Origin of the sequence: Aquibaculum arenosum (genome assembly GCF_029222965.1) — a bacterium.
In the GTDB taxonomy this organism is placed as follows: Bacteria; Pseudomonadota; Alphaproteobacteria; order Kiloniellales; family DSM-21159; genus Aquibaculum; species Aquibaculum arenosum.
In genome coordinates, this window is record NZ_JARHUD010000001.1 from 1 (window position 1) to 229,171 (window position 229,171).

The following is a 229,171-nucleotide window of genomic DNA, read 5'->3' on the forward strand; positions in this document are numbered from 1 at the left end:
TCGATACCGCGCTGGCCCGCGCAGACTGAGTGCATCCGGCCCAGCCTACAAAGAAGAGCCCACAAAGATCAGGATGTCACCAATGACCAAAGGTTTTCCGCGCGGTGCGCTGCGCGCTCTTCTCCTGCGCGCTCTTCTCCTGCGCGGTCTTCTCCTGTGCGGCGCGCTCGCGCCGCTGCCCCTGGCGGCTGAGGCGCCGTCGGGAAGCTGGATGCGGCTCGACGATGCCTTGATCGAGCTTGCCGACGCGCGCTGCGGCGAGATCTTCGACGGGCAGGAATACATCATGCAAAGCAATGGGGACGAGTTCCTCAAGCTGCGCTTCGAGCACATCCCGGAAAGTGCCGGAGACTTCGATTTCAGCCAGCCGCGGCATGTGAGTGTTTCCCGCAGACAGGAGGGTGAGGCCTTCTATCTGCTCGATCGAAGCATGCCCCTGGAATCACAGGGCGACACAAGCGGCGCGAGCGGTTCAGCTTTCCTCTATCCGGAGAACGACGCGGCCCGCGAACGGCACCCCGACGGCGCGGAACTCGCGTTCGCGCTACGCTGCGCAGCCGACTAGGGGTAGGGCGATGGGCATCTTCTGGTTGGTCCTGCCATGGCTGCGGCGCGTCGTTCTGGTCGCTGCGCTTGCCTTGCCCGCGCTCGGCCTGCTTTCCCAGGCCGGGGCGCAGCCGAGCGATCCGAACGCGCCCTACAAGGACGCTTATGATGTTCAGACGCGCGGCCTGCTTGTGGGAAGCTGGCAGGGCACGATCGGCGGCAGCAAGCTATCGCAGGCCGACGGCCAGCTAGGCGGACAGGCAGTCTTCGTGCGCCGCGGTTACCAGGGGCGCGATAGCTTCGGCATCGTGCTGCACGACCATCGCCATCGCAACGGCCTGGAATACTCGGATATCAGTATCGGCGACATCCCCTGCGGCCCGGATGGCGGCACGCTGCAGGCCATCACGAAGCTGGAGCCGACTCCCCTTGGCGCAAACGTCATTTTCCACAATCGCGTTGCAGATACCCGCAGCAGCGATTTCCGTGTGGATGGACGATACGGGGTCGAGCCGGAAAACCCCGCCACGCTGCGAAGCGTCTGGAACGATGACGGACTGAGCCTGCGCCTGTCCGGCCCCTTCATTGCGGCAGTGGTGCCGATCCGCAATGGCGCCTTCGACTATGAGCGTCAGAACGAGGGATGGCTGGATCGAATTCACCTCGACGTGGAGTTCACGCTGGAGCGCGACTCGGAGTTCTTCGAGCTGACCCTGTGCGAAGAGCCAGAAGTCTTCCACGTGGTGGAAAGCAGGCCAGAGAGCGGACGCGAGAATGTGCTTCTCGATGGCGCGGATTTCTTCATCGAGTTCAGCGACGAACTGGCCGCTGGCAGCGTGGACAGCACCACTGTCTTCATGACGACCCGCGACGCGGACAACGGCCTCGTGTTTGTTGATCTTGATCTCAGCCTCGAGGACGAAAGCGGGGCCGAGGACAAGGCCCGAATCCGGATCGAACCGCGCGAACCCCTGCTTCCGGGCACCGTCTATGAGATATCTGTTACCGGCGGCGAGGAGGGGGTTCGTGGCTACGAGAGACAGGTCCTGGAGCAGGATTTCACCTTCTCAGTTTCGACGGTGATCGATCCGGAGGACCTGCGCCTCGAGATTCATCAAGTTTCCAAGAACGCGCCGCTCATAAAGGGTAAGCCTGCCGCCGCACGGGTCTTTGTCGAGTGGTACGAGCGTGAGGATGTGAATCCCGCCTGGCAGGTCCTGCGCTACTCCCTGGAGGCCGAGATACGTGATTATCGGGATCGGACGATTTTCCCGGAGATGTCGGAGACCATCAAACGCACCGATGTCCTCACGGAGGAGGATTACCGGCTGGGCCGCCACGCGGTGAATCTCTTCGGCTGGACGCCATCATCGGGCAGCCTGCCAACCACCTTCATCGCCCATATCAAGCCGCAGGACCCGTGGCCCGAGGATGTCGAGCCCGAGCCGCTGCAGGTCAGCCTCGGGATGCAGTACCCGCTGAATCAGAGCGATCTGCTGCTTTTCGACTACTACGTGGCAGAGCATGCGGAATGGAGCGAGGAGGGCGCGGACGCCGACACCATCATGGCAGTCCAGGCCGCCGCCCGGCGCGAGCAGGCCTTTCTCAATCAGATCCTGCCCGTGCCGCGCGTCGTGGGGCGCTATCAGGGGAGCTACAACATCGCGCGCCTCGCCTGTGAGATCCCGGGCCTCTCCCATCTCGTCTGCGACGAGAACAAGGGGGACCTCATGGCGCTCTTCAGCCTGTTCTATGAGCACATCTCCGCGCGCTCGATCGCAGACGTCATCGTCTCCTACCACCCGCCCAGCCTCGGCGGCACCGGGCGCGCCTACGTGCCCTTCGACCAGGCGCCGTCGCTGATTGCCAGACCGGGGGAGACGCGCGGCAGCAGCGCGGCCGATCCGGCGCTGCAGGCCCTGCACCGCTCCGACCGGGTGAACCGGAATATGATCGTCATGAGCACCTCTCCCCTGCGCGGCCACACGGCCCCGGCCATCGTCGATGTGCCGCTGGTCGCGCACGAGTTCGGCCATGTCTTCGCCTTGCCCCACACGCCCTATGCGGACGACGGCGCCCACCGGGCGGAAATCTGCGAGGCTTATGGCCGCTCGGCGGCGGAGGATATCGACGGGATGCGCATCGCCCTCGACGGGGCGACCGGCTGGCAGAAATCCAGCGAATTCGGAAACGCACAGTCGCGCTCGCCGATTCGCAATCTCATGTTCCCCTGCGCCACGCTCCCCCGTGACCTCTACTGGATCGACCCCGATCAGTACGCCTGGCTGGTCGATCGCATGCCGGCGCTGCTGCGCAATGCGCGCCGCCAGCGGGCGGGTCTTTCCGTTGAGCCCGCAGTCCGGCAGGCGCAGTCGGACGAACGATGGGGCGGCCTGCTTCGCCGCGCCTCGTTTCAGGGGCAGGACGGTAGCGCGCCCGGGCATCGCTGGCTGATGCTCTCGGGCCTGGTCCAGGGAGGGGAGGCGGCACTCCTGCCCGCCATTCCCGTCCCGGGTCCGCGCGAGGCCCTCTCGGGCGAAGGTGGTGCCTATGAGCTGCGTGTCGAGGATACCTCGGGCCGGGTGCTGGCGCGTGCGCCGGTTGGGCCCACGGGTCCGGAAGGAGACGCCTGGCCCTTCTCGGTGACGGTGCCGCTTTCCGGTAAGCCAAGCCGGATCGTGCTGCTCCACGATGGGGCGGTGCTGGCCGAGACGCGCGCGAACCCTGCCCTGACCGCGCCCGAGGTCCGCTCCCATCGCCCCGGTGGCGTCTATCGCGCCGGCGAGGCTCTGCTGTGGGAGAGCGAACCGGCGGAAGGGCTGACCTATAGCGTGCGCTTTACCGGCAACGGGAAGGACTGGAGCACCCTGGCCGTGCTCCTCGGGCAGCCGCGCTTCACACCCGACCCGGCGACCCTGGCGCCTGGGCCGGGCTCCGCATTCGAGATCGTCGCCCAAGACGGGGTGAGCGAGCGCAAAACACGACTGCCGGTGCAGGTCGAGGTGCCGCTGCAGCCGCTGGCAAGCTGGCCGGAAGCGGGTGCGGTGCTCGAAGCCGGTGCCGCTGCCGGGCTCGCCTTCAACGTGCCGATCGATGCCGAGACGCTGGACGCCATCGAGCTTCGGGCCGACGGCGTCCTCGTCCCGGCCAGGGTATCCCTCGACCCCTCCGGCATGCTGGTCTCCATCGCCCCGCAAGCGCCGGAGGCCGGTGTCACCTACACCGCGCTTGCCGATAGCGGTCTCCGCGCCCGTGACGGTCGGCCGCTGGATGCCGGCATCGAAATCCGTTTCACCGTCGCGCCGCTCCCATCCGACAACTTGGAGCCGGCACCCGAGGCTGCCGAACCGCCCGAAACCGCATCAGGGCCGGAGACGGTGGGCCCGGGGGAAATCACCCTGAACCTGGGAGAGCCGACCACCCTTCGGGCGGACATCCTGGGCTGCACCAGCGATGAAAAGGGCGACCTGGCGCGGCTTGAAACCCGGTTTCAGACCAACCCGGGGGACCATGTGCAGATCGCCATGCAACGGGTGAGCGAGGAAGCGCTGAGCGTCGAAATGTTCTTCGGGCAGGATAGGGTGTTCAGTGGCCAGGGCGGCGCCGAGGATGGCTGGCACCTCGGCCTTTCGGGAGGGCAGGTTGCTGCCAAGGGAAAGGTGGGCGCCGGCGAGGAAACCGGCTTCACGCTGACCGGCCGGTGCCCATCGTGAGTCTCATCATACTCGCCCGTTACCTCGATGTCCCGGCGTGCAGCACGTCACTAACCTTCTGGGCGAGGTCCTGGCGGCGATAGGGTTTCGGCAAAAAGTGGATGTCGAGGCCCAGCCGCCCGCCGCTCAGCATGGCGTCTTCCACATAGCCCGAAGTGAAGAGAATGGGCAGGTCGGGATAGCGCTTGCGCGCCTCCTCGGCCAGTTCGCGCCCGCTCATGCCGCCGGGCATGATCACGTCGGTGAGCAGCAGGTCGATGTCGGGGCTCACCTCCAGCACGTCCAGCGCGGCCTGGGCGTTCTCGGCCACGCTCACCCGGTAGCCGAGGCTGCGCAGCTGGCCGATCAGGTTCTGCCGCACCATGGCATCGTCTTCCACGGCCAGGATGTGTTGCTGGGTGCCCTCACGGGGGGCGAGCGGGGCTTCACGCTCGGCCAGGGCGTCTTCGCCGGCGCGCGGCAGGTAGAGGGTGACGCGGGTGCCCTTGCCGACTTCAGAATCGATGCGCGCATGGCCGCCGCTCTGATTGACGAAGCCGTAGACCATGGAGAGGCCGAGGCCGCTGCCCTCGCCGGCGTCCTTGGTGGTGAAGAAGGGTTCGAAGGCCCGCGCCGCCACCTCCGGCGGCATGCCGCTGCCCTCGTCGATCACGCTCAAAACCACGTAGCGGCCGGGGGAGAGGTCCGCGTCCTCATCGATGCCCGCTCCTCGCGAATCGAGATTGCGGGTCTCGATGGTGAGTCGGCCGCCCTTGGGCATGGCGTCGCGGGAGTTGATCGCCAGGTTGAGCACCGAGACTTCCAGTTGGCTCGGGTCGACCTCGGCCTCCCACAAATCGGGGTCGGCAATCACCTGGATCTCGATGGTCTCGCCCAGGGAGCGGCGCAGCAGGCCCTGCATGCGCTCGATCAGGGCGTTGATGTCCACCGCGCGCGGCGCCAGTGCCTGGCGGCGGGCAAACGCCAGGAGCCGCCCGGTCAACTCGGCCCCGCGCTCCGCAGCGCCGGCCACCATGGTTGCCAGTTCCTGCAGCTCCGGCTGATCGGCGAGCTGCTCGGCCAGCAGTTCCGAGTTGCCCATGATCACGGTCAGGAGGTTGTTGAAGTCATGCGCGACGCCGCCGGTGAGCTGCCCCACCGCCTCCAGCTTCTGCGCCTGTCTCAATTGCTCCTCGGTTTCGGTCTGAGCCGTGATGTCGGCCAACATGGAACAGACCGCGACTTCCCCCTGCCATTGGATGGTGAAAGCGCGATTGTCGAGCACCAGCTTTTCGCCGTCACGCCGGCGGCCCTCGACGCGATAGAGGGCCGGTGCTTCCTGGCCGAGGACCCGTGCCCGGTTGTAAGCCGTGAGCCTTCCGAGCTCATGCTCGGCAAAGAGATGCTTGCAGTCGCCCATAGCCAGGATTTCCGCGGAGCTCTCATAGCCGAACATTCGGGCCAGTGCCGGATTGACGAGAATCGGCACGAAGTCGCGGTGAACCAGGATCCCCACCGTCGCCTGATCGATCAGGCGTTCCAGTTGTTGTTGTAGTTCGCGGGTGCGTGCCTCCGCTGCGATGCGTTCCGACACATCGCGGAAACTGACCACCGCGCCGATCATCTCGCCATCCGCGCCGTACAGCGCCGAACTTTCGAACTCTACGGGAATGGGGCGGCCGTCCTTGTGAAAGAAGACCTCGCCCTCGCTGCGGCGCGTCTTGCCGTCGGCCAGGGTGTGATAGACGGGGCAATCCTCAATCGGGTAGGGGCGCCCGTCGGGGTGGTGATGGTGAAAAAGATTGTGGCTGAAGTTGTCCAGCACCTCCTCGGGACCCCAGCCCAGGATGGCCCGCGCGGCGGGGTTTTGCCGGATGGTCTTGCCCTGCCTGTCCACAACATGAAGGCCATCGGCCACCGAGTTCAGGATCTGGCCGGTCTCAAGCTGCGCGGCGCCGCGTTCGGCAATGAGACGATGCCGCTCCAGGGCAAGTGCCAACGACTGACCCAGAAACTCCGCGATGGCGGTGACGGGTGCGGGGAAGGCTGCTTCCGCAGCCGAGGCGGCAATCGCCAGGACGCCCAGCAGTTGACCATCTTCGCCATGCAAGGGGATGCCCAGGACTCGGGTATCCCGTCCTCTTTCGCCCAGAGGGCCTGCGCCGCTTTCATGCGCGGAAAACGCGAAGGTGGCCAATGACGCAGCCTCGGCGATGCGCCGTGCGATGTCCGGCGTTTCCTTGGCCGCCTCAGGTGAGGTCAGGCCGCGTTGAGCGACCAACTCAAACGCATCGTCTTTGCCTTCTTCAACAAGCCAGACTGCGCCGCGCGACGCCATATCGGCGGCGATCAGCGCGTCGAGCACCTCGCCCAACATGGCCTGGGTATCCTGCTGCTCGGCAATGGCGTGATAAACGGATGCGAAACTGCCCAGGGAGGTGCGCATGGAGTGCACCGCGCCCTCCAGGCGCCAGATCTCCTCGATCCGTGATTCGGGTCGAGGTGGTGGCGAGAAATCCAGTGCGGCGATGCGGTCCAGATCCCCGGTGAGACGCTCGAAGGGCTGGGCGAGCCTGCGGCCGGCAAGCCAAACGGCTGCGACACCGATGATCAGCACAGCTCCGAAAACCTGGAGCAGGCGCGCGCGCAGTGCCGTGGGGCGCGCGCTGATCTCGCTGATCGGTGCGGCCATGACAAACAGCGCCCGCTGTTCCTCCAGGGGCTTGATCTCGGCCAGCCAGGTCTCGCCCTGGGCGGATACCGATCCGAAGAAGGGGGCGGGGGCTTCCTCCCAGCGCTCGGCCAATGCGGCGATCACCGGCGAGCCGGCATCGGCTGCGGTGGGCAAACGGTTGCTGTCGGTTTCAAAGGCGCCCTGGGCCTGCAGTGCAGCCCGGAGCCGACCTGTGTCGCTGTAGGCAAGCAGATTGCCGTCTTCTCCCAGGACCGCCGCCTCGCTGGAGGGCGTGGGCTGGCCGCTCGGCAGACGCCGGGAGAGGTCCCAGAGCGAGAGGTCGACGCCGGCGACGGCGCCGGAGTCTGCGCGGTGGCCGGCGGAGATGCCGGGCTCACGCGTGGTGAAAAAGACATAAGGGGCGGTGAGGATGGTGGTCTCGCTGTCCTGCGCCTCAGTGAACCAGGGCCGGGTCCGGGGATCGAACTCGATATCCAGCTGCTGCGAGTCGCCCAGCGGCGTCAGACTCGCGTCGCGAAACTCGTAGCGATAACCTTCCTCTCCCGACCACTGCGTGAGCCAGGTTGCCCCCGGCGGCGGATCGAGAAGCGGGTCCTCCGTCTCCGCGTTGCGCAGCAACACGAAGTCGCCGTTCGGCCAGCCGATGTAGGCAGCCGATACCCCCGGCACGGCTTGCAGGACTGCAGCCAGGTCGCTCAGACGCGCCTCACGCTCCGATTGCTCCATCGCGCGGGCCAGCGGTGTCGCAGCGAGCGAGCTTGCCGCCGCGCTCGCGGTTTCCTTGAGGCGACCCAAGTCTTGCACCGCCAGATCGGCCCCGCCGGCGAAGGAGGCGGAAACCGTCTGATCCACCATGTCCTGGGTGATGCGGCTGGTGAGCAGGCCCAGCGCGACCGCCAGGATCCCGAACAGGAGAACAAAGGACAGGATGATATGACTGCGCAGGGACAAACGCGGCAGCTTTGCCCCTTTGCGTCCGCCTTGCTTATCGCCCCCGTCCTGGCTCATTACCTCCCGTCCCCTCTCCCTTGAAATGCAAGCCTGTACCTTCCGCCTGCTGATTCGCCTTGAAATTGAATTTCAATGAACGGCATTCTATTATTATTATATGAAAAATGGCGCCAACTCTATCGAGACTCTTTCTCAGCCAGCACCTCATGCACTTTGCGCGCCAATTCCTGGCGCCGGTACGGCTTCTGCAACAGATGGATCCCCGGGTCGAGGCGCCCGCCATGCACGATGGCATTCTCGGTATAACCGGATGTGAAGAGAACGGGAAGCTGTGGATACAACTCGAGTGCTGCCGCGGCGAGCTGTCGGCCGTTCATGCCGCCGGGCATGATGACATCGGTCAACAGCAGGTCAAAGCTATCCGTCTCGCGCAATAGGGCGAGCGCCGTCTCGCCGTTGGGCGCGCTGGTAACCCGGTATCCCAGGCTTTGGAGCTGTCGGCTGAGATGCTCGCGCACGAGCGTGTCGTCTTCCACCACGAGGATGTGGGCATCGCCCTCCTGGAGCGCCTCGGGTCGAGGCTCGATCTGCGGTAGAGCTTCCCGGTCCGCCCGGGGCAGATAGAGCTTGATCGTGGTCCCGACGCCGACTTCCGAATAGATGCGTGCATGGCCGCCGCTCTGGCGCACGAAGCCATAGACCATGGACAGCCCGAGGCCGCTGCCCTTGCCCGGCTCCTTGGTCGTGAAGAAGGGTTCAAAGACCTGGGTGCAGGCGTCCGCCGTCATGCCGAAGCCATTGTCCGAGACCGCGAGCAGCACGTAGTTACCGGGTGTGAGGCCCTGCTCCTCACGGCAATAGTCGGCGTCCAGTTCAACATTGCGGGTTTCGATGGTCAGGCGCCCGCCGTCGGGCATCGCGTCTCGGGAGTTTAGCGCCAGATTGAGAAGGGCGACCTCGAGCTGCCCGGGATCCACTTCGGCCTGCCAGAGCGCTGCATCGAGATGGATCAGAATGTCGATGTCTTCCTTGAGGGAGCGGCGCAGCAACTCCTCCAGGCGACTGATGAGGTCGTTGACGTCCACCGCCCTTGGTTCCAGCGCCTGCTGCCGCGCGAAGGCGAGGAGGTGGTTGGTCAGGTCGGCGCCGCGCTGGGCTGCCTTGGCCACCATGCTGGCCAATCGCTGCAGTTCCGGGTCCGCATCGAGCGCTTCGGCCAGCAGTTCGCCGTTGCCCAGGATCACGGTCAGCAGGTTGTTGAAGTCGTGCGCAACCCCGCCGGTGAGTTGCCCGATGGCTTCGAGCTTCTGCGACTGGCGCAGTTTGTGCTCCACGTCGCGCTGCGCGGTCACGTCGGCCATGCTGCCAACCACCCTGATGGCCCGGCCCTGGGCATCGCGCATGACGAAGCCGCGGTCGATGACCGTGGCGTAGGCCTCGTCCCATTTGCGGAAGCGGTACTCTTCCTTCCAGTAGGGCTGGTCGCTGTTGATGACGCCGTAGATCGAAGTCAGGACCCGCTCGCGATCCTCGGGGTGCAGGCGTTCACGCCAGCTTTCGGTGTCGGGGGGCGCTGCGTCCGGGTCGCAGCCGAAGCTGCGCAGGTTGTCGTTCCACCAAAGTTCATTGGTCTCCGGCTTCCAGTCCCAGATGACGTCGTTGGTGGCGCGCGCGACCAACTGGAAGCGCTCCTCGCTGAGCCGAAGTGCCGCCTCGGCCTCCTTGCGCTGCGTGATGTCGCGCTCGACCGCCACGAAGTGGGTCAGCGTGCCGGTATCGTCGAACAGCGGGATGATGTCGCATTCCAGCCAGATCTCCTCGCCGCCCTTGGTGTAGTTGAGCAACTCGACCCGCACGGGCTCTGCCGTCCCCACGGCCTGTCGGATGCGATCCAGCGCATCGCGCTGGGTCCTTGGGCCCTGCAGCATGCGCGGTGTTTGGCCGACAGCTTCTTCCCGGCTGTAGCCCGTGATGCGTTCGAAGGCATCGTTGACGTAGACGATCCGTGGCCCCTGCGGTTGATCGAGCGGATCGGCGGCGGTGATGAGCAAGATGTCGTTCGCCCGGGAGACGGCGGCTTCTAGCAGCCGGAGGCGTTCGGTATGCGCACGCTCGCGGGTGACGTCGCGAAAATAGACCGCCAGCCCGTCCGGCGAAGGATAGGCGTTGACCTGAAACCAGCTCTTCAAGCCGGGATAATAGTCGACGAAGCGGGCTGTCCTTCCCGTCTCAATCGAGCGTTCATACGCGATCTGGAAACTGCGGCCGACCGCCTCGGGAAACTCCTCCCAGACATTGCGCCCCAGCAGGCTGGCGGCGGAGCGGTTCAAGAGGCGCTCCGCCTGCGTGTTGATGAAGGTGAAGCGCCAGTCCCGGTCCAGGGTGAAGAAGGCGTCGCTGATGTTCTCCAGCGTGCTGAGCAGCCGGCCGGAAAGGTCCCGCTCTCGTTCGCGTGCCTGGACCATCTCCGTGATGTCTTGGAGCGCGCCCTGCACCCCGATGATCCGTCCGGTGGCGTCGCGGTCGGCCTCGCCCAGGGCGCGCACCCAGATTCGCTCGCCCTGACGCGTGACGATCTGCAGCGTCTCGTCGAAGGGCCGACCCTGCTCCACGCAGTCCAGATAAACCTTGCGGATGCGCTCGCGATAAGGTGGGGCATAGAAATCAATGGCTTCTTGAAGCGTCGGTGCAGCGGGGAAGGGAACGCCGTGAATGGCGGCGGTCTCTTCGGTCCAGATCACTCGGTCGGAGTCCGGCGCGGCCCGCCAGCCGCCCAGCCGCGCGGTCCGACCCGCAAGGCGCAGCAGGCTGGAGAGCTGCTCCACCTCCGCCTGTTTGTCTTGTTGCTGGGTGATGTCTTGGATCGCCCCGTAGTAGTGCGGAGCCTCGGGCGTGCCGGCGCACTCGCTGACATCACGCAAATAGCGCAGCGTACCGTCGGGGCGTACGATGCGGTAGGTAATGTCGAGGCCTTCGCGCAGCGCGTGGGCTTGAGCCTGTCGAGCACGCAGTCCCGCGCGGTCCTCGGGATGAACCAGGTCGAAGAATGCCTCGCTGGTTTGGGCTAAGCGGTCTGGCGCGATGCCGAAGATGCTGTAGCAGTGGTCGGACCAGCGTAGCAGCCCTCGTTTCGGGTCAAGTTCCCAGCTGCCGATGCCGGCGAGCCGCTGGGCCGATTGCAGCATCGCTGCCTGCCGCATCAGGCGCTTGCTCGCGAAGCCGGTGTCGTGGGCGCCCGCTATCAGCGAGGCGTCAGGCTCCAGCAGGCGGGAAATGTCGCGCACCGCAACGAGGCGGGCATGGCGCCCCTCGTAGTCCAGGCTGTGCGAGACGATGTCCACATGCACCACCCGGCCGTTTTTCAGACGATGGCGCCAGATGCCGGAGCGTTGGTGGGCGGCGCGCGAATGCTTGATGTTCTCCTCGAGCAGGTCCTGGTCCGCGGAGAGGTGGATGTCGCGCAGGGTCATGTCCAGGAACTCGGCGCGCGAATAGCCATAGACCCGGACCGCGGTATCGTTCACCGCCAGAAAGGCGAGCGACTCCAGGTCGTAGACCCACATGGGGTCCGGATGATTGTCGAAAAAAGCGGCTTGGGCTGTCCGGTTCATTGCAGGCGCTGTGCGTCGCTTGTCTCTTCACGTTGCCTCACCCACGCCTCGACCTCGGGGCCGGGCATCGGACGGGCAATGAAATAGCCCTGGGCATGGTCGCAGCCCAACTCCTTCAGGAAATCAAGCGTCCAGGCATCCTCGACGCCCTCGGCAGTCGTGCGCAGGCCGAGATTGCGGGCCAGCCCCACCAGGGCGGCCACGATCTTCTGGGATTCTTCCGAACTGTGCGCGGTCATCACGAAGGACTTGTCGATCTTCAGTTCGGAAAAGGGCAGGCGGGAGAGCTGGGCCAGCGAGGAATAGCCGATCCCGAAGTCGTCGATGGAGAGCTGGAAGCCACGGATGCGAAAGCGGGTCAGCAGCTCAAGGGCGGCCGTGGGATTGCCCATGGCGCTTGTTTCGGTCACTTCCAGCACAACGCGCGTGGTTGCGATGCCGTGGCGGGCGCAGAGCGCGGATATCTCCTCGGCCACCCGCTGATCGTCGATGCTCTTGGCCGAAAGGTTGATGGATATCTCGAAATCGCGCTGACGGTAGACCTTTCCGAGCCAGGCCACGACCTCCTCGGAGATCTGCCGGGTGATGCCGTCAATGAGGCCGTGATACTCAGCCTGAGCGATGAATCGGTCGGGCATGACGAGGCCCACCTGGGGATGCTCCCAGCGCGCCAATGCCTCGAAGCCGACGATCGCACCGGTTACGCAGTCGATCTTAGGTTGGTAGTGCGCGGTGAACTGTTGCGCCTCGATGCCCGCAGCGATCTCGTCCTCGTTGATGAGGACGGGGGTGCTTTTGGACTTGGGCTTCGGTTTGCGCGCCGGCGGCGCGCTGCCGTTGGTCTGCAAGAGCGCGCGCAGGCCGGCCGGCGTGAAGGGCTTGGGAAGAACGCCGGGGGCGGACAAGCCGATCTCCGTCGCCACCTTGCGCGCGGCTTCCACCACCCGCGGGCCGTGGCCGCTGGTCAGGATGACCTGCGCCGTGGAGCGCATGTCCGCCAGACGGTGCAATACGTCCATGCCGTCGAACTCCGGCATGACCAGGTCGAGGACCACGTGGGTCGGATTCCAGTCGCAAATCAGCCGGAAGAACTCATCGCCGTCAGTGGTGGAGCGCGTTTCGAAGCCCGCAGTGCGTGCAATCGCGTCGACCGTGCGACAGATCGTCGGATCGTCGTCGATCGTCAGAAGGCGCTGCCCGTCAGAAACCACCTCTCCCCCAGCCTTTCGGCGCGGTGTGATTTTTTTTGCAGCTTAGCCTTTAGAAGAACGCTGAGAAAGCTAAAGTATCATTGATCCTGGTCATTTATGCTGCGCGCAAAGCGTGTACAGCGATGATTTCAACGCGTGCATGAATGTCGAGATTTGACAAAGGATAAATATGACGGCGCTTTTGCTTTTGGGATCGAAACCGGAGCCCCTTCTGCCACCTGCTGAAAGCTGGCGGGGCCTGGCCTGTGCCAATGCTTCCGGGCGCTCTGCGCGGGACCTGGCACTGCCCGATCCCGACTTCACCGTGATCTCCGCCATCGTCACCTCCGGGCGCAAACCGGCCAACGATCTCGCGGTGGCGAACCTTGCTGGATTGCACACGGGTGCGCTGTATTACTTGCCGCGGCCCGTTGCCGGCGGGACGGCATTGAAGCGCGCCTTTTTCCCGTTGAAGGTGTGGCGCTGCCAGCCCTGGTTCTTCCGCCGCAGGCTGCGGGCCGCCGGCTATCGCTGGGAGCGTTTTCACAATCCCGGTTATGCCTGGTATCTGGAGGAACTGCGGCGCCTGACCCGTAACGACGAGGCGGTCATGGCCGCAGCGGCGCGCAAGCAGCCCTCGACGGGTGCCTTCGCGCTGGTCGTGGCCCTGAGCCTGGGGCGGTGGGACCGGGTGATCCTCTCAGGCTTCAGCTTCGAATTGACCCATGCCTATGCACACAATCCCAGCATCGAGGAGTTGGGAACCACCGCCAGCAAGCATGGCGATACCGACATTAAGGTGATGCGCAGCCTGGCAGAGGCGAGCGGACGGGTCGTCACCACGGAAACCGCGGTGGCGGAAAGCACCGGCATTGCCTATCTGTAGGCAGGACGGGCGGTACTCGGCTGCACGACGCGGCCGGGGCGGCACCTATTTGCCGCAGTCGCGGCCCCTTGTTCGTGTCCCGGGCGCTGCCTATTGTCTTCATGCAGGCAGCCCATGAGACTTCAAAGTGAGCCTGCCGCACCTGCCGGGGCCTTTTCTCTCTGCGAGCTGTGATGTTCTTCACCTTCGACACCCTTCACCTGCGCTACGATCCCTTTCCCATCGGGGTCGCGCGTCCGCTCATGGCAGCCGACACCTACGCCAAGCTGGTCGAGAGCTATCCGCCGCTTGAGCTGTTCCAGTACTTTTCCAAGGTGGGGCACAAGTATGTGCTCTCGGAGAAATTCAACGCCGAGAACTACGACCGCTTCATCCGCGAGAATCCGCTGTGGCGCGATTTCCACGCCTGGATCAAGAGTGATGACTTCTCCTATGGCGTGATGCGCATGCTGCGCGAACACGGCATCGATCTGGGCTACGAGGCGCCGACACCGCCGGCCAAGCGGCTGATGAAGCGGGCGAAGGCACTTGCCAAGCGGCGCACGACCCAGATGGAACCCAACCTCAAGGCGCGCTTCGAGTTCTCCATGCTGCCGGCCGACGGCGGCTCGGTGACGCCGCACAGCGACGAACCAGGCAAGGTGGTCACCCTGGTGATCTCCATGCTGCAGGACGGCGAGTGGGATCCCGCCTATGGCGGCGGCACGGATGTGAACAAGCCGAAGGACGAGCGCCGCCTTTTCAACCGCATGAACGCCAAGGCGCCCTTCGAGGAAATGGAAATCCTCGACAGCTTTCCCTATGAGCCGAACCAGGCGGTGATCTTCGTCAAGACCTTCAACTCCTGGCACTCGGTGCGCCCCATGACGGGTCCAGAAGGCATGCTCAGGCGCACGCTGACCATCAACATTGAAGCGCGGGGGTAGGGTGTGACGTATTTCTCCCTCGACAATCTCGAGTTCGACTACAGGCCCTATCCCATTGGCATTGCCCGCCCGGTCATGGCGCCGGAGGTCTATCGGCAGTTCGTCGACGCCTTTCCGCCGATGGAACTCTTCGTGGGCTATGGCGACATGGGAACGCCTGGGGTGAAGTTCACCCTGTCGGAAAAGGAAAACCCGGAGAACTATCAGAAGTTCGTCAAGGAACATCCGCTGTGGCGGGAGTTCTATCGCTGGGTCAAGTCAGACGATTTCATCTTCATGGTGCTGGCCGCCCTGCGCGACCGGCATATCGATGTCGGTTACGATAAGTATAAGGAGCGGCAGCCCTATCTGCGCCGGACGCTTCGCGAACTGCGACAGGGGCGACTCAACCTGTCTACCCCGGGGCTGACCACGCGTTTCGAATTCTCGGCCCTGCCAGCCGACGGCGGTTTCCTGCCGCCCCACACTGACGCGCCCTCCAAGATCATCACGCTGGTTTTCTCCATGGCGGACGAGGCGGAAGCCTGGGATCCGGCTTGGGGGGGGCAACTGGATGTGAATGTGCCCAAGGACGAGCGCTGGGCCTACAACTACCACAACACACTCTCCGACTTCTCGGACATGGAGGTGGTCAAGAGTTTCGACTACCAGCCAAACCAGTGCGTGGTGTTCGTAAAGACCCACGATTCCTGGCACTCCATCCGCCCCATGCAGGGCCAGGGCGAGCCGGCGCTGCGCAAGACGCTCACCATTGTGATCGAGGACACCGCCCGCCAGGGCACCATGGGCGGCTCGCGGCGAAAGCGGAAGAAGGCGTAAAACGATGGCTGCGCGCCCCCCGATACACGCCGCGTCCGTTGAAGGCCCTGCCGCATGGCGCGTATAGCGCTGCTGTTCCACAGCTTTCAGGTTGGCGGAATCGCGCGCAGCAATATTCGGCTGGCCCGGGAGTTTCTGCGGTGCGGCCATCAGGTCGATCTGCTGGTGGGGACCCGCAAGGGTGAACTCTATGCCGAGAAGCCGGGTGAGGCTCGCGAGTTCGTCCTGAAACGGGGCGGCAAATGGGGCACGGCGCTTTCGGTCGCGAAGATGTCCGAGGGCAGCCTCTCTGGTCGTTTGCGCCTGGCCCATGAGGTCGCCGCGTCATCCGGGAAGACGCGATACGGGGCCAGCATCGCCCGCTATCTCGAAACTTGTGAGCCTGACGTGCTCTTCGCCAGGACGGCACCGCTTATCGTGTCCGCCCTGGTAGGCCGCTACCGTGCCGACACGACAACGACCGTGATCGGGTCAGAGCACAACAGGCTGGCGGTGAACCAGGATGCCACGGATCGAACTGAGTGGCGCTACGGCCTGCAGCCGCGCGTGCTGCGCCCCTTTTATGAAAAGTGCGACACCCTGATTGCCGTTTCGGAAGGCATCAGGCAGGAGATTCTGGATGCCACGGGCATGAACGGTGCCAAGGTGCACACCGTTCATAATCCGGTGGTCGACGAAACGATCCTGGAACAGGCTGCGGGGGCCGTGCCGCATCCCTGGCTGAGCGACCCTGCTGTCCCGGTGATCGTGACGGTCGGGAAGGTCAACCCGCAGAAGGATCACAAGACGCTGTTGCGCGCTTTCGGCCTGGTTCTCAAACACCGGGATGCGCGATTGATCGTGGTCGGTGGCACGCGGGATAACGAGGCGTCTATCACATACCGAAAGGAAGTCGAGGCAGAAGCGCGCTCGCTCGGCGTGATCGACCAGATTCACTTTGCCGGTCATCAAAATAATCCCTTCGCCTACCTGCGCCATGCCTCTCTGTTCGTGCTTTCTTCGTTGTGGGAGGGCTTTGGCAACGTCCTGGTGGAGGCCTTGGCGTGCGGGTGCCCGGTGGTCAGCACTGATTGCGTCAGCGGCCCGCGGGAGATCCTGGAGGGGGGGCGCTATGGCGCGCTCGTGCCGGTCGGCGATCCGACCCAGATGGCGGAGGCCATTCTCGTCGCGCTGGAGGAAAAGCGGTCCCCGCAAGACCTCATGGACCGCGCCAATGCTTTCAGTGTGCGCGGGGTCGCAGAGCGCAATCTGGCGCTGGCGGGTCTTTAATTGTTCTTGATATGCTTTACTGATAGGTACGAGAGATTATGACGATCGTATCGTTCAAGCACAGATTCATCTTCATCAAGACCAGAAAGACTGCGGGAACAAGTGTCGAGGCCTTTCTGCGGAATATCTGCGGCGAAAAGGATATCGTGACGCCGGTGTCGCCCGATGATGACTACCCGCTTGTGATGAAGGGGCTCTACCCGAGAAACTATTCCAACGACAAAGAAGGGGAGCGGGTTTACGTCTCTCTTATCCGAGAAGGAAGGTTCGAGGAGGCCCAGGCGCAGCTCAAGAGGATGAAGCGGCCTTTCCGCAATCACATGCCGCTGCCTGTGGTGCGGAAGAAACTGCGGAAACCGCTCTTTTTCATGCGTGCCCACAAGGTGACCGTGGAACGGCACCCTTTTGGCTTTGTTCTGTCCCGTGCCGCCTTTGATAAACGCAAAGAGAATCCCGCAGATAATGCGCCCTTTTCCCAGGAGGAGCTTGCGCAAGCTGTCCGCAACCTCTGCGCCCGGGCTCGCCTCTCTCCGGAATTGCTTCCCCGGAACTGGGATATGTACGCCCGGGGAGACAAGGTTCTGGTTCACAGGATCATGCGTTACGAATCCCTTGCTGAGGACCTGAAGAAGCTCACCGATGATCTCGGCGTGGAAATCGATGTCGATCTGCCGCACATGAAGAGCGTGGGCGCGGGCGCGGAAAAGAACTTTTCTTTGATAGATGATGACTGCAAGCAAATTATCCGGGAGCACTTCAAGGAAACCTTTCGGGTACTCAATTACGATGCGAATGCTTGACTCGCACTTGATCCCAATGGGTGATGGAGCATGAGGGTTTGCGCACATATTGGGCTGCATAAGACTGGTTCGACCTGGCTGCAGGACAGTGTCTTTCCCGCCATACTGCAGGGTTCAGACTGGCGGTTTCTTGAAAACAGGGCCAAGGTGCCCAAAGATAAGGCTTGGCGCTTTCTGGAGGAATTCGAGCCGCAGCGCGATCCCCGTCGCTACATGATTTCCTGCGAGAATCTGAGCGGTTCGATCGACGTAAACAGGAAGGCGGGAGAGAATTGGTCACAGTATCGCAACTGCATCAAGTTCTTGGAACGCAGATCTTATGGCCCGGGGCTTATTATCGGTTTTCGCAATCATAAGGACTGGCTGGTTTCCGCCTATCTTCAGACGGAGGCAAACTACATCAACGTAAAGTCGTTGGATGAGTATGCCGAGGCGTTTACGGAGGATGACCTGTCCTGGTCCAAGAGAGTTCGTGAGGCGCGCGATTCTAACCTTCCCGTGTTCCTCTATTTTCTGGAAGAGATAGCCGAAGATGGGGGCGAGGTCGTGGACGAACTTTGCCGGTTCTTGGGCATCGACCCTGGGGGCGACGGCTTGAACCTCTCCAGGGACGTGCGAAACTCTCGCAAGGCTTCGTGGGCCTCCACCTCGGTTTATAAAGGCGTTCGAGTTTTTGGCCGCAGTGCGCCCGGCCGCGTTCTGAAAAAATCAATGCGACGCGTTTCTGGCGGAAGAGTTCGCATCGAGTACGACCGTGCCGCTGAATGGGCCAGTGCACGCGCGGCGGTGATTGGCAGTCGACGCAGGACAACGCCCGAACTGCACCTTTCCGAGGAGCGTCGCGAGTTCCTTGACTGGGACATGGCAGAGACGCTGCGACTGATGGAGGAATCCAGGGGGCGGAAAATAAAAATTGAGCGAGTATAGACTTCAAAGATTGGCGCATTCCGGCAATGAAATTAAAGTATGAAAAAAAGATAATCGATTCTTTCCACGACCAGGTGACTGTTTCTTATTGCGGTTTTCAGGTTTCAAGAATTGTAGAGAAGGGCATCCGGAAGCGGCTTCGAGGCGCTAATCTAAAGAGCTCTGCACTGGATTTTGATGGTGTTTTGAGGAAGGCTGCCGATCGCTTGTCTCGGGCTCGGCGGCTGGTGCGCCCCCGCGAGGAGGCCTTGCCGTGGTCGCCGGGTGACACCCTCTTCGTGTGCCATAACGAAACGGCATTCGGTGGCGTTCTGCCCCTAATCGATGAGATGACGACGCAAAAGGTGGCATGCACGGTGATTTTGCCCGAGGAAGCGCGCAACTGGGCATCATCGCGAGCCAGTGTCGAAGACGTGAAGTGGGTGTTTGGTGCATCCTTGCGCGAAACTCCCGAGTCCGGCGAGATCAAGGCGGTTGTCAGGGCATTCAAGAAGCAGGCCTCCGCCTTTCTTGTTCAACACCAACTGCGCGGTGCGGGCCCGCTACGATCGGATATGGTTGCGCATGCCAAGCACGCGCTGACCCGCATCGAACTGATCAGAGGTTGGATCAAACGTGCTGAACCAGACCGGATTGTCGTGAGCCAACCGAAGGAAGAACCGCTCTACCATTCCCTCGCCGGAAGGTTGGAGGGTGTGCCGACGGTCATTGTGCCGCATGGAGTGCTGCGAGGAGGCGATGTTTTCCGCCCCGCCTTCTATGACCTGGGCCTCTTCGACATCGGCCTCGTTCGCTCCCACCGCTGCGCAGAAATCGCCCAATCCCTGAACCCAAACATACGGACCATCGTGACCGGTTTCTCGGGTCTGGGCTCCCGTTCAGACCATCGTCGTGCTCCAGTGTCGCCAGTTGTCCCGGATGAGCCGGGCCAGGAACAGCGCCGGGAGAGGTTGCAGGTCGGCATGGCCGCCGACAAGGATCTGCAGGATGTTAAGGATGTGGCCGCAGCGGCCGCGCGCGCCGACGTCCCACTGCTCGTGAAGGGACGACCACCCGGCGGAGACAGCGACCTCCTAAAGGAAGCGCTTGGCGCGCATGGAGCCGCAAAGGCGCTGCCCCACGAAGCAATTAGCCTGCATGCCTTCCTGGCCTCCGTCACGGGCGTCATTTGCACTCGCTCGAATGTGGCGTTCCACGCGGCTGCGCGAGGTGTTCCCGTTATCTACTGGCGAGGGGTGAAGGCGCAGCAAACGGCCGCCGGCCCGCGTAGTGTGGATAGGTCCCACATACCGAAAGGCTTGGGTGTTGAAGACATTGCGCTGGAAAGCCCGCGAGACTTGGAAGAACTTGTGGATATCCTAGCGAAGTGGCACGCCGCTGGTCCCGAAGCGCTCGATCAGCGAAGGCAGATGCAGATAGAGCGTTATGCGCGATGGTTTCCGCTGTACAACCCGCCGGTCATCGTCCGCAGTCTGCTGTCATAGTAGGCCACGGATGCGTGCGGCGACGTCATTGGCGTTGTCCCGGAAGGAGTGCGCGTGGCTCGGGAAGCCTTCCTGCAGGAAGGAGACAGCGTAATGGGCTCTCAGCGTTTCGTGCAGGCTGGTGAAATCGCGCGTCAGGCCGAGTGACGGCGCTACCTGTGCCAGGATGCGTTCCACCGGCTGGAACTGCATGAAGGCCCGCAAGCGTGCAGCCACCACCTCCGAAAGTCCGCTGAAGGGGTGCTGGTCTTTCGGCAGTGGCGCAATCGCAAGGGGTTTTCCCATGCGCACGACCTCGACCATCATCGAAATGCTGTCGCCCGTTACCACAAAGCGGTCGGCTGTGCCCAGGAGCGCCAGGTAGGGGTTCTCGTCCGCAGAGGCTTCCGGCGTCCAGCGGAAGAACCGGGCGTTCGCCGGAAGCGCCTCCGCGAGAGCATCCGCGGCCTGTAACGAAGTGCGGCGGCTGGTGGAAACGTAAAGGCTTCCTGCGTCGCCCGTCGCTTGCCGGACCTGTTGCAGGAGACGGCGTGCCTCCACTGGGCCGAAGCGGAATGGCTTGGTCGCGCCGCCCACCAGGACGGCAGTCAGGGGACGCGGCAGCGTGGCGAGCCGCTCGCCCCATTCCGAGGTGGCTTTCGCAACGGCCTGTGCATCAGCGCGCATGAGCGGCAGATCAAGTTTCAGAACATTCGCGCGCTCGGGCACCCGGTACTGGCCCGTGGCAATGACAAGGTCGAACTCGTCAAAGAAGCGTTTCGGCCTGCCAATGAGGACAATCTTGGTCTTGCCGCCGGATTGCCGCTTCACCCAGAGCGCGGCCATCGCCGGCCGCCGCCCGATGGTTATGATCAGGTCCGGCCAGGGAGGTTCGAGGCGGTCGCAGCGCGGCAGGTCCAGGTGGTGAAGCGAGGCCTTGAAGGGTGGTTTGCCGTGCACCCACTGCGCCTTGAAACGCAGTTCCTTGCGCTCGCTTGGCAGGCCCAGTTCTTCGGCCAGGACATTGACTTGGGCATTGTCGCCCAGCTTGTCTCCGACGATGAGCCAGATTCTCGGGCCGGCTTGGCGCATGGTGCTAGGCTTGCCGCTCTCGCTTCAAGGGGAGAGGCGCAGGAATTTGCCGAAGCACGCCATCGGACAGTTCCAGGATCTGATCCGCAATCTCCAGCAGTTGCGGGCGGTGCGTGATGGTGATGATCGTGTGGTCTTCGGACAGAGCGGCCAGGGTTTGGCAGATTTCCTGCTCGGTTTCGGGATCCAACGCGGAGGTGACCTCGTCCAGGATCAGGAGCTTGGGCTTGCCGATCAGGGCCCGGGCCAGGGCGATTCGCTGGCGCTGGCCACCGGAAAGGCGCGAACCGCGCTCGCCCACCGTCGCGTGAATGCCCTCGGGAAGCTGCTCGATGAAATCCCAGGCACCGGCAGTCTTGAGCGCTGCGACGATCTCTTCCTCCGCGATAGCGGGGTCGCCCAGCGCCACGTTGGCGGCAATGCTGTCGTGGAACAGCACCAGTTCCTGCGCGACGTAGCCGATGCGGCTGCGCCACTGGTCGAGATCGATCTCGTCCAGCGGCACGTCGTCGATCAGGATGCGGCCGTCGTCGGGCCAGTACAGTCCCAGCAGGAGATCGGTGATCGTGGTTTTCCCGCCTCCCGAAGCCCCCATCAGCACGGTCAAGCTGCCGCGGGCCAGATCGAAAGAGACGTCCTTTAGCACGGCCCGTTCGCCGAAGCTGAAGCAGACCTTGTCGAAACGGCAGTTTCGCTCGAAAGCCGGCGTGCGGGTTCCCTGCCAGGATTCCGCACTTTCGCGCACCTTCGTGCTCAGCTCGCTGAGAGCCTCGTGCGAGGCGCCCTGGTTGACCGCGGTCTGATAGTCCCGCTGGATGCGGCCGATCTTGTTCACCGTCTGCACGAGCACCAGCGCGATGATGAGCAGTTCGCCCAAGCCTGCCGCATCGAAGGTCAGGGCGCTCCAGAGCGCGACGCCGAGCAGGAGGATGAAGAGGATCTGCTGCGAGGCTTTCAGCCACTCCTGGCTGTTGACCTGTCGGCGCAGCGCCCGGCGCAGGCGGACGATTTTCTTGTCGACCATGCTCTCGAAGGCGGCCTGCTTGGCCATCGCCTTCAGGGGCTTCACATTGGAAAGGCCGTCCGTGAGATAGGCGATCATCTCGCTGGTGCGCTTGGTCTGCTCACGCCCGGCCCGCTTCGACTGCCGCACGAAGCGATGCAGGGCAATGCCGATGAGCGTGCAGACGATGACCGCGCCGAGCGCGATCTTCCAGGCGATCAGGAAGGCCAGGATGATGTAGATGAGGGTCTGGACCGTGTTGGCGATGAAGGTCGCCGTGCTGACGTAGGCGCGTCCGGCCCGTGTCGCCTCGTTGCTCATGGCGGAGGCGATGCGGCCCACCGGCTGGCTGGCGAAGAAGGACCAGCGAACCTTGAGCAGCCCATCCACCAGATCCCGGCGCAGTTCCGTCGAGACGGTGGCGGCTGCATGGCCGACGAGGCGCATGGCCACCAGGGTCATCAAGGCCTTGCCCACGATGCCGCCGACGATGATCAGCAGCAGCACCTCCAGGGTCGGGTCGATGCCCAGCCAGGCGAAGGCGTCCGCCATGATCAGGCTGAGTTCCGATTGCTCCTCATTGCCGTCGTCGGTGGCCAGGGCGATCAGCGGCAAGGCACCGGCAATGCTCAGCCCCTCCGCCGAAGAGGCGAGAAACAGGCAGAAGAGCACAAGCCACGGGTTGGCGCCCTTGAAGGTGAAGAAGAGTCCGAGAAGCTTGATCATCGTCCAATCCGGGCGAGGCCACTGGCGGCGCGCGGCGCTCGCAGTGGCCTCTGTGCAGTGGGAAGAACACTTAAGGCGGGCGCGACTTCGGCGCAAGGAAAGCCGGGGCGCCGTAAGGACGCAGGCTTCCCGGTTTGACCTCCCTGGGCTATCACTGGATAACCCGTGGCCAAGCTGCAGAGACCGACCGGGCGGACATACCTGCCCGTAGGACTGTGGCTTCCCGGAACAAGGCTGACAGAGGTTCAAGCGTGCTCTATCCCCCCCTCCGCATCGCCTCCAAGCGCGCCGGCCGGGCGCTTCGGCTGCTGACCGCTGTGACCCGGACGCCCGAGGCGCGCCTGGCGCTGGAGCGGCGGTTGCGCGGGGAGGAGGAGTTCCGCAAGCTCAGCCAGGCCGACGCGGTCTTCGTCTCCTACGGCAAGGCGGGGCGCACCTGGCTGCGGGTGCTGATCAGCCGGGTCTATCAGGTGCGCCACGGTCTGGCGGAGCGGCATCTGATCGGCTTCGACAATCTGCACTGGCGCGTGCCGGCAATCCCGAAGCTGATGTTCACCCACGACAACTACCTGAAGGACTACACCGGCCACGCCGAGGACAAGCGCGACTACCACGGCCACAAGGTGGTGCTGCTCGTGCGCCATCCGGCGGACACGGCGGTCTCCCAGTTCTTCCAGTGGAAGTTCCGCATGCGTGACCGGAAGAAGGCGATGAATCGCTATCCGGGGCAGGGCGCCGCAGTGGAGGTGGGCGACTTCATCATGGACCCCGATGCCGGCCTGCCGAAGATCGTCGCTTTCATGAATCTCTGGGCCCAAGAGTTCCCCAGGCTCCAGGGCAGTCTGCTGCTGCGCTACGAGGATCTGCGCAGCGATACGGCCGGACAGTTGGGCCGGGTTTTCGAGTTTCTCGGAACACCGGCAAGTGACGAGGAACTGCAGGAGGCGGTGCGCTTCGCCTCGGTGGAGAACATGCGCCAGATGGAGACCAAGGGCACCTTCTGGCTGGCCGGCAGCCGCATGCGCACGCGCGACAAGTCCAACCCCGATGCCTACAAGGTGCGCCGGGCCAAGGTGGGCGGCTGGCGCGATTATCTCGATGAGGCCAAGGCCGCGGAGGTGGAAGCCTACCTGCGTGAGCGCCTGAACCCGATGTTCGGATACACAGAAAGCCGATAGCAGGCCCGCGGCGCGCTCAGGCCGCCATCTTCGGCGTGCGGTCCAGCAGTTCGAAAGCGTCGTGGCGCAGGTGGTTGAGCGCCATCTGCTGGCGCAGCTGCTCTTCACTCAGGATACCCTGGTCCAGGCATTCGCGCACCAGGGAGAAGAAGAAGCGCTCCTGGTTGCGGTCGGGGTGGCGGATGTACTTGCCGAGCAAGCCGTGGGCGCCGAAGAGCTTGTGGCGCAAGCGCATGACCGGGCCCAACAGGGGAATGCCGTAGGACTTTTCCGCCGGCGTCCAGTCGATCGGCAGGCCGGTCTTCCAGGGCTGGGTCAGGCGCCGGGTGTTGTGCAGCAGTCGGGTGTCGTCGGCCAGGCGGTCGAAGTCGTTCCAGACCGTCTCGAAGAAGCCGATGCTCTCCGGATCCTCGAGCTTCAGGCAGATCCAGTCCATATAGTCCCGCTCGAAGCGGAAGAGCTCGTCGAACTGCTCGGCGGTGCGCCAGTGGGTGAGCTTCGCACAGTCCAGCAGCATCACCGAGGAGGCGAGGCAGCCGCTCTTGCCTTTGAAGCCCGAGCGCGGGCGGCACATGATGGCCTTGCCCTGCATGTCGCGCGCCAGCAGCTCGCCCACGTCCCCGACGCCGAAGATGTCGGGGTCGATCACCAGGGCGCGCCCTTCGTAGCCCATCAGCTCCGGCGGCATGAAGCGCAGCGGCGTGAAGGACTGCAGATCGTCCATAGTCCATTTGCGCTCGAAGCCGTCGCGCAGAAAGACCTCGCCTTCCTTGGCCGCCAGGAAGGGATGGTCGTCGGTGTGGATCGCCTTGACGTCGAAGCTGTCCGGATGCCGGGCGTTGCGCTTCAGCGAATACTCGGACACCACGGCGCCCAGCCACTGCTTGTCGTTGGTGTGGATGAAGACTGTGGGTTTCACCGGCGGCCATCCAGTCAGAGCTGTCGTTGGGGAAGCTTTCGCGTATCAGATAGTCATGATGGCGGCAAGGTCGAGCCCCTGCGGCCATATTGGCCAATTGCCGGCGCTGTATTCCTTGGAGGCGGCAGGTTAAAAGACAATCCCATGACTGGAACAACCACTCCACCGCGGCCGTCAGACACGGTCGCTGCCCCCAAAGCAGCCGCCGTGACAAGCCGGGCCCGGCAGTTCCTGCATTTCCTACGCCATGTGGTGGCGCGCTTTATGGAGGATCGCTGCCCACAGCTTGCAGCCGGGCTCAGTTACGCCTCGCTTCTGGCCCTGGTGCCCTTGATGGCCATTGGTCTGGCGTCCTTGACCGCCTTTCCGGCCTTCGACAGTGCCCAGGAGCAGCTCAAGAACCTGATCTTCGAGGCCCTGCCGCCGGAACAGGCCCTGGCGGCCGCGGAGCAGATGGATGCGCTGCTGGCCAACGTCGCCAACCTCACCGGCCCCGGGGTGCTCGCCCTGGCGGTGACGGCCATCCTGCTGCTCTCCAACGTGAATGCTTCGCTGAACGCCATCTGGCACGTGCGGGAGCCACGGCCTCTGGCCCTGCAGTTGCTGGTCTACTGGGCCTTGCTGACCCTGGGGCCGCTGCTTCTCGGTGCCTCGATTTCGGTCTCCGGCGTCGCCTTCGGCCTGTCCGAGAGCTATTTAGGTTTTCTGGGTGAAGGCATGCAGTTGGTCTCCCGGCTTTTGGCCGTGACTCTGGCGATGCTGGCCTTCTCCGTGCTGTTTCTCGTGGTGCCAAACCGGCCCGTGGGCATCGCGGCGGCGGCGCTGGGTGGAGCCGTTGCGGCTGTGGGCTTCGAGTTGTTGAAGTTCGGCTTCGGCCTCTACATCACCAACTTCCCCAGCTACCAGGTGGTCTATGGCGCCATAGCGGCGCTGCCGATCTTGCTGATCTGGATCTACCTGGTCTGGATCGTGGTCCTGACCGGGGCCGAGGTGGCTGCGACCTGGCCAGAGTGGCAGGCCGCACAGCTCCGTGGCTTCGAGGGCTGCGGGCCGCTTGATCGCCTGCCGCTGGCGCTTGCCGTGTTGCAGCGCTTGAAGGCTGCGCAGATCGACGGTGGACCATTGCGCCGGCAGGACCTGGTGCGCGATCTGCCCATGCCGCCGGCGGAAGTCGATCTGGTGCTCTCCAACCTGCGCCGCGATGGCTATATTGCCACGACCCCGGGCGGGCGCTGGCTGCTGGCGCGCACGCTTGAGGGCCATCGCCTGCGCGATCTGCTGGAAAGCCTGGACCTGATCCTAGAGCCTTCGCGGCACTGGCCGCCACCCTTGCCGGCCATCCTTTCTCGAGTGCGCGAGGGAGTCACCGGGCCGCTGGATGTCGGCCTGGACAGTCTTGTCCAAGCGGGGCAGGTTGCGCCCGAACCAACCGAGGCCGAGGGGCCTCTGCGCAGCCATGAGGCTGGCGCGTGATTTCGACAGCTTGATTGCTTGGGAGAGAGAGAGTCTTGAAACGCCTGCTGCTCGGCGCTGTCTGCGCCTTTTCACTGACCGTTGGCACCGCTGTTCAGGGGGGCGTCCAGGCTGCTGATGAGATCACCGTGGCTGCGCTCACCTTCGTGTCGAGTTCGCCGCTCTTCATCGCGCAGGAGCGCGGCTATTACGAGGAAGAGGGGCTGGACGTCTCCTTCGAGTTCTTCCGCGCCGCTCAGCCGGTGGCCGTGGCCATTGCCTCGGGCGATGCTGACTTCGGAGTGACAGCCTTCACCGCCGGGTTCTACAACCTGGCTGCCAATGGCTCGCTCAAAGTGATCGGCGCCCAGAGCCGCGAAGAGCCGGGCTTCGAGTTCTCCGCCTACTTGGCCTCCAATGCAGCCTGGGAAGACGGCCTCAAGGCGCCGGAGGACCTGCCCGGGCATGAGCTGGGCATCACCCAGCGCGGCTCCAGCTTCCACCTCATGCTGGGGCTGCTTGCCGAGGAACTGGAGTTCGATGTCGACGCGGTGAAGCTCACCACCCTGGAGGCCGTGCCCAACATGATGAGCGCGGTGTCCACCGACCAGGTGGATGCGGTCATTCTGCCGGGCTGGCTCGCCCGCCGGATCGAGGGCGAGGACGGCGGCCGCATCATCGGCTGGGTGCACGACTACACGCCCTATCAGCTCGGCGGTCTCTTCACCTCGAGCGACAACGTCGAGGAACGGCGCGACGTGGTGGAGCGCTTCGTGCGCGCCTATCAGCGCGGCGCAGCCGACTACGCCGAAGCCTTCCATCAGTTCGATGAGGAGGGCAACCGCGTGTTCGGCGAGGAGGCCGAGGCGCTGATCCCGATCATCCAGCAGTACACCGACGCGACGCCGGACGCCATCAAGGCCAGCGCCAGCTACATCGACCCGGAGGGGGCGCTGGACGTGGGCTCGGTCTATCAGCAGGTGGAATGGCTGCAGGAGCAGGGCTTGGTTGCGGCTCAGGCTGATCCGGCCAGTTTCATCGACCTCAGCTTCATCGACAGCCACTTCAATCTGCCGGAATGAATGGCCGGCGCCCCGTGCCATTGGCGCGGGGTGCCCGCACGCAGGTTCTGATCCCATGCAAGTGATCGCCGAGGCCATCGGCCACGACTACGGCCCCTTGCCGGTGCTGGAGAACGTCGATCTCGCGGTGCGCGAGGGCGAGGTTTTGGCGATCATCGGCCCATCGGGCTGCGGCAAGTCCACGCTCCTGTCCATTCTGGGTGGCCTGCTCCAGCCCAGTCGGGGACGGGTGCTGCTCAAGGGGCAGCCGCAGGCCGACTGCCTCAATCCGCTGACCTTCGTTTTCCAGGACTTTGCCCTGCTGCCCTGGCGCTCGGTGGCGGGCAATGTGGAACTGGTGCTGGAGCATCACCGCCTCGGCAGCGCGGAGCGACGCCGTCGCGTAGCCGACGCCTTGGCCCGTACGGGTCTTTCGGATTTTGCCGCTGCGCTGCCCAAGCAGCTCTCGGGCGGCATGCGTCAACGCGTCGGCATCGCGCGCGCTCTGGCGGTGCGGCCGGCGGTGCTGCTGTTGGACGAGCCGCTTTCCGCCCTGGATGCCCAGACCCGCGAGCTGCTACTGGAGGACTTCGAAAGTCTCTGGGTGCGAGAGCGCACGACGGCGATTTACGTCACCCACAATCTCTCGGAGGCCTTGCGGCTGGCGGACCGGGTCGCGGTCTTCTCCCGCCGGCCGGGGCGCCTCAAGGAACTGGTGGAGATCCCCCTGCCGCGCGGTCAGCGCAGCGGCGCCCAGGCCCAGGTCGAGCTGGCGGCGTTGCACGATCGCCTCTGGGGCCTGATCCGCGCCGAGGCGCAATCCGCCGTAACGGAGCTGGAACATGGCTGAGGCGGTGCGCGAACTGAAGTTTCGCGGCGGCGGCTTCGCGCCGGGGCGCAAGCGCTGGACGGCGCTGGTCTTCTTCGCCCTGGTGCTGGGAATCTGGCAACTGGCCGGCAGCCGCGGCTGGGTTAGCCCGCTGTTCCTGCCCAGCCCGTTGGCCATCTTCGAGGCGCTGCGGGCCGAGGCGATCAGTGGCAATCTCTGGATCCATCTGACGGCGTCCCTGCAGCGCATCGGGCTGGGCTGGGTGCTGGGCACGCTGGCCGGGCTGGCGCTGGGCCTGGCGATGGGGCTTTTCACGCTGGCCCGCTCGGTTGGGCTGCCGCTGGTCTCGGCTTTCTTCCCGATCCCGAAGATTGCGCTGCTGCCGCTGTTCATCCTTTGGTTCGGCATCGGCGAGGCCTCCAAGCTGGTGACCATCGGCATGGGCGTCTTCTTCCCCACCGTGGTCGCGGCCTATTCCGGCGTGGACACGGTGCCGCGCAATCTGGTGCGCATGGCCCAGTCCTTTAGTCTGCCCTATTCGGCCATCGTTTGGAAGGTGGTCCTGCCGGGCGCCATGGCCACCATCGTGGCCGGGTTCCGCATCACGGTCTCCCTGGCGCTTATCCTGGTGGTGGCGGCGGAAATGATTGGGGCGGAGTACGGGCTTGGCGCCTTCATCATCTCGGCCGGACACCTGATGATGACCGACCGGCTGCTGGGCGGCGTGGTCTGCCTCTCGATCCTCGGCCTGCTCGCCGGCACCGGCATCACTCTTCTGGAGCGTCGCCTGCTTCACTGGCGTTGAGCGCTGCATTCCGCTCCAGGCGGTGGCCCTCCAGGCGAGCCTCCTCTTTCTGCCGACGGCTGGCCTCCGTGGCGCGTTCCTGCTTGCTGCGGCCAAAGTGGCTGCGCCTTTGGGCGGCCTCCGACGCCGCCTCGGCGCGCTGCTTGCCCTTGCGCGCCTGGCGCAGGTTGATGATTTCCGCCATCGGCGTCCTCCTGCCTTCCACTTCTGCACCGCAGCAGACCCACCGCGTAACGCTGCGGCCTGAATGTCACGCTGGTCGCTAAACCGCGGGAGTTCTTGCGATAGCCATGCCACGCTTCGTTGCGCAACTGCAACAGAGACCTTAGGCTGCGGCCGTTCAGACCCGGTTTTTGTTGAAGAGGGTGCCTTGCAAAACCGGCATCCGGGGTGCCGCCCTTGAGAGCGCTGCTGCTCGCCCTGCTGTCGCTGATGCTGCTGGCCGTCGTCGCCGTGGCGGTGGTACCGGGCTTTATCGACTGGCAGGCCGCCAAGCCCCGCCTCGAAGCGGAGCTGTCGCGCGTGCTCGGCCGGGATGTGGCGGTGGACGGCGCCCTCTCCCTGCGCCTGCTGCCGCGGCCCTGGCTCACCGCCGAGGGTCTGCGGGTCGCCAATCGCGCCGAGGGTTCGGAACCGGAACTGCTGCGGGTCGCCCGCCTGGAGATGCGGGTTGCGGCCCTGCCGCTCATCTCCGGGCAGGTCGAGGTGCAGTCGCTACGCCTGGTGCGTCCCGTGCTCCTGCTCGAGCGTCTGCCCGACGGCGGTGGCAACTGGCTCAACGAGGATGGAACGCTGCTGCTTGGCCGTTCGGCGCGGTTCATCGAGGCCTTGAGTCTGGAAGCGGTGGAGCTTCGCGATGCGGAAATGGTCTGGCGCGACCATCGTGCCGGTCAGGAGGAACGCCTTTCGAGCATCGATGCCCGGCTGACGGCCGAAAGTCTGCCGGGGCCGCTCTCGGCCGAGGGTCGACTGCGCTATCAGGACGAGGAGGTTCGCTTCGAGGTCGATCTCGGCCGACCGGACAGACAGGAACGTCAGGCAATGCGGTTGGAGCTGGGTTTGCCGGACGCCGGGGAGGCCGCCGTGCGGCTGGTCGGCCGACTCCTGCCCGGCACGGCCCTTGGCTTCGATGGCCAGGCGGAGGTGCAAGCCGCCGATGCTGGCGCCCTTCTCGATGTGCTGCCTTTCGGCCTTCTGCCCGGCTTTGAACTGTCGCGCCCGTTGCAGGCGCAGGCGTCGGTCCTGTGGGACGGGCAGGCGGCCGAGTTGGGAGAGCTGGCACTCAGCTTCGCGGAGGCCCGGCTGGAAGGGCGGGCGCGGATCCGCCCAGGGCTGGAGCCGCGGCTTGATCTCGATTTGGCGGCCCGGGTGGTAGAGCTTGACGGTTTGCTGCGGCCGGAGGTTTTGCACTGGCCGCGCCTGCAGCTTCCCGATGCGCTGACCGGCGACTTCACACTTGCCGTTGAGCGGCTGCGCTGGCGCGGAGAGACCTTGCGCCGGCTGGAGCTTGCCGGCCGCTTTGCTGGTGACACCCTGGTGCTGGATGAAGCCGGGGTGCAGTTGCCTGGTTCGAGTCACGCCTCCTTCGCTGGTCTCTGGCGTCTGGGCAGCGATGCGCCGGGCCTGACGGGGAGGGTGCAGGCGCGCTCCACCAATCTCCGTGCGCAGTTGGACTGGCTTGGTGTCCCGGTGGACTCCATCGAAGCGGAGCGCCTTCGCCGCTTTGCGCTTTCCGCCCAACTGGAGGCGGGTCCGGACCTCGTAACACTGAGCGCTCTGGCGCTGGACCTCGATTTGACCCAGATCACCGGCGGCCTCGCCTTTGCGCCTCGGGCGCGTCCGGGCCTGGGCCTGCGCCTGCAGGCCGATGAGGTCAATCTGGACGCCTACATCGCACCGCGCTGGCTGCAGCAGCGAGATTGGTTGGATGCCTTCGATGCCAACTTCGACCTCTCAGCCGAGCGGCTGACGCTGAAGGGGCGCCGGGCGCAGTCGGTGGCTGTGGACGGCGCTTTGCGCGGGGGAAGCCTTGATCTCGCGGGTCTGCGCATTGGCGACCTGGCGGGCGCCACGATCCAGGCGAGCGGGCGCCTTGATGGCCTCTCAGATCCGCGCCCGCGCCTGCAGGACAGCGGGTTCCAGGCCGAAATCCCCGACAGTGCCCGCTTCCTGGAGGATCTGGCACTCGGCGCGCCGCCACTGCTGCATCGTCTGGGGGCCGTGGTGATGGCCGGGTCTCTGGCCAGTGAAGAGGCGGCGGCTGAACTGGCGCTGGATCTAACGGCGCTGGGAGCCGCGGCGCGCCTGTCACTGCGCAGCAGCTTGGACGGGGAGGAAAGGAAGATCGAGTCCGGGGAGTTGGCGGTCGATGATCTTTCACCCAATGCTGCGGCACGCTTACTCGGCCATGCCGGCCGTCTGCCTGAGTCCGACGCACGCCTGGAGCTGACAAGCGTCTTTGCTGGTAGCGCGGACCGTCTGGAGCACCGCACCCGCCTGGCTCTCGATGGCGGCGTGCTGCAGCTGGATGGACACCTCAGTCAGGCCTGGTCCCCCGCTGCGCGACTGGAGGCCGATCTGCGGCTGCAGCATGAGGATTGGCTGCGCTTGGCCGGACTGCTGATACCCGAAGTTCCGACCCTGCCACCGGGGCCGCTCGACCTGGAGGGGCATCTGCGCGCCGACGCGGCAGAACTGGCCTTGGAGGCGGCTCAGGGCAGCCTGGCTGAGCTTGCCGTAAAGGGGGATCTGACCTGGAGCCGGAGCGCGGCGCGTCCAAGGCTCGATCTTGTGCTGGAAACGGGCGCCATGACAGGCACATGGTTGTCACCCCTGTTGCCTATCGCCTTGACGGCGCCGGAGCGCTGGCGTGACGCCGACGGCAGCTGGTCACGCCAGCCCATCGATCCAGCAGCGCTCCAGGCCTTCGATCTGGCTGCCGATCTCAAAATTGCGCGCCTGGCGCTGGGACGCCTGGCTCTGGAAAACGTGACAGTGGTGCTGGAGCGCGCCGGCGGTCGCCTGAGCCTGAGCGACCTGCAAGGCTCGCTGGGTGCTGGTCGCGTCTCCGTGAATGGTCAGCTGGCACAGACCGGTCTGGATCGTTTGGCTCTTGCGCTCGAGTTGGAAGGTGCGGCCCTTCCCCTTGCGGCGATTGCGCAAGGGAGCGCATGGGGGGACGGCGATCCGGCAGGCAGTGTCGGTCTCGCGCTGAACCTGGCGACGCAGGGCAGTTCCGTGGCGCAGCTTGTCGCCGGTCTGGAGGGCGCGGCGGAATTGGATGGCGCGTTCCACTGGCGCAATGTGCCGGAGGGCGGTGAGCCGCCGCTACTGGAGGAGTTGCTGCAGGCCTTGCAAGCACGCGAGGGCCGGGCGCGCGGGCATCTTTCGGCCGAGGCCGGTGTGATTCGCACCGGCGATTTGGCGCTGATTGGTGAAGAGCGCTTCTTGAACTTCGATGGTGTGCTGGCGGATCTGCAGCGGCAGCGAAGCACGCTGACCATCGAGGTGCGCGCACCCGGCGCCACACAACCCGTCGGCCGGCTGCGCATCGGCGGGCCGTTGGATGCGCTGGATCTGCGCTGGGAGGCTCGGGAAACCGCAGCCGAACCGCTGCAGCTCACTCCTCTGCCGGCTGTGTCGCCTGCGCCAGCTTCTCGCGTAGACGCCGCACCACATAGACCCTGATGGCGCCAGAGAGGCCGATGGTGGTCTCGCCCTCGGCCACGCGCTCGCGATCCAGGCGGGCGATCAGCGCTTGCAGGGAGAGGCCTTCCTCGGCGGCAAGGCGCTTGAGCTCATCCCAGAAAACCTGCTCAACCGAAAGAGAGGTGCGGTGCCCGGCCAGCGTCACCGAACGCTTGCGCAGCCGGCCGGGCGCGGTCACGGGTTTCAGCTCCGCTTGCGCGGGCCGATCATCTCTTCAGGGCGCACCCATGCATCGAACTGCTCAGCGGTGAGCAAACCCAGTTCCACGGCTGCCTGCTTCAAGGTGGTGTTCTCGGTGTAGGCCTTCTTGGCCACCTTGGCAGCGTTGTCATAGCCGATGTGGGGGTTGAGCGCGGTCACCAGCATCAGCGACTCGCGCATTAGGGTGCCGATGCGCTCCTCGTTGGCTTCGGTGCCGGCGATGCAGTTGTCCAGGAAGGACTCGGCCGCGTCGCCGATCAGACGTGCCGACTGCACCAGATTATAGACCATCACCGGCTTGAAGACGTTGAGCTCGAAGTGGCCGTTGGATCCGGCCACGGTGATGGTCGTGTGATTGCCCATCACCTGGGCGCAGACCATGGTCATGGCCTCGGCCTGGGTCGGATTGACCTTGCCCGGCATGATCGAGGAGCCGGGCTCGTTGGCGGGCAGCAGCAGTTCGCCGAGACCACAACGCGGGCCGGAACCCAACAGACGCACGTCGTTGGCGATCTTCATCAGGGAGACGGAAACGGTGTTGAGCGCCCCCGAGGCCTCCACCACCGCATCGTGGGCAGCGAGGGCCTCGAACTTGTTGGCGGCCGTGCGGAAGGGCAGGCCGGTGATCTTCGCCACTTCTTCCGCGAAGGCTTCGGCGAAGCCTTCCATGGCGTTGAGGCCCGTGCCCACTGCGGTGCCGCCCTGTGCCAGTTCCATCAGCCGGTCCAGCGAGCCCTCAATGCGGGCGATGCCGTATTCCACCTGCTTTGCGTAGCCGGAGAACTCCTGCCCCAGGGTCAGCGGCGTCGCGTCCATCAGGTGGGTGCGGCCGATCTTGATGATCTTGTCAAACGCCGCAGCCTTCTCGCTCAGCCCCGCGTGCAGGCGGCGCAGCTTCGGCAGAGTGGTTCCGGTCAAGGTCTCGACCGAGGCGATGTGCATAACCGAGGGGAAGGTGTCGTTCGACGACTGCCCCATGTTGCAGTGATCGTTCGGATGGACCGGGCTCTTGCCGCCGCGCTGACCGCTCAGGATCTCGTTGGCCCGTCCGGCGATCACCTCGTTGGCGTTCATGTTGGACTGAGTGCCGGAGCCGGTTTGCCAAACCACCAGCGGGAAATGATCGGTCAGCTTGCCGTCCACCACCTCCTGGGCCGCCTGGCACATGGCCTCACCCAGTTTGGCGTCGAGCACGCCCAGCGCCATGTTGCTGCGAGCTGCGGCCAGCTTCTGGATGCCAAGCGCCCGCACCACGGGCTCCGGCATGCGCTCTCCGCCGATGCGGAAGTTCTGCAACGAGCGTTGGGTCTGGGCGCCCCAATAGCGGTCCGCGGGGACCGCTATGTCACCCATGGAATCGCTTTCGATGCGCGTGTCGGTGCTGTCGGCCATGGTGCTCCTCCGGCTGCTCAGGCGGGTCTGGCGCCCTTGTACCATGCCGGCGCGCGGCGGCAACGCCCCCTGCACGCCCCAAGCACCACAGTAGAGCCGATCAGGCTGCGCGTGGCCGCCGCTTCAGCACCACCACTTCTGGCGCGCTGCGTGGCACGCCCTTGCGCGTGGTTGTGAGGGTGAAGCGCGAGCGGGCGCGCTGCGGCTTGCGCTGAGCATGCCAACTGCGCACCTCTTCGAGGTCGAGGCCCATCAGCGAGGCAACGATTTCCAGCTGTTCCTCAGGTTCCTGAGACAGCCCCTCAGCAGCGGCGAGGGCTTCTTCCATCTCCGGCGGTTCGTATTTGGTGCGGTACTGGGCCATTCCTGTCATCTCCTCAAGCACGTGCGGCCTTCCATTCGTTGCAGATAGGTTTGCGGATGCTGCGGTGCAACACAACCGACTTTCGAGTGCATCGGCCTTGAGCCCACTGCATGGCGTCCGCGAGTCGCTGCCGGGAAAAGCGGCCCCTGTCGGCGATATAGACTGGACTCACCCCGGGCGTTCGTCGTACACGCCCTGCGACACATGCGTGCCACCCGCGTGGTTGCGCAGGGCTACATATAGGACGATCGCTTCCCGGTGGCTCCTGGTTCCCTTCGCTGTCTGCGCCCGACTTGCGTTCGCCCACGGGCGGCCGAGACGGGGGCGGCGCGAACCGGGGGCTGGAGCGGGCGTGGCGGAACTGGTAGACGCGCTGGTTTTAGGTACCAGTGGGCAACCGTGGGGGTTCGAGTCCCTCCGCCCGCACCAGAGCCGACCGGACTGCGCTTCGCCCCGTGGTATCCCTGAGCGCTGCGCGTTTCGGCGTGTGAAATTCAAAGCTAGTCAGACGAAAGAGGCCCCACCCTCATGCAGGTTACCGAGACCCTGGCCGAAGGCCTGAAGCGCGAATACAAGGTCGTGATCAGCGCCGCCGACATCGACGAGAAGGTGGGCGCGCGCCTTGAGAAGCTCAAAGACGAGGTCCGCATCCCCGGTTTCCGGCCGGGCAAGGTGCCAACCTCCCTGGTGAAGAAGCGCTTCGGCCAGGCCGTCCTGGGTGAGGTGCTGCAGAATGCCCTCCAGGATTCCTCCAAGCAGGCGCTGGACGAGCGCGGTCTGCGCCCGGCTGCCCAGCCGGACGTCGAAGTTGTCTCCTTCGAGGAGGGCAAGGATCTCGAGTACGATCTCAAGCTGGAGATCCTGCCCGAGATCGAGCCGATCGCCTTTGAAGAGATCGAGCTGGAGCGCGTGGTGGTGGAGCCCACCGATGAGCAGGTGCAGGAAGGTCTTGACCGTCTGGCCCAGCAGCAGCGCAGCACCAAGCCGCTCGAGGAAGAGCGGCCGGCGGCAAGCGGTGATGTGCTGGTCGTCGACTTCAAGGGCACGGTGGACGGCGAAGCCTTCCCGGGCATGGAAGCCGAGGATCATCACCTGGAGCTGGGCTCCAACTCTTTCGTTGCCGGTTTCGAAGAGCAGCTCGTCGGCAAGAACAAGGGCGATGATGTGGAGGTGCGTGTCACCTTCCCGGAGGCCTATGGCAACGAGAAGCTGGCCGGCAAGGAAGCCGTTTTCCAGGTTCAGGTGAAGGACGTGCTGCAGGCCGTGCCTGCCGCCATCGATGACGAACTGGCGAAAAGCCTGGGCCAGGAGTCGCTGGACGAGTTGAAGGAGCGGCTGCGCGAGTCGCTCTCAAACGAGTACCAGCAGGCCTCACGCAGCCTGATCAAGCGCAAGCTGCTCGATGCGCTGGCCGAGCGGGCGAGCTTCCCGGCGCCGGAAAAGCTGGTGGACATGGAGTTCGGCGGCATCTGGCAGCGCATCGAAGAGGATCGCAAGGCCGATCGCCTCGACGAGGAAGACAAGGGCAAGGACGAGGAGACGCTCAAGCGTGAGTATCGCGCCATCGCCGAGCGTCGGGTTCGTCTCGGCCTGCTACTGGCCGAGGTCGGTCGACAGGAAGCCATCGAGGTCTCCCAGGAGGAGCTGCAGCAGGCGCTGATCGGCGAGATGCGCCGCTATCCGGGCCAGGAGCAGGCGCTCTTTGAGTTCTATCAGAAGAACCCGGCCGCTCTTGCCAACCTGCGCGGCCCGCTGCTCGAGGAAAAGGTCGTCGACCACATCCTCGAGAAGGCGAAGGTGAGCGAGCGCACGACCGATCGCGACGGCCTGATGGCCGAGTTGGAGGCGATCGACAGTGCGCCGGAAGTCCCGAGCCAAGCCAGCTCAGAAGCTGCCGCTCCGGCCCCGGAATCAGCCCCTGAATCAGCGCCAGAATCAGATGCGGTCGCGCCGGCCGATGAGGCGGCTGCGGCCAAGACTGATGCGGGCGCTGACGAGGACTCCGGGAAGGGCGCTTGAGCTCTCGGGGCTGGCGCCTCACACTCTGCTTCGAATCGAATGGCGTCGCCGCCGGCCACCCGGAGAGTCAGTCCGGGCAGCGCGGCGGCGACGTCGTTCCTGGCCGTTTTCGGGGAGCCTCGCTCCGGCCGGCGCGAGTTAGCGCAGCTGAGGCAAGGCGCCTCCCGGATGCGGCTGGCCTGACGCATGCCAAAGGGACCACTGGCCGATGACCGATCCGCACGACATCTTCATGAACACGCTGGTTCCCATGGTGGTCGAGCAGACCAACCGGGGCGAACGCGCCTATGACATCTATTCGCGCCTGCTGAAGGAGCGGATCATCTTCGTCACCGGGCCGATCCACGACGGCGTGGCGACGCTGGTCTGCGCGCAGCTGCTCTTCCTGGAATCGGAGAATCCCTCCAAGGATATTTCCATCTACATCAATTCGCCCGGCGGCGTGGTGTCGGCCGGATTGGCGATGTACGACACCATGCAGTATGTTCGCCCGGACGTCTCGACCGTCTGCGTCGGTCAGGCCGCTTCGGCAGGCTCGCTGCTGCTCTGCGCTGGCACCAAGGGCAAGCGTTTCACCTTGCCTAACTCCAAGATCATGGTGCACCAGCCGTCGGGTGGTTTTCAGGGTCAGGCCAGCGACATCGAGATTCACGCCCGCGAGATCATTGCCGTGCGCGCCCGGCTCAACCAAATCTATGCGGAGCACTGCGGCCAGGACATCAAGGTCATCGAGGATGCCATGGAGCGTGACCGCTTCATGTCTGCCGAAGACGCAAAGGAGTTCGGACTGGTTGACGAGGTGGTCACGCGCCGGAGCGATTCCCCCGAAGGCGGCGAGGGTGCCAAGGACGGTGGCGGGTCCGATAAGGCGGGTTCGTGATCGTTGCCCAGGCCGCCCCTTGCGTCCGGCGCCGTTGAATGAAATTGTCGCGCTCGGGAGCCCACCCCGGCCACCCAGAGGTGGGCTGCCCTTTTTGCCGTTGTGTGACAGCTCGGCGTCTGTCTAACATGCTTGCGCTAAGGGACGCGAAGCGAGGATCATGAGTAAGTCTGGCGGAAGCGATTCCAAGAATACCCTCTATTGCTCCTTCTGCGGAAAGAGCCAGCACGAGGTCCGCAAGCTCATTGCCGGCCCGACGGTCTTTATTTGCGACGAATGCGTCGAACTCTGCATGGACATCATCCGTGAGGAGCATAAGACCAGTCTGGTGAAGTCGCGCGATGGGGTGCCCTCACCGGGGGATATCTGCGAGGTTCTTGACGATTACGTCATCGGTCAGTCCCACGCGAAGCGCGTGCTCTCCGTTGCCGTCCACAACCACTACAAGCGCCTGGCCCACGGCCAGAAGAACAACGACGTCGAATTGGCCAAGTCGAACATCCTGCTGGTCGGCCCCACGGGCTGCGGCAAGACGCTTCTGGCCCAGACGCTGGCGCGCATTCTCGATGTGCCCTTCACCATGGCCGATGCCACGACTCTGACCGAGGCAGGCTATGTGGGCGAGGATGTGGAGAACATCATCCTCAAGCTGCTGCAGTCGGCGGACTACAACGTGGAGCGCGCCCAGCGCGGCATCGTCTACATCGATGAGGTCGACAAGATCTCCCGCAAGTCGGACAACCCCTCGATTACCCGGGACGTTTCGGGCGAGGGCGTGCAGCAGGCGCTGCTGAAGATCATGGAAGGCACTGTTGCCTCCGTGCCGCCGCAGGGCGGGCGCAAGCATCCGCAGCAGGAGTTCCTGCAGGTCGACACCACCAATATCCTCTTCATCTGTGGCGGCGCCTTTGCCGGCCTGGAGAAGTTGATTGCCAGCCGGGGCAAGACCAAGGCCATCGGATTCGGTGCCGAGGTGGCGGGTCCGGACGAACGTCAGGCGGGTGAGATTCTGCGCGGCGTGGAGCCGGAAGATCTGCTCAAGTTCGGTCTGATCCCGGAGTTCGTCGGCCGCCTGCCGGTGGTTGCGACCCTGGAAGACCTGGATGATGAAGCGCTGATCGAGATTCTCACTCAGCCGAAGAACGCCCTGGTTAAGCAGTATCAGCGCCTCTTCGAGATGGAAGACATCACGCTGCAGTTCACCGACGACGCGCTGAAGGCCATCGCCGAGAAGGCGATCAAGCGCAAGACCGGTGCCCGTGGCCTGCGGTCCATCATGGAGAGCATCCTGCTCGACCCCATGTTCGATCTGCCCGGACTCGACAGCGTCGAGGAGATAGTCATCAACCGGGAAGTCGTCGAGGGTCGCGGTCAGCCGCTCTACATCTACGCCGACCGACGAGGCGACGTCGGCACCAGTGCGTAGCGCCAATTGCGCCGTCGCCGGGCTTTTTCCGATTCACGACGTGTCCTGGTCGCGCGGAGGAGGGGAGTACCCCATCTCCGCGTGCGGCCGGGGCAGTTTGCGCATGGGGGCCATGCGTCACCCATTATCCCCTTTGTACCCAGACCTTGAAGAGTGTCCCGGTGCAGCCAATTTGACGGTGAGCGCGCGATGCCTCTATGAGGGTCGCGGGCTCACGCAAACCGCGGCGGGCCACCTGGCCGCCGCCGAGCGGCAAGAGGAATTATCGTGACAGTAAGCACAGGCAACGTCTTTCCGGTTCTGCCACTGCGGGACATTGTGGTGTTCCCGCACATGATCGTGCCGCTCTTTGTCGGCCGCGAGAAGTCCGTCAAGGCTCTCGAGGACGTGATGAAGCACGACAAGCAGATTCTGCTGGTCACCCAGAAGGATGCGGCACAGGACGATCCTTCTTCCAACGACATCTACACCATCGGCACGGTCGGCACCGTGCTGCAGCTGCTCAAGCTGCCCGACGGCACTGTTAAGGTGCTCGTTGAAGGCGGTCAGCGCGCCGTCATCACCGGTTTCAGTGACCGGGACGATTTCTTCGAAGCCGAGGCCGAGCTTCTGGACGAGCAGGGGGGCGAGGAGCGCGAACTCGACGCTCTGGCACGCACCGCCGTGTCCCAGTTCGAGCAGTACATCAAGCTCAACAAGAAGATTCCGCCGGAAGTGCTGGTCTCTATCAACCAGATCGAGATCCCAGGTAAGTTGGCGGACACCATCGCCTCGCACCTCTCCCTGAAGATCCCAGAGAAGCAGGAACTGCTCGAGACCGTTTCGGTCAGCGAGCGGCTGGAGAAGGTCTATGGCTTCATGGAAGCCGAGATCGGCGTGCTTCAGGTGGAAAAGCGCATCCGCAACCGCGTGAAGCGGCAGATGGAGAAGACGCAGCGCGAGTACTATCTCAACGAACAGCTCAAGGCGATCCAGAAGGAGCTGGGCGAGGGCGAGGACGGCAAGGACGAGCTGGCCGAACTCGAGGAGAAGATCCGCAAGACCCGTCTCAGCAAGGAAGCGCGCGAGAAGGCCCAGGCCGAGTTCAAGAAGCTGCGCAACATGAGCCCCATGTCCGCGGAAGCCACCGTGGTGCGCAACTATCTCGACTGGCTGCTCTCGATCCCCTGGAAGAAGCCGACGCGGGCCAAGATCGACCTGCGGAAGGCGGAGGACATCCTCAACCGGGATCACTACGGCCTGGAAAAGGTCAAAGAGCGCATCCTGGAGTATCTTGCCGTCCAACAGCGCATGAAGAAGGTGAAGGGGCCGATCCTCTGCCTCGTCGGCCCGCCGGGCGTGGGCAAGACCTCCCTGGGCAAGTCCATGGCGGCCTCCACCGGGCGCAATTTCGTGCGCATGAGCCTGGGCGGTGTTCGGGATGAAGCCGAGATGCGCGGCCATCGCCGCACCTACATCGGCTCTATGCCGGGCAAGATCATCCAGGGCATGAAGCGCGCCAAGTCGTCGAATCCGCTCTTCCTGCTGGACGAGATCGACAAGCTGGGCGCCGACTGGCGGGGTGATCCCTCATCAGCTCTGCTGGAGATTCTCGACCCCGAGCAGAACGACACCTTCTCCGACCACTACCTGGAGGTCGACTACGATCTCTCCAACGTGATGTTCATCACCACGGCCAACACGCTGCGCATGCCGCAGCCGCTGCTGGACCGCATGGAAGTGATCCGCATCCCCGGTTACACCGAGGAGGAGAAGATCGAGATTGCCAAGCGCCACCTGCTGCCCAAGCAGTTCGAGGCGCACGGCATCAATGCCAAGGAGTGGTCGATCACCGACGAGGCTCTGCGTGACCTCATCCGCTATTACACCCGCGAAGCCGGTGTGCGGAACCTGGAGCGCGAGCTGGCCGGCCTGATCCGCAAGGCGGTGAAGGAGATCGCTTTGGGCGACTCCAACGCGGTCGAGGTCACGCCGGAGAACCTGGACACCTATGCCGGCGTCCGGCGCTACCGCTACGGCCAGGCGGATCAGGAAGATCAGGTCGGTGTCGCCACCGGTCTGGCTTGGACCGAGGTCGGCGGCGAACTGCTGCAGATCGAGGCCGTCACTTTGCGCGGTAAGGGCAAGGCGGTGACCACCGGCAAGCTCGGCGACGTGATGAAGGAGTCGATCCAGGCGGCCGAGTCCTACGTCAAGAGCCGTGCGGTCGACTTCGGCATCAAGCCGACGGTCTTCGAGAAGCGGGACATCCACGTCCACGTGCCCGAGGGCGCGACTCCCAAGGACGGGCCTTCGGCCGGTATTGCCATGGTCACGGCCATCGTCTCTGTGCTCTCTGGCGTGCCTATCCGCCATGATGTGGCCATGACGGGGGAGGTGACCCTGCGCGGGCGCGTCCTGCCCATTGGCGGCCTCAAGGAGAAGCTCCTGGCGGCGGTGCGGGCCGGCATCAAGACGGTTCTGATCCCCGAGGAGAACGAGAAGGACCTCGCGGATGTGCCCGACAGCGTGAAGACCAGCCTGGAGATCGTGCCTTGCGGCACCGTCGACCAGGTGCTGGAGCGCGCGCTCGCCGGGAAGCTCACCCCCATCGATTGGAGCGAGCCAGAGGAGGTTGATCCTCTGCCCAAGCCGGTGGTGGAGGAGAACCGGGGCGACCGTCTCACCCATTAATGCGGCAAGGCCGCGGCGGAAGAATGCGCTCCGCCGCGGCTTTCCGCGTTGACGGCGCATAAAAGCGTTGTTTAGAGTGCGCCACAGTCCGCGCCTCCGCATTATGAACAGCGTGAGCGTAACCCAGAGAGAGGGGGGTTCAGAGTGAACAAGAACGATCTCGTGGCCGCCGTGATGGAAGCGACCGGCCTATCCAAGAACGACAGCGGCAAGGCCGTCGATGCCGTGTTCGGCACGATCACCGACAGCCTGAAGAAGGGCGACGAGGTTCGCCTTGTCGGCTTCGGCACCTTCCTCGTGAGCGAGCGTGCGGCTTCCGAGGGGCGCAACCCGCGCACCGGCGAGAAGATGCAGATCCCGGCGTCGAAGCAGCCGAAGTTCAAGGCTGGCAAGAGCCTGAAGGACGCCGTCAACTGACGACCTCCTGATCAATGCGTGTCGCAACGGCCGGCCTATTTTCCAGGGTCGGCCGTTTGCGCGCGGATGGGGGCGGTTAGCTCAGCTGGGAGAGCGACTGGTTTACACCCAGTAGGTCGGCGGTTCGATCCCGTCACCGCCCACCAGAGATATCCCAGAGATTTAAAGGGCTTGGCGCGTCTCGCCGGGCCCTTTTTTTTGGGTGAAGAGCTTGGGGTAACAGCCCGGGGTAACGGCGAACGTCAGGGAAAAGCCCCGCCGGTGAGGGCGAAGCTGTAGTGGCAGGGTGACTTGCCGCCCAGCATCGTCCCCATCCGTTCGATGTCCGAACAAGGTCGTTGGCAACTAAGGCCGCCACCGCGCTCGATTATTCAACAAAAGAATTATGTGTAACCGGTGCAGAAGAAGGGACTGCGTGACGGCAGGCCATAGAGTGTTGAGCGCGGCAGCATCGTCCTTCGTGCTATGGGTGAGAGAGTGGTGGGGCTGCGACGAAGCATTGCGTTCGGTATCGCATTATGGTAGTGGCGTTGGGTATGGGATACCTTGAACATGGCATCGGTGGATTTCTCGGCAGCGCTCTTCTTGTTGCGCTGATCATCCTGGGATTGGCGTGGATTCTGGTGCCCATCTGGGTGTGGAGTATCCGCGACAACATGAAGAAGCACATCGCCCAGCAGGAAGAGATTCTGACGGTCCTGTATCGGCAAGAGCAGGCCTTGCGCGATCACCGCAAGACATAATCCAGGCGCTTCCCTTCCTCCCTTTCCGCGGTCGCCACCTCAGCATCATAGCTCATCTTAGGGCAATCTAAACGTGTGGATCAGGAAGTCCGATCGACCCAAAGGAGATTTAGTGCAAGATTGTTCTCGGGCGCCAATCAAGGCGGGAAGGCAATTCTTAAATGTTTTGGCGTGCGCATTACGGTCTATTTAGTCGATGGCAGCTTATCTAAGTGGCATGAGGGGCCAGATATTCTTCGCCAGTTGGAAAGCCTGCAATCGCGTGGCTTCTCGGGGAAAGAATTGGTCCATGCGCTTTTTACGGATGATTGGGGCACTCCGCCAGTTTCCGTTTGTATCTCGGGAACAAAGCCGAGTGGCGCCGCTGGTCAGGTTACTATTCCGTATTATTGATTAACCGATGTAGCATTCTCTGCGGAGAAGGAGAGGGGAAGGCATGCCTCGAAAAGCGCACTGGAAGGATGATCTGCAGAATCCGCAGTCGCCTGGGAAGTATTCCGTGCCTGGCCTTGGGAGCGTAGTGATAAAGGCGGCCGATATCCGCACGGCAGAGATTTACAATGGGGAGTGCTACGTTAATCTTACACACCACTCCTCCCACTCGAACCTTGCGGGGGATTGGTTGTGCGGCAGTTTCGAGGAAGATGCTTAACGCCTCTCCCGTGATCTAGTTTTCGCGACGTCAGGCCGAGCCTGCGGTGCAAGGGGGCGTTCTATCGGTCGAGGAGCTTAGGAGGGTAGTGTGGCGGGAGGGGCAGGACGCTTACGATGATCCGAAGGCGTGGCGCGTTCTGCTGGGCCCTTTCTTGTTGGGTGCAGATCTTAGGGTAACATGCTGTAGTACAATTCTCAGCCTGCCAGTTCCTTACACTCGCGTGTGCTCCCCAACCTCAATGAATCTCCGGCTCCGGTGTCGGGGCGCCGGCTTGCAGGAAGTCGAAGTCGCAGCCCTGGTCGGCCTGGCCGATGTGTTGCTGGAAGAGGGCGCCCCAGCCGCGTTGATAGCGCGGGGCGGGCGGAGTCCAGGCTTCGCGGCGGCGCTCCATCTCGCGCGCGTCGATGCGCAAGTTCAGGCTGCGCTGGCTGACGTCCACCTCGATCTCGTCGCCGTTGCGCACCAGGGCCAGGGGGCCGCCGACCCAGGCTTCCGGCGCCACGTGGAGGATGCAGGCGCCGTAGGAGGTGCCGCTCATGCGCGCATCGGAAATGCGCAGCATGTCGCGCACCCCCTGGCGCACCAGCTTGCGCGGGATCGGGAGCATGCCCCACTCCGGCATGCCGGGGCCGCCCTGGGGGCCGGCGTTCTGCAGGATGAGGACGTGGTCGGGCGTGACCTCCAGCCCCTCGTCCTCCACGGCCTTGGCCATGGCGTCATAGTCCGGGAAGACCAGCGCGGGGCCGCGGTGCGACAGGAGGTCGGCCCGGGCGGCGGCCGGCTTCATCACGGCGCCGTTGGGCGCCAGATTGCCCGTGAGCACCGCGGTGGCGCCCTCGGCAAAGACGGGGTTGTCGTTGTCGCGGATGACGTCGTTGTTGTGAACCTCCGCGCCCTGAAGAATTTCCTCCCAACGCTTGTCCGCCACGGTCCGCAGCGAGAGATCAAGATGCGGGCGCAGGCGGCTCATCAGCGCGCGCAGGCCGCCGGCGTACCAGAAATCCTCCATGAGGTACTGGCCGCTGGGCCGGACGTTGGCCAGCACCGGAACCTTGCGCGAGAGCGCGTCGAAATCCGCGAGGTCGAGCGCGATGCCGGCGCGCCGGGCGATGGCGATCAGGTGGATGATCACGTTCGTGGAGCCGCCCATGGCGTTGTGCACCACCATGGCGTTCTGCACCGCTTCCCGCGAGATGATCTGGTCGGGTGTCACGTCCTGCCACACCATCTCGACGATGCGCCGGCCTGAGGCGGTGGCCATGCGCGGGTGGTTGGCGTCGGCCGCGGGGATCGAGGAGGCGTTCGGCAAGGTGAAGCCCAGGGCCTCGGCCACGGCCATCATCGACGCCGCCGTTCCCATGGTCATGCAGGTGCCGAAGGAGCGCGCGATGCCGCCTTCGATTTCTTCCCAGTCGGCTTCCGTGATGTTGCCGGCGCGCAGCTCGTCCCAGTACTTCCAGGCATCGGAGCCCGAGCCCAGCACCTGACCGCGCCAGTTGCCACGCAGCATCGGCCCGGCGGGAACGAAGAGGCAGGGGAGGCCCATGGAGATGGCGCCCATCAGCAGGCCCGGCGTGGTCTTGTCGCAGCCGCCCAGCAGGATTGCCCCGTCTATGGGGTGGCTGCGCAGCAACTCCTCCACCTCCATCGCCAGGAAGTTGCGATAGAGCATGGTTGTGGGCTTCACAAAGGGCTCAGACAGGCTCATCGCCGGCAGTTCCAGCGGGAAGCCGCCGGCCTGCCAGATGCCGCGCTTCACCTCCTCGGCACGGGTGCGCAGATGGGCATGGCACTGGTTGATGTCGGACCAGGTGTTGATGATCGCGATCACCGGCTTGCCGGCGAAGTCCGCCCGGTCATAGCCCATCTGCTGCAGCCGGGAGCGGTGGCCGAAGGCACGCAGGTCCTGCACGCCCAGCCAGCGATGGCTGCGCAGGCTTTCCGGTGAGCGCAAGGGTCGACGGTCCTTCATTCATTCCCCTCCGGTTTTCACGGATGCGCTGTCGGTCGCCGATTGCGGCGGCGCATTTCGGCTCGCGCGTCTAAAGAGATAGTCGATGAGCAAGCCACTGACGGTCAGCGCCGCGCCGATGCTGTCGGTGAGCAGGCCCGGTTTGATCAGCACGAAGGCTGCCGTGCCGAACAGCAGCCGCGGCAGCCAGTGCAGCGGCCCCAGCATGTAACCCTGCAAGCCGATGGACAGCAGGGCCACGCCGGAGAAGGCGGTGATCGCCGTCATCACCACGGTGGTCCAGTGGCCGATCATCAGCAGAGAGGGGCCGAAGACGAACATGAAGGGGATGATGTAGCCGGTGAAGGCCAGCTTCACCGCGGTGAAGCTGGTTTCCCAGATGGGCGATCGGGCGATGCCGCAGGCAGCGTAGACCGCGATGGCAACTGGCGGGGTGATGGCCGACAGGATGGCGAAATAGAGCACGAAGAGGTGCGCGGCCTCCACCGGCACGCCCAGGCGGACCATGGCGGGCACCAGGAGGGCGACCTGCACGATGTAGGCCGGCGTGGTGGGCATCCCCATGCCCAGGATGATGCCGGCGATCATGGTGAGGATGAGCGCCAGGACCAGGGAGTCCGCAGCCAGCGCGCGCACCACGCCGGTAAAGCTGAGTCCCAGACCGGTCTGGGCGATGACGCCGATGACGATGCCCGCCGAGGCGCAGGCCATGGCCACGATGATGGCATTGATGGCGCCGGCGGAGAGCGCATCGATGACCTTGCGGAAGGTGACCTCTGCGCGCGTCGACTTACGCAGCATGGCGATTGGCACCACGGACAGCACGCCGCAAAGCGCCGCGAAGGGGGCAGAGTAGCCGTACAGCAGCGTGCCAATGATGATCACCAGCGGGCCGAAGAGGTGGCCGCGTTCACGCAGAACTTCGCCCAACCGCGGTAGATCGGCCTTGGGCAGGCCCTGCATGCCCTGCTTGCGGGCTTCAAGATGCACGGCCAGGAAGACGGCGAAGTAGTAGAGCATCGCCGGCAGAATGGCGAAGGTCGCGACGGCCAGGTAACTGGTGCCCAGGAACTCGGCCATGACGAAGGCGGCAGCGCCCATGATCGGGGGCATGATCTGCCCGCCTGTAGAAGCCACCGCTTCCACCGACCCGGCGAACGCCGGCTTGTAGCCGATCCGCTTCATCAGCGGGATGGTGAAGGTGCCGGTGGTCATGACGTTGGCGGTGGCCGAACCGGAGATGGAGCCGAAGATGCCCGAGGACACCACTGCCACCTTGGCTGGTCCGCCGGCGGTGTGGCCGGTCAGTGCCAGGGCGAAATCCATGAACAGTTTGCCGACCCCCATGCGCTCGCACAGCGCGCCGAACAGCACGAAGAGCACGATGTAGGTGGCGGAGACCTGGATCGGAATGCCGAAAATGGCATCAGTGGTCATGTACTGGTATTCGACCAGCCGAATCGGGTCCACCGAGGTGAAGATCAGCTGGTAAGCCAGGAACAGCAGTGCCGTGACCGGCAGAATTGCGCCGATCGCGCGCCGGGTTGCCTCCAGAATCACCACCATCATCAGCACGCCGAAGAAGATGTCGACCTGGCTGACAGGACCCACATAGGCCATGCGGGTGGAGAAATATTGCAGTTCGATGACCGGATAGGAGGCCGCGGCAATGGCGGCGATTACCAGGATCCAGTCCCACCAGCCCGGGCCGCTTGGCCGGCGCTTGAGGGTTCCCGGCATGGAAAGGTAGGTCAGGACCAGCGCCAGACCCAGGTGGGTCGAGCGCAGGGTGAAGGCGTTTGGCGGGCCGAAAAAGGCGATATAGAGATGGAACAGGCTCATGCCCACGGCGACTGCCGTAACGAGCCGTCTGCTCCAAACGACGTAGCTGGATTCCGTCTGTGCGAGATCCTCAGCCATGGCCTGCCCCTGTTTTCTGATCGTCGCGTTGTGATGCCGCGCTGTTGGTACCGAAAGGGGGAGGTAGGCCGGGCAGCGTGGCTCGGCCTACCTCCTTGAAGAGGGCGGTGCCTTAGTAGGTCACGCCATTTTCTTCATAGAAGCGCTGGGCGCCGGCGTGCATCGGCACACCATTGTCGGCACCCATCTGCTCGATGGTCAGGCCGCGCATGGCACCGGCGATGGCCTCGAGATCCTCTCGGTTTTCCCAGATCTCATTCATCAGGCCATAGACCAACTCTTCATCGACATCGCAACGCACGATGAGGTGAGTGGCGTAGCCGGCCACGGTCGCATCCTCATCCTGGCCCGGGTAGGACTCGGCGGGGATGGTGAGCTTCGAGAAGCCCGGATTGCGCTCGATCATCTCGGCCACGAAGTCGTCTTCCAGCGTCACCAGGGAGATGTCGCGGGAATTGGCGAGATCCATGATCGAGGAGGCCGGCACCGTGGTGCCCAGGGTGAAGATGTCGGCATTGCCGTCCTGCAGCAGGGCCACGCCATCGGAGTAGGAAACGTAATCCACGCCGCGCATGTCGTCATAGGACAGGCCGGCCACGTCCAGCACCATGCGGACCACCTGCTCGGCGGTGTTACCCACCGGCTGGGTCACCAAGCGACGGCCCTCGAAATCCGCCGGCGACGTGATGCCGCTGTCCTCGGTCACCACCATCTGGAAGTACTGCGGATAGAGGGTGGCGAGGTTGCAGACATTGTCCGTCGGGCCTTCGAAGGGCTCGCGGCCGTTGACGGCGTCGACGGTGGAAATGGAGTTGCCGAAGCCGAAGTCGGCATCGCCGTTCTGCACACCCTGCACGTTGGCGACACCGCCGCCGGGCATCACGATCATGTTCGCGCCCAGCGCCTCGGACGCCATGTTCTGAATGGCGCCGCCCAGGGGATACCAGGAACCGCCCTGCGGGCCTGTCATGAAACGCAGCTGCTGGGCATCGGCCGTGCCGGCCAGCCCCATGCCGAGACCGGCAACGACCGTCGCGGCGAGAAGTTTGGATTTCTTCATATCGTCCTCCCGTTGGTGATTCTCAGTTCATCGCTTCCGAACGAGGCGATGATCCGATTGCCTCCTGTCCCGCATCGGACAGCAGGAAGGGTGCGCCCGCCTGGGACGCGATCTCCCGCAACCGCTCGACCAGGGTCGAGGGCAGGGGTATGCCTTTGGCGCGGCGCTCCGCCTCGCGCCGATATTCGGGGTCGCCGGCTACCTGGACCGGCCGGGCCTCGTCCAGTGGGGCGCTGCCGCGCAGCGCATCCAGCAGGGCGTCCAGGTCCGATTCGAAACCGCCATCCGGACGGAAGAGGTCGGGGGCCAAAGCCAAGAAGAAGTGGCCGACGCCGTGCGTCTTCTGCTCGGCCGGGCGCAGCGGCGCGAAGGTCGCGCCGGCCAGGGTCGTCGAGAGGATTTCCACCATGGCTGCCAAGCCATAGCCCTTGTGACCGCCGTGCTCCTCGTCCCCGCCCAGGGGGGAGAGTTTCGGGGCGGCCAAGGCCGGTGTGGGATCGCGCTCCCAGTTGCCCTGTTCGTCGAAGGCCCAGCCCTCCGGTACCGGTTGGCCCGCGAAAAGCTTGACCCGCATCTTGCCGATGGCCGCGGTGGAGGTGGCCATGTCGAGCAGGAAGGGACGATTGCGCGCCGCTGGTGCGGCAAAAGCTATGGGGTTGGTGCCCAGCATCGGCTCGCGTCCGTCGGTGGGTACGATGGCCGGCCGCCAGACCGCTGTGGTGCAGAAGCCGAGCAGGCCGCGTTCGGCGATGTGGCGGGCGTAGAGGCCGGCGGCGCCGAAGTGGTGTGAGTTCCGCACGGCCACCGCACCGACACCCAGCGCTGCCGCCTTTTCGGCTGCCAGGTCTGCTGCTTTCAGCGAAACCAGATGACCGAAGCCGCCGCCGCCGTCGAGCACGGCGATGGCGCCGCGCTCCACCGCCGTGGTGATCGGGGCATTGGGGATCACAGCACCCCGGGCGATCTGCTCACTGTACATGGTCAACAGGCCGACGCCGTGGCTTTCGATCCCGGCCAGGTCGGCGCCGACCAGAATGCGCGCCGAGGCCTCGGCCTGCTCGGCCGGCAGGCCCCAGGCCTTGAAGATGGCCCGGACCTGCGCTTCGAGCTGCTCGGCGTCGACGGCCAGATGCGCCATTTGCGAGGAGCCCTTCAGGCCGCGTCCGCCATGCTGGCATCCAGCGATGCCAGGTCGCGAGCAACCGGTTGCACCTTCGCCCGCTCGGCCTCGGAGAGATTGGAAAGCATGGGGAGCATCGGCCCCATGTCGGCGATGCCGCCCAGGGTGACGGCATCGTGGAGGATGCGGATCGGGCTGATGCCGTCGCGCAGGTCCTCGATCGGCAGGAACCGCTGCCGGATGCTTTCGGCCTGTTCGTAGTCGCCGCGTTGCAGCGCCTTGCGCAGGGCGGTGGAGCTGCGCGGCGCCACGCAGACCGAGCCGGAGGTAAACGCGCGCAGCCCGAAGTGACGGAAGTGATCGATGGCCGGACGCTCGCCAATGCCGCTGATCACAATGGAGGCGTCCACGCGCTCAAGGATGGCGCGCAGCAACGCGTCCTCGCGCGGGTCTTCACGCACGACGGCGTATTTGATGGCGCAGACCAGCCCATCGTCCACCAGACTGCCCACGAGTTCCGGTGTCAGGTAGCCCTCGTTCTTGACGTAGAGAATGATCTTCTTGCCATAGGCCTCGGCGAAGTGTCGCACGCCCGTGGCCACGCCATCCGGCGTCGCCGGAAAGGTCAGCGGCAGGACCATGACTGTCGGAAAATCGCTGTGCTCGCGGAGCACCGCCACCTGGTCCTGCAGGCGGCCAAACTCCGGACCGGCCGAAGGAATGACCCAGCTCTGCGCCCCAGCGCTTTCCGCCAGCATCCCCAGAGCTTCAGCGTACTGCTGCAGGCCAATGTGGTAGAAATTGGCGTTGCCGCCGTACATCAGGGTGGTCACGTCGCCCGCTTCCAGATAGCGGATCAGCGCCTGATTGGCCGCTGCGTCGAGTGAGAGGTCGGAGCGCCGGGCGAGCGGCGGGACCGAGATCACGGACCTCTGCAGGTCGGCCACTTCTACGGGACTGGTTTTCATCGCTGCCGTCTCCCTCCCATGCTCGCGTGGCACCCTTGAGGGTGCGCTAAACCTGTAAAGTCGACTTACAAGTATATTGCTTGTCCTGCAAGAGCGATCTACGCTTTCCCGCATGGTACAGGAGACCGAGGCAGAGGTGGGAGAGAATAGGACGGCGTCGTCCACGGAAAGCGCCAACGGGCTGTTGGCGCACCTCCTGCCCTTGCGCCAGCCTCGTCTGGCTGACCAGGTGTATGAGCTTCTGCTACTGCAGGTCGCGCGCGGTCTCTATCCTGTGGGCACCCGCTTGCCGTCCGAGCCGAAGCTCTGCACCGATTTCGGCGTGTCGCGCCCAGTGGTGCGCGAAGCCTTGGCCCGCTTGCGCCTGGACAATATCGTGCGCAGCCGGCGCGGGTCAGGCACCTGGGTCGAGCGGGAGCCGAGCGATGCCTTCGCCTCCATCGCGCCGACTGGCAGCATCGCCGAAATCATACGCAGCTATGAGTTCCGGGCCGGTATCGAGGCGGAGGCTGCCGCGCTGGCAGCGCAGCGCCGCGAGCCGCGTCACATGCAGGCCATGGAGCGGGCAGCGCTGAAGCTTGCCACCGCCCTGGAACAGAACGAGGTCGGGGCCGAGGCTGATATCGCCTTTCACCACGCCGTGGCCGAGGCGGCGGGCAACCCGCTGTTTGTCCAGGCCATCGAGATGCTCGGCAACGCCATGCACAATGGAATCACGGTTGCCCGGCGCCTGAAGCTGATGACCAACAGCCTGCGCCTGCACCAGGTCCTGCATGAGCACGAGGCGGTGCTAAACGCCATATCCCGGCAAGATCCCGAGGCGGCACGCGACGCCATGCACCGCCACATCACCAAGTCGCGCGACCGCATGCTGGGTTTCGTCGGCGACTGATCCGGGCACCCGTGCCGTTCAGCCGTGCCGTTCAGCCGCGCAGTTGCGTGAGTGTGGTGAAGGCGTTGATGTGTTCCAGCGCGCTGCGCACGTGCACCACCACGGGCCCGGCTTCCTGGAGCGCGGTCTCCACCACGGCCGCGGCGTCCTCGATCCGCTCGATGGTCAGCCCGCGCGCGCCATAGGCTTCCGCCAGTTTGGCAAAATCGGGGTTTTGCAGGTCGGTCGCGGCCGGCCGCTCTGGGAACTGGCGTTCCTGATGCATGCGGATCGTGCCGAAGCTGCCATTGTCCGAGATGAAGATCTTCACCGGCACGCCGTACTGCAGCGCCGTCGCCAGTTCGCCTCCGGTCATGAGGAAGCCGCCGTCGCCGATCAAGGTAATGACCTGCCGGCCGGGGTGGCGCAGTCCGGCCGCCACCGCCGCCGGCATCCCGATGCCCATGGCGCCGCCGACGGCGCCCAGCAGGCGCTGGCGACCGTTGAACGGAAAATGGCGGTGCAGCCAGCTCGAAAAGTTGCCGGCGTCGGTGATGAAGATGGCATCGTCCCCGGCCTGTTCGCAGAGCGCAGCCACGACCGGACCCATGTCGAGCAGTCCGTCGGCGGGCGCTTCCCAGGGGCGCGCCGCGGCCACCCGGGCGTGCAGCGAGTCGCTCCAGATCTTGCGCGCTGGCGACCTCGTCGCTGGCTGTGAAGCCAGAGCCTCGAGGAAACTGACTGGATCGCAGGCGAGAGCGGTGTCTGCTGCAAAGACGTGGTTGAGATGCTTTGGGTCGGGATGAACATGGATCAGCGGCTGAACCGGTTGCGGTGCGTGCGGGAAGCGGTAGCCCTGGCTGGTGACCTCCCCCAGCCGGCTGCCGACCGCAAGCAACATATCGGCTGCCTCGTACACCTTGCGCTGTGCGTCGGGCATCTTGAAGCCCAGGTGGCCGGCATAGAGCGGGTCGTCGTTGGGGAAGATATCCTGGCGCTTGAAGCTGGTGAGCACGGGCAGCCCGTGCGCCTGGGCAGCGGCATGCAGGGCTGCGCGCCCTGCCGGACTGTCCAGAGCACCACCGGCAATGAGCAGCGGCTTCTCGCTTTGCGCCAGACGACGAGCGATGTCGGCCGCAGCCTGCGGGTCAAAGGGCGCGGACTGCTGCGGCATCGCCGCCGAGACCGCGGCGTCCGTCATCTCCTCCAGCATGTCTTCGGGGAGCACCACCACCGTCGGCCCGGGAGTGGGGGCGCTGGCCACGGCGAAGGCGCGCGCGACCACCTCCGGCAGGCGATCGGGATCGTGCACCGTCCAGACGCCCTTGGCCATGTCCGCGAAGGTCTTGCCGTAGTCCACCTCCTGGAAGGCGCCGCGTCCCAGCTCGTGCCGCGGCACCTGGCCGATGAAGAGCACCAGCGGAACCGCATCCTGCTCCGCCGTGTGCACGGCGATGGCGGCATTACTCGCCCCCGGTCCACGGCTGACGAAGCAGACACCAGCCCGCCCGGTCAGCTTGGCATCGGCCACGGCCATGAAGCCGGCACCGCTTTCGTGCCGACAGGTCAGGGTCTCGATCTGAGGATGCTGGTGCAGTGCATCCAGAACGGAGAGATAGCTCTCGCCCGGCACGCAAAAGGCGCGATCGGCGCCCTGAGCGCATAAGCAGTCCACAAGCAGGTCGGCAGCGCGACGTGACATCCTGGTCCTCCCGGTTCCCTTAAGAGCAGTTCACCCCTTGTGGCATCCCTTCCACAAGCGTGCTTGCTTGGCAATGCCGGCCCTGGCGGGTCTGGACGCCGCGGCCGGGCGGTGCAATAGTCCGGCTCCAAAGGGCGCTGCTCTGCGGCGCGCGGGCAATGGCTTCGGATAGGCATGAGCAACAGCATCGTAACGCGACTCTTCACCTGGCTGCACGGCGAGAAAGTTGGTCGTGATGGCGAGGGCAACATCTACTATCGCGCCAAGGGCGGCGGGCACACGCACAAGGATTCCTTGCGCCGTGAGCGGCGCTGGGTTGTCTATGCCGGCGAGGTTGAGGCAAGTCGTGTGCCGCCGGAGTGGCATGCCTGGTTGCATCACACCACCGACGAGTTTCCGCCCGAGGGAGGCGTGCCGCAGCGCCCCTGGATGCGCGCGCACAGCCCCAACCGCACCGGTTCGGATCTGGCCTATCGGCCGCCGGGGCACACCCTGCGCGGCGGCCATCGGCCGCGCACCGGCGGCGACTACGAGGCCTGGACCCCGGAGTGACGCCTGTGCACTGGCTTTGCCCGCAGGCTCCCTGGATGCCATGCAGCTGCGAGGTTTGAGCGGCCATGCGTAAGCACGTCTTTGAAACCGTCCTGGGCGCTGTCGTTCTCCTGGTGGCGGTGGGTTTCATCATCTTCGCCTATTCGGCGACGGACATCGGCGGTTCCAACAACAACGGCTACGAGGTCAGCGCCGCCTTCGACGATGCCAGCGGCGTGCGCAACGGCACCGAGGTGCGCATGAGCGGGGTGCGGATCGGTTCGGTGCTGCGCTACGAACTGGACCCCGATACCTTCGATGCCGTGGTCACCTTCTCCATCAATGATCGGGTCAAGCTGCCCAGTGACACCTCGGCACGAATCCTGCCTGACGGCCTGCTGGGCGGCACCTACGTCTCGCTGACTCCTGGTGGCGAACTCGAGGAGATCGAGCCCGGCGGGCGCATCGCTTACACCCAGGGCTCCATCAACCTCATGGATCTGCTGGGCCGTTTCGTCTTCAGTGGCGATGGCGGCGGCGGCTCGGGAGACACGGAAGAGGATTCCGATGGTCCCTGGTAGTCGGCTGATCGCCACTGGCCTGTTTGTCCTGTCGGTGGCCGTGGCAGCAGGAGCGACATCTTCGGCCCTGGCGCAGGAGCGTAGCCCCGGTGCCCCCCATGGCACGGCCGTGATGCAGGGGCTCGACAAGGTGACAGCGCGCATCTCCTCCTTTGAACTCAAGCTCAACGAGCCCAACGACTTCGGCTCGTTGCGTTTGGTGCTGCACGCCTGCTGGAAGACTCCGCCGGAGGAACCCCCGGAATCCGCAGCCTTCCTGGAGATACGTGAAGTCGACCCCGACGGTCCCGACCGGCGGGTTTTCAATGGCTGGATGTACGCCTCCTCGCCCGCCATTAACCCCCTGGAACACGGCGTCTATGACGTCTGGGTCTTGGACTGCGAGGAGCCGCTCAGTTAGCGGCGTCCTGCTCGGCGGCCACCGTGGTCGCCAGGGCGACAATCCGGCGGCAGGCCTCGGCAAGCACCTCTTCCGACGCGGTGAGACTGAGGCGCAGATGGCCCGCGGCCGCGGCGCCGAAGCCCTCTCCCGGCAGCACGGAAACGGCGTAGCGATCCAGCAGCGCCTGGGCGAAGGCCTGGGCGCCCAGGCCGGTGCCGCGCACATCGATCATCACGAACATGCCGCCTTCCGGCTTGCGGGCCAGCAGCCCCGGCGCAGCGGCCAGCGCGTCGCAGATCAGGTCGCGCCGCGCGCGATAGCGTGCGCGCATGGCGGCCAGATCTTCGCCCGCAGCCTCCAGGGCATGGCGTGCCGCGTCCTGTACGAAGCCGGGCAGGCCGTAAAGCGAGCAGAGCAGCAAATTGTGCGCATGGGCGGCCAGCCCCGAGGGGGCAATCATCCAGCCGGCACGCCATCCCGGCATGGAGTGAGACTTGGAGAGACTGGAGACCACCACCGTTCGCTCCGCCATGCCCGGCAGGGCGCAGGGACTGATATGCTCGCCCTCGAAGGTGAGCGCGGCATAGACCTCATCGCAGACCAGCCAAAGGTTGTGCTCGCGACAGATCTCGGCGATGGCTTCCAATTCCGCCCGGGTAAAAACAGCCCCCGTGGGGTTGTGCGGCGTGTTGATGTAGATCGCCCGGGTGCGTTCGGTGACCGCAGCCGCGATGGCGGCCGGGTCGGGATGAAAGCCCTTCTCCGCTGCGCTGGGGATCGTCACCGCGCGGGCGCCGGTGGTGGCGAAGACCGCTTCATAGGTGACGTACATCGGCACCGGCACGATCACTTCATCGCCCGGGGCCAGCAAGCAGAGCGCGGAGAGGAACAGGCCGTTCTGCGCGCCGGCCGTGACCACGACCTCGGCGGGATCGATCGCCAGACCGGTAAGTCTTTCATGCCAGCGGGCAATGGCCGCGCGCAGCTCCGGCTCGCCGTTGATCGGGGTGTAGCGGGTGCGTCCGGCCTGCAGCGACTCGATTGCGCGCTCGACGATGGGCTGCGGTGTGCGAAAGTCCGGGTCGCCGACGCTGAGCAGGATCACCTCCTCGCCCCGGCGTTGGCGCTCCACCGCCTGGAAATGGATGTCCCAGGCGCGTGAACCTTCACCGGCAATGCGGTCGACCAGGGGGGAAAAGCGCATAGAGTCACACTCCGAGAACGGGCCTTTTGGCAAGACGGCGGGCACGCTGCCCGAAGGCAGAGCCTTTGCCAAGAGGTGTCGCTTTTCCGGCAGCAACTTGTCTGATAGAGACAGGGTGACCGGTGAATGGGTCAAGGTGTCACAGGAGGAGCGTGCCAAGATTCTGCCCCAGTCAAGCTGAAGACCCCAAGCTGAAGACCCCAAGCTGAAGTCCCAAGACACAGTGAGCGGGGAGCGGTGGGTCCGTGCGGCCTGCGAGAGGCGCCCGCGGGGGTGCTTTGTGCAATGGGCAGCGACAGCGCGACGCGCCGACCCCTCCGGCTCCATCCTGAAACCGTTGCCATCCCGACAGGGGGCTCGCGGGGTGCACGGGGCGAAGGGGCAACAGCGGAACCGAAAGGGAGCGACAAGCAACACGCATGAGCAAGAACGAGAACGCCGATCGCGAGCGCCAGGAATGGCTAGCCAAGGTCTATGAAGCCGGCGGCGATACGCGCCTGCTTGCCGAGCATTACGATGCCTGGGCGGCGCGCTATGACGACGACATGGTCCATCTCGGCTACACCAATCCGGCCCTGACCGTCGGTCTCGCCGGGCGCTTCATTCAGGAGCCGGCCGCCCGCCTGCTCGATGCCGGGGCCGGCACAGGCATCATCGGCCGCCTGCTGTCCCTGCTCGGCTACGAAAACATCGTGGCCATGGACCTGTCTCAGGGCATGCTCGATCGGGCGCGGGAACTGGGAGTGTACCGGGAGCTCCACAGCATGGACATGGGTAAGCGGCTCGGATTCGAGGATGATTGCTTTGATGGCTGCACGGCCATCGGCGTGCTCACCGTTGGCCATGCACCGCCTGCCGCTCTTGACGAGCTTGTGCGGGTGGTCCGTCCGGGCGGCGTGCTGATCTTCTCCGTCACCGACAAAGCCTTCGAGAGTGGTTTCGGCGCCAAGATGCAGGCACTGGCCGATGCCGGTCGGTGGCAGCATGTGGCCGAGAGCAAGCCATACATTCCCTTGCCCGGCGCCATGGGCGAAAGGGGTCACGGATCTCGCATGTTCGTGTATCGTGTAGCGTAACAGCGCCGTCTGCGGCACAGTGAAGCCGGAGCCGAAGCTGGACAGCGCGAGATCCGGCGGCCGCGGGCGATAACAGGGAGAGCCAGACACAATGAACGAATTCGACTATCAGAAGCACCTGCTCGAACTCGGGCGCGTTTCCCGCCGCCAGTTCATCCACCGCACCGCGGCCCTGGGCGCCTCGGCCGCGCTGATCGGCACGGCTCTGTCTCGGCCGGCCTGGGCCAATGAACCGGTGAAGGGCGGGACGCTGAAGTTCGGCATGGGCGGCGGTTCGACCACCGACTCCATGAACCCCTCGACCGCAACCGATTCGGTGGCGATCTCCCAGGTGCACACCACCTACAACCATCTGGTTGAGCTCAACTCAAACCGCGAGGCGATCCCGGAACTGGCCTTATCCTGGGAGCCCAGCTCGGACGCCGTGACCTGGGCCTTCAAGCTGCGCAAGGACGTGGAGTTCCACAACGGCAAGACCATGGACGCTCACGACGTGGTCTACTCGATCCAGCGCCACATGGGCCCCGATGCCCAGACTGCCGCCAGTGGTGTGGTCGCCGGCATCGAAGAGGTGCGCGCCGATGGGTCGGACACCGTCATCATCACGCTCAAGGGCGGCAACGCCGATCTGCCCTACCTGATGGCGGATTATCACCTGGCAATCGTGCCGGACGGCTTCGATGACTGGGCCAATGCAGTGGGCACCGGCCCCTACATGGTGGAGCACTACGAGGCCGGCGTTGAATCCAAGCACGTGCGCAATCCCAACTACTGGAAGGAGGGGCGCGCGCATGCCGATGCGGTGGAGTACACCGTCATCAACGACGCCACCGCTCGCTCCGCAGCGCTGACGTCCGGGCAGGTCTCAGTGATCAACCGCATTTCCAAGCGCACGGTCGATCTCATGAAGCGCAACCAGGCGCTGGAGATCCTCAACTCGCCGGCGGGTCAGCACTACACCCTGCCGATGCACACGCAGGAAGGGCCGCTGACCGATCCCAATCTTCGGCTCGCCCTCAAGCACGCCATCGACCGCGAGGCGCTGGTCAACACCCTGCTGTCCGGTTACGGCCGGGCTGGCAACGACCATCCCATTCCCGATTTCGACCAGTACTTCGACAGCTCCATGGCGCAGCGCGCTTACGATCCGGATCGGGCGAAGCACTATCTGCGCGAGGCGGGCGTGGAGGATTTCACCATTCAGCTCCACACCTCCGAGGCCGCCTTCCCCGAGGCGGTGGACACCGCCCAGATGTATCAGGAGGCGGCGCGCGCCGCCGGCATCAACCTGGAGTTGGTGCGTGCGCCGGCCGACGGCTACTGGTCGGACATCTGGCTCAACGTGCCCTTCTGCATGTCCTACTGGGGCGGCCGCGCCACCCCAGACATGATGTACTCCATCGCCTACACCTGTGGTGCTGCCTGGAATGAGACGCACTACTGCAGTGATGAGTTCGACCAGCTGGTCCGCGAGGCGCGTGCCGAACTGGATCAGGCGCGCCGCAAGGAACTCTATGCCCGGGCGCAGGAACTGGTGCACATGGAGGGGGGCAACATCATCCCCATGTTCGCCGACTACGTCGACGGCTACCGCCGGGACGAGGTGGGGGGCTATGAGGAAGACTTTGTCTTCGAGATGGTCGGCCACCGCGGCGCCGAACGTCTCTGGGCGCTGTAAACCGTCACGTAACGGACGGGGCTCCCACCCGTGATCCTGTCACTCGTTGCCAAGCGCCTGGCGCTGGGCGTCCTGACTCTGTGGCTCGTCTCCCTGCTGATCTTCGCCATTACGGAGATCCTGCCGGGAGACGTGGCCACGGCCATTCTCGGACAGGCCGCCACCCCGGAAACGGTGGCGGCCATCCGCAATCAACTCGGCCTGAACGAGCCGGCCTGGTGGCGCTATCTGCAATGGCTCACCGGGGCGATCCAGGGCGATTTCGGAATCTCGCTGGCCAATCAACGGCCTGTGGCGCCGCAAATTCTGGGCCGACTTGAGAACACGCTTTTCCTGGCCTCGGTTGCGGCGGTGATCGCAGTGCCGCTGGCGATCAGCCTCGGTTTGATCGCGGCCATCAAGCAGCACTCGCTGCTGGACCGGACCATATCCCTCACCACGCTTGCCTCGATCTCGGTGCCGGAATTTTTCATCGCCTACCTGCTAATTTTCTTTTTGGCGGTTCAGGCGGGCTGGTTTCCCTCCATGGCGCGCTTCGATGCCGACATGGGCTTCCTGGAGCAGTTGGGCGTGATCGTCCTGCCGGCTTTGACCCTGGTGCTGGTGGTGCTGGCGCATATGATGCGCATGACCCGCGCCACGGTGCTGAACGTCATGGCGCAGCCCTTCGTGGAGATGGCGGAGCTCAAGGGCGTGCCCAAGTGGCGCATCGTGGTGCAGCACGCGCTGCCCAATGCGCTGGCGCCGATCATCAACGTCGTCGCCCTCAACCTTGCCTACCTGGTGGTGGGGGTGATCGTGGTCGAGGTCGTCTTTGTCTATCCGGGACTGGGACAGTTCATGGTCGATGCCGTCGCACGGCGCGACATTCCGACCGTACAGGCCTGCGGCCTGATCTTCGCGGCGGTCTACGTCACCCTCAACATGCTGGCAGACATCGGGGCCATCCTGGCCAATCCGCGTCTGCGGCATCCGCGATAGGGGGCGGGGCATGCGCGTATCGGGACACCGACTTTCCATCGCCGCCCTGGTTGGGCTGGCCATCATTTTCGTCAATGTGGCAGCCGCCGTGCTGGCACCCTGGATTGCCCCCTACAGCCCGACCTCGACGGTGGGCAGTGTCTGGCTGCCGCCCGGCGAGGAAGGCTTCCTGCTGGGCACTGACCAGAACGGTCGCGATATGCTGACGCGCATGCTTTACGGCGCGCGCACCTCCATCGGCATCGCGCTCACCGCGACGATCCTCTCCTTCCTGTTAGGCTCAGTGCTGGGCTTCCTGGCGGCGACGGTGGGCGGATGGCTCGACCAGCTCTTGAGCCGCATCGTCGATACGCTGATGGCGATCCCGGTGCTGATCCTGGCCCTGCTGGTGCTGACCGCGCTCGGCAGTTCCATTCCGGTGCTGATCGGGGTCATCGCCGTGCTGGACTCGACCCGGGTCTTTCGCTTGTCGCGCGCCGTGGGAATGGACATCGCGGTGATGGAGTACGTGGAGGCTGCGCGGCTGCGCGGGGAGGGGCTCTGGTGGATCATTCGCCGGGAGATCCTGCCCAACGCGCTGCCGCCGCTGATCGCTGAGTTCGGTCTGCGCTTTTGCTTTGCCTTCCTATTAATTTCCTCGCTCTCCTTTCTCGGTCTTGGCGTGCAGCCGCCCTTTGCCGACTGGGGCGGCATGGTGCGCGACAACGCCCAGGCGCTGGAGTTCGGTCTTTCCGCACCGCTGATTCCGGCCGCCGGCATCGCGGTGCTCACCATCGGAGTGAATCTGGTGGTGGACTGGATGCTGGGCCTGCAGGGCCGCACCATGGAGGATAGCCGATGAGCGCCGCGACGCCGTCCAAGAGCGGACCGCTCCTGACCATGCGCGGCCTGCACATCGAAGCCACCGGCTTCGACGGACACCCCATCATCATTGTCGATGGCATCGACCTCGATCTGGAGCGTGGTCAGGTGTTGGGCCTGATCGGCGAATCCGGAGCGGGCAAGTCGACGATTGCCCTTGCGGCCATGGGCTACACCCGCGGCGGGGCACGCATCACCGGCGGCGACATCGTCTTCGATGGCCGCAATGTGCTGGAAATGCCGTATCACCAGCGGCGCAAGCTGCGCGGCGACCGCATCTCTTATGTGGCGCAGTCGGCGGCTGCCTCCTTCAATCCGGCCAAGACCTTGATGCACCAGATCATCGAGGCGCCGGTGCTGCACGGGGTGATGAGCGCGGAAGAGGCGAGCCAGCGGGCAGTCGATCTCTTCCATCGCCTGAAGGTGCCGGATCCGGACACCTTCGGCCGGCGCTATCCCCATCAGGTTTCCGGCGGGCAGTTGCAGCGCGCCATGACTGCCATGGCGATGGTCTGCGAACCCGACGTCTTGATACTGGACGAGCCCACCACCGCCCTGGATGTCACCACCCAGATCGAGGTGCTGGCGGCGGTGCGTGACGTGATGCGCGAGTTCGGCACGGCGGGGCTCTACATCACCCACGATCTGGCCGTCGTGGCGCAGATCTCTGACCGCATCATGGTCCTGCGCGATGGCCGAACGGTCGAGGTTGGAGAAACCCAACAGATCCTGGAAGCGCCGCGGGAAACCTACACCCGGGACCTGGTCGCGGCCCGGCGGTTTCATGTGAAGGCCGGCGAGGGGGGAAGCGAAACGCCGCAAGCGCTGCTGGAAGCGCGCGGCATCGACGCCGGCTATGGCAGCGTCAAGGTGCTCAAAGGCGTGGACGTGGCGGTCCACCCGCGCGAGACCGTGGCCGTGGTGGGCGAGTCCGGCAGCGGCAAGTCGACGCTGGCCCGGGTGGTCACCGGCCTGCTGCCGCCGACGCGTGGTCAGGTACTTTTTCAGGGCGAGGCGCTGCCCCCGGCGCTGGGGCAGCGCAGCCGCGAGCAGCTTCGGCGTATCCAGATGATCTATCAGATGCCTGACGTCGCCTTGAACCCGCGCCACCGCGTCTACGACACCCTGGCCCGGCCGCTGCAGTTCTATCACGGCCTGCGCGGCAAGGAGCTGCGCGAGGAGGTGAACCGGCTGCTCGATGACATCGAGCTGGGCGGGGACTATGCCCAGCGCTTTCCCGGCGAGCTCTCCGGCGGGCAGAAGCAGCGGGTCTGCATTGCCCGGGCGCTGGCCGCCCGGCCCGACGTGGTGATCTGTGACGAGCCCACCTCGGCCCTGGATCAGCTGGTCGCGGAATCCATCCTGGAACTGCTGCAGCGCCTCCAGGACGAACGCGGACTGGCCTATCTCTTCATCACCCACGACCTGGGCCTGGTAAAGGCCATCGCGGATCGCGTGGTGGTGATGAAGAGCGGCGAGGTGGTGCAGCAGGGGCCCAAGGCGGAGGTCTTCAGCCCGCCAGCGCACCCCTACACCGAACTGCTGCTGGCCTCCGTGCCGGAAATGCGGGTTGACTGGCTGGACGATGTGCTGGAGACCCGGGCCGGACAGGAGCTGGCGGAGCGCTAGCGTTCCTCTCGGCAGGAGAACTCCATGCAGCTTACCCTTCTCGGCACCGGCTGTCCGGTGGTCAGCCTTGAGCGCTACGGCCCGGCGCAGCTCATCCGGCATGACAGCCGCGCGGTGCTGGTGGATTGCGGCTCGGGCGTCACGCAGCGGCTGCTGGCGGCGGGCTGCCCCGGGCGCGACCTTGATGCCGTGCTGCTCACCCACCTGCACAGTGATCACCTGGTCGATCTCTATCAGCTCATCGTCTCCGCCTGGCACCAGGGCCGCGCGCGGCCGCAGCAGGTCTACGGCCCGCCCGGCACCCGGACCTATGTCGAGGGGCTGATGGCGCTCTGGCGCCAGGAATTGACCCAGCGCATCGCCCATGAGAAGCGCCCCTCGACCGAAGCGCTCGAGGTCGAGGTGACCGAGATCACGCCCGACTGGCGCCTGGCGCTGGGCGGGCTGGAGATCGAAGCGGTGGAGGTGGACCACCGGCCGGTGCGCCATGCCTTCGGCTTTGCCTTTGCCGCCGAAGGGCGGCGGCTGGTGCTTTCGGGCGATACCCGGCCCTGTCCGGGCCTGGAGGCGGCGGCCAGGGGCGCGGACCTGCTGCTCAACGAAGTCTTCGTACACCGGGAGATGCCGGTGATCGAGGGCGTGCGTTCGGCCGAGACGGTGGAGAATGTCGGCGCCTATCACACGCTGTCCTGCGAGGTCGGCAAGCTGGCCGCGCGCGCCGGTGTGGGCTGCCTGGCACTCACCCACTTCGTGCCGCCGGCCTGCGACCGCGCCGCCCTGCTGGCAGAGGTGCGTCAGGACTTCACCGGGCCGGTGATCGTGGGCGAGGATTTGATGACCTTCGACCTCACGGCTGGAACGCTCACCTACGGCCAGGCCCACCTCAGCCTGCCGCTGGAGCGCGCAAGCGCCTGACCACAACTCTGCGACGCCGCTCCACGCCTTGACGCAGCGCCTTGACGCAGCCCTGCCGCTGCGCAGAATGCGCCGCACCCGCCATGCGGAGGGGCCCGTAGTTCAGTGGTCAGAACGCGCCGCTCATAACGGTGTTGTCGCAGGTTCGAATCCTGCCGGGCCCACCAATGATTGCATATGACGGAATATATACTTGTTAAAGTAGAATGGCGGGTTAGGGCCTGAGCGCATCCAGTCGGCTGTCGCCGGCGAAATCATCGAGGCGGTACTCGCGCTGGACCTTGGGCCATTCGCACCAGGCCTGGATCAAGCCGCTCCGAATGAACAGATGCCAAGTCTGAAAGTTGAGCGGCTCGCGACTGGACAAGGCGCGCGGCGTGAGGAGGGCCATGTTGCGTCCAGCCTGTTCCGGATCGCGCACGGACTCATAACGAATGGCTTCAAGACCTGAGGTTCGCGCACTGTCAGCGAAGGCTTGGCAGGGGCTGTAGTCTTCCTTCTCGCGCCAGATATGGGCGTAGGACGCGAGGCGCCCAGTGGTGAGATCGACGCAGAATGCGGTGCTGCCCCGCACGCTGAAGGCGCTGTACTCCGCAGGCCCCTGCGGCAAGCGAGTGCCCGGAGCCTCGGCCAGGAAGAGAAAGCGGTAGAAAGCCATCTCGGCCACCGCTGTGGTCACGGCTTCGGCGGCATAGAAGGCGCCATCGCGTTGATGAGCGCGGCGAAAGCGGGAGCCCCAGGGATAGGGAGCGTAGCGGAAGGGTGCGGCCAGCAGCGGATGAAGGCCCGCGCATTCAGGAGGCAGGGGAGGCTTGACAACCTCGATCTCCTCTTCAAGCAGAGCTTGATCGTCCAGGCTTTCCGTGAGGCTGAGGGTCACAACCCGGTGCTGTCCCTCGACTAGGCGCCAGACCTCTGCCGACCATGGTACCGCGTCAGAGGGGAGCGCGTCGGGAATCGACATAGTTGATCACACTCACCAGACCCGTAACGCTGCCGATCATCTCGATCGGTTTGTTGCCCAAAGCCAGATTGGGCGACCGCATCCATGACCGCATCGCCTCGTCGTCGTTCAGAATGGCGTTCAGGCTTCTGAACAAGCGCAGCAACAGGACCGCCAACTCATAGGGCTTGGTCCCCTTCGAGAGCCTATAGCTATCGGCCCGCAGGCGCGAAGCCGTGGCATCGGAAACCCCAATGACCCGGGCTAAGAGGGCATTAGAGAGTCCAAGCCGCTCAGCGGCCCGCACAACGGCCTGGGAGACCACGCGCGAGCGATCTTCGTCACTGACCTTTTTTTCATCAAAGGCACGCTCAGGTGTCACGTCCCTTCTCCTGGAAAATAGAGCAATTGATCATTCTACAGAAATGTAAGTGCAGCCTCGAATCAATGCAAGCTGGCAGTTCAGCCATTTCTGCGAGCGACCGGAAGCGATTTCCGCTTCGAGCAGTTGCGCAGTCGCAAAGCCAGGTTTCGGACTTCGGTGTAGCGGTCCCGTCCCGATTCTTTTGCTCGCCAGGGGTGGCGTCGGCGGGGTGTGGTCCTTAGGTTGGGAGGACGCCCGAGCGAGCGATACTTGAAGCAAAGGAACAGAGATTATGAGCGCAGCGAAGCAGGGCGATACCGTCCGCGTGCACTACAACGGCACCCTGAAGAACGGGACCCAGTTCGATTCCTCCCGCGAGGCCGAGCCCCTGGAGTTCAAGATCGGTGAGGGACGGATCATTCCCGGATTCGAGTCTGCGGTCGTGGGCATGGCGCCCGGCGACAGCAAGAAGGTGGAGATTCCTTCCAACGAGGCCTATGGCCCGCGCCGCGAGGAACTGACCCAGGAGGTGGATCGCAGCCGGCTGCCGTCCGATCTCGAGGTGCAGCAGGGCATGCAGCTTCAGGCCACCGGCCCGAACGAGCAGCCGCTCGTGGTGACCGTGGCCGAGGTGAAGCCCGAAAGCGTGGTGCTGGACGCCAATCATCCCCTGGCCGGGGAAGACCTCACCTTCGATATCGAACTGGTCGAGGTGGTGTGATTCTTGGGTGCCGCCGCCCACTTTGGGCGGCGTCTGCCTGACTCTTTCTCCCCCTTGGCGTAAGGGGGGAGAAGCGGCTAGGTTGCGCTGACTTCAAGACAGCGCAAAAGGCTAGCCCACATGACCGAACTCTGCGATCTCCCGGCCGTCGACCTCGTGAACAAAATCGCTGGCCGGGAGGTATCTCCCGTGGAGCTTCTGGACTCCTGCCTCTCGCGCATCGACGCGGTCAATCCGAGCCTCAATGCCATCGTGGCGCAGGACGTCGAGGCGGCGCGCCGCGGTGCGCTGGCGGCGGAGAAGGCGGTGAAGGAAGGTGAAAGCCTTGGCCTGCTGCACGGCCTGCCCGTGGGCATCAAGGATCTGAACGAGACCGCGGGCCTGCGCACCACCTATGGCTCAGAGCTCTTTGCCGAGAACGTGCCGGCGCAGGATGCACTGAATGTTGCACGGGTACGCGAGGCCGGCGGCCTGCCCTGGTTCAAGACCAACACGCCGGAGTTCGGCGCCGGCGCCAACACCCGCAACGCGGTCTATGGCGCCACCGGCAACCCCTTTGACCCGGCATTGACCTGCGCCGGCTCCTCCGGCGGATCGGCAGTGGCGCTGGCCACCTCCATGCTGCCGCTCTGCAATGGCTCCGACCTCGGCGGCAGCCTGCGCAGCCCGGCAGCCTACTGTGGCATCGTGGGTCTGCGGCCCACGGCGGGGCTGGTGCCCAAGGAAGGCTCCTTGACCGCCTACTCGCCGCTGTCGGTCGAGGGGCCCATGGGCCGCAGCGTCTCAGACCTCGCCCTGCTGCTGGCCGCCATGGCCGGCGAAGACCCCCGTGATCCCCTGTCCCGTCCGATCGACCGTGACGCGCTGGCCCGGCCGCAGGCCGCCGACCTCTCAGGTCTTAGCGTCGCCTTCTCTGAGGATCTGGGCTTCGCCCCCATCGACGAGCAGGTGCGCAAGCTCTTCCGCGAGCGCAGTGGCGCCTTCCGGCATCTCTTCCGTGACGCCATGGACCGCGATCCGGAAATGGGCGAGAACCCGGATCGCGTTTTCGAGGTGCTGCGCGGCGTCGGCTTCCTGGCGGCGCATCTGGAGAAGGTGCGCAAGACGCCGGAGAAGGTCGGCCCCAATGTGACCGCCAACGTCGAACTCGGCCTGACCTACAGTGCAGAGGACGTGGCCTGGGCACAGACCCGGCACAGCGACATCTTCCGCCGTTTCCTGGCGATGATGGACGAGGTGGATGTGCTCATTACCCCGGCGGCCTCGGTTCAGCCTTTCGACAAGAATGAGTGGTACCCCCGCGAGATCAATGGCAAGCCGCTGCAGAGCTATATTAACTGGGTGGCCATCGCCTATGGCCTGACGCTGACCGGCCATCCCGTGCTCTGCCTGCCGTGCGGCACCGACGAGAACGGACTGCCCTTCGGCATCCAGGTGGTGGGGCGGCGTTTCGAGGAGGCGAAGCTGCTGTCGGTCGGCCTCGCCCTGGAGCAGGCGCTGGGCGGCATTGCCGGCTGTGCCCGGCCGCTGCCGAATCTCGCGCGCCTCTCCGCGGCCTGAAGGAGTCTGCCCCGTGAGCACTGCGCTGGTCGTCGTCGTTCTGGCGGCAGGCAAGGGGACGCGCATGCGCTCCAGCCTGCCCAAAGTCCTCCATGCGGTTGCCGGCCGGCCCATGGTGCAGCACGTGCTGGAAGCCGCCGCTGCCCTGGAGCCGGCCGGCAGCGTGGTGGTGATCGGCCCAGAGGGCGAGGCCATCGCGGAGGCGGTGCGGCCCTATCCCGTGGCGGTGCAGCGCGAGCAGCTCGGCACCGCCGACGCCCTCAAGGCAGCGCGTGACCAGGCCCTGCCACTGCTGGGCGATGGCGGGGACGTGCTGGTGCTCTATGGCGACGGTCCGCTGATCACCCCGGAGACGCTGCAGCGCATGCGCGCTGCGCGGCAGCAGGCACCGGCGCCCGACTTTGTCTGGCTGGGTTTCCGGCCGCCCGATCCCACCGGCTACGGAAGGATGCTGCTCGATGAAGAACAGCGTCTGACCGCCATCGTCGAGGAGAAGGACGCCAGCGAGGAGGAGCGCCGGGTTGACCTCTGCTGGGGTGGGCTATTGCTGGGCGACGGGCCGGCGCTCTTCCGCCTACTGGAGCAAATCGACAACAACAACGCCAAGGGCGAGTACTATCTCACCTCCCTGGTCGCACTCGCCGCCGACGAGGGCCTGCGAGCCGGCGTGGTGGAGTGCGATGCCGAAGAGGTGCGTGGCGTGAATTCCCGCGCGGAGTTGGCCGAGGCGGAAGCGATCCTGCAGCGTCGCCTGCGCCGCCGGGCCATGGACGCCGGCGTCACGCTGATCGCACCGGAAACGGTGCAGTTTTGCTGGGACACGGAGCTCGCGCCCGACGTCGTGGTGGAGCCGCATGTGGTCTTCGGGCCAGGCGTGCGAGTGGGGGTCGGGGCGCAGATTCTCGGCTTTTCCCATCTGGAAGGCGCGCTGGTCGAGGCCGGCGCGCGCATCGGGCCCTTTGCCCGCCTGCGGCCCGGCACCCGGATCGGTCCGGAGGCCCGGGTGGGCAACTTCGTGGAGATCAAGGCCACCAGTCTCGGCGCCAAGGCCAAGGCCAACCACCTGAGCTACGTCGGCGACGCCGAGGTCGGGGCCGGGGCCAACATCGGGGCCGGCACCATCACCTGCAACTACGACGGCGTCTCCAAGCACCGCACCGTGATCGGGGAGGGCGCCTTTATCGGCTCCAACACGGCCCTGGTGGCTCCCGTGACCATCGGTCCCGGCGCCGTCATCGGTGCCGGCAGCACCCTGGTCGAGGCGGTGCCGGAACAGGCGCTGGCGCTGGCGCGCGCGCCGCAGACCACCAAGCCGGAGGGCGCGACGCGCCTGCGTGAACGGCAGAAGAAGCAACGGACAGAGGAGTAGCGGCGGCATGTGCGGCATCATCGGCATTCTCGGCACCAATCCCGTGGCACCGCTGCTGCTCGAAGCGCTCAAGCGGCTCGAGTATCGCGGCTATGATTCCGCCGGCGTGGCCAGCCTGGTCAATGGCACCATCGAGCGTCGCCGGGCCGAGGGCAAGATCGTGCGCTTGGTGGAGCGGGTGGAGCGCGAGCCCCTGGGCGGCGTGGTCGGAATCGGCCACACCCGCTGGGCGACCCACGGCCGGCCCAATGAGGTCAATGCCCATCCGCATGCCAACGAGCGGCTGGCGCTGGTGCACAACGGCATCATCGAGAACCACCGCGAACTGCGCAGTGAGCTGGAGGCCGCGGGCTACGGCTTCGAGACCGAGACCGACACGGAAACCGTGGTCCATCTGGTCGACCGCAATCTCAAACAGGGCCTGGCGCCGGCTCAAGCGGTGAGTCGCGCGCTGCAGCGGCTGGAGGGCGCCTTTGCCTTCGCCATGATCTTTGCCGGCCATCACAACCTGATGATCGGGGCACGGCGCGGCAGCCCCTTGGCGGTGGGATACGGCGACGAAGGCGCGCTCTATCTCGGCTCTGACGCCCTGGCCCTGGCGCCGCTGACCGATCGCATCTGCTACCTGGAGGAAGGGGATTGGGTCGTCTTGCAGGACGGCAAGGCCGAGATTTTCGATGCCGAAGACCGACCGGTGGACCGCCCGATCGTGCGCACGGCTCTGTCGGGTGCGGCCATTGGCAAGGGCAACTTCCGCCACTTCATGCAGAAGGAAATCCACGAGCAGCCGGCTGTGATCGGCGACACGCTGCACAGCTACGTGAATCTGCAAACCCGCGCCGTCACCCTCCCGGAGATGCCGCTGGACTTCGCCGCCCTGCCACGATTGACCATCTCCGCCTGCGGCACGGCTTTCTATGCCGGCTTCGTGGCTAAGTATTGGTTCGAGCAGATCGCCCGCCTGCCGGTGGAGGTCGACATCGCCAGCGAGTTCCGCTATCGCGAGGCCCCCATGCCCGAGGGCGGGGCTGCGCTCTTCATCTCCCAGTCCGGCGAGACCATCGATACCCTGGCCGCGCTTCGCTATGCCCGCAGTCAGAAACAGACCATCCTCTCCATCGTCAATCAGCCGGAAAGCGTGATCGGGCGGGAATCCGACCTGGTGCTGCCGACCCTGGCGGGGCCGGAGATCGGGGTGGCCTCCACCAAGGCCTTCACCACCCAGCTCACCGTCCTGGCCTGCCTGGCGCTGGCGGCGGCGCGGGCGCGCGGGGCCATCGACGCGGCCGCCGAGGCCTGCCTGAGCTCGGCCATCACCGAGGTGCCGGCGGCGATCACTCAGGTGCTGGAGCATGCCGAGCCACTGGAAGCCATCGCCCATGACATTTCGGCCGTGCGCGACGTGCTGTTCCTGGGCCGCGGATCGCTCTTCCCCATCGCCCTGGAAGGGGCGCTGAAGCTGAAGGAGATCAGCTACATCCACGCGGAAGGCTACGCCGCCGGCGAGCTGAAGCACGGGCCGATTGCCCTGATCGATGAGGATGTGCCGGTGGTGATCGCCGCACCCTCCGGCCCGCTGTTCGACAAGCTGGCCAGCAATATCCAGGAGACGATTGCCCGCGGTGGCCGGGCGATCATCTTCAGCGATCGCGCCGGGTTGGAGCGGATCGGCGATGGCGCGGCCTACACCGTGGAGATGCCCACGATAGACCCCTTCGTGGCCCCGATCCTCTACTCCCTGCCCATGCAGCTCCTGGCCTACTACACCGCTGTGGCCAAGGGCACCGACGTGGATCAGCCGCGCAACCTGGCGAAGTCGGTCACGGTGGAGTAGCGCCGAAGCGCTTTTCAGTCCGGTCCTTCGCCCCCACCGGGGCGGGCCTGGGCGATGGCGCGGGAGAGCAGCAGCACCGGGATCAGGCCGACGGCCACGATCATCAGCGCCGGGGTGGCGGCCGCGCCCAGCCGTTCGTCGGCAGCGTAGTTGTGCGCCTGGACAGCCAGGGTGTCGAAGTCGAAGGGCCGCATGATGAGCGTGGCGGGCAGTTCTTTCATCACGTCGACGAAGACCAGCAGCCCGGCGGTCAGCAGCGAACTCCAGAGCAGCGGCGCGTGTACTGCCACCAGCGTCCCCGAGGGGCCGCGCCCCAGGGTGCGTGCTGCGTCGTCCATGGAGCCGCGCACCTTGGCCAACCCGGCCTCCACCGCTTGCAGGGAGACGGCCAAAAAGCGCACCAGATAAGCGAAGACCAGGGCGGCGATCCCGCCGGTGAGCAGGAGGCCGGAGGAGATGCCGAGGCTGTCCCGCAGCCAGGCGTCCAGGCTGTTGTCAAACCAGGCGAAGGGAATGAGGATGCCGACACCGATGACCGAACCGGGCACGGCATAGCCCAGGCTCGCCACGCGGCTGGCGAAGGTAGTGAGCGGTCCCGGCTGCAGGCGCGCGCCATAGGCGACCAGGATAGCGAAGCCGACTGCCAGAACCGCGGTCACGGCGCCCAGGATGAAGGTATTGAAAGCCTGGGGCAGGAAGCGGCCAACGTCGATGCCATTGTCGAGGCCCATGGAGACAAGCACGGCGGCGGGCAGCAGGAAGCCGAGGACGACCGGCAGGGCACAGATCAGGGTGCTCAGCCAGCGAGCGGTACCGCCCAGGCGCGGCTGTGGCAGGTGGCGGTAGCGAACTGAGGTGTGGTGGTAGCGTTGCGCCCCCCGGTTCCAGCGCTCCAACAGCAGGAAGAGCAGCACGATGCCGAGCAGCATGGCCGAGAGTTGGGCTGCCGTTGTGTGGTCATAGAGCGAGAACCAGGCCCGATAGATGCCGGTGGTGAAAGTCTGGACCCCGAAGTACTGCACGGTGCCGTAGTCGGCGAGCGTCTCCATCAGCGCCAGCACTGTCCCGGCGACGATGGCCGGCCGGGCCAGAGGCACGCCCACGCGCAGAAAGGTGCTCCATCCGTTGCAGCCCAGCGTGCGACTGACTTCGAGAGCGCAGACCGATTGCTGCAGGAAGGCGGCGCGGGAGAGCAGGTAGACATAGGGGTAGAGCACCAGCATCAGCATGATGCCGGCGCCCTCAACCGAGCGGATATTCGGAAACCAGTAGTCCCGCGGCGTCTGCCAGCCGAAGAGATCGCGCAGTCCGCTTTGCACCGGTCCGCTGAACTGCAGGAAATCGGTGTAGGCATAGGCCATAACGTAGGCCGGCACCGCCAGCGGCAGGATCAGCGCCCATTGCAGGATGCAGCGGCCGGGGAAACTGTACATGGTCACGAGCCAGGCCGTGCCGACGCCGATGAGCATCACGCCGCTACCAACCACCGCAACGAGGATCAGCGTGTTGACCAGATAGCGTGGCAGCACCGTGGAGGCGAGGTGCGCCATGACGTCACTGCTGGGCTGAACGACATTCCAGGCAATGGTCAGCACCGGGATCGAGAGCAGTAGGGCTACCAGGAGTGCAAGGAGCGTCAGGAGGCCCAGTCTCCGGGAACGCCGTATGGCCGCGGGGCGCGGAGGCGTGGCATCGATCCCGAGCGTGTCGGTGAGTTGGCTCATGCAGCAGAAATAGCAGTCCAGCAGCGGCTATGAAAGTGCGATGCGTTAGCACTCGCAAAGTTTTACCCTGTTAGCCTTAGACGCCTGCCACCGACACCTGCACCTCGGCCTCAAGCAGCGCGGCTGCCAGATCGCCGTCCGGGCTACGGTCGGTGACCAGTTCGTCGACCTCTGCAAAGGCGCCGACCTGCACCAGCCCTTGCTGGCCAAACTTGGAGGCATCGGTCACGACCAGGCGTCGCCGACCCTGTGCCAGCACCGCGCGCCCGAACTCGGCTTCTGCCAGATCGTGGTCCATCACGCCGGTCTCGGCGCTCAGTGCACCGGCAGAGATCACAGCGTGATCCACGGTGAAGCGGCTGATGAATTCGATGGCCGACATGCCGAAGGCAGCGCCGCTGTCGCTGCGCAGCTCGCCGCCGGCCATATAGACCCTGTTGCCGTTCACTGTTGCCAGGGTGCGGGCGATGTCCGAGGAGTTGGTGACCACGATCAGGCGGCGATGGCCGAGCAGCGCACGGGCCAGGAAACTGGTGGTGGTGCCGGTGTCAAGCATGACCGACTGGCCGTCGGCGATGCTGGCCGCGGCCCGACGCGCGATGGCTTCCTTGGCGGCACGATTGCGGCGCATGCGGCGCTCGAAGGGGGCCTCGCCCACCACGGCCGGCAGGCCGATGGCACCGTGCATGCGAATGACCTGGCCCTGATCCGCGAGGGGCTTCACGTCGCGGCGTATGGTTTCCAGGGAGACGCCCAGATGGTCGGCCAAGGTGCTAACGCTAACCGTGCCTTGCTCCTCCAGGAGGGCAAGTATGCGTGTATGGCGTGGGGAGGGCGGCATGGCTGAGGACGTATCTGCTGAGACTTGTGGTAATATGACCGTTAAGTTGGTTTTCTGCCTCACAATGGTAAAGAATAGGTCATAAAGCCACAAGAATCGTTGACTCCGATAAACGCCGCGTCAATGCTTCCTGCATAAGAAGGTGACAAGCTTACGGGAGGCAGCAGCGGCGTGACGGAGCAAACGACCGACAGTCAAACCCGCATCCGGGCCCTGCCGATCTGGGAGGGGGAGATCGGCGTCGAGCCACTGCTCGGCGGTATCAGCAATGAGTGTTGGCTGGTGAGCGATGGCCGGGGGCGTCATGTGGTGCGCTTCGGCAAGGACTACCCCTTTCACCATGTTTTCCGCGAGCGCGAAACCATGACGGCCCGCGCTGCCGAGGCTGCCGGCTTCGCGCCGGCTCTGGAGTATGCCGAGCCCGGGGTGATGGTCTCGCGCTACATTGATGGCGCCAAGACCTACGGTGAGGCGGACGTGCGCGCAGCCCTGGACCGGGTTGGGCCGCTGCTGCGTGCCTTTCACCAGGAAATGCCCAAGCACGTCTATGGCCCGGGCTTCATGTTCTGGCCCTTTCACGTCATACGTGACTATGCACGCACCCTGCGCGAAGGCGGCAGTCGGATGACCGCGCACCTGGACGAGTATCTGGAGCTGGCCGACCAGCTCGAGCGGGCGCAGGTGCCGCTGCCCATCGTCTTCGGCCACAACGACCTGCTGCCGGCAAATCTGCTCGATGACGGCGAGCGGCTCTGGCTGATCGACTTCGAGTATGCCGGTTTCTCCACCGCCATGTTCGACCTGGCAGGGCTGACCTCGAACGCCGGCTGCTCGGCAGAGGAGTCGGAGGACCTGCTCGGCCTCTACTTCGATCGCCGGCCGGACCAGGATCTCCTCCGCTCGCTCGTGGCCATGCAGTGCGCCTCACTGTTGCGCGAGGCGATGTGGAGCATGGTCTCCGAACTTTATCTCAACGCGCCGGGAACGGACTACGAAGCCTACACCCAGGAGAACCTGGATCGGCTTGCCGCCGCGCTCGATGCCTACCACAGCCGCTACGGACGCCCTGCATCATGACTGAGAGCCTTCCCGCCCACGCCCAGGTTGTCGTCATCGGCGGCGGCATCATTGGCTGCTCCACCGCCTACCATCTGGCCCGCGACCATAAAGCGGACGTGGTGTTGCTGGAGCAAGGGCAGTTGACCTCAGGCTCGACCTGGCACGCGGCGGGGCTGGTTGGACAATTGCGTTCTTCGGCTTCGATCACCCGCGTGCTCAAGTACTCGGTCGATCTCTACAAGCGTCTCCACGAGGAAACGGGGCTGGAAACCGGCTGGAAGATGACCGGTTGCCTGCGGCTGGCCACGAATGAAGATCGCTGGGCCGAGTACCGGCGGCTGGCCACCACGGCGCGCAGCTTCGGCATGGAGATGCACCTGATCTCGCCGGAGGAGGTGAAGCGCCTCTGGCCGCTGATGGACACCTCCGACCTCGTCGGCGCCTCCTGGCTGCCAACAGACGGTCAGGCCAGCCCCTCGGACATCACCGCCTCTCTCGCCAAGGGCGCCCGGATGAACGGCGCGCGCTTGTTTGAAGGTGTGCGCGTGACCGGCTTTGTCATGGAGGGCACGCGGATCACGGCGGTGGAAACCGACCAGGGGCCGATTGCCTGTGAGACGGTGGTGAACTGCGCCGGGCAGTGGGCGCGCCAGCTCGGCGCCCTGGCCGGAGTGTCCGTGCCGCTGCAACCGGTCAAGCATCAGTACATCGTCACCGAAGCCATCGAGGGCCTCCAGTCCGATACGCCCACCGTGCGCGACCCCGACCGGCGCATCTACTTCAAGGAGGAGGTGGGCGGTCTGGTGATGGGCGGCTACGAGCCCAATCCCCAGGCCTGGGACACGGGGCTGCCGGGCGGCGACGTGCCCGAGCGCTGGGAATTCCAGCTCTTCGACGACGACTTCGACCACTTCGAACAGCACATGACCCAGGCGGTGGAGCGGGTGCCGGCCCTGAACACCGCGGGCATGAAGCAGATGATCAACGGTCCGGAAAGCTTCACCCCGGATGGCAACTTCATCCTCGGCCGGGCGCACGAGTGCGACAACATGTATGTCGGCGCCGGATTCAACGCCTTTGGCATCGCTGCCGGCGGCGGGGCCGGCTGGGCGCTGGCGGAATGGATCATGCGCGGCGAAGCGCCGCTCGATCTCTGGGTGGTGGACATCCGGCGCTTCGCCGGACTGCATCGCGACCGCGCCTGGGTGCGCGCACGCACGCTGGAAGCCTACGGCAAGCACTACGCCATTGGTTTTCCCTTCGAGGAATATGAAAGCGGTCGGCCCTACATCGTCTCGCCACTCTACGACCGGCTGAAGGCGCACAACGCCGTCTTCGGCTCCAAGTTGGGGTGGGAGCGGCCGAACTGGTTCGCACCGCCGGGTGTGGAGCCGGTCGACCGCCCCTCCATGGGGCGCCAGAACTGGTTCGAAGCGGTGGGTGAGGAGCACGCCCATGTCCGCGAGAAGGTCGGGCTCTTCGACCAGTCCTCCTTCGCCAAGTTCGAGCTCAAGGGGAGCGATGCGCTGGCGGCGCTGGATTTCATCTGCGCCAACGACGTCACCCGCCCGGTGGGGCGCCTGACCTACACCCAGATGCTCACCAGCCGCGGCGGCATCGAGTGTGATCTGACCGTGGGGCGTCTGGCCGAGGATCACTTCTACATCGTGACGGGCACCGGCTTTCGCACCCACGACTTCGCCTGGATCCGCGACCACATTCCCAACGGGGCTGACGCGTCACTGAGCGACGTCACCGAGGCCTGGGGCACCCTGTCTCTCATGGGGCCGCGCGCGCGAGACGTCCTGGCGGCCGTGACCGATGCAGATGTGAGCAACGCCGCCTTCCCCTTCGGCCACCTGCGCGAACTCACCATCGCCGGCGTTTCGGTGCGGGCGCTGCGCGTGACCTACGTCGGAGAACTTGGCTGGGAATTGCATGTGCCGCTGGAGGGCACGGCGGCGGTCTTCGATGCGTTGATGGCCGCCGGTGCGGCCAGCGACCTGCGTCCCGTGGGCTATCGTGCGCTGGAGTCCCTGCGGCTTGAGAAGGGCTATCGCGCCTGGGGCTCCGACATCACGCCCAATGACAATCCCTTCGAGGCGGGGCTCGGCTGGGCGGTGAAGCTGCGCAGCGGCCGCCCCTTCCTTGGGCGCGACGCCTGCGAACAGGCGGTTCAGAAACCGCTACGCCGCAAGCTGATGGGCTTCACCACCGAGGATCCCGAGGTGGTGCTGCTGGGGCGTGAAACGATCCTGCGCGACGGCGAGCCGGTGGGCTACCTGACCAGCGGTGGCTTCGGCCACACCATCGGTTGCCCCGTGGGCTACGGTTACGTCAACAACCCTTCCGGCGTCGACGAGACCTTCGTGAAGGAGGGTCGCTACGAACTGGTGGTCGCCAACGAGGCTGTTGCCGCCCGGGTGCACGATGGACCGCTCTACGATCCCAAGCTGGAGCGGGTGAAAACCTGATCAACAGGTCGAGAAACGACAGAACAAAAGGGAGGCCAGAGGGGAAGCATCATGGAACAGATCGGTACCTTCGTCATCTACATCATCATGGCCTGCGCCGTCGCCGGGGCGATCGCCTCAATCCGGGATTCGGAAAGCGGGCTGGGCAAGGAGTTCATTGAGGGCCTGCATTCCATCGGGCCGATCTTCATCCCGGTGGCCGGCATCATGGCCTCCATTCCCTATCTCTCGGAGTTCATCCGCATCGTCGCCGGGCCCATCTTCGCGGCCATCGGCGCCGATCCGGCGATCGCTGCCACCACCCTGATCGCCGTGGACATGGGTGGCTATCAGTTGGCCGATGCGCTGGCCGGCAGCCGGGATGCCTGGATCATGGCGGCCGTGGTCGGCTACATGGCCGGCGCGACCATCATCTTCTCCATTCCCGTCGGCCTGGCGATGCTGGCCAAGTCGGATCACAAGTACATGGCGCTGGGCATCATGTCCGGCATTCTCAGCGTGCCGGTGGGTGTCTTCATCACCTGCGTGCTGATCGCGCTGGTCGGCTTGAACGTGCGCCCGGACATCTCGGCCAGCGGCGCGGCGAGCTATGAGATGATGCTGACCATCGGCGACATCCTGCGCAATCTGCTGCCGCTCATCGTCTTCTGTGTCGCCATCGCCCTGGGCCTGCGCTTTGCGCCGGATGCCATGATCGCCGGCTTTCTCTGGTTCGGGCGCATCATGTATGCGGGCATCACGTTGGTGCTGGCCTTCTCCATCGTGGAGTACTTCACCGGCCTCTTCTCCACCCTGTTCGGCGGCTGGGGCTTCGACCCGATCATCGCCGACGAGGAGGACCAGTTCCGGGCCCTGGAGATCGCGGGCTACATCGGCATCATGCTGGCCGGCGCCTTTCCGATGGTCTACCTGCTGACCAAGTATTTGGCCCGCCCGATGGAGGCCATCGGCTCACGCATCGGTGTTTCGCCGGAGGGCGCGGCGGGGCTGCTGGCGGCGATTGCCAACATCATTGCCATGTACCGCCTGATCGAGCGCATGCAGCCGCGCGACAAGGTGCTGGCCATTGCCTTTGCCGTCTGCGCGGCCTTTGCCTTCGGCGACCACCTCGCCTTTGCGGCCAATTTCCAGCCGACGATCATCCTGCCGCTGCTGGTGGGCAAGCTCCTGGGCGGCGCCTGTGGCTTCTTGCTCGCGGTCTGGCTCTCGGTGCCCAAGGCCGAGGCCTTGGCGGCGGAAGATGCCGCCCTTGCCGGGAAGGTTCAGCCACAGCCGGCGGAGTAGGGGGAACGGTCAGGGGTCAGGTCACGGGCTCGGCTGTGAAGCTGCGCCTGGGCCTGACCAGACCTTCCTGGGCCGCGATGAACTGCAGCTCCCGCGTGCCCGCCGCGTTGGTGGTGGCGATCACCTCGTAGATCGCCGCAGCCATGCCGGAGAGTGCTTCGGGTACGGAGCGATTGCTTTTCAGATAGTGGGCCAGGAAGAGGGCCGTCACGGCATCGCCGGCTCCGTTGGGTGGCGGCTCCAGCGGCAGGAAGGGCGTGGAGACCAGCCAGGCGCCCTCCGGTGAGACGGCAAGCATCTGGATCGTATCGTCTGGCGTGCGTTCATGGCGCAGCGAGGTGATGACAACGATCTTCGGCCCCCGCGCCTGCACGGCTCGTGCGGCTGAAAGTGCCGTCTCCAGGGTGGAAACCTTGTGGCCGGTGAGCAGCTCGAGTTCGAACTGATTGGGAATGACGATGTCCGCCGCGGGCAGGGCGCGCTCACGCATGAACTCGGGAATGCCGGGACGCACGAAGATGCCGCGGCCAACGTCCCCCATCACGGGGTCGCAGGCATAGATCGCATCGCCACGTGCCGCGCGGACCTTTGACACGGTCTCGAGAATGCCTTCGCCCAGGTCCGCGTCGCCGAGATAGCCGGAGAGCACGGCATCGCAGGCTGCAGGTTCCACGCGCTGGAAAATGCCATCGATCACCTTGCGCACATGCTCGGCCGAGAAGACCTCGCCTGTCCAGGAGCCGTAGCCCGTGTGGTTGGAGAACTGGACGGTGTTCACCGCCCAGACCTCGAAACCCAGCCGCTGCAGCGGAAAGACGGCGGCGCGGTTGCCGACATAGCCGTAGGCCACATGGGATTGCACGGACAGCACGTTCATGGCATTCGCTTCGGATCAGTTACGGGGTAGCCCAAGCTGCCGGGCGCAGCGGTCCCAGACAATAGCCATTTTTGCCTGGGGAGTAGGTGCCAATTCCGGCCGTCAGCCTGCCGCCTTCGAACAAGGGAGGAATTCAATGCTCAAGAATGCCCGTCCGCGCCGCTCCATGCTCTATATGCCCGGCAGCAACACGCGCGCGCTGGACAAGGGACGCAGCCTGCCGGCCGATGCGCTGATCCTCGATCTGGAGGACGCGGTGGCGCCGGATACGAAGGCCCAGGCACGCGCGAACATCGTCGAGGCACTGCGCGCCGGCGGCTACGGGCGGCGCGAGATCGTGGTGCGGACCAATGGCCTGGACAGTGAGTGGGGGCGCGACGACATCGCGGCGCTGGCCGCGGCCGGGGCCAACGCGCTGCTGCTGCCCAAGGTGGAGTCCGCCGCCATGGTGCAGGAGGCCGAGGCCCTGATGGTGCGGGCCGGCGCGCCCGAGACCCTGGGCATCATGTGCATGATGGAAACGCCGCTCGGTATCCTGCGCGCCGACGAGATTGCGGGGGCATCGAAGCGGCTGACCTGTCTCGTCATGGGCACCTCCGACCTGGTAAAGGACCTGAACGCCGCCCACACGCCGGAGCGCCTGCCGGTGCTCACTTCGCTCTCGCTCTGCGTTCTGGCGGCGCGCGCCCATGGCCTTGCGATCGTCGACGGGGTGCACCTCGATCTCGACGATGCGGAAGGCTTCGCCGCGCACTGCCTGCAGGGCAAGCAGCTCGGCTTCGACGGCAAGACCCTGATCCACCCCAAGACGCTGGCCAAGACCAACGAGGTCTTCGCGCCCTCCGCCGAAGAGGTGGCCCAGGCGCACCGCATCATCGAGGCCCATGCCGCCGCCGTCGCCGAGGGCAAGGGCGTGGTGGTGCTCGACGGCAAACTGGTCGAGAACCTGCATGTGGAGTCCGCAAAGCGCAGCGTCGCCCTGGCGGAAGCCATCGCCGAACTGGAGGCCGACGCGGACTGAGGCCATGGCCAAGACTGACAGCGGCAACTTCTTCGAGGACTTCCTCCTGGGCCAACTGCTGCGCCACCCGACGCCGCGCAGCGTGACCGAGGGCGATGCAGCGCTCTACCTGGCGCTGACCGGCGGGCGCTTCCTATTGGAGTCCTCGGCCGAGGCCGCGCGTGCCCATGGCCTGAAAGCCGCGCCGCTGGACGATCTGCTGGTCTTCCATCTGGTTTTCGGCAAGTCGGTGCCGCAGATCTCGCTGAACGCGGTTGCCAACCTCGGCTATGCCGATTGCCGTTTCCTGGCGCCGGTCTACCCCGGCGATACGCTCTCGGCCGAAAGCCGGGTGATCGGCCTCAAGCAGACCTCGCGCGGCGACAGCGGTATCGTCTATGTCGAGACGCTGGGCCGCCGCCAGGACGGGGAGCCGGTGCTGAACTTCAAGCGTTGGGTGCTGGTGCGCAAGCGGGATCCCGAGAACCCGGCGCCGGAGACGATGGTGCCCGAGCTCGCCCCGTTGGTGGCGGCGGAGGATCTGGTGGTGCCCAGGGGCCTGCACGGGCGTAACTGGGACGTGGAACTGTCGGGCAGCCCCCACCTCTGGGAGGACTATGCGCTGGGGGAGCGCATCGACCACAGCGACGGCATGACCCTGGAAGAGGCCGAGCACCAGATGGCAACCCGGCTCTACCAGAACACTGCCAAGGTCCACTTCGACCAGCTCCTGGCCTCCGAGGGGCGCTTCGGCAAGCGCCTGGTCTACGGCGGTCACATCATTTCGATGGCGCGTGCGCTCTCCTTCAACGGCCTGGCCAACGCGATCCGCATTGCTGCGATCAATGGCGGGCGCCACGTCGCCCCGACCTTTGCCGGCGACACGCTCTTTGCCTGGTCGGAAGTACTGGAGAAATGGACTCTGCCGGGCCGCAGCGATCTCGGCGCCCTGCGGTTGCGCACGCTCGCCGTGAAGAACCGCCGGGCCGAGGGCTTCCCCGACAAGGACGAGGCAGGCCGCCCGGATCCCGCGCTGGTCCTCGACCTGGATTACACGGTGCTCATGCCCCGCCGCTAGGGGTGAGTCCCGAGCCAAGTCGCTCGTCGAGCCGCTGCGCTTCCTCCGGCTCTATCGGTCCCTTGGTGGCGGTGATGAGGCTGTAATGCTGCGGTTCGCGGTGGCGGGCGAAGTCGAAGACGCTGCTGCGGTAGGAGCGGCCGAGGTCCAGATCGCAGCGGTAGGTGATCAGTTCGTCGCCTTCGGTCGCCGCCTGGGCCAACGTTTCCCCTGAGGGGGCGATGATCTGGGTCCCGGCGATCATCGGCACGCCCTCCTCGTTGCCGCACTTGGCCACACCCACCACCCAGGTGGCGTTCTGATAGGCGCCGGCCTGCATGACCAGGCGGTTGTGATGCAGGCCCAGGGCGTCATGCTCCGGCGCCGGCGGGTTGTGAACCGGCGTGTTGTAGCCCAGCAGCACCATCTCCACGCCCTGCAGCCCCATGACGCGATAGGTCTCCGGCCAGCGGCGGTCGTTGCAGATGCACATGCCCAGCCGCCCGCCGAAAACATCGAAGGTTCGGAATCCCAGGTTGCCAGTCTCGAGGTAGCGCTTTTCCAGATGCTGGAACTGGCGCCAGGGCTCGTGCTGATCGTGGCCGGGCAGGTGAATCTTGCGGTACTTGCCGACGATATTCCCTTGGGGATCGACCAGGATCGCCGTGTTAAAGCGCCGCGTGCGTCCCTTTTCTTCCACCAGTTCCGCGTAACCAATGGAAAAGCCCAGGCCGAGCTTCGCGGCAGTGTCGAAGAGGCGCCGGGTCTGCGGCCCCGGCATCTCGCGTTCGAACCAGGCATCCACGTCGCCCTGATCCTCGACGTACCAGCGCGGAAAGAAGGTGGTCAGCGCCAGCTCGGGGAAGACCACCAGTTCGCAGCCCTGGGCCTTGGCCTGATGCAGCAGGGCGATGAGGCGTTCCACCACCTGAGGACGGCTTTCATCGCGCGCGATGGGTCCGAGTTGCGCCGCGCCGATGGTCAAGCAGCGTGCCATGGATGCCTCCCCTGTTTGCGCTGTTCAGCTTCCTCGCCTCCGGCATCCGGTGCGAGTGGATGCTTTTCCGACCCGGGTGATGTGGTTAGACAGGAAGGAAGCGATTCGCACAGAAGGAGAAGCGAGCATGAGTGAGCGGCTGGCCGGCAAGGTGTGCCTGGTGACAGCGGCGGCGCAGGGCATCGGGCGGGCGACCGCGCTGGCCTTCGCTGCCGAAGGGGCGCGGGTGATCGCGACCGATATCAACGCGGACAAGCTGGCGAGCCTGCCGGGCGAGGCGCCGGGCATCGAAACGGCGCTGCTGGATGTGCGCGACTCGCAGGCGATCAAGGCCATGGCGGAACGACTGGGCGCGCTGGACGTGTTGATGAACTGCGCCGGCTTCGTGCATCACGGCACCATCCTCGACTGCGAGGAGGAGGACTGGGCCTTTTCCTTCGACCTCAATGTGGCGGCCATGTACCGCATGATCCGCGCCTTCCTGCCCGCCATGCTGGACCAGGGCCACGGCAGCATCGTCAATGTGGCCTCCGTGGCCTCCAGCCTGCGCGGCGTGCCCAACCGCTTCGCCTATGGCGCCAGCAAGGCGGCGGTGATCGGCCTGACCAAGGCGGTGGCGGCGGATTTCGTCGGCCAGGGCATCCGCTGCAACGCCATCTGCCCGGGGACGGTGCAGTCACCCTCCTTGGATGAGCGCATTGCCAGCCAGGGCGGCGATCCGGATGAGGTGCGGGCGGCCTTCGTGGCGCGCCAGCCCATGGGTCGGCTGGGCAAGGCGGAGGAGATCGCAGCGCTGGCGGTCTACCTCGCCAGCGAGGAAGCCTCCTTCACCACCGGCCAGGCCATGGTGATCGACGGCGGCTGGCTCGGGTAAGCCACTAGTACCGGCTTAAAGTTCGGGCCCCGCAGCGGGGAGCTGCGGGGCCCGGTCGTCCTCTATTCCAGGCAGCGCCGGCGCTAAACGGTTGCGCCGATCTGCCAGGGGACGAACTCGTTGTCCCCGAAATCGAACTCCTCGCTCTTGCTCCGCTTACCCGAGGCGGTGTCGAGGAAGAGGCGGAAGAGGCGCTCGCCCATCTCCTGCACGGAACAGTCGCCGTCGGCGATCTCGCCGCAGTTCAGGTCCATATCCTCATCCATGGAGCGGTACATGGGTGTGTTGGTGGCGAGCTTGAGTGTGGGCGCCGGCTTGAAGCCGGAGACCGAGCCACGGCCGGTGGTGAAGCAGACGAGCTGGCAGCCGCCGGCGATCTGGCCGGTCACCGAGGCCGGGTCGTAGCCCGGCGTGTCCATGAAGACGAAGCCCCGCTTGCGCAGCCGCTCGGCATAGCGCAGCACGTCGACCAGGTTTGTGGTGCCGCCCTTGGCCGCGGCGCCCAGCGACTTCTCCAGAATGGTGGTGAGGCCGCCGGCCTTGTTGCCGGGGGAGGGGTTGTTGTTGAGCTGTGCGCCGTTGCGCTCAGTGTACTCCTCCCACCAGCGGATGCGCTCGATCAGGCTCTCGCCCACCTCCCGGTTCTCGGCCCGGCGGGTGAGAAGATGTTCGGCGCCGTAGATCTCCGGCGTTTCTCCCAGCACACCGGTGCCGCCGTGGCGCACCAGCAGGTCCACCGCAGCACCAAGAGCAGGGTTGGCCGTGATGCCGGAGTAGGCGTCGGAGCCGCCGCACTGTAGCGCCACCGCCAGTTCGGAGGCAGGGATGGTGGTCCGTTTCGCCTCGTTGGCCTGGGGCAGCATGCCCTTCAGGCGCTCGACCCCGGCTTCGATGGTCCGCCGGGTACCGCCGATCTCCTGGATCGTCATGGTCTGGAACAGCGGGCCGGGCTGCAGGTTGTAGGCATCCAGCAGGAAGGGGATCTGGTTGACCTCACAGCCCAGACCCACCAGCAGGATGCCGGCGAAGTTGGGGTGGCCGGCGTAGCCCCAGAGCACACGCTGCAGGTTGGCGAAGCCCTCACCGCTGTCGGCCATGCCGCAGCCCGTCCCGTGAGTCAGGGCGACCACGCCGTCGACATTGGGATAGGCGGCCAGTAGCTCGGGCGTGAAGCGCGCGGCGATGGCCTTGGCCACGGTGGCGGAGCAGTTCACCGAGGTGAGCACACCCAGGTAGTTGCGCGTGCCGGCCCCGCCATTGGCGCGGCGATAGCCCTCAAAGGTGGCCCGCTCGGCCTCCGGAACGAAAGCGGTCGGGGTGGCGTCGGCACAGTAGGCATAGTCGCGCTCGAAGTCGGCCATGGCCATGTTGTGCACATGCACATGCTCGCCGGGCTCGATGGCCTGACGGGCCACGCCGATGATCTGGCCGTACTTGCGCACGGGCTCGTTGGCCGCAATCCCGCGTAGCGCAACCTTGTGTCCCCGGGGGATGCGCTCGCGGGTGGTCACTCGCTCGCTGGGCAGCGGCGTGTCCGGCAGGATATCCGCCCGAGCGACGGCAACATCGTCGCTTTCCTTGAGGCGCAGGGTCAGGTGGGGCTCGCTCATGGGACTCTCCGTTGAGGGCTGTGGCCGGCTGTCGTTGACGGCCTTCAGGCTTTTGTCAGACAATAGCGCGTTCCCGGGCCGCTTTCGAGGGGCCTTTACGCATGCCTGATCGCACAAACACAGTCCCGAAGGAGAAGAGGGTGGCGCGTTTTCGCATTCTGGTGCCCGACGCCAAGTTCGACGACGACGGCGTCATCGAACGCCGCCTCTCCGGGGACGACTACGACTGGACGATCTGCCGCGCCAAGACCATGGATCAGCTGCCCGCCGAGGTGCTCGACAGCTGCGACGGCATCGTCACCTGGCATGTGCTGCGCTTCGATCCAGCGCTGGTGGCCCGCCTGCAGCGCTGCCGCATCATCGTGCGCGCAGGGGTGGGCTATGACCACATCGATCTGGACAGCACCGCTGCCGCCGGCATCGCGGTGAGCAATACGCCGGATTATGGCACCATGGAGGTGGCCGACCATGCTCTCGCCATGGCGCTGGTGCTCAGCCGCGGCCTGCTGCGCTATCACACGGAACTGTTGGCCGATCCCAAGGGCGCCTTCAACAGCGCCGCCTCCATGGGGCAGCGGCGCCTGACCGGACAGACCTTTGCGGTGCTCGGCATCGGGCGGATCGGCACCGCGGCGGCGCTGCGCGCCAAGGCCTTCGGCTTCCGCGTCGTCTGCTATGACCCTTACGTTTCCCGCGGCGTGGAGCGGGCGTTGGGCATCGAACGGGTGGAGAGCCTGGACGAACTTCTGGCCCAGGCGGATGTGCTCAGCCTGCACGCGCCCTTGACCGCGAACACCCGCAATATCCTGGGCGCTGACGCCCTCAAGAAGATCAAGCCCGGTGCCGTGCTGGTCAACACCGCACGCGGTGGCCTGACCGATCCGGAAGCGGTTCTGGAGGCCTTGCACGATGGTCGCCTCGCGGCCGCCGGCCTCGACGTTTTCCCGCAGGAGCCCATCGATCCCGAAACACCCTGGTACAAGACCTGGGTCGAACAGCCGGCTTGGTTGCGCGGGCGACTGCTGCTAAGTCCGCATACGGCTTGGCTGTCCGATGAGAGCCGTCAGGATGCCCGCTCCAAGGCGGTGGAAACCCTGATGGCTTTTCTGGAGCGGGGCGAACTGCGCAACTGCGTGAACGGAATGACCGCCGCGGCGGTTCGAAGCAATCTGTCTTGAGGAGAAGAAGGAATGGCTAATCGCTACGATCTGGCGGGCAAGCGCGCGGTCGTCACCGGAGGTGCCCAGGGTATCGGCCTGGCAATCGTCAAGCGCCTGCTCGAGTCCGGCGCCAAGGTCGCGATCTGGGACCAGGACGGGCCACTGCTGGAGCGCACACTGGGTGAATTGGGCGCCGGCGATCAGGCCATCGGCAAGGCAGTCGACGTCACCGACGCCGCCGCGGTGGAAAAGGCCGCTGCCGAGACGGCCGAGAGCCTGGGCGGCATCGACATCCTGGTAAACAACGCCGGGATCAGCGGGCCGAACACCAGCGTAATAGACTACCCCATCGAGGAGTGGCGTCGGGTGGTCTCGATTGACCTGGACGGCGTGTTCCACGGCTGCAAGTACGTGGCCCCCTTCATGGTGCAGCAGGGCTACGGCCGCATCGTCAACGTGGCGTCGATTGCCGGCAAGGAGGGCAACCCCAACGCCGCCGCTTACAGCGCGGCCAAGGCCGGCGTGATCGCGCTCACCAAGTCGCTTGGCAAGGAACTGGCGGGCCAGGATATTGCGGTCAACTGCATCACACCGGCCGTGGCGAAAACCGCGATCTTTGACCAGATGACCGAAGAGCATATCAACTACATGCTCTCCAAGATTCCGCGCGGACGCTTCCTGAAGGTGGACGAGGTCGCCGCCATGGTGACCTGGCTGGTCTCGGCCGAGAACTCCTTCACCACCGGCGCCGTCTTCGACGTCAGCGGCGGCCGCGCCACCTACTGATCGCTAACCCAAATTGACCGTTGCACCTTCTGTAAGGAGAAAATCATGAAGCTTTTGCGCTGGGGTGAGAAGGGGCGTGAGAAGCCGGGCCTGCTCGATGCGTCTGGCAAGATCCGCGACCTCTCGGGCGTCGTGGACGATATCGACGGCTCTGCGGTGACCGCGGAAGGTCTGGCGAAGCTCGCCGGCGTCAATGCGAGTTCCCTGCCGGAGGTTCCGGCCGGCACGCGCCTGGGCCCCTGTGTCGGCAATGTCGGTAAGTTCATCTGCATCGGCCTGAACTATGCCGACCATGCCGCGGAATCCAACCTGCCGGTGCCGACCGAACCTGTGGTGTTCAGCAAGGCCACCAGCTGCATCGTCGGCCCCAACGACGACATCGAGATCCCGCGCAACTCGGAGAAGACCGACTGGGAGGTCGAGCTGGGTTTCGTGATCGGCAAGGAAGCCAAGTACGTCAGCGAAGACGAAGCGCTGGACTATGTGGCCGGCTATTGCGTCGTGAACGACGTCTCGGAGCGCGCCTTCCAGGCCGAGCGTGGCGGCCAGTGGGTCAAGGGTAAGAGCCATGACACCTTCGGTCCGGTTGGGCCCTGGCTGGTGACCAAGGACGAGGTGGCGGACCCGCAGAACCTCGGACTCTGGCTCGAGGTGGACGGCCACCGCTATCAGGACGGCACGACCAAGACCATGATCTTCCCGGTGAAGGAAATCGTGGCCTACCTGTCGCAGTTCATGAGCCTGCAGCCGGGTGACCTGATCACCACCGGCACCCCGCCGGGCGTGGGCATGGGCATCAAGCCCGAGGCTGTCTACCTGCGCGCCGGTCAGCGCGTGCGCCTGGGCGTCGAAGGCCTGGGCGAGCAGGACTGCAAAACGATCCAGGCCTGAGGCCTGTTTCAGCCAGCCTGAAAAAAAGGGGCGCGTGGCACACACTGCTGCGCGCCCCTTTTCCGTCATAGGAAGACCCATTTCGAACACGGCGCGAAGAGGGATGCGTAGCTCCCGGTCTGCGTAAACTCACTGAGAGCCACGGCTCGATCGAGTGAGACAGCAGTCAAGGGAGCCCTAGCATGTCCGACAAGAACGACGCGCCGAAATCCACGCAACAAACACGCCGCCAACTCCTGCAACGCCTGGGCCTGGGCGCCGCAGCCGCCGGCCTGGCCTATGCCAGCCCGGTACTGCTGGACCTCAACGAGGCGAGTGCGTCTCGCGGAAGCTGGGGAAGCCGGGGCAGTTGGGGCAGCCGCCACCGTCGTGGCAGCCATGGCTCACGCGGGCGCGGTCGCCGGCACCCGGTCTTCGGCCATCATCCCGGCAAGGGACCGCCGCGCCGGCCACGCCGTGCCGAACGCCGTCGTCGTTCCCGCGATCTCACCGATTGGCAGCTCTGGATCGGCCTCGACGGTAAGCTGTGAGTGACAAGCTGATCGCCTTCGAGGGCCTGGCGGGGCCGGTTGCCTTCGAAGGGGCCGGCCCCGTGCTATACGAACTGGAGGGCGTGCTTCGCGGCTGGCCACGCTGGCCTGTAGCTGCGGCGGGAGCAGCATCGGAGCCAATGATCTCCGTCGACCGCTGTCGTGGGGGCTACGCGATCTCGGTTTCCTGGCGCAATGACGGTTACGTTGAGCCGACGCCGGTGAGCGCGCTCTGCAGCCTGGTGGTGGATCTGGTGGAGGCCTATGTGCGCTCCGAGCCGGGGCGTTTGTGCCTGCACTGCGCCGCGGTCAAGGTCGACGGCCGGCTTCTGGTCTTTCCCGCTGCCAGTCGTGCCGGCAAATCCACGCTGACGGCGCGCCTGGCAGCGGCCGGCCGGCAGGCTTTCACTGACGATCTGCTCGCCCTCGACCTATACAATGGCAAAGGCATGGCTTTCGGCGTGCCGCCTCGACTTCGTCGGCCCTTGCCGCCGGGCCTGGACCCCGCCTTCACGGCCTTCATCGAAGAGCATGCGGGACCGAAGGACGCCTACTATGCCTACCTCGATCTGCCGCCCGACCGACAGGCGCACTTTGGCACCGTGGCACCTCTGGGAGCTGTGGTTCTGCTCGAGCGCGATCCGGGGGTCCTGCAAGCGCGCCTGGAGCCAGCGGAACCGGCACATGCGCTCCGCCTGCTGCTGGGCCAGAGTCTGACCATACAAGGCTGCGGCTCGCGCCTGCTGGAAGACTTGCATGATCTTCTCGCAGCCCGCCCCTGCCTGACCTTGCATTACAGCGATCTCGAGCAGGCTGTTGCGCTCTTGCAAGACGGCCAGGCGTTCTCTGAACAAGCGGCCCGCCTGGCCGCTTCGCCGATCGAACTCAGAGCAGTGGAGCAGCCGATCGAACCGCTTGCCCCCAGCTCTGAGCGCAGCCGACGCTTCCAACAGAAACCCGGCGTGCGGGGCAGGGCGGTGGGAGAGCACCTCTTCCTCACGGAGCCGGACAGCGGCGACCTTTGCGAGTTGAACCTGTTGGGCGCCGGCGTCTGGAACCTGCTTGCCGAACCGCACAGTCTGGAAGAGGTGACGGCCGTGTTGGTGGAGGTCTTTGAGGACGCTGCGCCGCCCACCATCGTCGCCGACACCCGGCGCCTGTTGTCAGATTTGGAACAACGCGGCCTGATCCAACCGTGCTGAGGAAAGGCATCAGAGCCGCTAGACTGCTTTTGCCCTCGTGGTATCTCCCTTGCGTGCCGGCTGTGGGCGCGAGTGACCCGTTATTATGGAACAAGACTTTGGCGCTGTGCTAGGCTCCCGGAGCAAGTTCTCGGGCAATGGGACCAAGCCCCCCCTCCGGAACTTGAGTTCAGTCGTTCGCGATCCGCTCTACATCAAAAGGGGCAGAACCGTTGATTCGGCCTCACACAGGGAGGAAACTCATGACGCTGAAATCACTTTTCGCGGCCACGGCACTTGCTACGGCAGCCATTGCTTTCCTGCCGGCCGCCCAGGCGCAGGAAAGCTTCGATCTGACCTTCCAGTCTGCCTATCCCTCCGGCGATCCACAGTATGAACACTTCGCCTGGTGGGCCGAGCGTGTCACCACCTTCACCAACGGGCGCCTGACCATCGAGGCCTTGCCGGCCGGCGCCATCGTGCCGGCCTTCGAGGTGCTGGATGCCACCCACGACGGGGTGATCGACGGCGCCCATGCCTGGTCCGGCTTCTGGGTCGGCAAGAATCGCGCGGCCGTGATGGTGGCGAGTGGCCCGGCGGGTCCTTTCGGCATGGACTGGATGGACTACTGGGGCTGGCTCTATCAGGGCGGCGGCATGGAGGTGAACAACACCTTCTTCCAGGAGGATCTGGGCATGGACGTGGTTTGGCGCCCGCTGCTCTCCTCCGGCTCTCAGCCGCTGGGCTGGTTCAACCAAGAGATCAACTCTGCCGATGACCTGCGGGGGGTGCGCCTGCGCATCCCGGGAATCCCCGGCGAGATGTACGAGGGAATGGGCGTGAGCGTTGTCACCCTGCCCGGCGGCGAGATTGCGCCGGCCGGCGAGCGCGGCGTGATCGACGCGGCGGAGTTTGTCGGCCCCTCCATCGACTACGCCCTGGGCTTCCAGGACATCTGGAAGCACTACTACGCACCCGCCTACCACGAGGTGGTGACGACGGCAGAGATCCTGATCAGCAAGGACGTCTGGGAGTCGCTCCCGGACGACCTCAAGAACATCTACGAGCTCGTCACCGAGAGCTCCATGATGTGGTGGGAGCAGAAGCAGCAGCGGGCCGACAAGGAGGCCATGGACGCCATGCAGGACGAGGGAGTGCAGTTCCACCGCACCCCCGACGACATCCTCGAGGAAAGTCTTGAGGTCTGGCACCGCCTTTTCCAGGAAGAGTACGAGACCAACGACGCCTTCCGGCGCATCGCCAATTCGCAGATCGCCTACGCCGCGCAGGTGGTGCCGGCGCGGCGTATCCTGGAGCCCAGCTACTACGACATTGCGGACATCTACTGGGGGCCGGAAGGCTACCTGCAGAGCGTCGATTTCCTCGACGAGTTCGATTATGAGGTGCCGGACTACTACCAGACCTTCGCCCGCTGACGGCTACTCCCCTCTCGTCGCACGAGGGAGGGGAGCCATCCACTGAGCTGATTTGGGTCTAATCAGAGCCTACGGTGGGATTGGCTCTGACCTCGCCGATGTGCCGGACAATGATGTCCAGCATGGCAGCCCGCGCTGCTCCCTCGTCACCGGCGGCGATGGCTTCGGCCAGCCGGCGGTGGCGCGGCAAGGTGGCGCGCCATTGTCGTTCGTCGCGGGTGCCGACGGCAAAGCTGACGGCCAGCGCGCCCCAGACCGCACCGCCAAGCGAGAGCAGCAGGGGATTGCCAGCGGCTTCGAGAACGCAGCGGTGGAACGCGAGATCGGCGCTCACCTGTGCACCGAGTGTCTGTGCCGCTTCCATGACCTCCATGGCGGCGAGAATCTTCGCCTTCTCATCTGGAGAGGCGCGCCGTGCCGCAAGCACCGCCGCCTCGCTCTCAAGCAGGCGGCGGACTTCCGCCAGATGGCGGGCGAAACGCTCATCCACCCCCAGTTCCGCGCGCCAGACCAGCAGATCGGGGTCCAGGTGGCTCCAGTCAGATTCCGGGCGCACCAATGTCCCGAGCTTGGGCCGCGTGGTGAGCAGGCCCTTGGCCGAGAGCAGCTTGACCGCTTCGCGCAGGACTGAGCGGCTGACTGCGAACTCTTCGGCCAGGGCGCTTTCAATGGGGATCGTGGTGCCGGGCGGGTAATGCCCGGTCAGGATGCGCTGAGCGACCTTCTGGGCCACCTGAAGCGGCAGGCCGCGTCCGGGCGCCCGGCTGGTGGTGAGCACAGTGGGTAACGCAGTATCCGGCATCCGAGGCACCGCAAATTTGTCTGATGAATTGTTAGCATGTTTCACTGCGCAAAACCAATGACCCCCTCCCGGCTGCGGAAGGGGGTCATGAAGGAGTGCGAGATAATCGCTCTGGATCAGGTGTAGCGGTAGGGCCGCCCGGCCTTCTCCATGGTCTCGTTGTACTCTTTCAAGATCTCCACCACCTTGGCGCAGCGCGGGCTTTCCTCGGCGATCTCGTCCCAGAAGTTGCGCGCCTCGGCTTCCACCGTGGCCCACTGATCGTCGGGAATGGTGGTCAGTTCCAGTTTCTCGCCATTCACACGCAGGTTGGCTTCTCCGCCCCAGTACCAGTACTGGCGATAGTAGTGCGAGTTGTCGATGCACAGCCTGTAGAGCTGCTGGAGGTGCTCCGGCAGTTCTTCCCAGCGTTCCGAGTTGACGAAGTAGGAGCCGATCCAGGCGCCGGAGATGTTGTTGGTCAGGAAATAGCTGTTCACATCGGCCCAGCCGACCGTGTAGTCCTCGGTGATGCCACACCAGGCGATGCCGTCGAGTTCACCGGTTTGCACCGCCATTTCCGCATCTTCGAAGGGCACGTTCACCGGCACCACCCCAAAGCGCGAGAGGAAGCGTCCGGCGGTCGGGAAGGTGAAGACACGTTTGCCGCGCAGGTCGTCCAGGCTGGTGATGGGGTCCTTGCTGACGAAGTGGCAGGGGTCCCAGGAGCCCGATGACAACCAGGTCACGCCTTCGACCTCGCTGTAAGCCTCCTGCCAGATCTCCCTCAGGCCCCACTGGTCGAAGAGCACCGGCACGTCGAGGCTGTAGCGGCAGCCGAAGGGGAAGTAGCCGGCGAAGACCGAGACGTCCACCGGAGCGGCGATCGAATCGTCGTCCGACTGCACCGCGTCGATGGTGCCCCGCTGCATGGCGCGGAAGAGCTCACCGTGCGGCACGAGCTGATCGGCATAGAAGAGCTCGATCTCCATCTCTCCATTGGCAGCCTTATTGAAGGCGTCGATGGAGGGCTTGATGACGTGCTCGCCCAGGGACGAGCCGGCATAGGTTTGCAGGCGCCAGCGGATCGGGCTCTGCGCCTTGACGGCAGGCGCCGGGAAGCTCGTCGCAGCCGCGGCGACACCGGCGGTGCCGGCTGCCCCGGCCAGTTTCAGGAAGTTTCTTCTCTGATTCATTGCTTTGCCTCACCTGTTGTGGGGCCGACCCATTCGACCCGCCATTTGCGCTGCCGCTGCGGATGGTACGCGTGAGGGCGCACCCACACAGGCAGCTCGCTCTGCCCGACCGGGCAGGAGCGTTCGGGAAACTCAACTGCCGACATAGACATTCTGTGGCAGCCACAGGGCGATCTGCGGGAAGACCATGACCAATGTCAGGGCCAGCAGCATCACCAGCACGAAGGGCCAGATCGAGCGGTAGATGTCCGCCAGGCTCACCTCCGGCGGGGCCATGGCCCGCATGAGGAAGAGATTGTAGCCGAAGGGCGGCGTCATGTAGGCGATCTGGCAGGTGATGGTGTAGAGCACGCCGTACCAAATCAGATTGAAGCCCAAGGCGTCGACCAGCGGCACGTATAGCGGGGCCACAATCACCAGCATGGCGGTGTCGTCCAGGAAGGTGCCCATCAGCAGGAAGGAGAGCTGCATCAGGATCAGCACCTCCCAGGGGCCCAGGCCCAGGTTCTGCAGAAAGAAGTCCTCGATCGCCCGCACCGCCCCGAGGCCGTCGAAGACCGAGCCGAAGGACAGGGCCGCCAGGATGATCCACATGAACATGCAGCTCACGCCCAGCGTCTTGCGCAGCGTCTCCCAGAGCACCGGGAAGGTCAGCCGCCCCTTGGCCAGAGCAATGACCGTGGCCGCCGTGGCGCCAAAGGCCGCGCTTTCGACCAGGCTTGTCACGCCCATCAGAAAGAGCCCGGTCATGAAGAAGAAGATCAGCAGCGGCGGGATGCCGGCGCGCAGCAGCTTCAGCTTCTCGCCGAGCGGAATCTGGCGCTCCTCCCGTGACAGGGCAGGACCCAGGTTCGGCTGCAGCCAGCAACGAATGACGATGTAGAGAATGAAGAGCGAGGCCATGAGCAGGCCAGGGAAGACACCGGCCAACCAGAGCTGGCCCACCGGCTGGCGCGCGATCATGCCGTAGAGCACCAGCACCACGCTGGGAGGCACCAGAATGCCCAGTGTCGAGCCGGCCTGGATCACGCCGGTGACCATGATCTTGTCATAGCCCCGGCGCAGCAGTTCGGGCAGCGCAATGGTGGCGCCGATGGCCAGGCCTGCGACGCTCAGGCCGTTCATCGCGGAAATGGCGACCATCAGCAGGATCGTGCCCACCGCCAGACCGCCGCGCAGCGGTCCGAACCAGACGTGGAACATCTGGTAGAGCTCGTCGGCGATTCCCGATTCCGACAAGATGTAGCCCATGTAGACGAAGAGCGGCAGGGTGATCAGCGGATACCAGCGCATCAGCTTGATGCCAGACGAGAAGCCGATCTCCGAGCCGCCCTCGCCCCAAAGGAAGAAGGCGGCGACGACGGCGACAAAACCGATGGCGGCGAAAACCCGCTGCCCCGTCATCAGCATCAGCATCATCGAGGCGAACATCAGAAGGGCGATGAGTTCGTAACTCATGAAAGGCTCTCGCCGCGCAGCTTGGCCACGTCCTTGATGAGCTCCGAGAGTGTTTGCAGGAGCATGAGGAAGACCCCGAAGGTCATGATGATCTTGATCGGAGCCATGTAGGGCCGCCAGGCGGAGAAGCTGCGTTCGTCATACTCCAGCGCGTACATCGTGCTGGAGAGGCCCCCGTAGAGCAGGAACCCGAGGTAGATCAGCAGGAAAACGATGGTGAAACAGTCGACCTGCGCTTTGCGGCGATCCGACCAGGTGCTGTAAAGCAAATCCATACGCACGTGCGCGCCCATCTGCATGGCGTAGGGCCCGCCCAGCAGGAAATAGGCCATCAGTGCGAACTGCGCCATTTCCAGGGTCCAGAGCGGCGGGATGTCCACCGTCTTCATGATGGAGGAATAGATCAGGATGCCGACCATGACGAAGATCAACAGCATGGCGGCATAGCCGATGGCGCGATTCGCCGAATCGACCCAGCGGACGTAGGCTTTCAAAAATCCTGGCAAGGTTCCCCCTCGCTTCCGTTTTCCAACCGATCTGGCATCCCGCGCTCATACGGGCGCTTCTGCCCCCAGAGTGAAGGCCGTGCGATCCCTGCCGCGCCCCGAACACTATCGGGTGCTCCAGACTCGGCTGCTCCATCTCTATACCAGATCGCGTTTCACTTGAATCATGAAGCTTGGGGTCGGCCGCAAAAACAAACGCTGCCGCCCCGGGGGGCGGCAGCGTCAATGAGGAGCCGGAAGTGGGATCGAAGGGCGCGGCGCGAGGCCGAGGAAAGCCTTACGCCGCCTGGCGGGCGCTGCGCTCCATGACCTCGAAGGCATCGTGGCGGACGTGATTGGCAGCCATTTCGGCTCGCAGGAAGTCCTCCGTGACCGTGCCGTTGTCCAAGCACTCACGCAGCAGGCCGAAGAAGAAAGCCTCCTGCCGCGGGTCGGGATGGGGCTTGTAGCGTTGCGGGCTTGCCGGCAGGCCCAGAAGGTCGCTGCGGATGAAGCGCAGCCAGGATTTCGGCTGGACCAGCTTCAGGCGCTTGCTGGCCGGCACAAAGTCGACGGGCAGACCGGTCTTCCAGGGTTGGGTCTGGCGCTTGGTGTTGTGCAGCAGCCGCGTCTGGTCACTCAGGCGGTCGAAGTCGTTCCAATGGTCCTCGAACAGCCCGAGGGTTTCGCGCGGCTCGAGCTTGAGGCAGATCCAGTCCATGTAGTCGCGCTCGAAGCGGAACAGCTCCTCGAAGGCCTCTTCCACCCGCCAATGGGTGAGCTTGGCACAGTCGAGCAGCATGACTGAGGAGGCCAAACAGCCGCCCAATCCCTTGGCGCCCGCGCGGGGACGGCAGAAGATGGCCTTGCCCTCCATGTCACGGTCCAGGAGCTCCCAGATGTCGCCGACGGCAAAAATATCCGGGTCGATCACCACGGCGCGCCCTTCGTAGCCCATCAGCTGCGGTGGCAGGAAGCGAAGGGGTGTGAAGGACTGCAGATCCTCCATGTGCCAGACCCGCTTGCCCCCGTCGCGCAGAAACTCCTGCCCTTCCTTGGCGGCCAGAAAGGGATGGTCCGCCGTGTCGATGATGCGCACGTCGAAGGCATCGGGATTGCGCGAGTTGCGCTTGAGCGATTGCTGCGAGACGAGCGCGCCCAGCATCTGCTTGTGATTGGTGTGGATGAAGACGGTGGGTCTTGCAGTCACGATCCGTGGCTCCTATCGAGCGGGCTGAGGTCGAAACGGCTGAGGCGGGTATGGCGTGCTTCGCCTGAGCCAAAGGTCATTCTTCTTTTGCCAAAGGCCAAGCATGTTTTACCAAAGGTGGGCCTTGGGAGTAAGGTGTCATGCTGTCGCTATTCGCAGTAAGGCGACGCGGGGTATTGGCGAGGGGGGACGCCGACGGTGGAGTTCATGCATAAGGGGCGCATCAACAGCTATCGCTCCGAGTGTTGGGAGAGAGGCAGTTTGACGACAGAGGGGGCGCAACAGATTACGCGGCGCCTGCTGGTGGTGGAAGACCAGGACCTTTTGGCCGAAACCATCACCACCTTCTTGCATCGAGAGGGCTTTGCGGTCGATCACGCAAACAGTCTGTCCCGGGCGCGCGAGTGTCTCGGAGGCAGGAGTTACGATCTGGTCATCCTCGATATCACGCTGCCTGATGGGGATGGCCTCGAACTGCTCCCCTTATGCCAGCTGACCGGGGGGCCGGCGGTCATCATCGTCTCCGGCAAGGGAGACGAACACGATCGCGTGCTGGGGCTGGAACTGGGCGCCGACGATTATCTGGTCAAGCCCTTCTCCCTGCGTGAACTGGCGGCGCGGGTGCGTTGCGTGTTGCGCCGCAGCTTGCGAGAAGGCGGCGCGATTGGTCGCGCGCTGGAATTCGGACCCTATCGCCTCAACCCCGCTGATCGCAGCCTGTCGCACGCCACGAGAGGCGAGGTGCTGCTGACCACGGCGGAGTTCGACGTGCTCCTCTGTCTCGCCAGGCATCAGGCCACGGTGGTGACGCGTGAGGTTCTGACCGAAAAAGCGCTGAATCGTCAGTGGCAGCCCTTGGATCGGTCGGTGGATCAGATCATTGTGTCTTTGCGCCGAAAGCTCGAAGAAGACGGTGAGCTGGGCGTGCGGATCGTGACCGTACGCGGACGGGGATATCTGTTGCGCGCCGGACGCTTATAGGCGCTGCCCTTATGTGGTCTATGTTTGACGGCGACGCTGCGCTTGCGCTTTTGCGCTCTATTGCCTGGACGGAAACGAAGAAGGAAGCGGCATGATGCACGGCAGGTGGTTCAAAGGTTTCCTGGGGGCGGCGACGCTGGCGCTTGGCGTGGGGGCGGGTCTGCTGACCGGCTCGGCCGGAACCGTGGCGGCCCAGGACCCGATCCGCATCGGCGAGTTCAACAGCTACACCGGCTTTGCCGCCTTCACGCTGCCCTATCGCGATGGCTGGACGCTGGCGCTGGAAGAGATCAATGACGCCGGAGGTGTGCTCGGTCGGCCATTGGAGGTCATCAGCCGCGATGATGGTGCGTCGCCTGCTGATGCGGTGACCGTGGCCAATGAGCTGGTTGCGCGCGAGGGCGTGGACATTCTCTTCGGCACCTTCCTCAGCAACGTCGGCGTCGCCGTGTCGGATTTCGCCAAGCAGCGCAAGGTGCTGTTCCTCGCCGCCGAGCCCCTGACCGACACGCTCGCCTGGTCGCTGGGCAATCGCTACACCTTCCGCCTGCGCCCCGGCACCTACGTTCAGGCCGCGATGCTGGCGGAGGAAGCGGCCAAGATCGAAGACGCGGTGCGCTGGGTCACCATCGCCCCAAACTATGAGTATGGTCAGGCGGCAGTCGCCGCCTTCAAGGAGTTGCTGAAGGAGCGCCGGCCGGACGTTGAATTCGTCGCCGAGCAGTGGCCGGGCCTGGGGCAAATCGATGCTGGAGCTGCGGTTCAGGCGCTCGAAGCCGCTGATCCTGATGCGATTTTCAATGTGACTTTCAGCGGCGATCTCGCCCGCTTCGTGCGGGAAGGCGAGGTGCGCGGCCTCTTCGAGGACCGCACCGTGGCCTCGGTGCTCTCGGGCGAGCCGGAGTGGATCGACCCCTTGGGCGCCGAAGCCCCGGAAGGCTGGATCGTCACCGGCTACCCCTGGTACGCCATTGACACGCCCGAGCATGACCGCTTTCTGGAAGCCTATCAGGAACGCTTTGACGACTATCCACGCCTCGGCTCCGTTGTCGGCTACGCGGCGCTGCACTCGATTGCCGATGCCATGGAAGCTGCGGGCACCACCGAGGTGGAAGCGGTGATCGACGCCCTGCGCGGCTTGACCATCGAGTCGCCTGTGGGGCCGATCACCTATCGCGCAATCGATCAGCAAAGCGACATGGGCGCCTACGTCGGCCAACTGACGGTTCAGGACGGCAAGCCGCGCATGGTCGACTGGCGCTTTGGCGCAGGCAGCGACTATCTTCCCGACGACGAAACCGTGCGGCAGCTCCGCGGCGAGTGAGCGCGCCGCGGCAGTTCGTGCCGCTTGGCATCGTCTATTGGCTGTTTCCAGGCCGCGTGAGAGGGCCGGCACCTAATCCATGGAATTCCTGCTGCAGCAACTGCTGACCGGGCTTGCAAGCGCCTCCGGCCTCTTTCTCGTGGCCAGCGGCTTGACGATCATTTTCGGGGTGACCCGTATCGTCAATTTCGCCCACGGCAGCCTCTACATGCTGGGTGCCTATCTTGGTGTCAGCCTGATCGGGTTGTTCGGCGGGGGGACGCTGGGCTTCTGGGGCGGGCTGCTGCTGGCGGCACTGGTGGTGGGGGCGGTGGGCGCCCTTTTCGAGATGGCGGTGTTGCGGCGCATCTATCAGGCGCCCGAGCTCTTCCAGCTGCTGGCAACCTTTGGGCTGGTTCTGGTGGTTCAGGATGCAACGCTGTGGATCTGGGGCGCGCAGGATCTGCTTGGGCCGCGTGCCCCGGGACTGGGCGGAGCGACGCAAGTCTTTGGCCTTCGGGTTCCCACCTACGACATCTTTCTCATTCTCTTCGCGCCAGTGGTCCTCGGCGCCCTCTGGCTGCTGTTCAATCGCACCCGCTGGGGCATCCTGATCCGCGCGGCGACCCAGGATCGCGAGATGGTCTCGGCCCTGGGCGTGAACCGAAAGTGGCTCTTTACCGGGGTCTTCTTCCTTGGCGCGGCACTGGCCGGGCTCGGTGGGGCAGTGCAGCTTCCCAAGGGTAGCGCGCACCTGCACATGGACCTGCAGATCATCGCCTCGGTCTTTGTGGTCGTGGTGGTGGGCGGCATGGGTTCGATCCTGGGCGCCTATCTGGCGGCCCTGCTGATCTCGCTCATCCGGGTCCTGCTCATCACCAATGCCCAGGTTACTCTGGGTGGGGTGGCGGCCTGGCAGATGGAACTGGTCTCCATGTTCCTGGTGATGGCGCTGGTGCTGATCCTGCGCCCCTGGGGGCTGCTCGGCCGCCGGGAGGTGCTGGGCTATCAGCACAGCGGCACACCTGAGCCGATGCTGCGTCCCGCCGACCGCAGCTTGCAGCTGGCGGGCCTGGCGGTTCTCGTGCTGCTGCTTGTGCTTCCCTGGATCGCCGGCCCCTATCTGGTGTCGGTGGCGACCGAGGTGCTGATCTTCGTGCTCTTTGCCGCCTCACTGCAGTTTCTGATGGGTCTGGGCGGCGTGATCTCCTTCGGCCATGCCGCTTACTTCGGCCTGGGCGCCTATGGCGTCGGCCTGGCCGTTCGCCATTGGGGCGCACCAATGGAGCTGGCGCTGTTGGCCGCGCCGCTGCTGGCGGCGGGCGGCGCGCTGCTCTTCGGCTGGTTCTGCGTGCGCCTCAGTGGCGTCTATCTTGCGATGCTCACGCTGGCTTTCGCGCAGATCGCCTGGTCCATCGCCTTCCAATGGATCGAGCTCACCGGCGGCGATAATGGGATCATCGGAATCTGGCCGCCGGCCTGGGTGGGCAGCGTAACAGCCTACTACTACTTCGCAGGGACGATCTGCGTGATAGGCTTGCTGCTGCTGCGGCACTTCGCCTTCGCGCCCTTCGGCTACACCCTGCGCGCCGGACGGGATTCGCCCCTGCGTGCCGATGCCATCGGCATCGACGTGCGCCGGCACCGCTGGCTGGCATTCACGCTGGCTGGCTGCTTTGCCGGAGTCGCGGGCGGGCTTTTTGCCTACCTCAAAGGTTCGGTGTCCCCGGAGGCCATGGCGTTGCCCTTATCGGTGGACGCTTTGGTCATGGTGCTGCTCGGCGGCGTCCAGGCGCTGACAGGCCCCATTGCCGGGGCGGCGGCCTTCACCCTGCTGAAGACCGAACTGCTCAGCTTGACCAATTACTGGCGCGCCATACTTGGTTGCATCATCATCCTGTTGGTCGTGCTCTTTCCCCAGGGTCTGGCCGGTGCCACTGCGGGTTTGCGTCGCCGCGGGGAGGGGCAGGCATGACCGCCTTGCTGCAGGTTCGCGGCCTGTCCAAAGCTTTCGGCGGTGTGCAGGCGGTGCGCGCCGTGGACTTCGACCTGAAGCCCGGCGAACTGCTGGCCATGATCGGCCCCAATGGTGCGGGCAAGTCCACCTGTTTCAATCTCATCAACGGCCAGCTGCAGCCCGACGCCGGCAGCGTGCGGCTGGCGGGCGAGGAGATGATCGGTCTGACGCCGCGGCGAATCTGGCGCCTTGGGGTCGGCCGCACCTTCCAGATCGCAGCCGCCTTTGCCTCCATGTCGGTTCGCGAAAATGTGCAGATGGTGCTGATCGCCCATCACCGGCGCCTGCGCGCCCTGCTGCCCTCGGCCGCGGCGCTCTACCGGGATGAGGCGATGGCGCTGCTGGAGCAGGTGGGCATGGCCGGCCAGGCGGAGCGTGCCTGCGGCATCCTGGCCTATGGCGACATCAAGCGGGTGGAACTGGCACTGGCATTGGCGGCCGCGCCGCGGATGCTCCTGATGGATGAACCCACGGCCGGTATGGCCCCGGCCGAGCGCAAGGCGCTGATGGCGTTGACGGCGAGCATCGTGCGCGAGCGCGGCATTGCCGTGCTCTTCACCGAGCATGACATGGATGTGGTCTTCGGCCATGCCGATCGCATCATGGTGCTGGATCGCGGCCAGAAGATCGCCGAGGGCGAGCCTGAGGCCGTGCGTGCCGATCCCCAGGTGCAGGCCAGTTATCTTGGCAGCGGCGCCCCGGCGGGTGCGGGCTGGGAGGCGGACGCATGAGCCCGGTGCTGCAGGTCGAGAACCTCGAGGCCTTCTACGGCCGCGCCCAGGTGCTCTTCGGCCTCTCCTTTGCCGTGGCCCGCGGAGAGGTCGTTGCCCTCATCGGGCGCAATGGTGCCGGAAAGTCGACCACGTTGAAGGCGATCATGGGCATGCTCGCGGGCACCAGGGGGCGGGTCCATTTCGCCGGGCAGGAGGTGACCGGCTGGCCGTCGCATCGCATCGCCCGCCTGGGGCTGGGCTACGTACCCGAGGAGCGGCGGATCTTTCCCGAGCTCACTGTGCTGGAGAACCTCGAGGTGGGGCGCCAGCCGCCGCGTGACGGGGCCCCGCAGTGGACACCGCAACGCCTCTTCGAGCTCTTTCCCAACCTTGGAGAGATGCGAGACCGGGCCGGCGGCCGCATGTCCGGCGGTGAGCAGCAGATGCTCACCATCGCCCGCACGCTGATGGGCAATCCCCAGGCGATCCTGCTGGATGAGCCGTCGGAAGGCCTCGCCCCCGTGATCGTCGAGCAGATGGGGCGCACCATCGCTGCACTGAAGGATGAAGGGCTGAGTGTCCTGCTGAGCGAACAGAACCTCCAGTTCGCCGGCGCCTTGGCGGACCGCGCCTGCGTCATCGAAAGCGGCCAGCTCCGCTTCGAGGGCAGCATGGCGGCACTGCGCGCCGACCGGGCGGTGCGAGCGGCTTACCTCGGCCTTTAAGGTTCAGCCTTCCGCCGCAGGCCGATCAGATCGCCAGGTACTGGTTGCGCAGGTCCTCGTTGGCCAGCAGCTCGTCCGGGGAGCCGCTGTAGACGATCTGACCCATGTCGAGGATGAGCGCGCGGTTCGCCAGCTGCAGCGCGGCCACGGCGTTCTGCTCCACGATAATTGTGGTGATGCCCAGTGCCTTAATCTCGCGCACGATGCCCTCGATCTCGCGCACGATCACCGGCGCCAGGCCCTCGTAGGGTTCGTCCAGCAGCAGCAGCTTGATGTCACGGGCCAGGGCACGTGCCACTGCCAGCATCTGCTGCTCGCCGCCGGAGAGCGTGATGCCTTCCTGCTTGCGGCGCTCCGCCAGGCGCGGGAAGTGCTGGTAAATCTGCTCCAGGGGCCAGCCCTTGGGCTCGGCGATCTGGGCGAGCTGCAGGTTCTCCTCCACGGTCAGGCCGGGGATGATGCGGCGGTCCTCCTGGACCAGCTGGATGCCTTTCTGGGCTGCCTGGAAGTCTTTCAGCTTGTGGATGGCTTCGCCGCGCAGCCAGATCTCGCCTGATTTCAGTTCAGGCTCCGCCGCCCTGGCAAGAGTGCGCAGGGTCGAGCTTTTGCCGGCGCCGTTGCGTCCGAGAAGGGCAACGACGTCGCCTTCGTTCACATCAAAGCTCACGCCCTGAACGATATAGCTCTCGCCGTAGTAGGAGTGGATGTCGCGCACGCTGAAGAAAGGGGTGGCTTGCGACTCACCGCTTAGATGCGGCCGGGTCAGAGTGGTTGTCATACCTGTGTGCCTCCCAGGTAGGCTTCCTGAACCTTGGGATTGCCGCGGATTTCTTCCGGGGTGCCTTCGGCGATGATCTGGCCTTGCGCCAGTACGCTGATGCGGTCGGCCAACGAGAAGACGACGTGCATGTCGTGCTCGATGATAACCTCGGTCATGCCACGCAGTTTAATCTTCTTCAGCAGTTCGATCGTCGTGTTGGTGTCATGGCGCGACATGCCTGCTGTGGGCTCGTCGAGTAATAGCAGGCGCGGTTTCTGAATGAGACCCATGGCCAGTTCGAGCCGGCGTTTGTCGCCTCGGGAGAGACTGCCTACCAGCTGATGCTGGTGAGAGAGCAATCCCACGTCCTCGAGCCAATGCTCCGCTTCGCTTTCAAGCTGCCGTTGATCGGCAACAGCCTGCATCATATTGAGGCGGAAGGCACCGTCACGTTTGGCGAAAGCCGGAAGCATGACATTCTGCTTCACGCTCAGGTCCGGGAAGATTGCCGGAGTCTGGAAGACCCGCACGACCCCCATCTGATTGATTTCGTGGGGTTGCCTGCCAGTGATCACGTCACTGTTGAAGATGACGGCACCGCGATCCGGGGGGAGGCGTCCGATGCAGACATTGAGCAGGGTCGACTTGCCGGCTCCGTTGGGACCGATGATCGCGTGGGTGGTTCCTTGCTTGATCTGCAGGTTGATGTTGGAGAGAGCCCGAAGACCGCCGAAATTCTTGTCGACGTCTGAGACGTCCAGGACCGGTTGACTCATCTTTGCATTACTCCGCCGGCTTGAGCTGACTGCGTCGCGTAGGATGCTCTGAAGAACGGCGGCGCAGGTTCTTCATCACGCGCCTGCAACCCTCCATGATGCCGCCCGGCAAGAAGATCACAATCAGCATGAACATGATTCCGAGAGTGAGATGCCAGCCCTCACCGACGAAGGGCGAGACGATCATCACGATGAAGTCCTGCAAGCCGTCAGGCAGGAAGGCAAAGATCTCGTTGAGCTTGGCGTCACTGAAGGCCGAGAAGATGTTCTCGAAATACTTGATGATTACCGCGCCAATGAAGGGTCCGAGCAGCGTGCCGGCTCCACCAAGGATGGTCATCAGCACGACTTCTCCCGAAGCGGTCCATTGCATGCGTTCGGCGCCCGCAAGTGGGTCAGTCACCGCCAGCATTCCCCCCGCAAGGCCGGCGTACATGCCTGAGATGATGAAGGCTGTGCGGGCATAGGGCTTGGTATTGAAGCCGGTATAGGACATGCGCGTCTGATTGGACTTGATGGCGCGCAGCGCCATGCCGAAGGGGGAGTTATCGAGGCGCATGGAGAAGTAGAAGCAGGCGAGCAGGATTAAGGCGCAAAAGTAGAAGCCGTACATCCCGTGCATGGACAGCCCAAAGAGATTCGGAAGCGTGCCGTCTGCGCCAAAGAGGCGATCAAGAACGCGCGGATCGGTGTTTGCCAGCTGAAGCCCGCTGTCGCCGTGGGTGATTGGCATGAGCACCGAATAGGCCAGGCTGTAGGACATCTGGGCAAAGGCAAGTGTCAGGATCGAGAAATAGATGCCCGAGCGGCGCAGGCTGACCACTCCGACCAGCGCGGCAAAGACACCGCCGACCACCATCGCGAAGAGCAGGGCCGGGATCGGGTTCAGGGACAGCAGTTTGAAGGACCAGACGGCGGCATAGGAGCCAGCGCCGAGGAAGGCGGCATGACCGAAGGAAAGGTAACCCGTCATGCCGAAGAGAATGTTGAAGCCGATCGCGAAGACGCCAAAGATCATAAACCTTTGCATGAGGTCTGGATAACCGGCGCCGAAGGGCTTCAACCAGAGCGGCATCGCAACAATCACCAGTGCGAAAATCGCGAGGTAAAGCAGGTCCTTGCGGGTCTTGTAGAATGTCATTTTAGCCCTCCATCACGCCCTTGCGTCCCATCAGCCCACGCGGAAGGGTGAGCAGGACGATGATTGCAACAACGTAGAGGATGACTTGGTCGATTGCGGGGAGGACCCTCGTCACCGCAGCCATGGAGGCGAAGGACTCTACGATACCGAGAAGGAAGCCGGCGAGGACTGCGCCTGGGATCGAGCCCATTCCGCCCACCACGACAACCACGAAGGAAAGCACCAGGAAATCCATGCCCAGATGATAGTTGGGCGACACGATCGGTGAGTAGAGGACACCGGCCACGCCTGCGACCACGGCAGCGATGCCGAAGACCACCGTGAAGCGCTTTTGAATATTGATGCCGAGGAAGCCCACCGTCTGGCGATCCTCCATGCCGGCGCGGATCACCATCCCGTAGGTGGTGAACTGTAGGAAAGCTATAACCAGGCCGATAATTAGCAGGGCAGAGCCAAGATAGATAAGTCGCCACCAAGGGTAGAATATGTCCGTGCCAATCCCCAGTGATGCGCTGAGATTGAGGCTGCTCGAGACAGCCGGCGGCGCGTAGACAGGGATGGCATTGGCCCCGAAGCTCGCCTTGACGATCTCCTGCAGAACGATAGCGAGACCAAAGGTGACCAGAATTTGCTCGGCGTGGGTCCGCTTGTAGAAATGGCGGATCAGGCCGCGTTCCATCGCCCATCCGATCAGCAGCATCACCGGGATGGCCAAGAGAATGGCCAGGGGGACCGAGTACTGAACGAGGAAGGTGCCGAAGTCGCCGAGCCAGAGTTCGACAACAGGGGTACGCACCTCAAGCGGCGTTCCCCAGGGTGACAGTCGCTCCGGGTCCACTGTCACTGTTTCAAGCCGCACCAGCCGCGAGAAGACGACGGCGCAGAAGGCGCCGATCATGAACAACGCCCCATGAGCGAAGTTGACCACCCCCAGGGTACCGAAAACGAGAGTCAGACCGAGCGCGATGAGCGCATAGGCTCCGCCCTTGTCCAGCCCGTTGAGAAACTGAAGAATCAGCCAATCCATGATCTGTGCCTTGTTCAGGAAACGCCCGATATCGAACGGGTGTAACCGCGATGGAAAGTCTCCATCGCGGTTACTTTCAGGTTACTAGCACTGGCTGCGGATGGGGCCCAATTCGCCGCCCCATTTGTCGTCCTCGTAGAGGATTTGTTCGGAGTCGACGACCTGGAACACGTCCTGAATGTCGAACCGGTCCTCAGGATCCTCATTACCCTTAACCACGAGCACCTGCTTGAAGCACTGGTGGTCACCTCCGCGATAGAGAGTTGGGCCGTCACCGAGACCGTCGAACTCGAAGTCTTCCAGAGCCTCGACGACGCCTTCGGGATTGAACGTGCCAGCCCTTTCGCAGGCGTTCGCGTAGAGTAGAGCCTGCACGTAGCCGGTGTGGGCCGACTGGGAGGGGGGGTGCCCGTAGGCCTGGCCGAAAGAGCGCACAAAGGCCTGGGTGCCCTCGTCTTCCAGCTTCCACATCCAGTTCGCGGTGCCGAGAATGTCTTTCACCGCGTCGCCGGCGGCCTGGGCGTTTAGGTCGGAGAACATCGGAACGACGATCTCGAAATTCTTGCCGTTAGCCTGGCGCTCACGCAGGCCGAACTGAACCGCCTGAGTCAGGGCATTGGCCATGTCGTTGCCATAGTGGTTGAGCACCAGGACATCGGCTCCTGAGTTGGCCACCGGAGTGAGCCACTGAGAGTAGTCTGACGTGCCGAGTGGTGTGAGCACCCGTTCAGCGGTTTCCCATCCGAGACTTTCGGTGGCCTCGACGATCGACTCTTCCTGGGACCAGCCCCAGTTGTAGTCGGCGGTGATGTGATAGGCCCGCCGATCAGCGCCATAGGCATCGACGATCACCGGAGCCAGTGCCTGGCCCGACATGTAGGCGTTGAAGAAGTGCCGGAAGCCGTTGCGTCGCTTGTCCTTGCCCGTCGTGTCGTTCGAGTGGGTCAGGCCGGCCATGTAGATGATGCCCTTGTCCGAACAGAGGGACTGCACGGCAATTGCCTCTGCGGAGGAGACCGAGCCTGTCACCATGATGGCACCGTCACGCTCGATCATGCGGTTCGAGGTGGCGCGGCCAGCATCTGCCAGGGCCTGGCTGTCGCCCGAGACGAACTCTACCTTTTTCCCGAGGACGCCGTTCCCCTTCAGGACCGAGCCCTTGAAGGTGTTCAGCATGCCGCCATCACCTTCGCCGTTGAGATGCTGAACGGCGAGCTCATAGCCTCGGAGCTGATCGGCGCCTTCATCCCCATAAGGACCACTCAAGGGAACGCTGAAGCCGAAGGTCACCGAGCCACCGGTGGGCATGTTGCAGAATTCCTGCGCCCGGGACGCGCTGGTGAAGATGGTCGGCATGGCAAGCCCGGCGCCCGCAATCGCCGTTGTCTTCAGAAAGCGACGTCGGTCCACATTGCGAAAGTTCATCATTTCCTCCCCAGTTTGGGATGGGCCGCATTAGCTTGAGCCCGGTTGGTGATGGCAGTGATTTGCCAAGGAGCATTTTCCCAGAATCTGTCAACTACGCAACAAGTGTTTGTTTAAACAGGATTTTTTTGTTAAGAATTATGTTGGTGCACTGCGGTATAAGTGAATAATTAACAAGCGTGGAATCGGAGAGGTCGCTATGAGCAGGGATTTGGTTGGTTTGAAGATCCGGGCGTTGCGCAAGGAGCGAGGCCTGCTGCAAGGAGAGTTGGCTCGCAGAGCGGGCATATCCCCCTCTTATCTCAATCTTATTGAGCGCAACAAACGCGCGGTTGCCGGCGGCCTGCTTGACCGCATCGCTGAGGGGCTAGGGGTCCAACGCCATCTGTTGGATGAAGAGTCCGATCGGTACATCGTTGATACCTTGAGCGAGATCACTGCTGATCCTCTGCTGGCGGAGGGGGTGGGGCATCCGGGCGCGGCTGTGGAACTGGTGGGGCGCTATCCCGGCTGGGCAAAGTTGATGCTGCGGCTTTACCAGGCCTATCAGGATCGGAACCAGGCCGTGATGGCCCTGGCGGATCGACTGAATCGGGATCCTTTCCTGGGTGAAAGCATTCACCGCGTCCTCACCCATGTGACGGCGATTCGCGCCGCCGCCGAGATCATCGAAACCGACGATGCCCTCTCCCCGTTGGATCGGGGGAAGTTTCTCTCGATCATTGCCTCGGACGCAGGCCGGTTGTCGGAGACGGCGCAGGGACTCTCGAACTTCTTCGACAGCGCCCAGGTGCGCATTGGCTCAGCCACAGCAATGGAGCATGTGGACAGCTTCATCCTTGGTCATCAGAATCACTTTCCAGCGTTAGAGGAGGTGGCTGCCGAGCTGCGTCGCAAGGTGCGAGCGCATGACGAGCCGGAACGGGCACTCGAGCGGCTTGCTCCAGGAGATGCGGGGCCGCGGAAGATTGAGAATGTGCTTCCGCTGGAGTCACGGCGTTTTGCGCGGGTGAAGAATCTCATGAAGCTGCCGGCGAAAGACGCCGTGGACGCGCTTACGGTAAAGAACCCGATACTGAGCGATGAGGCGGCGAAAGCCTTGGCGGCTTCCGCCCTCTACTCTTACGCCGCTGCGGCATATCTCATGCCGTATGAGGAGTTTCTGGAAGCCGCAGAATCCTGCCGCTATGACCTGGATGTCTTGAGTCAGCGGTTTGAAGTTTCTTATGAGCAGGCGGCCCATCGCTTGGCCACGCTTCAGCGGCCGGGTGCCAGCGGTTTGCGCTTTGCCTTTATGCGCTCCGATCCTTCCGGCTATGTCACCAAGCGTCTTCCGCTGCCGCGTCTGCCGCTACCGCGCTATGGTACCGCCTGTCCCCTCTGGGTGGTTTATAGCGCCTTTCAAACGGCCGGAGTGACGGTCCGATCCTTCGGCGAGCTTCCCACCGGAGAGCAGTTCTTCTTTTTCGCGCGGGCGGTGGAGAAGCTGCCATCTCCTCCCGGGGCTCCGCGGCGGCTGCTCTCGATTATGCTTGCCTGTCCCGCGGAGGAAGCGCAGCGGGTTTCAGCAGCAGATGGGCTCAATCGTCCTTCGGCCATGGTTTCCCTTGGCACTGTGTGTCGCCTCTGCCCGCGCGACTGCGCGCATCGTCAGGAAGCGCCCTTGATCACTTGAAGGCTGGATTACCAGAATCACGAGGCCAGAATTCTGGTGAACGGCGTGGCCGGAGCAGTTAGGCTCGCCGGAGAGACAAGAAGAACGCCGGATATGAGGGGGAGCGCGAGGGAGTGTCGGACCGCCGCCTGTTGGTTGTTGAGGACGAGAGCAATATCGCCGAAGCCTTGAGTTATGTGCTTCGGCGCGCCGGATTCGTCGTGGAAACCGTGAGTGACGGCGATCTAGCCCTTCAGCGCCTGCAGCGGGAGCATTTCGCTGCGGTTGTCTTGGACATCATGATTCCCGGGACCAACGGTTTCGAGATACTGCGCGCCGTGCGTGCTGATCCAGCATTAGCTGACCTTCCTGTTCTGGTGCTCACTGCCCGGGGCCAAGCCAAGGACCGCCAATTGGCGGAGGAGCTTGGCGCCAGCGCCTTTGTCACGAAACCCTTTTCGAATGCTGAGGTCGTCGAGCGCCTCTGCGCCTTTACCGGCTGCTCACAGCAGGAGTCCTAGACATGAGCGATCTGGAAAGCCACAGCCATGGCATCAGGGATGCCGCTGTCGTTCTGCCCTTCGCCATGGCGGCTCTGCTTCTGCCCCCTCTTGTTTTGGTCTTCGCTCGACCGACGCTGGTGGCCGGCATTCCCCTGATCATCCTCTATATATACAGTGTCTGGGCACTGGCGGTGCTTAGCGCCTTCCTGATCGCGCGGCATCTGGACCTTCGCGAGCGGGCACGTCGTAAGGAGGACGCTGGCGTCTTGGGCTGATGCTGCACGCCGATTTCGTAATCATCATCTGCCTGATCTACGTAGCGATCCTTTTCAGCGTCGCATTTGCTGGTGATCGCAAGGCGCGGCGCAACCCAGGCGGTTGGCTGTCCTCTCCCCTGGTCTATACCCTTTCCATATCAATCTATTGTACCTCCTGGACCTTCTTTGGCGCGGTCGGAACAGCGGCCCGGGACGGTTTCGATTTCGCGCCCATTTACCTGGGGCCGGTCATCGTCTTTATCGGGTGGTGGGTTTTCCTGCGCAAGTTGGTGACGGTGGGGCGGGTGCACCAAACCACCTCGATCGCTGACTTCATTTCGGCACGTTTTGGAAAGCACCCGGGTCTCGGGGCGCTTATCACCATTGTGGCTCTTGTCGCCACCGCGCCCTACATCGCGCTTCAATTGAAGGCTCTAACCGACAGCTATCAGGTTCTGACCCATCCCGCGGGCGCGATCGTGGCCTCCAGCACCATATTGAAACCCGACTATTCGGTCGCCTTCTGGCTCGCGGCGGGTCTCTGCTCTTTCGCGATCATCTTTGGCGTTCGAAACCTCAACGTGAACGAGCACCATCATGGGGTGATTGCGGCGATCGCCGTGGAAGCAGTGGTCAAGCTGGCTGCCTTGCTGATTGTCGGTCTCTGGGTGGTCCTCAGTATCCGCGGCGTGCCGGCCGAGATGTTCGCCAATGCCCCTGTCAGCCTCATGCAGCCCGCAGATACCTTCAATGTGCGCTGGATCACGCTCATCTTCCTCTCGGGAATCGCCGTCGTCTGTCTGCCCCGGCAGTTTCAGGTGATGGTGGTGGAGAACTCGAGCGAGCGACAGATTCGCACTGCCTCGTGGCTTTTCCCGCTCTATCTCTTCCTGCTTTGCCTCTTTGTGTTTCCGATCGCGATTGCCGGTCTGAATCGCCTGCCGGCCGGTGCGAACCCCGATCTCTATGTCCTCACGTTGCCACTCCAGGAGGGGCGGCCCCACCTGGCGTTGCTGGCTTTCATCGGTGGTTTCTCCTCGGCAACATCCATGGTGATCATCTCGTCCATCGCCTTGTCGACTATGATCTCCAACCACCTGATCGTGCCGCTGGCCCTGCGCTTTTCGGTCATTCCTTCGGCCAGCACTCAGAGCGTGCGCCGATTCATCCTGAATACGCGACGCGCCTCGGTCATATTCATCGTCTTCCTGGGCTTCCTTTATTATTGGCTCAGCGGCACCTCCAGTGCGCTGGCTTCGATTGGCCTGATCTCCTTCTGCGGCGTGGCACAGTTCATGCCGGGGATCATCAGCGGACTTTTCTGGCGCCGCGCCAGCGCCAGCGGCGTGATCGTCGGGATGATCGCAGGCTTTATACTCTGGGCCTACACGCTATTTTTGCCCAGTTTCGGAGGCATGTTCTTCATGCCGCTGTCGGTGATCGAGGGAGGTCTCTTAGGCATCACCTGGCTCAAGCCCTATGCGCTTTTTGGGCTTTCGGGCCTCGATCCGCTGGTGCACGCGGTCTTCTGGAGTCTTTTCGTCAATGCGACACTGCTGATCGGGATTTCCTTGATCACGGAGCCGACGCCCCTGGCGCGACTGCAGTCCGCGCTTTTCGTCGATGTCTTCCGCCGACAGACTGAGAGTGAGCAGAGGATCATGCGGCGCACCGCGCGGGTGGCGGATCTGCGCCAGGTGGCCGAGCGTATTCTGGGACCCCGCGAAGCAGTGCAGCTTTTCGCCAGTGGCCAAGGGGCTAAGCGCACGGTGATCGCCAGCGATGACCTCCTGAGCCAGGTGGAGCAGCGGTTGGCGTCGCATATTGGCGCCGCCTCGGCGCGGTCAATGGTTTCGCGGGTGGTGACTAACGAGACGATCAGCGTGCAGGAACTCAAGCGCCTGGCCGGCGAGGCGGAGCAGATCCGCGCCTATTCCGAGGAACTGGAGCGCAAGTCGCGGCAGGTGGAGGAGGCGGCAGCGGAGCTGGCCTCTGCCAACCGGCGCCTGCGAGAGATCGACAAGCAGAAGGACGAATTCCTGAGCCAGGTGAGCCACGAGGTGCGCACACCCATGGCCTCGATCCGTTCCTTCAGCGACATCCTGCTGCACGACCGGGACATGGAGGAGGCGCGCCGGGAACGCTTTTTGGCCATCATCCAGAACGAAAGCATCCGGCTGACTCGCCTGCTGGACAGCATTCTGCACATGAACCAGATGGAGCGCGGCGAGACCGCTTGGCCGCTCGAACTGCTGGATCCTGAAGAGGCGTTGGACCAGGCGCTGGAGAGCTGCGAGGCGCTGGCGCACTCGGCGGGCGTGCGCCTGGAGCGCGGCCAGCGGGCCGGTCCTGTCCAGGTATTGGGTGATTCGGACAAGCTGGCACAGGTCTTCATCAACCTGATTTCCAACGCCATCAAGCACAATGCCGATACCGCGCCTTTGGTCCGGGTCACCAGCGCGGTTCGTGATGGTGTCTACGAGGTGCGCATTGCAGACAACGGCCCCGGCATTCCGCCACAGGAGCGGGAACTGATCTTCATCAAGTTCGAGCGCGGGCGCTATGCCGGGCGCAGTGGCGCTGGCTTGGGTCTGCCGATCAGCCGCCAGATCGTGGAGCGCTTTGGCGGCAGCCTGGAACTCGCGGAAGACTGCAAGGTGGGAGCAGAGTTCGTGGTCCGGCTCCGGCCGGTCGAGGCGAGCAGAGCCCGTGACGTGGGAGAGGACGCGCCGCCGGCGGCCGCCAAGTGAACGGCACCGGTCTCCCGATAATGCCGATTGCTGTGGCAAAGAGCCTCATACGGAATTCTACGCATTGTAGTGCCCCGGCTCTTGGGCAAGTCTTACCCCGTATGGAGAAATGGAGAGGTGAGTCATGAACCAGTCTTGTGCCAAAGTGCCAAGCGGTCGTGGCAAGGCCTGGGTCAGCAAGCGGGGGTAAAATGGTTGGCCAGCTCACGAAGACCGAGCGGCAGTTCGGCCTTGCCATCGCCGTGCTCGTCACGCTGCTCGGCTTGGCGATGGCTGCGGCCGGTCGACAGGACCTGCTCGGCGTTCACGGTCTCATCGTCGTTGCCTTTGGTGTCGGCGCCGCCTTTCTGGTGATTTCCGGCGCCCACCTGCCGGAGCCTGCCAAGGAGCGGCTGGCGCACTACTACGACGACCCCATCAAGGTCGGCATCATCCTATCGATGATCTGGGCCATCTTCGGCCTGTTCATCGGTGTCTGGGTGGCCGCCCTGCTGGCTTGGCCCGAGCTGACTTTCGATGCTGCCTGGTCGAGCTTCGGGCGCCTGCGGCCGGTGCACACCACCTCGGTGATCTTCGGCTTCGGCGGCAACGCGCTGATCGCAACCTCCTTCCATGTGATGCAGCGCACCTCGCGCGCACGCATGCCCGACCAGCTCAGCCCCTGGTTCGTGCTGATCGGTTACAACCTCTTCTGCGTGCTGGCCGCCAGCGGCTATTTCATCGGCATCACCCAGTCCAAGGAGTACGCCGAGGCCGAGTGGTACGCCGACCTCTGGCTGGTGGTCGTTTGGGTGACCTACCTGGTGCTCTACCTGCGCACCCTGGCCCGCCGGCAGGAGCCGCACATCTACGTGGCCAACTGGTACTATCTGGCCTTCATCCTGGTCGTGGCGATGCTGCACATCGTCAACGGCCTGGCGATGCCAATCTCCCTGGCGAGTGCCAAGAGCTATCCGATCTTCTCGGGCGTGCAGGACGCCATGGTGCAGTGGTGGTACGGCCATAACGCCGTGGCCTTCTTCCTGACCGCCGGCTTCCTGGGGATGATGTACTACTATCTGCCCACCCGGGCGGGGCGGCCGATCTTCTCCTATCGCCTGTCCATCATCTCCTTCTGGGGCATCACCTTCTTTTATATGTGGGCGGGCTCGCACCACCTGCACTACACCGCCCTGCCGCATTGGGTGCAGACACTGGGCATGACCTTCTCCGTCATGCTGCTGGTGCCCTCCTGGGCCTCTGCGGCGAACGCGCTCCTGACTTTGAACGGCGCCTGGCACAAGGTGCGCGACGACGCGACCCTGCGCTTCATGATGGTCGCGGCGGTCTTCTACGGACTCAGCACCTTCGAAGGCTCATTCCTGGCCATTCGCTCGGTCAACTCGCTCTCGCACTACACCGACTGGACGGTGGGGCACGTTCACGCCGGTGCCCTGGGCTGGGTGGCGCTGATCACCTTCGGGGCGATCTACGCCGTCGTGCCCAAGCTCTGGAACCGCAAGAGTATGTATTCCTGGAAGCTGGTAGAGGTCCACTTCTGGCTCGCCCTGGCCGGAACGCTGGTCTACGTCTTCGCGATGTGGAACTCGGGCATCATCCAGGGCCTGATGTGGCGCACCTACAACGAAAGCGGGACCCTGGCCTACTCCTTCCTCGAGTCCATGATCGCTATGCATCCCTACTACGTGGCTCGCACCTTCGGCGGACTGCTGTTCCTCACCGGTGCTGCGGTCGGGTTCTACAACATCTGGAAGACCATCAAGGAGGCGCCGGCGGTGCAGGAAGAGACTGCTCCCGATCGTCCCGCCACCATGCCGGCGCGTGTCGGCACGGTCGAGGCCGGGGAGTAAGCGGCCATGTTCGGAGCGCACTACAAACTCGAACGCCATTCCATCGGCTTCGCGCTGGCCATCATCGTGGTGGCCAGCATCGGCGGGCTGGTGGAGATCGCGCCGCTCTTCACCATCGACGAAACGGTGGAGGAGGCCCCTGACATGCGGGTTTACACCCCGCTCGAGCAGGCCGGTCGCGACATCTACATCCGGGAGGGCTGCTATGCCTGCCATTCCCAGATGATCCGCACTCTGCGCGATGAGGTGGAACGCTACGGACCCTACTCGCTTGCAGTGGAATCCCAGTACGACCATCCCATGCAGTGGGGGTCGAAGCGGACCGGACCCGACCTGGCCCGTGTCGGCGGCAAATACTCCGACGAATGGCACGTCGCGCACCTGAACAACCCGCGCGACGTCGTGCCAGTCTCGGTCATGCCAGCCTATTCCTGGCTCAGCCGTAACACCCTGGACATGAGCGATTTTGACCTTCGTCTCAACGCCCTCAGCAAGATCGGCGTGCCCTACAGCGAGGAGATGATCGCTAATGCTCAGGCCGACGCCTACGGCCAGGCCATGCCGAACAGCGATCGCGCGGCCGGGGTCGTGGAGCGCTATGGCGAGGCGACCAATGTGCGGTCCTTCGACGGCAATCCCGACCGAGTGACCGAAATGGACGCGCTGGTGGCCTATCTGCAGGTGCTCGGTCGCCTGACCGATGCCGCTTACCGGAACGACTCAGAAGAAGCGCTGGAGGAGTGAAGGCCCATGCCTTTCGAGCACGAATCCCTGGTGGCTTTCGCCAAATCATTCGGCCTTTTCTATCTCTTTGCATTCTTTATCGGCGTGCTGATCTACGCGCTTTGGCCGTCCAACAAGAACCGCTTCGATCGTGCCGCCCACAGCATTCTCAACGATGAGGACCGGCCATGTCGGTAGGCGAGCGCGATCCCCATACCGGTCACATGACGACCGGGCACGACTGGAACGGCATCAAGGAACTGAACACGCCGGTGCCCAAGCCCGTGCTGCTCTTCCTGGCGGCCACGGTGATCTTCTCGCTGGTCTATTGGGTGCTCATGCCGGCTTGGCCGCTCGGTGTGTCCTACACCAAAGGCCTGCTAGGCATTGATCAACGCACCACGGTCGAGACCCGTCTGAGCGAGGCGGCGCAAGCGCGGGCGAACTGGTCCGAGGCCCTGGCCGAACAGGATTTCGGTCAGATTGCCGAGGACGACACCCTCATGGCGATCGTCCGGCACAGCGGCAGTACACTGTTTGGTGACAACTGTGCCGTTTGCCATGGCGATCGCGGCGAAGGTGGGCCTGGATACCCTGCGCTGACCGATGGCTCCTGGCTGTGGGGCGGCGAGGCGGATGACATCTGGGAGACCCTGCGCGTCGGCGTCAATGCCGAGCACTCCGAGACTCGCATCGCCGAGATGCTGGCCTTCGGGCGTGACGGCATCCTCGACCGTCAGACGGTTCTGGACACGGTGAGCTACGTACAGTCGCTCTCCGGCGCCATGGATGGCCTCGATCCCGATGCCGTGACGCGCGGCGAAGAGGCTTTCGCCATGAACTGCTCCGCCTGTCACGGTGAAAGCGGGCAGGGGGACGCCACCATGGGCGCGCCGGACCTGACCGACGACTTCTGGATCTACGGCGGCGATCGCAACGCCATCTATCAGTCGATCTTCCACGGGCGGCGGGGGCATATGCCGCAGTGGGAGACGCGGCTGAGTCCGGTGGAGCGCAAGATCCTGACACTTTACGTGCGTGACCTCGGGGAGCAGGCGCGATGACAGCGCCGAAGGAGGCCTCCGCCCGCCGGCGCTGGCGTCCCAGGCTCCTCATCGGCCTGGCGGTGGCGGCTGGTGTGCTGATCGTGGTGGGCGCCAACGCGCATCTCCTGCACGTTGCCCTTACGTCCCAGCCGGAGTGCGTGCCGCACGAGAAGGTGAGCGACGGGCAGCCGGACAGCTTCCGTGCCGCCCGCTCCTCCTGTTGATTGAGAATGATGACCTGCCCAAAGACACAGGTAAAGCGAGCGCAGTGACATGACGAGGCTTCCCGATCCCGTACCGCCGCTTCCGCGCGACCGTGGCCTGAAGCGCGACTTTCCCGTTTCCGCCGCTTTCGACTGGCTGGGGCAGGGCTGGTCCGACTTTAAGGCTCAACCGGCGCCCAGCCTTGCCTACGGCATTGCGGTCTTTATCGTCTCGCTGCTGGTGGTGGCAGCGTTGGTCACTCTGTCCAGGGACTACATCCTGCTGCCGGCTCTCGCCGGTTTCATGGTGGTCGGACCGGCGCTGGCGATTGGCCTCTACGAGAAGAGCCGCCGTCTGGCGGACGGGGAGTCTGTTGGCCTCATGGACATGCTGCGGGTGCACTCGCGCTCCGGCGGGCAGGTCATCTTCACCGGCGTGCTGCTGATGCTCCTGATGCTGCTGTGGATGCGCGCGGCCGTGCTGCTCTACGCCCTTTTCTTCGGTCTGACGCCCTTCCCGGGACTGGGCGAGGTGATCGGTCTGCTGTTCACCACCGCGTCGGGATGGGGCTTGCTGCTCGTCGGCAGCCTGGTGGGCGGGCTTTTTGCTGCCTTCGCTTTTGCCATCAGCGTCTTCTCGGTCCCCATGCTGCTCAATGAGCGAAGCGACGCGCTGACGGCTATGGGCACCAGCATGGCCATGGTCTGGAACAATCTTCCGGTGATGGTCACCTGGGGCGCCATTGTCGTGGTGCTTTCCGCGGGCGGTGTGGCCACAGGCCTGCTCGGCCTGATCGTGGTTTTCCCGGTGCTCGGTCATGCCACTTGGCATGCCTACAAGGCCATGCGCCGCGAATCCCACATCGCCGAACAGGCTGAAGTCGCGGCGGCCCAGGATCGAGCCCGGGAAGCCGTCACGTGACCTGCTGCCCGTCCAAGTCGGTGGAGTCCGGGACGTCCAAGCCCAGTTCCATTGAGCGCGACGGTTCATCGGCTGCTGCTGGGCGAGAGGAGTTGCGCCTGGAAAGCCGCAAGACCGACGAGGGGCAGCATGTGGTGGAGCTCGCCGTTCCCGCAATGCATTGCGGCGGCTGTATCCGGCGCATCGAAGGCGCGCTCAATGCCTTGCACGGCGTGGTGGGCGCGCGGGTCAATCTGACGGCCAAGCGCGTGGCTGTGCGTTGGGAGGGCGAGGATCCCCCGCCTCTGTTGGAGACGCTGCAGGATCTGGGCTATGACGCCCACTTCTATAGTCCGACGGAAGACCGCAAGGATCGGGTGCTTTCCGAACTGCTGCGCGCGCTCGCCGTGGCCGGCTTTGCGGCCGGGAACATCATGTTCCTGTCCGTGTCGGTCTGGTCGGGTGCTGATGCCGAGGCCAGGGATCTCTTCCATTGGATATCCGCGGCCATCGCGCTGCCGGTGCTGGCCTATTCCGGGCGGATCTTCTTCCGCTCCGCCTGGGCGGCGCTGCGGCGCGGGCAGACTAACATGGATGTGCCGATTTCAATCGGCGTGCTGCTCGCCTTCGGCATGAGCCTTTACGACACCATCAATCACGGCCCACACGCGTACTTCGATGCCACGGTCATGCTGCTGTTCTTCCTGCTGATCGGCCGCACGCTGGATCATGTCATGCGCGAGCGGGCGCGCTCGGCGGTGGCGGGACTGGCACGGCTCGGGGCGCGCGGTGCGGTGGTCGAGGACGAGGAGGGCGGTCGCCGCTACCGACCTGTCGAGGAGATCGAGGTGGGCGCGCGGGTGCTGGTGGCGGCGGGCGAGCGTGTGCCGCTGGACGGTGAGATCCTTGCCGGCACATCCGATCTCGACGCTTCCCTGGTGAGCGGGGAGAGCGAGCCCTTGACCGTCGCTCCCGGCGCCCGGCTCCAGGCTGGTACGCTGAATCTCACCGGGCCGCTGACGCTGCGGGCGACGGCCACTGCGCGCGACTCCTTCCTGGCGGAGATGATCCGCCTGATGGAGAGCGCAGAGGCCGGCCGTGGCACCTATCGCCGGATCGCCGACCGCGCCTCGCGGCTCTATGCCCCGGTGGTGCACTCCCTGGCGCTGCTCAGCTTCTTCGGCTGGATGATGGTGGCGGGGGACTGGCATCTGGCCGTGACCATCGCCGTTGCCGTCCTGATCATCACCTGTCCCTGCGCTCTTGGCCTCTCGGTGCCGATGGTGCAGGTGGTCGCCGCGCGTCGCCTCTTCGACCAGGGCATCATGGTCAAGGATGGCGGTGGGTTGGAGCGGCTCGCCGAGGTGGACACGGTGGTGTTCGATAAGACCGGCACCCTGACCCTTGGCCGGCCCCGACTGCTCGAACGCAACAGTCTGGATCAGGAAGCGCTCGGAATCGCCGCGGCCCTGGCCGCCTATTCCCGCCATCCGCACTCGCGCGCACTGCTTGACGCGGCGGGCACGCAAGTGCCCGGAACGGCCTTCGAACAAGTGGAGGAGCAGCCTGGCTACGGCGTCGAGGGCCGCTCGGGCGATGCGGTCTATCGACTGGGTCTGCCGTCCTGGGCGCTGACGAACGAGGAGGATGCGGGCGAGGGCGGCACGGTGCTCAGTCGCGACGGCCGGCTGCTCGCGGTCTATCGCTTCGAGGACCCCTTGCGTCCCGGTGCGGTGGAGGCGGTGTCGGCGCTGCGGCGGCGGGGGCTGGCCCTGGAGATCCTGTCCGGCGACCATCCTGCCGCGGTCGAGAACCTGGCCCGGCGCCTGGGCATCACCGAGCATCGCGCAGCGACCCGGCCGGCGGACAAGGCGGCCCATCTGGCGGCCCTGGCTGGCAGCGGACGCAAGGTGCTGATGGTGGGGGACGGGCTGAACGACGCGCCGGCTCTGGCGGCCGCACATGTTTCCATGGCGCCGGCCAATGCCGCCGACGTGGGGCGCAACGCGGCGGATCTCGTCTTTCTGCGCGACAGCCTTGAGGCCGTTCCTGGCGCACTGGAGATCGCCGAGCGGGCGGGGCGGCTGGTGCAGCAGAACTTCGCGCTGTCGGCGCTCTATAATGTCTTGGCCTTGCCCTTTGCGGTGCTCGGCTTCGTAACCCCCTTGATCGCCGCGCTGGCCATGTCCCTTTCGTCCATCCTCGTGGTGGCCAATGCTTTGCGCCTCAACGGCAGTCGGCGCCGTTCGTGGCGCTCTGCCACCTCCAAAGCGCATCAGGCCAGCCCCGCCACAGCACCGGAGGCAGCATTATGACCGCCCTGCTCTGGCTCATACCCATCTCGCTCGGGCTCGGGCTTATCGGCCTGGGCGCCTTTCTCTGGTCGCTGCGCAGCGGGCAGTACGAGGACCTCGATGGGGCCGCCCAGCGCATCCTGTTCGACGAAGAGGATGGTCCCGGAGGCTCAAAGGGGGAGGCGGGTAAAGCTTTGCACTGACCCTTCCCGGGCAGACGTGTTAATGCCTCGCTCATCCCAGATGTCGAGCGGAGGCGCAGCAGCCGACCATGAGCAGTGAACAGCAAGCCGAACAGACTCCCAGCGGCGTGCCGTTGAACCCGCCAGCGGGAGAGCGTCCCACCGTGGTGTTGACAGGCGCCAGCCGCGGGATCGGTCACGCCACCGTGCAGCGCTTCAGCCGCGAGGGCTGGCGGGTCATCACCTGCTCGCGTGAAGGCATTCCCGACGAATGCCGTCGCGATCCCAACTGGACTCATCACATCACCGTCGATCTCGGCGATCCAGCCGGCGTCGAGGACTTTGTGGAACAGGGCAATGCGGTCCTGGGCGAAGGCGGGCTGCACGCGCTGGTCAACAACGCCGCGGTGTCGCCGAAGACTCCCTTCAAAGAACGGCTTGGTTGCCTCAACGGTGAGATCGAAGGGTGGCGGCGGGTCTTCGAGCTCAACTTCTTTGCGCCGCTGGTGCTGGCCCGCGGTTTTGCCGTGCCTTTGCGCAAGGCTCAGGGCTGCATCGTCAACATCACCTCGATCGCCGGGCATGCCATTCACCCCTTCGCCGGCTCGGCCTACTCCACCTCAAAGGCTGCGCTTTCCGCCCTGACCCGGGAGATGGCGGTCGAGTTCGCCGAACTGGGCGTGCGCGTCAACGCCGTGGCGCCGGGAGAGATCGAGACCGCGATGATCGGCCCGGAGTATGAATCGCTGATCCCGCGCATTCCGCTGCGGCGCATGGGCACACCGGACGAGGTGGCCGGTGCGGTTTTTCGTCTCTGCACGCCGGATTTCGGCTACGTCACCGGTTCGGAGGTCTTTGTCACCGGGGGTCAGCATCTCTTCTGAGTTCTGACTGCTGGTCCTTATGGCGAAATTTTGCTGCAGCGCACAAAAACTACCTTGACTCCCGATAGGGGCTGATTATGTTCCTTGTCATGCTGCGCTGCAGCAAAGCGGTCACCCGGAACAAGGTACCGTTCAAGGGGACGCGGCATCAGGGATGCGCGTTCTCCACAGAATGCAGCCCCCTAGAACTCAGGAGATATTGCCATGTCCACCGCTTCCAGCAAGAAGAGCACTTCCACCCAGGACGCCATGAAGCCCGTCGAGGCTGCCGTCAATGCCGGCAAAGAAAGCGTCGAGGCCTTCGTGAAGGTCAGCACCGACGCTGCCTCCAAGCAGTACGAGCAGGCCATTTCCATGACTCAGGAGCAGGTCGAGAAGACCTCCGCTTCCCTGTTTCAGAACTACAACGAGCTGACGTCTGTGAACCAGGCGAACTTCGAGGCCTTCGTTGCCTCCAGCAACAGCTTCGCCAAGGGCTTCGAGGCGCTCAGCAAGCAGATGCTCGCCATGACCCAGGCGAACATGGAGCAGAGCCTCACCGCTTCCAAGAAGCTGATGGGTGCGAAGACTGCTCAGGAGTTCGTTGATCTGCAGAGCGAGTTCACGCGCGGCCAGATCGACAAGATGCTCTCTGAGTCGGCCAAGCTGACCGAGCTCAGCGTGCAGGTCGCCAACGAGGCTTTCCAGCCGCTGCAGGCGCGCATGCACCAGAACGTCGAGAAGATGATGAAGCCGGCGGCCTGACCGTCTGCAACATCCCGGTTTTACCGGTCTTGAAGGGCCCGGCGGAGCGATCCGCCGGGTCTTTTTGATTCTGCCCGCTGTTGCAGCCGATGGGAATGCCTATATCCCTGTCAGGGACGACGACTGGATCTGGTCGGTCCGGCGGGTCACAGGAAGCCGTCATCATCCGCCGGGATTCGTGATAGACTGTGAGCACGCGACAGGTAACGGGCCCGCCGGGCCCGCGGATAGGTTTGAGGGCGATATGAGTGATGATCAGGGCGGCAGCGGCGGCCGCGGCCCCTCTACACAGGTGGTGGTTAAACCCCGTGTGCGGCCAAAGAAGCCGGCGCTCTACAAAGTGTTGATGTTGAACGACGACTACACACCCATGGAGTTTGTTGTTCACGTTCTGGAACGCTTCTTCGGAAAAAATCGTGAAGAAGCAACGCAGATTATGTTGCACGTGCATCGACGTGGTGTTGGGATTTGTGGAGTCTTTACCTACGAGGTGGCCGAGACCAAGGTGACCCAGGTGATGGACTACGCACGCAAGCATCAGCATCCGCTGCAATGCACGTTGGAAAAGGAGTAGGCGAGACCCATGCTCTCCCCCAGCCTGGAAAAGACCCTTCACCGAGCGCTCGCGCTGGCCAACGAGCGGCGTCACGAGTACGCGACGCTTGAACACCTGCTGCTTGCCCTCGGTGAGGACAACGATGCCGTAGCTGTGATGCGCGCCTGTGGCGTCGATGTCGACAGGCTGACCTCGGAACTCACCGAGTACATCGATAACGAACTCAGCAACCTGATCAACGTCCATGCCGGGGAGAGTAAGCCCACGGCCGGATTTCAGCGCGTGCTGCAGCGTGCCGCCATTCATGTGCAGTCCTCGGGCCGGGCCGAGGTGACCGGCGCCAACGTGCTGGTGGCCATGTTCTCCGAACGCGAAAGTCACGCGGTCTATTACCTGCAGGAGCAGGATATGACCCGACTGGATGCGGTGAACTATATCAGTCACGGCATCGCCAAGGTCTCCGGCAAGGAGCAGGCTCGCACCGTGCACGGCTCGGAGAACGACGCACAGTCCGAGAAGGTCGTGCGCAAGGGACGCGAGGCGCTGGATGCCTATTGCGTCGACCTCAACCGCAAGGCGGGCGAGGGGCGGATCGATCCGCTGATCGGCCGAGCTGCCGAGATCGAGCGCACCATCCAGGTGCTCTGCCGCCGCACCAAGAACAATCCCCTTCTGGTCGGTGACCCCGGTGTCGGCAAGACTGCCATTGCCGAAGGGCTGGCCAAGCGAATCGTCGACAAGGACGTGCCCGAAGTGCTGGCCGAGGCCACGATTTTCGCCCTGGACATGGGGGCGCTTTTGGCCGGCACGCGCTATCGCGGCGACTTCGAGGAGCGCCTGAAGGCGGTGATGACCGAGATGGAGCAGCAGGATCACGCGATCCTCTTCATCGACGAGATTCACACCGTCATTGGCGCCGGCGCGACGTCGGGCGGGGCCATGGATGCCTCCAACCTGCTCAAGCCGGCGCTGCAGACCGGCACGCTGCGCTGCATCGGCTCCACCACCTACAAGGAATACCGCAACTACTTCGAGAAGGACCGCGCCCTGGTGCGGCGCTTCCAGAAGATCGACGTCAATGAACCCAGCGTCGAAGATGCGGTGAAGATCCTGCGCGGTCTCAAGCCCTATTACGAGAAGCACCATTCGGTGCGCTACACCAATGAGGCGCTGCGTACGGCCGTGGAACTGGCGCACCGCTACGTCCACGACCGCAAGCTGCCGGATAAGGCCATCGACGTGATCGATGAGGTCGGCGCCGCCCAGGCCTTGTTGCCAGAATCACGCCGTCGCAAGCTGATCGGGGTGAAGGAGGTCGAGGCCATCGTCGCCAAGATCGCCCGCATTCCGCCGAAAGTGGTCAATCGCGACGACAAGGAAGCTCTGCGCAACCTAGAGCGCGATCTCAAGACCATGGTCTTCGGGCAGGACTCGGCCATCGACACGCTGACGGCTGCAATCAAGCTGTCTCGCGCCGGCCTGCGCGACCCGGAGAAGCCCATCGGCAGCTACCTCTTCGCCGGCCCCACCGGTGTCGGCAAGACCGAGGTGGCCCGCCAGCTCGCGCGCACGATGGGCATCGAGCTCACGCGCTTCGATATGTCCGAGTACATGGAGCGCCATTCGGTCAGCCGCCTTATCGGCGCGCCGCCGGGCTACGTCGGCTTCGACCAGGGCGGTCTGCTGACCGATGCGGTGGACCAGCACCCCCACTCAGTGCTGCTCCTGGACGAGATCGAGAAGGCGCACCCCGACCTGTTCAACGTGCTGCTGCAGGTCATGGACTACGGCAAGCTGACCGACCACAACGGCAAGACAGTCGATTTCCGCAACGTCATCCTGATCATGACCACGAACGCAGGAGCGGCGGAGATGGCCAAGCCGGTGATCGGCTTCGGGCGCGAAGTCCGCACGGAAGAGGATCTGGAAGCGATCAACCGCCTCTTCACGCCGGAGTTCCGCAACCGACTGGACGCCGTGGTGTCCTTCGCAGGCCTCTCGCCGGAAACCATTGGCCGCGTGGTCGACAAGTTCGTCATCCAGCTCGAGGCGCAGCTTGCCGACCGCAACGTGACCATCGAGTTGAGCGATGCGGCCCGCGCCTGGCTGGGACGGAAGGGTTACGAACCGGCCTATGGTGCGCGTCCGCTCGCCCGCGTGATCCAGGAGCACATCAAGAAGCCCCTGGCCGAGGAACTGCTCTTCGGGCGCCTCATGGAAGGCGGAACGGTGCGCATTGATGTCGACGGTGAGGGCCTGAGCTTCCACTTCGAGGAGCCCGACAAGGCCACGAAACGCAAGAACTCTGGCCCGGACGACTCCTCATCGCAGCCGAAAGTCCCGCTTCTCGTAGAGTGACGCTCCTCCGGTGGGGCCTGGAAGGTGACACAAAGCTCCTCGCTTTCTCGCGCGTGTGACCAAAAGTGGTAGGCGCGGATGACAAGCGGGGGGCAAGCTTTCGCGGGTGCTTGAGCCACGAACTGCAGCCATCAGATGATAGTCACGCTCGAGGAATGAACCGAGAGGTGACGGACGATGGTAGGCAGGGACGGTACAAGGGGCTCACTGACCACGCTGGTTTTCGCCGGATTGATCGGCGGAGTCCTGACGACACCGGCTGCGGCCGAGGACAACCTTCCGCACCTGGATCCTCACGTTGTTCCCCCAGAGAATGAGCAGATCCGCGGCGCGGAGAATGCTGACCTGGCGGTGATGCTTGCTCCCTTCTCAGCAGAGGGAGAGAACCGGTCTACAGCTCCCAATGACGGCAGCGTCGCACTCATGCCGCTGGACCGCCATCAAGCGGCAGGCTTGTATCATCGCGGCCTGTCGCTGCAGGCGGCAATCGGGGGCGCGCTGCGCGACGCAGATGGAAGCGCCGCGGGCAAGGTGACGGCGGTGCTCGTCGGTGACGGCGAACCTATCGCCCTGCTGGCGCGCAAGGGCGGCTTTCTCGGTTTCGGCGGCCGGGAGTTCGTCGTTCCATTGAGCGCTATTGTGATCGAGGACAGTACGGCAGACAGCCTCAGGCTGGCCGTCAGCGGCGCTCAACTTGCACTGCTGCCCGAATACGATTGACTTCAGATCCTGCTGGCAGGCGCAAAAAACCCCTTGGTCCGCCTTCGTTTCCGGGCCGAAAGTGGTATGGTTCCCGATGGCAGCAGCCTCCTTCCCGACACATCTGACACGGAAGATTATGTTCCCTTTCCCTTTCGGTTTCTCGCGGATCCATTGGCTCTTGCCCCTGAGTGCAGTTCTTCTGCTGACCGCCTGCAGCGAGGCGGAAACCGATGAAACCGATGCGGGGCCGCCGGCTCCTCGGGTGACGGTCATGGAGAGCGAGCTGCAGCCGGTCGAGGATTTGGAGCGCTCTTTGGGGCGGCTGCGCGCGCGTGCCGATACGACCATTTCCGCGGAAGTGGAAGGGCGTCTGATCGAGATCCGGGTCTCCGAGGGCGATGAAGTGGAGCTCGGCGAAGAACTGGCGGTCATCGATCCCCTCGATTTTGAGCTGCAGCTGAGCCAGGCCCGGGCCGAGATCGGGCAATTGACCGCCGAGATCGAGACCAAGGAAGCCGAGGTGGATCGCCAGCGCCAGCTGCGTGAGGGTGGGCACGTGCCGGAAGCTGTGATGCAGCAGACAGAGTCCGACCTCGTCGCCCTGGAGCAGTCTCTGATCATGGCCCGCGCACGGCTGGCAAGCAGTCAGCTCAATCGCGATCGCAGCACCATCCTGGCCCCCTTTGCCGGCCGGATCGACGCCCGCTACGTGAGCGAAGGCGAATACATGTCGGCCGGACAGGAGATGTTCCGCATCGTGCGCGGCGACCGGCTTGAAGTGGAGATGCGATTCCCGGAACGGCTGAGCGACCGGCTGGAGGTTGGTCAGGCGGTTCGGCTTTATGGCAATGGTGCCGACGAGGCCACGGTTGAATCGGAAATATCGGCGCTGCTGCCCACGGTCGGCCAGGATAGCCGTGCGATCGTGGCTCTGGCCGAGCTGAGCAATCCCGGTGATTGGCGACCGGGGGGCAGCGTGCATGCCGAAGTTGTTCTGGAGCTGCGCGAAAGCGTGGTGGTTCCTGGTCAGGCGGTGGTGCTGCGCCCCGACGGTGACGTGGTCTACGTGGAAGAGGAGGGCGTGGCCGTTGAAACACCGGTCGTGCTCGGCCGAAGAACCGCCTCCTGGGTGGAGTTGCGCGAGGGGGTGGAGCCAGGCCAGCGCGTTATCATCGATGGCGCCGGGTTCCTGGCTGACGGCGTTGCGGTAGAGGCGCAGCCGGCGTCTGACGACCAGCTGCCTGATCCGAACGGCAGCGGCGGCGAGCCTCCTGACGCAGCCGAGAGCGAAAGCTGATCCGGTGAATCTGCCCGAAGTCTCCGTCCGCCGTCACGTCCTGGCGGTGATGCTCAGCGCCCTGATCGTGCTTTTCGGAGCGATTTCCATGCGGAGCATCGGCGTGGACCGCATGCCCGACGTGGACTTGCCGGTGATCAGCGTCAGCACGACCTATTCCGGTGCTGATGCGCAGATCGTCGACTCCTCGATCTCGGAGCCTATGGAGCGCGGCGTGAATGCTGTGCCGGGCATTCGCAATATCCGATCGATCTCGGTGCCGGGCGCCTCCATCGTCACGATCACCTTCGAGTTGGGCAAGGACATCGACGTTGCCTTCAACGAGGTGCAGGCGCGCGTAAGCCGCCTGAGCACGCTGCCGGAGGATGCAAACAATCCGGTCATCGAGAAGGTGAACTCGGCTTCGCAGCCGGTGGTCTGGCTGTCTCTGACCGGCGATTGGACGCTGCAGGATCTCGATACCTATGCGCGCCAAGTCATCCGATCGCAGATCCGCAGCGTTTCCGGCGTGGGTGAGATCCAGTATGGCGGCGGTGAGATCCGCAACATCCGCGTCGAGGTCGATCCGGAGAAGCTGGCCGCGCACGACGTCACGGTGACGGAGCTGATCTCCGCGCTGCGCGAAGAGCACGTCATGATGGCGGGTGGGTTTCTCATCGCCGGCCAGCGCGAGGAGCAGATCCAACTCGATCTGGAGTTCCACAACCCCGTCGCCCTGCTCGATCTGCTGATCGCCGAGCAGGAAGGGGCCTTGATCACCCTTGGGGATGTCGCACGCGTCGTCGACGGGACGGCAGACCGACGTCGCCTGTCGCGCTTCAACGGCGAGCCGACCGTTGGCTTGGGCGTGGTCAAGATTCCCGGGGCCAACACTGCTGCCATCGCAGCGGAGATCCGCGAGCGGGTCGAGACTCGTATCGCCCCGGCGCTGCCCCCCGGTCTCGAGCTTTCGATCGCCTATGATGAGTCCGTGTTCATCCAGGAGCAGGTGGAAGGTCTGTTCTTGACGATCTTCCTCGGGGTCGTGCTGACCGCGCTGATGATCTGGTTCTTCCTCAAGAACCTGCGCTCCACCCTCATCGTCTCGCTCTCCATCCCCATATCGCTGATGGCCTCGGTCGCGGTCATCTACTTCTTCGGCTACACGCTCAACTCCGTCACCATGCTGGCGATGCTGCTGCTCATCGGCATCGTGGTGGACGATGCGATCGTGGTGCTGGAAAACATCTACCGGCACCGCGAAAGCGAGGGACGGGGCGCCTGGGATGGCGCTATCGCCGGCAGTGACGAGGTCTTCATGGCCGTCATCGCCACCTCTCTGGCGCTGGTGTCGATCTTTGTCTCTGTGCTGTTTCTCGACGCCATCATCGGGCGCTTCTTCGAATCCTTCGCCGTGGTGGTCACCTTCGGCATTTTGGCCTCCTCCCTGGTCGCGCTAACCCTGGTGCCCATGCTCTGCTCCCGCTTCCTGCAGGTGCGCAAGGACCATGGCCGGGTCTACCGCGCTCTGGAGCGCATTCAGGCGGGGATGGAGAACAGCTACCGGCGTCTGCTCGCACTCACCTTGAAGGCGCGTCTGCCCGTCCTGTTTTTGGTGGCGCTCGCTCTGGCGCTGGCTTTCTGGCCACTGCGCAACATCGATGCGGAGTTTACCCCGCGGGAAGACACCGGACAGTTTACGGTGAGCGTGCAGGCCCCCCTGGGCTCCAGCCTGGACTACACGGCCACGCGCTTGGAACGAGTGGAGGAATTGCTGCAGGCCGACGAGACGGTCGCCACCACCTTTTCGGCCCTGGGGCTGGGCCGGGACGGACAGGTCAGTTCAGGCGTTGTCTTCGTGACACTGGCGGATCGCGATGAGCGGGATGCATCGCAGCAGGAGATCATGGAGCGTCTGCAGCCAAAGCTGGATCAGTTGGCCGGCGTGCGTGCCTTCGCGTCCGACATTCCCTTCCTGGGAGGCGAACGCGGCGAGCCGCTGCAGTTTGTGCTCACCGGCGATGATTTGGGCCGGGTCAACGAACTCTCGTCCGAGCTGCTTGCGCGGCTTGAGAACGATGATGCCTTGAGTTCGGTCGATCTCGAGCTGGAACTCGACCTGCCTCAAGTCCGTCTGGTGATCGATCGCCACCGGGCGCGTAGTCTGGGTCTTTCGGCAGAGCAGATTGCCGAGACAACCAATGCGCTGATGGGCGGTGTCAACGTGGCACGCTACAACGACTGGCCGGGCGACGGCCAGCGCTACAATCTGCGCGTCAAGGCGATCGACGGCACCTTCGAGAGCCCGGAGGACATCAACAAGATTTATCTGCGCACCGGCAGTGGTGAACTGGTGCGTCTGGATACCGTTGCGCACTTCGAGCGGCGAACCGGTCCGGCCGTGATCGCGCGCTATGGCATGACCTATGCCGCGGAGTTCTTCGCAACACCGGCCATCGGACTTGGCGAAGCCATCGAGAGGGTCGAGGCCCACGCCGCCGACCTGCTGCCGCTGGGATACAATCTGGAACTGGTGGGCGAGGCGGAGGAACTGCGCCAGACCGCCGATGCCATGCTCTTCGTGCTGCTGCTGGCGGTGGCGCTGGTCTACATGGTCCTGGCCAGCCAGTTCAATTCCCTGATCCAGCCCTTCTTCATCATGGCGGCCCAGCCCGTGGCGCTGGTCGGCGGGATAGTGGGCATCTGGATCGGCGGTTACAGCCTCAACATTTACTCCATGATCGGCCTGCTGCTTCTGATGGGGCTGGTGACGAAGAACGGCATTCTGTTGGTCGACCTGACCAATCAGTATCGCGAAAAGCGCGATATGGGAGTCGACGAGGCGTTGCTGGCCGCCTGTCCGCTGCGCTTCCGGCCGGTGATCATGACCTCCATGACGCTGGTGCTGGCCATGGTGCCGGCCGTGTTGGGGCTGGGTGCCGGTGCCGATACCACGGCGCCCATGGCAGCGGCGATCATCGGCGGCATGATCACCTCCATGATCCTGACCCTGGTGGTGATACCGGCGCTCTATTCGCTGGTTGAGCGGCCCCGGGCCCGCCGCAGGGCGCGTGCCCGTGAGGCCGAGGCCTGATGCCAGCCTAAAGTGCTCTCTTCCAATCGAAGGCCGTGGGCAGCCAGCGGCGCAGGTCTACGCTTTCGAGGGTGACACTGCAGTCGTAGCAAAGCACCTCGACACCGGCGCGCGCGGCAAGTTCAAGCGCTTCCGCGTAGGCCGGGTCGAGGTCGCCCGCCACGGTGAAGGCCTCGCAGTCCTCGCGCTGCACGATAAAGAGCAGCACCGCGCGGGCGCCTGCGCCAACCATGTCGACGAGTTCTTTCAGATGCCGGGTGCCGCGGGCGGTCACGCTGTCCGGAAAGGCGGCCATGCCGTCGCGCCGCAGGTGGACGTTCTTGATTTCCACATAGCAGGCGGGCCGCTCGGGCCCCTGCAGCAAGAGGTCGATACGGCTGCCCTGGCCGTAACGCACCTCGCGGCGAATCAGGTCATAGCCGGACAGTTCCGGCAGGGCGCCGGCGGCAAGAGCTTCCGGCACGATGCGGTTGGGATTGCTGGTGTTGACCGGGACGAGCACTCCGTCGGCGCGCACCATCTCCCAGGACCAGGCGAGCTTGCGCTTGGGGTCACTGTTCCCGGCCAGCCAGACCTCGGCCCCCTCGGCTAGCAGGCCCAGCATGGAGCCGGGGTTGGCGCAGTGGGCGGTGACCTCCCGGCCGTCATCCAGGCGCACATCGGCCAGAAAGCGCTTGTAGCGGCGCAGCAGTCGGCCGCGGTGGAGGGGGCTGGGCAAATCCATTGTCTCGCCTGATCTGGAAGGAGGGGCGCAAGGGGCAGGGTGATTGCGATGAGTGACACGCACACCCCTTTCACGTAAACCTGGAAGAGAAGCATTCGCAACTTTGGACAGCCATGGACGCGTCCGTCGCCGTCTCCGACACACAGCCCTTCATTGCGGGACACGAGGTTCTGCAGCCGGCCCGGCAGACCCTGCCGCTGGTGCTGTCTTCGCCGCACAGCGGGTCCCGCTACCCGTCGGAGTTCCTCGCAGCCTCCAGGCTCGACCCGCTTATGCTGCGCCGGTCGGAAGACAGCTTCGTGGATGAGATCTTCGCTTGCGCGCCGCAGCTGGGCGCGCCGCTCCTACGTGCGCACTTCCCGCGGGCCTTCGTCGATCCCAACCGCGAACCCTATGAACTCGATCCGGCGATGTTCGATGCGCCCTTGCCGGACTTCGCCAACACCCGCTCGCCCAGGGTGGCGGCGGGGCTGGGCACCATCGCGCGCGTTGTCGCCAATGGGGCGGAGATCTATCGCGGTAAGCTGGCGCTCTCCGAAGCGCTGGAGCGTATCCGGCTCTACTACTACCCCTATCATCGAAACCTGACCGAGCTGATCGACGCAACGCGCCGTCGCTTCGGCTACTGCATTTTGCTGGATTGCCACTCCATGCCCTCGACCACAGGCAGCCGTGACTCGGGTGGTATGCAGCAAGCGGCGGATTTTGTGCTGGGCGACTGCTATGGCACGGCCTGTGCGCCGACGCTGACCGAGGCGGCGCTGGAGAACCTGCGCGGCGCTGGCTATCGGGTACGCCGCAATAAGCCCTATTCCGGCGGTTTCGTGACCCGCCACTACGGCCGGCCCAACGAAGGCGTGCATGCGCTGCAGATTGAGATTAATCGCGCCCTCTACATGGACGAGGCTGCCATTCGCCGCCGCCCAGGGCTCCGCCGTCTCGCCGGTCTGATGCCGGGACTGCTGGAGGCCCTGGCGACCGTGGATTCCAAGGATCTGATTGCACAATGACCAGTGAATCTCCGGCACTGCCCGGTGTAGAGATTGGCAGTCCGCTGGAGGCCGACCTCGAACCCATGCGCCTTATCTACGCGCGTGAGGTCGAGCAGGGGACGGCCTCCTTCGAACTGGCGCCGCCGGATGGAGCGGATTTTGCCCGGCGCTGTCGCACGGTGCTCGACGCGGGCTTGCCCTGGCTTGTCGCCAAGCGGGACGAACAGGTGCTGGGCTATGCCTATGCCGGCGTCTATCGGCCGCGCCCGGCCTATCGTTTCACGGTCGAGGATTCGGTCTATGTGCATCCGGCGGCCCGCGGCCAGGGTCTTGGCCGGGCGCTGCTGGCCGCCGTGGTCGACGAAGCCACCCGGGCCGGGCGGCGCCAGATGGTGGCGGTGGTGGGCGACAGTGCCAACACCGGCTCCATTGCCCTGCACGAGGCCCTGGGGTTTCGCCGGGTCGGTACCTTCGAGAACGTCGGTTTCAAGTTCGGACGTTGGCTCGATACAGTGCTGTTGCAACGGCCGCTGGGCGAGGGGGCCAGCCGACCGCCCCAAGATTGAATCCGGGCTGCCTCCGGCCCGACATCGGGAGAGTTGGCATGGAATCCTCGCTGCTCGACGTGACCTCTTGGCCCTATCTGCCGCTGGACACCATCGCAATCCGCCTGTTGCTTGCCGCGATGATGGGCGCCGTGATTGGCTTCGAGCGGGAGTGGCGCCGTCGTCCGGCCGGTTTGCGCACGCATATCCTCGTGTCCTTGGCCAGCGCGCTCTTCTCGATCCTCACGCTGGAGATCACCCACGCGGACATCATTCAGGGCGACAACATTCGCGTCGACCCCATCCGCATGATCGAGGCCGTGACCGCCGGGGTGGCCTTCCTCGCGGCCGGCGCGATCATCCAGTCTCGCGGCAGCGTGAAGGGTCTGACCACGGGGGCGGGGCTCTGGCTGGCTGGCGCCGTCGGGGTTGCCTGTGGCCTCGGCCTTTGGTCCGTCGGGGCGATTGCCATGGCGACCGGCCTGATCGTCATGGTGCTGTTGGGGCGCCTCGAACAGCGCTTTACCAAGGGGCGGGAAGACCCGGAGGACCAGTAGCGGGGACCTGGGGCTGCATTAACCTGAACCCGTCTGATGCTGATGCTGCCTCGCTCCCCTGGCGCGATGGAGGGACATACATGGCTGAGTTGAGCGATGCCGCAATCGATGCTGCGCTGGAGCGAGGCCGAATTGCGCGAGCCAATGAGCCGCGCGCTGCCGCTGCACGCTATGGCAGTGCAGCGGATCGAGTGATCGTCGATTTGGAGAATGGCTGCACCTTTGCCTTCCCGCCGCATCTGGCGCAGGGCCTTGAAGCGGCTTCCCAGGACCAGCTCGCTGCTGTGGAAATTTTTGGGCAGGGCTACGGTTTGCACTGGGAAGCGCTGGACGTCGACCTTTCCTTGCCGGACCTGATGGCGGGTCTCTTCGGAACGAAAGCATGGATGGCGCGTCGTGCCGGGTAAGCCACGTCTGCTGCCAAAGCAGCCGCATCGCGTGCCAATGGATCCAAAGGGGGGCGGCCTCGCAAGGCGGCACATCAGTAGGGCGCCAGTCGCCGGTGTGGCCTCTGGGATGGCCAAAAAAAAGGCCGTGCGCGAGGCACGGCCCAAGTCTAGGGAGGAAACGCCCTTAGAGACGTGCGGCAGAAGCAACCTGAGTCGTTCATGCCGCAATGCAGTATATGTCTCATGAGACGCTGCAATGCAACAAAAAAATTTACCGTTTGTATGCGATCCTATGAAAATCGTGGCAAACGCAGGCGGTTAGCCATAACTGCCGCCCATGTTGCAAAGCAGCATAAGCTGTGCTGCGTCGCTGAACCTCTTCTTGCGCAAGAACGTGGCAAGAGTTAGGCCGATCAAACTTGCGCCCGGTCGGTCGCCGAAAGCCGCCGGCCGGGGTCACCCCTGGGCGGCCTGAATGACGGCCTTGATGTCGGCAGCGCTGGCGGACCAGTCGGCCCAGGCCGCGGCGCGGTAGCCCCAACGATTCTCCCGTTCCGGATCCACACCTTCGGCCAGAAGCAGTTCCACCACCGGCAGATGGCCATTGGCGGCAGCCAGCATGAGGGGGGTGTTGCCAACGTCGCTGGTGCAATCCGCCGTGGCGCCGCGCGCAAGCAGCAGGCGCAGCAACTCGGCGTGCCCGCCCGCAGCGGCGCGGTGGGTGAGGCTCACGCCGAAGCGGTCCTCCGCCTGCGCACTGGCTCCCGCTTCCAGGGCCTTTGTCACGCCAGCCAGATCGCCCCGGTCCACCAGGGCGAAAAGAGTCTTGTTGTCGACGGTCATATCGATCCCCTCCCACATTTCGCCGATCTTCTTCAAGCATCTGTCGGCGTCAAGAACGCATCCCTTACGCAAATGCATAGCGCCCTTGCGTCATGCGACGCAATGAAGTTTCCGAGAATTGCGATGCCGGGGGGCAGGCGCTATTCTCCGGTTCCGTAGAACAGGCGCTGCGACGAGGGCGAATGCGTGCGCCGGCGCAGCTTTGCTGTGCTCAGTCCAATTCCTTGAGCCCCTTCGGGAGAGAGAGAGTCATGGCCGCACCGCGGACACTGTTCGATAAGATCTGGGATGCCCACGTGGTTGATCGACAGGAGGACGGCACCTGCCTTCTCTACATCGATCGTCACCTCGTGCATGAGGTGACCTCGCCCCAGGCATTCGAAGGTCTCCGCTTGGCTGGCCGCAAGGTCCGCCGCCCGGACGCCACGCTGGCGGTGCCCGACCACAACGTGCCCACCAGCAATCGGGCCCAGGGCATCGCGGACGAGGAAAGCCGGATTCAGGTCGACACCTTGACCAAGAACTGCGCCGATTTCGACGTGCCCTTCATCCCCATGAATGACGTGCGCCAGGGCATCGTGCATATCATTGGGCCGGAGCAGGGCCTGACCCAGCCGGGGATGACCATCGTCTGTGGCGACAGCCATACCTCGACCCACGGTGCATTCGGGGCCTTGGCCTTCGGTATCGGCACCAGCGAGGTGGAGCACGTTCTGGCCACCCAGACGCTGTACCAGCGCCCGGCCAAGAACATGCGCGTCAGCGTGGACGGGCCACTGCCGGTCGGCATCACTTCCAAGGACCTGATCCTGGCGATCATCGGCCGTCTGGGAACCGCAGGGGGCACGGGGCACGTCATCGAGTACGCCGGTGAGGCGATTCGCAGCCTTTCCATGGAAGGGCGCATGACGGTGTGCAACATGTCCATCGAGGCGGGCGCGCGTGCCGGCCTGATTGCGCCGGATGACACCACCTTCGAGTATCTCAAGGGGCGGGTGTTTTCACCCAAGGGCGCGGCCTGGGAACAGGCCGTGGAGCTGTGGCGCAGCCTGCCGTCCGACGAGGGCGCGCACTACGACAAGGAAGTGCACCTTTCCGCCTCGGAGATCGAGCCCCTGGTCACCTGGGGCACCTCCCCGGAAGACGTGCTGCCGATCACCGGCAGCATTCCCGGGCCCGAAGCGGGTCGCGACGCCAACAAGGCCAAGGCGATCGAACGTTCCCTGGAGTACATGGGGCTGAAGGCCGGGCAGAAGCTGACCGACGTGGCCATCGACAAGGTCTTCATCGGCTCCTGCACCAACGGCCGCATCGAGGACCTGCGTGAAGTGGCGCAGGTGGTCGAGGGCCGTAGGGTCGCCGAAAGCGTCTATGCCATGATCGTTCCGGGCTCCGGCCTGGTGAAGGAACAGGCGGAAGCCGAGGGGCTGGATCGCATTTTTACGGAAGCCGGCTTCGATTGGCGTGAGCCGGGCTGTTCCATGTGCCTGGCGATGAACGCGGACAAGCTGGAGCCGGGCGAGCGCTGCGCCTCCACCTCCAACCGCAACTTCGAGGGCCGCCAGGGCCCCGGTGGCCGGACCCACCTGATGAGCCCCGCCATGGCCGCCGCCGCGGCCATCTACGGTCACCTGGCCGACGTGCGCGAACTGGCCTGCTGAGACGGCGATAAAGGACGAGAAAAATGGAAAAGTTTGACAAGCTCACCGCCGTCGCCGCACCGCTGCCGATGGTGAACGTCGACACCGACATGATCATCCCGGCGCGCTTCCTGAAGACGATCAAGCGCACCGGTCTGTCGGAAGGGCTGTTCTACGCCCTGCGCCACAATCAGGATGGCAGCCGCAAGGACTTCGTGCTCGACCGCCCGGCCTACAAGGACGCCAAGATTCTCATTGCCGGCGACAACTTCGGCTGCGGCTCCTCGCGCGAGCATGCCCCCTGGGCGCTCCTCGATGCCGGCATCCGCTGCGTCATCGCGCCCTCTTTTGCCGACATCTTCCACAACAACTGCTTCAAGAACGGCATCCTGCCCGTCGTGCTGCCAGAAGAGCAGGTCAACAAGCTGATGGAAGCGGCAGAGCGTGGCGCCAACGCCACCATGACCGTGGACCTGGAAAGCCAGACCATCGAGGGTCCGGACGGCGAAGTCATCCCCTTCGAGGTGGATGCCTGGAAGAAGCACTGCCTGCTGAACGGCCTCGACGACGTGGGCCAGACCCTGCAGAAGGCCCCGGCCATCGACTCCTTCGAGGCCAAGCAGCAGGCCAGCCAGCCCTGGCTCTACGCGTAAGGGGCATTTAGTTCAGCCGCTCTCCGCGCAGGCAAAGGGCAGGATCAATAGATCTCCAGCCGTGGCTTGCTGCCATCGGAATAGCGGTTGAATCGGAACGGCGTCGGGTCGACGCAGGGCGGGGCGCCGGTGACGAGCTCGGCCATGAGTTTGCCGGCACCGGGCCCGATGCCGAAGCCGTGGCCGGAGAAGCCGGTGGCGACGAAAAAGCCCGGCTGCTGCTCCACCTCGGAGATGACCGGAACCGCATCCGGGGTGACGTCGATCATGCCGGCCCAGGCTTGGGCGATCTGGGCCTGCTGGAACACGGGGAAGAGCTGGCGCAGGTCGTCCCAGGCCTCCTGATTGATCGAGTCCACCGGATCGGGATCGAGGCAGCGATTTGCCTCGAAGGGGGAGGGGGCGTCGAGTGCCCAGCGTTTGGGCCGGCGCAGTTCCTCGATAAAGCGGCTGCTGAGCTTGAGCTTCAGACTGCCGCGTTCGGCGCGCAGGGCCGGCAGGAACTGGAAGAAGAAGGCGAAGTGGTCCGGCACGATCTCCGCCAGGTTGGCGTGGCCGTTGGCGATGCTGTAACCGCCGTCCAGGCGCTTGCGCAATGCCACCTTCGGGGTCCAGAGATTGCTGTCCGGCCCGCCCTCCACAGGTGTCGTGCGGAAGACCGAAGCCCGCACGGTGAGCTGCGGCAGCGTCAGGCTATGGCGCGCGCAGAAGAGCCGCGACCAGGCTCCGCCCGCCAGTACCACCGAGGAGCAGGCAATACGCCCGCGCTCGGTGATCACCGCCGACACGCGTCCGGCCTCGCTTTCCAGGCCGCGCACGGCGCAACGGGTGAAGAGTTTTGCGCCCAAACGTTGGGCCGCGCTGGCGATGGCCGGGGCGGCTTTCTGCGGCTCGGCGCGCCCGTCGCTCGGCGTTAGCAGTCCCGCCTTGTAGGTTCGAGTCGCGCCGGGCATGAGCGCTTCCAGCTCCGCGCCGGTGACGAGGCGCGAATCCACCTGATGCGCCTTGGCCATGGCCAGCCAGCGCTCGAAGCCCTCTGCCTTCGCGTCACTGTCCGCCAAATAGGCGATGCCCGGTCGCCGCAAGCCGGTATCCGCTCCGGTCTTGGCGTTCATCTCGTCCCAGAGGCGCTGGGCTTCCTGGATCAGGGGCATTTCCCGGCTGTCGCGGCCGGTGGTGCGCACCCAGCCCCAGTTGCGGCTCGACTGCTCGCAGGCGACCTCGCCCTTTTCGCACAGCGCCACGGAGACACCCCGCTCGGCCAGGAAGAGCGCGGTGCAGGTGCCGATAATGCCGGCGCCAATGACAACGACATCGACCTTGTCCGGTAGCTGCTCATGCGGGGTAACGGGATCGATAACAGGACCCATCTGCTCGTTCTCTCCTGGCTGCTGCGACACGCGTGCGGCGGGAACCGGAGCTAAGCAAGCGGCGGGCGGAACATCAACGCAAGAAGGCTGCGCGGCTGCAGACCATCCGACTGTGATCAGGTCTCGGCCCGAGAGAGGCGGAGCAGGGCGTTCAGCATCAACTGCGCACCGTCCAGGATGGCCGGCCAGTCGGTCCACTCTTCCGGCGCGTGGCTCACGCCGCCCCGGCTGGGCACGAAGATCAGTCCCGAGGGGCAGAGTGCCTGCATGGTCTGGGCATCGTGGCCCGCGCCCGACGGCATGATCATGTGGCTGAGGCCGAGCGCTGCGGCCTCCTCGGTCAGGAGCCGCGCAATGCCCTGGTCGAGGCGCACGGGCTCGAGCCAGCTGCGTTCGATGATCTCGTGGGTCAGGTTGTGGTTGCGGCAGGCCTGCTCGACCGTCTCCCGGAAGGCTGCACACAGCGCTCGCATGATCGACTCGTCAGTGTCGCGCAGCACCACGGAGAAGTCGGCCTGCCCTGGCACGGTATGGGGAAAGTTCGGCTGCAGATCGACCTTGCCGATGGTGATGCGCGACTGCTCGCTGCCCAGCTTGACGATGATGTCGGGAATCCGACCCGCTGCCTCGGCCAGACCGGCAAAGGCGTCGGCCCGCATCGACATGGGCGTGGTGCCGGAATGGTTGGCTTCGCCGAACAGGGACACAGACCAGTTGGTCACACCGGATACGCTGTCGACAATGCCGATGCTCGTACCGCGACGCTCCAGCACCGGCCCCTGTTCGATGTGCAGTTCCAGGAAGGCGCGTACGCTACCGGGTTCACGGCGCGCACCTGGAATGAGTGATGGGTCCAGGCCCTGCGCCAGCATGACGTCCCAGAGGCGGACGTCGTTGGCATCAGCCGCCTGTTCGAGCCATTCCGGTGTGATCGCGCCGACCATGGCTTGGGAGCCCAGCATGCCGCCGAAGCGCCCCTCCTCCTCGCTGGTCGCAACCACCTCGATGGGATAGTCGGGCAGGGTGCCGGCATCGCGCAGCGCCAGGACGCACTCCAGGGCTACGGCCACGCCAAGAGTGCCGTCAAAGGCACCGCCTTCCGGAACCGTGTCGGCGTGGGAGCCGACCATGATCGAGGGGCGATCTTCCGGGCCCAGACGACCGAAGACGTTGCCGGCGGCATCCCACTGCACGCTCAGGCCTTCCGACTCCATCCGCGCCGAGAGCCAGCGCCGCGCGGCCAGGTCGGCATCGGAGAAGCCCGGGCGGTTGAAGCCGCCGCTGTCGGGATTGCGTCCGAACTGGTTCAGGCCGTCGAGCAGGCTGCTCAGGCGCGCCGCATCGATCTTCGCGGCCGAAGTGTCCGTCATTCTGGGTCTCCCGAGGCAGGAAGGAGAGTGGAGGTATCTCCGAACCCAGAATTTATAATGATCAATGGTTGCTTGTCACAAAATTTTCAGGATTAATTAACGGATCACGCTTTCGCAGGAGGGAGGTTTCCAATGCTTCGTATGGCGCAGCGATCGCTCCAGATCGCGCTCGCCGGCACCGCGCTCGCCCTGGCCATGCCGGCAGCGGCGCAGACCCCGCCCAACGTGCTGGTGGTGGGACAGATTGCCGAGCCGCAGTCGCTCGATCCCCAGGCCGTCACCGCGGTCAACGACTTCCGCATCCTCGTCAACATCTACGACGGACTGGTGCGCTATGCCGACGGTACGCTGGAGGTCGAGCCCTCTCTGGCGGACTCCTGGGAAGTCTCCGAGGATGGCACGGTCTACACCTTCAGTCTGCGCGAGGGCGTGACCTTCCACGATGGCACGCCGCTGACGGCCGAAGCGGTGAAGTTCAACTTCGAGCGTATGCTGGACGAGGAACACCCCTATCACGACACTGGGCCCTTCCCGCTGGCCTTCTTCTTCTCGGCCGTGGACTCGGTCGAGGCGGTGGACGAGCTCACGGTGCGCTTCACGCTGAGCGAGCCCTTCGCGCCCTTCCTGTCCAACCTGGCCTATCCCACCGGCTTGATCGTCTCGCCGACTGCCGTCGAGGAGCAGGGCGAGGATTACGGCCGCAACCCGGTGGGAACCGGCGCCTACAAGTTTGAGGAGTGGGCCTCGAATCAGCGCGTGGTGGTCACCCGCAACGAAGACTATTGGGACGGCGCGCCGCAGCCGGAGGCCGTGGTTTTCCGCCCGATCACCGATTCCAACACCCGGGTGGCGGAAATGCTCTCAGGCGGGCTCGACATCATGGTCGAGGTGCCGCCGGACTCCATGAGCGACTTCCGCGATGCCTCGGACTTCGCCGTCCATGAGCAGGCCGGCCCGCATGTCTGGTTCCTGATCCTCAACATGCGCGAGGGGCCCTTCACCGAGAAGGCGGCGCGCCAGGCGGTGAACTACGCCATCGACAAGCGGGCGCTGGTGGAGGACGTGCTGCAGGGCACGGCCGAGATCGCCGCCGGTCCGATCGCGCCGGCCTTCGCCTGGGCCTACAACGAGGAGCTCGAGCCCTATCCGCATGACCCGGACAAGGCGCGCGAGCTGCTGGAAGAGGCCGGCTATGACGGCGAGACCGTGACCTTCTATGTCACCGAAGGCGGCTCGGGCATGCTCGACCCCGTCGCCATGGGCACGGCGATCCAGGCCGACCTGGCCGAGGTGGGCATGGAGGTCGAGATCGAGACCTATGAGTGGAACACCTTCCTCGATCAGGTGAACCCGGGGCTCGAGGGCAAGGCCGACATGGCCGAGATGGCCTGGATGACCAACGATCCGGACACCCTGCCGTTCCTCACCCTGCGCAGCGAGGCCTTCCCGGAAGAGGGCGGTTTCAACTCGGGCTACTACGCCAACGAGGAGGTCGATGCCCTGTTGAACCAGGCGCGTATCTCCACCGATCCGGAGGAGCGGGCGGAGCTTTATCGCGAGATGCAGGCGATCGTGCAGGAGGATGCCCCCTGGGCCTTCGTCGCCAACTGGAAGCAGGGCGCGGTGACCACTGCGGCCGTGCAGGACTTCCGGCTGCAGCCCTCCTTCTTCCTGATGCTGCACGACGTCACCAAGCAGTAGGTCCGGCCGGGTCCGTCCGTCAACGGGCGGGCGGACCCGTGCCCATTCGGGGGACGCAGTCGTGGGCGGCTATATCCTCAAACGCCTGATCGCGCTGGTGCCGGTGCTGCTGGGGCTGACGCTCATCGTCTTCCTGATTATGGCGATGATACCCGGCGATCCGGCCACCGCGATTCTCGGCTCCTACGCCACGCCCGAGAACGTAGAGCGGCTCAACCGCCAGCTCGGGCTCGACCGTTCCCTGCCGGAGCAGTACCTGGTCTGGCTCGGCAACCTGCTGCAGGGGGAGTTCGGCCGCTCCTACTCGCTCAACCGTCCGGTGATCGATGAGGTGCTGGAGCGCTTCTCCGCCACCCTGATTCTCGCCGGCACGGCGCTGCTGCTCTGTTCGGTCTTCGGCCTGCTGGCCGGCATCGTCTCGGCGGTGCGTCAGTTCGGCTGGACCGACCGCATCGTGACCTTCTTCGTGCTGATCGGCATTTCCACCCCCTCCTTCTTCCTCGGACTGCTGCTGATCCTGGTCTTTGCGGTCAATCTCAAGCTGCTGCCCGCCAGCGGGATGTACGCGATCTACGGCGGCGGCGATCTGCCCGACCTGCTGCGCCACCTCCTCCTTCCGGCGGTGACCCTCGCCGCCGTGGCCACGGGCGTGATCTCGCGCCTGACCCGCACGGCCATGCTCGAGGTGCTGCGCCAGGACTTCATCCGCACCGCCCGCGCCAAGGGCCTGAGCGAGCGGCGGGTGGTCTACCGCCATGCGGCGAAATCGGCCCTGGTGGCGGTGATCCCGGTGATCGGCATCCAGGCCGGCTTCGTGCTGGGCGGGGCCGTCTACATCGAGACGGTGTTCCAGTGGCCGGGCATCGGCGCCATGCTGGTCAAGGCCATTTCCACCCGAGACCTCCTGCTGGTGCAGGGCGGGGTTCTGGTGGTCGCCGCCAGTTACGTCCTCTTCAATCTGGCTGCCGACGTGGTGCAGTCGACCCTGGATCCGAGGTTGCGGCGATGACGGGCCAGCGAAAGGACAACCGGCGGCCCAGCGCCTTCGCCCTGTTGCTGAACAATCGCATGGCAGCCGGTGGCTTCTTCATCCTGGTTGCGCTGCTGCTGCTGGCGCTGATCGCCCCGCTGCTGCCGCTGCACGACCCCAACGCCACGGACCCCTCCAACCGCCTGCTGCGGCCGCTGACGGAGGGGCACCTCCTGGGCACCGACGCCCTGGGCCGGGACATCCTCTCGCGCATCCTTTCGGGCCTGCGGGTCAGCATCGCGGTGGGACTCTCCGCGACGATCATCGCTGCCTTCTTCGGCTCGCTGATCGGCCTGCTGGCGGGCTTCGCCGGCGGGCGGGTCGACAACCTGATGATGCGCGGCATCGACATGCTGATGGCCTTTCCCTACATCCTGCTGGCGCTGGCCATCGTGGCGGTGCTGGGGCCGGGGCTGATCAACGCGCTCTATGCCATTGCGCTCGTCAACATCCCCTTCTTCGCCCGCAACATCCGCGGCGTCACCCTGGGCCTGGCCAGGCGGGAGTTCGTCGATGCGGCGCGGCTGGCCGGCAAGTCGCCGGCGCGCGTGCTCTTCACCGAGATCCTGCCCAACGTCCTGCCGGTCATCGTCATTACCATGTCCACCACCGTGGGCTGGATGATCCTGGAGACGGCGGGGCTCAGCTTCCTGGGCCTGGGCGCGCAGCCGCCGCAGGCCGACCTCGGCTCCATGCTGGGCGACGGCCGCGGGGTGCTGTTCAACGCGCCGCATGTTGCGATCATCCCGGGCCTGGCGATCTTCCTGCTGGTGATGAGCATCAACCTCTTCGGCGACGGCGTGCGCGACGTCCTCGACCCGCGCCTGAAGTCCGGCGCCCTGACCCGCCCGGTGGCGCGCACGGCGATCGAGCGCGATCCGGCGTCTGTGCCGGCGGAAGATGCTGAGGACCGGAAGGCCGTTCTCTCGGTCCGCGGCCTGCGCACGGCCTTCCGCATGGGCCGGCGCCAGGTGGAGGCGGTGGGCGGTGTAGACCTGCGGCTCGGGCAGACCGAATGCCTCGGCCTGGTGGGCGAGTCCGGCTCCGGCAAGTCGGTGACCGCCATGTCGATCATGGGCCTGGTGCCCACGCCGCCGGGGCGCATTGTGGGCGGGGCGATCCTGCTCAAGGGCGAGGACCTGCTGGCGGCTTCGGACGAGCGCATCCGCGGCTTACGCGGCGGGCCGGTGAGCCACGTCTTCCAGGACCCCCTGTCCAGCCTGCATCCGCTCTTCACCGTCGGCGATCAACTGATCGAGGCCATCCGGGCCCACCAGCCGCTCAGCCGCGCCAAGGCGCAGGCGAGGGCGCGTGAACTCCTGGAACTGGTGCGCATTCCCAATGCCGGGCGGCGGCTGTCCGCCTATCCGCACGAGCTTTCCGGCGGCATGCGCCAGCGGGTCTGCATCGCCATGGCGCTCGCCAACGACGCCGAGGTGATCATTGCGGATGAGCCCACCACCGCGCTCGACGTCACCGTGCAGGCGCAGATTCTGACCCTGATGAACAAGCTGCGCCATGACAAGCAGACCTCGATCCTCTTCATTACGCATGATTTCGGCGTGGTCTCCGCGCTCTGCGACCGGGTGGCGGTGATGTACGCCGGGCGCATCGTGGAGACGGGACGCACGGAGGAGGTGCTGGACGCGCCGGCGCATCCCTACACCCGCAAGCTGATCGACTGCGTGCCGGTGCTGGGCCAGGGCGAGCGGCGGCTGGATGCCATCGAGGGGCTCCCGCCCTCGGTGGACAACCTGCCGCCGGGCTGCGCCTTCGCCCCGCGCTGTCCCCGGGCGCAGGAGAGCTGCCGCCGCGGCGAGATCACCCTGCAGGAGGTGGCACCGGGGCGCGCCGCGCGCTGTCTCTTCCCACTGGAAGCCGGTGAGGAGGCCGCAGCACATGCCTGATACGGCCATGCCTGATACGTCCCCGCTGGTCGAAATGCAGCAGGTGGAGCGGCGCTTTGGCGGCGGCAAGAGCCTCTTCGGCAAGCCGCGCCCGGCCGTCCACGCAGTCCAGAGCGTCAGCCTCGAGGTGCAGCCGGGCGAGACCCTGGGCATCGTCGGCGAGTCCGGCTGCGGCAAGTCCACGCTGGCGCGCATGCTGGCCGGGCTCGACAGCCCCACCGACGGCGCCATCCACTTTCAGGGCGAGGATCTGGCCGAGGCGGTGCGCCGGGACTTCAAGGCGATGGCGCGGCAGATCCAGTATGTCTTTCAGGACCCCATTTCCTCGCTAAACCCGCGCAAGACCATCCGCACCATCCTGGAAACCCCGCTGATCCATCTGCTGGGTCTGAAGCGGGCTGAGCGCGAGGCGCGGCTGGCCGAGCTGATGGACGCGGTCAACCTGCGCCCGGAGTTCCTGCAGCGCTATCCGCACGAGTTCTCTGGCGGCCAGGCACAGCGCATCGGCATCGCCCGGGCGCTGGCCGCCAGCCCGAAGCTGATCGTGCTGGACGAGCCGGTCTCGGCACTGGACGTCTCGGTGCAGGCGCAGGTGCTCAACCTGCTCGACGACCTGAAGCAGCGTTTTGGCCTCACCTACGTCTTCATCAGCCACGATCTGGCGGTGGTGGAGAGCGTGAGCGACCGGGTGGCGGTGATGTACTTCGGCCGCCTGGCCGAGGTCGGGCCGGCCAAGCGCATCTTCGCGCAGCCTGCGCACCACTACACCCGCCTGCTGCTGGACTCGGCGCCGGTGCCGGGCAAGCCGGTGCTGGTGCCGGAGTCCGAGAGCGGGGAGCTGCCCGACCCCTTCAACCCGCCGCCCGGCTGCGCCTTCGCCGCGCGCTGCCCCGCCGCCGATGAACGCTGCCGCAGCGAGCGTCCGCCGCTCGAGGCCAAGGGAGCGGAGCCGGAGCATCTGGCCGCCTGCTTCCACCCGCCGCGGGTCGGGGAGCGGGCATGAGGCGACGACAATGAGGCCTGACGCGCCTGGGGCCGATGAGCCGGCCTGGGTGGGCGAGCGCCTGGAGCTGCCGCCGCGCCGGCCCACTCGCCGGGCCGATGCCATCGCGCAGCAGATCCGCGATCTGATCGCCGCCCACGGCCTGCGCCCCGGCGACCGCATTCCCCAGGAGTGGCTGTCGGAGGCGCATCTGCAGGCGGCCAAGGGCACGGTGCGCGAGGCGCTGAAGGCGCTGAAGACCCAGGGGCTGATCAAGACCCGCACTGGCCCCGGCGGCGGCGTCTTCGTCTCGGCGCTCTCGGCCGGGCAGGCCATGGACCTGCTGAGCAACCTCTTCCTCTTCAGCCGGCCCAGCCTTTCCGAGATCTATGCCCTGCGCAAGCTGCTGGAGCCGGAGCTGGTGGCGGGGCTGGCCGGGCGGCTGGACGAGGCGGACTACGCCCATCTGCAGGAGACCATCCGCCTCTACGACCACGCCCCCGCCGATGCGGAGGAGGAGTTCCAGCAGCGCCTCTCGGAGCTGGATTTCCACTCGGTGCTGGCCGGTTTCTCGGACAACCGCCTGCTGACCTTCGCCTGCGTCTTCCTGCACCGCCTGTTGCGCGAGATGGCGGTCTGCCGCGCCATCTACGCCACCCCGAACCCGCAGCTGCGCGAGACGGCGCTGAACTACCAGGTGCGCCTCATGCGCCTGCTCAAGGTGGGCGACGCCGAGGGCGCCCGCAGCCTCATGGCCGAGCACATGGCCGAGGCCGAACGCTACATGCTCGCCCGCGCCGCCATCCGCCAGCCGGAGGGCGGGTGAGGGGGGATACCGTCTCTCGATGTGCCGCGAGCGACCGCTCTTTTCACCCCCTCGTCATTGCAAGCGACCCCCCTTACTTCCCCCGTCATTGCGAGCGACCAACGGGAGCGCGGCAATCAAGGGCCACGGGCGGCCGCCCTGGATTGCCGCGTCGGCTTCGCCTCCTCGCAATAACGAGGGGCGTGGTGTTGCGCTTGCACTTCTGCTGGCCACTGGCTTACTGCTGGGAATCCACGAAAGGTATGAATCAGGCGCCTATCTGATCCGCCTGGGAGTTGAGCCATGAACACGATGGCATACAAGGGCTATAGCGCCCGCATCGAGTATGACGACGAGGACGGTATTTTCTTCGGCAAGATTGCTGGAATCGCCGACGGCGTGGGCTTTCACGCCGATAATGTCGCCGATCTCAGGGCGGCCTTTCACGAGGCCGTGGAGGATTACCTGGAAACCTGCGCCAAGGTCGGCAAGCCGCCGCAGAAGCCCTATTCCGGCAGGGTCATGTTCCGCGTCGATCCCGAGGTGCATCGCAAGGCGGCGCTGGCGGCGGAGCTGTCGGGTAAGAGCTTGAACCAGTGGGCCGAAGAGGTGCTCGCCCGAGCCGCCATCCGCCAGCCGGAGGGCGGGTGACGGGGGATACCGTCTCTCGATGTGCCGCGAGCGACCGCTCTTTTCTCCCCCTCGTCATTGCAAGCGACCCCCCTTACTTCCCCCGTCATTGCGAGCGACCAGCGGGAGCGCGGCAATCTAGGGCCACGGGCGACCGCCCTGGATTGCCGCGTCGGCCTGTCGGCCTCCTCGCAATGACGGTGCGTAGGCGTGTGCGTGTGCCTTACCCCTGCCGTAGGGCCAGCAAGGCGGCGAGGCTGGCCAGCGCGAGGAGGCTGGTGAGGCCGAGTGCGCCCAGGCCCCAGTGGTCGATGGCCAGTGCGAAGAGGAAGGGCGCCGCGGCCTGGCCGAAGCGCGCGGGGGCCATGAGCAGCCCCTGGCGCAGCCCGTAGCCGCCCGGCCCGAAGAGCGACAGCGGCAGGGTGCCCTTGGCGATGGTGAGGATGCCGTTGCCCGCCCCGTGCAGCAGGGTGAAGACCGCCGCCCCCGCCGGGCCCAGCAGCACCAGCAGCAGCGCGCCCAGCGGATGCGCCGCCGCCGCCAGGCGGGCCGAGAGCAGGGGGTGGAAGCGGCGCAGCAGCGTGTACTCGAACAGCCGCGCGCCCACCTGTGCCGGGCCGATCAGCGCGGCCGCGGCCACGGCGGCGGCGGGCGTGGCGCCGGCCTCCTGCAGCAGGCGGGGCAGGTGGGCGGCCATGGCGGTGCTGATGAACCAGGTGGCGGTGAAGACGAAGGCGAGCAGCAGCAGGGCACGCCGCTGCTTGGCGGTTTTCTTAACCTCTTGCGGCGTCGCTTTTGCCTGTGGCGGTGCGGGCGGCTCTTTCGCGGGCGCCCCCTTGCGCCGCGGCAGCAGGGCGTTGAGCGGCAGGCCGAGCAGCAGGTGGGCCCCGGCCCAGAAGAAGTAGGCGGCGCGCCAGCCGGCCTCGGCCTCGATCCAGGCGGTGACCGGCCAGCAGATGGTGCTGGCGAAGCCGGCGATGAGCGTGATGCCGGTGATGGCGCCGCGCGCCTCGCGCCCGTAGAGCCCGGCAAGGGTGGCGAAGCCCGCCTCGTAGAGCCCCATGGCCATGCCCACGCCCAGCAGCAGCCAGCCGGCGAACATCGAAACCGGCCCCTGCGCCAGGCCCAGGAGCCCCAGGCCGGCGGCGAAGACCAGGCTGGAGCCGATCAGCACCCCGCGCCCGCCGAAGCGGTCGATCCGCGCCCCGGCCAGCGGCCCGAGCAGCGCGGAGAGCACCAGCGCCGCGGAAAAGGCGCCAAAGACCCACCCCGCCGTCAGCCCCAGCCCCTCGGCCATGGGCACCGCCAGGATCGCCGGCAGGTAATAGCTCGACCCCCAGGCCAGCGTCTGCGCCGAGCCCAGCATGACGACGACGGAAGAACGGGGGCGGGAGGAGGACATGCAGCCGGGAGGCAGGATGGAGGAGGGACAGTGGCAGGATGCCGCAGTCTATGCCCCTTCCCGAACCATTGCGAGCCCTGTCCCCGCGAGCCTTGCCCGTGGAGGCCGATAGGCCCCCCACCTCGTCATTGCGAGGAAGCGAAGCCGACGCGGCAATCCAGGGCCACGAGTGGCCGCCCTGGCTGCCACGCGCCCTGCCGGGCGCTCGCAGTGATGTGCCGCGCTCCCGTTGGTCGCTCGCAATGACGGTGGGGAAAGGGCGGGGCGCTTGCACTGCCGACGAAAAAGAGGACAGCGCGCCGGCTCAGGTCAGATGTGCGGCCAGGTCGGGCGCTTTAGGCACCGCCTGTTCGGCGGAGATGGGGAAGGGCCGCTCGCCCGGGTCCTGTGGCATGAAGGGGCGTCGACCCGCCGCCAGGCACTGGCCGTGCCAGGCCCGCCAGGCCTCCCAGTATTCCAGGCGGAAGGGCGTGGTGCCGCTGCCCTGAATGCCGGTGCTATGGTCTGTCATCAGCGACCCCGGGCGTTCCGCACCCAGCGCGAGCGGCTTGCGCAGCGGCGCGCCCGCCTCTCGGCCGAAGACCAGAGCGAGGCGGGCGAGGAACTCGCTGTCGGCGCCGGTGCGCACCTCGTCGAAAGCGCCGGCGCGGTTGAGCACAGCCTCTCGGCGGAAGAGGATCGAGGAGAGGTTGGCGCGGAGCAGCGGGTGGCACTGCCGCGCCACCACCGCGCCGTCATCGCGGATGCGCAGCCAGTAGGACCAGCTGAAGACCCGGCCCGGGTCCTCTTGCAGCCAGTCCAGTTGCTGTTCGATCTTGCGCGGATGCGACCAGTCGTCCGAGTCATGACAGGTGACGAAGGCGCCGCGCGCCAGGTGCCGCAAAGCGAGGTTCTTGGCCACATAGGTGCCCACGTTGCGCGGCAGGCGATGATAGTGCACCCGGGCGTCACGCTCGCGCAGCGCCGCGACCACCGCGCCCAGACCGTCGTCGCTGGCATCGTCCATGACGATGATTTCCAGGTTGCGATGGCTCTGTGCCAAGAGGGATTCGATGGCCGGGCCGATGCGCTCCTTGGTGCGGAAGGCCGTCATGATGACCGAGACCAGCGGGCGCTCCCCCGGCAGCACGGGCACCTGCGCCCTGGCGTTGCGGGCGTTGAGTGCTTCCGCTTCATCCCTGCGTTCGAGCGATTCCAGTTGGTGGTGCGCGAAGTAGCGGTTGATCTGCGCCAGCGCCGCGGCCTCGGGGGTTGCGCTGGCCGGTAGTTGGCCTGCGAGCAGTAGGGTAGCACGATGCAGCGGCAGCTCGGGCCACCGAGCCTCCTCTTCGTCCGATAGCCTGCCGAGCACCGCGGCGGCCTCCGGCAGGTGCCCGAGCCCGGTCAGCAGTGCGATCTGCAGGTCACGGCACTCGGCAACGGCCGCGGCATCCGCCTCTTGCAGGCGCCGCAGAGCCAACTCGGGCGCGTGCGGCGCCAGTGCGGTGACGATCTGGCGCAGCTTGCCGGCCGGCAGGCCCTGCAGCCAGGCCTGCGCCGCCTCGCCCTTGCCGAGTGCCGCCGCGCAGACCGCAGCGGCCAGACGCGCCCGCCAACGCGCCGGCACGCCCTCCCGCTCCGCGCGCTCATGAACGCTGCGATAGAGCCCGAGCTTGTACTGCGCCCAGTAGGAGGGCCCCCGGGAGAACAGCGCCTGGTCGCGGTGCACCGCCAGGGCCTCGCTGTAACGGTGCTTGCGCATCGCGCGGTGGAAGCCGAGCGTTGCTGTCAGAGCCTTCATGGGGCTTTCCTGTGACTGGGTGCGGGCGGAGTTTCTAGCAATACCAGAGGATACTCATGGGGTTGGTCACCGGCGATGCCAGTGTCGAGCTATCGGCGGCGGCATCTTAGAGACTCCGAGGCGAGGCGAAAGAGTGGCAGACGGCCGAAACTTGATCCCCGATGCGCGAAGTGGCGCATGGGCCCGCATTGCAATGGCTGGATAGTTAGGCAATAACGACGCCTTAAGGTCGACGGAGTGGTGTCGGCGTGCGGGGAGTTCGCTGTCGAATTCCAAGGGGCTGCGTGCGCATCTTCCGTAGGCCCTTCGGGACCATGTCGTCACCATGATACCATCACTTCATTGGCTTTCTAAGCGGGGCAGCATGCAGCTTAAGGTAACGATTGTCGGAGCTGGTTACGTAGGACTGGTTTCGGCGGCATGTTTCGCACACCTGGGCACCAGTGTTACCTGCGTTGACCGCGATCGATCGCGGATTGATCGGCTGGAGCAGGGCGAATCCCCGATCTTCGAGGAAGGGCTCGATGAACTGATCCTCGAGGGGCAGCAGCGCGGCCTCCTCCACTTTTCGACCGACTTGGCAGCCAAGGTAGCCGACGCAGATCTCATTTTCATTGCAGTTGGCACGCCCAGCAGCAAGGGCGATGGCTACCCCGACATGGCTCAGGTTGAAGCGGTTGCCAGAGCGATCGCGCCAGTCTTGTCCGGCTATACGGTTCTGGTGACCAAGTCCACGGTTCCCGCTGGAACTGGCCGATGGCTAGAGACGCTCTTGCGCGAACTTCGGCCTGATGCCGATGTCGATGTTGCCTCCAATCCCGAATTTCTGCGCGAAGGCTGTGCCATTCGCGATTTTCTTGAACCCGACCGTGTGGTTCTGGGCGCCGACAACGAGAGGGCGCGCGACCACCTGCAGGCTCTCTATCGGCCCTTGGCGGATCGGGCGGTGCCGGTGGTTATGACGACGCGTGAAACCGCTGAACTGATCAAGTATGCGGGCAATGCCTTTTTGGCCACCAAGATCACCTTCATCAATGAGATGGCGGACCTCTGCGAGAAGTTCGATGCCGATGTCGAAGTGCTCGCCCGGGGCATCGGGCTCGATCGCCGGATCGGCCCACTGTTTCTCAAGGCCGGCCCGGGCTATGGCGGGTCATGCTTTCCGAAGGACACGCGCGGACTGATCACCATCGCCGAGCGCGCCGGCGCGCCCACGCGGCTTGTCGAAGCGGTGAACTCGATTAATGAGGACCGGAAGGCCTCGATGGCCGAGCGTATTCGCGGCCTGCTCGGTGGGTCGCTTGAGGGCATCACCCTCGCTGTCCTAGGAGTGACCTTCAAGGCCGGGACGGACGATATGCGCGAAGCGCCCAGTCTGGATATTCTCCCGCGCTTGCAGGCAGCCGGTGCGGCCATACAAGCCTACGATCCCGCAGGGATGGAGCATGCAGAGAACTTGCTTCCGGGTGTTTCGTGGCACGAAGACGCTTATGACGCGGCGACCGGTGCCGATGCGCTCGTGATCCTGACCGAATGGTCACAGTTCAAGGCGCTGGACCTACTCCGGATGCGGGAGACACTGGGCCAGCCCATGGTGATCGATTTGAGGAACCTCTATGAGCCCCAAGTGATGCGCGATGCGGGATTTGTTTACCATTCTGTTGGCAGAGGGTCGCGTACTAAGTTTATTGAGCGATCGCTTGGGGTAGTCTCGTCGGATGCTGCGGAATAAACTATATATACCCACAAGAATATCTCTTCTCTAAATAGCAAGGTAAACTCATGCTTAGGGCCAATAAACAATTAACCAATTTTATTGAAAAAACATTAAATGCGTTACTAAACAAAAAAACGCAACGGAAAGAAAGTAATAAAAAAAAGCAAAGAAGATTAAGGTCGACGTATTTCGTTAAGAGGTTATGGGGTGGGTACTCTAGTATTGCGATACCAGAGTTAGAGAGCATAATTAGGAGCCAAGATGTTATCGAAGAAGATAAAGTTAACGCCTTGTGGGAGCTTTTCAGATGGCATTACAGTAGAGAGAACTATCATAAATGCTTAAGCATACTTGATCAATTGGATTTCTTAGACGGCTGTCTATGTGAAAAGTATAAAAAATGGCACTTGCTGACCTTAATAAAGACCGGTCACGATGAAAAATCAGTAAATGTATTAAACAATTTACTTGCAAGAAACACTGTTTCCCCAGAGATTTTGCTGCTTGCATCAACGGTTTCCGGAGGGCCCGAGTTATCACATAATGGGTCTACTAGTAGACTTGATTTGATAAACAACGCTTTACTTCGATACAACATAGGACGAATAAAACTTATCGACAGCAATAAAAATTTAGATTTTCATAATATAACGTCGGAATCAAAATATGAAACCGTTTATGGTGGGGATAAGGTTTCAGTCATTGTCCCAGCTTATAATGCAGAAAATACAATCGCTACTGCCATACACAGTATTTTAAATCAATCTTGGCACAATATTGAAATTATTGTTGTCGATGACAGTAGCTCCGATGCAACATCAAGTGTTGTGCGATCGATTGCCGCCGTCGATTCTAGGATAAAGCTTGTCCGAAACACTTCAAATGGAGGCGCCTATTCGGCTCGAAATCGCGGATTGAGATCGGCGACTGGAGAATTCGTCATGGTGCATGATGCCGATGATTGGTCCCATGCTGACAAAATTCTTGAACAAGTACAATTTATTAACAGTCATGCGGGTGTTGTTGCAGTTCTGTCTCAATGGGTCCGTGTGACGAAGGATCTGAGGATCGTGGGCCCTTGGCGGCCAAAGGGATCAATTTATGATGTAAATCTCTCATCCTTAATGGTTCGGCGAAGTGTATTCGATCAGGTAGGTGAGTGGGATGAGGTACGGGTTAACGCCGACGCCGAGTTTGTATGGCGACTGAGGGCGTATTATGGTAAGGCGGCTGTGGGGAAAATAACAGATCCGCCACTATTATCGTTGTCATTAACACAAGATACTTCACTTACCAGAATGGGTACCACCGGAATTCAAACCCTTTCCTTCGGGCCTCGAGCACAATATCGAGATGCCTACCGGTTCTGGCACCGCAAAATCGCGGAAGGTGATGGCGCCAAACACTCGAACAAGCTTCGTCCTTTTCCGATTCCTCCATGTATAGCAAGCAAAGAGAAGCCAACACGTTTTGATATCGTATTCGTCTGTGATTTTGCCCTGAAAGGGGGGGCTTTTGCTTCCACTTTGCAATACATAAGGGCGGCCGAAGCAGCTGGACTGAAGGTTGCAGTATGGCATTGGCGAAAGTTTGACTTAGATCCTGTCAGTCCAATAAATCCAAAGCTTTATGAGCTGGCGACAGAAAAGCGGATACCGACATTGACTTCGGGTGATCTAGCTGAGACTGATTGTGTAATTATTGGGTATCCAGCAATCCTGAGAACCCTTCCGGATGCTATTCCAGATATCAGAACCAATATGGTCTGCGTAATAGTAAATCAATTTGCCTCAAGATTATTAAGCGGCGAGGACGAGCAATATAATCCCATAGTGGCAAGAGAAAACGTCCAACGCCTGTTTGGCAAGGATGGGGTTTGGATACCAATCTCTCATTGGGTCCATAGGCTAATGGAGCAGGATGAACGTTACCCAGTTCCGTATTCGTCCCCGTGGCATCCTCTTATAGACTCCTCGACTATAAAGGTCAGAAAGAATTTGTGGCGTAGAGAGCAGCGCATCAGACCAACTATAGGACGCCATGGTCGTGATGCATACACAAAGTGGCCAACATCTCCCGACGCTATTATGATGGCATACGGGGTTGAGAAAGATTGGAACGTGCAGTTTCTAGGAGGAGCTAGATTCGCTATAAACAAGCTCGGTTATCAGCCCGACAACTGGAGGGTTTATGGCTTTGACGAGATTGATATTTCTGATTTTCTTTTGGATCTTGATTTCTTCGTTCACTATCCTCACGAGGAGTACATTGAGGAATTTGGCCGTGCTGTTCTAGAGGCAATGGCGCATGGAATTCCTGTCATTTTGCCACCACAGTTTGAAGAAACTTTTGGAGGCGGGGCCCTTTATGCTGAACCAGAAGCGCTTGGGAAAGTTATTGAGACACTATGGGAGGATCAAAGTAAGTATACTAATAGAGTGGAGGCCGGATGGAAATTTATAAGTGAAAATTGTGAATCCGCAAGTTTCATGAGAAGGTTTATAGCATTAAAAAAGGACGGATCGGATAAGGGCACAGTGCGTGATAGATGGCCACACGTATCATCAATGTGAGTAGCATATTTGCATTTTGGGGATGGGTAAATGAGCAACGTAAAACCGAAGAAACGTGTGTTTAAGTTTCACGATTTATATTTTAAGGAAAACGGCGCGCATTATAGAAAATACTTGCCAAGTTACGTAAGGACGGCTCTTCCTAAAATCGGAAAGAAAAAATATGGCAAAGAGTTTCTTTCTATATTGAACTGTGATCTTCCAAAAACCTACTGTCTTGGCTTGCCCCCGAGAAGGGTCATGGAAGTTTGTGCTGATATGGAAGAGGTTGTAATTAAACCGGATGAAGGAAAGAACAGCTGGGGTGTATTTGGCCTAAAAAAGATCGGAAACCATAGATGGTATAACATACAAGAGGATAAGGAGTACTCTACAGATTCAATAGTGGATCTGATGTCTGCTGTATCAGATCAGGGTAACGTCTCCCCCACTTGGATGGCCGAAGAACTATTGATTCCACCAAACGGCGCATATCGGCCAGTGGAAGACATTAAAATATACGCGTTTTATGGGCAAATAGCGCTCGTTCTACACAAGGAGAATATTGTCAGAGGGGGTAGTAATGACGCGAAATACCGCTGGTATAACAGTCATTGGACAGAAGTAAAAACAGGAAAGTACGAAAGAAAAAGGAGTGACATACTTGCGCCCCCCCCAGATTACTGTGCGTACAACAGCATTGCTAAGAGAGTGTCATCATACATATTAAAGCCGTTTTATAGAATAGACATTCTTAATACAAACAGAGGGCCAATGGTAGGGGAGTTAACGCCGTGGCCAGGCCACCCAAAGGGATTTAGCCCCGAAGTATCTATTGACTTGGCGTCTATGTGGTTTAGGGCACAGCACCGACTGATCCATGATGTTTCATTCGAATTAGTAGATGAACAATTAAATGCGTATAAAAAATTAAACCAATTGCTGCTAAATAATGACGAAAGCGTAGGAAAATGCTAGAATACGGCTAACAAAAAAAACGGTGAGAATGTCAGCGTTCCTGAATGAGTGCTGCGCGCATCCTGGATAGGGATTCGATACCTGCAGTACTTTATGAGGCGCGGAAAATAACACATTATAATAAGCGATAACGAAATGGAAATAAAATACATAGCGAAAGTATTATAAGCATGAAAATGGCTGTAAATTTGTAGTTTTGTGGAAGCGCGAGTGATATGAAGAGAGGCAATTCCAGTATGAACAGTATCAATATTAGCAGCTCTTCATTGTGCGTTTTTTCTCTAGCAAACGAGGCGTATCGAAGGGGACTCGAGGTAACGTTTCTTTGTGAAAAGAAAGTGCAAGAATTATGTGAAAAAAAGCAAATGAAATATAACCCAAAATACAATAGAGTGGGATTTGTTTTTGTAATCAGCGACGGCATTATAAATATCACTTTCTCAAAAACGAAAGTGCTGTGCAGTAATATTATAAAATCCGACGAGACGTGGTTTGGTTCATTGTTCGGGAGAAAGAGATATCACAGTGCGGGGTTTTACCAAGGAAAGAAAGAACAAAAACGTGCTTTGAGTAACCTTAAAATCGATACAGCAAGATACCGCGTTGTGGATAAAGCCCGAAAGAGCTTTCCCAATGACCTCAATTCTATAGTAGATGTACTAGGGTTTCCCTTAGTGGCTAAACCTGTAGCGGGGAGCATGGGGAAGGGTGTTCATGTCAATATAAACACCAGGGAAACGCTGTTGCTGTCCATCAATGAGATCAAAGCAACCCAATGCATTGTAGAGGAATATGTGCAAGGCGTAGAGTATCGTGTTTATACAGTGAATGGTGTTCCTGTTGGAGCGGTAAGGAGAACCCCACCTTACGTTATCGGGGATGGGGAAAAAACGATAAATGAACTATTGATTCAAGCTAATAATAAGAAGAGAAGGATGAAGCGCCCAATTATAAATATAGAACAGGCAATAATAAACTTAACAAAAAGAGGATTAACGTTATATTCGATACCGGACAAAGATATTTATATTAATTTGGGCGATGTGTTAGGGAGGTCATCTGGCGGGTATGTTATTCGTGATGATAGCATACTGAGTAGCACTCACTTAAAACAAATATGCAGAAAAATAGATAAGCTATATGACGGAATAATTTTAGGAATTGACCTTATCAATGACAAAGACAGGTATGTTGTAATAGAGATTAATGACAGACCGCAATTAAGCACTATTTTGGATCCAGATTATGGTGAGGCGTGCGATATTTCACGGTTAGTTATAAAAAAATTATTTCCTTCATCCAGGAGGGTGCGGAAAAGAAAAAACAGCGGTGATTTTATTCGTTTTTGGAACTTAATAAAGGCATCTAAAAATGATTTACTGTGGTCACCATTGAACTACCAAGATCGAATCTTGCATGCGGCCAATACTCGGAGAAAATTATTCAATTATAAGAAATCCATTCTGGGCGCGATTGGCATCAAAGTCATTTGAATGGACCTCGATATTATAAACTTTTGCGGACTTCGGACCCGTTTTGCAGAGTGTTAAAACGCTCTCAACGGCGCTTCTCGAGCCAGAAAGTACCGCCTGAATGCTCCCATCTTCGGCGTTTCTAACCCATCCGTCTACCGCGTGAACGTGCGCTTGTCGACGGAGCCAATGTCGGAACCCTACGCCTTGAACTCTGCCGGTTACGCGAATCTTGTGGTCGTGACGAGGACTGGGGGATTTAACCGCGGTCTCGGGTAGAAGAGACTCGATCAGCGCGCCTGCGACGTCCCGTGCTTGGCCGTATGATGGGAAATGGTGGAGTGAAATATCAGGATTCGAATTAACTTCGATGACAGCCCACGCTTGTTCGTTTGCGGGTGTAGTGATATCTTTAGCTATGATATCTATTCCTGCATGGAATAGGTCAGGGATGGATTGGCGGGCTTTTATCGCTATTTCACAAAAACTTGGGTGAATGATGTTCGTTATGTCTTCACTTTCTCCACCAGCGCTAATATTGGCTATAGGATGAAGCTCCACACGCTGCCCCGCATGTGGAATGGTTTCCGGTGTTAATCCAGTTTTCTGCATATGAGAGAGCATAACGTCAGTCAGTTTGAGCGGGTTTTTGCCAATGTACGGGATTGATTCCCTTTCGCGAGCTTTCAGAGTCACCAATTGTCGAATGGTATGCACGCCATCGCCCGTTACCGAGGCAGGGTAGCGTCGCGCGGCAGCTACAACTTTGTCTTGAATGACAAAAACACGATGGTCGCCGCCTTCTATCATCGGTTCTACAATAATTGTTTTTCCGTTCTTTGCTGCAACTTGCCAGCTCAAATCGAAATCTTCGATTTTTGTAATGCCTACGGAAACACCCCGACCGCTATGTGCCGATAGCGGTTTTATGACGACAGGCACATCCAAACTGCACGCATACTTCCATGCTTGTTTTTTCTCGCTCACAGGAAATTTTCTTCCCAGCGGAACCGTAACGCCAGAACGATTCAAAAGTTGCTTCGTTGCGTGCTTGTTATCGGTAACGAATCTCGCAAAAACAGATGTTCTATTGCTCATTCGTTGTGTAAAATGAATGCAATTGTTGTTGAAACGCACCGTGTTAAGTTGGCCGCTCATTGATACCACGCTACAGCCGCGTTTCCAGGCAGCATGTGTAAGAACTTCTGTTTGATTCTTGCGTGAAAATAGCTGCCATCCTGGCACTTCCCAAAAGCTTGCGGGATGGAGAATGCGCTCTAACGAAGAACGTAACGCTGATTCTGACATTTCTCTCTTCACCTCCCTACTTACTTTCTAGCAAGAAATATATGCCGCTATTCAAGTGGTATACATAGGGCCATATACGCTCATCAGCACCTTACCTCAGCCGCTCACCCCTCCACGCCCAGCCCCTCGAAAAACAGCTTCAAGATCGTCGCTTCCGCCGTTTCGAACATCGTCTCCGTCATGGCGTCGCGGCCGAGGACGGCGCGGATTTGGCTGTCGAAGTCGGCGTAGTGCTGGGTGGTGGCCCAGATGGTGAAGAGGAGGTGGACCGGGTCCAGGGGCGTGAGGCGGCCCTGATCCATCCAGCCCTGCAGCACCGCCGCCTTGCGCCGCACCTGGGCGCGCAGCTCCTGCTCCAGCTTGGGGCGGAGCAGCGGCGCGCCCTGCAGGATCTCCGAGAGGAAGAGCCGGCTGGCCTCGGGGTGGCTGCGCGAGAGCGCCAGCTTGCGCCGGACATAGCGGCGCACCTCCTCCTGGGGGTCGCCGGCGGCGTCCAGGGACTCCAGCGGCGCCAGCCACATGGTCAGCGTGCGCTCCAGCACCGCCACGTAGATGTCCTTCTTGCGCCGGTAGTAGTAGAGCAGGTTGGGCTTGGACATGCCGGCGCGCGCGGCGATCTGGTCGATGGTGCCGCCGCGGTAGCCGTAGCGCGAGAAGACCGCGAGGGCGGCGTCCAGAATGCGCTCCTCGTTGCCGACCTGGATGCGGGTGCGCTTCTTGGTGCGCGCCGCCCGCCCGGTGATGCGCGCTGCCGCGGGCAGCGCCGCCTGTTTCGTTACGCTCACGCGCCCCCGGGCCCCTCTGGGTTCCTCGCCGTCATTCGCACAGCCCCTCACTTCCCCTTGCGCGCAAGCCCCCCGGAGGAGACCCCTGTAGCAGGCCCCTGTAGCAGGCCTTGTCGATTTCGCCACTGGCTCCTTGACCGCCCGCGCGCTGTCGTCCTAGGCTAATTTTGACCGATTGGTCAGGATCATGAGCCTACACGCAAGTGGGCCCCTGGCCAAAGGTGAATTGCCCCACCCCAACCGGAAGCGGTGGCGGGCGGGGCAGCGCCGTGATGCAAGAGCCGCCGGCGAAAAACAAGGCGGCGCCCGGGAATCGGGAGCGGCGCGGGGACGACAGGGTGGTAGAATGGCCGGCCGGTGCGGGCGGCCGCGGGCGACGAGGGAGGGCTTATGACCAAGCTCAAGGGTGGCCTGATTCAGATGGGCCTGAAGGCGAGCACCGACTCCACGCCGGAGGCGATTCGCCAAGCGATGCTGGACGCGCATCTGCCACTGATCGAGGAGGCGGGGCGCCAGGGCGTGCAGGTGCTCTGCTTCCAGGAGGTCTTCACCCAGCCCTACTTCTGCCCGAGCCAGTCGGAGAAGTGGTACGCCGCCGCCGAGCGCATTCCCGACGGCCCCACCGTCACCCTGATGCAGGAACTGGCGGCCAGGCACAGCATGGTGATCGTCGTCCCGATCTACGAGGAGGACATCACCGGCGTCTACTACAACACGGCCGCGGTGATCGACGCCGATGGGCGCTATCTCGGCAAGTACCGCAAGACCCACATTCCCCAGGTCGCCGGCTTCTGGGAGAAGTATTTCTTCAAGCCCGGCGCCTCGGGCTGGCCGGTCTTCGACACGGCCTATTGCCGCCTGGGCGTCTATATCTGTTACGATCGGCACTTCCCCGAGGGCTGGCGCGCACTGGCGCTGAACGGCGCGGAGTACATCGTCAATCCCTCGGCCACGGTCGCGGGCGTTTCGGAGTACCTCTGGAAGCTGGAGCAGCCGGCCGCGGCCGCCGCCAACGGGGTCTTTATCGGGGCGATCAACCGCGTGGGCCGCGAGGCGCCCTGGGACATCGGCGAGTTCTACGGCCAGTCCTACTTCGTCAATCCGCGCGGCGAGATCGAGGCCGAGGCCAGCCGCGACCAGGACGAGCTGCTGGTCCACGAAATGGACCTCGCGCTGCTCAAGGAAATCCGCAACAAATGGCAATTCTTCCGCGACCGCCGGCCGGAGACCTATGGTCCGCTGGCGGACGTGGGACGCTGACAGAAACGGCGCCGGGTTCGGCACCAATAAGGGCGACAGGCAGAAGGAAGGGATGACGATGGACGGCAACCTCGCGGGCAGCAATCTGCGGATCAACGGCGACCGGCTCTGGGAGAGCCTGATGGAGATGGCCAAGATCGGCGCGACGGAGAAGGGCGGCAATTGCCGCCTGGCGCTGACCGACCTCGACAAGGACGGCCGCGATCTCTTCGTGCGCTGGTGCAAGGAGGCCGGCTGTACCATCCGCGTCGACAAGATGGGCAACATCTATGCCCGCCGTGCCGGGAAGAATGACTCCCTAGCCCCGGTGATGACCGGCAGTCACCTGGACACCCAGCCGACCGGCGGCCGCTTCGACGGCGTTCTGGGCGTTCTGGCGGGGCTCGAGGTGGTCCGCACCCTGAACGACCTCAACTACGAGACCGAGCGCCCGGTCGAGGTGCTGGTCTGGACCAACGAGGAGGGCTCGCGCTTCGCACCGGCCATGATCTCGTCGGGCGTCTTCGCCGGCGCCTACGATCTGGAGTTCGGCCTGAGCCGCAAGGATCAGGAGGGCAAGACCATCGGCGAGGAGCTGCAGCGCATCGGCTACGCCGGCGAGGACCCGGTGGGCAAGGAGGTGCATGCCTTCTTCGAGCTGCACATCGAGCAGGGGCCAATCCTGGAGGCCGAGGAGAAGACAATCGGCGTGGTCACCGACGCCCAGGGCCAGCGCTGGTATGAAGTCACCATCACCGGTCAGGAATCCCACGCCGGTCCGACCCCGATGAACCGCCGCCGCGACGCGCTGCTCGGTGCCTCGCGCATCGTCGACCTGGTCAACCGCATCGGCCTGGAGCATGCGCCCTATGCCTGCGCCACGGTGGGCATGCTGAACGTCTATCCCAACTCCCGGAACGTCATTCCAGGGCAGGTTTTCCTCACCATCGACTTCCGTCATCCCGAGGATGATGTGCTCACCGAGATGGACCGCAAGCTGCGCGCGGGCATTGACGAGATCACCGGCAAGATCGGCCTGGAGCAAGCGGTCGAGGATATCTTCTACTACAAGCCGATCCACTTCGACGAAGACTGCATCGCCGCCGTGCGCGCCGCCACCGAGGAACTGGGCTACAGCCACCGCGACATGGTCTCCGGCGCCGGCCACGACGCCTGCTACATGTCGAAGGTGGCGCCGACCTCCATGGTCTTCGTGCCCTGCATCGACGGCATCAGCCACAACGAGGTGGAGGACGCCAAGCCCGAGTGGGTGAGTGCCGGGACCGACGTCCTGCTGCGCGCGATGATCCAGCGCGCCGGCAAGGCAGACTAGGTCTGGGGAGACCAAGATCCGGAGTGCCGGCGGGCGGCCGCGAGCGCGGTCCGCCGGCCAAGCAACAAGCAAGAATGCAAAGTGACGAAGCAGGGTGGTAATGGCGCGTAACGGCGTGGAGCGGGCAGTTGATGTCCGCGATCTTTCACTGACCTTTCAAACGGCGGATGGCCCGGTCTACGCCTTGTCGCAAGTCAATCTGGAGGTGAAGGCGGGGGATTTCGTCTCCTTCATCGGCCCGTCGGGTTGCGGCAAGACCACCCTGATGCGGGTCATCGCCGACCTGGAGCAGCCCACGGGCGGCAACATCACGGTCAACGGCGTCTCGCCGCAGGAGGCCCGCCTGGCGCGGGCCTACGGCTACGTCTTTCAGGCGCCGGCGCTCTATCCCTGGCGCAGCATCGAGCGCAACGTGGCCCTGCCGCTGGAGATCATGGGGCTGGGGCGCGAAGAGCGCCGCGAGCGGGCGCGTAAGTACCTGGAGCTGGTCAACCTCACCGGCTTCGACAAGAAGTACCCCTGGCAGCTCTCCGGCGGCATGCAGCAGCGCGCCTCGATTGCGCGCGCGCTCTGCTTCGATCCCGACCTGCTGCTGATGGACGAGCCCTTCGGGGCCTTGGATGAGATCGTCCGCGACCACCTCAACGAACAGCTGCTGCAGCTTTGGGACAAGACCGGCAAGACGGTCGTCTTCGTCACCCACTCCATTCCCGAGGCGGTGTTCCTCTCCACCCACATCGTGGTCATGTCGCCGCGCCCGGGCCGGATCATCGACATCATAGAAAGCCCGCTGCCGCGCGAACGGCCGCTGGATATCCGGGAATCGCCGGAGTTCCTGGAGGTGGCCCAGCGCGTGCGCGAAGGCCTGCGGGCAGGGCACAGCTATGACGAGTGAGGTCGCCCGCATCGAGCCGCTGCCCGCCGCCGCCCGGCCGGGCTTGCTGAGCGCCTTCTGGCAGGGGCGCACCGGCCCGGTGCTGGTGGTGGCGCTGGCCATGGTGGCGCTCTGGTACGCCGGCGCGGTGTGGCTCAATTCGCCCTGGCAGTACGACGTCTTCCAGCGCCAGGACGTGGAGTGGACCACGACCGATCTGGTGCGCGAAACCCTCAATCAGGATCGACCTGTCCTGCCCGCACCTCATCAGGTGCTGGCGGAGATGCAAAAGACCATCCTCGAGGTGGCGCCGGATTCCCGCCGCAGCCTTATCTACCACTCCTGGGTCACGCTCTCCTCGACGCTGCTGGGTTTCGCCATTGGCTCGCTGCTCGGCATCCTGCTGGCGGTGGGCATCGTCTATGTGAAGGCGCTGGAAAAGTCGCTCATGCCCTGGGTGATCGCTTCCCAGACCATTCCCATCCTCGCGATTGCGCCCATGGTTGTGGTGGTGCTGGGCTCCATCGGGCTGCGCGGCCTGATCCCCAAGGCGGTCATCTCCACCTATCTCTCCTTCTTCCCGGTGACCATCGGCATGGTGAAGGGTCTGCGTTCGCCCGATCCGCTGCAGCTCGACCTGATGCGCACCTACAGCGCCAGCCGCTGGCAGACCTTCTGGAAGCTGCGCTGGCCCTCGTCCGTGCCCTTCCTTTTCACCAGCCTCAAGGTCGGCATCGCCATCTCGCTGGTGGGCGCCATCGTGGGGGAACTGCCCACCGGGGCGCAGGCTGGCCTGGGGGCGCGCCTGCTGGCCGGCTCCTACTACGGGCAGACGGTGCAGATTTGGTCGGCGCTCTTCACCGCCGCGTTCATCGCCGCGCTGTTGGTGGCGCTGGTGAGCCTGGTCGAGCGGCTGGTGCTCAAGCGCATGGGGGTGAAGCCATGACCGCCGGTCGCCTCCTGCCGCTGCTTGCCGGGCTTTTCACCCTGGTGGCGCTCGCCTTCTCGCCCGGGGGCGAGGCGCGCTGGTTCGACGGCGGCGCCGGCAGCCTGCTGCTCGCCTTGGTGCCGGTCTTCCTGCTGCTGGCCTTCTGGCAGCGTGGGAGCAAAGCTTGGCGCGGCCTCGTCTATGTCATCGTGGGCGGCATTGCGGTCTTCGGGCTGCTCAACCTGCTTCAGGCCGGTGCCGCTGGTGCAGCAGGGCTCGGCTTCTGGCTCTATGGCCTCGGGGTCTGGGCCGCGGTCTGGCACGGTGTCGACTGCCTTTCCAAGGCCGAGATTGCCTCGGCGGGCTGGCGGCGCGGGCGCGATCTCCTGGTGCCGACTTTGTTCGGCATCTGGTTGCTGGTGGTCTGGGAACTGCTCTGCCGTGGTTTCGGCATTCCACAGGTGCTGCTGCCCGCGCCCAGCGTGATCGGCGAGCGCATCGGCAACTCTTCGGCCATGCTCTGGGCCGACTTCCAGCAGACCTTCCTCAAGGCGGTGCTGGTCGGCTATGCCATCGGCTGCGGCAGCGCCTTCCTCACCGCGATCCTGGTGGACCGCGTGCCCTTCCTGCGCCGTGGCCTGCTGCCCATGGGCAACGTGATCTCGGCCCTGCCCATCGTCGGCACGGCGCCGATCATGGTCATGTGGTTCGGCTTCGACTGGCCCTCAAAGGCCGCCGTGGTGGTGATCATGACCTTCTTCCCCATGCTGGTGAACACCGTCATGGGGCTGTCGGCCAGCGGCCATCTGGAGCGCGATCTCATGCGCTCCTACGCCGCCGGCTATTGGCAGACGCTCATCAAGCTGCGGTTGCCGATGGCCTTGCCCTTCATCTTCAATGCGCTGAAGATCAACTCCACCCTGGCTCTGATCGGCGCCATCGTGGCCGAGTTCTTCGGCACGCCGATCGTGGGCATGGGCTTTCGCATCTCGACCGAGGTCGGGCGCATGAACCTCGACACCGTCTGGGCGGAAATTGCAGTCGCTGCGGTGGCCGGTTCCGCCTTCTACGGGCTGGTCGCGCTGATCGAGCGCGGCCTCACGTCCTGGCATCCCTCCTATCGCCAAAGAAGTTGAGAAGGAAACGCAACAACAAGGCTCGGAAGTGACCAGGGATAAACTAGGGCTTCAAACAGGGAGATTGGCAATGAAGAAGAGCATCGGTTTGTTGAGCGGCATGGCCGTGGGCCTCACTGCCTTATCGGGGGTGGCGCTGGCCAATGATGAGGTGACCCTGCAGCTCAAGTGGGTGACCCAGGCGCAGTTCGGCGGCTACTACGCCGCACTGGAGAATGGCTTCTATGAGGAGGAGGGCCTCGACGTCACCATTAATCCCGGCGGTCCGGACATCGGCCCGCCGCAGGTGATCGCTGGTGGCGGTGCCGATGTGATTGTCGACTGGATGCCCTCGGCACTGGCATCGCGCGAGCGCGGCGTGCCCCTGGTGAACATCGCCCAGCCTTTCAAGCAGTCGGGCATGATGCTCACCTGCCTCAAGGACACTGGCATCGAAGAGCCGGAGGATTTCCGTGGACGCACGCTGGGCGTCTGGTTCTTCGGCAATGAGTATCCCTTCTTGGCCTGGATGTCTCATCTGGACATCCCCACCCAGGGCGGCGACGAGGGCGTGAACGTCCTGAAGCAGGGCTTCAATGTCGATCCACTGCTGCAGCGCCAGGCCGACTGCATCTCCACCATGACCTACAATGAGTACGGCCAGGTACTCGACGCCGGCATCACCGAGGATGAGCTGCTGGTCTTCAAGTACGAGGATCAGGGCGTGGCCCTGCTGGAAGACGGCCTCTACGTCATGGAAGAGAACCTGGAGGATCCTGAGTTCGTAGATCGCATGGCCCGCTTCGTGCGCGCTTCCATGAAGGGCTGGGAATGGGCCAAGGAGAATCCCGAGGAAGCGGGGATGATCGTGCTGGAGTATGATGAGACCGGCGCGCAGCAGGAGCATCATCAGATCCGGATGATGACCGAGGTCGCCAAGCTGACCGAGGGCTCCAACGGTACGCTGGACCCGGCCGACTATGAGCGCACGGTCGACATTCTGCTGGCCGGCGGCTCCGACCCGGTGATCACTGAGCGGCCGGAAGGCGCCTGGACCCACGTGGTAACCGACGCGGCCTTCGGCGAATAAGGGCCGAAGCATAGACCGCTCCCCGGCGGATCGGCCGCCGGGGAGCCTTCAACATCTGACGACTGGGAGGATAGCATGGCCATCCATATCAAGGGCGGCACCCTCGTGACGGCGGAGAACGAGGTCCGGGGCGATCTCTTGATAGAAGGCGAGAAGATCGTGGCCGTGGGCGAAAAGCTGGATGTGCCGGCCGGCGCGGAAACCATCGACGCCGGGGGCTGCTACGTGATGCCCGGCGGCATCGATCCGCACACCCACATGCAACTGCCCTTCATGGGCACGGTGGCGAGCGAGGACTTCTTCACCGGCACCCGGGCGGGGCTGGCCGGCGGCACGACGATGATCATCGACTTTGTCATCCCCAGCCCGCAGCAGCGCCTGATGGAAGCCTGGAAGCAGTGGCGGGAGTGGGCGGAAAAGGCCTGCGCCGACTATGCCTTCCATGTGGCAATCACCTGGTGGGATGAGAGCGTGCACGCCGACATGGGCACGCTGGCGAAGGAGCACGGCGTCAACTCCTTCAAGCATTTCATGGCTTACAAGAACGCCATCATGGCCGACGATGAGATCTTGGCCAATTCCTTCATGCGCTCGCTGGAGCTCGGCGCCATCCCGACCGTGCATGCAGAGAACGGTGAACTGGTCTTCCGCCTGCAGCAGAAGCTGAAGGACATGGGGATCACCGGGCCGGAGGGCCATCCGATCTCACGTCCGCCGGAAGTGGAAGCCGAGGCGACGCAGCGGGCCATCCGCATCGCCCAGGTGCTGGGGTCTTCGCTCTACGTCGTTCATGTCTCGGCCAAGGAGGCGATGGACTGCATCACCCGCGCCCGGGCCAATGGTCAGCGGGTCTATGGCGAGGTGCTGGCGGGACACCTGCTGATCGATGACAGCGTCTACCGCCACCCCGACTGGGACTATGCGGCGCACCACGTGATGAGCCCGCCGTTCCGCCCGAAGGAGAACCAGGAAGCGCTTTGGCGCGGCCTGCAAGGCGGCAGCCTGCAGACCACCGCCACCGACCACTGCTGCTTCTGCACCGACCAGAAGCGCGCCGGCCTGGAAGACTTCTCGCGCATTCCCAACGGCACCGGCGGGGTCGAGGACCGCATGGGCGTGCTCTGGCATGCCGGCGTGAACAGCGGCCGCCTGACCCCCAGCGAGTTCGTGGCCGCCACTTCGGCCAATGCCGCCAAGATCTTCAACATCTACCCGCGCAAGGGCTCGCTCTCGGTGGGGGCGGATGCCGATGTGGTGGTCTGGGACCCCAAGGCGACGCGCACCATCTCGGTCAAGACGCATCACCAGAACATCGACTTCAACATTTTCGAAGGCATGGAGGTGCAGGGTCTGAACCGGGTGACGCTCAGCCGCGGCGATCTGGTCTATCAGGACGGCGACCTGCGGGTCGAGAAGGGCCGCGGCCGCTATGTGGAGCGGCCCTGCTTCGCGCCTTATAATCAGGCGGTTCACACCCGCAACGAGGCCACCAAGCCTAGCGCGGTGGAGCGGAAGAAGGCTGCCGCTGAATAGAAACGCGCGGTAGCGAGATGCGCGGCCGGGGCTGCGGGGTGATGCCCGTTGCCCCGGCCGGCGCTTATTCTTTCGGCGCTGCGGCGGCCAGGGACTCGATGATCGGGCACTCCGGCCGCGCGTCGCCGTGGCAGGTCTGGGCCAGGTGCTTCAGGGTTGCGGCCATCTCCTGCAGGTCCCGGGCCTTGCGCTCCAACTCGTCCACATGCTCCAGGGCCAGCCGCTTGACGTCGGCGCTGGCGCGTGAACGGTCCTGCCACAGCGCCAGCAGCGTGGCGATCTGGTCCAGGGAAAAGCCCAGGTCGCGCGCCCTGCGGATGAAGCGCAGGCTGTGCACCTCGGTATTGCCATAAAGGCGGTAACCCGCAGTGCTGCGATCGGCCGGCGCGATCAGCCCGATGGACTCGTAATAGCGGATCATCTTTGCCGAGACCCCGGAGGCCCTGGCCGCAGTTCCGATGTTCATCGCCTGTGCCTTCCTCTCCTGCGCGGCGGCGCCGAGCGCACGGTGCCTTGGCCGCCCGGTGCAATGTTGCTACAGAGCGGAGACTTTGGCCGCATCGCGTCGCGTTCCTGATGGAGCGTCATCACGGCGAGCGTAGGGCGCGTGAGGAAGGGAATCCATGGTCTACGTCTATCTCGCGTTCGCGATCCTGTTCGAGACCATCGGGACCACCTTCCTGCAGGCCTCGCAGCAGTTTTCCCGCCTGGTGCCGACGGTCTTCGTCGTCCTCTTCTACGCCGCCTCCTTCTACCTGCTTTCGCTGGTGCTGAAGGTCATGCCGGTGGGTGTGGCCTATGCCGTGTGGAGCGGCCTTGGCATCGTCTTCATCACTGCCATCGGCTGGCTCGTCTTCCGCCAAACCCTCGACCTTCCCGCCGTCATCGGCATCGCCCTCATCATCACCGGCGTCCTGGTGGTGAACCTCTTCTCGAAGACCGTGGGGCATTGAGCACGAGAAAAGGGCCGCGGGGGATGCCCGCGGCCCTCTGCAAAGGCTAACAGGGAAGACCTGAGACTTAGAAGTCCATGTCGCCCATGCCCGGGGCGCCGCCGGCGGCCTTCTTCGGCTCCGGCTTGTCGGCGACCATGGCCTCGGTGGTGATGAGCAAGCCGGCCACGGAGGAGGCGTCCTGCAGGGCCGTGCGCACGACCTTGGTCGGGTCGATGATGCCGGCCTTCACCAGGTTGGTGTAGTCACCCGCCTGGGCGTCGAAGCCCCACTCAACGTCCGTGCTCTCCAGCAGCTTGCCGGCGACCACCGAGCCGTCGAAACCGGCGTTCTGGGCGATTTGGCGCACCGGTGCCTGGATGGCGCGGCGGACGATCTCGACACCCACCTTCTGGTCGGCATTGGCGACGGAGACACTGTCCAGTGCCTTCAGCGCGTAGAGCAGCGCGGTGCCGCCGCCCGGGACAATGCCTTCCTCGACCGCTGCACGGGTGGCGTGCAGGGCGTCATCGACACGGTCCTTCTTCTCCTTCACTTCAATCTCGGAGGCGCCGCCGACGCGGATCACCGCAACGCCGCCGGCCAGCTTGGCCAGCCGCTCCTGCAGCTTCTCACGGTCGTAGTCGGAGGTGGTCTCCTCGATCTGCGCCTTGATCTGCGCAACCCGGGCCTCGATCTCCTTCTTCTCACCGGCACCGTCGACGATGGTGGTGTCTTCCTTGGTGATCGAGACCTTCTTGGCGGTGCCGAGCATGTCGAGGGTGACATTCTCGAGCTTGATGCCCAGGTCTTCGCTGATGGCGGTGCCGCCGGTCAGGATGGCGATGTCCTGCAGCATGGCCTTGCGGCGGTCGCCGAAGCCCGGAGCCTTCACGGCCGCAACCTTCAGGCCGCCGCGCAGGCGGTTGACCACCAGGGTCGCCAGGGCCTCGCCCTCGACGTCCTCGGCGATGATCAGCAGCGGGCGGGAGGACTGAACCACAGCCTCGAGCACCGGCAGCAGCGCCTGCAGGTTCGAGAGCTTCTTCTCGTGGATCAGGATGTAGGGGTCTTCCAGCTCGACACGCATCTTGTCGGTGTCGGTGCAGAAGTAGGGCGAAAGGTAGCCGCGGTCGAACTGCATGCCCTCGACCACCTCGAGCTCGGTCTCGAGGCTCTTGGCCTCCTCGACGGTGATGACACCCTCGTTGCCGACCTTCTGCATGGCCTCGGAAATCATCTCGCCGATGGTGCGGTCGCCGTTGGCGGAAATGGTGCCGACCTGGGCGACTTCCCCCGGGTTGGAGATCTTGCGCGAACGGCTGCGCAGATCCTCGACCACGGCGGCCACGGCTGCATCGATGCCGCGCTTCAGGTCCATGGGGTTCATGCCCGCGGCCACGGACTTGGAGCCTTCGCGCACGATGGCTTGGGCCAGAACGGTCGCGGTCGTCGTGCCGTCGCCGGCCAGATCATTGGTCTTGGACGCGACCTCGCGCACCATCTGGGCGCCCATGTTCTCGAACTTGTCGGAAAGTTCGATCTCCTTGGCGACCGTCACACCGTCCTTGGTGATGCGCGGGGCGCCGAAGGACTTGTCGAGCACCACGTTGCGGCCCTTGGGGCCCAAGGTCACCTTCACTGCGTCGGCCAGGATATCGACGCCGCGTAGCATGCGCTGGCGGGCATCCTGGGAAAACTTGACGTCTTTGGCTGCCATCTTCTTTCAAACCTCCGAAATCAGGCGGCCTTGGCCGAAGCCGCACCGGCTTCGAGCACGCCCATGATGTCCGACTCCTTCATGATCAACAGCTCTTCGCCGTCGATCTTCACTTCGGTGCCGGACCACTTGCCGAAGATCACGCGGTCGCCGACCTGAACGTCCAGCGCCACGATCTCACCCTTTTCGTTCCGGGCGCCCGGGCCCACGGCAACGATTTCGCCCTGCTGGGGTTTTTCCTTGGCAGTGTCCGGAATGATGATGCCGCCCGCGGTCTTCTGGTCCTCGTCGATGCGACGGACCACCACGCGGTCGTGCAACGGCCTGAAGGTCATATATCGTCCTCCCAATTGAGACTGACGGATGATTGCCAATGATGGCAGGTCTGTTAGCACTCCCGATTGGCGAGTGCCAAACGCTGCCGAAGCGCTATCTACGGCGGGTCGCGGCGCTTTTCAAGAGGCAGAAATGCGGGAAAATGCGCTTGGGGCTTTCAGCGCTTTTCGCGCTTGCGGACCTGTTCGCGGTGGAAGACGTAAAGCCCTGAAACCACGAGGATTCCGGCGCCCAGCAGAGTCCAGGCATCGGGCAGGTCGCCCCAGACCACCAGGCCAAAGAGGACGGCCCAGACGATGTTGGAGTAGCCGAAGGGCGCGACCACCGCGGCGGGAGCCTCGCTGTAGGACTTGATCAGGCAGAAATGGCTGCTGCCACCGACCAGCCCCACGGCCACCATCATCAGCCAACCGATCAGGTCAGGCTGGACCCAGAAGAATGGCACGCCCAGCGTCATCACCACCGCGCCCACCAGGGAGCTGTAGGTCAGGGTGGTCATGGAGGAGTCGCTGTGGCTGAGCAGCCGCGTGGTGATGTGATAGAAGGCGTTCACCAAGGCCGCGGCCAGGGGGAAGAGTGAGGCCAGCACGAAGACGTCGGTGCCCGGCCGAATGACGATGAGCGCGCCGACCAGCCCGGCGAAGACGCCGCCCCAGCGCCGCATGCCCACCTTCTCGCCCAGAAAGGGCACCGAGAGCGCGGTGATGAACAGCGGGCCCAGCAGCATGACCGCCGCGGCTTCGGCGAGTTGCAGCATGCTCAGGCCCATGAAGAACAGCCCCGTGGTGATGACCAGTAGGAGCGAGCGCAGCAACTGCAGCGGCAGGCGGCGGGTGCGCAGGGTGCGGGGCAGGGCGCCGCGCAGGAAGAGCGCGATGAGAACCAGGTGGAAGGTGTAGCGGGCCCAGACGATCTGCCAGACCGGATAGGTTTCGCTGAGCAGCTTGGCGAAGGTGTCGAGCACCACGAAGAGCATGACCGCGAGCAGCATCCAGAGGATGCCGCGGCGATTTGCAGCCATCTGAGCCAGGCCCGATTGGCTGCCGGCGGCTTCACTCATGCAATCGACTTCTCGCTTGTTGTACGCCCCTCGCGGCGCAAGACTCCCTTTGCTATGGATAGCGCCAGGAAGCGCGCGAGGCGAGCGCGCAGGACGCAAGGGAGAACTGCATGAAGATCAAGGCCGCGGTTTTGAACGAGATCGGGCGGGCCGGGCCCTACGCCGAATCCCGTCCGCTCACCGTGGAGACGCTCGACCTGGAGGGACCTGGCCCTGGCGAGGTGCTGGTCGAGATCAAGGCGGCCGGTTTGTGCCATTCCGATCTTTCGGTGATCAGCGGCGATCGCCCGCGCCCCGTGCCCATGGCCCTGGGCCACGAGGCAGCCGGCGTGGTGGCCGAGGTCGGTGAGGGCGTGGACGATCTGCAGCCCGGCGATCACGTGGTCATGGTCTTCGTGCCCTCCTGCGGTCATTGCCTGCCCTGCTCGGAAGGGCGCCCGGCGCTCTGCGAACCGGCGGCCAAGGCCAACAACGCCGGCCATCTGCTGAGCGGCGCGCGACGCCTCTCGCTGGATGGTGAGCCGGTGCATCATCATCTGGGTGTGTCCGCCTTCGCCGAGGCGGCGGTCGTCTCACGCCGCTCTCTTGTGAAGGTCGACCCGAGCCTGCCGCTGGAGCAGGCCGCGCTGTTCGGCTGCGCGGTGATGACAGGCCTGGGTGCCGTGGTGAACACCGCCAAGGTCAGTGCCGGCTGCAGTGTCGCCGTCATCGGCCTGGGCGGTGTCGGTCTCAACTCCCTGCTGGGCGCGCTGCTGGTGGGGGCGGAGCGCGTGGTGGCCATCGACATCCTGCCCTCGAAGCTGGATATGGCGAAGCAGCTTGGCGCGACGGATGTCTTCGATGCGCGCGACGCTGATGTGGCGGAGCAGGTGCGCGAGGCCACCCAGGGCGGCGTCGACTTCGCCTTCGAGATGGCCGGCTCCGTTCCGGCCCTGGAACTGGCCTACAAGGTGACCCGCCGCGGCGGCACGACCGTCACCGCCGGCCTGGCCAATCCGGGCAAGGCCATGTCGCTCTTCCCCGTGACGCTGGTGGCCGAGGAGCGCACGCTCAAAGGCAGCTATATCGGTTCCTGCGTGCCACTGCGCGACATTCCGCGCTACGTCGGGCTGTTCCAGCGCGGCAAGCTGCCGGTGGACCGCCTGCTGAGCGAGCGGGTGGCGCTTGATGACATCAATGCGGCCTTCGACCGGCTCGCCAGCGGCGAGACGGTGCGACAGGTTCTTATTCCCTCGTGACGGGGAACTCCGACCAAGAGCGGGTCTTCGCCTTCCTGGCCGATCCGGCCACTCACGGGCTTGCGGCCGGGGAGGTGGGGCGCATCCACACGCATGTGGCCGAGGTCTTCCTGGCAGGCGACACGGTTTACAAAGTCAAGCGGGCCGTGCGCTTCGCCTTTCTGGACTTTTCCGGCCTGGAGGCGCGCCGGGCGGCCTGCGAGGCGGAACTGCGACTGAATGTCCGCACCGCGCCGGACATCTACCTCGACGCGGTGCCGATCTGCCGCGCGCCCGATGGCAGTCTCAACATCTCGGGCGAGGGGGAGCCGGTGGAGTGGGCGGTGAAGATGCGCCGTTTCGATGAAAACCAGACGCTGGATCACCTCGCCGATCGTGGCACCTTGCGCCCGGAGTGGATCGACGAGCTGGTCGATGCCGTGGTGACCTTTCACGGCGAGGCGGAGCGGCGTGGACCGCCCTATGGCGGGGCCGAAGGGCTGGACGCCATTATCGACGACAATGCCGAGGACATGGCGCGCCTGTCCGAGCTCTTTGCGCCGGCCCGGGTTGAGCGCCTGATCGCGGCCAAGCGCCAGGCGCTGGAGCGCAACGCCGCCCTGCTGGATGCGCGGCGCGACCAGGGCTGGGTGCGGCGCTGCCACGGCGACCTGCATCTCGGCAACGTGGTGCTGTGGCAGGGGCGGCCGACGCCATTCGACTGCATCGAGTTCTCCGAGAGCATCGGGTCGATCGACGTGGCCTATGATCTGGCCTTCCTGCTGATGGATCTGGAAGTGCGCGGGCTACGCGAACACGCCAACCGCGCCATGAACCGGTACTTCGGGCGCCAGGGCGGCGTCGAGGTGTTGGCGGCGCTGCCGCTCATGCTGGCCCTGCGCGCCGGCGTGCGAGCCAAGGTCAGCGGCCTGGCCCTGTCCGGCATGGAGGAGGGGGCCAAGGCGCAGCATCTGCGGGAGATGGCCGAGCGCTTCTTTGCCGCCGCCGAAGCCTTCCTTGCGGACACCGCGCCGCCGCGTCTCCTGGCCGTGAGCGGCCTCTCCGGAAGCGGCAAGACCACGCTGGCCAAGGCTCTGGCACCGGACCTGGGGCGCGCACCGGGCGCGCTGCACCTGCGCAGTGACGTCATGCGCAAGCGCCTGGCTGGCGTCACGCCGGAAGAGCGCCTGCCGCCCGAGGCCTACACCAAGGAAAGCAACCGGGCGGTCTATGAAACGCTTTTCGCCGAGGCACGCAGCGCTCTGGCCGCGGGGCAGTGCGTGGTGCTGGATGCGGTCTTCGCCCGACCGGGGGAGCGTGATGAGGCGGAAGCGATCGCCCGGGAGGCTGGTGTGGCCTTTCAGGGCATCTGGCTCGACGCGCCGGGAGAGTCACTGAAGGACCGGGTGGCGCGCCGGGTCGGCGATGCGTCGGACGCCACGGGCGCCGTGGTGGAGCGCCAGCTCGGCTACGAACTCGGCAGAATCGACTGGCCGCGTCTCGATGCTGCCCGTGGTCCGGAGGCAGTCTGCGTCGCGGCGAAGGCCTTGCTCCCATGACCGGCACTGAGTGAGACTGACATCGGCCGCCACCGGCCGCTGGAAAGAGTGACGCCCATGCCCCTGGATGCGACAAAAGGCCCCCGCTGGGCCCGCAGCACCTGCCCGCACGATTGCCCCTCCACCTGTGCCCTAGAGGTGGAATTGCTGGCCGAAGACCGCATCGGCAAGGTGCGGGGCAATGCAGCGCACCCCTACACCGATGGCGTGGTCTGCGCCAAAGTCGCGCGCTATGCCGAGCGCCTGCACCACCCCGCACGCCTGACGCAGCCCCTCGTGCGGCGTGGCGAGAAGGGTGTGGGCATCAGCGCCTTCGAGCCCATCGGCTGGGACGCAGCGCTCGATCTGGCGGCCGAGCGCTTCCTGCGTGCGGAGGAGCGTTACGGCAGCGAGACCATCTGGCCCTACTTCTATGCCGGCACCATGGGCCACGTGCAGCGCGACGGGATCCACCGCCTGCGGCACGCCAAGCGTTATTCGGGCCAGCAGTCGACGATCTGCACCACCCTGGCGGAATCCGGCTGGCTGGCGGGCACCGGCGTGAAGGCCGGCGTGGATGCGCGGGAAATCGCCGAGAGCGACCTGGTGGTGGTCTGGGGCGGCAATCCCGTCAACACCCAGGTCAACGTCATGACCCACATCGCGAAGGCCCGGAAGGGGCGCGGAGCGAAGCTCGTGGTGGTCGATCCCTATCGTACAGGCACCGCAGCCCAGGCGGACATGCATCTGATGGTTCGGCCCGGCACCGACGCGGCGCTGGCGGCGGCTGTGGGGCACGTGCTGCTGCGCGACTGCCTGGCTGACCGCAGCTATCTCGCGCGCTTCACCGATTTCGATGCGGCGGCCGAGGCCTTCTATGCCGAGCGCTCGCCGGCCTGGGCGGAGGCGATCACCGGCGTGCCGGTGCAGCAGATCGAAACCTTCGCAGCGCTCTATGGCGCAACGCCGCGCAGCTACATTCGGGTGGGCTACGGTTTCGCCCGCACGCGCAACGGTGCGGTCTCTGTGCATGCCGTTTCCTGCCTGCCCGGCCTGTTGGGCGCCTGGCAGCACCGCGGCGGCGGTGCGCTCTGGGGCAACGGCGCGATCTACCAGCTCGACAAGAGCTTGATCGAAGGCCTGGACGCGCGGGATCCGTCCGTGCGGGTGCTGGATCAGTCGCGCTTCGGGCCGGTGATGACAGGCGACCCACAGGACCTGGGCGCGGGGCCGCCGGTGACGGGGCTCTTCATTCAGAACACCAATCCGGCGGTGGTCTGCCCGGAAACCCGCAAGTGTCTCGAGGGCCTGGCCAGAGACGATCTCTTCGTCTGCGTGCATGAGCAGTTCATGACCGAGACGGCAGCCATGGCCGATCTTGTGCTGCCGGCTACGATGTTCCTGGAGCATAACGATTTCTACACCGCCAGCGGCCATACCACCCTGCAGGTAACCCGCAAGCTTGTGGAGCCGCCCGGTGCTTGCCGCTCCAACCATGAGGTGCTCTGCGGCCTGGCCAAGCGGCTCGGCGCGCAGCATCCCGGCTTCGAGATGACGGCCTGGGAGATGATCGATGCCACTTTCCGGGCTTCAGGCCATCCGGGGGCGCAGGAGGTCTATGACGCCGGTTGGCATGACTGCGCCGAGAGCTTCGAGCGCCAGCACTTCCTGGAGGGCTTCGCCCACCCGGACAAGCGCTTCCATTTCCACGCCGACTGGGCGGCCATCGGGGCAGCCCATGCGGAGATGCCGCGGCTGCCGGATTACTGGCCGGCGCACGATCAAGTGACGGAGGACAAGCCCTTCCGTCTCGTGGCGGCGCCGGCGCGCAGCTACCTCAACACCACCTTCACCGAGACGCCTGGCTCGCAAAAGCGCGAAGGGCGGCCGACGGTGTTGATGCACCCGGCCACGGTGGAACGGCTGGGACTGGGGGCTGGGGAGCGCGTGCGGCTGGGCAACGAGCGTGGCTCGCTGCTCATCGCGGTCGAGCCCTTCGACGGGGTGCAGCCGGAGGTTCTGGTGGTGGAATCGATCTGGCCGAACGCCGCCTTCGAGGAGGGTGTGGGCATCAATCTGCTGACCAGCGCCGACGCCGGCGCACCGCGCGGCGGTGCGGTCTTCCACGACACGGCCGTTTGGGTCAGGCCGGCCTGATCCCGCCCCGCCCGTCTCGTGAAGCTACTTCTGTGGCGGCAGCGCCAGTTTCACCAGGCCGCGGAAGGGGGCTTCGGGATCGACTGGTTCGCCCTTGCGCAGGATGACGATCTCGCCCTGGCGGGCCAGATGGATCGCCTGCTGGCGCACGGCGTTCATGTAGCGCCGCCAGAGGTCCGGCGGGTCGCCGGTCTTGCGCTTGGTCTCGGCGAAGCTGCGAGCGACCTCGTCCGGGCTGATTGCCGCACCTGGACCGGCCACGGCCAGCATCTCCAGGATGGTGGCCCCCACGGGGTCGCGCTTTTTGGCGCCGATCTCACTTTCAGTCATGCTCGTGCAGCGCCTTAGTCTCGGAGGTCATCGAAGAACTCTTTTACGCGGGAGAAGAACCCGCGGCTTTCCGGATGGTGGCTGCCGCCGTCCTCGCCGCATTCGAGCTGGAACTCTTCCAGCAGCTCGCGCTGACGCTTGGTGATTTCCACCGGTACCTCGACATTCACCTGGATGTAGAGATCGCCCATGGACTTGGAGCGCAGCACCGGCATGCCCTTACCACGCAGGCGGAACTGTGTGCCGGCCTGGGTGCCTTCGGGAATGGTGACCTTTGCGCGACCACCTTCAAGCGTGGGCACCTCAACGGCACCGCCAAGAGCTGCCGTGGTCATCGGCACCGGCACGCGGCAGAAGAGATTGGGCCCTTCGCGCTGAAAGAAGCGGTGCGGGGCGACGGAAAGAAAGATGTAGAGATCGCCCGGCGGGCCGCCGCGGCGCCCGGCTTCGCCCTCGCCGGAGAGCCGGATGCGCGTTCCATCCTCGACACCGGCAGGAATGTTCACCTGCAGCGTCTTCTCGCGATGGATCCGCCCGGCCCCCTCACAGGCCTTGCAGGGCGTCTCGATCACCTGGCCCTGGCCGCCGCAGGCGGGGCAGGCCCGCTCGATGGAGAAGATGCCCTGCTGCATGCGCACTCGGCCGCGGCCGTTGCAGGTGTTGCAGGTGATAGGCTTGGAACCGGGTTCTGCGCCGCTGCCATCGCAGGACTCGCAGCCCACCCAGGTGGGCACGCGGATCTGCGCTTCCTTGCCGTGGTAGGCTTCTTCCAGGGTGATCTCCATGTTGTAGCGGAGATCGGCGCCGGAGGGCGCACCGCCGCGCCGGGCACCACCCATGATGTCGCCGAACATCTCGTCGAAGATGTCGGCAAAACCGGTGAAGTCGAAGCCGCCCGGCCCGGCTCCACCCCCGGCCGCGGCGCCATCGACGCCAGCGTGGCCGAAGCGGTCGTAGGCCGCCCGGGTCTTGGAATCCTTCAGGACTCCGTATGCTTCGTTGAGTTCCTTGAACTTCTTCTCGGCCTCGGCATCGCCCGGATTGCGGTCCGGGTGATACTGCATGGCCAGCTTGCGATAGGCCTTCTTGAGTTCGTCGTCGCTGGCTCCTCGCGCGACCCCCAGCGTTTCGTAGTAATCTCTTTTGGCCATGACCTCGCCGTCGACTGTGCTTCCCCAGGAGGCCGCTCGCCCGGCCCCACCTTGTGGTATGAGAACGGCGCTGTTCTCACCCTCTCCATTTCGGGGGCCCTGCCCAGGACCGGCCCGAACGCGACTGCCCTAACGGGCAACGGCCCACGCAGTTTTCCGCTGCGTGGGCCGGCTAATGCACCGATTGCTCGGCGTCAGGCGGACTTGCCCTTTTTGTCGTCGTCGACCTCTTCGAAGTCGGCATCGACGACACCTTCATCGGCCTGGGACGAACTGCTGGGGCCTTCGCCGCCATCGGCAGCCTCGGCACCCGCCTCACCCTGCTGGTACATGGCGGCGCCCAGCTTCATGGAGGCCTGCGCCAGGGTTTCGGTCTTGGCCTTGATGGCCTCGAGGTCGTCCCCGTCCTTGACGCCCTTCAGGTCGTTGAGCGCCGTCTCGACCTCGGCCTTGTCTTCCGGGGACACCTTGTCACCGGCATCGGCCAGGGTCTTTTCGGTGGCGTGCACCAAGCTGTCGGCCTGGTTGCGCGCCTCCACGAGCTCACGCTTGCGCTTGTCCTCCTCGGCGTGGGACTCGGCTTCCTTGACCATCCGCTCGATGTCGTCATCCGACAGGCCGCCGGACGCCTGGATGCGAATGGCCTGCTCCTTGCCGGTGGCCTTGTCCTTGGCCGAGACGTTGACGATGCCGTTGGCGTCGATGTCGAAGGTGACCTCGACCTGCGGCACGCCGCGGGGTGCCGACGGAATGCCGACCAGGTCGAACTGACCCAGCAGCTTGTTGTCGGCCGCCATCTCGCGCTCGCCCTGGAAGACCCGGATCGTCACCGCCGTCTGATTATCCTCAGCGGTCGAGAAGACCTGGCTCTTCTTGGTCGGGATCGTGGTGTTGCGCTCGATCAGCTTGGTCATCACGCCGCCCAGGGTCTCGATGCCCAGCGACAGCGGGGTCACGTCGAGCAGCAGGACGTCCTTGACCTCACCCTTGAGCACGCCGGCCTGAATGGCTGCACCGATGGCCACCACCTCATCCGGGTTCACGCCACGATGCGGCTCCTTGCCGAAGAAGTTCTTCACAGTCTCGAAGACCTTCGGCATGCGGGTCATACCGCCGACCAGGATCACGTCGTCGATCTCACCGGCCGACACGCCGGCATCCTTAAGCGCCGCCTTGCAGGGGCCCAGCGTGCGCTCGACCAGATCACCCACCAGGGCTTCCAGCTTGGCGCGCGTCAGCTTGATGTTGAGATGCTTCGGGCCGCTCTGATCGGCTGTGATGAAGGGCAGGTTCACCTCGGTCGACTGGCTGGACGACAGCTCGATCTTCGCCTTCTCGGCGGCCTCCTTGAGGCGCTGCAGTGCCAGCTTGTCCTGGCGCAGGTCGATGCCCTGCTCCTTGTGGAACTCGTCGGCCAGGTAGGTGATGATCTTGTTGTCGAAGTCCTCACCGCCCAGGAAGGTGTCGCCGTTGGTCGACTTCACCTCGAAGACACCGTCGCCGATCTCCAGGATGGAGACGTCGAAGGTGCCGCCACCAAGGTCGTAAACCGCGATGGTGCCGGTCTTCTTCTTCTCCAGGCCATAGGCCAGCGCTGCTGCCGTCGGCTCGTTGATGATGCGAAGCACCTCGAGGCCGGCGATCTTACCGGCGTCCTTGGTGGCCTGGCGCTGAGCGTCGTTGAAGTAGGCCGGAACGGTGATGACCGCCTGTTCCACTGTCTCACCAAGATAGCTCTCAGCCGTTTCCTTCATCTTCTGAAGGATGTAGGCCGAAATCTGGCTCGGGCTGTAGGACTTGTCCTTCACCTCCACCCAGGCATCGCCGTTCGAGCCTTCGACGATCTTGTAGGAGACGAGCTTCTTGTCCTTCTCCACGGTGGAATCGCCGTAGCGCCGTCCAACCAGGCGCTTGATAGCAAACAGCGTGTTCTCTGGGTTGGTCACGCTCTGGCGCTTTGCCGGCTGGCCAACCACGATGCCGTCGTCGGTGAAACCCACCATGGACGGGGTTGTGCGCGTGCCTTCTGCGTTCTCGATAACGCGGGCATTCTTCCCGTCCATTACCGCAACGCAGGAGTTGGTCGTGCCAAGGTCGATACCAATGACTTTGCTCATGTGCTTCCTCTTCGTTCGGCAGAACCGTCTCTGACGGCCTCAACTGAGCACCGTACTGCGGTCCCCATCATCACACTTCGTCGTAAGGTGGCGCGGCACACCGCGCTCGCGATCTTTGCCAGCCTGAGCGCCAGCGGGACGCTTCGGTCCTGCCGGCGTCGGCGTCGAATGGGTATATAAGAAGCAAGCGATCACCTACAAGCCGTGAGGTTTACACGCTGCTTGCACCGGAGAATTGCGTCGGCCACATTCCCGGTCATGTTCTATCGTCGCGACCGAGAACCGCTGCCACGCGATGGCATCCATCTGGCCATCATGATGCTGCTCGGCTTCAACGTGGTGCTCGGAGTCGCCTTGATGCTCCTGGGTGGCGAATTCTGGGACGATCCCGGCGTGAGCCGCTTCGGCTCTTGGCTGGCGCTGCTCAGTGCCGGGTTCTACATTTTCTTCCGCTGGTTCCAGCGGCGCGAAGCGCAGCGCCGGCAGCAGGACGGGGAGGGAGGCGACAGCGCCGGGCAATGATCGTCTCGGCCAGCTATCGCAGCGACATCCCCGCCTTCTACGGCCAGTGGTTCCTGGAGCGCCTGCGCGCCGGAGAGGTCGCCTGGCGCAATCCCTACAGCGGCGCGGTGCACCGCCTGCCGCTCACCTGCGAAGCGGTCGAGGGCTTCGTCTTCTGGACGCGCAACCCGACGCCCTTCCTGCCGGTCCTGAAGGAGCTGGCCGAGGCCGGTTGGCCCTTCGTGCTGCAGGTCACCATCACCGGCTATCCACGGGCCCTGGAGGCCTCGGTGCCGGCGCCGGAGCGTGTGCTGCCGGCGCTGCAGGAGATCCGGCGGCGCTACGGTCCGCACTGCCTGGTCTGGCGCTACGATCCGGTTTTCCTCAGCGACCTGACGCCGCCGAACTTCCACCGCGCGCAGCTTGCTGAGTTGGCTGAACGGTTTGGCGGGTTGAGCGACGAGGTGGTCTTGTCCTTTGCCCAGATCTACGCCAAGACCCGGCGTAACAGCGATGCCGCTGCCCGGCGGCACGGCTTTGACTGGACCGATCCGCCGGCGGCGGAAAAGCAGGCGCTGCTGGGGGACCTGGGCGGCATCGCCCGCGCACAGGGTTTTCGTCCAACGCTCTGCAGCCAGCCGGACTTGTTGGGTGCCGGCCTGGAGCCGGCGCGCTGCATCGATGCTGAGCGGCTGTCTGCTGTGGCCGGGCGTCCAATCGCCGCGCGCAAGAAGGGCAATAGGCCGGGCTGCCTCTGTGCCGAAAGCCGCGACATCGGTGCCTACGACACCTGCCCGCATGGCTGCGTCTATTGTTACGCGGTGCGCGCGCCGCAACTGGCCAAGACCAAGCATGCGGCACAGGACCCAAAGGTCGAGTTGCTCGGCGGTTGATCGGCTTTTGCGTCAGATGATTGGAATATGCGGCGCCGAGTCGCGCGGGGCCTTGCCGATCAGGCGCGGGTCGTCCGCCACCTCCACCTGTCGGGCATAGGGACGAAAGCCGCTGCGGCAGTAGAAGGCGAGGGCTTGCGGGTGATCCAGGGTGCAGGTGTGCAGCCAGAGCCGCTGGATCGGTTGCTCCCAAGCCAATTCCAGCGCCCGATTCATCAGCCAGCGCCCGGCGCCCTGACCGTGCAGGCTGCCGGCCAGGCCGAAGAAGGCGAGCTCGCACTCGCCTTCCTGGCGAAAGTCCAGTTCCAGCAGCCCCATGTCCCTGCCATCGGCTTCCAGCGCATAGAAGGCAACGCCCGGATCGCGCAGCACAGCGTCCAGCTCCGACTCGGGAATGACCAGGCGGGAAAACCAGAGCCAGTCCTCCCCCACGCGCCGGTAGAGAGCGCGGTACCAGTCACCGTCGGGCTGGGCTACACGTCGCAGGTGCCAGGGCGCCGGCGTCGGCTCGGGGCGCGGCTCAGGCCGGGCGCGCATCTCGAGATAGGTCACGACCGCCGCGATCTTGCCGGCGGGGATGTCATGGAAGCCGTCGGAGAGGCTCATGCGGTTCGCAGGTCCGTGTTCGCTGTGGATGTTTTCTGTTCCCGGTCCGCATAGCGCGGCTGAGGGCCAGCGTCACCCCTCGCCGGGAGCGATTTCGCCCGCTTCCTCGCCCGCTGCCTGGGTCGCCTCCTGTTTCTGCGCCCGCTTTCTGCCGCCCGGGCGCCATTCAGCCAGATGCGCCGCCACGGCGTAGAGGTTGGGGATCACAAAGAGCCCGACCAGCGTCGCCGCCAGCATGCCACCCAGCACGGTGATGCCCACCGGCACCCGCGCGCCGGCCCCGGCACCGGTGGAGAGCACCAGCGGCAGCACGCCGAAGATGAAGGCCAATGCTGTCATCAGCACGGCGCGGAAGCGCTGTTCGGCACCATTACGGGCCGCTTCCAGGATCGAATGGCCCGCCTCGCGCTGACTCTTGGCGAACTCGACGATCAGGATGGCGTTTTTGGATGCCAGTCCGATGAGCAGCACCATGCCCACTTGGGCGTAGAGGCTGTTCTGCAGCCCAACCAGCGTCAGCGCCCCCACCGCGCCGAAAAGCGCTATGCCCAGCGAGAAGATGATCGAGAGCGGCAGCATCCAGCTTTCGTACTGCGCCACCAGGAAAAGGTAGGCGAAGATCAGGGCCAGGGCGAAGATGAAGACTTCGGTGCCCGCGGTCTGGGTCTCCTGCAGCGACATCCCCGACCACTCGAAGCCGTAGCCTTCCGGCAGGACCTCGGCGGCGGTGCGCTCGAAGGCGGCCATGGCATCGCCGGTGCTGGCGCCGGGCGCGGTCTGGCCGTTGATCGAGGGCGAGACCATCAGGTTGTAGCGCGGGATGATGTAGGGGCCGAGCACCGTCGTCACGGACACCACGCTGCGCAGCGGCACCATGTCGCCGTTGGTGCTGCGGGCATAGAGCCCCATGATGTCCTCGGCGTCGCTGCGGTAGTCGGCTTCCGCCTGCAGCTTCACCTGGTAGACGCGGCCGTCCATCGTGAAGTCGTTGACGTAGCGCGAACCGAAGTGCGCGCCGAGCGTGGAGTAGATTTGCCCGACGCTCAGGCCCAGCAACTGCGCGCGGTCACGGTCGACGTTGACGAAGAGTTGGGGCACGTCGGCGTTGTAGGTGGTGGAGGCGCCGCCGATCTCCGGCGCCTGATTGACGGCGCCCAGGAAGGAGCGGGCGACCTGCGCCACCTCCTCCGGCGGCTGACCGCGCAGGGCTTGCAGCCGGAAGTCCAGGCCGCCCACGGTGCCGACGCCCGGGATGGGCGGCGGCACGAAGGCCATGATGTTGGCGCCTGGCATGGTGAAGAACTGGCTTTGCAGGCCCATGATCATGTCGCGGAGATTGATGCCCGCCTCGCCCCGTTCCTCCCAGGAGTCGAGCGAGGCGATGGCCATGCCGCTGTTGGGGGTGACGGTGCTTTGCAGCATGCTGTAGCCGGCCACCGAGATGACGTTCGCAACGCCTTCCGTCTCGCCCAAAAGCGCCTCGACGCGGTGCACCACCTCCTGCGTTCGGTTCAGCGAGGCGGCGTCGGGAAGCTGGATCTCGACGAAGATCGCCCCCTGGTCCTCGTTGGGCAGGAAGGTGGACGGCAGGCTGGTGAACATCAGGTAGGCGCCGACGAAGGCGGCCGCCAGCACGCCCAGCGCGATGTAGGGCGCGCGCAGCAGCCATCCCACCACCCGGCCATAACCGTTCCGGGTGGCGTCGATGCCGCGGGCGAACCAGCCCAGCGGTCCGCGGCGATAGCCCTGTTTGGCCGGCCGCAGCAGCGTGGCCGCGAGCGCTGGGCTGAGCGTCAGCGCCACCAGGGCCGAGACCACCAGGGAGGAGGAGAGGGTGACGGCAAACTGCCGATAGAGCTGTCCGGTGATGCCCGGCAGGAAGGCCGTGGGCAGCACCACCGCCAGCAGCACGAAGGTGGTGGCGATGATGGGTCCGGTGATCTGGCTCATGGCCCTGCCGGTGGCCTCGGCGACGCCCATATCCGGATGCTCTTCCAGCACGTGCTGGACGTTCTCCACCACAAGAATCGCGTCGTCCACCACCAGGCCAATGGCCAGCACCAGGGCCAGCAGCGTCACGGTGTTCGCCGAATAGCCCAGGGTGAGCAGTATCGCCATCGCACCCAGGAGCGACACGGGTATCGCCAGCGCCGAGATCAGCGTGGCGCGCCAGTCCTGCAGGAAGAGGAAGGTGATAATGAGGACGATGACGAAGGCCTCGATCAGCACCTCGACGATCTGGTCGACGCTGGTACGTACGAACTGGGTGGCGTCGTAGACTACCTGATACTCGAGGCCCTCCGGGAAGGTGGTCGCTAGGCTTTCGAGCTCGGCCAGCGTCGCATCCGCAGTCGCGATGGCGTTGGCGCCCGGCGATTGCGAGATCATCAGCATCGCCGTTTCCTGCCCATTCAGCAGGGCGGTGGAGGAGTAGTCCTGCGCTCCCAGCTCCAGGCGGGCGATGTCGCCCAGGCGCACCACGGAGCCCTGATCGCCGGTGCGGATGACGATGCGCTCGAATTCTTCGGCCGTGCGTAGGCGTCCCTCGGCCACCAAGCTGTACTCGACGGCGGTGTTGGCGGGGGCCGGCTGCGCCCCGACCCGGCCCAGAGAGGCCTGGATGTTCTGGGCGCGAATGGCATCGGTGACGTCATCCGCTGTGATGCCCAGCGCGTTCATGCGTGACGGATTGAACCAGACCCGCATGGAGTAGTCGGACGCCCCAACCAGGGTTACGTCGCCCACGCCGTCGATGCGCTTGAGGGCGTCGATCACCTGCGAGGAGGCGAAGTTGGTGATTTCCAGTGAGGAGAGGCTGCCCTCGGGGGAGTAGAAGCCGAGTGCAAAGAGGAAGTCCGGCGAACTGGCCTGAACGGTCACGCCCTGCTCGGTCACCTCCTGGGGCAGCTGCGACATGGCCAGTTGCGAACGGTTTTGCACGTTGACCTGGGCGATGTCCGGGTCTGTGCCCACCTCGAAGGTGACCGACAGCGAGTACTGGCCGGCGTTCGTGCTGGTGGAGGACATGTAGATCATGTCCTCCACGCCGTTGATTGCCGTCTCCAGTGGCCCGCCAACCACGTCGGCGATCACCTCGGCGCTGGCGCCCGGATAGCTCGCCGAGACCTGGATGGTCGGTGGCGTGATGTCCGGATACTGCTGCACCGGCAGCACCTGGATGGAGATCAGGCCGGCAATCGCAATGACCAGCGATATCACCATCGCCAGCCGGTTGCGGGAGATGAAGATGTTGCGGCTCATCAGCCATCATCCCCCACCGGGCGGCCCTGGCTGGGTTGCACGGCGGCGCCTTCGCTCAGGCGCTGGACGCCCTGGGTGACCACGAGTTCCCCGCCTTCCAGCCCCTCAACCACCGCCCAACCGTCGGGCACCCGGGCGCCGGTCTCGATGCGCTGCTGGGTGACCGTGTCGTCGTCCTGCAGGATGTAGACATAGCGGCCGCTGCGGTCCTGCAGCACGGCGGACTGCGGCACCACCGGCAGCTCGCGCTGCTCGCCCTCCTGGATGTAGAGCGTGACGTTCTGGCCGGGCAGCAGCAGCCCGTCGGGATTCGGGAAGATCAGGCGGACCGGCACCGTGCCCGTGCGGGTGTCTACTTCGCTGGAGACATACTCGAGCCGCCCTTGATGGGCATAGTCTACGCCGTTGGGAAGACGCAGCCGCATCTGCAGCGCGTCCGACTCCAGCGTCCCGCCCGCGTCGACCACCTGCTGGCGCAGGGTGGCAAAGCGGTCGTCGGTGAGGGAGAAGCCCACGCGGATCGGATCGAGCTGGACGATGCGCGCCAGCGACCCTAAATCGGGCCCGACGAGGTTACCGTGGCTGAACTGCGACTGGCCGATCTGGCCGCCGATCGGTGCGTGGATCTGGGTGTAGGAGAGGTCCAGTTGCGCCGCGCTGACCGCCGCCTTGGCTGCCTCCACGTCGGCCTCGGCCATGGCGGCCGCCGCGCGCGCTTCGTCAAGGGAGGCTTGGGGTGAGGTGCCGCGATTCGCCAGTTCCTGAGTACGCGCCAGCGTGCGCTGGGCCTCGTCCGCTCCCGCTTCGGCGCGGGAAAGCTGGGCCTGGGCGGAGGAGAGCTGCGCGTCGTATTGATCGGGTTCAATGATGAAAAGCAGATCCCCTTCTTCGACCCTTTGACCGGGTGCGAAGGAGACTTCCTGTAGGAAACCCTGCACCCGGGCGCGCAGGTCGACGGCCTCGATGGCCTCCACCTGGCCCAGGAACTCTTCCGGGTGGTCGATCACCTGCACCTCGATGGGTTGGACCACCACCGCAGGGTTCGGCATCTCCAGACCAGGCATCTGGGCCGCCGCAGGCTGCGCCAGGCCGCAGGCAGCCGCGAGTGCCAGGACGCAGGTTGCGGCTTTTCCCCATCGAGTCAGCTTTTTCTTGTGGTTCATGGCCGCTGCCGGTCGCCCCCCCTTTGTCGCTGCCTGCCCTGGATGGATTATCGTTCTCCAGTGCCACTTTAGCGTAGCACTTGCACTGCGGGCGCCAACAGATTTCTGAGGTGGGATCGGGCGCATTTTCGATAGCCTGGCGCGGCACGCCGGGGCGCCGGAAACACCCACACACAGGCTGCGTTGCGCGGCAGGCCCGCTTGCGGCAGAGTGCGCCGCAATGCACAGCAGGTTCCGGAACCCATGACAGACGCCCTCAACACCTATCGGTCCGGCCCGGACGAACGCGGCCATTTCGGCACTTTCGGCGGACGTTTCGTGGCCGAAACTCTGATGCCGCTCATCCTCGAGGTCGAACAGGCCTATGAGGAGGCCCGGCGCTCGGATGACTTCAAGCGGGAGCAGGACTACTTCCTGACCCACTACGTCGGACGGCCCAGCCCACTCTACTTTGCCGAACGGCTCACCGAGGAACTCGGCGGCGCGAAGGTCTACTTCAAGCGCGACGAGCTGAACCATACCGGCGCGCACAAGATCAACAACACCATGGGCCAGATCCTGCTGGCCCGGCGAATGGGCAAGACCCGGATCATCGCCGAGACCGGCGCTGGACAGCACGGCGTGGCCACCGCCACGGTCTGCGCCCGCTTCGGCCTGCCCTGTGTGGTCTACATGGGCGCCACGGACATGGAGCGGCAGAAGCCAAACGTCTTTCGCATGAAGATGCTCGGCGCCGAAGTGATTCCGGTCACCAGTGGCACCGGCACCCTCAAGGATGCGATGAACGAGGCGCTGCGCGACTGGGTCGCCAATGTGGAAAGCACCTTCTACATCATCGGCACCGCTGCCGGCCCGCACCCCTATCCCGCCATGGTACGCGACTTTCAGTGTGTGATCGGAGAGGAGACCCGGCGCCAGCTTCACGAAGCTGAGGGGCGGCTGCCGGACACGCTGGTGGCCTGTATCGGCGGAGGCTCCAACGCCATTGGCCTGTTCCATCCCTTCCTGGATGAGCCAGATGTGCGCATGGTGGGTGTGGAAGCGGCCGGACACGGCATTGCCAGTGGCGAGCATGCAGCATCCCTGAATGGCGGGCGTCCGGGCGTGCTGCACGGGAACCGCACCTATCTGCTCCAGACTGATGATGGGCAGATCGTCGACGCCTACTCGATTTCTGCCGGCCTCGATTATCCCGGCATCGGCCCGGAGCACTCCTGGCTGCACGAATCGGGCCGCGTCGACTATGTCGCCGTCACCGACGACGAGGCCATGGAGGCCTTCAAGCTCTGTACGCGTACGGAGGGGATCATTCCGGCGCTGGAACCGGCGCACGCTCTGGCGCAGGTGATGAAGATGGCGCCGGACCTGCCGCGCGATCATCTGCTGGTGATGAATCTCTGCGGGCGCGGTGACAAAGACGTCTTTGCTGTGGCCGAGCGTTTGGGAGTGTCTCTGTGATGGCTGCCACCCGTACCGCACCCAGCCGGGTGGAGAAGCGCTTTGCTGCCCTGAAGGAGGAAGGTCGCTCCGGACTGGTCACCTTCGTCACTGCCGGCGACCCGGACATGGACACCAGCTGGGAGATCCTGAAGGGGCTTCCCGCGGCCGGCGCCGACATTATCGAGATCGGCATGCCCTTTTCGGATCCCATGGCCGATGGCCCGGCAATCCAGGCCGCCTCGCAGCGCGCGCTAAAAGGCGGAGCAACGCTTGCCAAGACCCTCGACCTGGTGCGTCGCTTTCGGCAGGAGGACGCCGCAACGCCGATCATCCTGATGGGCTATTACAACCCGATCTACTCCATGGGGCCGCAGCGCTTCATCGAGGAAGCCGTGGCTGCGGGCGTGGATGGTCTGATCATCGTCGATTTGCCGCCCGAAGAGGATGATGAGCTCTGCGATCCCGCCGTTGCCGCAGGGCTGCACTGGATCCGCCTGGCCACACCGACCACCGATGACAAGCGCCTGCCCAAGGTGCTCGAGAACACCGGCGGGTTCCTCTATTACGTCTCTGTGCTCGGCATCACCGGTACGCGCTCGGCCCTGGCGGACCAGGTTGCCGCGGCGGTTGCGCGCTTCCGCCGCCATACCGACATTCCGGTTGCCGTCGGCTTCGGGATCAAGACGCCGGAGCAGGCGGCTGCCATCGGCAAGGTGGCAGACGCCGCCGTGGTCGGTTCGGCCATCGTGGGCCGCATCGAGGACTCGCTGGACCCGGACGGCAAGGCAACGGCCCAAACGGTGCCGGCAGCGCTGGATCTCGTCAGCGCTCTGGCTGGAGGAATGCGAGGTAAGGTTCCCGCATGAACTGGATAACCAACTATGTGCGCCCGAAAATCCGGGCGCTCGTGGCCCCGCGTGAGGACATCCCTGACAACCTCTGGGACAAGTGCACCTCCTGCGGCCACATGATTTTTCACCGTGAGCTCGAGGAACTGCTGCGCGTCTGCCCGAACTGCGGCCATCACATGCGCATCGGGCCGGAACGGCGCATGGAAGTGCTGTTCGATGACGGCGCCTACGAAAAGATCGAGTTGCCGCAAGCGCTGGCCGATCCCCTGAAATTCCGCGATCGCGAGCGCTACAGTGAGCGGCTGAAGAAGGCGCGCACTAAGACCGGGCAGCAGGATGCCATCCGCGTGGGCCACGGCCATATTGGCAGCCAGCCGGCGGTGGTTGCGGCTTTCGACTTCTCCTTTATGGGCGGCTCCATGGGGCTGGCCGTGGGCGAGGGGCTGGTCACCGCCGCGCGCGAGGCAGCGCGCCGCCGCGCTGCACTGATCGCTGTGCCGGCTTCGGGCGGCGCGCGCATGCAGGAAGGCATTCTCTCCCTCATGCAGATGCCGCGCAGCGTGATCGCGGTGCAGATGGTGCGTGATGAGGGGCTGCCTTACATTGTGCTGCTGACCGATCCGACCACCGGCGGCGTTTCGGCCTCCTTCGCCATGCTGGGCGATGTACAGATTGCCGAACCGGGCGCTGTGATCGGCTTTGCCGGGGCGCGGGTCATTGAGGAAACCATCCGCGAGACCCTGCCGCCGGGCTTCCAACGTGCCGAATACCTGCTGGAACACGGCATGATCGACATGGTGGTGCCGCGCAGCGAACTGCGTGAGACGATGGGGCGTCTCCTGGGGCATCTGATGAACAGCCCGGCAGTGCGTGGCACGGCGGCCCAGCCGGTCGCAGCCGCAACGCCGGCCGAGCCGTCCAAGGTCGATATTGCGGCTGAGGAGTCCGACCAGTCTGAAGCCGCAACTGCGGGCAACAAAGAGGCGGGCAAGAAAGACAAAGAGGCGGAGCGTGCCTCAGACGGTTGAGTCGTTGGGCAGCGACGCCGTTCTCGCCCGTCTCAACGCGCTGCATCCCAAGATCATCGACCTGTCGCTGGGACGCGTCGAGACGCTCCTGTCCACGCTCGGGCATCCGGAGCGGCGCCTGGCACCGGTGGTGCATATCGCAGGCACCAACGGCAAGGGCTCTGTTCTGGCCTATCTGCGGGCGATGCATGAGGCCGAGGGGCGGCGTGTGCAGGCCTATACCTCGCCGCACCTTGTGCGCTTCCACGAGCGCATTCGCCTGAGCGACGGCCTGATCGAGGAGCCAGCTCTGCTCGCGCTGCTCGAGGAGTGTGAGGCCGCCAACGGCGGTGCCCCGATCACCTTTTTCGAGATCACCACGGTGGCTGCGTTTCTCGCCTTCGCGCGCGAGCCGGCGGACCTGCTGCTGTTGGAAGTGGGGCTGGGTGGGCGGCTTGATGCCACCAATGTCATCGACACGCCGGCCTTGAGCGTGATCACCCCGGTCTCCATGGACCACACCCAATATCTGGGAGACAGCCTGGAGGCCATCGCGTTCGAGAAGGCGGGCATCTTGAAGCCCGGCGTGCCCGCGGTCGTGGGCCTGCAATCGCCCACGGCCCTGGCGGTGATCGAGGCGCGGGCGCGCGAGATTGAGGCACCCCTTTGGATTCAGGGTCGCGATTTCGAGGGCGCGGCCGGCGCGGATGCACTCACCTATCGCGACGAGGCGGGTGAAGTGGAGCTTCCTTTCCCCGCGCTACCGGGCGACCATCAGCAGCAGAACGCCATTCTGGCCATGGCCGCCGCCCGGCGCCTGGGCGATCTGGGGCCAAGTCTGGAGGCTTGCCGGCACGGGCTGACGCAAGCACGCTGGCCGGCACGCCTGCAGCAGCTCACACACGGCCCTCTTGTGGCACTACTGCCTGCCAACTGGAGCCTCTGGCTCGACGGCGGGCACAATGCGGCCGCTGCGGAGGCCTTGGCCGCCTGGCTCGGGCGTGACCGCAAGCCGCTGCGCCTGATCTACGGCATGCTCAACACTAAGGCGGCAGCCGACTTCCTGCGTCCCCTGGCGCCGCTCACTGAGCGGCTCGAGGCCATTGCAATTCCCGGCGAGCCGAACAGCCTCAGCCCCGAGGCTGCGGCCGAGCACGCCAGGGCCTGCGGGTTCGCGGCCACAGCCAGGCCGAACCTCGATGCTGCCATGGCCGCGGCGCTCGCCGACAGCGGGCCGGACGGCCGGGTGCTGATCTGCGGCTCGCTCTATCTGGCCGGCAAGGTGCTGGCGGAGAATGGATGACTGATCGAAGCGGCCCAACGTTACGCAAGGTGGTCGCTACGCAAGGGGGCCGATGAGTTGCTGGGAGGAGAATCGTGAGCGCAAGACGCAGCGCCTTGGACGGGCCGGCAGGGCGGGTCGGCGCGGCCGTTGTCCTGCTGCTGGTCATCGCCAGCCTGACGGCGATCCATTGGGAAGACCTGTTTGGCCCTGACCCTGCCGAGGTGGCGGCCGATGATCCGGTTGGCCGCTGCATCGCCGAGCGCAGCGCCGATATCGAGGCGATGATTGAGGAGAACCCCTCAATGGCTGGCCGGCGCGAGACGCTGCTCGCCCGGGTGCCTCCGATGTGCGAGGACATGCTGGGTTCGGGCGGCGGCAACGCTCCACCCTTGCCGGGACAGTAGCCGCCACCCATCTGTTAGGTGGATGGGGAACGTTCCAAGGAGATGGATATGACGACCAAAGATCCCGGCAAGAACGATCCCAAGAAGCCTCAGAACGAGAAAGACAAGCATCAAGAGGATGCGCTCGACGAAGCGCTGGATGAGAGCTTCCCCGCCAGCGACCCCCCTGCAGCCACCATCCCGCCCAAGCACCCACAAGGCGACAAGTAGGGCTGAGTCCTGCGACCGGGCTGCCCGCCTTTCCAAGTGGCCTAGTACCGATCATCTCAGAGCGCGATCGTGAAGCGATCGGGACTGAGACGTTGCTCCGGTCTCCCTCCTCAAAGTAGACCGAATTCACGCATTCAATCTGAACTCCGCACTGGTTCAGATTGGATGCGATCTGTCTTGCAGAGGCTTACCAGCCGTTCACCCTGTCCCACTGCTCGATGACGCGGCCGTCGCTGATCACCTCATAATGCGGGTAGGCGGCGGCGGTGATGCAGGCGTGGTTCGGCTGAATGCGAACGCGGCTGCCAATCGGTAGGCTGTCGTAGGGCAGCGTCCCGTCGGCGGTCGCGATCAGTCCGTGCTCCTGGTGCACCGATTCCACGTAGAGCCCGGGCAGCGGGCGGCCCCCGAGGTCGCAGACGCGGCCGTAGCCCACATCGGGAAAGAATTCCTGCGCGCTGACGTCCTTTGAGAGCGCCAGGGCGCCCGCATCGGTCAAGATGCGGCCGGTGCGGTGATTGTGGCCGATGACCGTGGCCAGCACGGTCAAAGCGATGTCCTCGGGCGCGCAGGAGCCGATGCCCACCTGATCTACGTCATTGAAGACATAAACGCCGGGGCGCATTTCCGTCAGGCCTTCGAAGCTGCGGGCGTGTACCGCGGTTGGAGTGGAGCCGGCGCTGACGATGGGGCACGGGAGGCCCGCGTCGCGCAGCCGCTGCGCGGCTAGAATAAGTCCTTGGCGCTCTTCCTCAGCCACGGCTGCGATCTCCTCGGCGCCGCGGCAGTGGTAGGAGTGGCCGGCGTGAGTCATGACCCCTGCCAGTTCAAGAGCAGGCTGAGCCTCGATTGCCCGCGCAACAGCGAGCAGATCGTCCGAGTCCGGAGCGACACCGGCCCGGCCGCCGCCGGTGTCCAGTTCCACCAGCACGCGGAACTGACTGTCCAGCTTTGCCGCCGCATCACCCAAGGACTTCGCAGCCGCAACGCTGTCGAGCACCAGGGTCAGCTTGGCCCCGTCGCGCTGGAGCGCGGCTGCGGCTGGGGCCTTACCGGGAACCATACCCACGGCATAGAGGATGTCGCTGAAACCGCCTTCCAGGAAATAGCGGGCTTCCGCCAGGGTGGAGACGGTCACCGCGCCGCTGTGTCCCTCGGTCGCCAGCTTGGCAACCGCCCGCGACTTCGCGGTCTTCAGGTGTGGACGCAGGTCGATGCCGGCAGCGCGCAGCCGTTCGCCCATGCGGGCGCAGTTGCGGGCCAGGATCTCCCGATCGAGCAGGAGGGCCGGGGTGTCCAGGGTCTCGAGACTGGTGTCCATGGGCCAGCGCTCCTTTCAGAACTCTTACAGCGGCATGTTGTCGTGCTTGCGCCAGGGATCCTCGAGCTTCTTGTTCTCCAAGAGCTTGAGGGCGCCGCAGATGCGCCGGCGCGTCCCGTGCGGCATGATTACGTCGTCGATGAAGCCGCGGCTGGCGGCGACGAAGGGATTGGCGAAGCGCTTGCGATATTCTTCGGTGCGCGCCTCCACCTTTTCCGGGTCGTTGGCATCCTGCCGGAAGATGATCTCCACCGCGCCCTTCGGCCCCATCACCGCGATTTCGGCCGTCGGCCAGGCATAATTGGCGTCGCCGCGCAGGTGTTTGGAACTCATCACGTCATAGGCGCCGCCATAGGCCTTGCGGGTGATCACCGTCACCTTGGGCACGGTTGCCTGAGCGTAGGCAAAGAGCAGCTTGGCTCCATGCTTGATGATGCCGTTGAACTCCTGGTAGGTGCCGGGCAGGAAGCCGGGCACATCCACGAAGGTGACAATGGGGATGTTGAAACAGTCGCAAAAGCGCACGAAGCGCGCCGCCTTGATGGCGCTGGCGATGTCGAGGCAGCCGGCCAGGACCATCGGCTGATTTGCGACGATGCCCACCGGCCGGCCGTCCATACGTCCGAACCCGGTGATGATGTTGGCAGCATAGTCGGGCTGCAGCTCGAAGAACTCGCCCTCGTCCACGACCTTATGGATCAGCTCCTTCATGTCGTAGGGCTTGTTCGGGTTGGGCGGCACCAGGGTATCGAGCGAAAAATCATCACGGTCGGCCGGGTCGCGCGTGGGGCGCAGCGGCGGCTTCTCGCGGTTGTTCAGTGGCACGAAGGACAGGAAGCGGCGCAGTTCCAGCAGCGCTTCAACGTCGTTCTCAAAGGCGCGGTCGGCCACGCCGGACTTTGTGGTGTGGGTGATGCCGCCGCCCAGTTCCTCCTGAGTGACGGTCTCGTGCGTGACCGTCTTCACGACATCCGGACCGGTCACGAACATGTAGGAGCTGTCCTGGACCATGAAGATGAAGTCGGTCATGGCCGGGGAGTAGACCGCACCGCCGGCGCAGGGCCCCATGATCATGGAGATCTGCGGGATAACGCCGGAGGCCTGGGCATTGCGCAGGAAAACGTCGGCATAGCCGCCGAGCGAAGCCACACCCTCCTGGATACGCGCACCACCGGAATCGTTGATCCCGATCACGGGCACGCCAAGCTTCATAGCCTGGTCCATGACCTTGCAGATCTTCTCTGCGTGGGTTTCCGACAGGGAGCCGCCGAAGACCGTGAAATCCTGGCTGAACACCAGCACCGGGCGGCCGTCCACCGTGCCATGGCCGGTGACCACGCCGTCGCCGGCGATCTTCTGTTCGTCCATGCCAAAGTCGACGCAGCGATGCTCGACGAACATGTCCCACTCTTCGAAGGAGCCTTCGTCGAGGAGCACGGCGATGCGCTCGCGCGCGGTGAGCTTGCCCTTGCGGTGCTGCGCTTCGATGCGCCGCTCCCCGCCGCCTAGGCGCGCCTGCTGACGACGTTCTTCAAGTTCCTGAAGGATTTCCTGCATCTAAGATCCCCTGAAGGTGCCCCGGATCGGCCAGGGTTTCCGCTGATAGCACGCACGACCGCCTCCGCCAAGCAAGCCCCCGCCTAAGAGATCGCTGACGTCTAACGGCCGATCATTCAGACATTGCTGCCGAAGAAGCCCCGCGGCTAACACGGCGCCATTGTACGCTGGCTGTGCCCATGTGAGGCAGTATCCTGGGTTGCAGGGTTTGCGCTTTCCCTGCTCGATCACGGTTTTGCGATCGAAAGACACATACAGGAACAAGGAACGTCGCATCGCGTTCCAGTAGGTCAAAGCGCGCTCCGGCACTTCCCTACAACAAGGCCTTGATGTTGGAGAATTTGATGTCGCATCAGGCCAGACTCCTTTCTGTCAGCTCCGCGGTGCCGCCCTACCGTGTCAACCAGAACGAAGCTGCAGAAACGGCTCGCCAGTTGTTTTCGGCGCGATACGAGGGTTTCGAACGTCTCGCGAAGGTCTTCGAAAGCTCGGGTATACTGCGGCGCTATCTTGTGCGGCCACTTGACTGGTATCTCAAGCCGCTGGGATGGGCGGAACGCAATGCTGCCTACCTCGACGGCGCCTGCTCCCTCTTTGTCGAAGCTGCGTCGCGAGCGCTTGCGGACGCAGGCCTTTCCGGAGCCGAGGTCGATACCGTCGTTACAGTATCCTCCACCGGAATTGCGACACCCAGTCTGGATGCTCGGGTGGCTGAACAGCTTGGTTTTCGCACCGGAATTGAATCTGTGCCGGTCTTTGGCTTGGGGTGCGCGGGCGGGGTCACTGGGATGGGCATTGGCGCGCGGCTCGCACAGTCGCGGCCGGGAAGCAGGGTGCTGGTGGTCGCGGTCGAGCTCTGTTCGGTGGCCTTTCGCCCCGACAAGCTGACCAAGGAAAACATTGTCGCCACTGCGCTGTTCGGTGATGGCGCCGCTGCCTGCGTTCTGGGCACACACCAAGAAGGGCAGACAAGCGTGGAACTGTCAGGCCAGCACACTTGGCCCGACACGCTCAGCATCATGGGCTGGAGCGTCGATGACACTGGCCTCGGTGTCATCTTTGACCGCGCCATCCCTCCCTTTGCCGAAACGCATCTTGGACCTGCTGTGAAGGGAATTTTGGCCCGGCACGGCCTTGAGATTGAAAACGTGGACAGGGTCGCCTGTCATCCGGGCGGCGCCAAGGTGATCACGGCGTTGGAACGCGCGTTGTCTCTCGAGCAAGGTGCACTCGATCATGAACGCTCGGTGCTTGCCGACTACGGCAACATGTCCGCGCCGACCGCACTCTTCGTGCTTGAGCGCTTGGTGAAGGCCGGATTACCACCACGAACGCTCCTCACTGCGATGGGGCCGGGGTTCACCGCAAGCTGCCTTTCCTTGCGGACCACTGCATGACGGGCGCCTCCCTCTTGCTGGCCCTCGTGACACTCGGGCGTTTGGTCGAGTTGTGGTTTTCGCGCAGGAACACGCGTAAATTGCTTGCGAGAGGGGCGATTGAGGTGGCGCCGGGGCACTATCCGGCAATCGTACTGCTGCATGTGTTATGGCTCGGCGCCCTTTGGCTGTTTGGGATGAACCAGCCGCTCAACCCCTTTTGGCTTGCGGGCTTTCTTGGTCTGCAGGTCGCACGGCTCTGGGTTCTGACAACACTTGGCTCCCGTTGGACAACGCGCATCATCGTTGTGCCTGGCGAGCGGTTGGTTGCTACAGGGCCGTACCGTTTCGTAAGGCACCCCAATTACGTTGTTGTGGTGGGCGAGATTGTGGTTCTGCCGCTGTGCCTGGGGCTGCCGTGGTTGGCGGTTGTCTTCACGCTGCTGAACGCCGCGCTTCTCATGATCCGCATCCGTGCGGAGAACGCAGCGCTGGATATGGTGCGCACGCAGAGGCCGAATTGACCCGCCGCGCGAGGGTTTGGGAGCTTCTGTACAGGGTATGTCCGTGACCTATCTGAGCGTGTAGGCTGGCGCCCATATCGCTAAGGCAACCTCGTCGAAAATCGCCGCCATCAGAATCTGGCTGCGTTCTTATGAGCCGGTAGCCTAAAGTGGTTGGTGGAAATGCTGGAGGATGAATGATGCTGCCGCGCGGCGCCTTGCCGCCCTTGCGCTGGCCTTTGGTCCTGTTGGGGTCGGTGCTGGTGGTTCTCACCCTCCAATGGACCCGGCCGGTCAGCCTGCCACTCGCCCTGGCGGTCTTCCTGATCGCATTGGCTTGGCCGGTGCAACTGTGGCTGGAGCGGCGTTTGCCGCGCTGGCTGGCCTATGTCGGGACCCTGCTCTGCGTTCTGACCTTTCTGACCGCCTTCGTCTGGCTGCTTTGGGCGGGTATCGGCCTGGTGGGGCAGGGCATGGTGCAGTATCGAGACTCCCTGGATCAAAGCTGGGGCGATCTCTTGCGCTGGGCGCGGCGCAATGGGGTCGCGCTACCGAACACCCAACTCGAGGATGTGGACATTGCGCCGCTGTTGAGTGTGCTGCGGGTCACCCTCGAGGAACTCTACAGCGCTGTAGGCCTGCTGGGCCTCACCCTGGTCTTTCTGCTGCTCGGGTTGCTGGAGGCGCGCGGTTTCGGCGCGAAGCTGCGCCGACTGCCGTCGGGCGCGGAGTTTCGCGCCGCTGCCGACGAGATCGGCCGCAAGTTCCGGCGCTACATGTTGGTGCGCACCTTCGTCAGCGTGGTGACCGGCGTGCTCACCTGGCTCTTCGCGCTGATCGTCGGACTGGAATTGGCTGTGACCTGGGGGCTTATCGCCTTCGTGCTCAACTACATCCCCTTCGTCGGCTCGATTCTGGCGATTGTGCCTCCGGTGATCTTCGCTGCCGTGCAGGCGGGGGACTGGTCCCTGCCGATCGTCACCTTCATCGGCATGGCGGCAATCCAGGTCACGATGGGCAACTATGTGGACCCGCGCCTGGAGGGGCGGGCGCTGTCCCTCTCACCCCTCGTGGTGGTGATCTCGATTTTCTTCTGGGGCCTGGTCTGGGGCGTGCCCGGAGCCTTCATTGGGGTGCCGCTGACGATTGGTCTGGCAACGGCCTGCGGGCGTTTCGAGAGCACGCAGTGGCTGACGCAGTTGCTGGGGCAAGCACCCGCGCCAGACTCGAGCGAGGAAGAGGCAGGCCGCGCCATGCAGCACCCACCGGAGCGGTGACGAGTCTCGAGGGCCTGGAATCAGCCCTGCTCGAGCCAGTCCTGGATCAGGCGGAAGGAAATGGCATCTCGCCGGGGGAAGTTGAAACTCTCGTCTTCCGGTGAGTTCAGGAGTTCCTCTCGGCTGAACCAGCGCGCGCTTTCCAGTTCCTCCAGCTGCACCCGCAGGGGTCTGTGTTCGGCAATTGCGTGAAAGCCAAGCATGAGCGAGGAGGGAAAGGGCCAGGGCTGAGAAGAGTGGTAGCGCGCCTCCTCGATGTGCAGTCCCACCTCCTCGAACACTTCTCGGGCCACAGCCTGTTCCAAGGCTTCGCCCGGCTCGACGAAACCGGCCAGCGTCGAATGCATGCCCGGCCGCCAGATCTTCTGCCGGCCCAGCACGCAGTGGTCCTTGCCGTCGTGCACCAGCATGATCACCGCCGGATCCATGCGCGGGAACTGCGGCGCCTTGCAGGAGTCGTTACTGCATTGCCGCTGATGTCCTGCGCGACGGATTTCCGTCGGGCTGCCGCAGACTCCGCAGAAGCGGTGACGGGCGTGCCAGAAGGTCATGGCGCGGGCATAAGCCAGGAGTGACCCTTCTTCGCGCGGCAAGAGCATGCCCACGGCGCGCAGGTCCGCAAAGCTGCCGCGACCGGCGAGTGCGGGTTCGTGATCCGGCTCGGAGAGGTCCACCAGATCGAGCGCGAAGTAGGCCGTCTCGCCACGCATACCGAGGAAAATCGGTTCGCCGCCGTAGCGTGCGAGCCGCTCCATCGCATCGATTTCCAGGGCGACGGCGCGCGGAGCTTCGCCCTCAATGTTGTTGAACAGCGACCGGTGCTGCCAGAGCGGCAGTACCCGAGTCTTGGAATCCGCCAATCTCTCCGCAAGCCACTGCGCATTGTTGCGGTGGTCGTCGGCGCGGTTCAGGTCATGGCAGGTGTAGAAGTTCAAGGTCCTGGTCATGGGCGAAAAACTGCCACGCGCCTCCGGGAGCGGCAAGGTGCCTTGCGCGTCCACAGAGGCGCTGTTTGGTCGAAGCGCGAAAGGGGCCTTGCCGACCCGCCCCCCGATGCTGATATAACCGCCTCGGGAGGTTGGCTGCGGACGGGCCGCTCGCCAACCCGGTCAGATCCGGAAGGAAGCAGCCGTAACGAGTGAGGTCCGGGTCGCCGGTCCAGCCTCCCGCCTTATACCCGCCGAGGCTTCACGGGAGGGACGGCGCCAGGGCGGGCTGTCGTGGAACGTCTTTCTCCTGCAAGCATCCGAGCGAGGTCATGAGCGAAGGGACCGGTCCAGCGCCCGCCGGCGGCACAGCCCCCTACCGTGTACTGGCGCGAAAGTACCGCCCCCAGACCTTCGCCGACCTGATCGGCCAGGATGCCCTGGTCCGCACACTCAGCAATGCCATCGAAACCGGCCGCTTGCCGCACGCCATCGTGCTGACCGGCGTGCGCGGCGTGGGCAAGACGACAACCGCGCGGATCATCGCCAAGGCGATCAACTATGCCGGCCCCGACGGCAGCGCCGGCCCCACAACGGGCCCCACCGACGACTGTCCGATTTGCCAGGCCATCGCCGAGGATCGCCTGACCGACGTGCTGGAAATGGACGCCGCCAGCCGCACCGGCGTCAACGATATCCGCGAACTGATCGAGGGCGTGCGCTACCGTCCGACCCGGGCGCGCTACAAGGTCTACATCATCGACGAAGTGCACATGCTCTCCACGGCAGCGTTTAACGCGCTTCTGAAGACGCTGGAAGAGCCCCCGCCGCACGTCGTTTTCATCTTTGCCACGACCGAGATACGCAAGGTGCCGGTGACGGTGCTCTCGCGCTGCATGCGCTTCGATTTGCGCCGAGTGGACCAGACGACCTTGGCTCAGCATTTCGCGCGCATCTGTGAGCGGGAGGCCGTCTCTGCGGAGCCCGAGGCCCTAAATCTGATCGCGCGTGCCGCCGACGGCTCAGTGCGTGATGGCCTGTCTCTGCTGGACCAGGCCATGGCGGTTGGTGAGGAGCTGGTGCAGACCGCGGTGGTCAAGGAGATGCTGGGTCTGGCGGACCGCAGCCGCATCCTGGAGCTCTACGATGCGGTCATGCGTGGCGAGGTGCCGGCCGCCCTGGAGAGCCTGCGCAGCCTCTATGACGTGGGCGCCGACCCCGTGGTGGTGCTGCAGGACATGCTGGAGATCACCCACACGCTCACCCGGCTGAAACTCCTACCTCAGCAGGCGGCCGCCGAGCTGCCGGAGAACGAGCGGGTGCAGGGCGGCGCCATGGCGGAGAAGCTCTCGGTGCCGGCCCTGACGCGAAACTGGCAGTTTTTGCTGAAAGGTATCAGCGAGGCGCAGCAGGCGCCGCAGCCGCTCCAGGCGGCAGAAATGGTCCTGATCCGCCTTGCCTTCGCTGCGGAACTGCCCACGCCGGGCGATCTGGTACGCCGCCTGAGCGACGCCGCGGCGGCGCCAGGAGGTGGCGGTGTGCCAATGGGCGGTGGCGCGACGGATGGTGGCGCAAGCGGCGGTGCCAGCGCCTCCCTGCGTGTCGAGCAGGGCGGGCAGGCGCTGGCCCAGACGGCGCCGGAAGCGCGTTCAGTGCCTGAAACAAAGGCCCAGGCGGGCATCCCGCAGCCGCAGTCCCTCAAGGCGGTGGTCGATCTGGCACGCAAGCATGGCGAATTGCGGCTGGCCGGGCATCTGCGCAACGACGTGCATCTGGTCCGCTTCGAGGCGGGCCGGATCGAACTGAATCCGGGCGAGCATGCACCGCGCGATCTGACAGGTACGCTCGGGAAACTGCTGACCGACTGGACCGGCAGCCGCTGGGTCGTCAGTGTGAGTGATGCGCCCGGGCAGCCGAGCCTGACCCAGCAGGAAGCGGCCGCGGAATTGCGCCTGCGCAACCAGGTGCTGGAACACCCCCTGGTGCAGGCGGTATTGGAGGCCTTTCCCGGGGCCGAGTTGGCCCGAGTGTCGGGACCGATGGACAGCGACGCGGAGCTCGGCACGGCCGTGCCGGACGAAGCGGGCAGCGATATGGAGGAAGAGGGATGAAGAATCTCGGCCAGATGATGAAGCAGGCCCAGGAGATGCAGTCCCGCATGGCGGAGATGCAGCAACGCCTGCAGGAGACCGAGGTGGTGGGCCAGTCCGGCGGCGGCATGATCCAGGTCACCATCAACGGCAAGCACGAGGTGCGGGCGGTCAAGATCGATCCCAGCCTCGTCGATCCCGAGGACGTGGAGGTCCTGGAAGACCTGATTGCCGCGGCGGTGAACGATGCGCGCGGCAAGGTCGAGACCTACATGCAGGACGAGATGGAGAAGCTCACCGGCGGAATGAACCTGCCCCCGGGCTTCAAGCTGCCGTTCTGAGGGCTCGTCGCCGGCCGTCATGGCGCCTTCAGAAATCGATCGACTGATCCAACAGCTGGCGCGCCTGCCGGGACTGGGGCCGCGCTCGGCCCGGCGCACTGCGCTCTATCTGCTGCAGCGTCGCGAGCAGAGCTTGCTGCCGCTGGCGGAAGCACTATCGCGTGCGGCTGAGCGCATCCGTCCCTGTCATGTCTGCGGCAACCTCGACGACAGCGATCCCTGCCGCATCTGCCGTGATCGGGAGCGAGACCTGAGCGCCTTGTGTGTCGTGGAAGAGGTGGGCGACCTTTGGGCCCTGGAGCGCAGCGGCGCCTTCAAGGGGCACTATCACGTGCTGGGCGGCTGCCTCTCTGCATTGGATGGCCGCGGGCCGGAACAGCTCAATCTTGACAGCCTGTGGCAGCGGGCGCGCGATCCGGCGGTCAAGGAGATCGTGCTGGCGTTGAGCGCCACAGTCGATGGCCAGACCACCGCGCACTATCTCGCCGAACGCTTGGCTGGCCTGCCGGTCCAGGTGACCCGGCTGGGGCAGGGTGTCCCGGTGGGCGGGGACCTGGATTATCTGGACGACGGAACGCTGCTCGCCGCCTTTTCCGCCCGCAGGCCGGCATGATCGGGCCAAACTGACGCCGCATTCCGGGCGGAACGTGCCGGGCAGTTCAAAAGCAATCGGAGACGCCGGAATGACCAAGGGCGCGAAGCTCCTCTGCGGCACGCTGGCTGCCAGCCTGCTGGCCGCTGCACCATTGGCGGCACAGGAACGAGCCGTGGCGCTGCAGGCGCAGCAGGGCCTTTCCATCACTCTGTACCAGGATGATTTGGCCCTGGTGCACGACAACCGCTGGGTTCCATTGGTTCAGGGCGAAAACCGCCTTGCCATCGCCGGGGTGAGCGACAGGCTCATCGGCGGCAGCCTCGCCTTGCAGGCGGAGGAAGAGGGATTGCGCATACTGGAGCAGTCCCTGCTTCCCGCTGACCTGACCCCGCATGAACTGCTCCGCCGGGCGGTGGGGCAGCAGGTGCGGCTGGTGACCCAGGACGAGGAAGGCGGGGAGCGCAGCGAAGCGGCCACGCTGCTGTCCATGGCAGCCGGCCCGGTGCTGCGTGTGGGCGAGCGCATCGAGATCGATCCGCCGGGGCGCATCGTGCTGCTCGACCTGCCGGAAGGCCTGCACGCCGAGCCGCAGCTTGGCATGGCCGTACAGACTGAAAGCGACGGACCGCAGGAACTGGCCTTCGCCTATCTCACCCGCGGCCTGAGCTGGGAGGCCGACTACGTGGCCACCCTGGACGCGGAGGAGGATCGCCTGATGCTTGAGGGCTGGGCGACGCTCGCGAACGACACCCAGGCACCCTATCGGCGCGCGCACCTGCGCCTGGTGGCCGGGTCGGTGGCCCAGAGTGGCCCGGAGGTGGCGCCCAGGAGCATGATGCTTCAGGCAAGAGCCGAGTCGGCCGTGGCCTTCGACAGCATGCCGGCCCCGGAAGCCGCTTCCGATCGCTATCTTTTCGATACCGGACGGGAAGTCGACCTGCTGCCGGGCGAGCGCAAGCGCGTCGGCCTCTTTCGGCAGGAGGGCGTTGCGGTGGAGCGCAGCTATCGCTTCGAGGGCCTGGTCACCGCCGGCGGGCAGGAGCGCCGCGGGCCGGTGAGCGCAGGACTGCACCTGACCTTCACGAACGAGGGCGAGCCGGCGCGGCCGCTGCCGGCCGGCACGCTGCGCGTCTATGAGCCGGTCGCTGAGGGCCCCAGCCTCTTTGCCGGCGAGACCCGGATCAGCCACACCCCCGTCGGCGGTGAACTGGCACTGCGCCTGGGCGAGGCCTTCGACGTCACCGCCACGACGCGCCAGACCGCATTCGAACGCCTGTCGGACAGCAGCTACGAGACCGCAGGCGAGGTCACGATCCGCAATGCCAAGACAGAAGAGGTGACCGTCGAGGTGGCCGGCCAGCTGCCCCAGGGCGCGCGCATCCTCGAAGAAAGCGCCCCCCACGAAGCCGAAAGCGTTCAACGCCCGGTCTGGACCCTGAGCGTGCCGGCAGAGGGCGAAACCACCCTGACCTACCGCGTCCGAGTGAACCGCTGATCCAGGGGCTGCTCCGGATGGGGCGCGATCAATGCCGGAAGTGGCGCATTCCGGTGAAGACCATGGCCAGGCCGGCGGCGTCGGCGGCAGCGATCACCTCTTCGTCGCGCATGGAGCCGCCGGGCTGGATCACCGCGGTGGCGCCGGCATCGATGGCCGCCTGCAGCCCGTCGGCGAAGGGGAAGAAGGCGTCCGAGGCGACGACGCTGCCCTTCGTGGCCTCCTCGCCGCCGGCCTCACGGGCCTTTAGGGCGGCGATGCGGCTGGAATCCACCCGGCTCATCTGGCCCGCACCGATGCCGATGGTGCGCCCGCCCTTGGCGTAGACGATCGCATTTGATTTGACGTGCTTGGCCACGCGAAAGGCGAAGAGCAGGTCGGCCAACTCGGTGTCGCTAGGGGTGCGCTTGGTCACCACCTTTAGATCTGCGGGTGCGATGCGGCCGTGGTCGCGGTCCTGAAGCAACAAGCCACCGGCCAGGGACTTCAGAGCCAAGCCACGGGCAGCGGGATCGGGAAGGCTCCCGGTGCGCAGCAGGCGCAGGTTCTTCTTGCCGGCGAGCACTTCCTGGGCAGCGGGCTCGATCTCCGGCGCGATCACCACCTCGGCGAAGACCTGCACGATCAGGCTCGCGGTCTCAGCGTCCAGTGGGCGATTGAGGGCGACGATGCCGCCATAGGCGCTGATCGGATCGCAGGCCAGCGCCCGCCGGTAGACTTCGGCCGAGGTCGTACCTTCCGCGACGCCGCAGGGGTTGGCGTGCTTGACGATCACCACGGCCGGCTTCTCGAACTCGCTGACTGCCTCAAAGGCAGCGTCCGTGTCGTTGAGGTTGTTGTAGCTGAGCTCTTTGCCTTGGAGTTGCTCGGCAGTCGCAACGCCGGGCCGCGCCGTGCCGTAGCGATAGAAGGCCGCCTGCTGATGCGGATTCTCGCCGTAGCGCAGTGTTTGCACGCGCTCAGCCGCCAGGGTCAGGTTGGTCGGCAGGGCGGCTTCTTCCTGCTCGCTCATCCAGGCGGCGATGGCCGCGTCGTAGGCTGCTGTGCAGGCGTAGGCCTTGGCCGCGAGCCGCCGGCAGGTGGCGGCGCTGACGCTGCCGTCGTTGGCGCGTATTTCCTCCATGACGGGCTCATAGTCGGCCGGATCGGTGAGGACGACCACTCCGCCGTGGTTCTTGGCAGCCGCACGGATCATGGCCGGGCCGCCGATGTCGATGTTCTCGATGCAGGTGGCGCGGTCGGCGCCGCTCGCCAGGGTTTCGCGGAAGGGATAGAGGTTGACCGCGAGCAGATCGATGCGCCCGATGCCGTGCTCAGTCATGGCCTGACGATGGCCTTCGAGATCGCGGCGCCCCAGCAGGCCGCCATGGATCTTGGGATGCAGGGTCTTGACCCGCCCGTCCATAATCTCCGGGAAGCCAGTGTAGTCGGCAACCTCAGTCACCGGAATGCCCACATCGCGCAGCGCCTTGGCTGAGCCTCCGGTTGACATCACCTCGATGCCGCGCGCTGCCAGGCCGCGTCCGAGATTGGCCAGACCGCTCTTGTCACTGACGGAGAGAAGGGCGCGCTCGATCTTGACAGGGGCTTCGCTGGTCATGGGTTGCTCCACATTTGGTTTGCGGCACCGGGAGGGCTCATGGTGCCTTCAGGCAGAATGAGGCTAACGCGGTGTGGTTTCTCGATGCAGGGCCCATTTCACCTGAACCCCCTTGGTGTCGAGATGCCCGAAGAGGACGAGTTGAGTGGTGCGTCGGGCTTCGCCGTCACCGAAGTAGATGCTCTCCTCCAGGGTCAACTCCTCGGCGCCAGCGGCACGCAGACGCCAGCCGCCGCCCTTGGCCAGTCGCAGCAGCACGCCGCCGCCGGTCAGGAGCGCGGCCTGCACGTCCGGATGGAGGTGAAAGCGGATGGCGTAGGGCAGGCCAACCGCCTTGTCGGGGTCGAGCACCTCCACGCGGTCCTCGCCGCGCAGGTCATCGCCGCCGGGCCCCAGATAGAGCCGTCGGTGATGAATGGCGCCATAGGGCAAGCGGTAGCCGTCGTGCTGCATTTCGAGCAGCGCGGCGCCTTCCTGCTCCTCGCGGCGGCAGTGTACCGTCTCGGGCCGTTGCAGCAGGCTGGGCCCGAGGAAGTGCTTGCGGGTGGCCAGGGCCGCGGAATTGGTTTCCGCCAGTGTGAGGGTCGAGTGCGCCGCGGTGGCCCGCACCGCCTGACGCCAGTGCCGGCCCGCAGCGCCAGCCCCGGGAGCGCCGCAGTTCACCACCAGCCGTTCACGCCCGACGCTCACCTCCATGGCCAGCGTGCCGGCGTGGGCATAGCGGTCGAGGCCCGGCGGCGCCGGGACACCGGCATCGACCATCACCAGGGTGCGGCCGGCCTGGATGCGTTGGAAGCCGGTCTGTGGGGCGGAGAGGCGCGGTCGGCGGCGCGCATCGGCACGGCGCAGCACCATGTCCACCTTGAAGCCCTGCTCGGCCTGCGAACCGTTGAACAGGCCCAGGCCGCCATCGCCGTGCTGATAGAGCCGCAGCGTCGGCCCCATGGACTCGATGGCAAGCTGCAGTTCGCCAGGTGGTTCGACGCCGGCGGCATGCAGGGTGGACTTGATGTCGACCAGGTCTCGCAGCACGCCCAGGTGCCGGGCCGGGCTGCGCTCGCAGTGTCCGCCGTCGGGTAGAATCTGCTCCGGCAGTTCGTTCACCAGGAGGTCGAGCGCCCGGTGCAGCCACTTCTCGCCCCCCGGCAGACAGGTGCCGGCCAGGGCGAGGCCGCGCACCGCGAGGATGAGGTCGGCACCGGCCAGGCCGGCCGGCAGCACGCGTGCGAGATGGTTGGCCTGCCGCGCGGCACTGTGCAGCAATGCCTTGCGGAACTCGATCTCCCCGGAACTGGCGAAGAAATCGTATTGTCCCATCCAGTGCGACAGGCGGCGGCCGACCACCAGAGGCTCCCACGCGGGCTCGCTCCAGCGGCTCCCGAAGGTCTCGATCCACTCCGCCGTCATGCTGCGGGCCAGGCGGCGGGCGGCGTCGCCATTGCATGCGCGCAGGTCGCGCAGCCAGGCAAAAGCGTGCATTTCCGCCTGCCATTCGCTGGTGGCGCCGCGCGGCTTCCACAGGGGCTTCGGCTCGCGCAGTGTCAGGCCGGCGAAGCGAAAGCGTCCTTCCACCAACGCGGCGCCCTGGGCGGCATCGCCGGGCCAGGGATCAGGCGGCAAAGTCAGCGGCTGCGCGGCGCGCGAGCCGGGCAGCAACGCGACATAGAAGGGCAGGGCCATTAGGGGCCGGCGGAGCCGATAGGCGATCCGGCCGAGCAGAAGCCCGCGCGGCATGGCGCGCAGGGCCTGCAGGTGGTCGAGAAAGCCGGGATCGGGTCGGACCGCGTTAGAACGCCGCTTGCTGCGCGCCGGTGGTGGGCGCACGGCTTCAGGCGGCGCAGCGGTCCGGGGCTCCTCGGCCACCGCAGTCACCTCGGCTCAGGCCTCGCCGCGCAGGCGACGAATGTTGCCAGCATAGGCCTCGGGCCCGCCGCGGAAGGTTGCTGTGCCGGCGACGAGGACATCGGCCCCGGCTGCGATGGCCTGGCGCGCCGTTTCCTCATTGATGCCACCGTCGACCTCCAGGTCGATGGCCTTGCCCAGGCTGTCGATCCGCTTGCGGACGGCTTCGATCTTATGCAGGGCCGAAGGAATGAAGGACTGGCCGCCGAAGCCTGGGTTGACACTCATAATGAGCACCAGGTCGAGGTCTTCGAGGATCGGGTCCAGCACCTCCACCGGGGTGCCTGGGTTGAGCGAAACCCCAGCCTTCTTGCCCTGCGCCTTGATGAGCTGAATCGTACGGTGCAGGTGCGGTCCGGCTTCCGGATGCACAGTGATGATGTCGGCGCCCGCATCCGCAAAGGCGGCGATGTAGAGGTCCACCGGAGCGATCATGAGGTGCACGTCGAAAGGCAGGGCGCTGTGCGGGCGCAGCGCTTTCACCACCTGCGGGCCGATGGTGATGTTGGGCACGAAGTGTCCGTCCATCACGTCGACGTGGATGTAGTCCGCGCCGGCCTGACTGACGGCGGCGACCTCCTCCCCCAGCCGGGCAAAGTCGGCGGAGAGGATGGAGGGAGAGATTTTCAGCGATTGAGGCATGAGGCGTTACCTATCAGCAGGCTCAAGAGAGGTCAAAGCCGCCGAAAACGGCAGGCATAGAAGCCGTCCATGCCACCACGCTCGGCCCAGAAACCGGGCAGCGTGCGCAGGCCGCCTTCCGGACTGGCGGCTTCGGTCGGCAGGCCGAAGTCTTGCGGTGCCGCGGGCTCCACGGTCACGGGCGCGCCGGAAGCCAGAAGTGCGGCGATGCGCTCCGGCCCCTCCTCGGGCAATAGGGAACAGACGGCATAGACCAGGCGGCCGCCCGGGCGAAGCTGGTCGACGGCGTGTCTCAACAGTCGCGACTGCAGCTTGGTGAGGGCGCCCAGTTCTTTCTCGCTGCGATGCAGGGCCACGTCGGGGTGCCGGCGCAGGGTGCCGGTGGCACTGCAAGGTGCGTCGAGCAGCACCGCGTCCAGCGGCTTAGGCGCCTTCCACTTTGCAGCATCGCCCTGAACACAGGCGGCCGAGAGGCCGGTGCGCATCAGGTTATCCTGGATCAGCGCCAGACGGCGGGCGTGCAGTTCGATGGCGAAGGTCTCCGCCCCGGCCGCGGCAAGCTGCAACGTCTTTCCGCCCGGCGCGGCACAGAGATCGGCAATGGTCTCTCCGGCCTGAGGCGCCAGCAGACGAACGGGCAGGGCGGCGGCGACGTCCTGGACCCACCAGGCGCCCTCGTCGTAGCCGGCCAGCCGTCGGATTTCGCCGCTGCCCGCCTGTAGGCGCAGGCTGTTGCCCGGCAGCACCGTGGCGCTCAGGCGTTCGGCCCATTCGGAGGCCTCCTCAGGCCGGCGCAGGCTGAGATCGAGTGGCGGTTCCTGGCGCTGAACGGCGGCCAGCGCACGCACTGAAGGCTCGCCGAAGGCGGCGGCCAGCCGGTCCCAGAGCCAGGGTGGCAGAGTTAGGCGGTCAGCATCCAATGCTTCCAGGCGGGCCTTTCCCTCCTGCGCCACCCGGCGGAGCACGGCATTGACCAGTCCTGCCAAGCCGTCCAGGCCCACGGCGCGGGCCAGTGTGACGCTGGTCGCCACCGCTGCGTGAGGCGGAGTGTCGAGGAACAGCAGCTGGGCGGCCCCCAGGCGGAGCAGATCCTGCCCGCGTGCGCGCTTGCCGGTGAGCGGGCGTTCAAGAAAGGTGTCGAGCACGGCATCGATCTCGCCCAGGCGCCGCAGCGTGGTGGCAACCAGGTGCCGGGCAAAGGCCCGGTCCCGCGCGCTGAGCGCCGCAAGGCGCGGATGGCCTGCGAAACTCTCCTCCAAGCCGGCACCCTGGTGAATGACGGGCTGGATAACATCCAGGGCGAGACGGCGGGGATCGGCGTTGGGCATCCGGCGGATCAACAGTGTTCAGGCAGTTGCTGCAGCATCCACGATCCGTGGTGCAAGAAAGGCATCACGATGCACTCTTCTCCTCGCCGCCCGTCCAGTGCTCGGGCCAGAGGCGCGCAACAACCGGTCCATCCGCGGCAAAAGCGTGGCAGCTGTTCAGCAGCCGTGGCTTTTTGTCGGAGCGGGCCTTGTCCGGGGCGTTTTCACGGCTCTTGATCGGGATGATTGTCTGGAAGGCGACCGTGCCGATGGCCATGAGCATTTCCGTGATATGGGTGCAGCCACCGGTGCTGCCGAATTCCTGACGCAGCTTCTCCCGCCAGCCCGGGGCGATGCGCATGCCAACCAGCCGCTCGTAGTTCGGGGTGGCGCCGGGGCAGATTGCAAAGGGCGAAGAGTCTGTGACCGCTTCCACAGCGCGGACGGTGAAGGAATCGTCCAAAGTCAGGCGCACCTGCATGTCGTGCACCGGAGTGCCGGGCTCGACCCGACCACGATGCTCATTGTCAAAGCCGTAGGTCTTGGTGTCGACGATCCGCCCCTCGATATCCCACAGACCATCGGCGCGCCGATAACCGCGAAAGTCATACTGCCGATTGTGCAGGGCTTCACGTTCGCTCGGCGGTGACAAGGGCATGGACCATCCTCTCTCGAGCTCCCCAAGCTCCAGGCGCGCCGCGCAGGCGCACGAGCAGCGGGCTCAATTCTTCTGACAAGCGCAGGCGATCTGCACGTGGGCTGTCACGTGCCGCGGCAGATTAGGCGCTCTCAGCCGGGGGTCAAGCAGCCTCAGCCGTGGCCATAGCCCGTATCGAACAGCAGCATGTCACGCTGACGCAGGTCGTCCTCCACCTCTTCGAGCACCACGGAGAAAAGGTCGCGGATTGAGACCATGCCCACGATGCGTGTGCCGTCGAGGACCGGAAGATGGCGGAAGCCATTTGCGCGCATGCGCTGCAGGGCTTCGGCTGCCGTATCGCCTGGGCGCAGCGTGTAGGGTTGCGCGGTCATCACCTCCGAAAGGCGGGTGGCGGCCGGATCCCTTTCCGTCGCGACCACACGGCGCACCAGATCGCGTTCGGTGAATATTCCAAGCAGGTTCTGAGGTTCGCCGATCATGACGGCGCTGATGCCCCGTTCGGCCATGACCGCGGTCGCCTCGCGCACCGTGGTCTCTGGCGAAAGAATGCTGAGTTCCTGATTGCTGACAATGTCGGGAACGATGCGGTGTTGCATGCTCACTACTCCCGGCGCCCTCGCCGCAGGCAGGGGCCTGCGACCGTGGCCATTAACCATAAGATGAGGTGCGACGGCAGAGGAGGTCAAGAGGGCGACTGTTCGCCGTTCGGTTCCTCATTGCCCAGGGGAGTGATCTTCAGCAGCGTGATCTGGTTGCGTTGACGACCGAGAATCTCGAAACGGAAGCCGTGGAAGGAGAAGTTCTGGCCGACTTCCGGAATGAGCCGTGCCTCGTGCAGGACCAGGCCGGCGATGGTGGAGGCCTCCTCATCCGGCAGGCGCCAGTCGCAGCGACGGTTGAGGTCACGAATCGTCACCGTGCCGGCGACGATGGCGGTTCCGTCCTGCAGCAGGTCAACGCCTTCGATGCCCACGTCAGTCTCGTCGGAGATGTCGCCGACAATCTCCTCCAGAATATCCTCCAGGGTGACGATGCCCAGCATCTCGCCGTACTCATCCACCACCACGGCAATATGTTCTTTGCGGGTGCGAAAGGCTTGGAGTTGGGACAGCAGATCAGTGGAATCAGGTATAAACCAGGGCTTGCCGGCCACGGCTTTCACGTCAAGCGTGTCCAGTTGGCCTTCTGCCGCCTGCACGGCGCGGAACAGCGCCTTCACGTGCAGAATTCCAACGATGTTCTCCGGCGTTTCCTTCCACAGCGGCAGGCGCGTGTAAGGGCTGTTCATGACCATCTGAACCAATCTGGCGGGATCGTCATCGATGTTCAGGGCAAGCACGTTGCGGCGGTGGACCATGATGTCCACCACCTCGACATCGGCCAGATCGAGGATGGAGCGCAGCATCTCGCGCTCATGCCGGATCTCTTCGTCGCCCTCGCTCTGGTGCAGGTCGATGGCGCCACGCAGTTCCTCTTCCCAGCGTTCGGCGGCGGCGTGCGAGTCCGGTCCAGCACCGACGCTGCGCAAAGTGCGGGTGACGATGAATTGGACGAGTTGCACCACTGGGCTGAGCAGGAGAACGATCACCCGCATGGGCTTGGAGACGGTCAGTGCCATGCGGTCGGCGTGATAGAGCGCGAAGGTCTTGGGCAGAACCTCGGAGAAAACCAAAACCAGGGCGGTCATGCCCAGCGTGGCGTAAACCACGCCCGTTTCGCCAACGAGGGAAATGAGCACCGAGGTGGCCATAGCCGAGGCCAGGATGTTCACCAGGTTGTTGCCGAGCAGGATGGCCCCGATCATCTGCTCTTTGCGCTGCCACAGCACATTGACGACCGCGGCCCTGGCATCGCCCTGGCGTTCCAGGGTGTGCATGCGCGCGCGCGAGGCCGCAGTCAGCGCCGTTTCCGAGCCTGAGAAGAAGGCCGAGAAAACCAACAGGGCCAAAATCGCCGCGCCGCTGAGGAGTAGTGCGCTATCCATGCTTCAGTCGTCCGGCTGTTGGGCAGTGAAGGCCATAAGGCGGTTTTGGAGTTCTCAGTGTGAAGCGATCAGGTCAGCAGGGCGGAGGAGTCATCCGCGATGATCTCGCCGATCCGTTCCGTCAAGAGATGCTCCACCTCTGGTTCCGGAACGGTATCGCTCACGAAAGCCTCACCGATGCCGTGGGCAAGGATGAAGGTCAGCCGACCATCGCGCGCCTTCTTGTCGTGGCGCATGTGTTCGATCAGCCGCTTGGGGTCCCAGGCCCGCGCCGCCAGGCGCTCGAACCCGGTGGGCAGGTCCAGCGCCGAGAGGTGTCGCCGAACGCGATCGGCGTCGTCTGCGGCACAGAGGCCCAACTGCGCTGACAGCTCAAAAGCCAGCACCATTCCGATGGCCACCGCCTCCCCATGCAGCAGGTCGCCGTCGTAGCCGCACTCCGCCTCCAGCGCGTGGCCGAAGGTATGGCCGAGGTTCAACAGCTTGCGCTGACCGCCTTCCTTCTCGTCGGCAGCCACCACGTCGGCCTTCATGGCGCAAGCGCGTCGTACCGCTTCACGCCTTGCCTTGCTGTCGCCTTCGAGCACCAGGTGTCCGTGCCCCTCCAGCCAGGTGAAGAAAGCGGCGTCACCCAGCAGGCCACATTTCGCGACCTCGGCATAGCCGGCCAGCAGGTCGCGCTGGGGCAGGGTGGAGAGCACCGTCGTGTCAGCCAGCACCAGCTTCGGCTGATGGAAGGCGCCCACCAGGTTCTTGCCCATAGCGGTGTTGATGCCGGTCTTGCCACCGACTGAGCTGTCCACCTGGGCCAGGAGGGTGGTTGGAATCTGGATGAACTCAATGCCACGCAGCAGCACGGCTGCGGCAAAACCGCAAAGATCGCCCACCACGCCGCCGCCCAACGCCACCAGAGTGCTGTGGCGGTCGACCCCGGCGCGCAGGAGCTCCTCGCAGAGCTGGGCAAAGCGCTCGAAGCTCTTGCTGGCCTCGCCGGCCGGCACCACGAAGGCTTCGTGCCGGATGCCGGCGTGGTCCAGGGCGCGCTGCAGGATGGGCAGGTGCAGCTTCTCCACCTGGGAGTCCGTGACGATCAGCACCCGCGGGCTGGCCAGAAGCGGCGCGATCAGTTCGCCGGCCTTTGCGATCAGGCCTTCGCCGATCAGGATTTCATAGCTGCGCTCGCCCAATCCGACGAGCAGCCGATCATGACCGCTCACGCGTCTCTCCATTGCTTGCGGCTGCCTTGTTTGCGTCTGAGGGCAGCCATCCCTCGTCCTGCAGGGCCTGCAGGACGCGCGTCACGCTGGCCTCCAGTGGTCCGTCGGCGCTGTCCACCGTGAGGTCGGCTTGCGCGTAGATGGGATAGCGCTGCTCCATCAAGTCTTTCAGGACCCGCCGGGGATTGTCCTTCTTGAGCAGTGGCCGATTGTCGCGGCGTGCGGTGCGCCGCACCAGCACATCAAGGTCCGCCCGCAGCCAGACGGTCACGCCAGCACGCGCGATGGCGGCACGGGTCTCCGCATCCATGTAGGCGCCGCCGCCGGTGGCAATCACCTGGGGGCGTTCGCCAGCAAGAAGACGGGCAATCACCCGGCGTTCGCCGTCGCGGAAATAGCGCTCGCCGTGGCGCTCGAAGATCTCGGGAATGCTGCAGCCGGCCGCGGTTTCAATCTCGCTGTCGGCATCGACGAAGTCCCAGCCCAGTCGAGTGGCCAGCCGACGTCCGACGCAGGACTTTCCCGCCCCCATCAGACCGATCAGCACGATGTGCCGTCGTTGGTCGCTATCGTGCGCCGGCGCCGGATTAAGGTCTTGCGACAGCCCCGTCATGACGCGCGTTTTCCTCGCTTCGGCGTGGTGCATGCCGTCGTGCCCGCCGATTCGGTAATCGACTGTCGTTGCGCCACCGGGGGCGCGCACTTATCTTTCGGGCGGTGATGCCGCGTTTTCGCCATGGTCGAACCTTATCACCATCGTTGGGGTTTGGGGCAAGCCCGGTCATTGCCTGTCGCATGAGCCTCGCCGCGGGGTCGCCAGCTCCGAGGCGTGGAGCCTGCAATTTACGGTACGGAAGTCAGTGATGCGTCGGGTCGGACTCTTTCTCATTCTGCTGCTCATCGTCGGTCTGATCGGGGCCGCTGCCGCGCTGTTGGTGGTGGATGTGGAGCGGCCAACCCAGACCGTCGAGAAGGTGGTTCCCGATGCGCGCATGGACGACTGACGGCCGGGGCGCTGGAAGAGCGGCCGGGCTGGGCCGCCTGGCGCTGTTGACGGCCGGTGCGCTCGTGCTGTTGACGCTGCCGCCTCAGGCCGAAGCACAGACCAGCAGCTACGCCACCGGTCAGCCGCGCCAGCTCTTCCCGCAGGATGACAGCGCTTCCGGCTCCGGCGGCGCAGGAGTCCGGGGCCGCGATGTCCAGGAGCCTTCCGGCAGCGGCTTCCCGCGGGCGCCCGATCCCTATGAGCAGCCCGGCGACTACTTCGAGGCCGCACCCGCACCCGGTAGCGAGCCAGCACGGACCGGATTGGTACAGCCGCCCGCTCTGGACCGCCCACAGGCCGACCCCGGCGATGGGACCTACGTCATTCGCGGCGGCATCGAGGTCGATCCGCTGAGCAGCGGCATTCCGGAAACGGCCGGCACGCTCGATCCGGGGGACGGCGGCCTGGGCTACGATCTCTGGCAGGGGAGCGATCGGGAAGAGATCGTGCGCCTCATCCGAACGTTGCCTTCCCTGCAATCACCGGCCTTGCGTGACAGCGCCGTGCGCCTGCTGCTGTCCTCGGCCGCGCCGCCGCGAAGTCACAGTGCTCTCGGCGGGTCGGGCGATCTGCTCGAAGCGCGCGCAGAGGCGCTTGCCAATCTCGGTGCCCAGGAAGAGCTGCTCGAGCTCTTGCGGCGCTTGCCGCGCGATGCCGAGCAGAATCAGCGACTTGCTCGCCTGCACGTGGAGGCCGCCTTGCTCACCCGCAGCCGGGCTGAGGCCTGCCGGGTGACGCGCGGCGCGATCGAGCGCTTCTCCGACACAGCCTTCTGGCAGGAAGCCCTGATCTACTGCCAGATCAGTGAGGGCGAGGAGGCGGCCGCCAGCCTGGGGCTGTCGCTGCTGCGCGAACTGGATGAAGGGGATCCGCAGCGCATCGCTCTGGCCGAGGCGGCACTGGGACGGGGGCAGCCACCGGAGCCACGCGAAGCCGACGGCCTGACCTTGGCCTATCTGGCGGCGCTGGATGCCGCTCCCGCGCCGGCGCTGCTGCAGACGAGCGATGCGCGCATTCTCGCGGCTGTGAGCCGGTTGAGCGCAGTCCCGGCGGAGGAGCGCTTGCGCCTGACGGAACGTGCCGTGGGACGCGATCTTTTGCCCGCCCGTAGCTTGGCGGAGGCATACGAGCGCGCTCGATTCTCCGGGGCGGAACTGGATGATCCGCGCGGCGCGGCGGCCGGCCTGGAGCCGACGCTTGCGCGCGCCCTGCTCTACAAGGGCGCCTGGCGCAGCCATGATCCCCAGGAAAAGCTGGCACTGCTGCAGGCCTACGTGGACGCTGCGGCCGGCGAGGGCTTGACCTTGGCGGCGCTGAAAGCCGCCGGCGGGCTTCTGCTCGGCGTGAATCCCGGCATGGAACTGCGCGAGGATGCGGCGTTGGCTGCTAAAGCGCTGATTGTCTCCGGGCGCCTGGAGCGTGCCGCGGCCTGGATCTCGCTGCTGCGCAGCGCGGCGGGCAGCAGTGATGCCGCCCGCCGCGCCTATGCAGAAATCTGGCCGCTGGCGCGTGTGGCTGGTCTCGAAACCGACGCGGTGCTCGACATCGATGGCTGGCGCAGGATCGTGCAAGGCAATGGCGACCCGCTGCGGGGCGAGGAAATGCAAAGCCAGCTGCGCGGCATGATTGCCGCGCTGGATGGGCGAGGCGACGAGGACGCGCCGCGCATGGTTTCGCGGGTGGGCGGCCTGGGGCCGCCCTCGGCTTCCGGCCTCTACGGGCTGCGCGGCGCCGCAACGGATGGGTTCCGGGGTGAAACGCTGCTGCAGGCGCTCCATCTACTGGGTGAGGGGCCGCTCGATGAGGTCCACCCCCAAGCGCTTACCGAAGTTCTGGATGCGCTGACCCGTGTCGACCTTTCGACCGAAGCGCGGGCCATCGCCATCGAAACACTACTTGTTCAAGACTATTGAGGAACACAAAGATCATGTCCGCTGCGCGCAGGCCTTCTCAACGGATTCCAGTCACCGAGGTTGACGGGCGCGTCGACGCATTTCTCGAGATGTTGGCGGCCGAACGGGGGGCGGCGCGAAACACGCTCGATGCCTATCGCCGCGATCTCCACGATGCTGCGGCTTTCTTGAACGGCCGGGATGTGAAGTTGGGTGCGGCGGAAGCCGACGACCTGCGCGCCTATGTTGCGCACCTTTCCGAGAGCGGCCTGTCGCCGCGCACTGTCGCTCGGCGCTTGTCGGCCCTGCGGCAGTTCTTCCGTTTCATGCAGGAAGAAGGCTGGCGTCAGGAAGACCCGACCGCCCAATTGGAAAGCCCGCAGCAGGGCCGTCGCTTGCCCAAGATTCTGAGCGAACAGGAGGTCGACCGGCTGCTCGACGCGGCCCGGCGCAAGGTCGGTCCGGAGGGACTGCGACTGGTGGCCTTGCTGGAGATACTCTATGCCACGGGCTTGCGCGTGTCCGAACTGGTGGGGCTGCCCTATTCGGCGGTGGCGCGCGACACGGAAACGCTACTGATCCGCGGCAAGGGCGGTCGTGAACGGATGGTGCCGCTTGGAAAGCCGGCGCGGCAGGCGCTGGCCGACTACAAGGCAGTGCGACTCATGTTCTTGAAGCGCGGCGAGGATGAGCGTTGGCTCTTTCCCTCGCGCAGCGCCGGCGGTCATCTGACCCGCCATCGTATGGCACAGTTGCTCAAGGAATTGGCTTCGGATGCCGGAGTGGAGCCGGGGAAGGTCTCGCCCCATGTGCTGCGCCATGCCTTCGCCAGTCATCTCCTGGCGCGCGGCGCCGACTTGCGAGCCGTCCAGCAGATGCTGGGGCACGCCGACATCGCCACCACGCAGATCTACACTCATGTGGTTGATGAGCGCTTGAAGTCGTTGGTGCGGGAGAACCACCCCCTTGCCAAGCCCGTGGCCAATGATCCGAGCGATGAGGTCGCCCCGCCCTCGGCAAAGCGGGTCGCCAATCGCGGTTGAAAGCCGCAGGGTCGGTCTATAATTTTGCCTGTTCGCTGATGCGGCGCGGGCGGCGATACGGTCCGTCCGTGCCGCACGCACAGCCGGGCTGAAGGTTAACGAGCGCGGGCCGTCCCGGGCCGCACCCGATAATGAGGAAGGACAGGGCTATGAGTTTCACGATTGTCGAACAGGCGCGCGCCCGATTGAACCGCAGCGAGCTGGCGGTGCCGGGGAGCAACTACCGCTTTATTGAGAAGGCGGCTGAGGCGCCGGCCGACGTTGTGTTTCTGGACCTGGAAGATGCGGTGGCGCCTGATGACAAGGCGCAGGCGCGCAAGAACATCATCCGTGCCCTCAACGAGGTCGATTTCGGCAAGAAGACCGTGTCCGTGCGCATCAACGGCCTCGATACGCACTACATGTATCGCGACGTGGTCGATCTAATCGAACAGGGCGGCGAGCGGCTCGACCTCATAATGGTCCCCAAGGTCGGCACCGTGGCGGATGTCTATGCGGTCGACATGCTGGTTACGCAGGTGGAAGATGCGGTCGGCCGCAAGAAGCGGCTGGGCTTCGAGCACATCATCGAAACGGCCCTGGGCATGTCCAATGTCGATGCCATCGCCCATGCCTCCAAGCGCAACGAGTCGCTGCACTTTGGTGTGGCGGACTATGCCGCGTCCACCCGCGCGCGCACGACGAACATCGGCGGTCCCAATCCGCTCTATGGGGTGCTGACCGATGCCGATGAGCAGGGCGATCGTGACTATCACTGGGGTGACATGTGGCACTACGCCATTGCGCGGATGGTGGTGGCGGCCCGGGCCGCTGGCCTGCGCCCCGTGGACGGTCCCTTCGGCGACATCCAGGACCAGGAAGGCTACAAGGCCCAGGCGCGCCGTGCAGCGGTGCTCGGCTGCGAAGGCAAATGGGCCATCCATCCGACCCAGATCGACTTGGCCAACGAACTCTTCGCCCCCAGTGAAGCCGAAGTGGAAAAGGCCAATCGCATTCTCGAGGCCATGGCCCAGGCCCAGAAGGAGGGCAAGGGCGCGGTCACGCTCGACGGGCGCCTGATCGACATCGCCTCGATCAAGCAGGCTGAGGTTCTGGTCGAGAAGGCCAAGGCCATCGCCGACGCCGGGTGAGGGGAGACGGCGCTTTCGTCTTCTGGCACCCCCATCGATGACGCCGGTCCGCTGAGGCGGGCCGGCGAAAGGGAGGTGTGATGCCCCGTCAGGCGGAGCAAAGGTGGGGACCGGGTTGGTTTCGCCGGCTCTGCGTTCATTTCCCGCTCTTCTATGTGCTCTGGCTGCTGCTCTCCGGCGGCCGGGCGGATTTCTTCATCCCGGGCGTTGTCGCTGCATTGGCCGCGGCAAGCGTCAGCCTCACCATCTGGAAACGCGGCGGGCGCCGCCTGCGGCTTCTCGCTCTGCCGCGCTACCTCCTGCATTTCATCTGGCGCTCCTTCGACGGCGGCGTGGATGTGGCCTGGCGGGTGTTTCACCCGCGCCTGCCGGTCTCTCCGGAGTTCCTGCACTATCGCTGCCGAATTTCCGAGGAAACCCAGCGGGTGTTGTTCTGTGACAGCCTCAGCTTGATGCCCGGTACGCTGGGCGCGCGCCTGGAAGCCGGTGATGCCTTGATCCATCTCCTGAGCCGCGCTGGCGGGGAACAACGGCAGATCGCGCGGGAAGAGGAGGCGTTTGCCCGCCTGTTCACGCGGGAGCCGTCGCGATGACAGACTTCTACCTCGCCGTGGCTGCTTTCCTGCTGCTCACCATTCTGCTGGGCCTCTGGCGCGTGCTTCGTGGGCCGGCACCGGCAGATCGCATGATGGCCGCGCAGCTTTTTGGCACCACCGGTCTGGCAACGGTGCTCCTCCTCGGCGCGGCCAGCGACCAGGGGGCCGCCGTCGACATCGCGCTCACCTTCGCCCTGCTCGCGGCACTCAGCAGCGTTGCCTTCGTGCGCTGCGCTCGGCGCATTCCGCCGGCCGAACGGAAACGGCGGCCATGATCAACGTTGCCTCCATCGCGCTGATCCTGGTCGGGGCGCTATTCTTTCTTGCTGGCACTTTGGGGCTGCTGCGCCTGCCCGATGTCTTCTCCCGCCTGCATGCCCTGACCAAGGCCGACAACCTGGGCCTGGGGTTGGTGGTTGTGGGGCTGGCGCTTCAGGCCAGCGACGTCCTGCAAGCGATCAAGCTGCTGCTGGTCTGGATCGTTGCCATGCTCGCCGCTGCCACGGCAGCACAGCTGGTGGCGCAGCACGCCCATGGTGACGAACGGCAGGGAGACTGGGAATGAGCCTGGCAGAAGCTGTTTTCGATGGCCTGCTTGTTCTACTGCTGCTTGGCGTGGCGACGCTCGCCTTCTGGCATCGGCGGATCTTTGCCTCTGCGGTCTTCTTCATCGTATTCGGACTGCTCCTGGCCCTGGCCTGGCTGCGGCTGTCGGCACCGGACATTGCTCTGGCGGAAGCGGCGGTTGGGGCCGGAGTCACCGGCGCGCTGGTGATCGCCACGCTGTCTCGGCTGTCCGCCCAGCCGCCGAAGTCACGCAAGTCCAAGGAGGACTGACGCGGTGTTCGGCATCATCGATGAGCGGGAGCAGCCCTTCGGCCTGAGTGCCACCTTGTTGGCGCTGGGCGCTCTGGTGGCCTTTGTCGGCCTGGCCTATGTCGCCGTCACCCTTGCCGGGGAGGCGACCGGTCTCGGTGAGCCGGTGCGCGCCGCCCTGCCGCGCAGTGGCCTCGACAACCCGGTCAACGCCGTGCTGATCAACTTCCGCGCCTTTGACACCCTCTTGGAGAAGGCGGTGCTGCTGCTGGCGCTGGTGGGGCTCTGGGGCTTGATGCCAGAGGCGCCTTGGTCGGTCCCCAGTGGCAACTTCCTGACACCGGGCGCGGCTGAACCGCAGTTGCTGCTGCTGCTGAAGGCTCTGGCGCCGCTGGTGCTGCTCTCGGCCTTCTACCTCTTCTGGCTCGGCGCAGAAGAGGCCGGCGGCGCCTTTCAGGCCGGGACGATCCTGAGCGCCGTCACGATCCTGCTGGTGCTGGGCAAGGTCCTGCCGGCACCGCCCCATGGTGCGGCCTGGCTGCGCGCGGTGGCTGCGGCCGGCTTCCTGCTCTTCGCCGGGGTCGGTTTGGCGGTGGGGCTGGGCAATGGCGTTTTCCTCGACTATCCCGAGGCTCTGGCCAAGCCGCTGATCCTGATCATCGAGGCGGGCATCGCCCTGTCCGTGGCGGTGCTCCTGTTTCTGCTGGCCAGCGGGCTGCCGCGGGAGAAGGGTGAGCGGCAATGACACAGAGCCTGCTGTTTGCCCTGGGGGGGCTGGCGCTTTTCCTGCTCGCGCTGCACGCCTTTCTCACCCGCAGGCACTTGGTACGACGGGTCATTGCGCTCAACGTCATGGCCGGCGGTATCTTCCTCTTCTTCGGCGCCATGGCAGCCCGCGGCGAAGCCACCGATCCCGTGCCCCAGGCCCTGGTGATCACTGGCATCGTCGTCTCGTTGGCGACCACGGCCCTGGCCCTGGCCCTGACGCTTCGGCTCTATCGGGCCACCGGCTGCATCGAGCTGGAAGCCGCCGCGGCGGCTGCCGAGCGCGAACAGAAGCAGGGCTGAAGCTGGATGGCCGCGGGCGTCCTGCTGCAACCAGGCTTGCTGCTGCCGCTGCTGGTAGTCCTGCCTGCTGGGCTTGCGGCCATCCTGCTGCTGCCGGGCGCAGCCCTGCTCCGGGTGGTTCCGTCCCTGGCGGTTGCACTGCAGGCGGTGCTGTTGCTGGCCCTTGGGCAAGCTATTGGCCACGAACAGAGACTCTTGGTCTGGCTGGGCGGTTGGGATGCGCCTCTGGGCATCGGCCTGCGCGCCGACGGTCTGGCGTTGGCCTTCATGCTCATGACGACGGCGGTCATGGCGGCCGTGCTGCTCCATCAGTGGCGCGCGTACAGCTCGGGCCGCGAGGGCCGGATCTTCTGGGCTCTGTTGTTGTTTCTCTGGTCCGGTCTCAACACCGTCTATCTCTCCCACGACCTCTTCAATCTTTATGTAGCGTTGGAGATCGCCGGCCTCGGCGGCGTGGCCCTGGTGGCGCTCTCGGGGGCGACTACGGCGCTTGTCGCGCAGATGCGCTACCTGCTGCTCGCCACGATGGGGTCGCTGTTCTACCTGCTTGGCGTGGCCCTGATCTACGCGGCACTGGGGGTGTTGGACCTGACGCTGGTGGCCGAAGGCGCGACGGCCGCGCCGGTCATGCTGGCAGCCTTGGCGCTTATCACCCTGGGATTGCTGCTCAAGGCGGCCATCTGGCCCCTGCATCTCTGGCTGCCACCGGCGCATTCCAGCGCCTTGCCCCCGATCAGTGCGGTGCTCTCGGCGCTGGCGGTCAAGGCACCGCTCTATCTGCTGCTGCGCCTCTGGTTCGAGGTCTTCCCCAATGTGCCCGGACCCAGCGCGTGGACGCTGCTGGGAGTGCTCGGCGCCGTGGCCGTGCTCTGGGGCTCGTTCTTGGCGCTGCGGCAGGAGCGGCTGAAGCTGATGATCGCCTACTCCACGGTGGCGCAGCTTGGTTATCTCCTGTTCGTCTTTCCGCTGGCTCAAGCTGGCGGCGGATGGGGCGGGCGAGCCTGGAGTGGCGCGCTATTGCATCTGCTGTCCCACGGCATCGCCAAGGCGGCGATGTTCCTGGCTGCTGGAGCCCTAGTGCTTCGCCTGGGCAGTGACCAGCGCGAGGCCATGTCAGGCGCAAGCCGGCTGGCGCCGGTGCCGCTCTTTGCGCTCGCTTTGGCGGGCTTGTCCATCATGGCGCTGCCGCCCAGCGGCGGCTTCCTCGCCAAGTGGCTGCTTTTGAGCGCCGCGCTGGAAGCGCGAAGTTGGTGGCAGGTTGCGGTGCTGCTGGTGGGCGGTCTGCTGGCGGCCGGCTATCTGTTGCGCTTCATCCTGCCGGCCTTTCGTCCGCCGGCGGAAGAAGCACAGCCCGAACGCGGTGGCAGCGGCTTTCAAAGCGCCGCCGCCATGAGCCTTGCCTGCCTCTCGCTGCTGCTTGGTCTGGCGGCGCAGCCCCTGATCGAGTTGCTGAGCCTCAGCTATCCAGGCGCAGGGGAGATCTCGCCATGACCCCGCTCCTGCTCCTGCCCGGCTGGGGCTACCCTCTGCTGCTGCTCGCCTGCTCACTGGTGCCGGCTGTGACCATCTTCCTGCTCCCGCGTGATGCACAACGCCTGCGGAACCTGGTGAACCTGGGCGGCGCGGGATTGAAGCTGCTCGTCGTGATGGCGATGCTTTGGGGCGTCTATCAGGGGCAGAGTTATAGCTTCGCTCTGCCGCTCGGCGCCGGCCTCGAATTGCTTCTCCACATCGACGCGCTCGCGCTTCTCTTCATCACGCTGTCCGCCCTGCTTTGGTTCGTGACCACGATCTACGCCATCGCCTACCTGCAGGACGACGGCGAGCAGCGGCGCTTCTTCGGCTTCTTCAGCCTCTGTGTCGCCTCGACGGTCGGCATCGCGCTGTCGGGCAACCTTTTCACCTTCTTCATCTTCTATGAGCTGCTGACCCTCTCGACCCTGCCGCTGGTGGCGCACCAGGGCGATGACAAGTCGCTGGCCGCAGGGCGCACCTATCTGCGCTATACCCTGAGCGGCAGCGCCGTGCTGCTGCTCGGCATTCTCTGGTTGGAGGTGGCGGCGGGCAGCGGTAGCTTCCTGGAGCCGCCGTTGGGCATGGCCGTGCTGGCGCAGGAGTCGCCGATCACGCTTACCGTGATCTTCGCCCTCCTGATCGCCGGCCTGGGCGTGAAGGCTGCCATCATGCCGCTGCACGGCTGGCTGCCGGCAGCGATGGTCGCCCCGGCGCCTGTCAGCGCGCTGCTCCATGCGGTGGCTGTGGTCAAGGCGGGGGCCTTCGGCATCGTGCGCGTGGTCTTCGATGTCTACGGCATCGAACTGATGCAGGCGCTGCATCTCGGCCTGCCGCTCACCATCGTGGCCTCGGCCACGATCCTGCTGGGATCGCTCATCGCCCTGCGGCAGGAGGAGATCAAGCGGCGGCTGGCCTATTCGACGGTCAGCCAGGTGTCCTACATCGTGCTCGGCGCCTCGCTGCTTACGCCGCTCGGATTCATCGGCTGCCTGGCACATCTGGTGCACCAGGGCATCATGAAGATCACGCTCTTCTTCTGCGCCGGTATCTTCCAGAAGAAGCTGGGCATCCATCGCATCGACGAAATGGACGGGTTGGGCGCGCGCATGCCTTTGACCATGCTGGCCTTCAGCGCCGGAGCACTGGGCATGATCGGGCTGCCGCCCATGGCAGGGTTCATTTCCAAGTGGTACCTGGGGCTGGGCAGCCTGCAGGCCGGGCAGGGGTGGGTGATCCCTGTCTTGGTGGGCAGCAGCCTGTTGAACGCCGCCTACTTCCTGCCGCCGCTCTACCGCGCCTGGTTCCGGCCGGCGCGGGTGGACTGGCCCGAGCGGCCGGCGGGTCGCTGGGAGGCGCCGCTCTGGCTTATTCTGCCCGGGGTCTTCGCCGCCATGGCGGCGCTGGGTGCCGGCGTCTTCGCCGCTTTCCCGGTCAGCCCGCTGGAGTGGGCCCGCCTGATCGTCGCGCGGGAGTACACCCTGCCATGACCGCGCTTGCCGCCGTCAGCCTGGCGCTCACGCCGCTGCTGCCGTTGCTCATGGCGCTGGCGGTGGTGCCGCCGCGCAGTCGGGAGTGGGTGGCGCGCCTTCTGCCGCTGGCACCGCTGCCCGCCCTGGCGGCCGCCTTTCTGGTGCAGTCGGGCGGAGATCTGCTGCTGGAACCGGTCTTGCTCGGGCTGGACCTGGGTATCGATGGGCCGCGGCGCCTTTTGCTGGTCATGACCGCGCTGCTGTGGATGGCGGCCGGCTTGTATGGGCGCGGTTACATCCCGCGCGATGCGGCGCAGCACCGTTACAACGCCTTCTTTCTGGCTTCCATGGGCGGCAATCTGGGCCTCATCGTCGCGCTGGATGCGCCGGGCTTCTACCTCTTCTTCAGCCTGATGACGCTTTGCTCTTACATGCTCGTGGTCTTTGAGCGGGGGGAGCGGTCCTATCGGGCGGGGCGCGTCTATCTGGTGCTTTCGCTGATCGGCGAGATGGCGCTGCTCTGGGGACTGCTGCGCGCCGTCGCCGCGGCCGACAGCCTGATGATCGACGACATGCCGGTGGCACTGGCCGAGGGGGGAGCTCTCACGCCGCTGCTGCTGTTCTTTGGCTTTGCCATCAAGGCGGGGCAGTTCCCGCTGCACGTCTGGCTGCCGCTCGCCCACCCTGCGGCCCCGACCCCGGCATCGGCCGTCCTGTCCGGCGCGATGATCAAGGCCGGGCTGCTGGGTCTGCTGCTCTTCCTGCCGCTCGGCGAGGCAGCCTTCGCGCAGCCGGGGTTGCTGATGGCCGCGTTGGGCATGGTGACGGCCTTCTACGGCGTGCTGTTCGGCCTGCCGCAGCGCAACCCCAAGACCGTCCTGGCCTATTCCAGTCTCAGCCAGATGGGCGTGCTGATCTCGGCGCTGGGGGTGGTGCAAGCCTCACCCCAGGCCGCGCCGCTGCTGCTGCCGGCTGTGGTCTTCTATGCCCTGCACCACGGTTTCTCCAAGGGCGCGCTCTTCCTGTCCGTGGGTGTGGTGCAGCAGGGTCGCACGGGGCGCCTCCTGGCCCTGAGCGTGGCGGCCGTGGCGGCTGTGGCGATTGCCGGCGCGCCGCTGACCGGCGGCAGCCTGGCAAAGCTGCTGGTCAAGGCGGGTGTGGAGGAAGCCCAGGGCACGGCCGCTTCCCTGGTGGCGCCCCTGCTCTCCTGGTCGGCGGTGGGCACGGCGCTCCTGATGCTGCGCTTCCTGGCGGCACTGGCGGCGGAGCCGCGCAAGCAGGGCGAGGAGAGCAAGGAGCCCCCCGGGGCAGGTTGGATCTTCTGGATACCTTTCGCCGGTACGGCAGCGCTGGCCCAACTCTTTGCCTGGAGTTTGGTGCTGGTCGAGGGCGCTGAAGTCGCGGAGAAGGCTGTCACTGCCTATGGCCTGTGGGAGAGCGCTTGGCCGTTGCTGCTGGCGCTGGTGCTGGCCGCAGTTTGGTTGCTTGCCGAGCGCCGTTTGAACCTGCCGAAGCCGGATGTGGCTGAAGGCGATCTGATTGCCTGGGTCCCCACCCTGGCGCAGGTGCGCGAGAGTGGGCATCGCCTCTACATCACCCTTGCCCGCCCTTTGCGGCGCCGTCCCCAGCTTGTCACCGCCACCGGCCAGGGTCTGGCAGATGTCGTGCAGAAGTGGGAGCAGGCCCTGGTCCGCCCACAGGGACTGCCAATCACGCTGCTGCTGCTGTCAGGGCTCTTGCTGCTGGTGATCTTGGCATCCTAGACGTGAACAATAGCGTTCCGATCGGTCATTCCGAGCCGATGGCTGTGCGGTAGCTCGCTTCGACCCGCACCGCCTCCTCATCAGTCAGGGGTGCGAACTCCTTCTCACGGGTGCGGCGCGACAGGCGACCATTGTTCTGGTGAAGGAAGCGGAAGAGCAGATCGATCATGCGTTCGGGCATGTCGAGGAAGGCGCCGATCTCGCTGCGGAATTGATCATAGCGGCGCAAGAAATCCGTTTCCTGCGGCAGATCTTCCTCGATGGTCTGGTGGACACAGGCGTAGAGGAATTCCGCGTGTGGGGTTGCATCGAAGAATCGATAGAAGTCCCCAGTGTCATTCAGAACCCGCACGTTGAGGCTGTCCGTTGGCTCCCATTCGATAAGCGGCTGCAGTCGCTCGGAGTAACTTTCGAGCACTGCGCGATAGTCGTCGATGCGTTCCAGGATCGCCGAGGAAACGGGGAAGACGACGCCCGGCGGATTGAAGCCGCGCTCAGCCAGCACATGGTGAATGAGGTAGCGGTGTATCCGGCCGTTACCGTCCTCGAAGGGATGAACATAGACAAAGCCGAAGGCGAGAATCGCGGCGGCGACCACCGGATCAAGGCTTTGCGCCGGGCCGCGGTCGAACGCGACCATGCCGTCGATCAGTGCCGGCAGGTCTTCATGGCGGGCGCTGATATGGTCAGGCAGCGGCATGCGGCTTTCGCGGTCGTGCGCGCCGACGAAGCCGCCTTCCTGGCGGAAGCCAAGCTTCACGAAGCGCGCATCGCCAATGACTATGCGCTGCAGGCGCAGTAGTTCCTCCGCGTCCAGCGGCCGCCGTCCCGCCTCGCCGATGGCGCGCCCCCAGCGCTGAATTCGGCCCTGTGGCGGGTGTTCGCCTTCGATCGCATAGCTCGACCGTGAGTCCTTGAGCAGCAGGAAAGCGGCGGTGCGGGCGAGGATATCGCGCGGTACGGCGGCGACGAAATCCTGCGCGCGCTGCGGCAGGTCCAGCGCGGCAAAGCGCTCCAGCGCCTCAGTGCGGTACACCAGCGGGCAGAAATCCTGCGTGCCGGGGAGGTTGTCCCTGACCCGATAGCGCGGCGCGATCTTCCCTTCGGGCGTATACTGCTGTTTGGGATCGACTACGGGGACGTAATGTCCCGCGGCGGCATCCGGCAGATCGAGCCGATATCCGGTCAACCATTCATAAAGAAACCAGATGCGGCGGGCATAGCTGCCGGAAGGCTTGTCCCGCACAAGCGCTTCGATGGCGGCGGGGCCAGCCGCGATGAAGAGGCGCTTGAGGACGGCAAGATCAAGCCCCTCGTACTTGAGGGCGAAGGTGAGGTGGCCTGCGAGGGTGGGATGGGGGGCGTGGCGCGGCGTCATGATGCGCCAGCCGTCCCGCTCCAGGATGCGGTGACGCTCTCCCGTCGCCGAGAGCGTCCGTGGCAGCGGAACGGACAAGTCGTAGGCATCGATCAGCGCGGCATAACCGGCTGGCGTTGCCGTCACTGGGAGGCGCCGTTCCCGAAAAAACGCCATCGGCCCTGAAAAGCAAACCTGCGCCGCGGGAGCCATGAAAAGTGCGCCCTTCCCGTGAAAACTCACTCTCAGGGCGACTCTTCCCTGAAATTCAATGCTATCACGTGAAAAACGTGCATGGAAAGGGAGATGAGATGAAAAACGGTATCGCCTGGCCTGGCCTGGCCTAGCTGCGAACGCAGGTCATGAAATGCCCGGTTCCGCGGCATTGCTGCCGCGGAACCGGGTGATGCCTTACCCGTTCGCTCTATCCGTTCTGCGAGCGAACGGCGTCTTCGATGCGCGCGCCGACTTCGGCGTCCACGTTCTTCCAGTACTGGAAGGCCCGGCTGAGCACAGGTTCGCGCACGCCATTCAGCGCACCGCTGACCGTCTCGACCAGTGCCGTGCGCTGGGCGTCACTGAAGACTTCGCGCACCAGGATGCCGGGCTGGGTGAAGTCGTCGTCATCCGGGCGCAGGGTGTAGGCGCTGCGCACCATCTCGCCGTCGGCTTCCCAGCCGTCGTCCATCTTGCCCGTCTCGTCGGCCCAGGTGCGCCCGCCGCTGTTGGGGGCATAGACCGGTGCGTTGCCGCTGTGGTGATAGGCCATCTGGCCGTCGAACATGTAGGTGTTCACCGGCACCTTGGGCTGGTTCACCGGGAGCTGGTGGAAGTTGGTGCCGATGCGGTTACGTTGGGCGTCGTTGTAGGCGAAGGCCCGGCCCAGCAGCATCTTGTCCGGCGAGAGTCCGATGCCCGGCACGACGTTGCCCGGCGAGAAGGCCGCCTGCTCGATCTGGGCGAAGAAGTTCTCCGGATTGCGGTTCAAGGTCATGGTGCCGACCTTGATCAGCGGATAATCCTTGTGCGACCAGGTCTTGGTCAGATCGAAGGGGTTGATCCGGTAAGTCTTGGCCTCGGCATAGGGCATGATCTGCACCGACAAGGTCCAGCTCGGATGCTCGCCACGGGCAATGGCGTCGAAGAGGTCGCGGCGATGGAAATCGGCGTCGTCGCCGGCCATTTTCGCGGCTTCCGCGTTGCTGAAGTGCTCCATGCCCTGGTGGGTGTGGAAGTGATACTTCACCCAGAAGCGTTCGCCCTGGGCATTGACCCACATGTAGGTGTGGGAGCCGTAGCCGTTCATGTTGCGCCAGGTGCGCGGCAATCCGCGCTCGCCCATGAGATAGGTGACCTGGTGTGCGGACTCCGGATTGTTGGTCCAGAAGTCCCACTGCATGTGGTTGTCGCGCAGGCCCGAATCCGGCAGGCGCTTCTGACTGCGGATGAAGTGCGGGAACTTCATGGTGTCGCGGATGAAGAAGACCGGCGTGTTGTTGCCGACCAGGTCGTAGTTGCCCTCATCCGTGTAGAACTTGAGCGAGAAGCCGCGCACGTCGCGCCAAGTGTCCGGGCTGCCGGCTTCGCCGGCGACGGTGGAGAAGCGGGCGAGCATCTCGGTCTTGGCGCCCGGCTGGAACAGGGCGGCCTTGGTGTAGGCGGAGACATCCTCGGTCGTTTCGAAGACGCCGAAGGCGCCGGAGCCTTTGGCGTGGGGCTGGCGCTCGGGCACCTTCTCGCGATTGAAGTGCGCCATCTGCTCCAGGAAATGCACGTCGTGCAAAACGATCGGCCCGTCCGGCCCGATCGTCAGCGAATTGCGGTCGCTGGGCGCCGGGGCGCCGGTGCTCATGGTCGAGCCAGTGCCGCTTTTCTCGCCGATATCACTCATGGTCGATGCTTCCCTGACTTGTGATAGTAGGTCCGGCTTCCGGGAACCGGGTATTCGTGACGATTGTCAATCTAGCACCAAAGATGTGGCGATGCTTTGACGCAGGACAAGCGATAGCGGCCCTATCGATGCGGGCGATCAGTAGGTGGCACGGCCTCCGGATAGGTCGAACACGCCGCCGGTGCTGAAGCTGCAGTCGCGGCTGCACAGCCAGAGCACGAGGCGGGCGACCTCCTCGACGCTGCCAAGGCGACCCAGGGGACTCTTGCGGATCATCGTTTCCACGTGCTCCACGGACATCTGCTGCAGCAGTGGCGTGTCGACGGCGGCCGGGGCGATGACATTGGCAAGCACGCCGCTGTCCGCCAGTTCCTTGCCGAGCGACTTGGTCAGCGCGATGACCCCGGCCTTGGCCGCGCTGTAGGCCGAGGCGTTGGGAGTGCCTTCCTTGCCCGCCAGGGAAGCGATGTTGACAATGCGACCCTGCTCGCTGCGGCGCAGATGCGGCACCACGGCCTGGCAGACGTTGAACACCCCGATGAGATTCACGTCGATGAGGTTGCGCCACTCCCCGGCCGGATACTCCTCCAGCGGCATGGTCGGGCCCGCGTAGCCCGCATTGTTGACCAGCATGTCAACCCCGCCGTGATTGGCCAGGGTGGCATCGAGGGCCTCGGTGATCGATCCGGGCTGGGTGACGTCTACGGCAAAGGCGTTGCGACCGTCGGAGCGTGCCACCCGATCCCAGACCACCACTTCCGCGCCGCTGTCCGAAAGTGCGGCTGCGATGGCGGCACCGATACCGTTGCTGCCGCCTGTTACGATCGCCGTGCGACCGGTGAAGTCATAGCGTACCTGCTGGCTTTCGATTGCCATACTTGTCCTCGTCGATGCAAAGCGGGGCGCAGACCCAGGCCTGCGCCCCGCAATGGTGTGTAGTTTTTGTGAAGGGGCCGCGCCCGTGAAGCTCAGCCCAGCGTCGAGTTGAAGGCGCCGCCGTCCAGGAGCCAGTTCTGCCCGACGATGTAGCCGGCATAGGCGCTGCAGAGGAAGGCACAGGTGGCGCCGAACTCCTCCGTGGTGCCGAAGCGACCGGTGGGATTGGCCGACTGAGCCTGGGCCCGGGCTTCCTCCACCGAGATGTTCTTGGACTTGGCGGTGTTGTTGATCAGCGCCTCGATGCGTGCCGTTTCATGCTGGCCCGGCAGCAGGTTGTTGATGGTCACGCCGTACTGGGCGACCTGCCGGGAAGTGCCGGCGACGAAGCCTGTCAGCCCGCTGCGCGCCGCGCCCGAGAGGCCCAGGGCGGGGATCGGGGCCTTTACCGAACCGGAGGTGATGTTGACGATGCGGCCCCAGCGCCGCTCGATCATGCCCGGCAGCACCGCAGTGATCAGGTGGATCGGGGAGAGCATGTTGGCGCGCAGCGCGTTTTGCCACTCTTCCTCGCCCCAGTCGTGCCACATCCCCGGCGGCGGGCCGCCGGCGTTGGTGATGACGATGTCCGGGGCGGGTGCCGCTTCGAGCAGCTTGTCGCGCCCCTCCGGTGTGGTGACGTCGGCGGCCACGGGGGTCACGCTCACGCCGTGGTGAGAGGCGATCGCCTCGGCGGCTTCCTTGAGCGGCCCCTCGCTGCGGGCGTTCAGGACCAGATTGACCCCGGCCTCGGCCAGCTTCTCGGCCGAACCACGGCCCAGCCCCTTGGAGCCGCCGCAGACGATTGCCGTCTTTCCCTTGATTCCCAGATCCATCTTGTCTTGCTCCTTGAGCTTGTGGTGCTGCCGACCGCCTAATTTTAGAAGGTGGTGGTGCGGAAAAGAAGGGTCCCGCCGTCGCGACGACGGCGGGACCGAAAGGAACGACCAGACTTACGGCTCGAAATGATAGCCGTCGGTGATCATCGCCTCTTCCGGGATGGCCGGCAGGTCGGAGAAGAGTTCCGGCTGCTCTTCCATCACCTTCACGATGTGGGTCGAATTGATGTGCTCATTGACGTCAAAGGTGTCGTCGATGAAGCCCAGGCGATGCAGGGTGTCCACCGCGGCATGCAGCGCCGCGTAGTTATTGGCGGAGAGCCGGCGATCGGCCTGCTGGATGTTGTAGCCCATGGCCTCCTTGGCCACCTCGATGTCGAGGCCGGGGATCCAGCGCGTTGCCACCTGAGCCGCATCCTCCGGATTGGCACGCATCCACTGATCGGCCTCGGAGAGGGCAGCCAGGTACTTCTCGATTGTCTCGCCGTTCTCCTCCACCCAGTCGCGCATGGCGACGTTGAAGCCGACGTAGGAAATGTAGTTGCCGCCGCGTACGACCTCATAGGCGCCCGGCACGTCCGTCTGCGCCATGATCGGCCAGGGATCCCAGCCGACGAAGGCATCGATGCCATCGGCGAGCAGGGCCACCGTCATGTCGGGCGGCGGGGTGTTGACGAGATTGACGTCGCTCACCTCAAGACCGCCGGCCTCGATCAAGGCCAGCACATAGAGATGGTTGATGGTGCCGAAAGAGGCCGCGACGCGCTTGCCTTTCAGGGTGGAGAGGTCGTCACCGTCGATGCCGGAACCTTCGGCCGCGGCGAGCGCCATGGTGGTGTCGGAACCGAGCTGCGCGGCATTACCGCTGTAGTTGCCCAGCGCGACGAGGTCCATGCCGCGTACCACGGCGCCGATCATGGGCACGCCCACCTGCACCGTATCCACCTCACCCGACTGCAGGGCGTTGAGGGAGTCGACGCCGGTCGCATAGGGGTTGGCGATGTGCACGTCGAGGCCGTGCTTCTCGAAGAAGCCCTGCTCCAGGGCGATGGGCAGGCCGAGCTGGTCGATGCCGGACACCATGCCGGCGTTGAGCGGGATGAGGTCGTCATCCTGTGCGTTGGCCGCGAGTGGCAGGGCGACTGCCAACCCGGCGGCAAGGGCAAATGTCTTGATCATCCTTATCCTCCCGTATCGAGCGGCGCCACCTCCACGACCCAGAAGGGCCGTGCGAGAGAGGTGAGGTCCGCTCTATTGACTCCGCGCACCTGCACGGAGTTCTCGTTGGTGCCCGAGACCCGGCCGTGCTCCTGGAGCTTTCCGATGTGGAAGCGCTCCGGAGGGAAGGACAGGGTTACGAGCACGTCGACGCGACGGCGGTCGTCCGGCACGCCAGGGGCGATCTTGCCGGGGGCCGCCAGATAGAGCCAGGTTTGAAAGACGGCTGTCGCCACCAGCACGACAAGGATGACCTTGCCGCGGGTGGTGGCCAGAGCTGCGCGCAGCAGCTTCATGCCGAGCGCACCAACTGCAGGACCTGGTTCGAGAGGTCCTTGAAGTCATTGTCGTGGACGAGGCTGTCCCAGACCCGAGGACGCGGCAGGGAGATATCCACCTCGGCCAGCAGGTTGCCGCGGGCGAGCACGACCACCTTGTTGGCGAGGAAGACGGCCTCGCCCACGTCGTGGGTGATGAAGACCACCGTCGGCCGCCGCTCCTCCCAGATGCGGGTGAGTTCTTCCTGCAGCGTCATGCGGGTCTGTGCATCGACGCTGGCGAAGGGCTCGTCCATCAGCAGCACGTCGGGATTGTTGGCCAGCGCGCGCACCACGCCGACGCGCTGCTGCATGCCGCCGGAGAGCTCGTTGGGATAGCGGTCGGCGGCGTGTGACAGGCCCGCCATCTCCAAGTACTCGTCGGCGATACGCGCCCGCTCGACCTTGCCGACGCCGCGCATCTTCGGGCCGAAGGCCACGTTCTCGCGCACGGTCTTCCAGGGGAAGAGGGCGAAGGACTGGAAGACCACGCCGCGATCGGGGCCCGGCCCGCTGACCTCCCGGTCGTCGACCAGGATGCGCCCGCCGGTCTTGGGCACGAAGCCGGCGATCATGTTCAGCACCGTGGTCTTGCCGCAGCCCGAGGGGCCGACCACGGCAACGAAGTCCCCTTCCTCCACCGTGAGGGAGAGGTCCTTGATCGCCTCGACCTGCGTGCCGCGGTAGGGGTCGAAGTAGGTCTTGGCGAGATGTTCGAGAACCAGACTTTTCATGACGAGACCAAACCCCAACGTTGGCCGGTCGCGCGCTCGATGGGCGCGAGGATCCAGCTATCGACGATGTACCAGAGAATGCCGAGCACGATCATACCGACGACGATTTCCTCGACCGAGCCCGCGCGGCGCGCGTCGAACATGAGGAAACCGATGCCGCTCGTGCCGACGATGATTTCGGCGGCGATGAGTGCGCGCCAGCCGTAGCCCAAGCCGTTGCGCAGGCCGGTGATGATGTTGGGCAGCGCGCCGGGCAGCGTGACCTCGAAGAGAATGCGCGGCCGCGAGGCACCCAGGCTCTGGGCAGCGCGCCGGAGTTCGGGATTGACCGAACGGATTCCCAGGACGGTGTTCAACACCACGGGGAAGAGCACCGTGTAGACGATGACGAAGGTCATGGTCGTCAGCCCGAAGCCGAACCAGATCAAGAGGATCGGTAGCCAGGCGATGTCGCCGATGGCCTGAAAGAACAGCAGGATCGGCCAGGAAACCTCGTGGGCGCGGCTGTTGAGTCCGATGAAGATGCCCAGAGGTATTGCCAAGGCCATGCCGGCGGCAGCGCCCACGGAGAGCCGGACCACACTGTCACCCAGGTAATCCAGCAGGATGCCCTTGTAGAGCAGCTCCCAGGCTTTGATGAGCACATCGCCGGGGCCGGGCAGGAAGACGCGCGGGAAGAGCTCCAGCCAGACCACGAAGGACCAGAGTGCGATCAGCGGGATGAAGGGGATCAGGGCGGCCAGCCCCGGCCACTTGATCGTCATGCGAATGTAGTAGCCCCAGAGGGTCTGCAGCGGCCTCATGAGCGTTGCACCATTCCCCAGCGCTCGACGGTCGCGCGCTCGAGCGGGGCGAGCAGCAGGCGGTCGAGCAGGAGCCAGATGATGCCGATGACGATCATCGCGAAGACGATCACCTCAGTGCGATAGAAGTCCCGTGCCAGGAAGAGCATGTAGCCCAGGCCCGTGTTGGTCGCGATCATTTCGGCGGCGATCAGGCCGCGCCAGGCGAAGCCCATGCCGGTGCGAAT

At 64.7% G+C, this 229,171-nt stretch carries 199 protein-coding genes, 3 tRNA genes and 1 other RNA gene (1 of these 203 cut by a window edge); 130 read left to right on the forward strand and 73 right to left on the reverse strand.

Annotated features, from left to right (window positions below):
- Together P2G67_RS00005 and P2G67_RS00010 are read left to right on the forward strand one after the other, a co-directional pair.
- Positions 1-565: hypothetical protein (locus P2G67_RS00005; RefSeq protein WP_275818783.1), on the forward strand; the 565-nt coding region annotated here is incomplete at its 5' end.
- Between the two features lie 10 nt (positions 566-575).
- Positions 576-4,259: an Ig-like domain-containing domain gene (locus tag P2G67_RS00010; RefSeq protein WP_275818785.1), complete on the forward strand. Its 3,684-nt coding sequence runs from the start codon at positions 576-578 to the stop codon at positions 4,257-4,259.
- 19 nt (positions 4,260-4,278) lie between these two features.
- Here the strand turns inward: P2G67_RS00010 and P2G67_RS00015 are convergent, their stop codons facing one another.
- From P2G67_RS00015 to P2G67_RS00025, 3 genes are all read right to left on the reverse strand, one after another.
- Positions 4,279-7,941: a PAS domain S-box protein gene (locus P2G67_RS00015; RefSeq protein WP_275818787.1), complete on the reverse strand. Its 3,663-nt coding sequence runs from the start codon at positions 7,939-7,941 to the stop codon at positions 4,279-4,281.
- Positions 7,942-8,060: 119 nt separating this feature from the next.
- Positions 8,061-11,495 (reverse strand): hybrid sensor histidine kinase/response regulator, encoded by a 3,435-nt coding sequence (locus tag P2G67_RS00020; RefSeq protein WP_275818789.1) that lies wholly within the window; start codon positions 11,493-11,495, stop codon positions 8,061-8,063.
- The gene (locus tag P2G67_RS00025) at positions 11,492-12,706 is read right to left on the reverse strand and encodes an EAL domain-containing response regulator (RefSeq protein ID WP_275818791.1); all 1,215 of its coding nucleotides are present in this window, start codon (positions 12,704-12,706) and stop codon (positions 11,492-11,494) included. The genes P2G67_RS00020 and P2G67_RS00025 overlap by 4 nt, the downstream gene beginning before the upstream one ends.
- Before the next feature lie 169 nt (positions 12,707-12,875).
- On the opposite strand from P2G67_RS00025, the gene P2G67_RS00030 reads away from it, so the two are divergent.
- The 7 genes from P2G67_RS00030 (at position 12,876) to P2G67_RS00060 (ending at position 19,796) form a co-directional block, all read left to right on the forward strand.
- Positions 12,876-13,571, forward strand: a complete 696-nt coding sequence (locus P2G67_RS00030) for a hypothetical protein (RefSeq protein WP_275818793.1) — start codon at positions 12,876-12,878, stop codon at positions 13,569-13,571.
- A 173-nt stretch (positions 13,572-13,744) separates the two neighbouring features.
- Positions 13,745-14,497, forward strand: coding sequence for a hypothetical protein (locus tag P2G67_RS00035; protein WP_275818795.1), 753 nt, complete (start codon positions 13,745-13,747; stop codon positions 14,495-14,497).
- A 3-nt stretch (positions 14,498-14,500) separates the two neighbouring features.
- Entirely contained in the window at positions 14,501-15,316 is an 816-nt protein-coding gene (locus tag P2G67_RS00040) for a 2OG-Fe(II) oxygenase (protein ID WP_275818797.1), read from the forward strand.
- Positions 15,317-15,370: 54 nt separating this feature from the next.
- Complete coding sequence (locus tag P2G67_RS00045; RefSeq protein ID WP_275818799.1) at positions 15,371-16,585, forward strand: glycosyltransferase; 1,215 nt, start codon at positions 15,371-15,373, stop codon at positions 16,583-16,585.
- A gap of 38 nt (positions 16,586-16,623) precedes the next feature.
- Positions 16,624-17,385: a hypothetical protein gene (locus P2G67_RS00050; RefSeq protein ID WP_275818801.1), complete on the forward strand. Its 762-nt coding sequence runs from the start codon at positions 16,624-16,626 to the stop codon at positions 17,383-17,385.
- Between the two features lie 30 nt (positions 17,386-17,415).
- Positions 17,416-18,312 carry a sulfotransferase domain-containing protein gene (locus P2G67_RS00055; protein ID WP_275818803.1) on the forward strand — a complete coding sequence of 299 codons (897 nt, stop codon included), beginning with the start codon at positions 17,416-17,418 and terminating at the stop codon, positions 18,310-18,312.
- 26 nt (positions 18,313-18,338) lie between these two features.
- Positions 18,339-19,796, forward strand: a complete 1,458-nt coding sequence (locus tag P2G67_RS00060) for a hypothetical protein (RefSeq protein WP_275818805.1) — start codon at positions 18,339-18,341, stop codon at positions 19,794-19,796.
- Here P2G67_RS00060 and P2G67_RS00065 read toward each other — a convergent pair.
- Both P2G67_RS00065 and P2G67_RS00070 read right to left on the reverse strand, forming a co-directional pair.
- A complete protein-coding gene (locus tag P2G67_RS00065) occupies positions 19,791-20,867 on the reverse strand; it encodes a mitochondrial fission ELM1 family protein (RefSeq protein WP_275818807.1) in 1,077 nt (358 codons plus the stop codon). The two genes, P2G67_RS00060 and P2G67_RS00065, sit on opposite strands and share 6 nt — an antisense overlap.
- A 4-nt stretch (positions 20,868-20,871) precedes the next feature.
- On the reverse strand, positions 20,872-22,596 hold the full coding sequence (locus P2G67_RS00070) for an ABC transporter ATP-binding protein (protein ID WP_275818809.1): 1,725 nt from the start codon (positions 22,594-22,596) through the stop codon (positions 20,872-20,874).
- Positions 22,597-22,847: 251 nt separating this feature from the next.
- On the opposite strand from P2G67_RS00070, the gene P2G67_RS00075 reads away from it, so the two are divergent.
- Positions 22,848-23,774 carry a sulfotransferase domain-containing protein gene (locus P2G67_RS00075; protein ID WP_275818811.1) on the forward strand — a complete coding sequence of 309 codons (927 nt, stop codon included), beginning with the start codon at positions 22,848-22,850 and terminating at the stop codon, positions 23,772-23,774.
- A gap of 16 nt (positions 23,775-23,790) precedes the next feature.
- Here P2G67_RS00075 and P2G67_RS00080 read toward each other — a convergent pair whose 3' ends face one another.
- Entirely contained in the window at positions 23,791-24,693 is a 903-nt protein-coding gene (locus tag P2G67_RS00080) for a hypothetical protein (protein WP_275818813.1), read from the reverse strand.
- Positions 24,694-24,837: 144 nt separating this feature from the next.
- Between P2G67_RS00080 and P2G67_RS00085 the strand changes: the two genes are divergently transcribed.
- Genes P2G67_RS00085 through P2G67_RS00100 form a run of 4 tightly spaced genes read left to right on the forward strand, consistent with a single transcriptional unit; the run spans position 24,838 to position 28,840 of the window.
- A complete protein-coding gene (locus P2G67_RS00085) occupies positions 24,838-26,166 on the forward strand; it encodes a YihY family inner membrane protein (RefSeq protein WP_275818815.1) in 1,329 nt (442 codons plus the stop codon).
- Between the two features lie 35 nt (positions 26,167-26,201).
- Positions 26,202-27,227: an ABC transporter substrate-binding protein gene (locus P2G67_RS00090; protein WP_275818817.1), complete on the forward strand. Its 1,026-nt coding sequence runs from the start codon at positions 26,202-26,204 to the stop codon at positions 27,225-27,227.
- 55 nt (positions 27,228-27,282) lie between these two features.
- On the forward strand, positions 27,283-28,056 hold the full coding sequence (locus P2G67_RS00095; RefSeq protein WP_275818819.1) for an ABC transporter ATP-binding protein: 774 nt from the start codon (positions 27,283-27,285) through the stop codon (positions 28,054-28,056).
- Entirely contained in the window at positions 28,049-28,840 is a 792-nt protein-coding gene (locus P2G67_RS00100) for an ABC transporter permease (RefSeq protein ID WP_275818821.1), read from the forward strand. The genes P2G67_RS00095 and P2G67_RS00100 overlap by 8 nt, the downstream gene beginning before the upstream one ends.
- On the opposite strand, the gene P2G67_RS00105 is transcribed toward P2G67_RS00100, so the two are convergent.
- Positions 28,803-29,024 carry a DUF4169 family protein gene (locus tag P2G67_RS00105; RefSeq protein WP_275818823.1) on the reverse strand — a complete coding sequence of 74 codons (222 nt, stop codon included), beginning with the start codon at positions 29,022-29,024 and terminating at the stop codon, positions 28,803-28,805. The genes P2G67_RS00100 and P2G67_RS00105 overlap by 38 nt on opposite strands.
- Positions 29,025-29,239: 215 nt before the next feature.
- On the opposite strand from P2G67_RS00105, the gene P2G67_RS00110 reads away from it, so the two are divergent.
- On the forward strand, positions 29,240-32,527 hold the full coding sequence (locus tag P2G67_RS00110) for an AsmA family protein (RefSeq protein ID WP_275818825.1): 3,288 nt from the start codon (positions 29,240-29,242) through the stop codon (positions 32,525-32,527).
- On the opposite strand, the gene P2G67_RS00115 is transcribed toward P2G67_RS00110, so the two are convergent.
- The 3 genes from P2G67_RS00115 to P2G67_RS00125 all read right to left on the reverse strand — a co-directional run bounded on the left by P2G67_RS00115 (position 32,460) and on the right by P2G67_RS00125 (position 34,505).
- Complete coding sequence (locus P2G67_RS00115; RefSeq protein ID WP_275818827.1) at positions 32,460-32,726, reverse strand: ribbon-helix-helix domain-containing protein; 267 nt, start codon at positions 32,724-32,726, stop codon at positions 32,460-32,462. The two genes, P2G67_RS00110 and P2G67_RS00115, sit on opposite strands and share 68 nt — an antisense overlap.
- Positions 32,727-32,731: 5 nt before the next feature.
- Positions 32,732-34,141 (reverse strand): class II fumarate hydratase, encoded by a 1,410-nt coding sequence (gene fumC / locus P2G67_RS00120; RefSeq protein ID WP_275818829.1) that lies wholly within the window; start codon positions 34,139-34,141, stop codon positions 32,732-32,734.
- A 100-nt stretch (positions 34,142-34,241) separates the two neighbouring features.
- Positions 34,242-34,505 (reverse strand): hypothetical protein, encoded by a 264-nt coding sequence (locus P2G67_RS00125; protein WP_275818831.1) that lies wholly within the window; start codon positions 34,503-34,505, stop codon positions 34,242-34,244.
- Between the two features lie 346 nt (positions 34,506-34,851).
- On the opposite strand from P2G67_RS00125, the gene P2G67_RS00130 reads away from it, so the two are divergent.
- From P2G67_RS00130 to P2G67_RS00165, 8 genes are all read left to right on the forward strand, one after another.
- Positions 34,852-34,934: transfer RNA gene (locus tag P2G67_RS00130), tRNA-Leu, on the forward strand.
- Between the two features lie 99 nt (positions 34,935-35,033).
- On the forward strand, positions 35,034-36,524 hold the full coding sequence (gene tig, locus P2G67_RS00135) for a trigger factor (RefSeq protein ID WP_275818833.1): 1,491 nt from the start codon (positions 35,034-35,036) through the stop codon (positions 36,522-36,524).
- Between the two features lie 208 nt (positions 36,525-36,732).
- A complete protein-coding gene (clpP, locus tag P2G67_RS00140; protein ID WP_275818834.1) occupies positions 36,733-37,404 on the forward strand; it encodes an ATP-dependent Clp endopeptidase proteolytic subunit ClpP in 672 nt (223 codons plus the stop codon).
- A gap of 160 nt (positions 37,405-37,564) precedes the next feature.
- Complete coding sequence (gene clpX, locus P2G67_RS00145; protein WP_275818836.1) at positions 37,565-38,830, forward strand: ATP-dependent Clp protease ATP-binding subunit ClpX; 1,266 nt, start codon at positions 37,565-37,567, stop codon at positions 38,828-38,830.
- Between the two features lie 267 nt (positions 38,831-39,097).
- Positions 39,098-41,503, forward strand: a complete 2,406-nt coding sequence (gene lon, locus P2G67_RS00150; RefSeq protein ID WP_275818838.1) for an endopeptidase La — start codon at positions 39,098-39,100, stop codon at positions 41,501-41,503.
- A gap of 144 nt (positions 41,504-41,647) precedes the next feature.
- Positions 41,648-41,920 carry an HU family DNA-binding protein gene (locus P2G67_RS00155; RefSeq protein ID WP_275818840.1) on the forward strand — a complete coding sequence of 91 codons (273 nt, stop codon included), beginning with the start codon at positions 41,648-41,650 and terminating at the stop codon, positions 41,918-41,920.
- A gap of 70 nt (positions 41,921-41,990) precedes the next feature.
- Positions 41,991-42,066, forward strand: a tRNA-Val gene (locus P2G67_RS00160).
- A gap of 372 nt (positions 42,067-42,438) precedes the next feature.
- On the forward strand, positions 42,439-42,663 hold the full coding sequence (locus P2G67_RS00165) for a hypothetical protein (RefSeq protein WP_275818842.1): 225 nt from the start codon (positions 42,439-42,441) through the stop codon (positions 42,661-42,663).
- 890 nt (positions 42,664-43,553) lie between these two features.
- On the opposite strand, the gene araD is transcribed toward P2G67_RS00165, so the two are convergent.
- From araD to P2G67_RS00190, 5 genes are all read right to left on the reverse strand, one after another.
- Complete coding sequence (araD, locus tag P2G67_RS00170) at positions 43,554-45,290, reverse strand: L-arabinonate dehydratase (protein WP_275818844.1); 1,737 nt, start codon at positions 45,288-45,290, stop codon at positions 43,554-43,556.
- Positions 45,291-47,210: a TRAP transporter permease gene (locus P2G67_RS00175; protein WP_275818846.1), complete on the reverse strand. Its 1,920-nt coding sequence runs from the start codon at positions 47,208-47,210 to the stop codon at positions 45,291-45,293.
- A 112-nt stretch (positions 47,211-47,322) separates the two neighbouring features.
- On the reverse strand, positions 47,323-48,270 hold the full coding sequence (locus tag P2G67_RS00180; RefSeq protein WP_275818848.1) for a TAXI family TRAP transporter solute-binding subunit: 948 nt from the start codon (positions 48,268-48,270) through the stop codon (positions 47,323-47,325).
- 22 nt (positions 48,271-48,292) lie between these two features.
- A complete protein-coding gene (locus tag P2G67_RS00185; protein ID WP_275818850.1) occupies positions 48,293-49,408 on the reverse strand; it encodes an Ldh family oxidoreductase in 1,116 nt (371 codons plus the stop codon).
- Between the two features lie 14 nt (positions 49,409-49,422).
- Complete coding sequence (locus tag P2G67_RS00190; protein ID WP_275818852.1) at positions 49,423-50,358, reverse strand: dihydrodipicolinate synthase family protein; 936 nt, start codon at positions 50,356-50,358, stop codon at positions 49,423-49,425.
- Positions 50,359-50,470: 112 nt separating this feature from the next.
- Between P2G67_RS00190 and P2G67_RS00195 the strand changes: the two genes are divergently transcribed.
- Entirely contained in the window at positions 50,471-51,250 is a 780-nt protein-coding gene (locus P2G67_RS00195) for a FadR/GntR family transcriptional regulator (protein ID WP_275818854.1), read from the forward strand.
- A 31-nt stretch (positions 51,251-51,281) separates the two neighbouring features.
- Here P2G67_RS00195 and P2G67_RS00200 read toward each other — a convergent pair whose 3' ends face one another.
- Positions 51,282-52,931 (reverse strand): thiamine pyrophosphate-dependent enzyme, encoded by a 1,650-nt coding sequence (locus P2G67_RS00200; protein WP_275818856.1) that lies wholly within the window; start codon positions 52,929-52,931, stop codon positions 51,282-51,284.
- A gap of 174 nt (positions 52,932-53,105) precedes the next feature.
- Between P2G67_RS00200 and P2G67_RS00205 the strand changes: the two genes are divergently transcribed.
- The 3 genes from P2G67_RS00205 (at position 53,106) to P2G67_RS00215 (ending at position 54,443) form a co-directional block, all read left to right on the forward strand.
- Positions 53,106-53,483: an NADH:ubiquinone oxidoreductase subunit NDUFA12 gene (locus P2G67_RS00205; protein ID WP_275818858.1), complete on the forward strand. Its 378-nt coding sequence runs from the start codon at positions 53,106-53,108 to the stop codon at positions 53,481-53,483.
- Between the two features lie 65 nt (positions 53,484-53,548).
- A complete protein-coding gene (mlaD, locus tag P2G67_RS00210) occupies positions 53,549-54,043 on the forward strand; it encodes an outer membrane lipid asymmetry maintenance protein MlaD (protein ID WP_275818860.1) in 495 nt (164 codons plus the stop codon).
- Positions 54,030-54,443, forward strand: coding sequence for a DUF2155 domain-containing protein (locus tag P2G67_RS00215; RefSeq protein ID WP_275818862.1), 414 nt, complete (start codon positions 54,030-54,032; stop codon positions 54,441-54,443). Before mlaD ends, P2G67_RS00215 begins: the two co-directional genes overlap by 14 nt.
- Here P2G67_RS00215 and P2G67_RS00220 read toward each other — a convergent pair.
- Complete coding sequence (locus tag P2G67_RS00220) at positions 54,436-55,629, reverse strand: pyridoxal phosphate-dependent aminotransferase (RefSeq protein WP_275818864.1); 1,194 nt, start codon at positions 55,627-55,629, stop codon at positions 54,436-54,438. The two genes, P2G67_RS00215 and P2G67_RS00220, sit on opposite strands and share 8 nt — an antisense overlap.
- A 419-nt stretch (positions 55,630-56,048) precedes the next feature.
- Between P2G67_RS00220 and P2G67_RS00225 the strand changes: the two genes are divergently transcribed.
- The 7 genes from P2G67_RS00225 to P2G67_RS00255 all read left to right on the forward strand — a co-directional run bounded on the left by P2G67_RS00225 (position 56,049) and on the right by P2G67_RS00255 (position 62,936).
- Positions 56,049-56,705: a class I SAM-dependent DNA methyltransferase gene (locus P2G67_RS00225; protein WP_275818866.1), complete on the forward strand. Its 657-nt coding sequence runs from the start codon at positions 56,049-56,051 to the stop codon at positions 56,703-56,705.
- Between the two features lie 91 nt (positions 56,706-56,796).
- Entirely contained in the window at positions 56,797-58,383 is a 1,587-nt protein-coding gene (locus P2G67_RS00230; protein ID WP_275818868.1) for an ABC transporter substrate-binding protein, read from the forward strand.
- A 30-nt stretch (positions 58,384-58,413) separates the two neighbouring features.
- Positions 58,414-59,364, forward strand: coding sequence for an ABC transporter permease (locus P2G67_RS00235; RefSeq protein WP_275818870.1), 951 nt, complete (start codon positions 58,414-58,416; stop codon positions 59,362-59,364).
- Positions 59,365-59,374: 10 nt separating this feature from the next.
- Positions 59,375-60,205: an ABC transporter permease gene (locus tag P2G67_RS00240; RefSeq protein WP_275818872.1), complete on the forward strand. Its 831-nt coding sequence runs from the start codon at positions 59,375-59,377 to the stop codon at positions 60,203-60,205.
- The gene (locus P2G67_RS00245) at positions 60,202-61,854 is read left to right on the forward strand and encodes an ABC transporter ATP-binding protein (RefSeq protein ID WP_275818873.1); all 1,653 of its coding nucleotides are present in this window, start codon (positions 60,202-60,204) and stop codon (positions 61,852-61,854) included. The genes P2G67_RS00240 and P2G67_RS00245 overlap by 4 nt, the downstream gene beginning before the upstream one ends.
- Before the next feature lie 24 nt (positions 61,855-61,878).
- The gene (locus tag P2G67_RS00250; protein ID WP_275818876.1) at positions 61,879-62,769 is read left to right on the forward strand and encodes an MBL fold metallo-hydrolase; all 891 of its coding nucleotides are present in this window, start codon (positions 61,879-61,881) and stop codon (positions 62,767-62,769) included.
- A 91-nt stretch (positions 62,770-62,860) separates the two neighbouring features.
- Positions 62,861-62,936, forward strand: a tRNA-Ile gene (locus P2G67_RS00255).
- Between the two features lie 47 nt (positions 62,937-62,983).
- Here P2G67_RS00255 and P2G67_RS00260 read toward each other — a convergent pair.
- Together P2G67_RS00260 and P2G67_RS00265 are read right to left on the reverse strand one after the other, a co-directional pair.
- A complete protein-coding gene (locus P2G67_RS00260; RefSeq protein WP_275818878.1) occupies positions 62,984-63,649 on the reverse strand; it encodes an RES family NAD+ phosphorylase in 666 nt (221 codons plus the stop codon).
- Between the two features lie 55 nt (positions 63,650-63,704).
- Complete coding sequence (locus tag P2G67_RS00265) at positions 63,705-64,094, reverse strand: antitoxin Xre/MbcA/ParS toxin-binding domain-containing protein (protein WP_275818879.1); 390 nt, start codon at positions 64,092-64,094, stop codon at positions 63,705-63,707.
- Positions 64,095-64,368: 274 nt separating this feature from the next.
- On the opposite strand from P2G67_RS00265, the gene P2G67_RS00270 reads away from it, so the two are divergent.
- From P2G67_RS00270 to glmS, 4 genes are all read left to right on the forward strand, one after another.
- Positions 64,369-64,797 carry an FKBP-type peptidyl-prolyl cis-trans isomerase gene (locus tag P2G67_RS00270; protein WP_275818881.1) on the forward strand — a complete coding sequence of 143 codons (429 nt, stop codon included), beginning with the start codon at positions 64,369-64,371 and terminating at the stop codon, positions 64,795-64,797.
- A gap of 120 nt (positions 64,798-64,917) precedes the next feature.
- Positions 64,918-66,357 (forward strand): amidase, encoded by a 1,440-nt coding sequence (locus tag P2G67_RS00275; protein WP_275818883.1) that lies wholly within the window; start codon positions 64,918-64,920, stop codon positions 66,355-66,357.
- A 13-nt stretch (positions 66,358-66,370) separates the two neighbouring features.
- Positions 66,371-67,726: a bifunctional UDP-N-acetylglucosamine diphosphorylase/glucosamine-1-phosphate N-acetyltransferase GlmU gene (gene glmU / locus P2G67_RS00280; protein WP_275818885.1), complete on the forward strand. Its 1,356-nt coding sequence runs from the start codon at positions 66,371-66,373 to the stop codon at positions 67,724-67,726.
- Between the two features lie 7 nt (positions 67,727-67,733).
- Entirely contained in the window at positions 67,734-69,560 is a 1,827-nt protein-coding gene (gene glmS, locus P2G67_RS00285) for a glutamine--fructose-6-phosphate transaminase (isomerizing) (RefSeq protein WP_275818887.1), read from the forward strand.
- Between the two features lie 14 nt (positions 69,561-69,574).
- Here glmS and P2G67_RS00290 read toward each other — a convergent pair whose 3' ends face one another.
- Complete coding sequence (locus P2G67_RS00290) at positions 69,575-71,284, reverse strand: ABC transporter permease (protein WP_275818888.1); 1,710 nt, start codon at positions 71,282-71,284, stop codon at positions 69,575-69,577.
- Positions 71,285-71,360: 76 nt separating this feature from the next.
- The gene (locus P2G67_RS00295) at positions 71,361-72,125 is read right to left on the reverse strand and encodes a DeoR/GlpR family DNA-binding transcription regulator (RefSeq protein ID WP_275818889.1); all 765 of its coding nucleotides are present in this window, start codon (positions 72,123-72,125) and stop codon (positions 71,361-71,363) included.
- Positions 72,126-72,296: 171 nt separating this feature from the next.
- Here P2G67_RS00295 and P2G67_RS00300 point away from each other — a divergent pair, with 171 nt between their 5' ends.
- Genes P2G67_RS00300 through eutH form a run of 3 tightly spaced genes read left to right on the forward strand, consistent with a single transcriptional unit; the run spans position 72,297 to position 76,942 of the window.
- Positions 72,297-73,202 carry a phosphotransferase family protein gene (locus P2G67_RS00300; protein WP_275818891.1) on the forward strand — a complete coding sequence of 302 codons (906 nt, stop codon included), beginning with the start codon at positions 72,297-72,299 and terminating at the stop codon, positions 73,200-73,202.
- On the forward strand, positions 73,199-75,658 hold the full coding sequence (locus P2G67_RS00305) for a GcvT family protein (protein WP_275818893.1): 2,460 nt from the start codon (positions 73,199-73,201) through the stop codon (positions 75,656-75,658). The genes P2G67_RS00300 and P2G67_RS00305 overlap by 4 nt, the downstream gene beginning before the upstream one ends.
- Positions 75,659-75,709: 51 nt before the next feature.
- A complete protein-coding gene (gene eutH / locus P2G67_RS00310; protein ID WP_275818895.1) occupies positions 75,710-76,942 on the forward strand; it encodes an ethanolamine utilization protein EutH in 1,233 nt (410 codons plus the stop codon).
- A gap of 16 nt (positions 76,943-76,958) precedes the next feature.
- Here the strand turns inward: eutH and pdxY are convergent, their stop codons facing one another.
- Positions 76,959-77,819: a pyridoxal kinase PdxY gene (gene pdxY, locus P2G67_RS00315; RefSeq protein ID WP_275818897.1), complete on the reverse strand. Its 861-nt coding sequence runs from the start codon at positions 77,817-77,819 to the stop codon at positions 76,959-76,961.
- A gap of 136 nt (positions 77,820-77,955) precedes the next feature.
- Between pdxY and P2G67_RS00320 the strand changes: the two genes are divergently transcribed.
- Together P2G67_RS00320 and P2G67_RS00325 are read left to right on the forward strand one after the other, a co-directional pair.
- Positions 77,956-78,840, forward strand: coding sequence for an HpcH/HpaI aldolase/citrate lyase family protein (locus tag P2G67_RS00320; RefSeq protein ID WP_275818899.1), 885 nt, complete (start codon positions 77,956-77,958; stop codon positions 78,838-78,840).
- A gap of 4 nt (positions 78,841-78,844) precedes the next feature.
- Positions 78,845-79,897: a MaoC family dehydratase gene (locus P2G67_RS00325; RefSeq protein WP_275818901.1), complete on the forward strand. Its 1,053-nt coding sequence runs from the start codon at positions 78,845-78,847 to the stop codon at positions 79,895-79,897.
- On the opposite strand, the gene P2G67_RS00330 is transcribed toward P2G67_RS00325, so the two are convergent.
- Positions 79,881-80,873, reverse strand: coding sequence for an N-carbamoyl-D-amino-acid hydrolase (locus P2G67_RS00330; protein ID WP_275818903.1), 993 nt, complete (start codon positions 80,871-80,873; stop codon positions 79,881-79,883). The two genes, P2G67_RS00325 and P2G67_RS00330, sit on opposite strands and share 17 nt — an antisense overlap.
- Positions 80,874-81,000: 127 nt before the next feature.
- Between P2G67_RS00330 and P2G67_RS00335 the strand changes: the two genes are divergently transcribed.
- Positions 81,001-81,747, forward strand: a complete 747-nt coding sequence (locus P2G67_RS00335) for an SDR family oxidoreductase (RefSeq protein ID WP_275818906.1) — start codon at positions 81,001-81,003, stop codon at positions 81,745-81,747.
- 83 nt (positions 81,748-81,830) lie between these two features.
- Here the strand turns inward: P2G67_RS00335 and P2G67_RS00340 are convergent, their stop codons facing one another.
- Entirely contained in the window at positions 81,831-83,357 is a 1,527-nt protein-coding gene (locus P2G67_RS00340; protein ID WP_275818908.1) for a UxaA family hydrolase, read from the reverse strand.
- A 140-nt stretch (positions 83,358-83,497) separates the two neighbouring features.
- Here P2G67_RS00340 and P2G67_RS00345 point away from each other — a divergent pair, with 140 nt between their 5' ends.
- The 6 genes from P2G67_RS00345 to P2G67_RS00370 all read left to right on the forward strand — a co-directional run bounded on the left by P2G67_RS00345 (position 83,498) and on the right by P2G67_RS00370 (position 89,341).
- A complete protein-coding gene (locus P2G67_RS00345; protein WP_275818910.1) occupies positions 83,498-84,535 on the forward strand; it encodes a C-terminal binding protein in 1,038 nt (345 codons plus the stop codon).
- Positions 84,536-84,547: 12 nt separating this feature from the next.
- A complete protein-coding gene (locus P2G67_RS00350; RefSeq protein WP_275818912.1) occupies positions 84,548-85,303 on the forward strand; it encodes an SDR family NAD(P)-dependent oxidoreductase in 756 nt (251 codons plus the stop codon).
- Positions 85,304-85,348: 45 nt separating this feature from the next.
- A complete protein-coding gene (locus P2G67_RS00355; RefSeq protein ID WP_275818914.1) occupies positions 85,349-86,194 on the forward strand; it encodes a fumarylacetoacetate hydrolase family protein in 846 nt (281 codons plus the stop codon).
- Positions 86,195-86,376: 182 nt separating this feature from the next.
- Positions 86,377-86,724: a twin-arginine translocation signal domain-containing protein gene (locus P2G67_RS00360; RefSeq protein ID WP_275818916.1), complete on the forward strand. Its 348-nt coding sequence runs from the start codon at positions 86,377-86,379 to the stop codon at positions 86,722-86,724.
- Entirely contained in the window at positions 86,721-87,926 is a 1,206-nt protein-coding gene (locus P2G67_RS00365) for a PqqD family protein (RefSeq protein ID WP_275818918.1), read from the forward strand. Before P2G67_RS00360 ends, P2G67_RS00365 begins: the two co-directional genes overlap by 4 nt.
- A gap of 242 nt (positions 87,927-88,168) precedes the next feature.
- Entirely contained in the window at positions 88,169-89,341 is a 1,173-nt protein-coding gene (locus tag P2G67_RS00370) for a TRAP transporter substrate-binding protein (protein WP_275818920.1), read from the forward strand.
- 58 nt (positions 89,342-89,399) lie between these two features.
- On the opposite strand, the gene P2G67_RS00375 is transcribed toward P2G67_RS00370, so the two are convergent.
- From P2G67_RS00375 to P2G67_RS00395, 5 genes are all read right to left on the reverse strand, one after another.
- Positions 89,400-90,143, reverse strand: a complete 744-nt coding sequence (locus P2G67_RS00375; RefSeq protein ID WP_275818922.1) for a FadR/GntR family transcriptional regulator — start codon at positions 90,141-90,143, stop codon at positions 89,400-89,402.
- Between the two features lie 116 nt (positions 90,144-90,259).
- A complete protein-coding gene (locus P2G67_RS00380; RefSeq protein WP_275818924.1) occupies positions 90,260-91,318 on the reverse strand; it encodes a TRAP transporter substrate-binding protein in 1,059 nt (352 codons plus the stop codon).
- A gap of 132 nt (positions 91,319-91,450) precedes the next feature.
- On the reverse strand, positions 91,451-92,776 hold the full coding sequence (locus P2G67_RS00385; RefSeq protein WP_275818926.1) for a TRAP transporter large permease: 1,326 nt from the start codon (positions 92,774-92,776) through the stop codon (positions 91,451-91,453).
- Positions 92,773-93,282: a TRAP transporter small permease subunit gene (locus P2G67_RS00390; RefSeq protein ID WP_275818928.1), complete on the reverse strand. Its 510-nt coding sequence runs from the start codon at positions 93,280-93,282 to the stop codon at positions 92,773-92,775. Before P2G67_RS00390 ends, P2G67_RS00385 begins: the two co-directional genes overlap by 4 nt.
- 277 nt (positions 93,283-93,559) lie before the next feature.
- Entirely contained in the window at positions 93,560-94,471 is a 912-nt protein-coding gene (locus P2G67_RS00395) for a glycosyltransferase family protein (protein ID WP_275818930.1), read from the reverse strand.
- A 207-nt stretch (positions 94,472-94,678) separates the two neighbouring features.
- Here P2G67_RS00395 and P2G67_RS00400 point away from each other — a divergent pair, with 207 nt between their 5' ends.
- The 5 genes from P2G67_RS00400 (at position 94,679) to P2G67_RS00420 (ending at position 100,210) form a co-directional block, all read left to right on the forward strand.
- On the forward strand, positions 94,679-95,452 hold the full coding sequence (locus P2G67_RS00400; protein ID WP_275818932.1) for a response regulator transcription factor: 774 nt from the start codon (positions 94,679-94,681) through the stop codon (positions 95,450-95,452).
- 91 nt (positions 95,453-95,543) lie between these two features.
- Positions 95,544-96,776: an ABC transporter substrate-binding protein gene (locus P2G67_RS00405; protein WP_275818934.1), complete on the forward strand. Its 1,233-nt coding sequence runs from the start codon at positions 95,544-95,546 to the stop codon at positions 96,774-96,776.
- Positions 96,777-96,855: 79 nt separating this feature from the next.
- Positions 96,856-98,730 (forward strand): ABC transporter permease, encoded by a 1,875-nt coding sequence (locus P2G67_RS00410; RefSeq protein WP_275818936.1) that lies wholly within the window; start codon positions 96,856-96,858, stop codon positions 98,728-98,730.
- Positions 98,727-99,503, forward strand: coding sequence for an ABC transporter ATP-binding protein (locus P2G67_RS00415; protein WP_275818938.1), 777 nt, complete (start codon positions 98,727-98,729; stop codon positions 99,501-99,503). The genes P2G67_RS00410 and P2G67_RS00415 overlap by 4 nt, the downstream gene beginning before the upstream one ends.
- Positions 99,500-100,210 carry an ABC transporter ATP-binding protein gene (locus tag P2G67_RS00420; RefSeq protein ID WP_275818940.1) on the forward strand — a complete coding sequence of 237 codons (711 nt, stop codon included), beginning with the start codon at positions 99,500-99,502 and terminating at the stop codon, positions 100,208-100,210. The genes P2G67_RS00415 and P2G67_RS00420 overlap by 4 nt, the downstream gene beginning before the upstream one ends.
- Before the next feature lie 25 nt (positions 100,211-100,235).
- Here P2G67_RS00420 and P2G67_RS00425 read toward each other — a convergent pair whose 3' ends face one another.
- The 5 genes from P2G67_RS00425 to P2G67_RS00445 all read right to left on the reverse strand — a co-directional run bounded on the left by P2G67_RS00425 (position 100,236) and on the right by P2G67_RS00445 (position 105,339).
- The gene (locus P2G67_RS00425) at positions 100,236-100,988 is read right to left on the reverse strand and encodes an ABC transporter ATP-binding protein (protein WP_275818942.1); all 753 of its coding nucleotides are present in this window, start codon (positions 100,986-100,988) and stop codon (positions 100,236-100,238) included.
- Positions 100,985-101,746: an ABC transporter ATP-binding protein gene (locus tag P2G67_RS00430; RefSeq protein ID WP_275818944.1), complete on the reverse strand. Its 762-nt coding sequence runs from the start codon at positions 101,744-101,746 to the stop codon at positions 100,985-100,987. The genes P2G67_RS00425 and P2G67_RS00430 overlap by 4 nt, the downstream gene beginning before the upstream one ends.
- 7 nt (positions 101,747-101,753) lie before the next feature.
- Positions 101,754-102,887 carry a branched-chain amino acid ABC transporter permease gene (locus P2G67_RS00435; RefSeq protein ID WP_275818946.1) on the reverse strand — a complete coding sequence of 378 codons (1,134 nt, stop codon included), beginning with the start codon at positions 102,885-102,887 and terminating at the stop codon, positions 101,754-101,756.
- A 1-nt stretch (position 102,888) separates the two neighbouring features.
- Positions 102,889-103,914 (reverse strand): branched-chain amino acid ABC transporter permease, encoded by a 1,026-nt coding sequence (locus P2G67_RS00440; protein WP_275818948.1) that lies wholly within the window; start codon positions 103,912-103,914, stop codon positions 102,889-102,891.
- Between the two features lie 84 nt (positions 103,915-103,998).
- Complete coding sequence (locus P2G67_RS00445; RefSeq protein ID WP_322099610.1) at positions 103,999-105,339, reverse strand: ABC transporter substrate-binding protein; 1,341 nt, start codon at positions 105,337-105,339, stop codon at positions 103,999-104,001.
- Between the two features lie 199 nt (positions 105,340-105,538).
- Here P2G67_RS00445 and P2G67_RS00450 point away from each other — a divergent pair, with 199 nt between their 5' ends.
- The 19 genes from P2G67_RS00450 to P2G67_RS00540 all read left to right on the forward strand — a co-directional run bounded on the left by P2G67_RS00450 (position 105,539) and on the right by P2G67_RS00540 (position 127,316).
- Positions 105,539-107,014 carry a helix-turn-helix domain-containing protein gene (locus P2G67_RS00450; protein ID WP_275818951.1) on the forward strand — a complete coding sequence of 492 codons (1,476 nt, stop codon included), beginning with the start codon at positions 105,539-105,541 and terminating at the stop codon, positions 107,012-107,014.
- Between the two features lie 113 nt (positions 107,015-107,127).
- On the forward strand, positions 107,128-107,514 hold the full coding sequence (locus P2G67_RS00455; protein WP_275818953.1) for a response regulator transcription factor: 387 nt from the start codon (positions 107,128-107,130) through the stop codon (positions 107,512-107,514).
- A gap of 2 nt (positions 107,515-107,516) precedes the next feature.
- Entirely contained in the window at positions 107,517-107,771 is a 255-nt protein-coding gene (locus P2G67_RS00460) for a hypothetical protein (protein ID WP_275818955.1), read from the forward strand.
- A complete protein-coding gene (locus tag P2G67_RS00465) occupies positions 107,771-110,503 on the forward strand; it encodes a sensor histidine kinase (protein WP_275818957.1) in 2,733 nt (910 codons plus the stop codon). The genes P2G67_RS00460 and P2G67_RS00465 overlap by 1 nt, the downstream gene beginning before the upstream one ends.
- Before the next feature lie 191 nt (positions 110,504-110,694).
- The gene (gene ccoN, locus P2G67_RS00470; RefSeq protein ID WP_275818959.1) at positions 110,695-112,353 is read left to right on the forward strand and encodes a cytochrome-c oxidase, cbb3-type subunit I; all 1,659 of its coding nucleotides are present in this window, start codon (positions 110,695-110,697) and stop codon (positions 112,351-112,353) included.
- Positions 112,354-112,359: 6 nt separating this feature from the next.
- Entirely contained in the window at positions 112,360-113,097 is a 738-nt protein-coding gene (gene ccoO, locus P2G67_RS00475; protein ID WP_275818961.1) for a cytochrome-c oxidase, cbb3-type subunit II, read from the forward strand.
- A 6-nt stretch (positions 113,098-113,103) separates the two neighbouring features.
- Positions 113,104-113,274, forward strand: coding sequence for a cbb3-type cytochrome oxidase subunit 3 (locus tag P2G67_RS00480; RefSeq protein WP_275818963.1), 171 nt, complete (start codon positions 113,104-113,106; stop codon positions 113,272-113,274).
- Complete coding sequence (gene ccoP / locus P2G67_RS00485) at positions 113,265-114,140, forward strand: cytochrome-c oxidase, cbb3-type subunit III (RefSeq protein WP_275818965.1); 876 nt, start codon at positions 113,265-113,267, stop codon at positions 114,138-114,140. The genes P2G67_RS00480 and ccoP overlap by 10 nt, the downstream gene beginning before the upstream one ends.
- Positions 114,137-114,346, forward strand: coding sequence for a hypothetical protein (locus P2G67_RS00490; RefSeq protein ID WP_275818967.1), 210 nt, complete (start codon positions 114,137-114,139; stop codon positions 114,344-114,346). Before ccoP ends, P2G67_RS00490 begins: the two co-directional genes overlap by 4 nt.
- Positions 114,347-114,395: 49 nt before the next feature.
- Entirely contained in the window at positions 114,396-115,247 is an 852-nt protein-coding gene (locus P2G67_RS00495; RefSeq protein ID WP_275818969.1) for a DUF2189 domain-containing protein, read from the forward strand.
- Positions 115,244-117,541: a cation-translocating P-type ATPase gene (locus P2G67_RS00500; protein WP_322099611.1), complete on the forward strand. Its 2,298-nt coding sequence runs from the start codon at positions 115,244-115,246 to the stop codon at positions 117,539-117,541. The genes P2G67_RS00495 and P2G67_RS00500 overlap by 4 nt, the downstream gene beginning before the upstream one ends.
- On the forward strand, positions 117,538-117,723 hold the full coding sequence (ccoS, locus tag P2G67_RS00505) for a cbb3-type cytochrome oxidase assembly protein CcoS (RefSeq protein WP_275818970.1): 186 nt from the start codon (positions 117,538-117,540) through the stop codon (positions 117,721-117,723). Before P2G67_RS00500 ends, ccoS begins: the two co-directional genes overlap by 4 nt.
- A gap of 68 nt (positions 117,724-117,791) precedes the next feature.
- The gene (locus P2G67_RS00510; protein WP_275818972.1) at positions 117,792-118,586 is read left to right on the forward strand and encodes an SDR family NAD(P)-dependent oxidoreductase; all 795 of its coding nucleotides are present in this window, start codon (positions 117,792-117,794) and stop codon (positions 118,584-118,586) included.
- A gap of 204 nt (positions 118,587-118,790) precedes the next feature.
- Positions 118,791-119,330, forward strand: coding sequence for a phasin family protein (locus P2G67_RS00515; RefSeq protein ID WP_275818974.1), 540 nt, complete (start codon positions 118,791-118,793; stop codon positions 119,328-119,330).
- A 244-nt stretch (positions 119,331-119,574) separates the two neighbouring features.
- Complete coding sequence (gene clpS / locus P2G67_RS00520; RefSeq protein ID WP_275818977.1) at positions 119,575-119,904, forward strand: ATP-dependent Clp protease adapter ClpS; 330 nt, start codon at positions 119,575-119,577, stop codon at positions 119,902-119,904.
- Positions 119,905-119,913: 9 nt separating this feature from the next.
- Positions 119,914-122,244, forward strand: coding sequence for an ATP-dependent Clp protease ATP-binding subunit ClpA (clpA, locus tag P2G67_RS00525; RefSeq protein ID WP_275818979.1), 2,331 nt, complete (start codon positions 119,914-119,916; stop codon positions 122,242-122,244).
- 177 nt (positions 122,245-122,421) lie between these two features.
- A complete protein-coding gene (locus P2G67_RS00530) occupies positions 122,422-122,964 on the forward strand; it encodes a PRC-barrel domain-containing protein (protein ID WP_275818981.1) in 543 nt (180 codons plus the stop codon).
- Positions 122,965-123,124: 160 nt separating this feature from the next.
- Entirely contained in the window at positions 123,125-124,243 is a 1,119-nt protein-coding gene (locus tag P2G67_RS00535; RefSeq protein ID WP_275818983.1) for an efflux RND transporter periplasmic adaptor subunit, read from the forward strand.
- 4 nt (positions 124,244-124,247) lie between these two features.
- On the forward strand, positions 124,248-127,316 hold the full coding sequence (locus tag P2G67_RS00540; protein WP_275818985.1) for an efflux RND transporter permease subunit: 3,069 nt from the start codon (positions 124,248-124,250) through the stop codon (positions 127,314-127,316).
- Positions 127,317-127,323: 7 nt separating this feature from the next.
- Here the strand turns inward: P2G67_RS00540 and sfsA are convergent, their stop codons facing one another.
- Positions 127,324-128,040: a DNA/RNA nuclease SfsA gene (sfsA, locus tag P2G67_RS00545; RefSeq protein ID WP_275818987.1), complete on the reverse strand. Its 717-nt coding sequence runs from the start codon at positions 128,038-128,040 to the stop codon at positions 127,324-127,326.
- A 113-nt stretch (positions 128,041-128,153) separates the two neighbouring features.
- Here sfsA and P2G67_RS00550 point away from each other — a divergent pair, with 113 nt between their 5' ends.
- From P2G67_RS00550 to P2G67_RS00565, 4 genes are all read left to right on the forward strand, one after another.
- Positions 128,154-129,050 (forward strand): N-formylglutamate amidohydrolase, encoded by an 897-nt coding sequence (locus P2G67_RS00550; protein ID WP_275818989.1) that lies wholly within the window; start codon positions 128,154-128,156, stop codon positions 129,048-129,050.
- The gene (locus P2G67_RS00555; protein WP_275818991.1) at positions 129,047-129,598 is read left to right on the forward strand and encodes a GNAT family N-acetyltransferase; all 552 of its coding nucleotides are present in this window, start codon (positions 129,047-129,049) and stop codon (positions 129,596-129,598) included. Before P2G67_RS00550 ends, P2G67_RS00555 begins: the two co-directional genes overlap by 4 nt.
- Positions 129,599-129,636: 38 nt before the next feature.
- The gene (locus P2G67_RS00560; RefSeq protein ID WP_275818993.1) at positions 129,637-130,134 is read left to right on the forward strand and encodes an MgtC/SapB family protein; all 498 of its coding nucleotides are present in this window, start codon (positions 129,637-129,639) and stop codon (positions 130,132-130,134) included.
- 80 nt (positions 130,135-130,214) lie between these two features.
- Complete coding sequence (locus tag P2G67_RS00565; RefSeq protein ID WP_275818995.1) at positions 130,215-130,541, forward strand: DUF2442 domain-containing protein; 327 nt, start codon at positions 130,215-130,217, stop codon at positions 130,539-130,541.
- 438 nt (positions 130,542-130,979) lie between these two features.
- Here P2G67_RS00565 and P2G67_RS00570 read toward each other — a convergent pair whose 3' ends face one another.
- Positions 130,980-131,366, reverse strand: a complete 387-nt coding sequence (locus tag P2G67_RS00570) for an ankyrin repeat domain-containing protein (protein ID WP_275818997.1) — start codon at positions 131,364-131,366, stop codon at positions 130,980-130,982.
- A gap of 251 nt (positions 131,367-131,617) precedes the next feature.
- Between P2G67_RS00570 and leuC the strand changes: the two genes are divergently transcribed.
- Both leuC and leuD read left to right on the forward strand, forming a co-directional pair.
- Positions 131,618-133,027, forward strand: a complete 1,410-nt coding sequence (gene leuC, locus P2G67_RS00575; RefSeq protein ID WP_275818999.1) for a 3-isopropylmalate dehydratase large subunit — start codon at positions 131,618-131,620, stop codon at positions 133,025-133,027.
- Positions 133,028-133,050: 23 nt separating this feature from the next.
- The gene (gene leuD / locus P2G67_RS00580) at positions 133,051-133,659 is read left to right on the forward strand and encodes a 3-isopropylmalate dehydratase small subunit (protein WP_275819001.1); all 609 of its coding nucleotides are present in this window, start codon (positions 133,051-133,053) and stop codon (positions 133,657-133,659) included.
- A 44-nt stretch (positions 133,660-133,703) separates the two neighbouring features.
- On the opposite strand, the gene P2G67_RS00585 is transcribed toward leuD, so the two are convergent.
- Together P2G67_RS00585 and P2G67_RS00590 are read right to left on the reverse strand one after the other, a co-directional pair.
- Positions 133,704-135,029: an NAD(P)/FAD-dependent oxidoreductase gene (locus P2G67_RS00585; RefSeq protein ID WP_275819003.1), complete on the reverse strand. Its 1,326-nt coding sequence runs from the start codon at positions 135,027-135,029 to the stop codon at positions 133,704-133,706.
- A gap of 116 nt (positions 135,030-135,145) precedes the next feature.
- The gene (locus tag P2G67_RS00590; RefSeq protein ID WP_275819005.1) at positions 135,146-136,399 is read right to left on the reverse strand and encodes a Zn-dependent hydrolase; all 1,254 of its coding nucleotides are present in this window, start codon (positions 136,397-136,399) and stop codon (positions 135,146-135,148) included.
- A 132-nt stretch (positions 136,400-136,531) separates the two neighbouring features.
- Here P2G67_RS00590 and P2G67_RS00595 point away from each other — a divergent pair, with 132 nt between their 5' ends.
- The 6 genes from P2G67_RS00595 to P2G67_RS00620 all read left to right on the forward strand — a co-directional run bounded on the left by P2G67_RS00595 (position 136,532) and on the right by P2G67_RS00620 (position 143,475).
- Positions 136,532-138,100 (forward strand): ABC transporter substrate-binding protein, encoded by a 1,569-nt coding sequence (locus tag P2G67_RS00595; RefSeq protein ID WP_275819007.1) that lies wholly within the window; start codon positions 136,532-136,534, stop codon positions 138,098-138,100.
- A gap of 61 nt (positions 138,101-138,161) precedes the next feature.
- On the forward strand, positions 138,162-139,109 hold the full coding sequence (locus P2G67_RS00600) for an ABC transporter permease (RefSeq protein ID WP_275819008.1): 948 nt from the start codon (positions 138,162-138,164) through the stop codon (positions 139,107-139,109).
- Entirely contained in the window at positions 139,106-141,037 is a 1,932-nt protein-coding gene (locus P2G67_RS00605; protein WP_275819009.1) for a dipeptide/oligopeptide/nickel ABC transporter permease/ATP-binding protein, read from the forward strand. The genes P2G67_RS00600 and P2G67_RS00605 overlap by 4 nt, the downstream gene beginning before the upstream one ends.
- A gap of 7 nt (positions 141,038-141,044) precedes the next feature.
- Positions 141,045-142,040, forward strand: a complete 996-nt coding sequence (locus tag P2G67_RS00610; RefSeq protein WP_275819011.1) for an ABC transporter ATP-binding protein — start codon at positions 141,045-141,047, stop codon at positions 142,038-142,040.
- Between the two features lie 10 nt (positions 142,041-142,050).
- The gene (locus tag P2G67_RS00615) at positions 142,051-142,845 is read left to right on the forward strand and encodes a FadR/GntR family transcriptional regulator (RefSeq protein ID WP_275819013.1); all 795 of its coding nucleotides are present in this window, start codon (positions 142,051-142,053) and stop codon (positions 142,843-142,845) included.
- 282 nt (positions 142,846-143,127) lie between these two features.
- Complete coding sequence (locus tag P2G67_RS00620; protein WP_275819015.1) at positions 143,128-143,475, forward strand: type II toxin-antitoxin system HicB family antitoxin; 348 nt, start codon at positions 143,128-143,130, stop codon at positions 143,473-143,475.
- Between the two features lie 202 nt (positions 143,476-143,677).
- On the opposite strand, the gene P2G67_RS00625 is transcribed toward P2G67_RS00620, so the two are convergent.
- A complete protein-coding gene (locus tag P2G67_RS00625) occupies positions 143,678-144,856 on the reverse strand; it encodes an MFS transporter (protein WP_275819017.1) in 1,179 nt (392 codons plus the stop codon).
- 304 nt (positions 144,857-145,160) lie between these two features.
- A complete protein-coding gene (locus P2G67_RS00630; protein WP_275819019.1) occupies positions 145,161-146,636 on the reverse strand; it encodes a glycosyltransferase family 2 protein in 1,476 nt (491 codons plus the stop codon).
- A gap of 364 nt (positions 146,637-147,000) precedes the next feature.
- On the opposite strand from P2G67_RS00630, the gene P2G67_RS00635 reads away from it, so the two are divergent.
- The 4 genes from P2G67_RS00635 to P2G67_RS00650 all read left to right on the forward strand — a co-directional run bounded on the left by P2G67_RS00635 (position 147,001) and on the right by P2G67_RS00650 (position 153,376).
- Positions 147,001-148,368 carry a UDP-glucose dehydrogenase family protein gene (locus tag P2G67_RS00635; RefSeq protein ID WP_275819021.1) on the forward strand — a complete coding sequence of 456 codons (1,368 nt, stop codon included), beginning with the start codon at positions 147,001-147,003 and terminating at the stop codon, positions 148,366-148,368.
- 50 nt (positions 148,369-148,418) lie between these two features.
- Positions 148,419-150,926 carry a glycosyltransferase gene (locus P2G67_RS00640; protein WP_275819023.1) on the forward strand — a complete coding sequence of 836 codons (2,508 nt, stop codon included), beginning with the start codon at positions 148,419-148,421 and terminating at the stop codon, positions 150,924-150,926.
- 30 nt (positions 150,927-150,956) lie between these two features.
- The gene (locus P2G67_RS00645; protein WP_275819025.1) at positions 150,957-151,883 is read left to right on the forward strand and encodes an ATP-grasp fold amidoligase family protein; all 927 of its coding nucleotides are present in this window, start codon (positions 150,957-150,959) and stop codon (positions 151,881-151,883) included.
- 236 nt (positions 151,884-152,119) lie between these two features.
- On the forward strand, positions 152,120-153,376 hold the full coding sequence (locus P2G67_RS00650; protein WP_275819027.1) for an ATP-grasp domain-containing protein: 1,257 nt from the start codon (positions 152,120-152,122) through the stop codon (positions 153,374-153,376).
- On the opposite strand, the gene P2G67_RS00655 is transcribed toward P2G67_RS00650, so the two are convergent.
- Both P2G67_RS00655 and P2G67_RS00660 read right to left on the reverse strand, forming a co-directional pair.
- Positions 153,323-154,663 carry an acylphosphatase gene (locus tag P2G67_RS00655; RefSeq protein ID WP_275819029.1) on the reverse strand — a complete coding sequence of 447 codons (1,341 nt, stop codon included), beginning with the start codon at positions 154,661-154,663 and terminating at the stop codon, positions 153,323-153,325. The genes P2G67_RS00650 and P2G67_RS00655 overlap by 54 nt on opposite strands.
- Positions 154,664-154,767: 104 nt before the next feature.
- Positions 154,768-155,448 carry a TetR family transcriptional regulator C-terminal domain-containing protein gene (locus P2G67_RS00660; protein ID WP_322099612.1) on the reverse strand — a complete coding sequence of 227 codons (681 nt, stop codon included), beginning with the start codon at positions 155,446-155,448 and terminating at the stop codon, positions 154,768-154,770.
- Between the two features lie 390 nt (positions 155,449-155,838).
- On the opposite strand from P2G67_RS00660, the gene P2G67_RS00665 reads away from it, so the two are divergent.
- The 7 genes from P2G67_RS00665 to hydA all read left to right on the forward strand — a co-directional run bounded on the left by P2G67_RS00665 (position 155,839) and on the right by hydA (position 163,560).
- Positions 155,839-156,708, forward strand: coding sequence for a nitrilase-related carbon-nitrogen hydrolase (locus P2G67_RS00665; RefSeq protein WP_275819032.1), 870 nt, complete (start codon positions 155,839-155,841; stop codon positions 156,706-156,708).
- A gap of 58 nt (positions 156,709-156,766) precedes the next feature.
- Positions 156,767-158,020: a Zn-dependent hydrolase gene (locus P2G67_RS00670; protein WP_275819033.1), complete on the forward strand. Its 1,254-nt coding sequence runs from the start codon at positions 156,767-156,769 to the stop codon at positions 158,018-158,020.
- 100 nt (positions 158,021-158,120) lie between these two features.
- Positions 158,121-158,915 (forward strand): ABC transporter ATP-binding protein, encoded by a 795-nt coding sequence (locus P2G67_RS00675; protein ID WP_275819035.1) that lies wholly within the window; start codon positions 158,121-158,123, stop codon positions 158,913-158,915.
- Positions 158,905-159,840, forward strand: a complete 936-nt coding sequence (locus P2G67_RS00680) for an ABC transporter permease (protein ID WP_322099614.1) — start codon at positions 158,905-158,907, stop codon at positions 159,838-159,840. Before P2G67_RS00675 ends, P2G67_RS00680 begins: the two co-directional genes overlap by 11 nt.
- Positions 159,837-160,958 carry an ABC transporter permease gene (locus P2G67_RS00685; RefSeq protein WP_275819037.1) on the forward strand — a complete coding sequence of 374 codons (1,122 nt, stop codon included), beginning with the start codon at positions 159,837-159,839 and terminating at the stop codon, positions 160,956-160,958. The genes P2G67_RS00680 and P2G67_RS00685 overlap by 4 nt, the downstream gene beginning before the upstream one ends.
- A 70-nt stretch (positions 160,959-161,028) precedes the next feature.
- On the forward strand, positions 161,029-162,027 hold the full coding sequence (locus P2G67_RS00690; protein WP_275819039.1) for an ABC transporter substrate-binding protein: 999 nt from the start codon (positions 161,029-161,031) through the stop codon (positions 162,025-162,027).
- 75 nt (positions 162,028-162,102) lie between these two features.
- Positions 162,103-163,560, forward strand: coding sequence for a dihydropyrimidinase (gene hydA, locus P2G67_RS00695; RefSeq protein WP_275819041.1), 1,458 nt, complete (start codon positions 162,103-162,105; stop codon positions 163,558-163,560).
- Positions 163,561-163,624: 64 nt separating this feature from the next.
- Here the strand turns inward: hydA and cueR are convergent, their stop codons facing one another.
- Positions 163,625-164,026, reverse strand: a complete 402-nt coding sequence (gene cueR / locus P2G67_RS00700; protein ID WP_275819043.1) for a Cu(I)-responsive transcriptional regulator — start codon at positions 164,024-164,026, stop codon at positions 163,625-163,627.
- Positions 164,027-164,183: 157 nt separating this feature from the next.
- On the opposite strand from cueR, the gene P2G67_RS00705 reads away from it, so the two are divergent.
- Positions 164,184-164,513 (forward strand): DMT family transporter, encoded by a 330-nt coding sequence (locus P2G67_RS00705; protein WP_275819045.1) that lies wholly within the window; start codon positions 164,184-164,186, stop codon positions 164,511-164,513.
- A 67-nt stretch (positions 164,514-164,580) separates the two neighbouring features.
- On the opposite strand, the gene groL is transcribed toward P2G67_RS00705, so the two are convergent.
- The 3 genes from groL to P2G67_RS00720 all read right to left on the reverse strand — a co-directional run bounded on the left by groL (position 164,581) and on the right by P2G67_RS00720 (position 167,608).
- Positions 164,581-166,212, reverse strand: a complete 1,632-nt coding sequence (groL, locus tag P2G67_RS00710) for a chaperonin GroEL (protein WP_275819047.1) — start codon at positions 166,210-166,212, stop codon at positions 164,581-164,583.
- Positions 166,213-166,232: 20 nt separating this feature from the next.
- On the reverse strand, positions 166,233-166,547 hold the full coding sequence (gene groES, locus P2G67_RS00715; RefSeq protein WP_275819048.1) for a co-chaperone GroES: 315 nt from the start codon (positions 166,545-166,547) through the stop codon (positions 166,233-166,235).
- Between the two features lie 158 nt (positions 166,548-166,705).
- Entirely contained in the window at positions 166,706-167,608 is a 903-nt protein-coding gene (locus P2G67_RS00720) for a DMT family transporter (protein WP_275819050.1), read from the reverse strand.
- 110 nt (positions 167,609-167,718) lie between these two features.
- On the opposite strand from P2G67_RS00720, the gene P2G67_RS00725 reads away from it, so the two are divergent.
- Genes P2G67_RS00725 through P2G67_RS00735 form a run of 3 tightly spaced genes read left to right on the forward strand, consistent with a single transcriptional unit; the run spans position 167,719 to position 172,520 of the window.
- Positions 167,719-168,846 (forward strand): zinc-dependent alcohol dehydrogenase family protein, encoded by a 1,128-nt coding sequence (locus P2G67_RS00725; RefSeq protein ID WP_275819052.1) that lies wholly within the window; start codon positions 167,719-167,721, stop codon positions 168,844-168,846.
- Positions 168,843-170,384, forward strand: a complete 1,542-nt coding sequence (locus P2G67_RS00730; protein ID WP_275819054.1) for a bifunctional aminoglycoside phosphotransferase/ATP-binding protein — start codon at positions 168,843-168,845, stop codon at positions 170,382-170,384. The genes P2G67_RS00725 and P2G67_RS00730 overlap by 4 nt, the downstream gene beginning before the upstream one ends.
- Before the next feature lie 57 nt (positions 170,385-170,441).
- On the forward strand, positions 170,442-172,520 hold the full coding sequence (locus P2G67_RS00735) for a molybdopterin-containing oxidoreductase family protein (RefSeq protein WP_275819056.1): 2,079 nt from the start codon (positions 170,442-170,444) through the stop codon (positions 172,518-172,520).
- Positions 172,521-172,544: 24 nt separating this feature from the next.
- On the opposite strand, the gene P2G67_RS00740 is transcribed toward P2G67_RS00735, so the two are convergent.
- The 3 genes from P2G67_RS00740 to dnaK all read right to left on the reverse strand — a co-directional run bounded on the left by P2G67_RS00740 (position 172,545) and on the right by dnaK (position 176,118).
- Positions 172,545-172,850, reverse strand: coding sequence for a DUF3253 domain-containing protein (locus P2G67_RS00740; RefSeq protein WP_275819057.1), 306 nt, complete (start codon positions 172,848-172,850; stop codon positions 172,545-172,547).
- A gap of 14 nt (positions 172,851-172,864) precedes the next feature.
- On the reverse strand, positions 172,865-174,001 hold the full coding sequence (gene dnaJ, locus P2G67_RS00745) for a molecular chaperone DnaJ (protein ID WP_275819059.1): 1,137 nt from the start codon (positions 173,999-174,001) through the stop codon (positions 172,865-172,867).
- A gap of 194 nt (positions 174,002-174,195) precedes the next feature.
- The gene (gene dnaK / locus P2G67_RS00750; RefSeq protein WP_275819061.1) at positions 174,196-176,118 is read right to left on the reverse strand and encodes a molecular chaperone DnaK; all 1,923 of its coding nucleotides are present in this window, start codon (positions 176,116-176,118) and stop codon (positions 174,196-174,198) included.
- A 258-nt stretch (positions 176,119-176,376) separates the two neighbouring features.
- Here dnaK and P2G67_RS00755 point away from each other — a divergent pair, with 258 nt between their 5' ends.
- A complete protein-coding gene (locus P2G67_RS00755) occupies positions 176,377-176,640 on the forward strand; it encodes a hypothetical protein (protein ID WP_275819063.1) in 264 nt (87 codons plus the stop codon).
- Positions 176,637-177,512 carry a DUF1848 domain-containing protein gene (locus P2G67_RS00760; protein ID WP_275819065.1) on the forward strand — a complete coding sequence of 292 codons (876 nt, stop codon included), beginning with the start codon at positions 176,637-176,639 and terminating at the stop codon, positions 177,510-177,512. Before P2G67_RS00755 ends, P2G67_RS00760 begins: the two co-directional genes overlap by 4 nt.
- Positions 177,513-177,524: 12 nt before the next feature.
- Here the strand turns inward: P2G67_RS00760 and P2G67_RS00765 are convergent, their stop codons facing one another.
- From P2G67_RS00765 to P2G67_RS00775, 3 genes are all read right to left on the reverse strand, one after another.
- On the reverse strand, positions 177,525-178,118 hold the full coding sequence (locus tag P2G67_RS00765) for a GNAT family N-acetyltransferase (RefSeq protein WP_275819067.1): 594 nt from the start codon (positions 178,116-178,118) through the stop codon (positions 177,525-177,527).
- A 72-nt stretch (positions 178,119-178,190) separates the two neighbouring features.
- Complete coding sequence (locus tag P2G67_RS00770; RefSeq protein ID WP_275819069.1) at positions 178,191-181,379, reverse strand: efflux RND transporter permease subunit; 3,189 nt, start codon at positions 181,377-181,379, stop codon at positions 178,191-178,193.
- Entirely contained in the window at positions 181,379-182,542 is a 1,164-nt protein-coding gene (locus P2G67_RS00775; protein WP_275819071.1) for an efflux RND transporter periplasmic adaptor subunit, read from the reverse strand. The genes P2G67_RS00770 and P2G67_RS00775 overlap by 1 nt, the downstream gene beginning before the upstream one ends.
- A 243-nt stretch (positions 182,543-182,785) precedes the next feature.
- On the opposite strand from P2G67_RS00775, the gene trpB reads away from it, so the two are divergent.
- The 6 genes from trpB (at position 182,786) to P2G67_RS00805 (ending at position 187,739) form a co-directional block, all read left to right on the forward strand.
- Complete coding sequence (trpB, locus tag P2G67_RS00780) at positions 182,786-184,000, forward strand: tryptophan synthase subunit beta (RefSeq protein ID WP_275819073.1); 1,215 nt, start codon at positions 182,786-182,788, stop codon at positions 183,998-184,000.
- On the forward strand, positions 184,000-184,848 hold the full coding sequence (gene trpA, locus P2G67_RS00785) for a tryptophan synthase subunit alpha (protein ID WP_275819075.1): 849 nt from the start codon (positions 184,000-184,002) through the stop codon (positions 184,846-184,848). The genes trpB and trpA overlap by 1 nt, the downstream gene beginning before the upstream one ends.
- Positions 184,845-185,861 (forward strand): acetyl-CoA carboxylase, carboxyltransferase subunit beta, encoded by a 1,017-nt coding sequence (gene accD / locus P2G67_RS00790; RefSeq protein ID WP_275819077.1) that lies wholly within the window; start codon positions 184,845-184,847, stop codon positions 185,859-185,861. The genes trpA and accD overlap by 4 nt, the downstream gene beginning before the upstream one ends.
- Entirely contained in the window at positions 185,845-187,143 is a 1,299-nt protein-coding gene (locus P2G67_RS00795; protein ID WP_275819079.1) for a bifunctional folylpolyglutamate synthase/dihydrofolate synthase, read from the forward strand. Before accD ends, P2G67_RS00795 begins: the two co-directional genes overlap by 17 nt.
- 74 nt (positions 187,144-187,217) lie before the next feature.
- A complete protein-coding gene (locus tag P2G67_RS00800; protein WP_275819081.1) occupies positions 187,218-187,529 on the forward strand; it encodes a hypothetical protein in 312 nt (103 codons plus the stop codon).
- Positions 187,530-187,577: 48 nt separating this feature from the next.
- Positions 187,578-187,739, forward strand: a complete 162-nt coding sequence (locus P2G67_RS00805; protein WP_275819083.1) for a hypothetical protein — start codon at positions 187,578-187,580, stop codon at positions 187,737-187,739.
- 187 nt (positions 187,740-187,926) lie between these two features.
- Here P2G67_RS00805 and P2G67_RS00810 read toward each other — a convergent pair whose 3' ends face one another.
- Both P2G67_RS00810 and P2G67_RS00815 read right to left on the reverse strand, forming a co-directional pair.
- Positions 187,927-189,060, reverse strand: a complete 1,134-nt coding sequence (locus P2G67_RS00810) for an alanine racemase (protein WP_275819085.1) — start codon at positions 189,058-189,060, stop codon at positions 187,927-187,929.
- A 24-nt stretch (positions 189,061-189,084) separates the two neighbouring features.
- Complete coding sequence (locus P2G67_RS00815; protein WP_275819087.1) at positions 189,085-190,617, reverse strand: acyl-CoA carboxylase subunit beta; 1,533 nt, start codon at positions 190,615-190,617, stop codon at positions 189,085-189,087.
- Between the two features lie 344 nt (positions 190,618-190,961).
- Between P2G67_RS00815 and P2G67_RS00820 the strand changes: the two genes are divergently transcribed.
- The 3 genes from P2G67_RS00820 to P2G67_RS00830 all read left to right on the forward strand — a co-directional run bounded on the left by P2G67_RS00820 (position 190,962) and on the right by P2G67_RS00830 (position 193,773).
- Positions 190,962-192,014 (forward strand): type III polyketide synthase, encoded by a 1,053-nt coding sequence (locus P2G67_RS00820; RefSeq protein ID WP_275819088.1) that lies wholly within the window; start codon positions 190,962-190,964, stop codon positions 192,012-192,014.
- Positions 192,011-192,517, forward strand: a complete 507-nt coding sequence (locus tag P2G67_RS00825) for an isoprenylcysteine carboxyl methyltransferase family protein (RefSeq protein ID WP_275819090.1) — start codon at positions 192,011-192,013, stop codon at positions 192,515-192,517. Before P2G67_RS00820 ends, P2G67_RS00825 begins: the two co-directional genes overlap by 4 nt.
- Positions 192,518-192,693: 176 nt before the next feature.
- Positions 192,694-193,773, forward strand: a complete 1,080-nt coding sequence (locus P2G67_RS00830) for an AI-2E family transporter (RefSeq protein ID WP_275819092.1) — start codon at positions 192,694-192,696, stop codon at positions 193,771-193,773.
- A gap of 20 nt (positions 193,774-193,793) precedes the next feature.
- On the opposite strand, the gene nudC is transcribed toward P2G67_RS00830, so the two are convergent.
- On the reverse strand, positions 193,794-194,720 hold the full coding sequence (gene nudC / locus P2G67_RS00835; protein WP_275819094.1) for an NAD(+) diphosphatase: 927 nt from the start codon (positions 194,718-194,720) through the stop codon (positions 193,794-193,796).
- 126 nt (positions 194,721-194,846) lie between these two features.
- Here nudC and ffs point away from each other — a divergent pair.
- From ffs to P2G67_RS00860, 5 genes are all read left to right on the forward strand, one after another.
- Positions 194,847-194,943, forward strand: an RNA gene (ffs, locus tag P2G67_RS00840) — signal recognition particle sRNA small type.
- Between the two features lie 88 nt (positions 194,944-195,031).
- Positions 195,032-196,810, forward strand: a complete 1,779-nt coding sequence (locus P2G67_RS00845; RefSeq protein WP_275819096.1) for a DNA polymerase III subunit gamma/tau — start codon at positions 195,032-195,034, stop codon at positions 196,808-196,810.
- On the forward strand, positions 196,807-197,130 hold the full coding sequence (locus P2G67_RS00850) for a YbaB/EbfC family nucleoid-associated protein (protein ID WP_275819098.1): 324 nt from the start codon (positions 196,807-196,809) through the stop codon (positions 197,128-197,130). Before P2G67_RS00845 ends, P2G67_RS00850 begins: the two co-directional genes overlap by 4 nt.
- 19 nt (positions 197,131-197,149) lie before the next feature.
- The gene (gene recR / locus P2G67_RS00855; protein WP_275819100.1) at positions 197,150-197,743 is read left to right on the forward strand and encodes a recombination mediator RecR; all 594 of its coding nucleotides are present in this window, start codon (positions 197,150-197,152) and stop codon (positions 197,741-197,743) included.
- Between the two features lie 70 nt (positions 197,744-197,813).
- Positions 197,814-199,220 carry a DUF4139 domain-containing protein gene (locus P2G67_RS00860; protein WP_275819102.1) on the forward strand — a complete coding sequence of 469 codons (1,407 nt, stop codon included), beginning with the start codon at positions 197,814-197,816 and terminating at the stop codon, positions 199,218-199,220.
- A gap of 28 nt (positions 199,221-199,248) precedes the next feature.
- Here the strand turns inward: P2G67_RS00860 and purH are convergent, their stop codons facing one another.
- From purH to P2G67_RS00905, 9 genes are all read right to left on the reverse strand, one after another.
- Entirely contained in the window at positions 199,249-200,820 is a 1,572-nt protein-coding gene (purH, locus tag P2G67_RS00865; RefSeq protein ID WP_275819104.1) for a bifunctional phosphoribosylaminoimidazolecarboxamide formyltransferase/IMP cyclohydrolase, read from the reverse strand.
- A gap of 63 nt (positions 200,821-200,883) precedes the next feature.
- Entirely contained in the window at positions 200,884-202,683 is a 1,800-nt protein-coding gene (locus tag P2G67_RS00870) for a heparinase II/III family protein (RefSeq protein ID WP_275819106.1), read from the reverse strand.
- 15 nt (positions 202,684-202,698) lie between these two features.
- Positions 202,699-203,364: a ribulose-phosphate 3-epimerase gene (gene rpe, locus P2G67_RS00875; protein ID WP_275819108.1), complete on the reverse strand. Its 666-nt coding sequence runs from the start codon at positions 203,362-203,364 to the stop codon at positions 202,699-202,701.
- 32 nt (positions 203,365-203,396) lie between these two features.
- Entirely contained in the window at positions 203,397-204,692 is a 1,296-nt protein-coding gene (locus tag P2G67_RS00880) for an RsmB/NOP family class I SAM-dependent RNA methyltransferase (RefSeq protein ID WP_275819110.1), read from the reverse strand.
- Positions 204,693-204,756: 64 nt separating this feature from the next.
- A complete protein-coding gene (locus P2G67_RS00885; RefSeq protein WP_275819112.1) occupies positions 204,757-205,329 on the reverse strand; it encodes a DUF2889 domain-containing protein in 573 nt (190 codons plus the stop codon).
- Between the two features lie 152 nt (positions 205,330-205,481).
- Complete coding sequence (locus P2G67_RS00890) at positions 205,482-205,928, reverse strand: CBS domain-containing protein (protein ID WP_275819114.1); 447 nt, start codon at positions 205,926-205,928, stop codon at positions 205,482-205,484.
- Positions 205,929-206,014: 86 nt separating this feature from the next.
- Positions 206,015-207,316 (reverse strand): HlyC/CorC family transporter, encoded by a 1,302-nt coding sequence (locus tag P2G67_RS00895; RefSeq protein WP_275819116.1) that lies wholly within the window; start codon positions 207,314-207,316, stop codon positions 206,015-206,017.
- 68 nt (positions 207,317-207,384) lie between these two features.
- On the reverse strand, positions 207,385-208,545 hold the full coding sequence (aroB, locus tag P2G67_RS00900) for a 3-dehydroquinate synthase (RefSeq protein ID WP_437124244.1): 1,161 nt from the start codon (positions 208,543-208,545) through the stop codon (positions 207,385-207,387).
- Positions 208,520-209,146: a shikimate kinase gene (locus P2G67_RS00905; protein WP_275819120.1), complete on the reverse strand. Its 627-nt coding sequence runs from the start codon at positions 209,144-209,146 to the stop codon at positions 208,520-208,522. Before P2G67_RS00905 ends, aroB begins: the two co-directional genes overlap by 26 nt.
- A 250-nt stretch (positions 209,147-209,396) precedes the next feature.
- Between P2G67_RS00905 and P2G67_RS00910 the strand changes: the two genes are divergently transcribed.
- The 13 genes from P2G67_RS00910 to P2G67_RS00970 all read left to right on the forward strand — a co-directional run bounded on the left by P2G67_RS00910 (position 209,397) and on the right by P2G67_RS00970 (position 220,870).
- Complete coding sequence (locus tag P2G67_RS00910; RefSeq protein WP_275819122.1) at positions 209,397-209,537, forward strand: hypothetical protein; 141 nt, start codon at positions 209,397-209,399, stop codon at positions 209,535-209,537.
- Complete coding sequence (locus tag P2G67_RS00915) at positions 209,518-211,491, forward strand: hypothetical protein (RefSeq protein ID WP_275819123.1); 1,974 nt, start codon at positions 209,518-209,520, stop codon at positions 211,489-211,491. The genes P2G67_RS00910 and P2G67_RS00915 overlap by 20 nt, the downstream gene beginning before the upstream one ends.
- 14 nt (positions 211,492-211,505) lie before the next feature.
- Positions 211,506-212,513, forward strand: a complete 1,008-nt coding sequence (xerD, locus tag P2G67_RS00920; protein ID WP_275819124.1) for a site-specific tyrosine recombinase XerD — start codon at positions 211,506-211,508, stop codon at positions 212,511-212,513.
- Positions 212,514-212,662: 149 nt separating this feature from the next.
- Positions 212,663-213,643, forward strand: coding sequence for an HpcH/HpaI aldolase/citrate lyase family protein (locus tag P2G67_RS00925; protein ID WP_275819125.1), 981 nt, complete (start codon positions 212,663-212,665; stop codon positions 213,641-213,643).
- A gap of 80 nt (positions 213,644-213,723) precedes the next feature.
- Positions 213,724-214,236, forward strand: coding sequence for a Na+/H+ antiporter subunit E (locus P2G67_RS00930; RefSeq protein WP_275819126.1), 513 nt, complete (start codon positions 213,724-213,726; stop codon positions 214,234-214,236).
- Positions 214,233-214,514 carry an MrpF/PhaF family protein gene (locus P2G67_RS00935; RefSeq protein WP_275819127.1) on the forward strand — a complete coding sequence of 94 codons (282 nt, stop codon included), beginning with the start codon at positions 214,233-214,235 and terminating at the stop codon, positions 214,512-214,514. The genes P2G67_RS00930 and P2G67_RS00935 overlap by 4 nt, the downstream gene beginning before the upstream one ends.
- On the forward strand, positions 214,511-214,804 hold the full coding sequence (gene mnhG / locus P2G67_RS00940) for a monovalent cation/H(+) antiporter subunit G (protein WP_275819128.1): 294 nt from the start codon (positions 214,511-214,513) through the stop codon (positions 214,802-214,804). The genes P2G67_RS00935 and mnhG overlap by 4 nt, the downstream gene beginning before the upstream one ends.
- The gene (locus tag P2G67_RS00945) at positions 214,801-215,076 is read left to right on the forward strand and encodes a Na(+)/H(+) antiporter subunit B (RefSeq protein WP_275819129.1); all 276 of its coding nucleotides are present in this window, start codon (positions 214,801-214,803) and stop codon (positions 215,074-215,076) included. Before mnhG ends, P2G67_RS00945 begins: the two co-directional genes overlap by 4 nt.
- Before the next feature lie 4 nt (positions 215,077-215,080).
- Positions 215,081-215,800 (forward strand): hydrogen gas-evolving membrane-bound hydrogenase subunit E, encoded by a 720-nt coding sequence (gene mbhE / locus P2G67_RS00950; RefSeq protein ID WP_275819130.1) that lies wholly within the window; start codon positions 215,081-215,083, stop codon positions 215,798-215,800.
- Entirely contained in the window at positions 215,797-216,123 is a 327-nt protein-coding gene (locus P2G67_RS00955) for an NADH-quinone oxidoreductase subunit K (RefSeq protein WP_275819131.1), read from the forward strand. The genes mbhE and P2G67_RS00955 overlap by 4 nt, the downstream gene beginning before the upstream one ends.
- 6 nt (positions 216,124-216,129) lie before the next feature.
- Positions 216,130-217,614: a complex I subunit 5 family protein gene (locus P2G67_RS00960; protein WP_275819132.1), complete on the forward strand. Its 1,485-nt coding sequence runs from the start codon at positions 216,130-216,132 to the stop codon at positions 217,612-217,614.
- A complete protein-coding gene (locus P2G67_RS00965) occupies positions 217,611-219,125 on the forward strand; it encodes a proton-conducting transporter transmembrane domain-containing protein (protein WP_275819133.1) in 1,515 nt (504 codons plus the stop codon). The genes P2G67_RS00960 and P2G67_RS00965 overlap by 4 nt, the downstream gene beginning before the upstream one ends.
- Positions 219,122-220,870 (forward strand): complex I subunit 5 family protein, encoded by a 1,749-nt coding sequence (locus tag P2G67_RS00970; protein ID WP_275819134.1) that lies wholly within the window; start codon positions 219,122-219,124, stop codon positions 220,868-220,870. Before P2G67_RS00965 ends, P2G67_RS00970 begins: the two co-directional genes overlap by 4 nt.
- Positions 220,871-220,895: 25 nt before the next feature.
- Here the strand turns inward: P2G67_RS00970 and P2G67_RS00975 are convergent, their stop codons facing one another.
- The 9 genes from P2G67_RS00975 to P2G67_RS01015 form a co-directional block, all read right to left on the reverse strand.
- The gene (locus tag P2G67_RS00975; RefSeq protein ID WP_322099615.1) at positions 220,896-222,374 is read right to left on the reverse strand and encodes a Fic family protein; all 1,479 of its coding nucleotides are present in this window, start codon (positions 222,372-222,374) and stop codon (positions 220,896-220,898) included.
- A 277-nt stretch (positions 222,375-222,651) separates the two neighbouring features.
- Complete coding sequence (locus P2G67_RS00980) at positions 222,652-224,118, reverse strand: catalase (RefSeq protein ID WP_275819136.1); 1,467 nt, start codon at positions 224,116-224,118, stop codon at positions 222,652-222,654.
- 138 nt (positions 224,119-224,256) lie between these two features.
- The gene (locus P2G67_RS00985; RefSeq protein WP_275819137.1) at positions 224,257-224,994 is read right to left on the reverse strand and encodes an SDR family NAD(P)-dependent oxidoreductase; all 738 of its coding nucleotides are present in this window, start codon (positions 224,992-224,994) and stop codon (positions 224,257-224,259) included.
- Positions 224,995-225,086: 92 nt separating this feature from the next.
- Entirely contained in the window at positions 225,087-225,869 is a 783-nt protein-coding gene (locus P2G67_RS00990) for an SDR family oxidoreductase (protein ID WP_275819138.1), read from the reverse strand.
- 117 nt (positions 225,870-225,986) lie between these two features.
- Positions 225,987-227,051 (reverse strand): ABC transporter substrate-binding protein, encoded by a 1,065-nt coding sequence (locus P2G67_RS00995; protein WP_275819139.1) that lies wholly within the window; start codon positions 227,049-227,051, stop codon positions 225,987-225,989.
- Positions 227,052-227,053: 2 nt separating this feature from the next.
- Positions 227,054-227,386 carry a hypothetical protein gene (locus P2G67_RS01000; RefSeq protein WP_275819140.1) on the reverse strand — a complete coding sequence of 111 codons (333 nt, stop codon included), beginning with the start codon at positions 227,384-227,386 and terminating at the stop codon, positions 227,054-227,056.
- Entirely contained in the window at positions 227,383-228,141 is a 759-nt protein-coding gene (locus P2G67_RS01005; RefSeq protein WP_275819141.1) for an ABC transporter ATP-binding protein, read from the reverse strand. The genes P2G67_RS01000 and P2G67_RS01005 overlap by 4 nt, the downstream gene beginning before the upstream one ends.
- Positions 228,138-228,944, reverse strand: coding sequence for an ABC transporter permease (locus P2G67_RS01010; protein WP_275819142.1), 807 nt, complete (start codon positions 228,942-228,944; stop codon positions 228,138-228,140). The genes P2G67_RS01005 and P2G67_RS01010 overlap by 4 nt, the downstream gene beginning before the upstream one ends.
- Positions 228,941-229,171 carry the 3' portion of an ABC transporter permease gene (locus tag P2G67_RS01015; protein ID WP_275819143.1) on the reverse strand. 576 nt of this gene lie beyond the right edge of the window, so only the last 231 of its 807 coding nucleotides appear in the window; its start codon lies beyond the right edge, outside the window — the gene reads right to left on this strand; it ends in the stop codon at positions 228,941-228,943. Before P2G67_RS01015 ends, P2G67_RS01010 begins: the two co-directional genes overlap by 4 nt.

Excerpts from the sequence above, each read along its gene's own strand:
- P2G67_RS00010 (WP_275818785.1), top strand. The coding sequence starts at position 576 with ATGGGCATCTTCTGGTTGGTCCTGCCATGGCTGCGGCGCGTCGTTCTG.
- P2G67_RS00015 (WP_275818787.1), bottom strand. The coding sequence starts at position 7,941 with ATGAGCCAGGACGGGGGCGATAAGCAAGGCGGACGCAAAGGGGCAAAG.
- P2G67_RS00020 (WP_275818789.1), bottom strand. The coding sequence starts at position 11,495 with ATGAACCGGACAGCCCAAGCCGCTTTTTTCGACAATCATCCGGACCCC.
- P2G67_RS00030 (WP_275818793.1), top strand. The coding sequence starts at position 12,876 with ATGACGGCGCTTTTGCTTTTGGGATCGAAACCGGAGCCCCTTCTGCCA.
- P2G67_RS00035 (WP_275818795.1), top strand. The coding sequence starts at position 13,745 with ATGTTCTTCACCTTCGACACCCTTCACCTGCGCTACGATCCCTTTCCC.
- P2G67_RS00045 (WP_275818799.1), top strand. The coding sequence starts at position 15,371 with ATGGCGCGTATAGCGCTGCTGTTCCACAGCTTTCAGGTTGGCGGAATC.
- P2G67_RS00050 (WP_275818801.1), top strand. The coding sequence starts at position 16,624 with ATGACGATCGTATCGTTCAAGCACAGATTCATCTTCATCAAGACCAGA.
- P2G67_RS00055 (WP_275818803.1), top strand. The coding sequence starts at position 17,416 with ATGAGGGTTTGCGCACATATTGGGCTGCATAAGACTGGTTCGACCTGG.
- P2G67_RS00060 (WP_275818805.1), top strand. The coding sequence starts at position 18,339 with ATGAAATTAAAGTATGAAAAAAAGATAATCGATTCTTTCCACGACCAG.
- P2G67_RS00065 (WP_275818807.1), bottom strand. The coding sequence starts at position 20,867 with ATGCGCCAAGCCGGCCCGAGAATCTGGCTCATCGTCGGAGACAAGCTG.
- P2G67_RS00070 (WP_275818809.1), bottom strand. The coding sequence starts at position 22,596 with ATGATCAAGCTTCTCGGACTCTTCTTCACCTTCAAGGGCGCCAACCCG.
- P2G67_RS00085 (WP_275818815.1), top strand. The coding sequence starts at position 24,838 with ATGACTGGAACAACCACTCCACCGCGGCCGTCAGACACGGTCGCTGCC.
- P2G67_RS00095 (WP_275818819.1), top strand. The coding sequence starts at position 27,283 with ATGCAAGTGATCGCCGAGGCCATCGGCCACGACTACGGCCCCTTGCCG.
- P2G67_RS00100 (WP_275818821.1), top strand. The coding sequence starts at position 28,049 with ATGGCTGAGGCGGTGCGCGAACTGAAGTTTCGCGGCGGCGGCTTCGCG.
- P2G67_RS00105 (WP_275818823.1), bottom strand. The coding sequence starts at position 29,024 with ATGGCGGAAATCATCAACCTGCGCCAGGCGCGCAAGGGCAAGCAGCGC.
- fumC (WP_275818829.1), bottom strand. The coding sequence starts at position 34,141 with ATGGCCGACAGCACCGACACGCGCATCGAAAGCGATTCCATGGGTGAC.
- P2G67_RS00125 (WP_275818831.1), bottom strand. The coding sequence starts at position 34,505 with ATGGCCCAGTACCGCACCAAATACGAACCGCCGGAGATGGAAGAAGCC.
- tig (WP_275818833.1), top strand. The coding sequence starts at position 35,034 with ATGCAGGTTACCGAGACCCTGGCCGAAGGCCTGAAGCGCGAATACAAG.
- clpP (WP_275818834.1), top strand. The coding sequence starts at position 36,733 with ATGACCGATCCGCACGACATCTTCATGAACACGCTGGTTCCCATGGTG.
- clpX (WP_275818836.1), top strand. The coding sequence starts at position 37,565 with ATGAGTAAGTCTGGCGGAAGCGATTCCAAGAATACCCTCTATTGCTCC.
- P2G67_RS00165 (WP_275818842.1), top strand. The coding sequence starts at position 42,439 with ATGGTAGTGGCGTTGGGTATGGGATACCTTGAACATGGCATCGGTGGA.
- araD (WP_275818844.1), bottom strand. The coding sequence starts at position 45,290 with ATGAAGGACCGTCGACCCTTGCGCTCACCGGAAAGCCTGCGCAGCCAT.
- P2G67_RS00175 (WP_275818846.1), bottom strand. The coding sequence starts at position 47,210 with ATGGCTGAGGATCTCGCACAGACGGAATCCAGCTACGTCGTTTGGAGC.
- P2G67_RS00180 (WP_275818848.1), bottom strand. The coding sequence starts at position 48,270 with ATGAAGAAATCCAAACTTCTCGCCGCGACGGTCGTTGCCGGTCTCGGC.
- P2G67_RS00185 (WP_275818850.1), bottom strand. The coding sequence starts at position 49,408 with ATGGCGCATCTGGCCGTCGACGCCGAGCAGCTCGAAGCGCAGGTCCGG.
- P2G67_RS00190 (WP_275818852.1), bottom strand. The coding sequence starts at position 50,358 with ATGAAAACCAGTCCCGTAGAAGTGGCCGACCTGCAGAGGTCCGTGATC.
- P2G67_RS00195 (WP_275818854.1), top strand. The coding sequence starts at position 50,471 with ATGGTACAGGAGACCGAGGCAGAGGTGGGAGAGAATAGGACGGCGTCG.
- P2G67_RS00200 (WP_275818856.1), bottom strand. The coding sequence starts at position 52,931 with ATGTCACGTCGCGCTGCCGACCTGCTTGTGGACTGCTTATGCGCTCAG.
- P2G67_RS00205 (WP_275818858.1), top strand. The coding sequence starts at position 53,106 with ATGAGCAACAGCATCGTAACGCGACTCTTCACCTGGCTGCACGGCGAG.
- mlaD (WP_275818860.1), top strand. The coding sequence starts at position 53,549 with ATGCGTAAGCACGTCTTTGAAACCGTCCTGGGCGCTGTCGTTCTCCTG.
- P2G67_RS00215 (WP_275818862.1), top strand. The coding sequence starts at position 54,030 with ATGGTCCCTGGTAGTCGGCTGATCGCCACTGGCCTGTTTGTCCTGTCG.
- P2G67_RS00220 (WP_275818864.1), bottom strand. The coding sequence starts at position 55,629 with ATGCGCTTTTCCCCCCTGGTCGACCGCATTGCCGGTGAAGGTTCACGC.
- P2G67_RS00225 (WP_275818866.1), top strand. The coding sequence starts at position 56,049 with ATGAGCAAGAACGAGAACGCCGATCGCGAGCGCCAGGAATGGCTAGCC.
- P2G67_RS00230 (WP_275818868.1), top strand. The coding sequence starts at position 56,797 with ATGAACGAATTCGACTATCAGAAGCACCTGCTCGAACTCGGGCGCGTT.
- P2G67_RS00240 (WP_275818872.1), top strand. The coding sequence starts at position 59,375 with ATGCGCGTATCGGGACACCGACTTTCCATCGCCGCCCTGGTTGGGCTG.
- P2G67_RS00245 (WP_275818873.1), top strand. The coding sequence starts at position 60,202 with ATGAGCGCCGCGACGCCGTCCAAGAGCGGACCGCTCCTGACCATGCGC.
- P2G67_RS00250 (WP_275818876.1), top strand. The coding sequence starts at position 61,879 with ATGCAGCTTACCCTTCTCGGCACCGGCTGTCCGGTGGTCAGCCTTGAG.
- P2G67_RS00270 (WP_275818881.1), top strand. The coding sequence starts at position 64,369 with ATGAGCGCAGCGAAGCAGGGCGATACCGTCCGCGTGCACTACAACGGC.
- P2G67_RS00275 (WP_275818883.1), top strand. The coding sequence starts at position 64,918 with ATGACCGAACTCTGCGATCTCCCGGCCGTCGACCTCGTGAACAAAATC.
- glmS (WP_275818887.1), top strand. The coding sequence starts at position 67,734 with ATGTGCGGCATCATCGGCATTCTCGGCACCAATCCCGTGGCACCGCTG.
- P2G67_RS00290 (WP_275818888.1), bottom strand. The coding sequence starts at position 71,284 with ATGAGCCAACTCACCGACACGCTCGGGATCGATGCCACGCCTCCGCGC.
- P2G67_RS00295 (WP_275818889.1), bottom strand. The coding sequence starts at position 72,125 with ATGCCGCCCTCCCCACGCCATACACGCATACTTGCCCTCCTGGAGGAG.
- P2G67_RS00305 (WP_275818893.1), top strand. The coding sequence starts at position 73,199 with ATGACTGAGAGCCTTCCCGCCCACGCCCAGGTTGTCGTCATCGGCGGC.
- eutH (WP_275818895.1), top strand. The coding sequence starts at position 75,710 with ATGGAACAGATCGGTACCTTCGTCATCTACATCATCATGGCCTGCGCC.
- pdxY (WP_275818897.1), bottom strand. The coding sequence starts at position 77,819 with ATGAACGTGCTGTCCGTGCAATCCCATGTGGCCTACGGCTATGTCGGC.
- P2G67_RS00320 (WP_275818899.1), top strand. The coding sequence starts at position 77,956 with ATGCTCAAGAATGCCCGTCCGCGCCGCTCCATGCTCTATATGCCCGGC.
- P2G67_RS00325 (WP_275818901.1), top strand. The coding sequence starts at position 78,845 with ATGGCCAAGACTGACAGCGGCAACTTCTTCGAGGACTTCCTCCTGGGC.
- P2G67_RS00330 (WP_275818903.1), bottom strand. The coding sequence starts at position 80,873 with ATGGCACGCTGCTTGACCATCGGCGCGGCGCAACTCGGACCCATCGCG.
- P2G67_RS00335 (WP_275818906.1), top strand. The coding sequence starts at position 81,001 with ATGAGTGAGCGGCTGGCCGGCAAGGTGTGCCTGGTGACAGCGGCGGCG.
- P2G67_RS00340 (WP_275818908.1), bottom strand. The coding sequence starts at position 83,357 with ATGAGCGAGCCCCACCTGACCCTGCGCCTCAAGGAAAGCGACGATGTT.
- P2G67_RS00350 (WP_275818912.1), top strand. The coding sequence starts at position 84,548 with ATGGCTAATCGCTACGATCTGGCGGGCAAGCGCGCGGTCGTCACCGGA.
- P2G67_RS00355 (WP_275818914.1), top strand. The coding sequence starts at position 85,349 with ATGAAGCTTTTGCGCTGGGGTGAGAAGGGGCGTGAGAAGCCGGGCCTG.
- P2G67_RS00360 (WP_275818916.1), top strand. The coding sequence starts at position 86,377 with ATGTCCGACAAGAACGACGCGCCGAAATCCACGCAACAAACACGCCGC.
- P2G67_RS00370 (WP_275818920.1), top strand. The coding sequence starts at position 88,169 with ATGACGCTGAAATCACTTTTCGCGGCCACGGCACTTGCTACGGCAGCC.
- P2G67_RS00375 (WP_275818922.1), bottom strand. The coding sequence starts at position 90,143 with ATGCCGGATACTGCGTTACCCACTGTGCTCACCACCAGCCGGGCGCCC.
- P2G67_RS00380 (WP_275818924.1), bottom strand. The coding sequence starts at position 91,318 with ATGAATCAGAGAAGAAACTTCCTGAAACTGGCCGGGGCAGCCGGCACC.
- P2G67_RS00385 (WP_275818926.1), bottom strand. The coding sequence starts at position 92,776 with ATGAGTTACGAACTCATCGCCCTTCTGATGTTCGCCTCGATGATGCTG.
- P2G67_RS00400 (WP_275818932.1), top strand. The coding sequence starts at position 94,679 with ATGCATAAGGGGCGCATCAACAGCTATCGCTCCGAGTGTTGGGAGAGA.
- P2G67_RS00405 (WP_275818934.1), top strand. The coding sequence starts at position 95,544 with ATGATGCACGGCAGGTGGTTCAAAGGTTTCCTGGGGGCGGCGACGCTG.
- P2G67_RS00410 (WP_275818936.1), top strand. The coding sequence starts at position 96,856 with ATGGAATTCCTGCTGCAGCAACTGCTGACCGGGCTTGCAAGCGCCTCC.
- P2G67_RS00415 (WP_275818938.1), top strand. The coding sequence starts at position 98,727 with ATGACCGCCTTGCTGCAGGTTCGCGGCCTGTCCAAAGCTTTCGGCGGT.
- P2G67_RS00420 (WP_275818940.1), top strand. The coding sequence starts at position 99,500 with ATGAGCCCGGTGCTGCAGGTCGAGAACCTCGAGGCCTTCTACGGCCGC.
- P2G67_RS00425 (WP_275818942.1), bottom strand. The coding sequence starts at position 100,988 with ATGACAACCACTCTGACCCGGCCGCATCTAAGCGGTGAGTCGCAAGCC.
- P2G67_RS00430 (WP_275818944.1), bottom strand. The coding sequence starts at position 101,746 with ATGAGTCAACCGGTCCTGGACGTCTCAGACGTCGACAAGAATTTCGGC.
- P2G67_RS00435 (WP_275818946.1), bottom strand. The coding sequence starts at position 102,887 with ATGACATTCTACAAGACCCGCAAGGACCTGCTTTACCTCGCGATTTTC.
- P2G67_RS00440 (WP_275818948.1), bottom strand. The coding sequence starts at position 103,914 with ATGGATTGGCTGATTCTTCAGTTTCTCAACGGGCTGGACAAGGGCGGA.
- P2G67_RS00445 (WP_322099610.1), bottom strand. The coding sequence starts at position 105,339 with ATGAACTTTCGCAATGTGGACCGACGTCGCTTTCTGAAGACAACGGCG.
- P2G67_RS00450 (WP_275818951.1), top strand. The coding sequence starts at position 105,539 with ATGAGCAGGGATTTGGTTGGTTTGAAGATCCGGGCGTTGCGCAAGGAG.
- P2G67_RS00460 (WP_275818955.1), top strand. The coding sequence starts at position 107,517 with ATGAGCGATCTGGAAAGCCACAGCCATGGCATCAGGGATGCCGCTGTC.
- P2G67_RS00465 (WP_275818957.1), top strand. The coding sequence starts at position 107,771 with ATGCTGCACGCCGATTTCGTAATCATCATCTGCCTGATCTACGTAGCG.
- ccoN (WP_275818959.1), top strand. The coding sequence starts at position 110,695 with ATGGTTGGCCAGCTCACGAAGACCGAGCGGCAGTTCGGCCTTGCCATC.
- ccoO (WP_275818961.1), top strand. The coding sequence starts at position 112,360 with ATGTTCGGAGCGCACTACAAACTCGAACGCCATTCCATCGGCTTCGCG.
- P2G67_RS00480 (WP_275818963.1), top strand. The coding sequence starts at position 113,104 with ATGCCTTTCGAGCACGAATCCCTGGTGGCTTTCGCCAAATCATTCGGC.
- ccoP (WP_275818965.1), top strand. The coding sequence starts at position 113,265 with ATGTCGGTAGGCGAGCGCGATCCCCATACCGGTCACATGACGACCGGG.
- P2G67_RS00490 (WP_275818967.1), top strand. The coding sequence starts at position 114,137 with ATGACAGCGCCGAAGGAGGCCTCCGCCCGCCGGCGCTGGCGTCCCAGG.
- P2G67_RS00495 (WP_275818969.1), top strand. The coding sequence starts at position 114,396 with ATGACGAGGCTTCCCGATCCCGTACCGCCGCTTCCGCGCGACCGTGGC.
- ccoS (WP_275818970.1), top strand. The coding sequence starts at position 117,538 with ATGACCGCCCTGCTCTGGCTCATACCCATCTCGCTCGGGCTCGGGCTT.
- P2G67_RS00510 (WP_275818972.1), top strand. The coding sequence starts at position 117,792 with ATGAGCAGTGAACAGCAAGCCGAACAGACTCCCAGCGGCGTGCCGTTG.
- P2G67_RS00515 (WP_275818974.1), top strand. The coding sequence starts at position 118,791 with ATGTCCACCGCTTCCAGCAAGAAGAGCACTTCCACCCAGGACGCCATG.
- clpS (WP_275818977.1), top strand. The coding sequence starts at position 119,575 with ATGAGTGATGATCAGGGCGGCAGCGGCGGCCGCGGCCCCTCTACACAG.
- clpA (WP_275818979.1), top strand. The coding sequence starts at position 119,914 with ATGCTCTCCCCCAGCCTGGAAAAGACCCTTCACCGAGCGCTCGCGCTG.
- P2G67_RS00530 (WP_275818981.1), top strand. The coding sequence starts at position 122,422 with ATGGTAGGCAGGGACGGTACAAGGGGCTCACTGACCACGCTGGTTTTC.
- sfsA (WP_275818987.1), bottom strand. The coding sequence starts at position 128,040 with ATGGATTTGCCCAGCCCCCTCCACCGCGGCCGACTGCTGCGCCGCTAC.
- P2G67_RS00550 (WP_275818989.1), top strand. The coding sequence starts at position 128,154 with ATGGACGCGTCCGTCGCCGTCTCCGACACACAGCCCTTCATTGCGGGA.
- P2G67_RS00555 (WP_275818991.1), top strand. The coding sequence starts at position 129,047 with ATGACCAGTGAATCTCCGGCACTGCCCGGTGTAGAGATTGGCAGTCCG.
- P2G67_RS00560 (WP_275818993.1), top strand. The coding sequence starts at position 129,637 with ATGGAATCCTCGCTGCTCGACGTGACCTCTTGGCCCTATCTGCCGCTG.
- P2G67_RS00565 (WP_275818995.1), top strand. The coding sequence starts at position 130,215 with ATGGCTGAGTTGAGCGATGCCGCAATCGATGCTGCGCTGGAGCGAGGC.
- P2G67_RS00570 (WP_275818997.1), bottom strand. The coding sequence starts at position 131,366 with ATGACCGTCGACAACAAGACTCTTTTCGCCCTGGTGGACCGGGGCGAT.
- leuC (WP_275818999.1), top strand. The coding sequence starts at position 131,618 with ATGGCCGCACCGCGGACACTGTTCGATAAGATCTGGGATGCCCACGTG.
- leuD (WP_275819001.1), top strand. The coding sequence starts at position 133,051 with ATGGAAAAGTTTGACAAGCTCACCGCCGTCGCCGCACCGCTGCCGATG.
- P2G67_RS00585 (WP_275819003.1), bottom strand. The coding sequence starts at position 135,029 with ATGGGTCCTGTTATCGATCCCGTTACCCCGCATGAGCAGCTACCGGAC.
- P2G67_RS00590 (WP_275819005.1), bottom strand. The coding sequence starts at position 136,399 with ATGACGGACACTTCGGCCGCGAAGATCGATGCGGCGCGCCTGAGCAGC.
- P2G67_RS00595 (WP_275819007.1), top strand. The coding sequence starts at position 136,532 with ATGCTTCGTATGGCGCAGCGATCGCTCCAGATCGCGCTCGCCGGCACC.
- P2G67_RS00605 (WP_275819009.1), top strand. The coding sequence starts at position 139,106 with ATGACGGGCCAGCGAAAGGACAACCGGCGGCCCAGCGCCTTCGCCCTG.
- P2G67_RS00610 (WP_275819011.1), top strand. The coding sequence starts at position 141,045 with ATGCCTGATACGTCCCCGCTGGTCGAAATGCAGCAGGTGGAGCGGCGC.
- P2G67_RS00615 (WP_275819013.1), top strand. The coding sequence starts at position 142,051 with ATGAGGCCTGACGCGCCTGGGGCCGATGAGCCGGCCTGGGTGGGCGAG.
- P2G67_RS00620 (WP_275819015.1), top strand. The coding sequence starts at position 143,128 with ATGAACACGATGGCATACAAGGGCTATAGCGCCCGCATCGAGTATGAC.
- P2G67_RS00625 (WP_275819017.1), bottom strand. The coding sequence starts at position 144,856 with ATGTCCTCCTCCCGCCCCCGTTCTTCCGTCGTCGTCATGCTGGGCTCG.
- P2G67_RS00630 (WP_275819019.1), bottom strand. The coding sequence starts at position 146,636 with ATGAAGGCTCTGACAGCAACGCTCGGCTTCCACCGCGCGATGCGCAAG.
- P2G67_RS00635 (WP_275819021.1), top strand. The coding sequence starts at position 147,001 with ATGCAGCTTAAGGTAACGATTGTCGGAGCTGGTTACGTAGGACTGGTT.
- P2G67_RS00640 (WP_275819023.1), top strand. The coding sequence starts at position 148,419 with ATGCTTAGGGCCAATAAACAATTAACCAATTTTATTGAAAAAACATTA.
- P2G67_RS00645 (WP_275819025.1), top strand. The coding sequence starts at position 150,957 with ATGAGCAACGTAAAACCGAAGAAACGTGTGTTTAAGTTTCACGATTTA.
- P2G67_RS00650 (WP_275819027.1), top strand. The coding sequence starts at position 152,120 with ATGAACAGTATCAATATTAGCAGCTCTTCATTGTGCGTTTTTTCTCTA.
- P2G67_RS00655 (WP_275819029.1), bottom strand. The coding sequence starts at position 154,663 with ATGTCAGAATCAGCGTTACGTTCTTCGTTAGAGCGCATTCTCCATCCC.
- P2G67_RS00665 (WP_275819032.1), top strand. The coding sequence starts at position 155,839 with ATGACCAAGCTCAAGGGTGGCCTGATTCAGATGGGCCTGAAGGCGAGC.
- P2G67_RS00670 (WP_275819033.1), top strand. The coding sequence starts at position 156,767 with ATGGACGGCAACCTCGCGGGCAGCAATCTGCGGATCAACGGCGACCGG.
- P2G67_RS00675 (WP_275819035.1), top strand. The coding sequence starts at position 158,121 with ATGGCGCGTAACGGCGTGGAGCGGGCAGTTGATGTCCGCGATCTTTCA.
- P2G67_RS00680 (WP_322099614.1), top strand. The coding sequence starts at position 158,905 with ATGACGAGTGAGGTCGCCCGCATCGAGCCGCTGCCCGCCGCCGCCCGG.
- P2G67_RS00685 (WP_275819037.1), top strand. The coding sequence starts at position 159,837 with ATGACCGCCGGTCGCCTCCTGCCGCTGCTTGCCGGGCTTTTCACCCTG.
- P2G67_RS00690 (WP_275819039.1), top strand. The coding sequence starts at position 161,029 with ATGAAGAAGAGCATCGGTTTGTTGAGCGGCATGGCCGTGGGCCTCACT.
- hydA (WP_275819041.1), top strand. The coding sequence starts at position 162,103 with ATGGCCATCCATATCAAGGGCGGCACCCTCGTGACGGCGGAGAACGAG.
- cueR (WP_275819043.1), bottom strand. The coding sequence starts at position 164,026 with ATGAACATCGGAACTGCGGCCAGGGCCTCCGGGGTCTCGGCAAAGATG.
- P2G67_RS00705 (WP_275819045.1), top strand. The coding sequence starts at position 164,184 with ATGGTCTACGTCTATCTCGCGTTCGCGATCCTGTTCGAGACCATCGGG.
- groL (WP_275819047.1), bottom strand. The coding sequence starts at position 166,212 with ATGGCAGCCAAAGACGTCAAGTTTTCCCAGGATGCCCGCCAGCGCATG.
- groES (WP_275819048.1), bottom strand. The coding sequence starts at position 166,547 with ATGACCTTCAGGCCGTTGCACGACCGCGTGGTGGTCCGTCGCATCGAC.
- P2G67_RS00720 (WP_275819050.1), bottom strand. The coding sequence starts at position 167,608 with ATGAGTGAAGCCGCCGGCAGCCAATCGGGCCTGGCTCAGATGGCTGCA.
- P2G67_RS00725 (WP_275819052.1), top strand. The coding sequence starts at position 167,719 with ATGAAGATCAAGGCCGCGGTTTTGAACGAGATCGGGCGGGCCGGGCCC.
- P2G67_RS00735 (WP_275819056.1), top strand. The coding sequence starts at position 170,442 with ATGCCCCTGGATGCGACAAAAGGCCCCCGCTGGGCCCGCAGCACCTGC.
- P2G67_RS00740 (WP_275819057.1), bottom strand. The coding sequence starts at position 172,850 with ATGACTGAAAGTGAGATCGGCGCCAAAAAGCGCGACCCCGTGGGGGCC.
- dnaJ (WP_275819059.1), bottom strand. The coding sequence starts at position 174,001 with ATGGCCAAAAGAGATTACTACGAAACGCTGGGGGTCGCGCGAGGAGCC.
- dnaK (WP_275819061.1), bottom strand. The coding sequence starts at position 176,118 with ATGAGCAAAGTCATTGGTATCGACCTTGGCACGACCAACTCCTGCGTT.
- P2G67_RS00755 (WP_275819063.1), top strand. The coding sequence starts at position 176,377 with ATGTTCTATCGTCGCGACCGAGAACCGCTGCCACGCGATGGCATCCAT.
- P2G67_RS00760 (WP_275819065.1), top strand. The coding sequence starts at position 176,637 with ATGATCGTCTCGGCCAGCTATCGCAGCGACATCCCCGCCTTCTACGGC.
- P2G67_RS00765 (WP_275819067.1), bottom strand. The coding sequence starts at position 178,118 with ATGAGCCTCTCCGACGGCTTCCATGACATCCCCGCCGGCAAGATCGCG.
- P2G67_RS00770 (WP_275819069.1), bottom strand. The coding sequence starts at position 181,379 with ATGAGCCGCAACATCTTCATCTCCCGCAACCGGCTGGCGATGGTGATA.
- P2G67_RS00775 (WP_275819071.1), bottom strand. The coding sequence starts at position 182,542 with ATGAACCACAAGAAAAAGCTGACTCGATGGGGAAAAGCCGCAACCTGC.
- trpB (WP_275819073.1), top strand. The coding sequence starts at position 182,786 with ATGACAGACGCCCTCAACACCTATCGGTCCGGCCCGGACGAACGCGGC.
- trpA (WP_275819075.1), top strand. The coding sequence starts at position 184,000 with ATGGCTGCCACCCGTACCGCACCCAGCCGGGTGGAGAAGCGCTTTGCT.
- accD (WP_275819077.1), top strand. The coding sequence starts at position 184,845 with ATGAACTGGATAACCAACTATGTGCGCCCGAAAATCCGGGCGCTCGTG.
- P2G67_RS00805 (WP_275819083.1), top strand. The coding sequence starts at position 187,578 with ATGACGACCAAAGATCCCGGCAAGAACGATCCCAAGAAGCCTCAGAAC.
- P2G67_RS00810 (WP_275819085.1), bottom strand. The coding sequence starts at position 189,060 with ATGGACACCAGTCTCGAGACCCTGGACACCCCGGCCCTCCTGCTCGAT.
- P2G67_RS00815 (WP_275819087.1), bottom strand. The coding sequence starts at position 190,617 with ATGCAGGAAATCCTTCAGGAACTTGAAGAACGTCGTCAGCAGGCGCGC.
- P2G67_RS00820 (WP_275819088.1), top strand. The coding sequence starts at position 190,962 with ATGTCGCATCAGGCCAGACTCCTTTCTGTCAGCTCCGCGGTGCCGCCC.
- P2G67_RS00825 (WP_275819090.1), top strand. The coding sequence starts at position 192,011 with ATGACGGGCGCCTCCCTCTTGCTGGCCCTCGTGACACTCGGGCGTTTG.
- P2G67_RS00830 (WP_275819092.1), top strand. The coding sequence starts at position 192,694 with ATGATGCTGCCGCGCGGCGCCTTGCCGCCCTTGCGCTGGCCTTTGGTC.
- nudC (WP_275819094.1), bottom strand. The coding sequence starts at position 194,720 with ATGACCAGGACCTTGAACTTCTACACCTGCCATGACCTGAACCGCGCC.
- P2G67_RS00845 (WP_275819096.1), top strand. The coding sequence starts at position 195,032 with ATGAGCGAAGGGACCGGTCCAGCGCCCGCCGGCGGCACAGCCCCCTAC.
- P2G67_RS00850 (WP_275819098.1), top strand. The coding sequence starts at position 196,807 with ATGAAGAATCTCGGCCAGATGATGAAGCAGGCCCAGGAGATGCAGTCC.
- recR (WP_275819100.1), top strand. The coding sequence starts at position 197,150 with ATGGCGCCTTCAGAAATCGATCGACTGATCCAACAGCTGGCGCGCCTG.
- P2G67_RS00860 (WP_275819102.1), top strand. The coding sequence starts at position 197,814 with ATGACCAAGGGCGCGAAGCTCCTCTGCGGCACGCTGGCTGCCAGCCTG.
- purH (WP_275819104.1), bottom strand. The coding sequence starts at position 200,820 with ATGACCAGCGAAGCCCCTGTCAAGATCGAGCGCGCCCTTCTCTCCGTC.
- rpe (WP_275819108.1), bottom strand. The coding sequence starts at position 203,364 with ATGCCTCAATCGCTGAAAATCTCTCCCTCCATCCTCTCCGCCGACTTT.
- P2G67_RS00880 (WP_275819110.1), bottom strand. The coding sequence starts at position 204,692 with ATGCCCAACGCCGATCCCCGCCGTCTCGCCCTGGATGTTATCCAGCCC.
- P2G67_RS00885 (WP_275819112.1), bottom strand. The coding sequence starts at position 205,329 with ATGCCCTTGTCACCGCCGAGCGAACGTGAAGCCCTGCACAATCGGCAG.
- P2G67_RS00890 (WP_275819114.1), bottom strand. The coding sequence starts at position 205,928 with ATGCAACACCGCATCGTTCCCGACATTGTCAGCAATCAGGAACTCAGC.
- P2G67_RS00895 (WP_275819116.1), bottom strand. The coding sequence starts at position 207,316 with ATGGATAGCGCACTACTCCTCAGCGGCGCGGCGATTTTGGCCCTGTTG.
- aroB (WP_437124244.1), bottom strand. The coding sequence starts at position 208,545 with ATGGAGAGACGCGTGAGCGGTCATGATCGGCTGCTCGTCGGATTGGGC.
- P2G67_RS00905 (WP_275819120.1), bottom strand. The coding sequence starts at position 209,146 with ATGACGGGGCTGTCGCAAGACCTTAATCCGGCGCCGGCGCACGATAGC.
- P2G67_RS00910 (WP_275819122.1), top strand. The coding sequence starts at position 209,397 with ATGCGTCGGGTCGGACTCTTTCTCATTCTGCTGCTCATCGTCGGTCTG.
- P2G67_RS00915 (WP_275819123.1), top strand. The coding sequence starts at position 209,518 with ATGCGCGCATGGACGACTGACGGCCGGGGCGCTGGAAGAGCGGCCGGG.
- xerD (WP_275819124.1), top strand. The coding sequence starts at position 211,506 with ATGTCCGCTGCGCGCAGGCCTTCTCAACGGATTCCAGTCACCGAGGTT.
- P2G67_RS00925 (WP_275819125.1), top strand. The coding sequence starts at position 212,663 with ATGAGTTTCACGATTGTCGAACAGGCGCGCGCCCGATTGAACCGCAGC.
- P2G67_RS00930 (WP_275819126.1), top strand. The coding sequence starts at position 213,724 with ATGCCCCGTCAGGCGGAGCAAAGGTGGGGACCGGGTTGGTTTCGCCGG.
- P2G67_RS00935 (WP_275819127.1), top strand. The coding sequence starts at position 214,233 with ATGACAGACTTCTACCTCGCCGTGGCTGCTTTCCTGCTGCTCACCATT.
- mnhG (WP_275819128.1), top strand. The coding sequence starts at position 214,511 with ATGATCAACGTTGCCTCCATCGCGCTGATCCTGGTCGGGGCGCTATTC.
- P2G67_RS00945 (WP_275819129.1), top strand. The coding sequence starts at position 214,801 with ATGAGCCTGGCAGAAGCTGTTTTCGATGGCCTGCTTGTTCTACTGCTG.
- P2G67_RS00955 (WP_275819131.1), top strand. The coding sequence starts at position 215,797 with ATGACACAGAGCCTGCTGTTTGCCCTGGGGGGGCTGGCGCTTTTCCTG.
- P2G67_RS00960 (WP_275819132.1), top strand. The coding sequence starts at position 216,130 with ATGGCCGCGGGCGTCCTGCTGCAACCAGGCTTGCTGCTGCCGCTGCTG.
- P2G67_RS00965 (WP_275819133.1), top strand. The coding sequence starts at position 217,611 with ATGACCCCGCTCCTGCTCCTGCCCGGCTGGGGCTACCCTCTGCTGCTG.
- P2G67_RS00970 (WP_275819134.1), top strand. The coding sequence starts at position 219,122 with ATGACCGCGCTTGCCGCCGTCAGCCTGGCGCTCACGCCGCTGCTGCCG.
- P2G67_RS00980 (WP_275819136.1), bottom strand. The coding sequence starts at position 224,118 with ATGAGTGATATCGGCGAGAAAAGCGGCACTGGCTCGACCATGAGCACC.
- P2G67_RS00985 (WP_275819137.1), bottom strand. The coding sequence starts at position 224,994 with ATGGCAATCGAAAGCCAGCAGGTACGCTATGACTTCACCGGTCGCACG.
- P2G67_RS00990 (WP_275819138.1), bottom strand. The coding sequence starts at position 225,869 with ATGGATCTGGGAATCAAGGGAAAGACGGCAATCGTCTGCGGCGGCTCC.
- P2G67_RS00995 (WP_275819139.1), bottom strand. The coding sequence starts at position 227,051 with ATGATCAAGACATTTGCCCTTGCCGCCGGGTTGGCAGTCGCCCTGCCA.
- P2G67_RS01000 (WP_275819140.1), bottom strand. The coding sequence starts at position 227,386 with ATGAAGCTGCTGCGCGCAGCTCTGGCCACCACCCGCGGCAAGGTCATC.
- P2G67_RS01005 (WP_275819141.1), bottom strand. The coding sequence starts at position 228,141 with ATGAAAAGTCTGGTTCTCGAACATCTCGCCAAGACCTACTTCGACCCC.
- P2G67_RS01010 (WP_275819142.1), bottom strand. The coding sequence starts at position 228,944 with ATGAGGCCGCTGCAGACCCTCTGGGGCTACTACATTCGCATGACGATC.